General features: G+C 57.2%; 206 protein-coding genes, 1 tRNA gene and 8 pseudogenes (2 of these 215 running past the window's edge). 101 read left to right on the top strand and 114 right to left on the bottom strand.

The window, feature by feature from the left end:
- The 5 genes in view from AAGF34_RS16590 to AAGF34_RS16570 are tightly spaced (at most 7 nt apart) and all read right to left on the bottom strand, a layout consistent with a single transcriptional unit that may run on beyond the window.
- Positions 1 to 717, bottom strand: partial view of a class I SAM-dependent methyltransferase gene (locus AAGF34_RS16590; protein ID WP_342616820.1) — the 5' portion only. It extends 513 nt beyond the left edge of the window; 717 of the gene's 1,230 nt are visible here — the first part of the coding sequence; the start codon lies at positions 715 to 717; its stop codon lies off the left edge, out of view.
- Positions 717 to 1,562: an NADPH-dependent 7-cyano-7-deazaguanine reductase QueF gene (gene queF / locus AAGF34_RS16585; RefSeq protein WP_342616819.1), complete on the bottom strand. Its 846-nt coding sequence runs from the start codon at positions 1,560 to 1,562 to the stop codon at positions 717 to 719. Before queF ends, AAGF34_RS16590 begins: the two co-directional genes overlap by 1 nt.
- On the bottom strand, positions 1,559 to 2,482 hold the full coding sequence (locus AAGF34_RS16580) for an alpha/beta hydrolase (RefSeq protein WP_342616818.1): 924 nt from the start codon (positions 2,480 to 2,482) through the stop codon (positions 1,559 to 1,561). The genes queF and AAGF34_RS16580 overlap by 4 nt, the downstream gene beginning before the upstream one ends.
- The gene (yaaA, locus tag AAGF34_RS16575) at positions 2,479 to 3,249 is read right to left on the bottom strand and encodes a peroxide stress protein YaaA (RefSeq protein WP_342616817.1); all 771 of its coding nucleotides are present in this window, start codon (positions 3,247 to 3,249) and stop codon (positions 2,479 to 2,481) included. The genes AAGF34_RS16580 and yaaA overlap by 4 nt, the downstream gene beginning before the upstream one ends.
- 7 nt (positions 3,250 to 3,256) lie before the next feature.
- Positions 3,257 to 3,568 carry a DUF2798 domain-containing protein gene (locus AAGF34_RS16570; protein WP_342616816.1) on the bottom strand — a complete coding sequence of 104 codons (312 nt, stop codon included), beginning with the start codon at positions 3,566 to 3,568 and terminating at the stop codon, positions 3,257 to 3,259.
- Between the two features lie 55 nt (positions 3,569 to 3,623).
- Here AAGF34_RS16570 and AAGF34_RS16565 point away from each other — a divergent pair, with 55 nt between their 5' ends.
- Entirely contained in the window at positions 3,624 to 6,557 is a 2,934-nt protein-coding gene (locus AAGF34_RS16565; RefSeq protein ID WP_342616815.1) for a valine--tRNA ligase, read from the top strand.
- A 70-nt stretch (positions 6,558 to 6,627) separates the two neighbouring features.
- Here the strand turns inward: AAGF34_RS16565 and AAGF34_RS16560 are convergent, their stop codons facing one another.
- Together AAGF34_RS16560 and cysM are read right to left on the bottom strand one after the other, a co-directional pair.
- Positions 6,628 to 6,855 carry a sulfurtransferase TusA family protein gene (locus tag AAGF34_RS16560; protein ID WP_342616814.1) on the bottom strand — a complete coding sequence of 76 codons (228 nt, stop codon included), beginning with the start codon at positions 6,853 to 6,855 and terminating at the stop codon, positions 6,628 to 6,630.
- A 55-nt stretch (positions 6,856 to 6,910) separates the two neighbouring features.
- Positions 6,911 to 7,813 (bottom strand): cysteine synthase CysM, encoded by a 903-nt coding sequence (cysM, locus tag AAGF34_RS16555; protein ID WP_342616813.1) that lies wholly within the window; start codon positions 7,811 to 7,813, stop codon positions 6,911 to 6,913.
- Positions 7,814 to 7,853: 40 nt separating this feature from the next.
- On the opposite strand from cysM, the gene AAGF34_RS16550 reads away from it, so the two are divergent.
- The 4 genes and pseudogenes from AAGF34_RS16550 to AAGF34_RS16535 all read left to right on the top strand — a co-directional run bounded on the left by AAGF34_RS16550 (position 7,854) and on the right by AAGF34_RS16535 (position 12,928).
- Positions 7,854 to 7,938: transfer RNA gene (locus tag AAGF34_RS16550), tRNA-Leu, on the top strand.
- A gap of 167 nt (positions 7,939 to 8,105) precedes the next feature.
- A pseudogene (locus AAGF34_RS16545) lies at positions 8,106 to 8,774 on the top strand (IS66 family transposase); the annotation flags it as partial.
- Positions 8,775 to 9,465: 691 nt separating this feature from the next.
- Positions 9,466 to 9,876 (top strand): annotated as a pseudogene (locus AAGF34_RS16540) (IS3 family transposase); the annotation flags it as partial.
- 49 nt (positions 9,877 to 9,925) lie between these two features.
- Complete coding sequence (locus tag AAGF34_RS16535) at positions 9,926 to 12,928, top strand: Ig-like domain repeat protein (protein ID WP_342616812.1); 3,003 nt, start codon at positions 9,926 to 9,928, stop codon at positions 12,926 to 12,928.
- A 260-nt stretch (positions 12,929 to 13,188) separates the two neighbouring features.
- Here the strand turns inward: AAGF34_RS16535 and AAGF34_RS16530 are convergent, their stop codons facing one another.
- Together AAGF34_RS16530 and AAGF34_RS16525 are read right to left on the bottom strand one after the other, a co-directional pair.
- Complete coding sequence (locus AAGF34_RS16530; RefSeq protein WP_342616811.1) at positions 13,189 to 14,820, bottom strand: methyl-accepting chemotaxis protein; 1,632 nt, start codon at positions 14,818 to 14,820, stop codon at positions 13,189 to 13,191.
- Between the two features lie 423 nt (positions 14,821 to 15,243).
- Positions 15,244 to 15,612: pseudogene (locus tag AAGF34_RS16525) on the bottom strand (PAS domain-containing protein); the annotation flags it as partial.
- Between the two features lie 1,202 nt (positions 15,613 to 16,814).
- On the opposite strand from AAGF34_RS16525, the gene AAGF34_RS16520 reads away from it, so the two are divergent.
- From AAGF34_RS16520 to AAGF34_RS16500, 5 genes are all read left to right on the top strand, one after another.
- Positions 16,815 to 17,186: a response regulator gene (locus tag AAGF34_RS16520; RefSeq protein ID WP_342616810.1), complete on the top strand. Its 372-nt coding sequence runs from the start codon at positions 16,815 to 16,817 to the stop codon at positions 17,184 to 17,186.
- A 60-nt stretch (positions 17,187 to 17,246) separates the two neighbouring features.
- The gene (locus tag AAGF34_RS16515; protein WP_342616809.1) at positions 17,247 to 19,571 is read left to right on the top strand and encodes an EAL domain-containing protein; all 2,325 of its coding nucleotides are present in this window, start codon (positions 17,247 to 17,249) and stop codon (positions 19,569 to 19,571) included.
- Positions 19,572 to 19,741: 170 nt separating this feature from the next.
- Positions 19,742 to 20,707 carry an NrtA/SsuA/CpmA family ABC transporter substrate-binding protein gene (locus AAGF34_RS16510; RefSeq protein WP_342616808.1) on the top strand — a complete coding sequence of 322 codons (966 nt, stop codon included), beginning with the start codon at positions 19,742 to 19,744 and terminating at the stop codon, positions 20,705 to 20,707.
- Positions 20,708 to 20,742: 35 nt separating this feature from the next.
- Positions 20,743 to 23,649, top strand: a complete 2,907-nt coding sequence (locus AAGF34_RS16505) for a PAS domain S-box protein (RefSeq protein ID WP_342616807.1) — start codon at positions 20,743 to 20,745, stop codon at positions 23,647 to 23,649.
- Positions 23,650 to 23,673: 24 nt separating this feature from the next.
- Positions 23,674 to 24,849 (top strand): hybrid sensor histidine kinase/response regulator, encoded by a 1,176-nt coding sequence (locus tag AAGF34_RS16500; protein WP_342616806.1) that lies wholly within the window; start codon positions 23,674 to 23,676, stop codon positions 24,847 to 24,849.
- 383 nt (positions 24,850 to 25,232) lie between these two features.
- Here AAGF34_RS16500 and AAGF34_RS16495 read toward each other — a convergent pair whose 3' ends face one another.
- Complete coding sequence (locus tag AAGF34_RS16495; RefSeq protein WP_342616805.1) at positions 25,233 to 26,438, bottom strand: MFS transporter; 1,206 nt, start codon at positions 26,436 to 26,438, stop codon at positions 25,233 to 25,235.
- Positions 26,439 to 27,248: 810 nt separating this feature from the next.
- Between AAGF34_RS16495 and AAGF34_RS16490 the strand changes: the two genes are divergently transcribed.
- Together AAGF34_RS16490 and AAGF34_RS16485 are read left to right on the top strand one after the other, a co-directional pair.
- Positions 27,249 to 28,766: a S53 family peptidase gene (locus AAGF34_RS16490; protein WP_342616804.1), complete on the top strand. Its 1,518-nt coding sequence runs from the start codon at positions 27,249 to 27,251 to the stop codon at positions 28,764 to 28,766.
- A 53-nt stretch (positions 28,767 to 28,819) separates the two neighbouring features.
- Positions 28,820 to 28,945 carry a hypothetical protein gene (locus AAGF34_RS16485; protein WP_342616803.1) on the top strand — a complete coding sequence of 42 codons (126 nt, stop codon included), beginning with the start codon at positions 28,820 to 28,822 and terminating at the stop codon, positions 28,943 to 28,945.
- Positions 28,946 to 29,112: 167 nt separating this feature from the next.
- On the opposite strand, the gene AAGF34_RS16480 is transcribed toward AAGF34_RS16485, so the two are convergent.
- Positions 29,113 to 29,466 carry a DUF4902 domain-containing protein gene (locus AAGF34_RS16480; protein ID WP_342616802.1) on the bottom strand — a complete coding sequence of 118 codons (354 nt, stop codon included), beginning with the start codon at positions 29,464 to 29,466 and terminating at the stop codon, positions 29,113 to 29,115.
- 144 nt (positions 29,467 to 29,610) lie between these two features.
- Complete coding sequence (locus AAGF34_RS16475; protein ID WP_342616801.1) at positions 29,611 to 30,324, bottom strand: autoinducer binding domain-containing protein; 714 nt, start codon at positions 30,322 to 30,324, stop codon at positions 29,611 to 29,613.
- 222 nt (positions 30,325 to 30,546) lie between these two features.
- On the opposite strand from AAGF34_RS16475, the gene AAGF34_RS16470 reads away from it, so the two are divergent.
- From AAGF34_RS16470 to AAGF34_RS16435, 8 genes are all read left to right on the top strand, one after another.
- On the top strand, positions 30,547 to 31,107 hold the full coding sequence (locus AAGF34_RS16470; protein WP_342616800.1) for an acyl-homoserine-lactone synthase: 561 nt from the start codon (positions 30,547 to 30,549) through the stop codon (positions 31,105 to 31,107).
- Between the two features lie 4 nt (positions 31,108 to 31,111).
- A complete protein-coding gene (gene cysC, locus AAGF34_RS16465) occupies positions 31,112 to 31,723 on the top strand; it encodes an adenylyl-sulfate kinase (RefSeq protein WP_342616799.1) in 612 nt (203 codons plus the stop codon).
- Positions 31,720 to 32,709 (top strand): hypothetical protein, encoded by a 990-nt coding sequence (locus tag AAGF34_RS16460; protein ID WP_342616798.1) that lies wholly within the window; start codon positions 31,720 to 31,722, stop codon positions 32,707 to 32,709. Before cysC ends, AAGF34_RS16460 begins: the two co-directional genes overlap by 4 nt.
- Positions 32,639 to 33,706: a sulfotransferase gene (locus AAGF34_RS16455; protein ID WP_342621115.1), complete on the top strand. Its 1,068-nt coding sequence runs from the start codon at positions 32,639 to 32,641 to the stop codon at positions 33,704 to 33,706. Before AAGF34_RS16460 ends, AAGF34_RS16455 begins: the two co-directional genes overlap by 71 nt.
- Positions 33,707 to 33,725: 19 nt before the next feature.
- The gene (locus AAGF34_RS16450) at positions 33,726 to 35,414 is read left to right on the top strand and encodes a methyl-accepting chemotaxis protein (protein WP_342616797.1); all 1,689 of its coding nucleotides are present in this window, start codon (positions 33,726 to 33,728) and stop codon (positions 35,412 to 35,414) included.
- Between the two features lie 1,264 nt (positions 35,415 to 36,678).
- Positions 36,679 to 37,293 (top strand): hypothetical protein, encoded by a 615-nt coding sequence (locus tag AAGF34_RS16445; RefSeq protein ID WP_342616796.1) that lies wholly within the window; start codon positions 36,679 to 36,681, stop codon positions 37,291 to 37,293.
- A 241-nt stretch (positions 37,294 to 37,534) separates the two neighbouring features.
- Positions 37,535 to 38,146 carry a hypothetical protein gene (locus AAGF34_RS16440; protein WP_342616795.1) on the top strand — a complete coding sequence of 204 codons (612 nt, stop codon included), beginning with the start codon at positions 37,535 to 37,537 and terminating at the stop codon, positions 38,144 to 38,146.
- A 264-nt stretch (positions 38,147 to 38,410) separates the two neighbouring features.
- Entirely contained in the window at positions 38,411 to 38,881 is a 471-nt protein-coding gene (locus AAGF34_RS16435) for a hypothetical protein (protein ID WP_342616794.1), read from the top strand.
- A gap of 137 nt (positions 38,882 to 39,018) precedes the next feature.
- Here AAGF34_RS16435 and AAGF34_RS16430 read toward each other — a convergent pair whose 3' ends face one another.
- From AAGF34_RS16430 to AAGF34_RS16415, 4 genes are all read right to left on the bottom strand, one after another.
- A complete protein-coding gene (locus AAGF34_RS16430; protein WP_342616793.1) occupies positions 39,019 to 40,314 on the bottom strand; it encodes an HD domain-containing phosphohydrolase in 1,296 nt (431 codons plus the stop codon).
- Positions 40,314 to 41,819: an ATP-binding protein gene (locus AAGF34_RS16425; RefSeq protein ID WP_342616792.1), complete on the bottom strand. Its 1,506-nt coding sequence runs from the start codon at positions 41,817 to 41,819 to the stop codon at positions 40,314 to 40,316. Before AAGF34_RS16425 ends, AAGF34_RS16430 begins: the two co-directional genes overlap by 1 nt.
- Positions 41,820 to 42,055: 236 nt before the next feature.
- Positions 42,056 to 43,399, bottom strand: a complete 1,344-nt coding sequence (locus AAGF34_RS16420) for an ATP-binding protein (RefSeq protein ID WP_342616791.1) — start codon at positions 43,397 to 43,399, stop codon at positions 42,056 to 42,058.
- Between the two features lie 610 nt (positions 43,400 to 44,009).
- Positions 44,010 to 45,593: a methyl-accepting chemotaxis protein gene (locus AAGF34_RS16415; protein ID WP_342616790.1), complete on the bottom strand. Its 1,584-nt coding sequence runs from the start codon at positions 45,591 to 45,593 to the stop codon at positions 44,010 to 44,012.
- Positions 45,594 to 46,074: 481 nt separating this feature from the next.
- Here AAGF34_RS16415 and AAGF34_RS16410 point away from each other — a divergent pair, with 481 nt between their 5' ends.
- Both AAGF34_RS16410 and AAGF34_RS16405 read left to right on the top strand, forming a co-directional pair.
- On the top strand, positions 46,075 to 46,413 hold the full coding sequence (locus tag AAGF34_RS16410) for a hypothetical protein (RefSeq protein WP_342616789.1): 339 nt from the start codon (positions 46,075 to 46,077) through the stop codon (positions 46,411 to 46,413).
- Positions 46,414 to 46,770: 357 nt separating this feature from the next.
- Positions 46,771 to 48,048, top strand: a complete 1,278-nt coding sequence (locus AAGF34_RS16405) for a diguanylate cyclase (protein WP_342616788.1) — start codon at positions 46,771 to 46,773, stop codon at positions 48,046 to 48,048.
- Positions 48,049 to 48,122: 74 nt separating this feature from the next.
- Here AAGF34_RS16405 and AAGF34_RS16400 read toward each other — a convergent pair whose 3' ends face one another.
- A complete protein-coding gene (locus AAGF34_RS16400; protein ID WP_342616787.1) occupies positions 48,123 to 50,231 on the bottom strand; it encodes an EAL domain-containing protein in 2,109 nt (702 codons plus the stop codon).
- Positions 50,232 to 51,395, bottom strand: coding sequence for an FIST N-terminal domain-containing protein (locus tag AAGF34_RS16395; protein WP_342616786.1), 1,164 nt, complete (start codon positions 51,393 to 51,395; stop codon positions 50,232 to 50,234).
- Positions 51,396 to 52,036: 641 nt separating this feature from the next.
- Between AAGF34_RS16395 and AAGF34_RS16390 the strand changes: the two genes are divergently transcribed.
- Positions 52,037 to 52,444, top strand: coding sequence for a hemerythrin family protein (locus AAGF34_RS16390; RefSeq protein WP_342616785.1), 408 nt, complete (start codon positions 52,037 to 52,039; stop codon positions 52,442 to 52,444).
- A gap of 210 nt (positions 52,445 to 52,654) precedes the next feature.
- Here AAGF34_RS16390 and AAGF34_RS16385 read toward each other — a convergent pair whose 3' ends face one another.
- The 7 genes and pseudogenes from AAGF34_RS16385 to AAGF34_RS16355 all read right to left on the bottom strand — a co-directional run bounded on the left by AAGF34_RS16385 (position 52,655) and on the right by AAGF34_RS16355 (position 59,210).
- The gene (locus AAGF34_RS16385) at positions 52,655 to 52,756 is read right to left on the bottom strand and encodes a hypothetical protein (protein WP_342616784.1); all 102 of its coding nucleotides are present in this window, start codon (positions 52,754 to 52,756) and stop codon (positions 52,655 to 52,657) included.
- Entirely contained in the window at positions 52,726 to 53,133 is a 408-nt protein-coding gene (locus tag AAGF34_RS16380; RefSeq protein ID WP_342621204.1) for a hypothetical protein, read from the bottom strand. The genes AAGF34_RS16385 and AAGF34_RS16380 overlap by 31 nt, the downstream gene beginning before the upstream one ends.
- A gap of 394 nt (positions 53,134 to 53,527) precedes the next feature.
- On the bottom strand, positions 53,528 to 53,740 hold the full coding sequence (locus tag AAGF34_RS16375; protein ID WP_342616783.1) for a hypothetical protein: 213 nt from the start codon (positions 53,738 to 53,740) through the stop codon (positions 53,528 to 53,530).
- Positions 53,741 to 53,769: 29 nt separating this feature from the next.
- Positions 53,770 to 55,512, bottom strand: coding sequence for a methyl-accepting chemotaxis protein (locus AAGF34_RS16370; RefSeq protein ID WP_342616782.1), 1,743 nt, complete (start codon positions 55,510 to 55,512; stop codon positions 53,770 to 53,772).
- Positions 55,513 to 55,570: 58 nt separating this feature from the next.
- Positions 55,571 to 56,464 carry an EAL domain-containing protein gene (locus AAGF34_RS16365; protein WP_342616781.1) on the bottom strand — a complete coding sequence of 298 codons (894 nt, stop codon included), beginning with the start codon at positions 56,462 to 56,464 and terminating at the stop codon, positions 55,571 to 55,573.
- 565 nt (positions 56,465 to 57,029) lie between these two features.
- Positions 57,030 to 57,593 (bottom strand): annotated as a pseudogene (locus AAGF34_RS16360) (IS6 family transposase); the annotation flags it as partial.
- 288 nt (positions 57,594 to 57,881) lie between these two features.
- Complete coding sequence (locus tag AAGF34_RS16355) at positions 57,882 to 59,210, bottom strand: HD domain-containing phosphohydrolase (protein WP_342616780.1); 1,329 nt, start codon at positions 59,208 to 59,210, stop codon at positions 57,882 to 57,884.
- A 122-nt stretch (positions 59,211 to 59,332) separates the two neighbouring features.
- On the opposite strand from AAGF34_RS16355, the gene AAGF34_RS16350 reads away from it, so the two are divergent.
- The 5 genes from AAGF34_RS16350 to AAGF34_RS16330 all read left to right on the top strand — a co-directional run bounded on the left by AAGF34_RS16350 (position 59,333) and on the right by AAGF34_RS16330 (position 62,735).
- Entirely contained in the window at positions 59,333 to 59,929 is a 597-nt protein-coding gene (locus tag AAGF34_RS16350; RefSeq protein ID WP_342616779.1) for a hypothetical protein, read from the top strand.
- Between the two features lie 159 nt (positions 59,930 to 60,088).
- On the top strand, positions 60,089 to 60,349 hold the full coding sequence (locus AAGF34_RS16345) for a PbsX family transcriptional regulator (protein ID WP_342616778.1): 261 nt from the start codon (positions 60,089 to 60,091) through the stop codon (positions 60,347 to 60,349).
- Positions 60,349 to 60,717 carry a type II toxin-antitoxin system PemK/MazF family toxin gene (locus AAGF34_RS16340; RefSeq protein ID WP_342616777.1) on the top strand — a complete coding sequence of 123 codons (369 nt, stop codon included), beginning with the start codon at positions 60,349 to 60,351 and terminating at the stop codon, positions 60,715 to 60,717. Before AAGF34_RS16345 ends, AAGF34_RS16340 begins: the two co-directional genes overlap by 1 nt.
- Positions 60,718 to 60,735: 18 nt before the next feature.
- The gene (locus AAGF34_RS16335) at positions 60,736 to 61,596 is read left to right on the top strand and encodes a hypothetical protein (protein ID WP_342616776.1); all 861 of its coding nucleotides are present in this window, start codon (positions 60,736 to 60,738) and stop codon (positions 61,594 to 61,596) included.
- A gap of 11 nt (positions 61,597 to 61,607) precedes the next feature.
- Positions 61,608 to 62,735 carry a transporter substrate-binding domain-containing protein gene (locus AAGF34_RS16330; RefSeq protein WP_342616775.1) on the top strand — a complete coding sequence of 376 codons (1,128 nt, stop codon included), beginning with the start codon at positions 61,608 to 61,610 and terminating at the stop codon, positions 62,733 to 62,735.
- Between the two features lie 37 nt (positions 62,736 to 62,772).
- Here the strand turns inward: AAGF34_RS16330 and AAGF34_RS16325 are convergent, their stop codons facing one another.
- From AAGF34_RS16325 to AAGF34_RS16305, 5 genes are all read right to left on the bottom strand, one after another.
- The gene (locus tag AAGF34_RS16325) at positions 62,773 to 63,015 is read right to left on the bottom strand and encodes a GDCCVxC domain-containing (seleno)protein (RefSeq protein ID WP_342616774.1); all 243 of its coding nucleotides are present in this window, start codon (positions 63,013 to 63,015) and stop codon (positions 62,773 to 62,775) included.
- A gap of 5 nt (positions 63,016 to 63,020) precedes the next feature.
- Positions 63,021 to 63,638 (bottom strand): class I SAM-dependent methyltransferase, encoded by a 618-nt coding sequence (locus AAGF34_RS16320; RefSeq protein WP_342616773.1) that lies wholly within the window; start codon positions 63,636 to 63,638, stop codon positions 63,021 to 63,023.
- A gap of 113 nt (positions 63,639 to 63,751) precedes the next feature.
- Complete coding sequence (locus tag AAGF34_RS16315; RefSeq protein WP_342616772.1) at positions 63,752 to 64,651, bottom strand: diguanylate cyclase; 900 nt, start codon at positions 64,649 to 64,651, stop codon at positions 63,752 to 63,754.
- A gap of 48 nt (positions 64,652 to 64,699) precedes the next feature.
- Positions 64,700 to 65,143, bottom strand: coding sequence for a CZB domain-containing protein (locus tag AAGF34_RS16310; RefSeq protein WP_342616771.1), 444 nt, complete (start codon positions 65,141 to 65,143; stop codon positions 64,700 to 64,702).
- A 1,046-nt stretch (positions 65,144 to 66,189) separates the two neighbouring features.
- Entirely contained in the window at positions 66,190 to 69,285 is a 3,096-nt protein-coding gene (locus AAGF34_RS16305) for an EAL domain-containing protein (RefSeq protein ID WP_342616770.1), read from the bottom strand.
- 293 nt (positions 69,286 to 69,578) lie between these two features.
- Between AAGF34_RS16305 and AAGF34_RS16300 the strand changes: the two genes are divergently transcribed.
- From AAGF34_RS16300 to AAGF34_RS16290, 3 genes are all read left to right on the top strand, one after another.
- Positions 69,579 to 69,821 (top strand): hypothetical protein, encoded by a 243-nt coding sequence (locus tag AAGF34_RS16300; RefSeq protein WP_342616769.1) that lies wholly within the window; start codon positions 69,579 to 69,581, stop codon positions 69,819 to 69,821.
- Positions 69,818 to 70,507, top strand: coding sequence for a haloacid dehalogenase type II (locus AAGF34_RS16295; protein ID WP_342616768.1), 690 nt, complete (start codon positions 69,818 to 69,820; stop codon positions 70,505 to 70,507). Before AAGF34_RS16300 ends, AAGF34_RS16295 begins: the two co-directional genes overlap by 4 nt.
- 70 nt (positions 70,508 to 70,577) lie before the next feature.
- Positions 70,578 to 70,766, top strand: coding sequence for a hypothetical protein (locus AAGF34_RS16290; RefSeq protein WP_342616767.1), 189 nt, complete (start codon positions 70,578 to 70,580; stop codon positions 70,764 to 70,766).
- 160 nt (positions 70,767 to 70,926) lie between these two features.
- Here the strand turns inward: AAGF34_RS16290 and AAGF34_RS16285 are convergent, their stop codons facing one another.
- The 7 genes and pseudogenes from AAGF34_RS16285 to AAGF34_RS16255 all read right to left on the bottom strand — a co-directional run.
- Positions 70,927 to 72,441: an IS66 family transposase gene (locus AAGF34_RS16285; protein WP_342621033.1), complete on the bottom strand. Its 1,515-nt coding sequence runs from the start codon at positions 72,439 to 72,441 to the stop codon at positions 70,927 to 70,929.
- 81 nt (positions 72,442 to 72,522) lie between these two features.
- The gene (gene tnpB, locus AAGF34_RS16280) at positions 72,523 to 72,855 is read right to left on the bottom strand and encodes an IS66 family insertion sequence element accessory protein TnpB (RefSeq protein ID WP_342616766.1); all 333 of its coding nucleotides are present in this window, start codon (positions 72,853 to 72,855) and stop codon (positions 72,523 to 72,525) included.
- Positions 72,852 to 73,259 carry a transposase gene (locus AAGF34_RS16275; protein WP_342616765.1) on the bottom strand — a complete coding sequence of 136 codons (408 nt, stop codon included), beginning with the start codon at positions 73,257 to 73,259 and terminating at the stop codon, positions 72,852 to 72,854. Before AAGF34_RS16275 ends, tnpB begins: the two co-directional genes overlap by 4 nt.
- Positions 73,260 to 73,422: 163 nt before the next feature.
- A pseudogene (locus AAGF34_RS16270) lies at positions 73,423 to 73,635 on the bottom strand (IS30 family transposase); the annotation flags it as partial.
- Positions 73,636 to 73,684: 49 nt separating this feature from the next.
- Positions 73,685 to 73,855, bottom strand: coding sequence for an EAL domain-containing protein (locus AAGF34_RS16265; protein ID WP_342616764.1), 171 nt, complete (start codon positions 73,853 to 73,855; stop codon positions 73,685 to 73,687).
- A 67-nt stretch (positions 73,856 to 73,922) separates the two neighbouring features.
- Positions 73,923 to 74,564: a LysE family translocator gene (locus AAGF34_RS16260; RefSeq protein ID WP_342616763.1), complete on the bottom strand. Its 642-nt coding sequence runs from the start codon at positions 74,562 to 74,564 to the stop codon at positions 73,923 to 73,925.
- Between the two features lie 109 nt (positions 74,565 to 74,673).
- A pseudogene (locus tag AAGF34_RS16255) lies at positions 74,674 to 74,915 on the bottom strand (signal peptide protein); the annotation flags it as partial.
- Positions 74,916 to 75,254: 339 nt separating this feature from the next.
- Here AAGF34_RS16255 and AAGF34_RS16250 point away from each other — a divergent pair.
- From AAGF34_RS16250 to AAGF34_RS16240, 3 genes and pseudogenes are all read left to right on the top strand, one after another.
- Positions 75,255 to 75,722 (top strand): annotated as a pseudogene (locus tag AAGF34_RS16250) (transposase); the annotation flags it as partial.
- A 98-nt stretch (positions 75,723 to 75,820) separates the two neighbouring features.
- Positions 75,821 to 76,120 carry a type II toxin-antitoxin system RelE/ParE family toxin gene (locus tag AAGF34_RS16245; protein ID WP_342616762.1) on the top strand — a complete coding sequence of 100 codons (300 nt, stop codon included), beginning with the start codon at positions 75,821 to 75,823 and terminating at the stop codon, positions 76,118 to 76,120.
- Between the two features lie 336 nt (positions 76,121 to 76,456).
- Positions 76,457 to 77,446, top strand: coding sequence for a diguanylate cyclase (locus tag AAGF34_RS16240; protein WP_342616761.1), 990 nt, complete (start codon positions 76,457 to 76,459; stop codon positions 77,444 to 77,446).
- A gap of 92 nt (positions 77,447 to 77,538) precedes the next feature.
- Here AAGF34_RS16240 and AAGF34_RS16235 read toward each other — a convergent pair whose 3' ends face one another.
- The 9 genes from AAGF34_RS16235 to AAGF34_RS16195 all read right to left on the bottom strand — a co-directional run bounded on the left by AAGF34_RS16235 (position 77,539) and on the right by AAGF34_RS16195 (position 91,592).
- A complete protein-coding gene (locus AAGF34_RS16235; RefSeq protein ID WP_342616760.1) occupies positions 77,539 to 80,619 on the bottom strand; it encodes an EAL domain-containing protein in 3,081 nt (1,026 codons plus the stop codon).
- 15 nt (positions 80,620 to 80,634) lie between these two features.
- Positions 80,635 to 81,828 carry an FIST N-terminal domain-containing protein gene (locus tag AAGF34_RS16230; protein ID WP_342616759.1) on the bottom strand — a complete coding sequence of 398 codons (1,194 nt, stop codon included), beginning with the start codon at positions 81,826 to 81,828 and terminating at the stop codon, positions 80,635 to 80,637.
- A gap of 574 nt (positions 81,829 to 82,402) precedes the next feature.
- The gene (locus AAGF34_RS16225) at positions 82,403 to 82,840 is read right to left on the bottom strand and encodes a universal stress protein (protein ID WP_342616758.1); all 438 of its coding nucleotides are present in this window, start codon (positions 82,838 to 82,840) and stop codon (positions 82,403 to 82,405) included.
- Between the two features lie 297 nt (positions 82,841 to 83,137).
- Positions 83,138 to 83,437 (bottom strand): hypothetical protein, encoded by a 300-nt coding sequence (locus tag AAGF34_RS16220; RefSeq protein WP_342616757.1) that lies wholly within the window; start codon positions 83,435 to 83,437, stop codon positions 83,138 to 83,140.
- Between the two features lie 630 nt (positions 83,438 to 84,067).
- Positions 84,068 to 85,375 carry an ethylbenzene dehydrogenase-related protein gene (locus AAGF34_RS16215; protein WP_342616756.1) on the bottom strand — a complete coding sequence of 436 codons (1,308 nt, stop codon included), beginning with the start codon at positions 85,373 to 85,375 and terminating at the stop codon, positions 84,068 to 84,070.
- Positions 85,376 to 85,455: 80 nt separating this feature from the next.
- The gene (locus tag AAGF34_RS16210) at positions 85,456 to 85,956 is read right to left on the bottom strand and encodes a hypothetical protein (protein ID WP_342616755.1); all 501 of its coding nucleotides are present in this window, start codon (positions 85,954 to 85,956) and stop codon (positions 85,456 to 85,458) included.
- 541 nt (positions 85,957 to 86,497) lie between these two features.
- The gene (locus AAGF34_RS16205) at positions 86,498 to 87,751 is read right to left on the bottom strand and encodes an MFS transporter (RefSeq protein ID WP_342616754.1); all 1,254 of its coding nucleotides are present in this window, start codon (positions 87,749 to 87,751) and stop codon (positions 86,498 to 86,500) included.
- An 849-nt stretch (positions 87,752 to 88,600) separates the two neighbouring features.
- Positions 88,601 to 89,725, bottom strand: a complete 1,125-nt coding sequence (locus AAGF34_RS16200) for a hypothetical protein (RefSeq protein ID WP_342616753.1) — start codon at positions 89,723 to 89,725, stop codon at positions 88,601 to 88,603.
- Between the two features lie 949 nt (positions 89,726 to 90,674).
- A complete protein-coding gene (locus AAGF34_RS16195) occupies positions 90,675 to 91,592 on the bottom strand; it encodes a LysR family transcriptional regulator (protein ID WP_342616752.1) in 918 nt (305 codons plus the stop codon).
- Positions 91,593 to 91,976: 384 nt separating this feature from the next.
- Between AAGF34_RS16195 and AAGF34_RS16190 the strand changes: the two are divergent.
- A pseudogene (locus tag AAGF34_RS16190) lies at positions 91,977 to 92,690 on the top strand (DUF4158 domain-containing protein); the annotation flags it as partial.
- Positions 92,691 to 92,864: 174 nt separating this feature from the next.
- Here AAGF34_RS16190 and AAGF34_RS16185 read toward each other — a convergent pair.
- From AAGF34_RS16185 to AAGF34_RS16165, 5 genes are all read right to left on the bottom strand, one after another.
- The gene (locus AAGF34_RS16185) at positions 92,865 to 93,092 is read right to left on the bottom strand and encodes a hypothetical protein (RefSeq protein WP_342616751.1); all 228 of its coding nucleotides are present in this window, start codon (positions 93,090 to 93,092) and stop codon (positions 92,865 to 92,867) included.
- A 1,490-nt stretch (positions 93,093 to 94,582) separates the two neighbouring features.
- Positions 94,583 to 95,815, bottom strand: a complete 1,233-nt coding sequence (locus AAGF34_RS16180) for a hypothetical protein (protein WP_342616750.1) — start codon at positions 95,813 to 95,815, stop codon at positions 94,583 to 94,585.
- Positions 95,816 to 96,228: 413 nt separating this feature from the next.
- A complete protein-coding gene (locus AAGF34_RS16175; protein ID WP_342616749.1) occupies positions 96,229 to 97,050 on the bottom strand; it encodes a hypothetical protein in 822 nt (273 codons plus the stop codon).
- A 65-nt stretch (positions 97,051 to 97,115) separates the two neighbouring features.
- Positions 97,116 to 97,955, bottom strand: a complete 840-nt coding sequence (locus AAGF34_RS16170; protein WP_342616748.1) for a nuclease-related domain-containing protein — start codon at positions 97,953 to 97,955, stop codon at positions 97,116 to 97,118.
- 40 nt (positions 97,956 to 97,995) lie between these two features.
- The gene (locus AAGF34_RS16165) at positions 97,996 to 98,541 is read right to left on the bottom strand and encodes a hypothetical protein (protein ID WP_342616747.1); all 546 of its coding nucleotides are present in this window, start codon (positions 98,539 to 98,541) and stop codon (positions 97,996 to 97,998) included.
- Positions 98,542 to 98,924: 383 nt separating this feature from the next.
- On the opposite strand from AAGF34_RS16165, the gene AAGF34_RS16160 reads away from it, so the two are divergent.
- The gene (locus tag AAGF34_RS16160; RefSeq protein WP_342616746.1) at positions 98,925 to 99,233 is read left to right on the top strand and encodes a helix-turn-helix transcriptional regulator; all 309 of its coding nucleotides are present in this window, start codon (positions 98,925 to 98,927) and stop codon (positions 99,231 to 99,233) included.
- A gap of 36 nt (positions 99,234 to 99,269) precedes the next feature.
- Here AAGF34_RS16160 and AAGF34_RS16155 read toward each other — a convergent pair whose 3' ends face one another.
- The 4 genes from AAGF34_RS16155 to AAGF34_RS16140 all read right to left on the bottom strand — a co-directional run bounded on the left by AAGF34_RS16155 (position 99,270) and on the right by AAGF34_RS16140 (position 103,150).
- Entirely contained in the window at positions 99,270 to 99,866 is a 597-nt protein-coding gene (locus tag AAGF34_RS16155) for a hypothetical protein (protein WP_342616745.1), read from the bottom strand.
- Between the two features lie 78 nt (positions 99,867 to 99,944).
- On the bottom strand, positions 99,945 to 101,075 hold the full coding sequence (locus AAGF34_RS16150) for a hypothetical protein (RefSeq protein ID WP_342616744.1): 1,131 nt from the start codon (positions 101,073 to 101,075) through the stop codon (positions 99,945 to 99,947).
- A gap of 69 nt (positions 101,076 to 101,144) precedes the next feature.
- Entirely contained in the window at positions 101,145 to 101,609 is a 465-nt protein-coding gene (locus AAGF34_RS16145) for a hypothetical protein (RefSeq protein ID WP_342616743.1), read from the bottom strand.
- Between the two features lie 1,040 nt (positions 101,610 to 102,649).
- Positions 102,650 to 103,150, bottom strand: a complete 501-nt coding sequence (locus AAGF34_RS16140; RefSeq protein ID WP_342616742.1) for a hypothetical protein — start codon at positions 103,148 to 103,150, stop codon at positions 102,650 to 102,652.
- Between the two features lie 668 nt (positions 103,151 to 103,818).
- Here AAGF34_RS16140 and AAGF34_RS16135 point away from each other — a divergent pair.
- Positions 103,819 to 106,038, top strand: coding sequence for a hypothetical protein (locus AAGF34_RS16135; protein ID WP_342616741.1), 2,220 nt, complete (start codon positions 103,819 to 103,821; stop codon positions 106,036 to 106,038).
- Between the two features lie 1,118 nt (positions 106,039 to 107,156).
- Here AAGF34_RS16135 and AAGF34_RS16130 read toward each other — a convergent pair.
- The 13 genes from AAGF34_RS16130 to AAGF34_RS16070 all read right to left on the bottom strand — a co-directional run bounded on the left by AAGF34_RS16130 (position 107,157) and on the right by AAGF34_RS16070 (position 120,125).
- On the bottom strand, positions 107,157 to 108,230 hold the full coding sequence (locus tag AAGF34_RS16130) for a DUF6765 family protein (protein ID WP_342616740.1): 1,074 nt from the start codon (positions 108,228 to 108,230) through the stop codon (positions 107,157 to 107,159).
- Between the two features lie 32 nt (positions 108,231 to 108,262).
- A complete protein-coding gene (locus tag AAGF34_RS16125; protein WP_342616739.1) occupies positions 108,263 to 110,488 on the bottom strand; it encodes a S8 family peptidase in 2,226 nt (741 codons plus the stop codon).
- A 3-nt stretch (positions 110,489 to 110,491) separates the two neighbouring features.
- Positions 110,492 to 111,658, bottom strand: coding sequence for an ATP-binding protein (locus AAGF34_RS16120; protein WP_342616738.1), 1,167 nt, complete (start codon positions 111,656 to 111,658; stop codon positions 110,492 to 110,494).
- A 221-nt stretch (positions 111,659 to 111,879) separates the two neighbouring features.
- Positions 111,880 to 112,008, bottom strand: a complete 129-nt coding sequence (locus tag AAGF34_RS16115) for a hypothetical protein (protein ID WP_342616737.1) — start codon at positions 112,006 to 112,008, stop codon at positions 111,880 to 111,882.
- 752 nt (positions 112,009 to 112,760) lie between these two features.
- Positions 112,761 to 112,997, bottom strand: a complete 237-nt coding sequence (locus AAGF34_RS16110) for a hypothetical protein (RefSeq protein ID WP_342616736.1) — start codon at positions 112,995 to 112,997, stop codon at positions 112,761 to 112,763.
- 206 nt (positions 112,998 to 113,203) lie between these two features.
- Positions 113,204 to 114,325 carry a site-specific integrase gene (locus AAGF34_RS16105; protein WP_342616735.1) on the bottom strand — a complete coding sequence of 374 codons (1,122 nt, stop codon included), beginning with the start codon at positions 114,323 to 114,325 and terminating at the stop codon, positions 113,204 to 113,206.
- Positions 114,326 to 114,529: 204 nt separating this feature from the next.
- Positions 114,530 to 115,282, bottom strand: a complete 753-nt coding sequence (locus tag AAGF34_RS16100) for a phage integrase family protein (RefSeq protein WP_342616734.1) — start codon at positions 115,280 to 115,282, stop codon at positions 114,530 to 114,532.
- A 73-nt stretch (positions 115,283 to 115,355) separates the two neighbouring features.
- Positions 115,356 to 116,009 carry a helix-turn-helix transcriptional regulator gene (locus AAGF34_RS16095; protein WP_342616733.1) on the bottom strand — a complete coding sequence of 218 codons (654 nt, stop codon included), beginning with the start codon at positions 116,007 to 116,009 and terminating at the stop codon, positions 115,356 to 115,358.
- A gap of 170 nt (positions 116,010 to 116,179) precedes the next feature.
- The gene (locus AAGF34_RS16090; RefSeq protein ID WP_342616732.1) at positions 116,180 to 116,749 is read right to left on the bottom strand and encodes a VTT domain-containing protein; all 570 of its coding nucleotides are present in this window, start codon (positions 116,747 to 116,749) and stop codon (positions 116,180 to 116,182) included.
- Positions 116,750 to 116,832: 83 nt separating this feature from the next.
- Positions 116,833 to 117,432: a hypothetical protein gene (locus tag AAGF34_RS16085; RefSeq protein ID WP_342616731.1), complete on the bottom strand. Its 600-nt coding sequence runs from the start codon at positions 117,430 to 117,432 to the stop codon at positions 116,833 to 116,835.
- 153 nt (positions 117,433 to 117,585) lie between these two features.
- Positions 117,586 to 118,272: a hypothetical protein gene (locus tag AAGF34_RS16080; protein WP_342616730.1), complete on the bottom strand. Its 687-nt coding sequence runs from the start codon at positions 118,270 to 118,272 to the stop codon at positions 117,586 to 117,588.
- A 354-nt stretch (positions 118,273 to 118,626) separates the two neighbouring features.
- A complete protein-coding gene (locus AAGF34_RS16075) occupies positions 118,627 to 119,529 on the bottom strand; it encodes a nucleotidyl transferase AbiEii/AbiGii toxin family protein (protein WP_342616729.1) in 903 nt (300 codons plus the stop codon).
- A complete protein-coding gene (locus AAGF34_RS16070; protein WP_342616728.1) occupies positions 119,526 to 120,125 on the bottom strand; it encodes a type IV toxin-antitoxin system AbiEi family antitoxin domain-containing protein in 600 nt (199 codons plus the stop codon). Before AAGF34_RS16070 ends, AAGF34_RS16075 begins: the two co-directional genes overlap by 4 nt.
- A gap of 353 nt (positions 120,126 to 120,478) precedes the next feature.
- Here AAGF34_RS16070 and AAGF34_RS16065 point away from each other — a divergent pair, with 353 nt between their 5' ends.
- The 3 genes from AAGF34_RS16065 (at position 120,479) to AAGF34_RS16055 (ending at position 121,926) form a co-directional block, all read left to right on the top strand.
- The gene (locus tag AAGF34_RS16065; RefSeq protein ID WP_342616727.1) at positions 120,479 to 120,712 is read left to right on the top strand and encodes a hypothetical protein; all 234 of its coding nucleotides are present in this window, start codon (positions 120,479 to 120,481) and stop codon (positions 120,710 to 120,712) included.
- A gap of 99 nt (positions 120,713 to 120,811) precedes the next feature.
- Positions 120,812 to 121,198 carry a thioredoxin family protein gene (locus tag AAGF34_RS16060; protein ID WP_342616726.1) on the top strand — a complete coding sequence of 129 codons (387 nt, stop codon included), beginning with the start codon at positions 120,812 to 120,814 and terminating at the stop codon, positions 121,196 to 121,198.
- On the top strand, positions 121,198 to 121,926 hold the full coding sequence (locus AAGF34_RS16055) for a cytochrome c biogenesis CcdA family protein (RefSeq protein WP_342616725.1): 729 nt from the start codon (positions 121,198 to 121,200) through the stop codon (positions 121,924 to 121,926). The genes AAGF34_RS16060 and AAGF34_RS16055 overlap by 1 nt, the downstream gene beginning before the upstream one ends.
- A 75-nt stretch (positions 121,927 to 122,001) precedes the next feature.
- On the opposite strand, the gene AAGF34_RS16050 is transcribed toward AAGF34_RS16055, so the two are convergent.
- From AAGF34_RS16050 to iolD, 11 genes are all read right to left on the bottom strand, one after another.
- Positions 122,002 to 122,196: a hypothetical protein gene (locus tag AAGF34_RS16050; RefSeq protein WP_342616724.1), complete on the bottom strand. Its 195-nt coding sequence runs from the start codon at positions 122,194 to 122,196 to the stop codon at positions 122,002 to 122,004.
- A 129-nt stretch (positions 122,197 to 122,325) separates the two neighbouring features.
- Positions 122,326 to 122,634 carry a hypothetical protein gene (locus AAGF34_RS16045; protein ID WP_342616723.1) on the bottom strand — a complete coding sequence of 103 codons (309 nt, stop codon included), beginning with the start codon at positions 122,632 to 122,634 and terminating at the stop codon, positions 122,326 to 122,328.
- The gene (locus tag AAGF34_RS16040; protein WP_342616722.1) at positions 122,631 to 123,380 is read right to left on the bottom strand and encodes a DNA-binding domain-containing protein; all 750 of its coding nucleotides are present in this window, start codon (positions 123,378 to 123,380) and stop codon (positions 122,631 to 122,633) included. The genes AAGF34_RS16045 and AAGF34_RS16040 overlap by 4 nt, the downstream gene beginning before the upstream one ends.
- Positions 123,377 to 124,225, bottom strand: coding sequence for a DUF692 domain-containing protein (locus AAGF34_RS16035; RefSeq protein WP_342616721.1), 849 nt, complete (start codon positions 124,223 to 124,225; stop codon positions 123,377 to 123,379). The genes AAGF34_RS16040 and AAGF34_RS16035 overlap by 4 nt, the downstream gene beginning before the upstream one ends.
- A 55-nt stretch (positions 124,226 to 124,280) precedes the next feature.
- Entirely contained in the window at positions 124,281 to 124,535 is a 255-nt protein-coding gene (locus tag AAGF34_RS16030) for a hypothetical protein (protein WP_342616720.1), read from the bottom strand.
- Positions 124,536 to 124,739: 204 nt separating this feature from the next.
- Positions 124,740 to 125,006, bottom strand: coding sequence for a hypothetical protein (locus AAGF34_RS16025; RefSeq protein ID WP_342616719.1), 267 nt, complete (start codon positions 125,004 to 125,006; stop codon positions 124,740 to 124,742).
- Positions 125,007 to 125,935: 929 nt separating this feature from the next.
- Positions 125,936 to 129,388, bottom strand: a complete 3,453-nt coding sequence (locus AAGF34_RS16020; protein WP_342616718.1) for a pyruvate carboxylase — start codon at positions 129,386 to 129,388, stop codon at positions 125,936 to 125,938.
- A 115-nt stretch (positions 129,389 to 129,503) separates the two neighbouring features.
- A complete protein-coding gene (locus AAGF34_RS16015; RefSeq protein WP_342616717.1) occupies positions 129,504 to 130,679 on the bottom strand; it encodes a Gfo/Idh/MocA family oxidoreductase in 1,176 nt (391 codons plus the stop codon).
- A gap of 10 nt (positions 130,680 to 130,689) precedes the next feature.
- A complete protein-coding gene (locus AAGF34_RS16010) occupies positions 130,690 to 131,742 on the bottom strand; it encodes a sugar phosphate isomerase/epimerase (protein WP_342616716.1) in 1,053 nt (350 codons plus the stop codon).
- Between the two features lie 18 nt (positions 131,743 to 131,760).
- Positions 131,761 to 132,579, bottom strand: coding sequence for an SDR family oxidoreductase (locus tag AAGF34_RS16005; protein WP_342616715.1), 819 nt, complete (start codon positions 132,577 to 132,579; stop codon positions 131,761 to 131,763).
- A 22-nt stretch (positions 132,580 to 132,601) separates the two neighbouring features.
- Positions 132,602 to 134,452, bottom strand: a complete 1,851-nt coding sequence (gene iolD, locus AAGF34_RS16000; protein WP_342616714.1) for a 3D-(3,5/4)-trihydroxycyclohexane-1,2-dione acylhydrolase (decyclizing) — start codon at positions 134,450 to 134,452, stop codon at positions 132,602 to 132,604.
- Between the two features lie 471 nt (positions 134,453 to 134,923).
- On the opposite strand from iolD, the gene AAGF34_RS15995 reads away from it, so the two are divergent.
- The 11 genes from AAGF34_RS15995 (at position 134,924) to AAGF34_RS15945 (ending at position 146,188) form a co-directional block, all read left to right on the top strand.
- Positions 134,924 to 135,949, top strand: coding sequence for a sugar ABC transporter substrate-binding protein (locus tag AAGF34_RS15995; protein WP_342616713.1), 1,026 nt, complete (start codon positions 134,924 to 134,926; stop codon positions 135,947 to 135,949).
- 106 nt (positions 135,950 to 136,055) lie between these two features.
- The gene (locus tag AAGF34_RS15990; protein WP_342616712.1) at positions 136,056 to 137,027 is read left to right on the top strand and encodes an ABC transporter permease; all 972 of its coding nucleotides are present in this window, start codon (positions 136,056 to 136,058) and stop codon (positions 137,025 to 137,027) included.
- A 14-nt stretch (positions 137,028 to 137,041) separates the two neighbouring features.
- Entirely contained in the window at positions 137,042 to 137,812 is a 771-nt protein-coding gene (locus AAGF34_RS15985; protein WP_342616711.1) for an ATP-binding cassette domain-containing protein, read from the top strand.
- Complete coding sequence (locus AAGF34_RS15980; RefSeq protein ID WP_342616710.1) at positions 137,812 to 138,786, top strand: ABC transporter permease; 975 nt, start codon at positions 137,812 to 137,814, stop codon at positions 138,784 to 138,786. The genes AAGF34_RS15985 and AAGF34_RS15980 overlap by 1 nt, the downstream gene beginning before the upstream one ends.
- 49 nt (positions 138,787 to 138,835) lie before the next feature.
- The gene (gene iolG, locus AAGF34_RS15975) at positions 138,836 to 139,846 is read left to right on the top strand and encodes an inositol 2-dehydrogenase (protein ID WP_342616709.1); all 1,011 of its coding nucleotides are present in this window, start codon (positions 138,836 to 138,838) and stop codon (positions 139,844 to 139,846) included.
- Positions 139,847 to 139,870: 24 nt separating this feature from the next.
- Complete coding sequence (locus tag AAGF34_RS15970) at positions 139,871 to 140,821, top strand: sugar phosphate isomerase/epimerase (protein WP_342621114.1); 951 nt, start codon at positions 139,871 to 139,873, stop codon at positions 140,819 to 140,821.
- Positions 140,822 to 140,831: 10 nt separating this feature from the next.
- Positions 140,832 to 141,872 (top strand): Gfo/Idh/MocA family oxidoreductase, encoded by a 1,041-nt coding sequence (locus tag AAGF34_RS15965; protein WP_342616708.1) that lies wholly within the window; start codon positions 140,832 to 140,834, stop codon positions 141,870 to 141,872.
- Positions 141,873 to 141,947: 75 nt separating this feature from the next.
- Entirely contained in the window at positions 141,948 to 142,955 is a 1,008-nt protein-coding gene (iolG, locus tag AAGF34_RS15960) for an inositol 2-dehydrogenase (protein ID WP_342616707.1), read from the top strand.
- A 3-nt stretch (positions 142,956 to 142,958) separates the two neighbouring features.
- Entirely contained in the window at positions 142,959 to 144,395 is a 1,437-nt protein-coding gene (locus tag AAGF34_RS15955) for an NAD-dependent succinate-semialdehyde dehydrogenase (protein ID WP_342616706.1), read from the top strand.
- 9 nt (positions 144,396 to 144,404) lie between these two features.
- On the top strand, positions 144,405 to 145,220 hold the full coding sequence (locus AAGF34_RS15950) for an aldolase/citrate lyase family protein (RefSeq protein ID WP_342616705.1): 816 nt from the start codon (positions 144,405 to 144,407) through the stop codon (positions 145,218 to 145,220).
- Positions 145,220 to 146,188, top strand: a complete 969-nt coding sequence (locus AAGF34_RS15945; protein WP_342616704.1) for a hydroxyacid dehydrogenase — start codon at positions 145,220 to 145,222, stop codon at positions 146,186 to 146,188. Before AAGF34_RS15950 ends, AAGF34_RS15945 begins: the two co-directional genes overlap by 1 nt.
- A 290-nt stretch (positions 146,189 to 146,478) precedes the next feature.
- Here AAGF34_RS15945 and iolB read toward each other — a convergent pair whose 3' ends face one another.
- The 4 genes from iolB to AAGF34_RS15925 form a co-directional block, all read right to left on the bottom strand.
- Positions 146,479 to 147,333: a 5-deoxy-glucuronate isomerase gene (gene iolB / locus AAGF34_RS15940; RefSeq protein ID WP_342616703.1), complete on the bottom strand. Its 855-nt coding sequence runs from the start codon at positions 147,331 to 147,333 to the stop codon at positions 146,479 to 146,481.
- Entirely contained in the window at positions 147,327 to 149,294 is a 1,968-nt protein-coding gene (gene iolC, locus AAGF34_RS15935; protein WP_342616702.1) for a 5-dehydro-2-deoxygluconokinase, read from the bottom strand. The genes iolB and iolC overlap by 7 nt, the downstream gene beginning before the upstream one ends.
- A 69-nt stretch (positions 149,295 to 149,363) precedes the next feature.
- Entirely contained in the window at positions 149,364 to 150,263 is a 900-nt protein-coding gene (gene iolE, locus AAGF34_RS15930; RefSeq protein WP_342616701.1) for a myo-inosose-2 dehydratase, read from the bottom strand.
- A 317-nt stretch (positions 150,264 to 150,580) separates the two neighbouring features.
- Positions 150,581 to 152,104, bottom strand: coding sequence for a CoA-acylating methylmalonate-semialdehyde dehydrogenase (locus tag AAGF34_RS15925; RefSeq protein WP_342616700.1), 1,524 nt, complete (start codon positions 152,102 to 152,104; stop codon positions 150,581 to 150,583).
- 120 nt (positions 152,105 to 152,224) lie between these two features.
- Between AAGF34_RS15925 and AAGF34_RS15920 the strand changes: the two genes are divergently transcribed.
- From AAGF34_RS15920 to AAGF34_RS15910, 3 genes are all read left to right on the top strand, one after another.
- Positions 152,225 to 153,178: a LysR family transcriptional regulator gene (locus AAGF34_RS15920; protein ID WP_342616699.1), complete on the top strand. Its 954-nt coding sequence runs from the start codon at positions 152,225 to 152,227 to the stop codon at positions 153,176 to 153,178.
- A 71-nt stretch (positions 153,179 to 153,249) separates the two neighbouring features.
- On the top strand, positions 153,250 to 154,116 hold the full coding sequence (locus AAGF34_RS15915; RefSeq protein ID WP_342616698.1) for a MurR/RpiR family transcriptional regulator: 867 nt from the start codon (positions 153,250 to 153,252) through the stop codon (positions 154,114 to 154,116).
- Between the two features lie 747 nt (positions 154,117 to 154,863).
- Positions 154,864 to 155,865 carry an integrase gene (locus tag AAGF34_RS15910; protein ID WP_342616697.1) on the top strand — a complete coding sequence of 334 codons (1,002 nt, stop codon included), beginning with the start codon at positions 154,864 to 154,866 and terminating at the stop codon, positions 155,863 to 155,865.
- Positions 155,866 to 156,111: 246 nt separating this feature from the next.
- Here the strand turns inward: AAGF34_RS15910 and AAGF34_RS15905 are convergent, their stop codons facing one another.
- From AAGF34_RS15905 to AAGF34_RS15895, 3 genes are read right to left on the bottom strand one after another with little or no spacing between them, the layout of a single operon-like run.
- Complete coding sequence (locus AAGF34_RS15905; RefSeq protein WP_342616696.1) at positions 156,112 to 156,291, bottom strand: hypothetical protein; 180 nt, start codon at positions 156,289 to 156,291, stop codon at positions 156,112 to 156,114.
- 8 nt (positions 156,292 to 156,299) lie between these two features.
- Positions 156,300 to 156,746, bottom strand: coding sequence for a lysozyme (locus tag AAGF34_RS15900; RefSeq protein WP_342616695.1), 447 nt, complete (start codon positions 156,744 to 156,746; stop codon positions 156,300 to 156,302).
- Complete coding sequence (locus AAGF34_RS15895) at positions 156,746 to 156,991, bottom strand: hypothetical protein (protein WP_342616694.1); 246 nt, start codon at positions 156,989 to 156,991, stop codon at positions 156,746 to 156,748. Before AAGF34_RS15895 ends, AAGF34_RS15900 begins: the two co-directional genes overlap by 1 nt.
- Before the next feature lie 118 nt (positions 156,992 to 157,109).
- Here AAGF34_RS15895 and AAGF34_RS15890 point away from each other — a divergent pair, with 118 nt between their 5' ends.
- Both AAGF34_RS15890 and AAGF34_RS15885 read left to right on the top strand, forming a co-directional pair.
- Positions 157,110 to 158,831 (top strand): response regulator, encoded by a 1,722-nt coding sequence (locus tag AAGF34_RS15890; RefSeq protein WP_342616693.1) that lies wholly within the window; start codon positions 157,110 to 157,112, stop codon positions 158,829 to 158,831.
- 102 nt (positions 158,832 to 158,933) lie between these two features.
- Positions 158,934 to 159,758 carry a flagellin gene (locus AAGF34_RS15885; RefSeq protein ID WP_342616692.1) on the top strand — a complete coding sequence of 275 codons (825 nt, stop codon included), beginning with the start codon at positions 158,934 to 158,936 and terminating at the stop codon, positions 159,756 to 159,758.
- 43 nt (positions 159,759 to 159,801) lie between these two features.
- Here AAGF34_RS15885 and AAGF34_RS15880 read toward each other — a convergent pair whose 3' ends face one another.
- The gene (locus AAGF34_RS15880; protein WP_342616691.1) at positions 159,802 to 160,017 is read right to left on the bottom strand and encodes a hypothetical protein; all 216 of its coding nucleotides are present in this window, start codon (positions 160,015 to 160,017) and stop codon (positions 159,802 to 159,804) included.
- A gap of 313 nt (positions 160,018 to 160,330) precedes the next feature.
- Here AAGF34_RS15880 and AAGF34_RS15875 point away from each other — a divergent pair, with 313 nt between their 5' ends.
- The 25 genes from AAGF34_RS15875 (at position 160,331) to AAGF34_RS15755 (ending at position 182,220) form a co-directional block, all read left to right on the top strand.
- Positions 160,331 to 161,419, top strand: coding sequence for a hydrogenase small subunit (locus AAGF34_RS15875; RefSeq protein WP_342616690.1), 1,089 nt, complete (start codon positions 160,331 to 160,333; stop codon positions 161,417 to 161,419).
- A gap of 30 nt (positions 161,420 to 161,449) precedes the next feature.
- Entirely contained in the window at positions 161,450 to 163,306 is a 1,857-nt protein-coding gene (locus tag AAGF34_RS15870) for a nickel-dependent hydrogenase large subunit (RefSeq protein WP_342616689.1), read from the top strand.
- A 26-nt stretch (positions 163,307 to 163,332) separates the two neighbouring features.
- Positions 163,333 to 163,935, top strand: coding sequence for a HupE/UreJ family protein (locus AAGF34_RS15865; RefSeq protein WP_342616688.1), 603 nt, complete (start codon positions 163,333 to 163,335; stop codon positions 163,933 to 163,935).
- A 46-nt stretch (positions 163,936 to 163,981) separates the two neighbouring features.
- The gene (cybH, locus tag AAGF34_RS15860; RefSeq protein ID WP_342616687.1) at positions 163,982 to 164,725 is read left to right on the top strand and encodes a Ni/Fe-hydrogenase, b-type cytochrome subunit; all 744 of its coding nucleotides are present in this window, start codon (positions 163,982 to 163,984) and stop codon (positions 164,723 to 164,725) included.
- 5 nt (positions 164,726 to 164,730) lie between these two features.
- Complete coding sequence (locus AAGF34_RS15855; protein WP_342616686.1) at positions 164,731 to 165,069, top strand: HigA family addiction module antitoxin; 339 nt, start codon at positions 164,731 to 164,733, stop codon at positions 165,067 to 165,069.
- Positions 165,070 to 165,097: 28 nt separating this feature from the next.
- The gene (locus AAGF34_RS15850) at positions 165,098 to 165,784 is read left to right on the top strand and encodes a HyaD/HybD family hydrogenase maturation endopeptidase (protein WP_342616685.1); all 687 of its coding nucleotides are present in this window, start codon (positions 165,098 to 165,100) and stop codon (positions 165,782 to 165,784) included.
- A 12-nt stretch (positions 165,785 to 165,796) separates the two neighbouring features.
- Positions 165,797 to 166,126, top strand: a complete 330-nt coding sequence (locus AAGF34_RS15845; protein ID WP_342616684.1) for a HypC/HybG/HupF family hydrogenase formation chaperone — start codon at positions 165,797 to 165,799, stop codon at positions 166,124 to 166,126.
- Positions 166,123 to 166,632 carry a thioredoxin domain-containing protein gene (locus AAGF34_RS15840; RefSeq protein ID WP_342616683.1) on the top strand — a complete coding sequence of 170 codons (510 nt, stop codon included), beginning with the start codon at positions 166,123 to 166,125 and terminating at the stop codon, positions 166,630 to 166,632. The genes AAGF34_RS15845 and AAGF34_RS15840 overlap by 4 nt, the downstream gene beginning before the upstream one ends.
- Before the next feature lie 27 nt (positions 166,633 to 166,659).
- On the top strand, positions 166,660 to 167,526 hold the full coding sequence (locus AAGF34_RS15835; RefSeq protein ID WP_342616682.1) for a hydrogenase expression/formation protein: 867 nt from the start codon (positions 166,660 to 166,662) through the stop codon (positions 167,524 to 167,526).
- Entirely contained in the window at positions 167,523 to 167,768 is a 246-nt protein-coding gene (locus tag AAGF34_RS15830; protein WP_342616681.1) for a rubredoxin, read from the top strand. Before AAGF34_RS15835 ends, AAGF34_RS15830 begins: the two co-directional genes overlap by 4 nt.
- 20 nt (positions 167,769 to 167,788) lie before the next feature.
- Positions 167,789 to 168,346, top strand: coding sequence for a [NiFe]-hydrogenase assembly chaperone HybE (gene hybE / locus AAGF34_RS15825; RefSeq protein ID WP_342616680.1), 558 nt, complete (start codon positions 167,789 to 167,791; stop codon positions 168,344 to 168,346).
- Positions 168,343 to 169,476: a hypothetical protein gene (locus AAGF34_RS15820; RefSeq protein ID WP_342616679.1), complete on the top strand. Its 1,134-nt coding sequence runs from the start codon at positions 168,343 to 168,345 to the stop codon at positions 169,474 to 169,476. Before hybE ends, AAGF34_RS15820 begins: the two co-directional genes overlap by 4 nt.
- Positions 169,469 to 169,816: a hydrogenase maturation nickel metallochaperone HypA gene (locus AAGF34_RS15815; protein ID WP_342616678.1), complete on the top strand. Its 348-nt coding sequence runs from the start codon at positions 169,469 to 169,471 to the stop codon at positions 169,814 to 169,816. The genes AAGF34_RS15820 and AAGF34_RS15815 overlap by 8 nt, the downstream gene beginning before the upstream one ends.
- 33 nt (positions 169,817 to 169,849) lie before the next feature.
- Entirely contained in the window at positions 169,850 to 170,791 is a 942-nt protein-coding gene (gene hypB, locus AAGF34_RS15810) for a hydrogenase nickel incorporation protein HypB (RefSeq protein ID WP_342616677.1), read from the top strand.
- Positions 170,791 to 171,918, top strand: coding sequence for a carbamoyltransferase HypF (locus AAGF34_RS15805; protein ID WP_342616676.1), 1,128 nt, complete (start codon positions 170,791 to 170,793; stop codon positions 171,916 to 171,918). The genes hypB and AAGF34_RS15805 overlap by 1 nt, the downstream gene beginning before the upstream one ends.
- Positions 171,909 to 172,160: a HypC/HybG/HupF family hydrogenase formation chaperone gene (locus AAGF34_RS15800; RefSeq protein WP_342616675.1), complete on the top strand. Its 252-nt coding sequence runs from the start codon at positions 171,909 to 171,911 to the stop codon at positions 172,158 to 172,160. The genes AAGF34_RS15805 and AAGF34_RS15800 overlap by 10 nt, the downstream gene beginning before the upstream one ends.
- Positions 172,157 to 173,314 carry a hydrogenase formation protein HypD gene (gene hypD / locus AAGF34_RS15795; protein WP_342616674.1) on the top strand — a complete coding sequence of 386 codons (1,158 nt, stop codon included), beginning with the start codon at positions 172,157 to 172,159 and terminating at the stop codon, positions 173,312 to 173,314. Before AAGF34_RS15800 ends, hypD begins: the two co-directional genes overlap by 4 nt.
- A 9-nt stretch (positions 173,315 to 173,323) precedes the next feature.
- Positions 173,324 to 174,373 (top strand): hydrogenase expression/formation protein HypE, encoded by a 1,050-nt coding sequence (hypE, locus tag AAGF34_RS15790; RefSeq protein ID WP_342616673.1) that lies wholly within the window; start codon positions 173,324 to 173,326, stop codon positions 174,371 to 174,373.
- A gap of 48 nt (positions 174,374 to 174,421) precedes the next feature.
- The gene (locus tag AAGF34_RS15785) at positions 174,422 to 175,888 is read left to right on the top strand and encodes a sigma-54 dependent transcriptional regulator (RefSeq protein ID WP_342616672.1); all 1,467 of its coding nucleotides are present in this window, start codon (positions 174,422 to 174,424) and stop codon (positions 175,886 to 175,888) included.
- The gene (locus tag AAGF34_RS15780) at positions 175,885 to 176,901 is read left to right on the top strand and encodes a HupU protein (protein WP_342616671.1); all 1,017 of its coding nucleotides are present in this window, start codon (positions 175,885 to 175,887) and stop codon (positions 176,899 to 176,901) included. Before AAGF34_RS15785 ends, AAGF34_RS15780 begins: the two co-directional genes overlap by 4 nt.
- 7 nt (positions 176,902 to 176,908) lie before the next feature.
- Positions 176,909 to 178,366, top strand: a complete 1,458-nt coding sequence (locus tag AAGF34_RS15775) for a nickel-dependent hydrogenase large subunit (protein WP_342616670.1) — start codon at positions 176,909 to 176,911, stop codon at positions 178,364 to 178,366.
- A 12-nt stretch (positions 178,367 to 178,378) separates the two neighbouring features.
- Positions 178,379 to 179,746, top strand: a complete 1,368-nt coding sequence (locus AAGF34_RS15770; protein ID WP_342616669.1) for an ATP-binding protein — start codon at positions 178,379 to 178,381, stop codon at positions 179,744 to 179,746.
- 37 nt (positions 179,747 to 179,783) lie between these two features.
- Positions 179,784 to 180,509, top strand: a complete 726-nt coding sequence (locus AAGF34_RS15765) for a hypothetical protein (RefSeq protein ID WP_342616668.1) — start codon at positions 179,784 to 179,786, stop codon at positions 180,507 to 180,509.
- A 513-nt stretch (positions 180,510 to 181,022) separates the two neighbouring features.
- Positions 181,023 to 181,388, top strand: coding sequence for a hypothetical protein (locus AAGF34_RS15760; RefSeq protein WP_342616667.1), 366 nt, complete (start codon positions 181,023 to 181,025; stop codon positions 181,386 to 181,388).
- A 139-nt stretch (positions 181,389 to 181,527) separates the two neighbouring features.
- A complete protein-coding gene (locus tag AAGF34_RS15755) occupies positions 181,528 to 182,220 on the top strand; it encodes an energy transducer TonB (protein ID WP_342616666.1) in 693 nt (230 codons plus the stop codon).
- 244 nt (positions 182,221 to 182,464) lie between these two features.
- Here AAGF34_RS15755 and fba read toward each other — a convergent pair whose 3' ends face one another.
- The 7 genes from fba to AAGF34_RS15720 form a co-directional block, all read right to left on the bottom strand.
- Positions 182,465 to 183,502 carry a class II fructose-bisphosphate aldolase gene (gene fba, locus AAGF34_RS15750; protein WP_342616665.1) on the bottom strand — a complete coding sequence of 346 codons (1,038 nt, stop codon included), beginning with the start codon at positions 183,500 to 183,502 and terminating at the stop codon, positions 182,465 to 182,467.
- A 42-nt stretch (positions 183,503 to 183,544) separates the two neighbouring features.
- On the bottom strand, positions 183,545 to 184,216 hold the full coding sequence (locus AAGF34_RS15745) for an HAD-IA family hydrolase (protein WP_342616664.1): 672 nt from the start codon (positions 184,214 to 184,216) through the stop codon (positions 183,545 to 183,547).
- The gene (gene tkt, locus AAGF34_RS15740) at positions 184,213 to 186,222 is read right to left on the bottom strand and encodes a transketolase (protein WP_342616663.1); all 2,010 of its coding nucleotides are present in this window, start codon (positions 186,220 to 186,222) and stop codon (positions 184,213 to 184,215) included. The genes AAGF34_RS15745 and tkt overlap by 4 nt, the downstream gene beginning before the upstream one ends.
- Before the next feature lie 151 nt (positions 186,223 to 186,373).
- Positions 186,374 to 187,243 (bottom strand): phosphoribulokinase, encoded by an 870-nt coding sequence (locus tag AAGF34_RS15735; RefSeq protein ID WP_342616662.1) that lies wholly within the window; start codon positions 187,241 to 187,243, stop codon positions 186,374 to 186,376.
- 30 nt (positions 187,244 to 187,273) lie between these two features.
- Positions 187,274 to 188,356 (bottom strand): class 1 fructose-bisphosphatase, encoded by a 1,083-nt coding sequence (locus AAGF34_RS15730; RefSeq protein ID WP_342616661.1) that lies wholly within the window; start codon positions 188,354 to 188,356, stop codon positions 187,274 to 187,276.
- A gap of 36 nt (positions 188,357 to 188,392) precedes the next feature.
- Positions 188,393 to 189,103: a ribulose-phosphate 3-epimerase gene (rpe, locus tag AAGF34_RS15725; protein ID WP_342616660.1), complete on the bottom strand. Its 711-nt coding sequence runs from the start codon at positions 189,101 to 189,103 to the stop codon at positions 188,393 to 188,395.
- A gap of 8 nt (positions 189,104 to 189,111) precedes the next feature.
- Positions 189,112 to 189,828, bottom strand: coding sequence for an HAD-IA family hydrolase (locus AAGF34_RS15720; RefSeq protein WP_342616659.1), 717 nt, complete (start codon positions 189,826 to 189,828; stop codon positions 189,112 to 189,114).
- Positions 189,829 to 189,978: 150 nt separating this feature from the next.
- Here AAGF34_RS15720 and AAGF34_RS15715 point away from each other — a divergent pair, with 150 nt between their 5' ends.
- Both AAGF34_RS15715 and AAGF34_RS15710 read left to right on the top strand, forming a co-directional pair.
- Positions 189,979 to 190,890 carry a LysR family transcriptional regulator gene (locus AAGF34_RS15715; protein WP_342616658.1) on the top strand — a complete coding sequence of 304 codons (912 nt, stop codon included), beginning with the start codon at positions 189,979 to 189,981 and terminating at the stop codon, positions 190,888 to 190,890.
- Between the two features lie 101 nt (positions 190,891 to 190,991).
- Positions 190,992 to 191,963 carry a DMT family transporter gene (locus AAGF34_RS15710; RefSeq protein WP_342616657.1) on the top strand — a complete coding sequence of 324 codons (972 nt, stop codon included), beginning with the start codon at positions 190,992 to 190,994 and terminating at the stop codon, positions 191,961 to 191,963.
- On the opposite strand, the gene AAGF34_RS15705 is transcribed toward AAGF34_RS15710, so the two are convergent.
- Positions 191,907 to 192,293 carry a hypothetical protein gene (locus tag AAGF34_RS15705; RefSeq protein ID WP_342616656.1) on the bottom strand — a complete coding sequence of 129 codons (387 nt, stop codon included), beginning with the start codon at positions 192,291 to 192,293 and terminating at the stop codon, positions 191,907 to 191,909. The two genes, AAGF34_RS15710 and AAGF34_RS15705, sit on opposite strands and share 57 nt — an antisense overlap.
- Positions 192,294 to 192,575: 282 nt before the next feature.
- Complete coding sequence (locus tag AAGF34_RS15700; protein WP_342616655.1) at positions 192,576 to 192,728, bottom strand: hypothetical protein; 153 nt, start codon at positions 192,726 to 192,728, stop codon at positions 192,576 to 192,578.
- Positions 192,729 to 192,785: 57 nt separating this feature from the next.
- Between AAGF34_RS15700 and AAGF34_RS15695 the strand changes: the two genes are divergently transcribed.
- On the top strand, positions 192,786 to 193,298 hold the full coding sequence (locus tag AAGF34_RS15695; protein ID WP_342616654.1) for a TetR/AcrR family transcriptional regulator: 513 nt from the start codon (positions 192,786 to 192,788) through the stop codon (positions 193,296 to 193,298).
- A 160-nt stretch (positions 193,299 to 193,458) separates the two neighbouring features.
- On the opposite strand, the gene AAGF34_RS15690 is transcribed toward AAGF34_RS15695, so the two are convergent.
- Positions 193,459 to 195,069 carry a methyl-accepting chemotaxis protein gene (locus AAGF34_RS15690; RefSeq protein WP_342616653.1) on the bottom strand — a complete coding sequence of 537 codons (1,611 nt, stop codon included), beginning with the start codon at positions 195,067 to 195,069 and terminating at the stop codon, positions 193,459 to 193,461.
- A 325-nt stretch (positions 195,070 to 195,394) separates the two neighbouring features.
- Between AAGF34_RS15690 and AAGF34_RS15685 the strand changes: the two genes are divergently transcribed.
- On the top strand, positions 195,395 to 196,393 hold the full coding sequence (locus tag AAGF34_RS15685; protein WP_342616652.1) for a branched-chain amino acid ABC transporter permease: 999 nt from the start codon (positions 195,395 to 195,397) through the stop codon (positions 196,391 to 196,393).
- Positions 196,383 to 197,258 (top strand): alpha/beta hydrolase, encoded by an 876-nt coding sequence (locus AAGF34_RS15680; protein ID WP_342616651.1) that lies wholly within the window; start codon positions 196,383 to 196,385, stop codon positions 197,256 to 197,258. Before AAGF34_RS15685 ends, AAGF34_RS15680 begins: the two co-directional genes overlap by 11 nt.
- 24 nt (positions 197,259 to 197,282) lie before the next feature.
- On the opposite strand, the gene AAGF34_RS15675 is transcribed toward AAGF34_RS15680, so the two are convergent.
- Complete coding sequence (locus tag AAGF34_RS15675) at positions 197,283 to 197,597, bottom strand: PilZ domain-containing protein (protein WP_342616650.1); 315 nt, start codon at positions 197,595 to 197,597, stop codon at positions 197,283 to 197,285.
- Between the two features lie 764 nt (positions 197,598 to 198,361).
- Between AAGF34_RS15675 and AAGF34_RS15670 the strand changes: the two genes are divergently transcribed.
- The 3 genes from AAGF34_RS15670 (at position 198,362) to AAGF34_RS15660 (ending at position 200,714) form a co-directional block, all read left to right on the top strand.
- Positions 198,362 to 199,651: a hypothetical protein gene (locus AAGF34_RS15670; protein ID WP_342616649.1), complete on the top strand. Its 1,290-nt coding sequence runs from the start codon at positions 198,362 to 198,364 to the stop codon at positions 199,649 to 199,651.
- 19 nt (positions 199,652 to 199,670) lie between these two features.
- A complete protein-coding gene (locus AAGF34_RS15665) occupies positions 199,671 to 200,288 on the top strand; it encodes a PEP-CTERM sorting domain-containing protein (protein ID WP_342616648.1) in 618 nt (205 codons plus the stop codon).
- A 249-nt stretch (positions 200,289 to 200,537) separates the two neighbouring features.
- Positions 200,538 to 200,714: a hypothetical protein gene (locus AAGF34_RS15660; protein WP_342616647.1), complete on the top strand. Its 177-nt coding sequence runs from the start codon at positions 200,538 to 200,540 to the stop codon at positions 200,712 to 200,714.
- A 9-nt stretch (positions 200,715 to 200,723) separates the two neighbouring features.
- On the opposite strand, the gene AAGF34_RS15655 is transcribed toward AAGF34_RS15660, so the two are convergent.
- The gene (locus AAGF34_RS15655; protein WP_342616646.1) at positions 200,724 to 200,948 is read right to left on the bottom strand and encodes a hypothetical protein; all 225 of its coding nucleotides are present in this window, start codon (positions 200,946 to 200,948) and stop codon (positions 200,724 to 200,726) included.
- Positions 200,949 to 201,358: 410 nt separating this feature from the next.
- Between AAGF34_RS15655 and AAGF34_RS15650 the strand changes: the two genes are divergently transcribed.
- The 6 genes from AAGF34_RS15650 to AAGF34_RS15625 all read left to right on the top strand — a co-directional run bounded on the left by AAGF34_RS15650 (position 201,359) and on the right by AAGF34_RS15625 (position 206,605).
- Positions 201,359 to 202,738: a ribulose-bisphosphate carboxylase gene (locus tag AAGF34_RS15650; RefSeq protein ID WP_342616645.1), complete on the top strand. Its 1,380-nt coding sequence runs from the start codon at positions 201,359 to 201,361 to the stop codon at positions 202,736 to 202,738.
- Between the two features lie 27 nt (positions 202,739 to 202,765).
- The gene (locus AAGF34_RS15645) at positions 202,766 to 203,569 is read left to right on the top strand and encodes a CbbQ/NirQ/NorQ/GpvN family protein (protein WP_342616644.1); all 804 of its coding nucleotides are present in this window, start codon (positions 202,766 to 202,768) and stop codon (positions 203,567 to 203,569) included.
- Entirely contained in the window at positions 203,544 to 205,796 is a 2,253-nt protein-coding gene (locus AAGF34_RS15640; protein ID WP_342616643.1) for a VWA domain-containing protein, read from the top strand. Before AAGF34_RS15645 ends, AAGF34_RS15640 begins: the two co-directional genes overlap by 26 nt.
- A gap of 219 nt (positions 205,797 to 206,015) precedes the next feature.
- Positions 206,016 to 206,207: a hypothetical protein gene (locus AAGF34_RS15635; RefSeq protein WP_342616642.1), complete on the top strand. Its 192-nt coding sequence runs from the start codon at positions 206,016 to 206,018 to the stop codon at positions 206,205 to 206,207.
- A complete protein-coding gene (locus AAGF34_RS15630) occupies positions 206,208 to 206,408 on the top strand; it encodes a hypothetical protein (RefSeq protein WP_342616641.1) in 201 nt (66 codons plus the stop codon).
- Positions 206,409 to 206,416: 8 nt separating this feature from the next.
- Complete coding sequence (locus AAGF34_RS15625; RefSeq protein ID WP_342616640.1) at positions 206,417 to 206,605, top strand: hypothetical protein; 189 nt, start codon at positions 206,417 to 206,419, stop codon at positions 206,603 to 206,605.
- A 13-nt stretch (positions 206,606 to 206,618) separates the two neighbouring features.
- On the opposite strand, the gene ybgC is transcribed toward AAGF34_RS15625, so the two are convergent.
- Complete coding sequence (ybgC, locus tag AAGF34_RS15620; protein ID WP_342616639.1) at positions 206,619 to 207,017, bottom strand: tol-pal system-associated acyl-CoA thioesterase; 399 nt, start codon at positions 207,015 to 207,017, stop codon at positions 206,619 to 206,621.
- Between the two features lie 87 nt (positions 207,018 to 207,104).
- Here ybgC and AAGF34_RS15615 point away from each other — a divergent pair, with 87 nt between their 5' ends.
- Positions 207,105 to 208,346 carry an MFS transporter gene (locus AAGF34_RS15615; protein WP_342616638.1) on the top strand — a complete coding sequence of 414 codons (1,242 nt, stop codon included), beginning with the start codon at positions 207,105 to 207,107 and terminating at the stop codon, positions 208,344 to 208,346.
- A 12-nt stretch (positions 208,347 to 208,358) separates the two neighbouring features.
- Here AAGF34_RS15615 and AAGF34_RS15610 read toward each other — a convergent pair whose 3' ends face one another.
- Positions 208,359 to 208,985, bottom strand: a complete 627-nt coding sequence (locus AAGF34_RS15610; protein ID WP_342616637.1) for an excisionase family DNA-binding protein — start codon at positions 208,983 to 208,985, stop codon at positions 208,359 to 208,361.
- A gap of 121 nt (positions 208,986 to 209,106) precedes the next feature.
- Between AAGF34_RS15610 and AAGF34_RS15605 the strand changes: the two genes are divergently transcribed.
- Positions 209,107 to 209,877, top strand: coding sequence for a YdcF family protein (locus AAGF34_RS15605; protein ID WP_342616636.1), 771 nt, complete (start codon positions 209,107 to 209,109; stop codon positions 209,875 to 209,877).
- Here the strand turns inward: AAGF34_RS15605 and AAGF34_RS15600 are convergent.
- The gene (locus AAGF34_RS15600; RefSeq protein ID WP_342616635.1) at positions 209,874 to 211,187 is read right to left on the bottom strand and encodes a hemolysin family protein; all 1,314 of its coding nucleotides are present in this window, start codon (positions 211,185 to 211,187) and stop codon (positions 209,874 to 209,876) included. The genes AAGF34_RS15605 and AAGF34_RS15600 overlap by 4 nt on opposite strands.
- A 24-nt stretch (positions 211,188 to 211,211) precedes the next feature.
- Here AAGF34_RS15600 and AAGF34_RS15595 point away from each other — a divergent pair, with 24 nt between their 5' ends.
- Complete coding sequence (locus AAGF34_RS15595) at positions 211,212 to 212,057, top strand: symmetrical bis(5'-nucleosyl)-tetraphosphatase (protein ID WP_342616634.1); 846 nt, start codon at positions 211,212 to 211,214, stop codon at positions 212,055 to 212,057.
- A 45-nt stretch (positions 212,058 to 212,102) separates the two neighbouring features.
- Here AAGF34_RS15595 and AAGF34_RS15590 read toward each other — a convergent pair whose 3' ends face one another.
- From AAGF34_RS15590 to AAGF34_RS15545, 10 genes are all read right to left on the bottom strand, one after another.
- Positions 212,103 to 213,581 carry a DEAD/DEAH box helicase gene (locus AAGF34_RS15590; protein WP_342616633.1) on the bottom strand — a complete coding sequence of 493 codons (1,479 nt, stop codon included), beginning with the start codon at positions 213,579 to 213,581 and terminating at the stop codon, positions 212,103 to 212,105.
- Positions 213,582 to 213,819: 238 nt separating this feature from the next.
- Positions 213,820 to 214,392, bottom strand: a complete 573-nt coding sequence (gene dcd / locus AAGF34_RS15585) for a dCTP deaminase (RefSeq protein ID WP_342616632.1) — start codon at positions 214,390 to 214,392, stop codon at positions 213,820 to 213,822.
- A 67-nt stretch (positions 214,393 to 214,459) separates the two neighbouring features.
- Positions 214,460 to 215,803 carry a guanine deaminase gene (gene guaD, locus AAGF34_RS15580; RefSeq protein ID WP_342616631.1) on the bottom strand — a complete coding sequence of 448 codons (1,344 nt, stop codon included), beginning with the start codon at positions 215,801 to 215,803 and terminating at the stop codon, positions 214,460 to 214,462.
- A 10-nt stretch (positions 215,804 to 215,813) separates the two neighbouring features.
- Complete coding sequence (locus AAGF34_RS15575; RefSeq protein WP_342621113.1) at positions 215,814 to 216,854, bottom strand: adenosine deaminase; 1,041 nt, start codon at positions 216,852 to 216,854, stop codon at positions 215,814 to 215,816.
- Between the two features lie 5 nt (positions 216,855 to 216,859).
- On the bottom strand, positions 216,860 to 217,843 hold the full coding sequence (locus tag AAGF34_RS15570; RefSeq protein ID WP_342616630.1) for an aromatic ring-hydroxylating dioxygenase subunit alpha: 984 nt from the start codon (positions 217,841 to 217,843) through the stop codon (positions 216,860 to 216,862).
- Positions 217,844 to 217,906: 63 nt separating this feature from the next.
- A complete protein-coding gene (locus AAGF34_RS15565) occupies positions 217,907 to 219,064 on the bottom strand; it encodes a BMP family ABC transporter substrate-binding protein (protein ID WP_342616629.1) in 1,158 nt (385 codons plus the stop codon).
- A gap of 42 nt (positions 219,065 to 219,106) precedes the next feature.
- Complete coding sequence (locus AAGF34_RS15560) at positions 219,107 to 220,030, bottom strand: ABC transporter permease (protein ID WP_342616628.1); 924 nt, start codon at positions 220,028 to 220,030, stop codon at positions 219,107 to 219,109.
- Positions 220,030 to 221,100 carry an ABC transporter permease gene (locus AAGF34_RS15555; protein ID WP_342616627.1) on the bottom strand — a complete coding sequence of 357 codons (1,071 nt, stop codon included), beginning with the start codon at positions 221,098 to 221,100 and terminating at the stop codon, positions 220,030 to 220,032. The genes AAGF34_RS15560 and AAGF34_RS15555 overlap by 1 nt, the downstream gene beginning before the upstream one ends.
- On the bottom strand, positions 221,093 to 222,703 hold the full coding sequence (locus AAGF34_RS15550; RefSeq protein WP_342616626.1) for an ABC transporter ATP-binding protein: 1,611 nt from the start codon (positions 222,701 to 222,703) through the stop codon (positions 221,093 to 221,095). The genes AAGF34_RS15555 and AAGF34_RS15550 overlap by 8 nt, the downstream gene beginning before the upstream one ends.
- A gap of 17 nt (positions 222,704 to 222,720) precedes the next feature.
- On the bottom strand, positions 222,721 to 223,650 hold the full coding sequence (locus AAGF34_RS15545) for a LysR family transcriptional regulator (protein WP_342616625.1): 930 nt from the start codon (positions 223,648 to 223,650) through the stop codon (positions 222,721 to 222,723).
- 84 nt (positions 223,651 to 223,734) lie between these two features.
- Here AAGF34_RS15545 and xdhA point away from each other — a divergent pair, with 84 nt between their 5' ends.
- Both xdhA and xdhB read left to right on the top strand, forming a co-directional pair.
- The gene (gene xdhA / locus AAGF34_RS15540; protein ID WP_342616624.1) at positions 223,735 to 225,210 is read left to right on the top strand and encodes a xanthine dehydrogenase small subunit; all 1,476 of its coding nucleotides are present in this window, start codon (positions 223,735 to 223,737) and stop codon (positions 225,208 to 225,210) included.
- Positions 225,207 to 227,537 carry a xanthine dehydrogenase molybdopterin binding subunit gene (xdhB, locus tag AAGF34_RS15535; protein ID WP_342616623.1) on the top strand — a complete coding sequence of 777 codons (2,331 nt, stop codon included), beginning with the start codon at positions 225,207 to 225,209 and terminating at the stop codon, positions 227,535 to 227,537. The genes xdhA and xdhB overlap by 4 nt, the downstream gene beginning before the upstream one ends.
- Here the strand turns inward: xdhB and AAGF34_RS15530 are convergent.
- Positions 227,534 to 228,196, bottom strand: coding sequence for a Crp/Fnr family transcriptional regulator (locus AAGF34_RS15530; RefSeq protein WP_342616622.1), 663 nt, complete (start codon positions 228,194 to 228,196; stop codon positions 227,534 to 227,536). The genes xdhB and AAGF34_RS15530 overlap by 4 nt on opposite strands.
- A gap of 194 nt (positions 228,197 to 228,390) precedes the next feature.
- On the opposite strand from AAGF34_RS15530, the gene AAGF34_RS15525 reads away from it, so the two are divergent.
- A complete protein-coding gene (locus AAGF34_RS15525; RefSeq protein WP_342616621.1) occupies positions 228,391 to 229,824 on the top strand; it encodes an 8-oxoguanine deaminase in 1,434 nt (477 codons plus the stop codon).
- Between the two features lie 15 nt (positions 229,825 to 229,839).
- Here the strand turns inward: AAGF34_RS15525 and AAGF34_RS15520 are convergent, their stop codons facing one another.
- Positions 229,840 to 230,686 carry the 3' portion of a urate hydroxylase PuuD gene (locus AAGF34_RS15520; RefSeq protein WP_342616620.1) on the bottom strand. The gene runs 389 nt beyond the window's last position, so the window shows 847 of its 1,236 coding nt (coding positions 390-1,236); its start codon lies off the right edge, out of view — the gene reads right to left on this strand; the stop codon is at positions 229,840 to 229,842.

Genomic DNA, 230,686 nt, shown 5'->3' with positions numbered 1-230,686 from the left:
TACGCCGGTGCCGGTGCCAATATCAAAAATGGTCAGCGCTGCGGTATCCGCAGCCAAAGGTGCCAGTTTGACTAGCCCGACGTATTCACCACGCACTGGAGAAAACACACCGTAATGCGGGTAGATACGGTTGTTGGGTGCCGCACCGAGTGAGGATATTTCCACGCCGTTCTTGCGCCACTCATGGGCGCTGATCAAGCCCAGCAGCTCGCGCATGGACGCCACACTGCCACCCTCGCCCGCCACCACGTCGCCCCAGGCTTGCGCACAAGCGATTCGGGCATCGGGACTGCGGCGCAGGGTCAGGCCATAGTCCTCGCTGAATGACAAAAGCACCATGCTCAGTACGCGGGCGCGTTGGGCCTGCGCCTGCCTATGCAGGTGAAAGCCTTTGGCAGCCGCCGCAGCGTGTTCTTCCGCACTGAACGTAGCGGGCTTCGCAGCCAGCGGTTTGCGTTTGCGCCCCCGCTTGTCGGTGGCGGCCGACTGGTCAAGGCGGCGCCCCAGCGCCTGCAACATCTGGCGCGCGTTCTGGAAGTCACCGCGCCAGAGTAGCGCAGTGCCTTCGCACGCCAGACGGTAGGCCGCATCTGCCGTCATGGTGTCGTCTGCCAGCACCACCTTTTTGGGTGCGGAGGCGCCACGTTCGGAGCGCCAGCGGGCGCTGCAGTCGTGGCCGCCCTCTTGCCAGTGGATGGTGGGAAAGACGGCGGCCACTATTGGCGTGCCGTTCGTGTGTTCAATGGCAGCGCCTGCGGATGGCTGGTGCGAAAGGGGTTGATGTCCAGACCGCCGCGGCGTGTGTAGCGCGCATAGACGGTGAGCTTGAGCGGCTTGCAGCGTGTCCAGAGGTCCATGAAGATGCGCTCCACGCACTGTTCATGGAACTCGTTGTGGTTGCGAAAGCTCACCAGGTATTGCAGCAAGCCTTCCTGGTTGATCTGCGGACCGGTGTAGCTGATCTGCACACTGCCCCAGTCGGGCTGGCCGGTGACCAGGCAATTGCTCTTGAGCAGATTGCTCACCAGCACTTCGGTGACCGGCGGCTCTTCGGTTGCTGCAGTGAGCAAATCGGGGGCAGGCTGGTAGCGGGTGCATTCGACGTCCAGGCGATCCAGGCTCAGGCCATCGAGTTCGTAAATCGGTTCCCGGTCAAACAGCTCGGGGCCAATCATCTTGACGCCCACCGAGGACTGCACCACACCGCCGCGCCATACGGCTTCGTTGATGTCGGCACGCAGTCGCGCCAGCACCTCGGCGGCATCGGTAAAACGGGTGTTGTTGTAGCTGTTGAGGTAGAGCTTGAAGGACTTGCTCTCCACGATATTCACGGATTCGCAGGGGATGGTGAAGTGCACCAGCGCCACCTGCGGTTTGCCACGCGTGTTGAGCCAGCTCAGCTCGTAGGCGGTCCAGATGTCGGCGCCAAAAAACGGGCTGGCTCCGGTCACCCCGATCTCGGCACGCTTGCCGGCGCGGGGAATGGGAAACAGCAGCGACGCATCGTACTGATCCACATAGGCCGAGGCCTTGCCCAACTGGGACTGTTCAGGGGTGTTCACGGTGTATCTCCGGCAATGTGCTTCTGGGCCATGTATAGGCGTGGGATCAGGGTTTCATGGATCTGCCGCACCGGCTCGGGAGGCAGGTCGTGCCCCATGCCTTCTATTCCCACCAGCACGGCATGCGGAATGCGACGTGCCGTGTCCTCACCGCAGACAAAGGGAACCAGCGGATCGGCATGCCCGTGAACCACAAGGGTCGGGCATTGGATGCGCCCCAGCAAGGCAGCGCGTGTGCTGTCGGCCATCACGGCGACGGTCTGGCGCAGCGTCCCGTTGGGCTGTTGACTACGACGGTAGGCTTGCACGATCTGCTGGCGAAGTTCGGCCTCCGGCGTGGGATAGCCAGGGCTGCCAATGGCCGTCAGCAACTGCAGACCGTACTGGGTAATGGACTCCTCGCTTTTGTCGCGGGGACGGCTCATCATGATGCGCAATGCTTGTGGCTGCGGGCCAGGCAAGCCTTTGCCACCGCTGCTGCTCATGATGCTGGTCAGGCTGGTCACCCGTTGCGGCGCTTCGATGGCCAGATGCTGAGCGATCATGCCGCCCATGCTGACGCCCACCACGTGGGCACAGCTAATGCCCAGCGCGTCCAGCACGCCCAGGCTGTCCTGCGCCATGTTGCTCAGGCTATACGGAGGGTGCAAGGCCATGCCCATCTGGTACTTCATCATGGTCCACGCCATGTTGGGTTTGCCCAAGTGGTCCAAAGCGGTGCTCAGGCCGCTGTCCCGGTTGTCGAAGCGGATCACGCGGTAGCCCGCGTACACCAGCGGCTGCACGAAGTAGTCGGGCCAGGAGATCAGCTGCATGCCCAGGCCCATGATCAGCAGCACGACGGGCCGCTGGCGATGGGATGGGTCTGCGGTGGCAGAGTCCTCCACCTCGATCTGCAGGCCGTTGGCGCTGACTTTCATGCCTTGCGCCTGAACACGAGCTTGGCGGGGGTGGAGACTTTGGCATCAAAGGCATAGCCTTCGGAGTCAAAGGACTTCAACTGGTCCACATGCACCAGCCGGTTGACGGTGGCGTAGCGTGCCATCAGGCCGCGCGCGCGCTTGGCAAAGAAGCTGACGATCTTGTACTGCCCGCCCTTGTATTCCTGGAACACGCACTCCACCACCTGGGACTTGAGCGCCTTGGTGTCCACGGCCTTGAAATATTCGTTGGATGCCAGGTTGACCACCACCGGGCTGGTGTCCTTGCGCAGGCGGGTGTTGAGGTATTCGGAAATGCGCGAACCCCAGAACGCATACAGGTCCTTGCCACCGGGGTTGGCGATTTGCGTGCCCATCTCCAGCCGGTAAGGCTGCATCAGGTCCAGTGGACGCAGCACGCCATAGAGACCGCTCAGAATGCAGATATGGTCTTGCGCCCAGGCCAAGTCGTCGGCGTCCAGGCTGCGCGCATCCAGACCACCGTACACATCGCCATCAAAGGCCAGGGCCGCCTGGCGGGCATTCTTTTCGGTGGCGCGGGTGGACCAAGCCTGGTAGCGCGCCACATTGAGCGTGCTGAGCTTGTCGCTCAGGTCCATCAGCTCGGCAATCTGCTTTGGCGACTGGGTCCGCAGCACATCGATCAGCACCTTGGAGTCCTTCACAAACAAAGGGGCCGTATGCGGTTGGCCGTTCAGCGGAGTCTCGTAATCCAGGGATTTGGCGGGGGAAAGTAGGAACAGCATGGTGCGATTATCCCGAATGGTCCGCACTTCCCTCATGCGGCATCTGGACAACCCCATAGGTTGCTTTGCGCACCAGGGGCAGGACCACCAGCAAGGTAGGAAATGCAATCACCCAAGACAGCGCCCAAGAGCCCAACCACAAGGACAGAATGCCTGCAGCCAGTCCCACACTGCGCAACGTGCTCACCAGCGAAATGACTCCCGTCATGATGATGGATAGGAAAAAAGGCATCACCACCGTGGCATAGTGCGCGGGCAGCAGCGGCAGGCCAAACGGGCCGCGGCGGGTATGGGGTTTGGATGCTGCTGGTGTGCTCATCCAGGCTATGGTAGCCCAGCCGGTAAAATCGCCCCTCGCTCTACACTGAATGACTATGTCTGACAACGCCACCCCCAGCACCCCATCCGCCGCACCCGCCACCAGCACGCCCGAACAACCCGGTTTGCAGTCCCTCTCCAAGTCGTTTGAACCGGCCGCTCTGGAGGCGCATTGGGGCCCCGAGTGGGAAAGGCGCGGCTATGGTGTTGCGGGCTACCGCGGCACGCAGGAGCCGCAAGCTGGCGCGGCATCGTTTGCCATCCAGCTGCCACCCCCCAATGTGACCGGCACGCTGCACATGGGCCACGCGTTCAACCAGACCATCATGGACAGCCTGACGCGCTACCACCGCATGCGCGGCTTCAACACCGCCTGGATTCCCGGCACCGACCACGCGGGCATTGCCACGCAGATCGTGGTGGAACGTCAGTTGGCCGACCAGAAGATCAGCCGCCACGACATGGGGCGCCCCGAATTTGTGAAAAAGGTCTGGGAGTGGAAGGAAAAGTCCGGCAACACCATCACCACCCAGATGCGCCGCATGGGCGACAGCGTGGACTGGAGCCGCGAGTACTTCACCATGGACCCCAAGCTGTCCAAGACGGTGACGGAGACATTCGTCCAGCTGTACGAGCAGGGTCTGATCTACCGCGGCAAGCGCCTGGTGAACTGGGACCCGGTACTGATGAGCGCGGTGAGCGACCTGGAAGTGGAAAGCGAAGAGGAAGAAGGCGCTCTCTGGCATATCCGCTACCCGCTGGCCGACGGCTCCGGCGATATCACCGTGGCCACCACCCGCCCCGAAACCATGCTGGGCGACGTGGCCGTGATGGTGCACCCGGAAGACGAACGCTACACCGCGCTGATCGGCAAGATGGTGCGCCTGCCGCTGTGCGACCGCGACATTCCGGTGATTGCCGACGAGTACGTGGACAAGGCCTTCGGCACCGGCGTGGTGAAAGTCACCCCGGCCCACGACCAGAACGACTACGCCGTGGGCCAGCGCCACAAGCTGCCCATGATCTGCGTGCTGACGCTGGACGCCAAGATCAACGACCAGGCGCCAGCTGCCTATCAAGGACTGGACCGCTTTGTTGCACGCAAAAAGGTGGTGGCCGACCTGGAAGCTGGCGGCTTCCTGGTGGAAGTGAAGAAGCACAAGCTCATGGTCCCCCGCTGCGCCCGCACCGGGCAGGTGATCGAGCCCATGCTGACCGACCAGTGGTTCGTCGCGATGAACCAGGTCGGCAAGGGTGACACCACGGGCAAGAGCATTGCCCAGAAGGCCATAGACGCTGTGCAGAGCGGCGAGGTACGCTTTGTACCCGAGAACTGGATCAACACCTACAACCAGTGGATGAACAACATCCAGGACTGGTGCATCAGCCGCCAGCTGTGGTGGGGCCACCAGATCCCGGCGTGGTACGACGAAGAAGGCAATGTCATTGTGGCCCGCAACGAAGCCGAAGCCCAGGCCAAGGCCCCGGGCAAGACCCTGCGCCGCGACGAAGACGTGCTCGATACCTGGTACTCCAGCGCGCTGGTCCCATTCAGCACCATGGGCTGGGGCAACACCGGCAGCGAACCACTCTCCGACTACGACCTTTATCTGCCATCGAGCGTCCTGGTCACCGGCTACGACATCATCTTTTTCTGGGTCGCCCGCATGATCATGATGACCACGCACTTCACCGGCAGAGTCCCGTTCAGGCACGTCTACATTCACGGCCTGGTGCGCGACGCCCAGGGCAAGAAGATGAGCAAGTCCGAAGGCAACGTGCTCGACCCGGTGGACCTGATAGACGGCATCTCGCTGGAACCCCTGCTCGAGAAACGCACCACCGGACTGCGCAAGCCGGAAACTGCGCCGCAAGTGCGCAAGAACACGCAAAAGGAGTTCCCCGAGGGCATTCCCGCCTATGGCGCCGACGCACTGCGCTTCACCTTTGCCGCGCTGGCCTCGCTGGGCCGCAGCATCAACTTCGACAGCAAACGCTGTGAGGGTTACCGCAATTTCTGCAACAAGCTGTGGAACGCCACCCGCTTTGTGCTGATGAACTGCGAAGGCCAGGATTGCGGCCTGCTGGAGCACACCAAGGAGCAATGCGCTGTCGGCGGCCCGGCCCATGGCTATCTGGCCTTCAGCAGCGCCGATCGCTGGATTGTTTCGCTGCTGCAAAAGACCGAAGCCGAGGTGGCCAAGGGCTTTGAAGAGTACCGCCTGGACAACGTGGCCAACACGATCTACCAGTTCGTCTGGGACGAGTTCTGCGACTGGTACCTGGAAATCGCCAAGGTACAGATACAGACCGGCAATGACGCCCAGAAGCGTGGCACGCGTCGCACTCTGATCCGCACGCTGGAAACCATCCTGCGCCTGGCGCATCCGATCACACCCTTCATCACCGAAGAGCTGTGGCAAAAGGTGGCCCCCGTGGCTGGCCGCGAAGGCGCTTCGGTCAGCGTCGCTGCCTATCCGGTGAGCCAGCCGGAACGCATCGACGAGGCTGCAATCGCCGAGATCGCAAAACTCAAGCAACTGGTGGACGCCTGCCGCAACCTGCGCGGCGAAATGAATGTGTCACCTGCCACACGGTTGCCTCTGTACGTGGTCGCCCAGAGCGAAGCGGAAAGCGCGTTTCTGCAATCTTCGGCCGCGATCCTGCAGGCGTTGGCCAAGTTGAACGAGGTTCGGCTGTTCGCAGACGAAGCATCCTGGCAGGCGGCAGCGCAGGCCGCGCCCGTGGCAGTGGTGGGCGATGCCCGCATCTGCCTGCATATGGAAGTGGACCTTGCTGCTGAAAAATTGCGCCTGGGCAAGGAAGCCAGCCGTCTGGAAGGCGAGATCGCCAAGGCCACCGCCAAGCTCTCCAACGAAGCCTTTGTGGCCAAGGCGCCGCCTGCGGTGATTGACCAGGAGCGCAAGCGCGTGGCAGGCTTTACCGACACCCTGTCCAAGGTGCGGGACCAGCTCGCGCGCTTAGGCTAAGCGCCCAAAAAAACAGCGCGCCCAAGGCGCGCTGTTTGGTGGCTTCTGATGGAGCGATGCTGCCAGTCAGTCAGCGGCGACGCAGCACGTGGATGAATTCGCTTTCCAAAGTCTGCTGGTCCAGCAATTCGTTTCCCGTCTGCTTGGCAAAAGCCTGGAAGTCCCTGATCGAGCCACCATCGGTGGACACCACCTTGAGAACCTGACCACTCTGCAGTTCCGCCAGCGCCTTTTTGGCTTTCAGGATGGGCAAAGGGCAATTCAGGCCGCGGGTGTCAATTTCTTTGTCGATCTGCATGGGTAGGTTCCTCTATGTGTCCATTGTAGGGTTGCGCAGCCAAGCCGGAGTGGCCTCAGGCCGGAAAAACACCGGTTGAGAGGTAGCGGTCGCCCCGATCGCACACCACGAACACAATGACTGCGTCACGCTCGCGCTCGGAAATCTGTTGGGCCGCCCAGCAGGCTCCCGCCGCAGAGATGCCGCCAAATATGCCTTCCTCGCGTGCCAGACGCCGGCACATTTGCTCGGCATCCGCCTGACTCACACTGACCAGTTCATCCACATTGGCCGGGTTGTAGATCTTCGGCATGTACGCCTCGGGCCACTTGCGTATGCCTGGAATTCGGGAGCCTTCCGAAGGCTGTGCGCCCACGATGCAGATGGCCGGATTCTTTTCCTTGAGGAATTGGGACACGCCGGTAATGGTGCCGGTGGTTCCCATGGCACTGACGAAGTGGGTGATCTTGCCGTCCGTGTCAGCCCAGATCTCAGGGCCGGTGGTTTCGTAGTGGATGCGCGGGTTATCCGGGTTGGCAAACTGGTCCAACACCTTGCCTTGCCCCTCCCGCTCCATCTTGTCGGCGAGGTCTCGGGCGTATTCCATGCCACCGCTCTTGGGCGTGAGGATCAGCTCTGCACCAAAGGCCTTCATGGTTTGCGCACGCTCGATCGACAGATCCTCCGGCATGATCAGCACCATGCGGTAGCCCTTGATGGCTGCGGCCATTGCCAGAGCAATACCGGTGTTGCCGGAAGTTGCCTCGATCAGTGTGTCACCCGGCTTGATCTCTCCACGCTCCTGCGCCCGTCGGATCATGCTCAGGGCCGGCCTGTCCTTGACCGAACCTGCAGGGTTGTTGCCCTCTAGTTTGCCGAGTACGACGTTGTTGTTCTGCGTGTTGGTCTGTGCGCCTATGCGCTGCAGCGCAACCAGCGGGGTTTTTCCAACGGCGTCTTCAATGGTAAGAAAGTTCATGTGCATAAATGTGCCATAATTTACGACTTCCTTCCTGCCTGCCCGGGTGGTGAAATTGGTAGACGCAGGGGACTCAAAATCCCCCGCCGCAAGGCGTGCCGGTTCGATTCCGGCCCCGGGCACCACGTAAATAGTGGTTTGACAGCTATTAAGTTGATAGCAATGTTGAGTCACTTCCGCATCCGCTTCCTCATCACTTCCGCATGGTGTGCTCGTAGCCACCCTTCATCAAAGCTCAAGCGGTTGCACTCCAGCGAGCAGATGGAGTCGGCACAGGCCCAACTGGAATTGCTCGGCGAACCGCAAGGGCGAAAACCCAAGGCAGCACTTGCGCGGATTTGTTGGTGTACTGCAGGCCGACGCCTATGCGGGGTACGACAAGATCTTCGAGGACGGACGCATCATCGAGGCCGCCTGCTCGGCGCATTGCCGGCGCAAGTTCCACGAAATCCATGAGCGCCAAGAGCACGTCGTCGGTACCCTGGCACATCAGGCCCTGCAACGCATCGGGGCACTCTATGCCCTGGAGCAACGGATTCGGGGGCACGGTGCCGAGCAGCGACTGCTGCACCGCCAAAGGCATGCCAAGCCGTTGCTTGCGCAGCTGCATGATTGGCTGGGCGAGAGCTTGTCGCAGCTCTCTTCCAAGTCACCCCTGGCAACGGCCATTGGCTATGCACTGGGCAATTGGCGCGCCCTAAATGTCTATGTGGAAGATCGTCGCATCGAGATCGACAACAACACCGCCGAGCGGGCCCTGCGCGGGGTAGTGCTGGGACGCAAGAATTACCTGCACTTCGGCTCAGACAGCGGGGGCAGTCGCGCCGCGATCATCTACAGCTTGGTGGGCACCTGCAAGCTCAATGGCATTGACCCGTATGCGTACCTACGCCATGTGCTGGTGCACATTGCGGACCACCCCATCAATCGGGTTGCCGAATTGCTGCCGTGGGCTGTGGCCGGCGAGCTCAGCACTCCTGCCCTGAAGCATGAAGCTGGCAGCTTGAAGCCATCCTGCCTTTGGCAGAATGGTGTCACCATGAATGACACCGAGCTGATCGAGGCTCTGTCCAACGCCAGCAGTCTCGAACTCTACGAGCTCAGCCGCATCATTGACTGGCTGCTGGCGGACCCCAGGCGCATTGTGGCCATACGCAGCCAACTCAATATTGGAAAGTCCGTGCAGTTCATGGACTGGCGTAGCGGCCAGATGCGCGCAGGCAAAGTGGTCGCAATGAAGGACGCACAGGCCACCGTGCAGGACGATGCCAGCCGAACACAGTGGAAACTGTCCTATGCCGCCATAGATCCGGGGGCAGGGCCAGAGTCGATTGAAGCCCAGTCTACATCACTGCCTCAACCGCAAGTGCAAAAGCCTGGGCCTCAAGACTTCCGACGTGGCGACAGGGTCTCGTTCACCGACAAATATCTGCAACCTCAAATCGGCACCATCACGCGGAACAACCAGCGCGCTGCCTCCGTCGAACGTGAAGGCTGCACCGGTTGGCGCGTGCCCTTCGGCATGCTCGCCCATGTGATGGACATCTGACGGTTACTACCGACTGTCAAGTACGGTACTCACCGGACTCTTACAAAAAAGTGGCTCCGCAAATTTGAACAACTAAGAGATAAAGACAGACTCTGGGCATATTGCCTGTGCGCTGATGAAAGCAGCACGTTCCGGGTTGCATTACGAATTGCGCATGCCGCTCAAGGATGCGCCAGTGATTGAAGCCATGAAAGAGCTATCCGGGCAGTTCCCGCGGTTTGGCGCACGCCGTATCCACGTCTTCTTGGAGCGCCAGGGCATGGAGATGGGGCGGGACCGGTGCAGTCGCATCTGGAGCGCTGCTGGCCTGCAGGTGCCGCCCAGGAATAAGCGGCGTCGGCATCTCGCAGCGGCTCGGCCCCGGCCTATGCCGCCAGCGGGCCGCAACTCGGTATGGTTCTACGACTTTGTGTTTGACTCATGTGCCAACGGCCAGCAATTGAAATGCCTGACAGTGGTGGACGAGTACACACGCGAATGTTTGGCCATTGATGTGGCGGGTAGCCTCCGGAACAACGCTCTCCAGTGGCCTCAATCCTTCTACATTTGGAAACTCCACCACCTTGACAGCAACCGTTAGCGGAAACGTGCCCAGTGGCACCGTAACGTTCATGGATGGCGCAACCTCGCTGGGTAGTGCAACCATCTCCTCAGGCGTTGCAACGTACTCCGTTTCCACCTTGAGTGTTGGCAGCCACAGTCTTACTGCAGTGTATGGAGGAGACGCCAACAACGCCAACAACGCCAGCAGCATTTCCAGCACTGTGACGCAGGCGGTGGGCCAAGTTGCCAGCGGAGTTAGCCTCGTATCCAGCCTGAGCCCGGCGGCCACAGGTGCGAGCGTCACGTTCAGCGCCACTGTTACGGGCTCATCTCCTTCGGGCAACGTGACGTTCAGTGATGGGGCGACAACCTTGGGCAGCGGCAGCCTGGTAAGCGGTGTGGCTACATTCTCAAGCAACTCCCTGGCTGTAGGTAGCCACAGCATTACGGCCGCCTACGCGGGCGACACCAACAATGCGGCCAGTACCTCCTCGGCGCTCAGCCAGACGATCCAAGCCCCGACAGTTGCCAGCACCACGGTGTTGAATGCCAGCCAGACCAGCATCACGGCCGGTGAGCAAGTCACTTTGAGTGCTGCGGTCAGTGGCTCCAGTCCCGGCGGTCAGGTCAGCTTCCTGGACGGATCGACCTCACTGGGCAGCGCAACACTGAGCGGCGGCATTGCCAGCTTCTCCACCACAGCCCTGGCTGCGGGGACCCACTCCATTACGGCAAGCTATGCAGGCGACCCAGGTAACCTGGCATCCGCTTCATCTGCCGTGTCTATTACAGTGAGCCCCTCAGGCACGGTAGGGGCAGGCGGTGGCACGATGACCTACCAATACGGCTATGACGCCATGGGCCACCCCACCATTGCCATTGACCCCAATGGGCTGACCACCACCACCTACTACGACAGCCTGGGCAGACCAATCCAGAAGCAGGAGCCCGCCAACCAAGGCGCGCCCCTCCCGACGGTGACCAGTGCCAGCTACGACTTGGCCAACAACCTCACCGCAGTGATCGACCCTCGCAGTCTGGCCACCACCTACAGTCCCAACGGGCTGGGACAGGTCAACTCGCAGAGTTCCCCGGACTCCGGTACGGCAGGCTTTACTTATGACGCCAAGGGCAATTTGCTGACCCGCACCGATGCCCGAGGCAAGGTAACCAGCTATACCTATGATGTGTTGGACCGGCTCACCTCGGTGAGCTACCCCACGGGGGTTGCGACCAGTCTGGAGTACGACGGTGGCAGCGCCCCTTATGCTGGAGCCAAGGGGGAACTCACCAAGATCACTGACGAGTCAGGTAGCCAGACTTACGCCTTTGATTCTGCAGGTCGCATGACCAGCAAGACTCAGGTGACCAACGGCCAGACTTTCATCGTGGGCTATACCTGGGGGGATACGGGCAGTGCCACCGACAAGCTCATTGCCATCACCTACCCCAGTGGCAACCAGGTGAACTACAGCTACGACAGCACAGGCCAACTCTCCGGCGTGAGCATCAACACGGTCAACGCCAACGGGGTGGGCATCAGCACCACCAGCACACCTTTGCTCTCCAGCCTCACCACCAACGTGGATGGGGCGCCCAAGAGTTGGGTGTGGGGCAACTCGCTCGCATACAGCCTGGGCTATGACAGCTTTGGGCAGTTGATCTCCTATCCACTGGGCAATCCTGCGGGCAGCGGCAACGCAGCGGGCCAGGCGCGCACCTTAAGCCGCGATGCGGCCGGGCGCATCACCGCCCTGACCCACGCCAACAACGGGGTTGCCACACCCAATCTGGACCAGAGCTTTAGCTACGACAGCCTCAACCGCGTCATCAGCGCCACCTTTGGGGGGGTGACCACCCAGTACAGTTATGACGCCAATGGCAACCGCACAGCTAAGGTGGTGGGTAGTACCTCCTACGCCAATACGGTGAGCCCCAGCAGCAACCGCCTTACACAAATTCAGGATGTGGGTGGGACGGCCAGCTTGGCCTATGATGCTGCAGGCAACATCACCGCTGACGGCATGAACACCTTCACCTACAGTGACCGCGGACGCATGGCCAGTGCTGCCAATGCGGGGGGCACCGTGGGCTATGCCTACAACGCGCTGGAGCAGCGGGTCTTAAAGACGAGCAACACAACGCTCGTTCCGACCGGCAAGGCCTACTTCGTTTATGACGAGGCCGGCAATCTGCTGGGTGAGTACGACGCCAATCACAACCCGATCGACGAGACCGTCTATCTGGGTGCAGGCCCTGCGGCACTGCCGGTGGGGGTGATGAAGCAGACGGGCGCGGCCGCCCAGAGCAATATTGCTGTCAACCTGTACAACGTCTATGCCGATCACACCCATGCGCCTCGGGTGATTACACAGTCAAGCGACAACGCCATCGTATGGCGGTGGGATACGGCAGAAGCCTTTGGGGGCACCGCTCCTAACCAGGACCCGAGCTCATTGGGCACCTTCGTCTACAACCAGAGGTTCCCGGGGCAGGTGTTTGATGCGGAGACCGGTCTCTTTGATAACTGGAACCGCACTTACGACGCGCGCCAAGGGCGATACCGGCAATCTGACCCCATCGGGCTGGCGGGGGGCATTAATACCTACAGCTATGTCGAGGGGAATCCACATAGCTATGTGGACCCAATGGGGTTAGACAGACGGGGCGATACATCTGTCAATTACAGATATACGCCGACGGCGGGTAGGCCGGTGAACGACGCAACCGCTGGTGCTCTTTCATGTTTTTCTGCGTGCGCAAATGGAACTGCCAATCATGGAGTGACTGTGACTGCTGGTTGGAAAGGTGAACACAGCAAAGGAAGCGCTCATGAAACTGGGCAGGCTTGTGACGTTGGCAAGAATTCAAATCCTGATTTGACTCGTTCAACAGTTGAGGCGTGCTTTGCGCAGTGCTTCTCATCTGGCGGCAGTTGGGGGCAAGAGGAAGGTAATCACTACCATTTGCAATCTCGCCCTGGAGCCGGTGGTGGCACGGGATTCATTCCTGGGGTGCATTAAATGAAATCATTCGGGTGCCTACCTGGATGCGCTGGAAACGGCAGACCGCACAAAGAGATTTTCTGGCAAGCGCTGGCTGCCACGCTTACCAAGGGTACTTCTTTAGTCGACCTCTGCCCTTACACGACTTTGAGGAATTTGCGCTTTGCGGGTCCATAGCCGAGGAATCAGTTCCTATGAACTGCGCATTGCGGAGAGTCGGTTGACGAAGTGATCACATTGCTGCCATCTGCAGTAAGTTAGACAAAACCGGACGGTAATCAAAAGCCAGACCATTCTCCATCTGCGCCGGCAGTTACAGCGACCTTTTTCTTCACCTGACCAACTTTCAAGGGTATGCGATTGGGTACAGATTTCGAGGGCTGCTTGGCAGCAACTGTGGGAGCCCGCTCCACTCGCCGCACGCTGGAACTTTGCAGACCAGCGATGCTGCGTTGCGTTGTAGCGGCATTTCCTTCATTGCCAAGTTGGAATACGCCCACAGCCAGCACCAAGTCCTGTGCCTGGCCCTTCAGGCTGGATGCGGCAGCGGCCATCTCCTCCACCAGCGCCGCGTTCTGCTGCGTGGCCTGATCCAGTTGCGCAACGGCTTCGCCCACTTGGGCCACACCCTGGCTTTGCTCCGTGCTGGCGGCGCTGATCTCACCCATGATGTCCGTCACTCTGCGGATGGAACTCACGACTTCGGTCATGGTGGTACCGGCCTGGTCTACCAGCAGCGTGCCCTGCTCCACCCGCTCCACGCTGGCGTTGATTAGGCTCTTGATCTCCTTGGCCGCTTCAGCAGAGCGTCCAGCCAGGCTGCGCACTTCGCTGGCTACCACCGCAAAGCCACGACCCTGTTCGCCGGCGCGCGCCGCTTCCACGGCTGCGTTCAGCGCCAGAATGTTGGTCTGGAAGGCAATGCCGTCAATCACACTGATGATGTCGCTGATCTTCTTGGAACTGTCGTTGATGCCCTTCATGGTATCCACCACTTGAGAAACCACCTCACCTCCCCTGACAGCAACCACGGATGCGCTCTGTGCAAGCTGGTTGGCTTGTCGGGCGTTTTCAGCGTTTTGCTTGACCGTGGAACTGAGCTCTTCCATGGAGGCCGCCGTTTCCTCCAACGCACTGGCCTGCTGTTCGGTGCGGTTGGACAGATCCAGATTTCCCGAAGCCACTTCGTTGCTTGCCACTTGAATGCTTTCGGCCGAGCTTCGTACTTGTTCCACGGTACTTCTAAATGCCCCCGTCATCGTGGCCAGGGATGCCAGCAGACTGCCCTTATGGGATGAGAGCGTATTTACACTCAGGTTTCCCCCGGCCACCTGGTCCATTGCGTATATGGCATCGGCAGGGTCACCACCCAACTGGCGCAAGGTGCTGCGCGCTATCAGCATGCCAACGCCAGCAATGATTACCAAGACCGCCGCCATGATGGCCAGGGCACTGTACATAGCCGAGCGCGCCTGCGCTTCCGCTTCATCGGTATAGAGACCGGAGCCAATCATCCAGTCCCAGCCTGGCACACGGCGAATGTTTTGAAGCTTGGGAAAGATTGGTGCATCACTGCGGGTCTCGCCTGGTTTGACCACGAATGATTCAATGAAAATAGAGCCATTGGCGCTGGCGCGCATTGCGTCCACAAAAGTTTTGACTGTATCAATGCCCTGCGCATTGATAACGCCAATCTGACTCTTCCCTGGCGTCCAGTTCTTGTTGAAGGGGTGCATCACCGCCGCGCCATCGGTAGTGAGTATGTAAAAGTAGTTGGTCTTGCCGTCAGCACCACCATACCGAGCGTGGAACACCGCCTCACTGGCTGCCTTCTTGGCATCCTCCACGCTCATCTTGCCTGCGGCAGCGGCAGCTTGATATCCCTCAACAATATTGGTTTGCGATTGCACCGCTGACACCAACTCGGCTCTACGCCCGTTAAAGATTTCGCTGCGTATTTGTAGCACCGCGTATGTGGCAAGTAAAGCCACCCCCAGGATGGTCGTTCCAATCAAAAGACGAAATTTTCCAACAAAACTCAAACGGTTACCGATCATATATTTTTTCTACCAAATTAAAGATGTCAATCGTTCAAAACCATCAAACGGGCCTGAACTGAGTTTGCTTACACAACCAAATGCCTGGTCCTTGAAGGCAGAATTGCACACCGTCTGATCTTCAGTCTAGCGCTGTCGCTTGTGATTACCAAGCTCCGTCACCTCATTTTTGAAACTTTCTTGCCAAGCGAATCATTCTCTGCGCCTAAAGGGTAGTACCTTCCAAACTGGCCAGAATTTCGTCAACGGCGGCCATAAGTTCACGGATAACGATGGGGTAAGCTCATAAATGTCTTCAATCCCACGCGAAGCCTTGAAAACAAGCGCTTCAAAACCAGGTTGGATGGTGCTGGAAAGCTCTGCACTGAGCGTTTGCGCCCTGGCGACCAGCTCCTGCGGATCCGAGATATCGGCCGGTGTAATCCTGCTCACTACTTCGGCGGCCTCAAACCCAAGCATACGTTCGGCGCCAACGTTAAAAATTTGGATTACGCCCCGCGCATCCGTAGCGATGCTGGAAAAATTGGCGCTATTGAAAATAGCGTGTTGCAAAGCGCCCGCTTTGACCAGTGTTTCCTGTCGTTGAGCGTCAACAATGGTGTCCGCGATGGCGCGGCTCTCTGGCTCATGGGATGGAACTGGCATCGTGATATTCCGAAAAAACAAAGATCGGAACAGGGGAACGCGCTTGCCGGACCGGTCACACGGCGGCGCATGGTCCACTGCCCAAAAGAATTAAGCGGCGGCAACACGTTTTACAGGGTAACCACTTGGGTTGGTGCACTATGTTCGCTAGCACACATAGACCAAGTAACATTTGTGCTGCAGTTTGTAAAGACGTAGGACGCAATGAGAGGCCAAGCACGATTCGGACGAGAAATTGCCTTCGACGGTACCTTAGTATCTCCAGTAGGCTCAAATCCGAAAGACAGCTTTCATGCGTCGATTTAACTGAAGACAATGGTCGGTCTGGGCACACCGGCGGTACTCATCAACGACCACAGCTCTGAGGGTTGACTCCAACGTCAGCTATGCGGCTAGCCGCTCGGGCACCACTATTTCAGGAGTCGACCACTAGCGGCTAATAACTAATAACCGGCAACTGCTAGTTAAATTCGCCACCCGTGGAGCTCTGGCGCATCCTGATAGGACATCTTTACACGGTTACGAGGCTGCCAGTCTTGGTCACTGTGAGGCGAGTCGCCAAAGTACAACTTGAATTTGTGTGATCTAGACCGCAGTGTTTACATTTCAAAATATTTCCTTCGGGAACGAAGTCTTTCCCGTTATTCAGCCGTTGTATCGAATTCCATTACACAGAATGGCGTGCAGGCTTACTTCCGTGTGGTTGGCGCCTACGTCCCTGCAGTTGACGTGAGGGACTTTAATTCGTGCCTCGATGGAACAAGTTATGTTCCTCCCAATGCGGTGCTCTTTAGGACAGGGCTCCCTGAACTTGATATCGTTAGCCCAATGCTGCTTGCGCGCGGTACGCCGCTTTCTGTTGTAGATGGATAGCATGAGCCAAGGCATAGTAAGTAGTTACTTAATTTTGTAATCGATTCAAGATTGATACTAGCCTAACGCTTTATTGTCGATACAGTATACAAAAAGGAACAAGATGACATGGTCCCAACTTGCCTTTCGTTCTGGACAAACGCGCTGCATTCTGTCGTGAATTCATGCGATCAAGACAGGGCCATTTGTTACCCGACCTTTCCAACTTCTATTAAAGCTACTATGGTGGACTTATTGAACTTTGAGAGGCAAACTGGGCGCATCCTTCAAAAGTCTTGTCTGTTTGCATTCAGCTTGAATAGCGTGAGTATTTGACAAAATTGATGTTTATGAAAGTTCTGATTATTGACGACGATGCCTCCAACTGCAGATTGTTAGAAATATTGGTTCGTGCGGAAGGGCATATGCCATTGGTTGCTCGGGACGGAGAGAATGGAATAGAACTGGCCATCGCGGAGCAACCGAACATTGTTCTACTGGACTTGATGATGCCAGGACTGGATGGATTCGAAGTAATACGATGCCTCAAGAACCATGCCCAGACTACGTCTATTCCTATCGTCGTTGTCACGGCCCTATACGACGTCGCCGCGAGGCAGCGTATTGCATCGTGCGGTGCTGACGGTATCTTGGTAAAGCCAATTGATCGTTGGGAATTGTCCAAGCGACTGGCTGAATTCCTGCAAGCCCCTAAAGCATGATTTTTGTGGACTGCGGTAGGGTTCTACGGTTTTGAAAACATCAAAATGGGGAGTGTTTGCATGGAAACGGAGATGGGGAGAGTAGATCGCATCAACCGATTCCTGACTATGCTCAGTCGCGTCAATCGTGCCATTGTTCGTGCTGATTCTCCAGACCGTTTGTATCGTGACGTTTGCGATATTTCCGTTGAATCCAATCTATTTCAGTTTGCATGGATTGGTTTGGTCGATCCAACCTCTGGTCACTTCCGGCAAATGGCCCAGAGTGGTCACCTGCCTGGCAATCCTCACTCACCAGAAGTAATTGAATCCACCGCACAATATGTTCTCCAGAGGCAGGTACCCATCATCTGCAACGATCTGGAAAACGGAACGGGTCCACTGCCATGTCAAAAAGCCATGTTGGATGAAGGTTTCCTATCGATGGCGGGTTTGCCGCTGAAGGAGTTATCCAAGTTCATTGGCGTCTTCATGCTGTACTGCAGCGCACGCGATGTAGTCGATCCGGTGGTGTCCGATCTGTTGGATGAAGTCGCAGCCGATGTCTCCTTCTCGCTGGGTAATATGCGTGCTGACCAACAGCGCCTTGCTGGAGAGTCCAAGCTTTACTACCTTGCGTTCTATGATGCCCAAACAGGACTCCCGAACCGAGCGCTTCTGGATGTTAGGCTGCCCAATCTCGCTGCGATGGCCGATCGAAATGGTCGCCTGCTGACGATGGTCAACATTCGATTGAGACGCGTCGAACAGATCGTGCTGGCACTTGGCAGACTAGCGATGGACGAAGTTCTTCGCAGAATTGCATCTCGCCTGGACTCTCATCGTGGTCAAGATGGACTGGTAGTTCAACTAGCTCCAGACGAATTCGTCATCGTCACTCCAGAATTGCAAGACGGAACGACGCTGGAAGCCTTCGCACGCAAAGTGCGCGATGTGTTATCGCCTCCCTTCAAATCGGATGGCAAAGATGTGTATCTACAAATGGGCATCGGCGTTGTGGCTTACCCCTTGCACGAAAATGATTGGGGCAATTTGTTGCGCCGTGCCCAGGCCGCGACTGACCAATCCACGGAAGAAATAGGCTACCGGCTGTATTCGGCAGACCTTGATCGTGGTTTGGCGCAGCGCTTTCAAATGCTCACTGATTTGCATCGGGCGTTGGAGCAAAACGAATTTGTATTGCACTTTCAGCCGCAACTCAATTTAAGAACCGGCATCGTCGTTGGCGTGGAGGCTCTGCTGCGTTGGCAAAACCCCAAGCTGGGCTTGGTTGGACCGGCACAATTTATCCCCCTTCTGGAAGAGGCAGGACTCATGCCCAAGGTAGGAGCCTGGGTTCTGCGTATGGCATGCCAGCAGGCAAAGGCATGGCAACTGGCCGGCCATGCGCCCTTGCGCATGGCAGTCAATTTGTCGGCACAACAATTTCGCTCCCCTGATTTGATCGCAATTGTTAGAAGGACGTTGGAAGAGACACAATTGGACGCCGAGTTTCTGGAACTGGAACTAACAGAAAGTCTCATTCTGGAGAGCGCCGAGCAAACCATCTCCATGATGCACCAGTTGAAATCCCTAGGCATCACGCTGTCTTTAGACGACTTTGGAACGGGCTATTCATCACTTAGCTACTTGCAGCGCTATCCGGTCGATCGCATCAAAATAGACCAGTCTTTTGTACGCGATATGACTCAACACACTGGAAGCGCTGCTTTGGTTCGCAGCATCCTGGCGATGGCCGCCAGCCTAGGCTTGGAGACCATAGCCGAAGGCGTTGAAACAAAAGGGCAGCATGGATATTTGCGCAAGCAAATGTGCCAGGAGTCGCAGGGCTACTTGTACAGCCGCCCGGTACCACCGCAGGACATTGCGGCACTTCTCGTCAAGGGCGAATTTTTGCAGGCAGATGTCGATCCTCCAGCTGCGGAATCTGCACTGCTGATTGTGGATGACGAGCTTAACGTATTGGCAGCTATGCGCAGAATATTTCGCAGGGAGCGCTGGCCGACTCTCACGACCTCCAGCACCGTCGAAGCGTTTGAGTTGCTCGCTGCACACGAAGTCGGTGTCATCATCTCGGATCAGCGCATGCCTAGCATGACAGGGACCGACTTCTTGCATGCCGTCAAAGAGATGTATCCCGATACCATTCGACTACTGCTCACTGGTTACGCCGACTTTAGCACGGTCATCAATGCAGTAAACCGCGGTGATTTGTTCAAAGTATTGAGCAAACCGATAGGTGATGCTGAATTGCGAGAAAGCGTGCATGAGGCATTCCGTCGATTCAACATATTTTCTGAAAATCGCAGACTCCTAAAGCGCGTGGAGGTTCTGGAGCGAATGGCACCGGTGCTAGTACACCAGCATGACGTCGATTCACCATGATTCACATAGCTTTCCTCTGTGAACAACTCATGGTCCAAATGTTGACTACGTTTATATTCCGACCTAAATTGCCGGTACGGCACGCATGGGTGAATCAAACGACGTCAACTATCACCAAGACTCAGTTTGGCAAATCGATTCTCCAATTGGTCGTGGGTCTGGCACTACTTATGCTGGTGATTGCCGGATATCTTTGGAATTTCCGGAATTCAACAATACCAGCACCCATGGAGTCGTTGACTCTTGCAACCAATACTGTCTATGCCGGCAGCTGCCCCATTTTCGTAGCACAGGAAAACGGCTATTTCACTCAGCAAGGACTCCAAGTCAATATTCTGCCCTTTACCAATGGAAAAGATGCACTGGCCGCCACTCTACAGGGTAAGGCCCAATTGGGTGTTTCGGCGGATATTCCCGTGGTGTTCTCCGTAATGCGGGGGCAACCTGTTAGCATCGTTGCAACTATTTTCAGCACGACCAAGGACTATGGAATAGTTGGCCGACTGGACAGGAACGTCACTACGCCCGCTAGCTTACGGGGAAAGCGAATCGGAGCCACGTTGGGAACTTCCGGGCACTTTGTGCTAGACGCCTTTTTGAACCGACAGAAAATGTCAGCCAGCGACGTGACCTTGGTGGACCTCAAGCCGGAGGAACTCGGCGCAGCCCTGATCAAGGGTGATGTGGATGCGGTTTCCACCTGGGAGCCGTTTGTGGATGTAATCAAACAGCAGGCTGGCGCAAATGGTGCCAACTTTTCCACCGATGGTGTCTATAACGCCACCTACAACCTCAGCGGTACGCGTGAATACACCGTCGACCACAAGGAAACAATTAAAAAGGTCTTGCGCGCACTGATCAGCGGTGCACAGTTCTGCCAGAACATGCCAGAGTTGGCCCAGCGCATTACTGCCAAGGTCATGAAGATAGAAGCGACGAGTTTGAGGCCCTTGTGGCCCAGCTACCACTTCGACATCTCCCTTGACCAGAGCCTGTTACTTGCACTGGAGGATGAAAGTCGTTGGGTGATCAAGAACAAGCTAGTAGCACCCAGTGGCATGCCCAACTACCTTAACAACGTCGATTTGGACGGCATGCTTGCGGTTCAACCGGGCTCGGTAACGGTTATTCATTAGTTTCTTTATTACATTGAATGGAAGGGAGCGCTGGAATGCAAATTTCCACGCGACTGCAACTCGCTGGGCTATTGAGCACTGTTGTCATCGGCGGCGTCGGAATGGTTCTGTGGATAGCGACGCAACAAATCAGCCAAGAACTCGGAAAGAACGAGTCGGCAAGTCAGATCCTGCAAGCAGCCACTTCGGTACGCTACCTGACAATGGAATATGTGTTGCACCACGAAGAGCGTACCCGCGTCCAATGGCAATGGAGCCAAGCCTCGCTGCTCAAGCTGCTGTCAAGCGTCAAGGGGTTCAGCGACGATCAGGAACTGGCCTCCATCCAGACCTTGAACCGGGCCCAGGAAGGTGTCAGCGACCTATTTGGCCAATTGGTCGCCAACCAACAAGAGCGCCAGCTGGTCAAACAAAACAGCACTGTGCTGGATGAATTGGATTCTCGCCTGTCCGGTCAAATCGTCAATGAGACGCAGGCAATGATCGCCATTGCGCTGCGCTTGTCCGAGCGCAGCCGTATCGCCGTGCTCCAGGCCCAACAACGTGCTAGTCTAGCCGTGGCGACATCCGGCGGAGTGGTGCTGCTGGTCATTGGTGCAACCATATTGCTTCTCTTGCGCAGCGTGATTCGACCTCTGGTCAGTCTGCGCGATGGCATTGCGGTGGTGGGCGCCGGTAATCTCGGCCACAGGTTGAGTGTGACCGCGCGCGACGAAATTGGCGAACTGGCGCGCACCTTTGACGCCATGACCGCAAAGCTGCAAGGCACCACCGTCTCGCGCGATGAACTGGTGCAGTCGAACCACCAATTGCAGTTGGAGATTGCTGAGCGTCGACGCACCGAAGTTGCACTGCGGGAAAGCCAGGAGCGCAACATGGCGGTCGTAAGTACCGCACTTGACGGCATCATTTCGATAGACCATCAAGGGCAGCTCCTGGATTTCAATGCGGCCGCTGAACGCATTTTTGGCTACACGCGGCAGGCCGTTCTGGGCTCCGACATGGCAGACCTGCTCATACCGGCAACACTGCGTGAACGCCATCGCCAAGGAATGGCGCATTACATGGTCACGGGCATAGGACCGGTGCTGGGTCAACGCCAGGAACTTACGGCAATTCGTTCGGACGGCTCCGAGTTTCCCGTGGAATTGTCCATCACGCGCAGCGGCTCGGCGCATCCGCCTACCTTCACTGGCTTTGTGCGGGATATTAGCGAGCGCAGACAAAGCGAGCAGAAACTGCAGGCCCAACTGGGGCGGCTGAGCCTACTGCATCAGATCACCCGTGCCATCGGCGAACGGCAGGATCTGCCCAGTATATTCCAGGTAGTTGTGCGAAGCCTGGAGGAACAACTGCCCGTGGATTTCTGCTGCATGTGCCTGTATGAGCCCTCCAACAGCTGTCTGGTGGTTGTCAGCGTGGGGGTACGCAGCGGCGCATTGGCGCAGGAGCTCGCCATGACGAACCAAGCTCGTGTGGGCATCGATGAAAATGGCTTGTCACGCTGTGTTCAGGGGGAACTGGTTTACGAGCCCGACATCCTCAATGTGGCGTTTCCCTTTCCCCAGCGTTTGGCGCGCGGTGCTCTGCGCTCTCTCGTCATTGCACCTTTGCTGACGGAAAGCCGGGTGTTCGGTGTGCTGGTTTCTGCACGTCATGCGCCCAACGCCTTTAGCAGCGGCGAGTGCGAATTCCTGCTCCAACTCAGCGAGCATGTGGCGCTGGCTGCACACCAGTCGCAACTCTATGGGACGCTGCAGCAGGCATACGATGACCTGCGCCAGTCACAGCAGGCGATGATGCAGCAGGAACGTCTGGGCGCACTCGGGCAGATGGCCAGCGGCATAGCACATGACATCAACAATGCCATTTCACCGGTGGCCCTGTATACGGAGTCGCTGTTGCAAAACGAGCCCAACCTGAGCGTCCGCACACGCAAGTACCTGGAGACCATGCAGCGCTCCATAGAGGACGTTGCGCAAACTGTGGCACGCATGGGGGAGTTCTATCGGCAGCGCGAATCACAGCTCACGCTGGCGCCGGTACAGCTGAACGTGTTGCTGCAACACGTAACTGACCTGACGCGCGCACGCTGGAGTGATATGCCGCAACAGCGCGGCGTCGTTATCGAATTGAAGCAGGAGCTTGCGCCCGATCTACCTATGGTCATGGGGATAGAAAGTGAAATTCGCGAGGCACTGGTGAACCTCTTTTTCAATGCAGTGGATGCGATGCCTGGAGGCGGTACACTGACACTACGCACCAAGCTAGTAACCGACACCAATGCATTGCAATCGGTTCATCTTGAAGTTGTGGATACTGGTATGGGCATGGACGCAGATACACGCCAACGTTGCCTGGAGCCTTTTTTCACCACTAAAGGGGAACGCGGCACCGGCCTGGGGCTGGCCATGGTGTATGGCGTGATTGAGCGGCACAGCGCAGACATCGAAATTGAGAGCGCTCCCGGCCAGGGAACGACCATGAGACTGGTGTTTCCCATCCCCGTGACCATGGCCGAACCAAGCCCGGAACCGGCGCCTGGCGTAGTTCCATCACATATGCGCATCCTGCTGGTGGACGACGACCCCATGCTACTGAAGTCGTTGCAAGATGCCTTGGCCACTGACGGCCACCACGTCAGTACCAGCAATGGTGGTCAAGCGGGCATCGACGCCTTTCGCGCGGCTCAGCAAGTGGGACATCCGTTTTCCCTAGTGATCACTGACTTGGGCATGCCACACACCGATGGTCGCAAGGTGGCCGAGGTGGTAAAACACCTCTCCCCCATCACCCCGGTCATATTGCTGACGGGCTGGGGACGTCGCCTGTTGTCCAGTGGCGAGCTTCCTCCGTACGTGGACGTTGTACTCAGCAAACCACCAAAGTTGCGGGAACTGCGCGACGCCTTCGTGCAGTGCTGCACCTCAAACTCGAAGTAGATCAAAGCTGCAAGAGGGTACATGATGCAAGAAGTCTCCGAAGTCAATATTCTGGTTGTGGATGACGAACGTGCTCAGATGCAGGCGCTGTGCGACACCTTGAAGGATCAAGGGTTTCACACCATCGGCTTCAACAGCGGTCGCCTAGCCCTGGATGCCTTGCGCACGGGCCACTTCAGCCTGCTGTTGACGGATCTGATGATGCCAGAGCTGGATGGCATTGCGTTGCTGCAGGCGGCACAGCAGATCGACCCGCAACTGGTATGCATCATCATGACCGGTAATGGAACCATCACCACTGCAGTAGAAGCCATGCGCGTGGGAGCACTGGACTACATCCTCAAACCATTCAAGCTCAGTGCCATCTTGCCAGTTTTGACACGCGCCCTGGCAGTTCGCAAACTGCGCATAGAGAATGCGGCACTTACTCACAGCCTGCATGAGCACACTTTGGCACTGGAATCCGCCAATTCTGAGCTAGAGCGCGCACGACGAGCAAAGGACCATTTCATGGCCACAATGAGCCACGAACTTCGCACTCCCTTGAACGCAATTCTGGGTTTTGCAGAAATACTGCAGATGAAGCTCACCGGGCCTTTGAACCCGGAGCAGGAAGAGCATGTCGAGATCATTTGCTCCAGTGGCAAGCATCTGCTCTCTTTGATCAATGACCTGCTAGACCTCGCCCGCATCGAATCTGGAAAAATCGAACTGAATCCCGAACCGGTGATGTGCCAAGCACTGCTGAAGGAAGTTGCCGCCGCAATGCAAGTGCTGGCTGTTGGCAAAGGCCTTGTGCTAGATGTTCATGTCCCGACGTCAGAAGTCCGCCTCAACACGGACCGTCGAGCGCTGTTCCAGATCGTGATGAATCTGGCCAACAATGCCATTAAATACACACCCATGGGCTCTGTGACGCTGGATTTGAGCCAGACGGCTGACGGCAGCAACGCCGCAGTCTGCATCAGTGTGTCGGATACCGGTGTTGGCATCTCTGCCCAAGACCAGGCAAGGTTGTTTTCCGCATTTACACAAGTCGGTGAACACGGCAAGGGAACCGAAAGCACCGGACTGGGCCTGTACCTCTCTGGCGAACTCGCCAAGCTACTGGGCGGACGCATTACACTGAAAAGCGAAGTGGGATGCGGCAGCACCTTTACCTTGACGCTGCCTAATATGGCACATGGCCACGGTGTGTAACTCAGGACATCGAGGGAGCTAAGGTTAAGTTGCGATTCGATGTACGAGTGGCCACCGAAAAATGTCATCGACAGAAAGTTCGGACGGAGGGCACAGCAATGCAATTCGCAACTAAGTCATCGACGGTTCAGCTCCAATCGAATGACAGCTTGCTGGCGACGAAATATCGGATGCCTATGACCGCCATGGGCACACTGGCGCTGCTCGCCAGCAATCTGGCAAGCCAACTTGTACGGCACCTTCGGGCAAAGCTGATTCGGTGCCTCAGTCTCAGGAGTCGACCTGCGGCAGTCATTCAGTTCTTAGGTGCGTATGACCACTTCCCGCCCTACTCCGGTCATCCAAGGTGAACAAGAACCCTCATCATTCATTGGACCGAGCGGTTAGTGCTTGAACAATCGGAACGCTCGCCACAGCGCCAAGTCGTAGGCGATTTTCAACACTCCGCAGGCCACCAATGGAGCGGCAGCCCATCCCGACTGGAAGAGCCACCCTGCCAGCACCGGACTCAAGGCCGAAGCCAAACTGCGCGGCACCGCAGTGAAACTGGCAGCAGCAGCCCGTTCGTGGGGCTGAACGACCGACATCACGAAAGCACTGCGGGCAGGTACATCCATCGACGACACCAACGCACGAACCAGAAGCAAAACCAAGGCTAGCTCAAAGTAAGGTGCGAATGCAGCGCCGATTAGGCACAAACTTGCGGGGATGTGGGTAAAGACCATGGTGTTGACCAAGCCGATCCGCTTGGCTAGCTGGGGCGCGGCGAGCTGAGAAACTGCGCCAAGCAGCCCCGAGGCAAAAAAGAATGCTCCGGTTGCGGCCAGCGAAAGGCCAAACCGTTGAAATAGCCAAAGCGACAGCAGCGAATTGAGGACCAATCCACCCGCAAATGAGTCCACTGAGAACAATGCTGCCAACTTGATCACCACAATACGCGATTGATTAAGCGGCGCGGGCTTTTCGCCATGCGAATCGCCAGTGTTCGGAAGCTTCCCATATAGCCGCCAGACAGCCAGCCCGATGATTCCGTAGAGCATGAACATGCCACGCAATGCCAGAAGCCTCTCAACGCCAGTAGCAGCCACTACCCGGTCCGGAATTCCAGATGCCAGCGAACCAATGGCTGCGCACAGCGCTCCCGTGAGCGCGTACCGCGCAAACAAATCGGTTCTGGCCGCGGAATCGGACGCGGCAGCCAACCTAGCATGCTCCAAAGGGAGAAAAATACTCACGTCACCAGAGCTTGGATTGAGCGTGCCCACAAATGCCACTAGCAACATCGGCCAAAACGCTTGAATGGATGCAAAGCCCAACCCGGTAGCTACCATAAGCAGGGCCGCTGCAACCGTCAGAGCCTTGCCGGTCCAACGATGGCCCCAGGCTCCGATAGCAAGGGTCGCGCATGCCGATCCCAAAAGCGTCGCTGTAGCGATCGCGCCAACTTCAACGCCTCCAAATCCAATCGCCAGCAAATAGACAGGCAACAGCACGGCCACGAAGCCATCGGCAAAACCACGCAACGCGCGCGCGACAAATATTGGGGCGATGTCGACATCGGCCCCATGTGGAATCAGTTTCTTGAACAAATCGAGTGGTCCTTCAGGCCATTAGACCGTAGCGCGCATCATCACAGAAATCATTGGGGGGCAGTCCCTACGGATCAAACTCGCCAGTGCCATTTTGTGTCGCGTCAAGCACCGGTGCATGAAAATGTCGTGATGCAAGATTTGACCGCAACTTCGATGATCCCCAAACTGTGCAAGGGACTCAAGCGGCTGCACAGTCCACGAGAAGGTTGGTGTGCGCTCGTTGGAATGCAGCCCTCCCCTTGAGCTTTCGCCACCTGCCATGACCCAAATTCGAATCACTCACTCAACGGTCTATCACTACCGCAACGCTGTCAGTCAGAATCCGCATCGGCTGATGCTGCGTCCAAGAGAAAGTCGTGAACTGCAACTCACGTCGCACACCTTGAATGTGTCGCCCGACACGACGATAACGTGGGGTTCGAAAAACCGAGCTGACTGACTGGGTTTCGCGGCTAAGAACTGTGGCCACGATGATCCTCATCGATGTAGCCATGATAGTGATCATAGGTTATTGAATGAAAATGCCGTAGCATACGTTTCCAGTGGGTACCGTTGTTGTGAATGATGGCTTGCAGACAGGTACTCTGTTACTGCTATGTGCCCGACTGGGAAGCTTTTGGGCAGGTGGACAAGGGTCGCCAGCGCTTAAGTGATTCGCCGTCGAGGTTCAGCCAGATTAAGCGCGGAGCGTGACGTTTCGACGACGAACTTTACAAAGCGAAACAAAGTATCCGGCATAAATCAACCCGCCCAAAGAAAGCTGTTCACAATGGTTTGAATCCAGTCAACTACTGCAAGAGGCCCGTTATGCGCTTTGTATTGTCTGCAAACCGTCCAAATCGCAATACGGTCATGAGCCTATGGGCACTGGCCTTATCAACACTTGCAGCCTGTGGTGGCGGAAGCGGTACGTCAGATGCGCAGGATAGCGGCTCGACGGCGTCTGTTTCCGTGGCTGCTCAAGCCAGCCTAGGCAACCAGCTAGTTACGCCCAGTTTCCACCGCCTGCCGTTGGCAACAACTCCTAGCGATGAAGATGCCGACGGCAGCAATAGATCACTCACGCACAGCCCCGTCAACATTTACACTCCACAGGATTTGAAGGATCTCGGAACCAGAGGGGTTACCGATGAGGATGTTTCGCGCTTTCAGCGCGAGCACGGCCTGGGCAGCGGGCAGGGGGGCGCCACACCCAACAGCACGACTACCTCGTCGATTGTGTACACACCGGCCCAGATCCGAGCAGCCTACCAAATACCCAACTCAACAAACGCGAATTTAGGTGCGGGCCAGACTATCTACATTGTGGATGCCTATAGCCACCCAAAAGTCGTTCAGGATCTCACTTCCTTTAGCAAGCAGTTTGGCTTGCCAGTGTGCTCCCAGGCCTCGCTTTCCACTTCGGCAAGTACCCTGCCTGCAGCATCAACCAATTCTTGCCAAATCTATGTACTGAGCATCAATAGCCAAGGCAATATGACCGGTAACTCTCCGGCCTACAACGCTGGATGGGCACAGGAAATTGCGCTGGATACGCAATGGGCGCATGCTATCGCGCCTTTGGCCAGGATCGTTCTTATTCAAGCGCCTTCTGCGTCACTCAATGATCTGGGAAACGCCATCAAGCTTGCAAACAAGTTCGGCAAGGGTACTGTCTCCATGAGCTTCGCGGCGGCAGAAGCTTCTTGGGTTACGAACAGTGCGTATTCCTCATCGCTGTTTGGAACCGCGGGCATGGGGTACTTTGCCGCTACAGGGGATAGCGGCTACGCAGTTAACTGGCCGGCAATCGAGCCGGCCGTGACGGCAGTCGGTGGGACCTCCTTGAGCAGTTTCACCACGTCATCACGGCAAGAGAGTGTGTGGTCTGGCACGGGTGGGGGAGTCAGCAGCTATCTGGCAATGCCTGCGTACCAGAAGACGTACGCTTCCATTCCCGGAGACACGAGCTTTAGGGCCTCAGCAGATGTGTCCATGGTGGCTGATCCCTACACAGGTGTCTACGTTGCATTTACCGCTGCAACGTCATCTACAACGTATTGGTATGCCTTTGGTGGTACGAGCTTGAGTACTCCGATTTGGGCTGCATTGACAACTGTGGCGAACGCAAATCGTGCATTGTCGGGCAAGGCTACACTGGGAGATGCCCACAGCTTGCTCTACTCGACGCTGGCGTCTGGAAGCTACGTAACTTATTTCAACGATGTCGCCTCCGGTAGCAACGGAACGTGCACAGCCTGTTTTGCAAATGCGCTGTACGACGTTCCGACTGGCTTAGGAACGCCTAATTCCACGGCGATAGTCTCCGCCCTTGCTGCCTATTGATGTAGGCAGCAAGGGGGCTTTTCGCAGTAAGCGTCGCTACATGAGAGTCCTGTATGCAAGACACGATCGAAGCCGCGAAGATCCCCGAACTGCTCAAAGCGCCCAAGCGGTCGCATTATTCTCTGGAAGTGATGCTGGTGTGCACCCAATGGTTGCAGCGCGGGGTGGGCTTACGCTAGTTCTCGAACGAATGTACGGACGCCATGGCCAAGGTTTGCTTCTTCATTTTGCGCCCTCACAGAGTTAGCTCCTCATATGCAAGTCACGGACCATGATCGGACGTATTCTTCGTCACCCTCAGTCAAGTCTGGTAGCAATGCAGAGTGGACTCTTAGGGGATGACCATTTAGGCGTAACGTTTGGCGACGGCTTGTGGAATTTCTTCGCGCCATGGCAAGGCATCAACAACCGTTGACAGAATTTCCAGATTTTTGTCCCACCCGGCATCATCACCCGTCGTAAACATCAACATGACATTGCTTCGAGGTGCCCCCACGCGTTGCCACTGCAATGGACCGGCCAAGGATTGGATGCGCCAATCCCATCCGATGGAAATGGCTGGCATCGTGGTACTGATCCATTCCGTGTAGCCCGAAATATCCGTTTCCTGGCCGCAGTCCACTTTGCCGATTCTGTGTTCCATATCCAACCCGGACACAAGATGCCTCATGGGCGTGGAGAGCAACTCATCGATCGACAAGTGAACCAATCCGTCCGATGAAACTCGCATAATGAGGGTCAGGGCAATACCGGTAAAAATGTTAGCAGGGTTACTGTGATGTGGCCCCCAATATACCGCTTTAGGTCTGCTATGGAAATCATTTGCATAAGCAAGACTGAGAAATCAGCCCAGAAGTCCTAGCACCGCCGCACGCACTGTTGCAGCTGTTTTGTTGGCGGTTTTCAGCTTGAGCACCGCGTTCTTGATGTGGAAATTCACTGTATTTTCGGAAACCACCAATATGTCCGAGATTTCAGATGAAGTCTTGCCGTCGGCTGTCCATTTCAAAACTTCGATTTCCCGGCTGGTCAGATGGGGATGGCTTTCGGCATTTTGACGGCCCACAAAGATGCGTGACAAGGTCAGATGCGCGATGTGGGCTAACCAACGCATTTTGACCTCTTGAGCTGCGAGTTCTGCCTTAGACAGTGGTTCGCCAGAGCGTGCCAGGCTCAGCATACCGAAACCGCCCCTTACATCCAGCGTGGACTGCGCCCAACCGATACGCAATCCAAAAGACTGCGCCTCGTCCCACAGCTTTTGGACTGAAGCAAACACCTGATCGGACCACACGAGCGGAGTCTGGCTACGGCGCCCGTGCAATACGGTCGGGTCGACCGACACATAGCCTTCCTCTTCATATCGGCGTTGCCAAGTTGGACTGTAATTGTTCAAAACAATGGTCTTGGGACTGGTGAAATGCAAGGGGATACGCAAACCGTAAGCACAGTAAGTAAACCCCAGCGCCCGAGCAGAAGCCTCTACCTTGCGAAACACCTCGTGCTCATCTTGAGCATCCGCCACCGTGCTGAAAAGTTCCTCTTGCCAGCTTTTCATTATGTTCCCTCAACCTGCAATTGCGTAGAAATTCAACTGTCTATACGGTCAGTAGCATATACAAATTGCCGCTAATTTGCATGAAGCTTTCATTCTTTACACTGTGAGAGGCACACTGCCGAATTACCCTGCAGCAATCACGAAGACAACCTACCAAAGTTGGTAGTTTCGGATGCGGGCGCCAGCCCCTTTAATCGAAACAACGGCTTTCAAGGGACTGCGATGCAATTCATTTTCGGTGACTCCACGGCTCTGCCCCCTGACCTGTTGGTCGATATGGCGCGCTACCGCCACAAGGTATTTGTCAGAAAGTTGGGCTGGCAGTTGCAGTGCCAAGACGCCCTGGAATATGACCAGTTCGACCGTGCAGATACCGTCTACGTGGTTGCCCAGAATGAGGCAGCTGAAGTCATAGGAACGGCACGTCTGTTACCCACTACGCGCCCCTATCTGCTCGGTGACGTTTTTCCGCAACTCCTGCATGGAGCACCACCGCCATCCTCTCCGGAAGTCTGGGAGCTTTCGCGTTTTGCCGCTGTGGACTTCTCCGGTGGAACAGGTTCGGCCCTGGACCAGTTCTCTTCACCCATTATGCTCAATTTGCTGCGCACCGCCATGGAATGCGCGGCGGCTCGTGGCGCCAAACGCTTCATTACCGTTTCGCCTCTTGGTATCGAGCGCTTGCTGCGTCGACTGGGAATTCGAGCACACCGTATTGCGCCTCCGGTCATTGTGGATGGCCACCCCATCTTCGCCTGCTCCATCGCCTTTGACTCGGAATAGCGCCATGCCGACCCCGCTCCCTTTGCAAACGGTGGTTGCGCATACGGGCCGTGTGACGGTTGCACGGCGCCAACAGCTTTTGCATCAGCGACCCGTCACGGTCTGGCTGACAGGCTTGAGCGGCGCAGGCAAATCCACGCTCGCCTACGAAATGGAGCAGCGTCTGCATGATCAGGGCCTGTCAAGCTTTGTCTTGGATGGGGACAATCTGCGCCACAACCTGAATCGCGATCTGGGCTTTACTCCAGAGGAGCGACAGGAAAACATTCGCCGCGTCGCCGAAGTGGCCGCCCTGATGAACGATGCAGGACTTATCGTTTTTACCGCGCTGATTTCGCCCTGCCTTGCCGATCGGGCCATGGCCCGCAGCATCATTGGTAGCGCTCGCTTTATTGAAGTCCATGTCAGTACCGCTCTCAAAGTCTGTGAAGACAGAGACCCGAAGGGCCTATATAACAAGGCCCGTTCGGGGCTGATCCCCATGTTCACAGGAATTTCCGCACCCTACGAGCCACCAGATGAACCGCATATACGCGTGGATGCGGGCCAGTGTAGCGTGTCCGAGGCGGCAGCGCAGATACTTGACTATCTGCAGCAGCAGAGCGTGCTAGCTTGAGCGACGCCATGTCAGTCGAGCCTCCAAGCATTCAGGCCTACGATCTGTTTAACGGAGATGCCGATGGAATCTACGCATTGCACCAGCTCCGCATGGCACAAGCGTGCGACAGTCAATGGCTGACTTGCGTCAAACGCAACATTGCCCTATATCAAAAGTTGCCCACGAATGTGGCCCTGAGCGTCACCGCCCTGGATATTTCCTTTGCCCGCAATGAAGTGGGGTTGCGACAGGTGTTGGGGTTTGGGGGGCGCTTGCGCTACTTTGACCACCATGCAGAAGAAAAGAGGTTCGCCCATCCGCGGTTGGAATGCTACATCGACTGCACTCGAGACAACTTGCCAGCTCAGGCCGTTCGCCTGGCACGGAACAGTGGCTGCTCGGCGGGCAACAGAAGTGCTCGGGACCAGTTGGGACGCTTGCGGAACTACAACGCATACAGAGTAACCACAACAGAATTGCACATCCATCCGGTGGACCAGTGTCGGTCGGTCCACCGCTTCGAAGATCCCCAGGACTTCTTCGCCCGCTCTTCTGAATTTGGCCACCTTCGCGAAGGCTTCGCAGAAGACCATCAACTACCCAACGCACTTGCGCCTTTTGCACAAACAGTCTTGGCTGACGTGTACGTGCTTCCGGATACAGGCTGGACAAGGCTTCTGTCTGGCACCCTAGCCAACCAATTGACGAGCACGGACAGTAGCAAATCCTTCGCGGTGCTACCCCCTTGCTCCAGCGACACCTATGTGGTCAGCATACGAACTAGCGCAGCTTCACGCGCCCGCACAGACCTCTTTTGCCATTGCTACGCGGGAGGCGGCGGTCGCCATGCGGCTGGAGGCATCGACCACACACCCGCGTCCGATTTGGGGCGAATCATTGCCACTTCTATCAATATCTCTCGGGAGATTGCTCATGAGTACTTCCCCACTCAACACTGCGCGACCACGCCCGCTTTTAATGATTCCGCTGCGTCGTTGTGGTAGCCATGCTTTGCGTCTGCGGCTGAATTTCAACCCGGACTTCTATTCGCCATACCCCCTGCATATTGTGGATTTCATTCCCATATTGCCTCTTTACGGCGATCTGGCGGACGATCGCAACTACTTCAATCTGGTGATCGATGTGGTTGGGCTGCAAGCGGCTAGTATGGTGAAGTGGGCCGGTGTGGAGCTCACTCCCGAGGATATCTTCGAATCGATTCGCAATCAGCCCCGCAGCGTGCACCGCATCGTCTGGGAAATGCTGCTGCGGGCAGGTGAGCAGCGTGGCGCGCGTATCGTGATGGATAAGTCGCTCGACAGTGTGCACTTTGCGCACGAGTTGATGGACCTATTTCCCGATTTCCTTTTTCTGAACGTTGTGCGCGATCCACGCGCGCAAGTGGCATCCATGAACCGTGCCATCATCCACGACTTCGACTCCACCCTGAATGCCATGGCGTGGGTGCGCGCGCACCGCGTCGGCCAGACCCTAGCAAAGGAACACCCTGAGCGGGTTCTGACCATACGCTACGAAGACTTTCTTACCGATCAGGAGCAGATTCTGCGCAAGATATGCCAGTTCATCGGTATGGACTTCTTGCCGCAAATGCTCGATGTTGCAGGTTCGGCAGAAGCTCAGCAGCTTTCCAGAATGTCGGACTTGTGGGCCTCCAACTGCTTTGCCCCGATTCCTGCCAACAAGGACAAGTTCAAGACGCAACTGAGCATGCGCGAGATTGAAGTGATCGAAACGCTGACTCTTCCCTACATGCAGCAATACGGGTATGAACGCATGACCGATACCAGCGCCGAAATACTGGATTCAGCCGACATGGTCGACTGTGTCCAGCGTTCCGAGCAAAACCGGACAAAGGCATGGCAGCAGCTCGCGCAAAGCAATCCGAACGACTACGCAGCACGCCGTGTTCGTGCTGATTATCTGGAACGCGTCCGTTCCAGCCGCGAAACGACGGCACTTCTACTGCAAACCAATAACTAAGCATCCATAAGGAGGAGCAATGCGCATCTTGAATTTGAAATTGGGCGTTCGATTGGGGGCGGCTTTTGGCATTCTGTTGTTAATCACGGTCTTCATCGCCATGTTGGGAATAACGAGCATCGTGGCGCTGAAGAAGAACAACGAAAACATCTCAACTACAGAACTCAAGCGGCAGGATCTGGTGCAGCGCTGGCTTGCTGACGTCCAGGCGAATTGGCTTCGTACCGAGGCCACGTTGAAATCGAGCAACCCGGAATACGTTGCCCGTTTGAACAAGGACATCCGTGCCTTGGTGGAAATCCAGAGCAAACGCATGGATGAAGCTGGTACCTCCATGCACGACGGCAAGGAGAAAGAGCTGTATAACCAAGCAATTTCCGCAAGAAACATATACCGAACTAAACGGGCGGAACTCGTCAAGCTGAAAGAATCCGGGCAGGATGTAACCGTGCAAGTTGATGCAGACTTGGCCTTAGCTTACAAAAACTATGAAGGTATTCTGACGCAGTTGATGGAGCTCTTAGATCAGGGAGTTAGCCAGAATCTCACAGAAATTCAGCAACAAGCCGATACAAGCTTGTTGCTGGTATCCATGGGTACGGCTGCGTCCATCCTGTTGGGGGTCTTCCTGGCCTGGTGGACAACCCGTTCCATCACGGGGCCGATACGGCAGGCCGTGGATGCCACGACTGCCATCGCAGATGGTAATTTAGGCATTCACATCCCACCGGGCTCCAATGACGAGCCTGGCCATTTGCTGGAGGCACTGGCAGCAATGCGGACCAAACTGGCCGTGATCGTGGCCGATGTACGCCGCGGCGCGGAAACTGTCTCCACGGCCAGCATTCAAATTGCCCAAGGCAACAGCGACCTTTCGAGTAGAACCGAAAGCCAAGCCAGTGCGCTTGAACAGACGGCGGCCTCCATGGAGGAATTGGGCTCAACTGTGCATCAGAATGCTGAGAATGCCAAACTGGCCAACCAATTGGCAATGAAAGCCAGCAAGGTTGCGGAACAAGGCGGCAGCGCAGTGGCCGAAGTGGTCACCACCATGCAAGACATAAACGACAGCTCACGCAAGATTTCTGAAATCATTAGCGTGATCGACGGCATTGCGTTTCAGACTAATATTCTGGCCTTGAACGCGGCCGTTGAAGCCGCTAGGGCGGGAGAGCAGGGACGGGGGTTTGCCGTGGTTGCTAGTGAAGTACGCAGCCTGGCAGGACGTTCGGCTGCCGCAGCCAAGGAAATCAAGGAGCTGATCTCGGCCAGTGTGGAGCAGGTCGATCAAGGCTCGGCCCTGGTTGACAAGGCTGGTGTCACCATGACGGAAGTGGTGAATTCCATTCGTCACGTCACCGACATCATGGCTGAGATAAGCGCGGCCAGCAGTGAGCAATCTTCAGGGGTCTCACAAGTCGGCGAAGCCGTTACCCAGATGGACCAGTCCACCCAGCAAAATGCTGCCATGGTCGAGGAAATGGCCGCCGCCGCCAGCAGCATGAAGAGCCAAGCTCAAAGTTTGGTGGAGACAGTTGCCGTATTCAATCTGGGGGAAGAAAATCGGCTACGCGCAATGCCGTCACATTCAACGCCCCCGACACTCGCCTCAAGAAACCATGTTGCCCAAGTGTCCAAACCCAATCTGCGTGTGATTGATGGTGCGACTTCTCGTACAGTGGAAGGCAAGTCACGAATTGGCACGTAGTCTTTATTAACCGTCCTCTGAAGTTTTGGTGAGATGGCAAAGCACGGGCCAGTATTGATGGTCATCACCGATGTCAGCCTTGCGTACGGTTGCCTGCGCGAACCACCCCACAGTAAGCCGGTACATGAGGTAGCGTCATTAAAAGTCAGTGCATGCTTGGCCACAACTGTATGCTCCCGTCGCTACTACACAGCTTGGGGGAAATGTGCGCGCACTACGATAGAAATCTGTCTCAACCCAACTGCCGAATGTTGACGAGTTCGCCGTCGGTAATAGAACTTACCGCGTGCCAAGCCTGCTACCTGCAGTAGGTCCGCCAATCTATATTGCTGCCTCAATCCAGCAATTAGACGCGCCTTATCGGCGCAACTGGTCTCTTCGATCAGATCAAGGCTTGCAATTCTTTTAAATACGCGCCCTTCGCGTGTAGTCGCCCGTTCTCTTCCCGCAAGGCCTGCGCCGAATCGGGAGAGCGCTCGATTTGGTGGGGTGGATCATGCAACCGGAGTAGTCGTAGCCTTGTTCGACGGGAAATGTTTGTACCAATGGGCAAAGTCGTCATGCAGCACGCTGTCTACGACGCGCACTCGGACTGCAATAGCAGGTGAGCACTTGCCGGATCCATTCTCATCTGTTGTGACTTATAAACGCAGTGAGCGCAATGCGCAGAAGGTCAGTGCAGCTGCACATCTGATGGATCAGGAATGGTGCTTTCCGGTAAGACCAGTGCGATCGAACATTGTGACCTCGGATTTGCCCATAGCGGCTTTCAATTTGGTTTTTTCGCGCTAAGCGTGGGCAAATGAGAATGACGTGACATCGCTCCTGAATTGTGTCGCTCCCAGCTCTGCGATTACGCGGCCTTTTTCCAAGGGCAGATGAACTTTCCCGGCGGCCAAACCAGGTCCGCAGCCTACCAGTTCTATAGGCTTGCCACCTGATCGCCAGACCATTTGAGCAATTTTTTCGGCCCGACCCCGCTTCCGCAACTAGTCCTTGATTCAGGCGTGCACTACCTGGAGCCTTTGGTTGTCGAAAAAGTTGACAATTGCCCGTTGAACTTACAATGTGTTGTACCACCCCTTCGTCGCCACATCATGCTAGCTCTATGATTTTGTTAGGTAAAACCGGCCATTTAATTCGGTGGCCTAAATTTTGCTTTATTTGCAAATCGGCAATATTAATCTGTGATTTTCGGATATGTCGCGGCGTTGGCCTGCAAGAATCACGTTGACCTCCTCGGATAACTGTTAGGGACGTATATATGAACAATCAACATGAAAATGCTTCAACAGATGATGTTGAAGTCCTGCCGACATTAAAAGTCAATCAGGGACGGCGCCGGCTCGGAACCGCTGGTACCGCCGTTCTACTTACGTTGCCAGGGCGTTCGGCAGTAGCTGGCTGGGGAACGTGCACAGGCTCTGAACTGGCTTCGGGTAATCTTTCTCGCACTGGCACGGTCAACCCCTGCGGCTGCAGCCCTGGGTTCTGGTGGAATAACAACGGAGTCGCGCTTTGGACCTCTTCACCCACGCTCTACATCAACTATCCCAGAACTGCGAAATTCAACGACGTATTTGGTGTACCTTTTTACACTGACTCCAATGTAAAGTTGCAGGATGTTGGGCCCAGCACCAAGAACCCGAATAAATTCGGCGCAGCCGACAACACCGGCATGCATGCAGTTGCTGCTTTGCTGAATGCGCAGTTTTACGGTGCACGGTATCCGGTTTTGGGAATGCAGACAGCCGCCGCAGTTATTTCTGCATTCAAAGCAGCCTGTGTGGACAAGAACTCTCTTGCGGCATTTGTCAGCAGAGTTGATATCTATGGAAAGACAGCCGACCTCTGGTGCAACGGAAGCCCCGAGAGCTAGATTTGATTGAATCGTGTTCGACGTCCGCAAATGCATTGAGATTGCGCCCTGGAGTGCTCTGGAGAGAGCTACAAAGATGGCGTGGCGGTGTGCGTGCCTGAAACCTGCGAGAACCATATTCTTCCACCTGGATTTTAGGGGATGATGGAATCGCCGAGTCGTGTCTTGGTACGTGATCAAGACAGTATTGTTGAGAAGCCGCCCGACTATTTAGAATAGGTTTGGACCTGAATCGGATCAGGTGATCGAGCGATTCAAGTCACTTTCCAGATTGGATCAAGGACTTGTTGCAATAGAGTCACAGCTCCAGAAGCTTTTTGCTCTGGCCTATGAACTCGCTGTTCCTGCAGAAGACGTCATCGTTCTGCAGGACATTGCCAAGCACAGATCAATTTCCAACGCTGCGGCCATCGATGTCATGGCATGGATTGCCAAGGCTGCCAAAAAAGTGAAGGCTGCGAAGACGGCTGGACGCAAGGTTGCTGCAGCCGAAGCCCTAACAGCTAACGACGCAAAGCTTCTGTCTCATCTGCAAGGTATTTTGAAATCGGATATGGGTACTGCTGTTACTGGTGCCGCATTGGCAGCTGGGGTAATGCTCCCATTGGGCTCCGTAGGTATATCTCTGAAAAGAGTTCTAGTCTCGGGCACAGTCAAATTGGGTGGCCACGGAATCTTTCAACTTGGCGAAAGCTCCGTAAACACTGCGGCCGACGCCGAGCCTGGGAAGAAGATGAATGCAGTTGCCAAGAAAGGAATAACAGCTAAGGCAGAAAAGGCAGTGAGCAAGCCTGCTAAATCCAAGGTGGCTCCCAGGACCAAAGCAGCGCTGAAGGTAAGCAAGGTGATCTAAGCCGTTTCAGCACCCACAGTTGAAATTGCCGCCGCGCAGGTCTAACCATTTGCGCTTAGAGCAGTCCATCAGTAGGGTCCTGCAGGCAACTTCTTTTTGGGCGGTTCCAGAAACGATTATCCCAACGTTGCACAATGGCCATATCTATTCGATATTGGACATTGCTTACGCACGTGGCGGCGGATGAAGTCTCACATGCAACATTTCGCATAATTGGGCCCCAACTGCGTCGGCCGGGCGAGTGATAAAAAGGGGTGAGTGGCTTTGAAGAAACCAAAAAAGAAACATAGTTTGAGCAAATTGAATCGGGACACACTCAATATGGTCATGCTAACCGCAAATCCGGTCTGGCGTGCCTTTGCGAAGAAGCCAGTGTCACAGACGACTCGGACCAGTATCGGCCTGGCAGGTCGAATGGCACTTTACGCGCTTACAAACGGTGGTGGGCAGTTCGAGCACTTCAGAGAACTCGTTGTTACCGCCTATGCCAGCATTGTTTTAGCAGAGCAAGGATATGGAAATGAAATGCTTGGCGATTTCAATCAGGCATTGGATACCATCCTCGAATGCCGAGTAAGAGTGCTGAATGGAGGGTGCTATAGCCTTAGTGAGCAAGAGGGCCATATGGTAAATACACTTCTGGAACTTCACGAGGAGCAAGTGCAGCTGGCCGAAGAAGCTGAATTGGCTTCAGCAATCGTTGAAGGGTACCGGCGGGCGCAGGAATCAAATTGAGACGGTCTGTATATGATTCCAGACATTTTGGAGCCTCATTTTTTCGGCGTTGCCGATAGCCGACATTCATGGCCTTACCCGAAAGAGAGCCTAGCAACTGCCCGGAGTCCGAGAACAGCTAGATAGGGTAGCAGCGCTCATCGGCGCGATGTCAATTTAATCGCCACACGCAACTCTTCTTCGTCCTTTGATTCTCGCTGGCGCAGCAACGATATCAACTTTTCGGTCAATACGTGTTCCGCACTTAGCAAAACGATTCCATCTCGGGTAGTCAGGTCCTTGGCAACGACCATACCAGGACGCAGCTCATCAACACCAAGTACCACCGAAGCAACTTCGTTGTTGGGCGTGGCTTTAATCAATACCTGCAAAAAGACGTCCACCACTTCCGGATTGAACTGATTGCCGCGTCCATGCAAAATCATCGAACGAGCCTCAGCCGCCGTGAGTTTCGATGTGCTCAAGTTCCCGGACTGCATGTCCATATAAGCTTCAACCACAATCAATATGGCCGCGGACAGGGGGATACGGTCACCTGCCAATCCATCAGGAAACCCTTTTCCATCGTGCCGCTCGTGGTGCCAGCGAATGAGGCTCGCTACTCCCTGCATATCCTCCTGTGAGAGAAGCGCTTGTTCCCCCCAAGCCGGGTGACGTCGATACTGCAACATCTCCTCTTCTGTAAGGCGGCCCACCGGGCGAGTAAGAATGCTGTCCGCCAATCCGATCAGTCCAATGTCATGCAGGAGACCCGCGACAAAAATTTCCTGCTGCTGCTTTTCATTCAAACCCATGGTCACTGCAGTGCGTCTAGCCAAATCTGCGACCTGACGCGAATGTCCCGAAAGACTGCGTCCACGCAATTCCATGAGACTGGAAAAAACCTTGATGGAATTGAGGTAGTTGCTCTTCAGCTTTGCGTGCGCCACCTGCAGCTCTGCGGTACGTTCCTGAACCCGCACTTCTAGCCCTGCATTGAGAACTTTGAGCTCTTCATTCTGTGCTGCAATCTGCTTTTCCAGCTGACGCTTTTGCAGCTCCAAGGCCTTTCGTTCCAGAGCTTGTTTGACAATTAATATCAAATCGTGGTCATTCCAAGGCTTGGTAATGTAGCGGTAGATCTCGCCACGATTGACCGAACTCATGATGTCGTCCACATCTGCATAGCCCGTCAGGAGCAAACGCGTGGTGTCCGGCCACCGACCCCGCACTATTTCCAGGAAATGCGCACCATCCATTTCTGGCATTCGCATGTCTGAAATAACCAAATCAATGGCATTTGATTCCAGGATGCCGATTCCGGCCACACCACTTTCAGCCGTAAAAATCTGAAACCCATGGGGACGCAGCAACCGTCTTAGTGACGACAATATATTCATCTCGTCATCAACGCACAATATATTCATCGGAACTGATACCGTGGATTCCAACATCACTGCTTGGTCTCCTTGGACTGGACAACCTGATCACTCTGCACCAGTGGCAACGTAATGCGGAAGGTTGTTCCCTTTCCAACTTCAGTATCTACTTCAATTCTTCCGTGGTGTTTCTGAATGATTCCATAAGACAGTGAAAGTCCAAGACCTGTGCCCTTGCCCACAGGTTTAGTCGTGAAAAATGGATCGAATATCCGTGGTACGACATCCTTTGGAATACCACTACCTGTATCCGCTATTTCTATCCAAACACTGTTATCGATCTTGAGATCGGCTGCGCCTTGAAGCTTGGCATTGCCTACACCAGATCGAATGTATATTTTTCCTCGATTGGGACCAATCGCGTGCGCGGCATTGACAACCAGATTCATGACAACCTGATTTATTTCAGACGGCATGCACTGAACTTCCGGAATGTCGCCATATTCCTTTACGACATCTGCCTTGTACTTGACTTCGTTGTTCACCACGTTCAGCGTAGACTCAATTCCTCGGTTGAGATCGGCAAATTGCCATTGCGGTTTAGCATCCACGTGCGAGAAGTCTTTTAGGTCTTGCACAATCTTTCGCACTCTTGCAATACCTTCTTTGGACTCCCTCATCAGATTCGGAATATCTTCTTTCAAAAAATCAATCTCCATTTCCAGTTTCTTGGCTTGCAGTGCTCGCAACGCCTCCGGTGCAATCTGCACGTCACATGCCATTTCATATGCTCGCAACATCTGAAATAATTTCTCCAGATATTCTTCCAGCATTCCGAAATTGGAGAATACGTATCCGATTGGATTATTGATTTCATGCGCCACCCCTGCCGCAAGCAATCCAATGGATGCAAGCTTCTCTGACTGCACCAGGTGTTCTTGAGCTGTTGAAAGTTTGTCATTGAGGGCGCTCAGTTCCAAATTCCGATTCAGCAGTTCCAACTCTACCGACTCACGACGCACTACATCTTGTCTCAAAGCATCATTGACTTCGGCAAGTTGGGCGGTGCGCTGCGTCACCATGTCTTCAACTTCCAGCTGGGCCTTCATCAATGCTGATTCAGCAACCTTGCGCTCCGTAATATCCTGAAGTGTTTCAATGGCCCCAACAACGACTCCATCTTCGTCTCTTAGTGGTGCGGCGGTGAAAAACAGCCAGCGGCCAGACGTGCCGAGATTAGGAAAGAATCCTTCTGCTTCATATGCATCAGGAATGACCAGGGAATTTCGATATCGATTCTCATACAAATCGGCAACAATGCTTTCCATGGACCCATCCACTATCAGATCAGCCATGATGGGTCTATCAACTCCATACAGTATCTTTCCCAGATCGCTGGTTCCTATGACGGATTCGGCGGGAACTCCAAGCAGAGTGGCACAGGCTTGGTTGTAGTGCGTAACAAGGTGCCTGGAATTGACAACGAATGTTGCTATTGGACTACCGTCAAAAAAATCAGCCGGGTCCAACGCTGCCAGGCCTTGCACAGTGCTTTTGGTAGGCGTCTCGGAATGCAGCATAGCTTGTCCTTAAAAAACGCAAAACAACGCCAGCACATAGATCAGCCAGCACGTTGTCATATTTCATCCACAATTCGTATCATCCTTCAAGTTAATGGTACTTAATTGCCGCAAGAAAACCGCGAAATATGCGTTGAATTGGTTCTCACTTATCATCAAAAAGTCCGTCTTTCTTCCATGTGTAATATTCCACGCATCTAACACTGCTGCAGCTAAGAATTGGAGATTCTCCCTATTCATTGCAAGGCGGATTCAGCAAGTGGTTTAGATTGTTTGACGGGCAAAGTTACACGAAACAACGTGCCCTTTCCTACTTCGGTCTGCACTTCAATGTTGCCGTGATGTTTTTGCACAATACCGTAGGATAAGGACAAACCGAGTCCGGTGCCCTTGCCCACAGGCTTTGTGGTGTAAAACGGATCAAAGATGCGGGGTAGGATTTCCTTTGGAATGCCGCAACCTGTGTCCTCCACTTCAATCCAGACCTGATTGCCATCGGACCCCGTACGGATATAGATCTTCCCGCGCTCCCGATTGATAGCGTGCGAAGCGTTGATGACCAGATTCATAACGACCTGGTTGATCTCAGATTGAACACACTCGACCAGCGGAATCTCCCCGTACTCCTTGATGATGTCAGCATGGTACTTAATTTCGTTATTCACCACATTCAGGGTTGAATCTATTCCTTGACGCAGGTCGCTGGCATGCCAATCTAGTTGTGAGTCTACATGAGAGAAATTTTTCAGATCCTGCACAATTTTTCTGACGCGCTCAATACCATCACGCGACTCTCTCATTAGGTCCGGTACATCTTGCACGAGGAAGTCAATTTCCAATCTTTTCCGCAAATCTCTCAATTCTCTGGTTTTCTCGTCATCATTTACAGATGTCTCATGGGCCTGGTAAGCCAACAGCATTTCAAAAAGGCTGGATTGGTAGCTCTCCAGCATACCGAAATTGGAGGAGATATACCCGATGGGGTTGTTTATTTCGTGTGCAACGCCTGCCGCGAGTTGCCCAATGGAGGCCATTTTTTCCGACTGGATTAGTTGCTCCTGGGCTTGGGAAAGCTTTTCGTTGAGGCAAGTCAGCTCATTATTGCGGCTCAGCAACTCGGCTTCAATACGTTTGCGCTCCGTAATGTCTCGTGCGAGGCCAAGAAGGCCAATCACGTTGCCTTCCGCATCACGCAGATGCACTTTGGTCGTTTGCAGCCATCCAATTTCACCTGTATTCAAATTTGGGACCTGCTGTTCACAAGCAATTAAAGGCTCGCCCGAACGAATTAACTTCTGCTCTATGGAAAAATACTCTGTTGCAAGCTCCACAGGGTAAAAATCGAAATCTGTTTTTCCAATCATCTCCTCAGGAGTTCTCTTCCCCATCAGATTAGCCACGGCCTTATTGGCCAAGATAAATCTGCTTTGAGTGTCCTTGGCGTAGATCCGATCGGGCATGATGTCGATGAGTGTGCGAAATACCAGCGCTTGGATATGAAATGCCGTGCTTGAGCTACTAAGTTTACGTTCGTCTGGTTCATTAAGCCAGTCTTTGCCAGGGACTATTTTGGTATTCATGAGCTGCCTCCATCGGTTGAGTCATAAGAATATCAGATTCGTAACAGGAGAACCCTTCCTTTCAACGTGTAGAGATATTTCTTGAATTCCGCAACTCGTTGAATATAAATATGATGCATATCGACCATCAGAAGTGGATCTGCAAATTTAAACAGTACTTCCTTGAGATTCCTTAGTCCACGGTGATCTCTCAACTGCCCATGGCAGAGGTCATCAGCTACCATCAAACATTTAATGCGCCGCGCCGGTCAAAACGGAATTGCCCAGTTGTAACGGCAAGCACCCCGATGGCGGGTGCTTAGATTTCCAGCGTCAGCGGAACTTCAAAACGGCCGCTGTGTTCAGACATTACATGCTTGTGATCAATGCTCGGAAACTCCGGACGCAATAAACTGTGGATTCGCTGTAACTACACAACATGCCCACATAAGGGTGAAGATTGGGGACAGCTGCCGGTTGGCCTCTTCGCAAAAAAAGACCAAGAAGCGCAGTGCACTGGTGCAACCAAATGCCACTCTCCAAACGGTCCCATCAGAAGGAGGGGGGGACCAACGGCGACAAGTATAAAGCGCGAACCTGCCTGAGCCAGCGTTCGGCACTACCCAAGTAATCATCCTGCGGACTCTCTGGTTGAAATGCCAAGTTGGCCACTTAGTTTGAAAACAGACACTAGGTCGACCAAGTCACGGGACTTGGAACGCAGGGCACCGGCGGCGTTGGCAATCTCTTCAACCAAGGAAGCGTTTTGTTGCGTGACCTGGTCCATTTGAGTGACGGCCTCACCGACCTGTGCAACGCCTTGGCTTTGTTCCGTACTGGCAGTACTAATGTCTGTCATGAGGTCGGTCACCCTTTGTATGGCGCTTACCACCTCGTTCATCGTTTCACCGGCCTGGTGGACCAGTGCAGTGCCTTGTTCTACTCGCTCCACACTGGTACCAATGAGGGTCTTGATCTCTTTGGCGGCGTCCGCAGCCCGGCCAGCCAGGCCACGGACTTCGGTGGCAACCACGGCAAAGCCACGGCCGTGTTCACCTGCTCGGGCGGCTTCTACTGCCGCATTTAGAGCTAGGATGTTGGTCTGAAAAGCAATGCCGTCGATGACACTGATGATGTCGAAGATTCTCTTCGAACTGTCGTTGATGCCCTTCATTGTGTCCACAACGCGGGCAACGACTTCCCCACCTTGGATCGCCACGGCAGAGGCGTTGCGGGCCAAATGGGTGGCTTGGGTGGCGCTGTCAGCGTTTTGCTTGACCGTAGCGCCAAGTTGTTCCATTGAAGCAGCGGTTTGTTCAAGTGCACTGGCCTGATTCTCTGTTCGTGAACTGAGATCTTGGTTTCCCTCCGCGATCTGAGCGCTCGCCACGGCAACACCTTCAGAATGCTGGCGCACATTGCTGACAACCTTTGCCAAACCGGCTTGCATGGCCTTTAGTTGGGCCATCAGACTACCAGTGTCACCCGGCCGTAAGCTGATTTCAGCGCTAAGGTCACCAGATGCTACGCTTTGTGCGACCCTGGCTGCCTCGTGTGGCTCACCACCCAAGGGGTGGGTCACCGAGCGCGTGACCCACATAGCCAGGAGCAGGCCCAATGCAATCGATACGCCCGAAATGATGCTCAAAAATATCTGGCTGGAATCAGCCGTGTGCTCGGCTTCTTTCTCGGCGTACGACAATCGCTCCTGCACATATGCCTGCACTAGATCCACATTTTTGAGGTATTCCAGAACAAGGGGCTGCAGGTCACGATCCACTTCCGCACCAACATCCTCGCCCGCCAGTTTCCTCTTCAAAAGAGCATCACGAATGTCACGGTAGCGTTGGCGGGACTTGCCAACCTGATCAACCAGCGCTTGACCTTGTTCATCATTGATGAGCGCGTCCAACTCCTTTTGCACGACGTTGATGTTGTTGACAGTATCGGCAATATCTTTTTGCAGCGAGGTAATATAGGCGGTATCCGACGTTTTCAGCAACGCATGCAGCCGCAGCCAGTTGAGATTGATGGCCGCTGACCAGCGCAAAGCGAGCGTGTTACGTTGATTGTGGATGGTTGCAATTTGCTTGCTGTCGCGTTTGAGCGTCTGAAGATGCCAGACACCCAAAGCTGCCATTGCGGCGGTAATTAATATCATGACAGCAAAAGCTGCAGTTAACCGTGTGCTGACTTTTGTGGTCGAGATTCTCATGATGAAACATCCTCCCGGGCTGCTGAAAAATTATCGTTAGATGCCGTGCGCTTCAAAAAAACTGTTGAGAGTGGCCGTGTCAGTGACACCTGCCACCAAATTGGTCTTTCGAGAAACGCACTACTTATTAGGGTAAATACTAACCCGATTTAGCATCAAATGCGAATTCAATATTACAAAGCGGTTACCAATAGCGGATAGTGGGGTGCAAAGTATATGTATGGTCAAAGCGCAGACAAGGTGTGAAGGAGCCGCTCTCCAGTTTTGAAATTCAAATAGCCGAAAAATTTGAGTCCGCACTTATTCCCCGCAGGAACAAGTCATATTCCCCCGGCGAAAAGAATGGGCCTTCGCCTAGATGAATTCTCCAACCCGTCCACAAATAAAAGATCATCCAATTCGGATCCGTGGATGTTGACGCCGATCGAATCTTGTTCGCAGAGTTGTACGCCATGCATGACGTTCGCTACGCATCAACGTCATGGGATTGCTAATTAACCAGCTCCTCAATCAAAGACAGCATCGACGTCGTGCCCGGCGCTTGGGCGCGATGGTCACGCTTTCTCCGGCGCAGTCGACTGAAGTCCGCACGCTGGACGCTGGACGCAGAACGTCTGCGGCATGGCAATCGTCGGGCATCACCTCCTTCGTCAGGATACCGATTCCTACAAAGCCAACTGACACAATTAACATTAAAACGCGAGTTCAAGTTGTGCACTGCGTGCCCGCCAGGGATCAAGACGGCTTCAAGATCGGCCTTCGATTCGTGAATCTGCCGGAAGTTGCCGCCTTGTCCATCCGGCAGTTTTTAGAGGCTTAAAGTCTATCGCCAGTCTATGGCCTCGCGGCCCATGATGCGCATCTAGATATTTATCCCCATTTCGGATGGATGAGGCTGTGCATAACACTCACCCAGCCTTCAATTTACCCTCCGCCCACATATGCCTAAGAATGCACACTCAGCGCTGACTTACCATTAGTGGCGAGTTGGCATTTGAAATTTGCACCGGTTTATGCGAGGAATCCCTAACGCCTGCCCAATGGCATGAATATTGCTGTGATTTCATAAGGGGTCTACTGTTTAGAGATGACGAGAAGTGAACAAGATTTGCAATATGAAAAGGCAATTTAGTGTACTTGGCGATGGCCTTATATCGCTGCTTGCTGGTTTGATGCCATGAGTGCAACAATCGCAGAAGACTCCCAAGTATGGGAGCAATTCAATGTCGTACGGGGTCATCGTTTGACGCTGGCATATGTGGTTTGCCTAACCATCATTGGCATACTTTCTTTGGGTGCCCACTATTTCGTCCTTGAGGTTATTCAGCAGCAGAAGAAATCTAGCGCGGTGATTAACTTGAGTGGACGTCAGCGCATGCTGTCACAGCGCATTGCTTTTTTGTCGATGGAATACGGGCTGAAGTTTGACGCACAGTTGCGCGAACAACTCGAAACTGCCATTGATGAGATGGCCAGGGCTCATGAGCGACTCACCTTGGGAGACGAAACCGGCGGAGTTCCGAGGCCGGGTTCACCGCAATTGAAGAAACTGTATTTCACACCGCTTAGTGGCATTGATCCTTTGGTGCGGTCCTACATAGCAGATGCACGTTTATTGTTGCAAATTGTCCCTAATAGGCAAGAAATTCTGGCCTCTGCAGTCCACAAAAGAATTGTGGAGGCGGCTTCAAATCAGTTGCTGGTTCAATTGAACAGTGCTGTGCTGGAGTACGAGCGACAAAATGTGTCCGCCGTTGAGGATCTTCGCCAGATACAGACCGCACTTTTGCTGGTACTGGTAGTCGTTTTGCTGGGCGAGGCCCTGCTGGTCTTTCGACCACTGGCCGCCAAGTTGCACCAGTTTGCGCAGGCTCTGGCGCGCATGGCAATGCACGACTGGCTCACAGGCCTACTCAATCGCCGCTCACTGCACGAAGCGGCGTCACGGCTGGCAGCAATGCAGAGTCGAAGAGAAATGCCACTAAGTGTCTGGCTGGTTGATATTGACCATTTCAAGCGCATAAACGATCAGCATGGCCACGGTGGTGGCGATCTGGTGCTCAAGCGTGTTGCGACGGTGCTAGCCGAGAGCATGCGCACCGAGGACTGTGCGGCCCGTTGGGGCGGTGAGGAATTTGCCATCTTGCTGGCTGGTGCGGACGAAGCTCGTTCCATGGAAGCCGCCCAACGCATGCGAGTACGCATCGCTAACACGGAGATAGACTTGCCAAGTGGCACAAAAGTGAAAGTCAGCGTCAGCATAGGCGTCAGCCGTTGGAACCCCAGCGTAGGTGACAGCTTTGAAGCAGCGCTTGACCGCGCGGACAAGGCCTTGTATCGCGCTAAGGCAGAAGGACGCAATGAAGTTCGCGCCGAAGACGCGTACACTTCGCCATCGTTGCGCCATGATCTAGCTGCATTGGACACGTCATTTCTGGCCCCATCGGCTACTTAGAAAGTGCTACCCACCGCTACACGGCGTCAACACACTTTGAACTTTGGGAGTGTTGAAAAGTGAGAAACCTTAGACTAGAAGTCGAGCCCCGAAAGGGAGTCGATTTGAAGCTGCTTCATGTGCAGCGCCTCCTCAAGTTTTTTATTGGCTACAGCCAGTTCCAAGTTCGAGGTGAGCACTTCAAGATTTAGCCTTTGATTTTCATCTGCCAACTCTTTGTGTTGGAAGGCCTCTTCAATTGCAAGCAGAAGCTGCTCATCAACCCAAGGCTTGGTCAAAAACTTATAGATTGCACCTTCGTTCACCATGGAAGTTATTGCATTCAACTCCGTAAATCCAGAGAGGACGATTCGGATTGTGTCGGGATACTTATCTTTTACGATCCTAAAGAACTCCATTCCCGTCATGCCAGGCATGCGTTGATCAGATACGATCACGTCAATGGAATACTTGGCCAAAACTTCCAAGCCGGCTTGTCCTCCGTCGGCTGTAAAGATCTGCGCATTGATGTTTCTTAGTAGGCGCTTTAGTGCATTGACAATAAACGGCTCATCGTCCACCAACAACACCGTCCGCTTCGGTTTTTCGAAATGCAACAACTCTGGGGGTAGCCGCCTATCCAGGATCACCATATCTTCAATTTGTCTGGCGTCTAACGGTTTGCTGAAGAGATAACCTTGAATTTCATCACACATGTTGAGTCGCAGAAACTCGCACTGCGCCTCTGTTTCCACACCCTCGGCGATGACACGCATGCCCAGGCTATGCGCCATTGAAATAATTGCCTTAACGATGGCTGCGTTGTTATTCGCTCCAATATTGCGTACAAACGACTGGTCAATCTTCAGAAAATCGATTGGGAATTGCGTCAGATACGCAAGGCTTGAGTACCCGGTTCCAAAATCATCAATGGACATCTGTAGTCCAAGTGCCTTCAGGCGCCATAAGACATCTTTGGCCCGCTCGACGTCAGTCATTAACAGGCTTTCTGTAAGCTCGATTTCAAGCAATTGCGGCTCCACTCCTGTCTGAGCCAGTATGGAAGTGATGTATTCCACCAAGTCGAGCTGCTCGAACTGCCGAACAGACAGATTCACCGCCACGCGAAGCAGACCATGTCCCGCTTCCCTCCATATCTTGCATTGTTCACATGCAGTGCGAATCACCCAGCTCCCAATCGGCACAATCAGCCCAGTCTCTTCTGCTAAGGCTATGAATTGAGAAGGCGGCACGAGACCCAGCTCAGGGTGATTCCAGCGCACCAGAGCCTCTACACCGATAACCTTGCCGCTGCGCAAGTCTACTTGCGGCTGGTAATGCAAGACGAATTCGCTGCGTTCGACCGCCAGTCGAAGCTGGCCCTGAACGGCCAGTTGCGCCTCAATTCTTGCGCCTAACTCAGTCGTGTAAAACTGGAACGTATTGCGCCCCAATCGCTTGGCACTGTTCATGGCAGTGCTCGCTGCATGCAGCAAAGCCCCACATTCCTTCCCATTTTGGGGGAACAAACTCACGCCGATACTGCAGGTGACTTGCAGCTCCCGTCCTGCCAGCATCACCGGCTCGGAGACGGTCTTCAAAACTCTGTGGAGGATTTCAACCAAATAGGGATCAGACGCGTACGCATCTGCGTCAGCAAGTTTTTGCTGGACTTGGGCCTCAGCTTCAGACGAATCGAGCAAGACCAGTGCGAACTCATCATTTCCCAAGCGCGCCACCGTGTCACTTCCGCGAGTGCAAGAGCTAAGCCGCGTACTGACGATTTTCAGCATTTCGTTGCCTGCTGCATGCCCCAGGCTGTCATTGATTGACATGAAATGGTCCAACCCAACTACCAAAACCAAAAAGCGACGCTGCTGCCTGCGTGCCACGGCAACCGCTTGGTTCACACGGTCATCCAACAAATTTCGATTGGGAAGTCCTGTCAATTCATCGAAATTGGACAACCGCACCACTTGCGACTCAGCGGCTCGCCGGGCCTCCAAGTCTTTGGACAGATTGCGGTTCTGCTCAAACATTTCCTGCGACGCCAGATCGAGCGAACGCTCTACCATGACACGGTCGGTATCGGCCTGATAGTAGGCCTCGCTGATAGCCTCGAAAAGCGCAGTCATACCAACCGAAAGATCCTCCCTCTTGCCATAGAGCCGCTTGATTTGACGTTGAAGTAGAGGATGCAGCATTCAGGATTCAATGAACGTAGTGATGGTCATGGTTTGGTTGTGTAGCTCGCACGACTCTCCGAGCTTATGCGGGGAAATCTCGCCGTAGGAATAATATCCCGCCAAAACGGTGTTGATACCTAGTACGTCGCGTACCCCCTCAACCTCCTCCTCGACACGTTGCTTGAGCACCAGCTTGCGACCAACGCAGCTGATGAGCAGGGCCAATTGTGCCGAGACATTCGGCATGGGTGCCGCGCTGATCTTGGCCGCGCCACACGCACCGTCAATCAGGCGTTCAAAATTGGCCTTCATCAGGCGCACATGGCCCCCCATCGGCATGTCGCCTGCGAAAGTCATACTTCTGTCGGCTTCGTTAATGGCGAGAATGGTGCGGACGACACCGCTTGAGGCCGAAACACTGCCCCCGTTGTGATTGGGGTAACGCAGGGAAAGCGGGAACAACAATCCGGTTGCTGGCAGTCCAGCTGCTTGCTCACCCAGATAAAGCTTGTACAGGTCCAACGCTGGTTTGCCATCCAAATCAAACAGTACATTGCCCTCGGAGCGGGTAATCTCGCGCTCAGGGCCAAAAGGGTCCCAACCACCTAGCGAACCGTAACCAACCTTGATCCTGGAGCCGTACAGGCCAACCGCAACAATCAGGCCTTCGGTCGGCACATCATTTGCACAAACCAGAGTCTCTAAAAAGTCGGCGCCGTCGGCGGACAGGCCACCGGTTATCTCGACATGCGCCGGTAGCTTGTTCTTCATACCCAGCACCAAAGCGGTTCCGTTGACTCTCAATCCGTCCGAAAACACCAGTACATGCACCAATTCTTCCGCTGGCAAAGAGGCAGCCAGCGCCAGTCCCGCCGAAAAGCTGGCGGAAGGCTCAACAATTTCCACCTTGGACATATGCAGCCAGGTGTGCTCAAAGTCCACCACCGTCACCACCAAGGTGTCGTCACTCACATTGGTGTCATGTATTTCGCCGGCGGTGGAGCAACCTACAATTAATCCCTTAGGGAACGCATGGCGAATGTCTCGGAAATTGGCCCTGTCCCGCAACAAGTTCGGGCTTCCAAAAATCAGAACAAGTTGATTGGAATGGTCTTTGGAAACATTGTCGAACTTAAGTTGCTGCAGACTTTCGGCTGTAAAGACTTGTTGCGAGATACGCATATCTGCTCTCCCATGTATTTGCCTGACCATGCACGCTCGTCTTGAATGCTACAAGAAGAGGCCACCTCAGTATGACAGAGGTAGGCCCATCTCTGTCAATCAGCAAAGCTGCGAGTTCAATAGAAAGCATAATTCAGAGGGATATTACTGTGCAAGCAACTTAAATTTTGAGTACGCCGATGAATGCATATTCCTGTGGCGCGGTTGCCGCATCAATCGCGTTACCATTTCGCGCAGTTGTCCTGCGTTTAATTCGTCTGAGGAATGCTGCATGGGCATATGGGCTACAGTGTCAGTGCAGCAGCATACCCACCATTGGCACATCTCCCTTTGGAAACATTTGCCATTACCTATAACGGTCACACAGCGGCTATAACGCCTGGCTAGCCCAAGCGGCGGCTTCCTCATCAAAATTCAGCGTTGATTTCAATCGGAATTCAATTTTTGATTTGACTCACGACTTTTCAACTGAATACAATAACTCCTTTGCACGCGATTGTATTTGCTGGTTATATATGGGGCGATCTTACGCATGAAAACGTTTAAGTGTTGCCGTAAAATTCAGATAAAGGTAGACACTGATGCACTGTACGATTACAGTAAAATGTATTGGAAGAGGGTGATTCCATCCACTAAAACAAATGGAATTAGACTTTACTTGGAAACCAGAATACAGCGTTGGGAACGTCGAGTTAGATATACAGAACCGGACGTTTCTTCAATTGTGCGCGCGTGCCAGAGAATGTGCGGAAGGAATTCAGGGCGACGAGCACTTTCATGCGGTCCTCAATGATCTGATGCAGTATGCGCTAAAGCATTTCAATTTGGAGGAAACTGTGCTGGAGAAAAATCATTATCCTGAAATTGAAGCACAGAAGAGTAGTCACCTAGAATTTATTCGCACACTGACGCTTTATCTTGAGGCAGCAATGTGCCGTCATCTAAAGAAGCAAGAGGTTGCCGATTTTATTTGGAATTGGTGGCTGTTTCACATTCTAAAATCGGACATGAGATTCCGAGACACCTTGATGGCAAGGAAGACTAAGTGATGGATCTACTAGGTTTTCAAGGTAACTGCAATTAGGCCGAAATGTAATAGAAGGAGGGACACACTAGGCCAAAACCCGGACAGATGATCGTTCTGATTTAAGCCCGAATTCAACTCAGGGCGAGGTTAGAACCGAACGCAGCCTGAGGTTTTTCGCTTCTTCCTGGGTGTCTTCGATGGCAATCCTAGACATTGGCATATTGTTGATTGCTTATAGACCAAGCGCCTTCAATAAATCATGGCAATGCTTAGAGACCAAGTCCAAATCAGCCTTACTGGTCTTCACTGTTTTCTTTTGAAAACGATGAAGCACATAGACGGCATCTGCAAAGTTGGCAGCATACGCAACGCATTGAATGCCTCCTGAATTCGAAGCTTTTTTACGCTATTGCCCACGGTTCTCATGGGCTTAAAACCTCCGATTTCAGCCCTACCCCAGTAGGCCTGGTACGCAAATTTACCAAAGGCGATATCCATGCACCGGTTGGCTTTGACAACGAAAAACAAATTTAAGGTTAGTTGCCAAAAAGAAACCCAGCCTTTGAGCTGGGTCAAATCCATATGGCTATGGCGCACGTCAGGGAAGGAGACGTGGGGCTTTTTACGGCCCGAAAGAATCATGAACCATTTATCATACTTTGGCAATACCTTAATGGGGGCACGAATTGTAAAATCGAATCTGGTGAGCACTCCTAAATGCAGCCTCATGGAACGCCAGCTGAATCTGCGTGGCGGTAAGCATGTCATGCTTCCCAACGGGTTGCCTCTAGGCCACATGTGTAAGCAACGCGAGACCTGTTAGCTCGCCTGGTGAGTGCTGACGTCTTGATAAGATCGCTGCATTTGCTTCAGTCTACTTCTTGGCCTCCTTGAGCAAGTAAGACTGGCCGTCCAGGGCGATGGTCTTGCAACGGTGCACCGGCCGGTCGATCAGCAGCACGACGAAGGGGCCGTTCGGAAATACCTCGTGTCACTCGTTGAAGGCGTGGTTGGTCGTGAAAACTGTGCTTTTGTACACTACGCAACTGCAGGCCGTGTAGGTAGGTGCGAGAACGCACACCTCTGGCGCCTCAGACGACATGCTTCAACTGTCGGTCAATTTGCTGCTGGCAATTGTCTTGGAGAGGAGAGATTCAACCAGGTCCGACATGGCGCCGCATTGTTCCGGTGGAAATTCGGTTACATGGTCCTTCAGAGCCAGGGAGATATACACCATAGCATCGCGATAATCTTCCAAGGCCCGCGACAATGTCAGCATCTGCTGACTCAATGGTGACATGCTTTGGCGATCATTCATCACGCGTCCTATGGCAAATGGTTCGATGTTTAGAAGGATTCCCAGGCATCCCCAGCACTTGCAAGCGCTGTTCTATCTTGCTTAGATGATGGCATAGTGGAAGCGTGCTTCGTAACGCTGAACAAGCGGGTCCTGGCTTCGGCCTTTGCCTGGGTCACCAGTCGGCCGCGGTGATCCTCTTTCTTGAGTTTGATTGCATGAGGAGTATGTGGGCTCACCTTTACATTAGACAGGTTTTGACCTTGGTCCAATTTGAATACGGTTACGATGTCCACCAAGTCTCCTGCCTGGGTATTGAGGCTACCGGCCGCTGCCGCCATCTCCTCCACCAGTGCTGCATTTTGCTGGGTAACCTGGTCCATCTGCATAACGGCATCACCTACTTGAGAAACGCCAACACTCTGTTCTTGGCTGGCGGCACTGATTTCGCCCATGATGTCGGTCACACGGCGAATACTGTTCACCACTTCGGACATGGTGACGCCGGCTTGGTCGACCAGCATCGTGCCTTGCTCCACCCGCTCCACACTGGTGTCAATCAGGCTCTTGATTTCCTTCGCCGCATTGGCTGAACGACCAGCCAGGCTGCGCACTTCACTGGCTACCACCGCAAAGCCACGGCCTTGCTCCCCGGCGCGTGCTGCCTCCACCGCTGCGTTGAGGGCCAATATGTTTGTCTGAAAGGCGATGCCGTCGATGACGCTAATAATGTCTCCGATCTTTTTGGAAGATTCATTGATATCTTTCATAGTGTCCACCACCTGAGACACCACTTCTCCACCCCTTAGGGCGACGGTGCTGGCATTCTGAGCCAATTGATTGGCCTGTCTGGAGTTGTCTGCGTTTTGCTTGACCGTAGAGGACAACTGCTCCATGGAGGCCGCTGTTTCCTGCAAGGCGCTCGCCTGACTCTCCGTGCGTGTGCTCAGATCCTGATTTCCTTGCGCAATTTGTGTAGAGGCGGCAGCTACGGCTTCTGATCCTTGGCGAACTTTGCCAACGACATCAACCAAGCTGGACTGCATCTCCTTAAGCGCCATCAGCAATTGTGCGGTTTCACTCGTTCCCTTGACATTGAATTGAACACTCAAGTCTCCATCTGCAACGGCACGCGAAATATTTACAGCCTGGTTGAGGGGATGTGTGATGGAGCGGATGATCCAAATAGCCATCAGCACGGCGATCACCAGCGCAATGGTTCCTGAAGACCATACAGCAGCCTGGAGGCTTGCAACTGCGGAGTTGGCGTCATTGGCCGAAGCCTGGCTCTGCGTGTTCTGGAAATCGATTAATGCATCAACCGCATTGCGATACACCATTTGCGCGGGACGGACTTCTGTCAGGAGATATGCTTTGGCCTCCTCGGTTTGGCCAACCCCTATCAAATCGATGTACTTATCCTGCGCTGGTATAAAGGTGGAACGGGCGTTTACAATGTTCGCTAACAGTTCCTTTCCCTTTTCGCTCTTAACTAAGCTTCTGAGTCTGTCGATATTTTCGCCAATGTTAAGGCGTGCGGACTCAATAATTTTTATTTGCTTCTTCACCTCCTTCTCATCGCCCATGATGGCCATGTTGCGCATCGATAGGCCGATCTGCAATACATTGTCATTGATCTTGTGAAGTGTTTCCAGTTTAGGAATACGGTCGTCGGTAAGTTGAGACAACACCTGCTCCACCGTCGAGACCTTAATGGTAGACATAGCACCTATGAAAGCGACCAAGAGTGCCATCATGCCGAACCCAAGGGTGAGTCGGGTGGAGATTTTCATATCGTTGAAATTCATAATTTTCCCTGTTTGTACTGATTGAAGGCCATTGACTTTTCGGCTACGCCACTTTTCGGTCGTTGCTTGCACCAAATGTCAGAGTCGACTCAGCTGGCCAAAAAATCGCAGCTGAAGGTCTGGCATGCATGAACCCTTGCACCATATCTGCGCCGGCGTCTCTCGCAATGGTTTGCTGAGCTTCAGTTTCAATGCCTTCGAAAATAACCTCTGCCTCCAAGTCGTGCACAATTTCAACCAATTTAGGCAGCATTCGCCTCACGCGCGAATCTTCGTCTGCCTTGACAATAAGCGCGCGGTCCATCTTCACCACCTGAGGTGACAGCATCCAAAGTCGGTCGAAGTTCGAATCACGTGCACCGAAATCGTCAATCGCGATTTTGAAACCTTGATTGGTATAGGCGGACACCGCTTCGACTAGGCGATCATGGTCACTGATACGTGACTCTAAAATCTCCAAGACAAGTGCTCTTTGAGGTAAGCCGCACATTTCCAGAAGTGGCCCGAAAAAGCGCCCGTGCTGCCCGCTGTTGATGGTCATCAGATTGCGCCCGTCCATGTTTAGGTACAGGTTGACGTCCCCGGGGGCCTGACGAGAAAAGTTCACGACATGCAGCATGCGACAAATGCGATCAAGAAAGATCGTGTCCTTCAATCCGGCAGTCTGTTCGAAAACTCTTTCAGGGGAAATGCTTAAGCCAGAGCCATCCGTTGCTCTCAGCAAGGCTTCATGACCCGTTGGGATGGATTTTGATATCGAAAATATTGGCTGAAAAACCGACCGCAGCACAATACCGCAATGGTGTGCGTAGAAGCCTAAATTGGCGTCAAAAAGGATTCGAACGTTCCGACTTGGATTGGGGTTCCAATCAGCAATGAACTTCGACAGATCCCGCTGAACATCGGAACCCGCCTCCAATTGGTTGATAAAACTCATGACCACCCCTCCCTCGGATAGAACTCACCTTCATGCCCAAATTGAAATAGGACCTTGTTCCAAGCGCTGCATGCTTACGTTATCAAAAGTTGATTCAAATCAATTTACTTATTAGGGTAAATACTATCATGACTTGATTGATACTCCTTGAAGGGAAGTTACGAGACGATTACAAATCGCGTTGCCTGCAGACGTTCTTCAGAGATCGAGTAAGGCGTATTTGGTGACGCGACACGAAACCAATACATAAAAAATACAAGATTGACTTGCCACTGCACTCTGCCTCCATACGTTATGCAATGCACAGATTGGCTCTCGAAACAGGTGAGAAAAGAGTATTGCCGTGGATACTGCAGTATCAAAATGATGGAAGGCCATTAACAGTCATGTACGAAATGAGCTTTTGCAAATGCTAGTGCCATTGATAACTTCACATCTATTCTCCTGGGGAACAAGTCCTAGTCTTCAGGTTGAAAAATGCTTTGTATGTGGTGCGTTGTAAATCTCGAAGTTTTGTCGAGGAAGTGGGGTCCGGCCGGAAAAAGGCGCTCAGCTAGTCTTACGATCAGACGGCAAGGCTGTAGAACTGATTGGCTGCGGACATGGTTTGACCGGTGGAACGGCTTATCTGCCCCGTCTTGATCGTATGCATGGTTTCGATTCGGGCGATGATGAGCCCAGCGCTCCAAAATGCTTGGAACCCAAGCATTGGTCGCGTGATCCGCTCGATGAAGTTGTTCAGATATTTATTCTGGCGCATCAGGATGTCGACGCAGGCATCAACTTTGACACTTTCATTGGCGGCCGTGTTGGCGCCGCTCTTGTCGATGGCGATCTAGTTAGGTACTTCGTCCAGGTTGATTGCGCGCTCCAGAAAGCGCCGCGCCGAGGCCAGATCTCAGTTGGCAGTGAGGAGGAAGTCCGCCGTGTCGCCAGAACGATCGACAGCGCGATAGAGGTACTTCCACTGACCGGCTACTTCGATATAGGCCTCGTCAAGCCGTCTACTCTGCCCGACTAGTCGTTTACGTCGCCGAAAGATTGACGTCAACACCGGAAGCATCTGGATAGCTCAGCGATGCACTGTTGAGTGGTCAACAAAAACACAACGCTCTTGCATCATTTCCTCATGTAATGGCGGTGTAAGTGGTTACCAGTCCCAAGCCTATCCTGTGATCCCAGATTGGTTCTGGAAAAGCAGAGAGGATGTACACGAAAGTGGCCTTATACGCCAAAGTCAGGCGCGCAGTCTTGGTCGAGTTCATGGGTGAGCGCGTCGCAGCAAGGAAACAAAGTTCCGACGTCACATTGCAGGTTGAATTTCCAGTTTGCAGTCATCGGGTCCGGGGCTTCACAACGATTTCAGAACTCTGACATAGACGACTTAGAGCTCGACACTGAAATCAGGTGGTGCGATTTATGTTCCGTGTGTTTTGGTCGTATCACCTGAATGAAAGGACCCCTCGTCCGTCAGGTCATCCACTCTGTCCAACCATGATTGCAGTTCATCAGGGTATGCCTCGCCATGGTCTGCGTGCCATCTGCGTCGGGTTTGTCTGGCCATAGAACGCAATTGCCAAGCAGCCTCTATGGCAAGCAAAGACAATTCGACTTTCACGATATCGTCCTGTATGCCATCTCCAATTTGCACCAGTTGCTCCCGGGCTACACCCACCGTGGCAAGGGCGCGCTGCAACTGCGCTGTTTGTGCTGCCAACGCATTGAGTCCATATAGCCGTTCTTTAGATAGGCCGGGCGTCTTCATGAGCGTGCTGGGCCAATGGGCAATAGCGTCCTCGATGTCCATCAAGCGTCGCACGGGATCTTCCAACACTAGGCTCATCGCATTGGCGGCATCCTGGTCCGGTCGCAGCAAGCGCATCACTCTCTCAACGTGTACGCTGTCGTAACGGTGCATGTTCATGCGAAGCAAGACGGACAGGCGCATTTCAGGTGCGCGTCTTTCATGTGAGAACATAGCAGCAACCACTGCGGCCAATCCCAGAATGCGACCCGAAGGGCTAATGGCGTCTCCCGCCAGATTGCGCGGGTAGCCTGAGCCATTCAGGCTTTCATGGTGCTCTTCCACTGCACGCACCGCCTCCTTGGGGAACTCGTGGTGACGTTTCAATAGCATCGCACTGATCAGGGGATGCGTATACAGCTGCCGCCGCAGGGTGCGGCTCAAGACTTGTTCTGGCTGCAACAAGACCGGATCAAGGTGGAGCATGCCCAAATCATGTACCAGCCCTACGGTAGCTGCCATGCCAACATCAAATCGCAATGAGGTGGGTGTCTTGGCAAGCCAGGCAGAAATCAATGCGACCTGCACGCCATGAATGAAACTGTCATACTGCACTTCGCTGCATAAAGTCACCTGGAATGCAATGGGTGCTGGCAAAGAGATTTTGGAAACGACATCCAGCAGCAATTCTCTCATGCCGGCGTCAGCGGCCATGCGGGCAAGGAAGGGGATTTGCAGGAACAGATTTTCTGCAGTCTCACGCAGAAACTTGCCATCGACGGTGGAAGCGCTCGATACCAGATTTTCAATAGGCTCTGACAATCGGTGCTGCATCAAGCGCTCGTACATGTCGGCGTTGATAGCCACACCTTTCTCAGCAACTTTGATGCCCTTGTCATTGAAAATGGGTGCTGTGGCCAAGACGGGTTTTCTCTCTCCGAAATCTGTTACGGCCCTTGTGAAATGTTTGCTGTCTGTTTGTATCTCTGCAGAATCGGTCATGTGCTACTCAGTGCTATTGCCAGTTCATTTTGAACATCTATGAAGCATCCGTCCGAAAACCAGACGTTGAGATGGATTCTATAAAGATGTATGGCAAGACCTCTTGTTAGCCAGCAATACCGATGAAACTGTATCTCCGTTACGCTGAGCTATGCGCCACAAAACCATTAAACAGATGCTATGACCCATCTGCGGTGCATGTGAAATGGGAGGTGGCCGTAGCCACCCTGTTTTACGACGCCGCGCACGCCAGGTTGTCGTTGGAATTGCGAGTCTTTGGGGGCAACAAAACCGAACTCTTCAATTGTGAGCTCTGGAGACAGACATGCGACATGGCCATTGTCTTCACGCCCAATGATGGCGACGTCGCAGTGCCTGCAGGGCATGCTTATCTCAAGGGTAACCAGCTACACACCAGACTCAAAGTGGGTTATTCGTTTCGAATGCAAGTCGACAGTCAAGCAACACACTTTGTTGCCTTGCTGGGCCAAGCCAAAAGCCAGGCAGAAGATCGTTCAGGTCCACGCCAGAACACAAGGAGCGAAAAACGGACACGCATGGGACAGAGGCAGCCTCGTTCTATGCAGTCGACGGAGTCCCTGCCAGAGCAGATGGATCGGGCGATTGACGTGGAGGAATTTGATGACTTTGGCGAAGAAGACCTAAGACGGCTGCGCGGCGCAAATGCCATTCACGAGACAAAGTTTCACCGACGGTGATTTCGTTATTGCGTCGTGCCGAGTCTGTGGACCAGGATGAATCAAAAGGGGGCTTGCCGCGGCCTATTGGTCGCATTTGTCCCAGAGAGTGGTTGATACATGTTGACACACAGGATGGACTCGTATAAACTTGTATCAACATTTCAGAGAGGTGTTCAAATGACGGTAGCAGTTTCAGTTGAGCAGACGGTCCAGGAGTGGGGCAACGGCCTTGCGGTGCGTATCACTGCCCCAGTGGCCAAGGCTGCGCGGTTTACCCGTGGTCTGCCGATCAAAGTGGAAGTGGTTGAGGGTGGTGTGTTCTTGCGCACTGTAGGCAAGCCTAAATTGACGTTGGCTCAAAAGCTCAAGGCGTTTGACCCAGTCATTCACGGCGGCGAAGTCATGGCGACTGGCCGTGTCGGCGCTGAAGTGTTCTGATGGCGACTCCGAGCAAGCTCTGGGTGCCAGATCGGCGCGACATGATCTGGATCGATTTCAATCCGCAAGTGGGCTCGGAGATGAAGGACGAACATCCAATGTTGGTGTTGTCATCCAAGGCGTTCAACGAGCGCACCAACCTCGTAATCGGATTGCCGATGACCCATGCACCCAGCAATGAAACCAACCCATTTGCCGTCAAATTTACGTCACCCAGAGGTGAGGTCTGCTTCGTGTTGGCGCATCAGCCAAAGTCATTCGCGTGGCGCAACCGCGGCGCTCGACCGCACGCGTGGAAGCAAGTGCCACCAACGGTATTTGAATCGGCATGTGAAGAGTTGAACGGGATCATCTCGATCTGCGTCTAAGTGCACAAGGACAACAACATGCCAATTGAACAATTCAAACAAAACACAACCCCGACACCTAAAGGCGCCTCTATGAATGAAGTCGAATTGAAGCAGCAAAATCTAGCCAAGATCGTCAAGATCGGCGTCATGTTGGTGGTCTGCGCCGTGCTGGGGCCGTTGGCTTACCTGGCGATCAAGGGAATTGTTGGCCTTGCAGCGTTTGGTGCGTTGGCCTTTATTGGCTACAACGCAGCTCCGGTAATTGCCTTGAAAGTTGCAAATGCAAAGTATCGCGCACTGGATAACGAGAAGATTTCGCATATTCAGAAAGTGGTGAAAACCGCCTCTGAAAATCCGATCGAGACCGCTACTTCGCAGTCACAGGCCTATAAGGCGCGTGCAGCCAAGTACCTGGAAGGCATTACCGCCTACAGCACCGAAGTCAACAACTTTGAGACAATGACCGCTGACTTTGCAAAGAAATATCCTGAAACCGCACCCCGTTACCGGGAGCAACTGATCACCATGAAGAAGGCATTGGCCTACAAGAATGACAAGTACAAGGAACTCATCGAAAACATCAAACTGATGGATGACAAAATCGCATTTTTGACGGCCAACTGGAAGATGAGTCAGGCCTTGATCAAGGTAAATGCGTTGGGTGGAGTGGATGGTGGGGATCCGATGGAGCAGCTCAAAGCGGATGCCGCCATCGACGCTGTGGTGAACTCCATCAACCGTGCTTTTGCGGAGATGGATGCGTCAGTATTGGCTGACTCCGTGGCCAAGGGTGGCACCACGATGAATCGCGCTGATTTGCTGAACAACACGCCTAGCCCGTCCTTGCCGGGACTCGATTCGGCAGAAGGCGCCAAGAACATCAAATCCCTCAACTGAAAAAGCAACCCATGAATAAAGTACTTTCCGGAATCGTCATCCTGTTGTTGGTGTTGGTAGGTGGTTACTTTGTGGACGACGGATACAAAGCCAAAGTCGATCACCTACTGCACAGGGATGGAGCTGCGACGGTCGCCACGTCCAATGGTGGTGGGTCTGATTGGAATGACGCCAAACCCAACGTCTCAGGCAATTCCGCGTCTACACAGAATGGCCGTGCACTATCCAACATCCTTAAGACCGGGTTGGTGCGTGTGAGTGCGCAAAATCCTTCCAAGCCTTTCTATTTCCACGACAACCGCGGCAACCCCAAAGGTTTCAATGTGGACTTTATGAAGGCCCTGTTCTCTCAGAGCGAATTTGGTGGCCAACAGATAAAGCTCGACATCAGCCACGAGGTGGATGCATATGAAAAGGTTCCCAAGCAATTGCTCGAAGGAAACGTGGTTGACATTGCCATTGACGGGTTGACCTTCAACGACGAGGACCTGAAGGGGGTCGTCTACACGATTCCTTACGTAAAGGACTTTGGTTACGCGTTGATTGCTCAAAAGAGTTCCAACATCGCGTCCGTAGAGACCGCCAATGGCAAGACCATCGGTGTGCTCAAGGGCGATCCTGATGCCATGGCCTTCGCCAAACTCAAGTTCCCTAACTCGCGGCTCGTCGAACTCTCCGACAAGGCTGACCAGAATGGCAAATGGATTGTGGGTTTCGTCGATTCTCATCAGGTCGACGCTGTGATGTACGACTATCCCTTTGCAGTATCTGAACTGGAGGGTACTGATATGCAGTTTGTTTCACCCAAGATTGCGGGCAGTGACATTGAGTACAAAATCGGTGTTCGCGCTGGCGATAGGGATTTGCTTGAAGCCTTGAATGCTGCAATTCGCAAGGTGACTGCCACGGACGGGTATACCGAGATGCTCAAGACTTACTTTATGAGCAATAAAGTTGCCACAGCCCGGGCTGCTGGCAGCAACGAAACGGTCTATGTGGTGGTTCGCGGTGACACTTTAAGTACGATTGCTCAGACCCACCTGGGTGACAAGATGCGCTATCCAGAAATTCAAAGTCGCAACAATTTGGCTAACCCTAACTTCATTTCGGTTGGTCAGAAGTTGGTGATTCCAAAATAGAAGGAAACCCATCGCAAACAAGTCTCCCCACGCTAGGTCAATCGCAACCTTTGCAGCACGATGAAGCAGAATCGCCCGCCAATGCTTCTTGGATGGGGGGACATTTGACCGTCCCGTAGCTGCAAAAGACGCAGCACTCGCCTGCAAGCGGCCGCAGGACAGCCTTGCAGGCTTCGCATTCATAGAAAAACTGGCACGCGTCGCTCGGCATTTCAAGCTCTGCTTTGTGGCCACATTCAGGGCAGGTCAACACTGACTTCGTTTGGATGGTCGCGTCCATGCAAGTCAGTTCGGTTTGAGACAATGGCAATAGACGAAATGCTGGAGCGACCCCCAGGGGGTTTTATGCTCTTCGCTGGCGTGTTCAAGCAGCTCAAAGGCTGGTCCAAACTCGCCGTGCAATTGGACGTGGTTATAACGCGCGACGGGCAAGCCACTGTATTGTTCAGGGCCGTCGGGAGCGAAAGTCGCGACAATCACATGCCCTCCGGGTTTTACGGTTTTCATGACTTGCTGGACGTAGGCCAAGCGATCCGCAGGGTCGGTCAGGAAATGGAAGACGGCACGATCATGCCAAATATCGTAGGACTGCTCAGGCAGCTCTACATGGCGAATGTCGCCAGCGATCCATTCGACCTTTTCGCCGTTGACGCCAAGCCGCTTGCGCGCAACCTCGAGCGCGCTGGCCGACAGGTCAAGGACCGAAATGTGTTCAAAGCCGTCAGCTAACATATCGTCCACCAGAGTGGATGCGCCTCCGCCCACATCGATGACCCTGGCGTCGGGCTTTGGGTGGATCGAGCGGATGATTTCAAGCGAGCGCGTAGCATGCTCTTGAAACCAACTGACGTTGTCCGCCGACTTCGTTGTGTAGACTTTTTCCCAATATTCTTGTTCTTTCATCGCGCAGCTCCGTTTGTCAATGCGTGGTTATATTACCCAAGAGTACCCCCGGTTTTGTCGCAATAAAATTATGTGATTGGAGTTGCAAAGGCAAGCGTTCTGAAGGTCATACCTCATTCATTGGCGGTTTCGCTCCAACGTAAGGTGTCACGCCCCGCCGCCTTTGCAGCGTAAAGCGCTTGGTCCGCACGATTTACGGCTTCTTCTAGGCAATCCTTGTCGCCAACCGTTGCCAAACCAGCACTAACGCGAAGACTCAGGACATGTCCATCAGGGAGAATGAGCGGATTATCACGTAGGGCTTGCAACAGTCTCTCCGCAGCCTGTTGTGCCTCCTCACGGTTAGATGCTAGCAGCATTGCCAGAAATTCTTCACCACCGTAGCGAAACAGTGGCTCGCCGGAGCGGCAACGACTGAGCAGTAGATGAGCAATGTGCTGCAACGCAATATCACCGGTTGTGTGACCAAATTCGTCGTTGACGCGCTTGAAGTGGTCCACGTCCAGCATTACCACGACAATCATCTCCCCCCGGCGCCTGGCTTGGGCGCGGTATCGGTTGAACTCCTCCTCCAATCCGTAACGCAGTCGCAGCCCGGTCAGTGCATCCAGACGTCCACTAGTCACCCAATATTTAGTCTTCAGCAATGCCAGATCAGCCAGAACACTCACCTGCGCATGCTCAAAGCTATCTAGCACCGCCGCCTCTCCAGCCGTGCCTTTAAGCACACATCTGCAAATGATGCGTGCCGCATCGTGCATCAGACGATGTTGCTCATCTAGGCGTTGCGCCGCAACGGGGTCGATAGCGTCAAAACGATTTCGACATGACAGGAACCAGCTGCCGAAGGTGCAGCGAGCATGCGCGTCAGCGGCCAAAACGTCCTGACCGGGTGAAGTATGCAATACGGCACACCGCAGAATTCGTTGCGACCAGTCCATATGTGCGCGTGCGGCGTCATCGAGCCGATACACGAAGTCCCGAACATCCTGATCAACAAAATCATGTTCCATATGAAAAATCGATGGCAGTGACCGTATTGGACTATCCCATTTGCGGTATTAGGGCGCTTCATCCCCAGGTCCCACCGATTTGTCTGGTTCAGGTGCATCCCTTGTACCTGGCTCATGCAGTCTGGCCTTTAGTAACAATTCGGACAACCGGATACTGGTGTGACTTAGCACCCCATCTGCACCGATGTCGGCGCGTGCCTCTGCAAAACGCTTGTTTTTGATTTTTTGGAGAATTTCGGCCGCAACGTGATGGAATTCATCATGTGCAATGCAAATTTGCTCTCGCCGCCGCTCGGGCATTAGCCGATATCCTTCATCATCAAGCCACTTCCCGAACTGACATTGATGAGCGTCACCAACGGTCGTTACATCGAATGCAGCCTTTCCGTTCAAATAATCTCTGAAGTGCTTTTTCCACGCAGAATGCGCCATTAATGCGGCATCGATTTCAAACCTCATACCCATAGTGTTGTCCCCCTTGGATACAGCCACGCTCAGTCGCTCAAGCAACTGTGCAACCAACAACGATGGGCGGTGCATCGCGAGTCGGGTGCCTTTGCCTACTTCTGATCCTACTGATCAATTCCGCGTCGCGCAACCGTAATAGCACCGAGGGACCGTTCGACGGTCACCGCATCCTATCCACGTTAGGCTTGGAATTAAAGCAAAATGAATTAGTCTTATCTGGCACATTGCGAACGAGCAATTTGCAAATTAAATCCATCTCTCCTTAAAAAGGAAGATCGACTTCCTCACACAGAATGTGCTCAATATCCATCAACTGACGTGAGGCCAGATTCACATCCTTCTGCGAACCCGACGAGGTGTCAGGTCTAGGTGCTTCAACGCCGTACTGGGGGACTTTGTAGATGGACCAATACCCAATCTTTCATACAACCTGCCGCCATATTGAGCACACCCCCCACAGCCAAATCTTGGCTCGCTTTTTAGTGTTATCAGCTTAGTTTTCCACCGATTGATGCACCGCAGCGGTGGATCATAAGTATGAGTCATCCAAAAAAGGAACCCAGCACTGGGCTGGGTTAGATCTTTTTGGCTACGGGCGTGCCAGTGAGGTAGGCGTGGGGGCCATTAAAGCCCACTGGCATCATGAGACATCAGCCCCACTTGAGCAACAATCTCTGCACCCGGGCACCATCTCCTAGATGGCACTTCTAGAGGCCGCCGCTTGGAATGCCAATCGCAACTGAGTGACTGTGAGCCTGTCGAGCATCAATTCGGCGTCCCGCTGAGATATGGGAGTCGGCCTTCCAACTCTGTTGAATTCAAGTGCGTAGGACCTCATCCAAAGTGCTGCTTTTGCGTATTCATCCAGTGCGCCCCATGCTTCACCCGTGGGGCGATCACTAAAGATTGATGCCCATCCAAGTCCATGGTTTCTTAATTTCCGGTCTAGCTTATACCTGCACAGCAACTGGGGGTGAGCAGCTGACGGTATTGGCACTGTTGACGACGCTCACTTATGACGTTATACGCGGTACACGCAGGACAAGCCCGCGCCTAACCTTCTGTAAGTTCTATTTTCTCTTCACTACTAACTCCTCAATGGAATGCGCCGATTGCGGTCTTCCGAACAGGTAACCCTGGAATGCATGACAGCCCAGATGCGCCAGGAAGTCAGCCTGCGCTTGCAACTCGACCCCTTCCGCAATTACTGACAGCCCCATGCTTTCTGCCAACGCCACAATCATTTTTGCAATGGCTGCATCGTTGGGGTCTGTAACTATGTTTCGCACAAAGCCTTGGTCAATCTTGAGCTGGTCCAACGGCAACCTCTTGAGGTATGCCAGGGAGGAATATCCAGTGCCGAAGTCGTCCAGAGAGAATGCAATGCTGTGAGCCTTGAGCGCTCCCATCTTGACGATAATGGCCTCCACGTTGTCCACCAGCATGCTCTCGGTGAGCTCCAATTTAAGTCGTTTCGGGTTTGCGTTGGTCCGTTCCAGTGTGGCCAAAACGCTTTCCACAAAATCGGGTTGTTGGAACTGACGCGCACTCACATTCACCGCAATGGTCAGGTGCGACAGTTCGGGCAACTTGGCCCACTTTGCCAGTTGAACGCATGCAGTATCGAGCACCCATTGACCCAATTGCAAAATCAGTCCGGTTTCCTCGGCCAGCGGAATGAAATGGGCTGGTGACACCATGCCGCGATGGGGGGGGGTCCAGCGTATTAGCGCCTCTACCCCCGCGACGTGCCCCCCTCCGACAACTTGCGGTTGGTAATACAGCAGGAACTGTTGTTTGACCACAGCTTCACGCAAATCGGCCTCCATGGCCGCGTGGGCTGAGACGTCTGCCTGCATTTGCGTATCAAAGAATCGCAGCGTGTTGCGCCCAGCAGCTTTGACCTGGAACATAGCCAGCTCAGCTCTTCGAAGCGGCTGTTCACTGCCTTCCAGAGCACTGCCACCAAACAGGGTAATTCCAACACTGGGCGTACTATGGTGCAAACTTTGAGCTAGTTGGAAGTCTTCTTCGAAAGTCTTGAGGATGTTACGACCCACAGTCTCAGCGTGGGTAGCTGCCTCAATTTCGTCTTCACTCAAATCTTCCAGCATCACCACGAATTCATCACTCCCCAAATGGGCTACCGTGTCGCCATCGCGCACACAACCTTTCAGGCGCTGTGCCACCTGCACCAGCAACAAGTCACCCTGACTGTGGCCCAGCGTGTCGTTGATAGTCTTGAAGTTGTCCAAATCGATAAAGAGCAAGGCGTTCTTGCGCGCGTGTCGGGTACTGGCGTGCAGCGACTGGTCCAGCCGGTTGAGCAGCAAGCGACGATTGGGTAGTTGGGTCAGCGGGTCATAAAATGCCAAAGCGTCAATTTGGGCCAAAGCCTGGACATGATCAGAAACGTCACTAAAGATGGCCACGAAATGGGTTATATTTTCCTCGTTGTCTTTCACTGCGCTGATAGAGAGCCACTCCGGGTAGACCTCGCCACTTTTGCGCCGGTTCCATATTTCACCTGCCCATTCACCAGTGGTCTCAAGGGCTTGCGTCATGGTGGCGTAAAAGGCACTGTCATACCGACCAGACGCCAAAATGCTTGGCGTCTTCCCCACCACCTCTTCGGAGCTATAGCCGGTAATGACCGTAAAAGCTCTGTTGACCTGCAGAATTACGCGCTGCGCGTTGGTGATGGCCATGCCCTGCTGAGAATCAAATGCTGTGGCGGCGATCCGCAGGGCTTCTTCGGCCCGCTTGCGTTCAGTGATGTCGCGCGAAATCATAATGAAGCGTTGAGACTCGTTCGGAACCTCGGCCTTTTTTGCAATCGACAATTCAAACCAGTGGCTCTCATTGCCAAGTGGGATGTCAATCTGCCGACCAACAGAGAAGCCGTTCAAATTAGCTTCGTGCAAAGCCTCACTACAGATTTTTGCAGCAGTGTGGGGCAATACTTCGCTAATCAGCTTGCCCAAAAAGAACTCTGGTGGTGCGGCCAGTAAATTCATACGAGACGTGCGGTATTTGTAATACCGCCCGTCCAAATCCAACTCAAACAACACATCGGGCATGGCGTCTAGCGTTGCGTCTTGGTCTGCTTGCACTGCACGCAGTGATTGCGTCATTGCATGAGCCATGGTCAGCGCTCGATCGCGACCCGTTGCCAGCAACCATGCCACCCACCCCATCAACAAACTAAACGTGCCACCAAATGCAGCGATGATTTTGTGGCTATCTTCACCAACGTATTTTGCGTCAAAGTCGGGCAGTGAACGCATAATCAGCGTCCACCTTTGTCCGCCTACATTCAATGTTCGAGTTGTGTAAAGGTGATTGTCTTTGGCATCAGGCCGCACAGGGCTACGTTCCCCATAGAGCCAGTGCGCAGGAGACAGATCATCTCCCTCATACAGGGAAATACCAATATCAGCATCAAGCTGCTTGCCCAACCCAATGATTAGGTCAGACACACGAAACGGCCCACTCACCCAGCCCGAAATGGCTGCACGTCGGTCACGCAGAGTGATTACTGGTTTACCCCGAGAGTAAATTGGCAAATACATCACCACTGCTTTGAGATCTTTACCGCCATCTTGCACTAAATTGGTAGCGTTACTCAGTGCCATGCTTCCGGTATCGCGAGCCAGCCTTAGCGCTGGCTCCACCTGTGCGTTTGAAGCAATGTCAAACCCGATTGCGGTGACATTTTGGCCACTGTAGGGCTCGATCAATGTAATGGGGGCGTACTGTGCACGTTCTCCCTCAGGGTGGATTCGGTAGTTGGCATATCCTCTTTTGAGCATCTGATCCGCATGGCGGTTGCGGCTAGCTTTGAGCACCAAGCTGGCTACGGCAAGTCCTTGCATGCCCGGTTGTGTCTCTGGCAGTTGAAGCGCCTGGAAGTAGCCTCGGTACTCGGCACGCGATACCACATCAGAGTTCTCGACAAATCCTTTGACGCCTCGCAAGGCCAATTCAAAGGTTGCAAGCCGTCTGTCAATGTTGAGCGCGATCTGGTCAGCTGCTTGACTAAACCCGTCTTCACGCTTTTGAGTCAGCTCACGCTCTTCGTTATGCCAATAGAAAAATGTCACCCCTAACATCAATATCGTGACAAAGACCGCCCATGATTGTCCGATGCGCTTGTGGGGTGCCATATTTTGGTAAGCTCAAAATGAGGTGAGCAGATGAGTATGCAATTCTAATTACCTACTGTCTGCACTGGCAGTTTTGTTGCAAGCTAAAAGAGGCTCAGTTGTGCCGGCAGGCACATGCTGTACGATTCGAAACTGAATCTCTCGCGGCCCCAGACGCTGCAAAAAGCGCGACAAAACGGTCTCGCTCCTCGGCTGCCGGTCTATCGAGATGGTGGGGCAAGACGCGCGAGTACCGATACAGATTCTCGAACATGATCTGATCCCCCCTATGAAACGAAGGGACCCGACTCTACGTGGCCAGTGAAATTTATGTGGTGCTCAGCGACAGTCCTCCAGAAGGCGATACGTCTGTTGCCAGCGAAGGGGTCGCCGAAGACGATGATTTGCGAGAGTGGGTGCGGGCGTGCCACGCATTTGTAGGCAATATTCCAATGAAAGAACCCAAGGTAAGGGACAATCCAAAGCTCAACGCAAAAAGCAGCAATGCGTCCGATACGATGCCAGGCGCTGTCACCAACAAGAAGGCCGTTTCATGATCAAGGTTGTTGTTTTCGATGCATATGGAACACTGTTTGATGTGTACTCGATCGGTGCATTGGCGGATCGCCTGTATCCGGGCCATGGCGCAGCCATTGCCACAATATGGCGCGACAAGCAAATTGAGTACACCCGATTGATCGCGATGTCCGACCCCCATGGCACTGGTGGGAGTCGCTTTTACCAGTCGTTTTGGAATATCACGCGAGCCGCGTTGCGGTACGCGCTAGAGCGACTGGCCTTGCCTCAATCTGAAGCGCAAGAGGAGGCACTTATGGGGCAATACGCCAAGTTGGAAGCTTTTCCTGAGAATCTGGATGTGTTGCAGCGGCTCAAGGCGCAAAGCTTTGCGACCGCAATCCTTTCCAATGGCAGCGAAGGTATGCTCGATAAGGCGGTGCAAAGCGCGGGCATGGCCGACGCGCTGGACAAAATCATTTCCGTGGATAGTGTTCGGACGTTCAAGACGATGCCGACAAGTTACGGTCTTGTCGGCAAAGCGTTTGAAGTTCAACCCCATGAGGTGCTATTTGTGTCCAGCAACGCTTGGGACGCGCTTGGGGCCACCTGGTTTGGGTTTAAGACGCTATGGGTGAATCGGCAAAACCTGCCTTTTGAAGCCATTGGACCACGGCCCCATTTTGCTGGGGCGGATTTGAATGCGGTTTTTGCTGCCCTGGCTTAATTAATTGAACAGGAGAAGAGATTGAGCTTGCTAAGCGACATCAAAGGTTTGTTGAGCTCTGGTCGGCCCGATGAATTGCCTCATCATCGGGCCGACCTTCGCGTCAAGCGCTGGGGAATACGCGGTGCAGAAGTCTGGTGGACTATTTCAAATCACGCCCACAGGCAAGAACGTTACGGCAGATGATGTGACACCACAAGTGGACATGGACGTGATAACCGATGTGGTGCGAGCGTCAGCGCGGGTGTCGCTGGCCTAATTTATCTGGCAGTCAAGCCTTCCGTGCGGTCAGGCTTTTGGCCTGACGGGTTTGAGCGAGTGGGGCCAGATCATGTATTCGCGCACCAACTCGCGAGCTCGGTTCAGGGTAAGCGCGCGGCCAACCCATGTTGACCGCTGAGAGCTGCCGCGGTAGTCCGTCAGGTGGTAGTGGATTGCCAGCGATGCGGCAATAGCTCGCCGATCTGGCTGGCCCGTTGTGTAGGCAGCCGGGTGAGCACATCTTTCAGGTACGCATAGGGATCATGCCCATTCATGCGTGCTGACTGGATCAGGCTCATGACTGCCGCAGCCCGTTGGCCTGCGCGCAGACTCCCGGCAAACAACCAGTTGTTGCGGCCAATGGCAATGGGGCGGATTTGGTTCTCGATCCAGTTGTTATCCGCGGGAAGCCGTCCGTCATCGACGAACCGGGTGAGCGCCTCCCATCGCCGCAAGCTGTAGTCCAATGCTTTGGCGGTGGCTGAACTGGCGTGCACCTTCTGGCGCTGCAAGCCCATCCATTCATGCAAGGCATCGAGCACGGGCTTGGCCTTTTGTTGGCGGATGCGCTGGCGTTCCATTGCATCCAATTCCTTGACCTCGCGCTCGATCTCGTAGACCAGTGCAAACTGTGCCAGCGCAAACTCGGCGATATAGCTCTTGCTGGCGGCGTGCAGATCGAAGAACTTGCGCCGCGCATGGGCCAGACACCCCACCTCCGTCACACCGCTGGCGATCAGTGCTTTGTAGCCGCTGAAATCATCGCAGGTGAGACTTCCGCGCCAGTCCTCCAGGAACTTGCGTGCATGCTCGCCAGCCCTGGACTCGCAGAAGTCATACACCACGGCCCTCATGTCCTCGAAGGCTCCGGGCGCATAAGCCCATAGGTAGGCGCGATGCGTCTTGCCATCGCCTGGCTTGAGCATCGACACTGGCGTTTCATCAGCATGCAGTACACGATGTTGCAGCATCTCAGCCTTCAGTGCATCGACCAGGGGCTGCAGGCGCACGCCACAAGTTCCCACCCATTGCGCCAGAGTGGAGCGCGGGATGGCCAAACCGGCCCGACCGAAGATGCTCTCTTGGCGGTACAGCGGCAGATGGTCCGCGTACTTGGCCACCAGCACCTTGGCCAGCAGTCCGGCGGTGGGGATACCCTTGTCGATAACGTGCGCTTCGATCGGCGCCTGGGTGATGGTCTCGCACTTGGCACATGCCCACTTGCCGCGCACATGACGCTCCACGGTAAAGACGCCGGGCACATAGTCCAGCTTCTCCGCTACGTCCTCGCCAATGCGCTTGAGCTGGCAGCCACATTGACACGTGGTGGAGTCGGGTTCATGGCGAATCTCCCGGCGTGGCAGGTTGACCGGCAACGGTTGGCGTTTGGCCTGCCGCTTGTCCTGCGCAGGAGATACCGGCAGGCTTAGCTGCTCAATCTCTGCGGCCACGGCTGCCAGGTCCGCATCGATCTCGTCTTCGAGCAGGCTGCGCTGATCGGCGCTGAAGCGTTCAGACTGGGCGGCGAATTTCATGCGCTTGAGCAGCGCGTTCTCGTAGGTGAGTTTTTCGTTGAGGGCCTGGCTGTGGCGCAGTTCCGTGAGCAGTCGGGCTGTCATCGCGCGCAACTGCTCGGCGTTCAGGTTCTCCAGGGATTGCGGCTCCACCACCATGACCACGACTGTGCCAGAGTCGCTGTGTGCAGGCCATTGGCGCATGCCCCAATTGGCAGGTAGGGCCTATGCCGCCCGCGATCACACCACGGTAATGGCGCCGGCCTGTCCCACGCGTTTCCAGGGTAGGCCCAGCACCAAGGCATCGAGCTGGACTCGGTCCAGACTGCAGTGGGTGTCGCAGTCAGATGCCCATATGAACTTGCCCTGGTGTAGCCGGCGTGCAGCCAGCCAGATGCCAATGCCGTCATGCACCAGGATCTTGAGCCGGGTGGCGCGCTTGTTGGCGAACACATAGGCATGGTGAGGCTGTGCGGCACCGAAGACAGCGATCACGCGGGCCAGCGCTGTATCGGTTCCAGCGCGCATGTCCAGCGGTGCAGTCGCCAGCCAGACTGAGTCGATGCGGATCAACGCAGCAACTCACGCAGCACTTGTGCACATTGCGCAGCGCCCGTAAGTGGCCAGCGCACGCTCACGGTGGCACCGCCGCGCTGGATTTCAATGTGGATGGTCTCACCGGTGTGAGCAGGCTGCGGTGCCTCTGGTAGGTGCTTCATCGCTATGGCATCCGCATTGCCTGCCCCTGAAAGCTGCAGCGGCACGAAGGTTGCTGCCGTCTGTTGCAGCTCGGTCAGCACCCTGCGTTGGCGCTCCTCGCGTATCCAGCGGTGCACCATGTTCGGGTTGATGCCATGGCCCAGCGCAATGCCCGCCAGGGATGCGCCTGGCTGGCGACACTGCTCCAACACCGATGCCTTGAATTCCACGCTGTACTCGCGCCGCTTGAGGCGCTGCACTGTCGACACTTGATCCATAGTCTCCACGATCTCCTTCGTGGGGACGATGCCTGATCACCAAGGTCGATTCAATATGGGATGGCCGGACGCTTACGGTTCAGGCGGCTATTGAAGGCCCCATCCTGTTCGCCAAGGCGCCCGGCAATCAACGAGATAGGAATGACGGCTATCGCGGGCGGATTCAACCGGTCGATGCAACAAGTTGGTTGAATCGACCAGCGGGTGTTTCGTAGTTTAGAGTTTTCCTGGGACGCTCGTTTAGTCTTCTAGCCACTGCATTGATCTGTGCCTGTGAGTAGTCCGAGATATCGACTCCTTTGGGAAAGTATTGCCGCAACAAGCCGTTCATATTTTCGTTGCTCCCGCGCTACCAAGGGCTCTCCCGTTAGTTACAGTGCAGTACACATTGCGGAACGCGTCATTTGGCTTGTCCAGAACGGATGTTAAATTCCTCTATCTAGCAGTTCCCATTGTGGCAAAAGATCAGCCACCTTGATAGGCTTAGAATACCAGTAGCCTTGTGCCTCATCACATCCCATATCTGTGAGGAGTGTTGCTTGTTCATGCGTTTCAACCCCTTCCGCGATGACCTTAAGATTTAGCGAATGGCCCATGGCAATGATATGAGTGGGAGACACCGCAACGTGATTTACCCGAATGTTTTAAAGCGGAGAGGGCCAGTTAGCTGCTCTGCCTGCGCAGGGTGAGAAGCGCCACCCCAAATGCAATGAATATGCTGCCAAACGTGCGATTTAGCCACTTTGCAAAGCCAGGCTGAGCCAGTAGGGAAGTGGCGCGGGAGGCAAGCAGAGCGTACGTGATGAGCGTCGCAAAAGACAAGCTCACAAAAATCCCTGTCAAGACCAAAAACTGCAGCAGCATCGAAGTGTGCACGTCTATGAACTGTGGAAAGAGTGCGGTGAAGAAAAGGATTGGCTTAGGATTCGTTGCTGCTGTAAGAACGGCTTCACGGTAGAGATGCAATGGATTCGGCTGAGAAATTATCGACGTTTTGTCGGGTGCATTCACTAATGCTCTTGAGCGCCCCGTCAGTTGCCGAACTCCCATGTAAAAGAGATACAAGGCCCCCACTACTTTGACCGTGGCGAAGAGTATTACCGAGGACATAAGCACGACTCCAAGTCCCATCATGGAGGCCGCAGACAGACAGAAAAGTCCAGAGACGTTGCCGAGCGCAGACCACACCACGGAACGCACGCCGAACGCAGTAGCGTTTCGTATGGCCAAAATGGTCGCAGGGCCCGGGCTCAGGATGGCAATGCATGCTACTGCTGTGAATGCAATGATTACATGTGGATCCATTGAACTTTCCTACGTCGGTATGAGTGAACGCTATGCTTCTATGCGAGATCCCAGTGCCTTTAACGAACAAAGGGCGCCTAGCGCCCTTTGTTCTCTGGCCGAAGCAAGTTTACTTGGTACAGGCTTTGCCGTGGTCAGCATGATTGCCCTTAGCCTTTGCATCTGCTTCGGTCATGTACTCGCCAGTCTTGGTCTTTCCGTAGTGCTTCGAGCCTTCGCAAGGGTAAACCTTGGAGGCGGTGTTCACCCACACTTTGCCATCCCCCCCCCAGCGGCAGCGGCCATTGGAGCCACCGTCTTGGCTGAAGCTGCCGCGGTAGCGGGCATTGTCGCAGCGGCAGGCGCGCTGGCCTTGGGAGCGGGTGTTGCAGTTTGGGCAAATGCGGTAGCGACACAGAACACACCGACGACGATGGCGAGAGCGCGAACAGATTTCATGAAGATTGAGGCTGGTAGACGCAGCAATTCTTTCTTTGAAATATTGCAGACACTTCTACACCGTGCCGCTGCGCCCGGGCGATTGCAGACGGGTGTCCAGCATTGATGCAACTGTTATCGGCTTGAGGGATGCCTGCACCACTAGAAACGCCCACATCTGTGTGCGTTTGTAAGTGGGTGTCCAGGACGCTCGATCATGCTCAGGCACTTTGTCTAGTGGGACGCCGACGCGCTGCTGCATGTGCCCAGTTTGCACTGGTCTACGAGGTCGAGCGCGAGGTCAAGGAATTGGATGCAATGGAACGCCAGCGCATCCGCCAACAAAAGGCCAAGCCCGTGCTCGATGCCTTGCATGAATGGATGGGCTTGCAGCGCCAGAAGGTGCACGCCAGTTCAGCCACCGCCAAAGCATTGGACTACAGCTTGCGGCGATGGGAGGCGCTCACCCGGTTCGTCGATGACGGACGGCTTCCCGCGGATAACAACTGGATCGAGAACCAAATCCGCCCCATTGCCATTGGCCGCAACAACTGGTTGTTTGCCGGGAGTCTGCGCGCAGGCCAACGGGCTGCGGCAGTCATGAGCCTGATCCAGTCAGCACGCATGAATGGGCATGATCCCTATGCGTACCTGAAAGATGTGCTCAACCGGTTGCCTACACAACGGGCCAGCCAGATTGGCGAGCTATTGCCGCATCGCTGGCAATCCACTACCACCTGACGGACTACCGCGGCAACTCTCAGCGGTCAACATGGGTTGGCCGCGCGCTTACCAATATCTCACCACGAAAAGTGGAACGGTAGTGGATATCAGACAGAGTGACCAGCATCTTGATGCCGGCACGGATCAGTTCAGTTTTTTTGACTGATACCATTGCCACGACACCGCTCAAGGCAGCACTGTTCACGGTGGGTATTGAAGCCCATGAGAACCGTGGGCAATGGCGTAAAAAAGATTTGAATTCAGGAGGCATTCAGTGCGTTTCGTACGCAGCCAACTTTGCAGATGCCGTCTATGTGCTTTATCGTTTTCAAAAGAAAACAGTGAGGACCAGCAAGGCTGATTTGGACTTGGTCTCTAAGCGTTGCCATGATTTATTGAAGGCGCTTGGTCTATAAGCAATCAACAATATGCCAATGTCTAGGATTGCCATCGAAGACACCCAGGAAGAAGCGAAAAAGCCTGAGGCTGCGTTCGGTTCTGACCTTGTCCTGAGTTGGATTCGGGCTTAAATCCAAACGATTTCCTGCCCGGATTTTGGCCTAGCATTAATTAAATGGAGCACTGTGGAAGTGCTGCACAACAAGGCTTGCCGTGCAGTAACCGACCAATTTTCAGTGGACTTGCGCTTTTGATCTGGATCAAAAAATCGTTCGACGTCTGGTGTTATTCTTAAGCGTTGACAGGGACCCGCACCAAAAACACGCACAGAACACGGAGCACAGGGGTCATGGATGAGAGGTAATCGCACCGAGAGTGACCGCAGTTTTGCCATAAAGCTAATGCGGGATTTAGTCGTTCCTACGTTCGTTCTAGATGCCGACTGCAACGTCCTCATCTGGAATCGCGCATGCGAGCGCTTGACCGGCGTACCCGCGAAAGAGTTGATCGGCACGCGCGATCATTGGCGGGCCTTTTACGACGTGCCTCGGCCGTGCTTGGCCGACCTTGTATTGCAGGGGCGTACCAGCGAAATCGCCGCACTCTATGCCACGTCTGTCGATGTTGGCGACGGAACTCACGCCTTTCACGTGGAAAACTGGTGTGTGATGCCGCATGTAGTGGGCACCGAGTACTACCTCGCCATCGATGCCGGGCCAATTTACGGAACGGAAGGCCAACTGATTGCGGTCGTGGAGACTCTGCGCGACATGACCGATCAAAAGCGGGCGCAAATCGCACTGGAGCGCCTGGCGGCCATTGGCGGACTGACAGGGATTGCCAACCGGCGCAGTTTTGACGAGACGCTGGCCAATGAGTGGCTGCGCGCGCAGCGAGAAAAATTACCCATTTCCCTGCTCATGGTGGATGTCGATCACTTCAAGCTTTTCAACGACACCTACGGCCACCAAATGGGCGACGACTGCTTGCGCCGCATTGCGCAATGCATGTCGGCCATTGTCTACCGTCCAGGTGACACCGTGGCTCGCTACGGTGGTGAGGAGTTTGTCCTGGTGCTGCCGTCCAGCAATCAGGATGGCGCGTTAATCGTCGCGGACCGGGTTCGCGACGCGGTGGCCCGTCTGGCCATGCCCCATAGCGGCAGCGGGCTGGGCCATGTCACGGTGAGCATTGGCGTTGCCTCGAGGATACCCGACAAGGACACCGATCGCGATTCCTTGGTCAAGGCTGCCGATACGGCGCTGTATCGCGCCAAACATGATGGGCGCGACCGTGTTGCCGCGGAACCAATGGCTGCGCGTTCCGATGGTGCCTTACCGTGATGTCCCACATCCATTGCGTGGCGAAGTTCTGAACTTCTTCAACGCTGGGCTGGTAATACTAGGATATGAATCAGGTATTTACAATATCCTACTTACCACGGCGGATTCAACCGGTCGATGCAACACACTACATGCTGATTTTGGGCATACTCTTCAAAATCGTCCAGTGCAAGTGGACGACTAAATAGGTACCCTTGGTAAGCACGACAACCCAGTTCTTCAAGCATAACTCTTTGCTTTTCTATTTCCACTCCCTCAGCTATGACCGAAAGTCCTAAGGACTCTGCGAGTGCGACAATCATTTTCGCTATGGCAGTATCGTTGGAGTCGACAAGGATGTCCCTCACAAAACTCTGATCAATTTTCAGTTGGTCCAGCGGAAGTCTCTTCAGATACGACAGTGAGGAGTATCCTGTTCCGAAGTCATCCAAGGAAAATCCCACGCCCCACGCTTTCAATGCTGTCATCTTCTTGATAGTGTTTTCCACATTGGACACCATCAAGCTCTCGGTCAATTCCAGCTTGAGTCTTCTTGGGTTCGCACCGGTTAAGTTGAGGGCATCCAATACCTGCTCAACAAAGTCGCTCTGCTGAAGCTGCTTGGCGCTGACGTTCACGGCCAGGGAAAGTAACGCGGTTTCGGGTTTGACTGACCATTGCGCCAATTGAGCACAGGCAGTGCGTAAAACCCACTGTCCAAGCGGCAAAATTAAGCCGGTTTCTTCGGCAAGAGGAATAAATTCGGCGGGGGACACCAAGCCACGAGCTGGATGCAGCCAACGCACCAACGCTTCGGCACCAGTCAGACACCCTTCTCCGTCTACTTGTGGCTGATAGTAAAGTGCCAACTGGTGACTGTTTACAGCCCCACGTAGCTCCACTTCCAATGCGGCACGACTGGAAACCAAGGCCTGCATCTCTGGATCAAAGAAACGCAGTGTATTGCGGCCTGCTGCCTTTGCTTGATACATGGCTAGGTCAGCTTGCTTGAGCAGATCTTCGTAGGAAGTTTGATGGCCTCCAAATAAGGTGATACCGATGCTTGGCGTACTTCGGTTTTCATAGCCTGCAAGCAGGTATGGGCGATTGAGTATCGTCAGAATTTTGTCACCTACAGACTCAGCCTGTGGTGCGGCTTCCTCGGAAAACTTACTAAGTCCTTCAAGAAGTACCACAAACTCATCTCCACCAAGTCGCGCCACAGTATCTCCATCGCGAACACATGCGACAAGGCGCTGCGCTACTTGTTGAAGCAATAGATCCCCTTTGTCATGGCCAAGGGTGTCATTGAGCGTCTTGAAGTGATCCAGATCAATGAACAACAGTGCACCGTAATGTGTACTGCGTGAGCCGGCAGCTAGCGCTTGTTGCAGCCGATCAAGAAGCAGCCGCCTATTTGGGAGCTGGGTGAGCGGATCGTAAAAAGCTAGGTGCGTAATCTGTTCTTCTGCTGTTTTTCGCGCCGTAATGTCAATATGTGTACCAACGTAGTGAGTTACATCTCCGGCGTCAGACTTGACCGCAGTAATGGTCAGCCATTTCGGATAGATTTCTCCATTCTTGCGTCGATCCCATATTTCACCTTGCCAACTTCCAGTCTGCCTAATGCTCTCCCATAAGGTGCTAAAGAAGGCGGCGTTGTGGCGTCCCGACTTGAGCAAGCGAGGTGTCTGCCCCACAGCCTCTTCCGCCGTATAGCCAGTACTCTCAGTAAAAGCCCGATTCACGCGAAGAATCACACCATTGGCATCAGTGATCATCATTCCCTCTTGGGACTCGAACGCCGTAGCCGCAATGCGAAGATCGGCCTCTGCTTTTTTACGCACACTGACGTCAGAGATGAACGCCGTAAAGCGAAGGCTATTGCCAACATTGACCGACGTGACTGAGAGCTCGATAGGGAACTCGTCTCCATTGCGCCGTATGGCAGAGATTTCAATTCGATGATTTGCGATACGTGCTTCTGAGGAAGTCAGAAATCGAGCTAGTCCTTTTCGATATGCAGCTCTGTATCGAGTTGGCATGATCGTTTCATCAAGATATCGCCCCATCACCTCGGATTTACTCCATCCGAAGACAGTTTCGGCCATGGAATTCCAGTCTACGATCAGTCCCTGGACATCCATGGCGACAATCGCGTCCAGTGCCGTATTGAAAACAGCACGTATCTGGGACTCACTCTCAAGCAACGCCTGTTCGACACGTTTGCGCTGGTCAATGTCATGTGTGACGCAAATAACCCCCTTTGTCGGGTCCGTGCGATCAATTGCGGTAAGCGTCGTCGTAGCCCAAAACAGGGTACCGTCGCAGCGCCTGTATTGCGCGTCGCTAGAAAATGCCGCTCCTCGTCCGATGGCGTCATAGGCGCTTCTCTCGCGGCATTTGTACTCCTCTTTAGAGGTATGCAAGGCTAGCGTTGAGGTTCCTATCAGCGACTCCACCTGGTACCCGAACATGGTTGCAAACTCCTGATTGCAGCGCACAATGCGTCGGTCCTTCAGGAAGGCAATCCCAACCCCCGCATTTTCAAGAACAAGGTTTTGCTCCAGCAAAAGATTCTGGACATTCTGTTCAGCACGCAAACGCACCAATTCAGCTTTTTCCAGCATCTCACGGTATTCGATACTCGCCAGAGCTTGATTAGTAAGTGGGATGAATCGTTCTAGCAGGTGTAGATGCGTTTTATTGAAAAATGCTGGCTTTGCGTGAACGAACACCAACATTGCCTCACTTATTCCCGTGTGCAGCGACACATAGATGGCCGATCGAACTCTTGCGCTTAGCGTATCGGGTTGACTAAGCCAATCCGGCATTCCATTAGTGTCAAAAACAGCAACAGTTTGCCCGTCAAGTACTCGTTGGAACACATCGCTTACTTTCCAAGTAAGCCCCAGAAAATCTTCGCTTGATGCGCAAATTGAATTGAGTTGCTTTTGTGAGTTAATTTGCAGCATGATGGCTTCATCGAACAGGATGAAGCGACGAAGAACTTCGACAAGTTTTTCAAATACCTGCTGGGTATTTTGCGCCCCATTTAGAGCACGCAGCCCTTCAAGCAATCCGTCTGCCTCTATCCTGCGCTGCTTTTCATGTTGCAACGCACGTTGAAGAGCGACTAACTCCTCTCCAAGCCGTTCAGACGAAAACAGTTGAGTGGGTTCTGATGTGGGCATCCCCTAACAATCCAATCAGTTTGAGAAGACTAGGGAAGAAATCATCAAATTCCCATGTGATGTACCACCACGCAGGACACTGCCTTGTTCTCCGAATGTGAAGATACCAATAAAAGGCTTTCCATTTAGTGTCTGATTTAGTGCGTCTACAACTTGTGACATGCGATCTTGCACGGTAAGCATGCATCCAGCGCAGTACACCATAACTACCCCAAGAACTGCTTCCGAGCTAAAGGAATCCAAGGCGATTGCAGCCTCTGTCACTCGCGCAGCCCGCGCTATTAAAGTTTCTTTTGAACCCTCCATTAGGAACAGTTCCTGCCCCAGTTGAACTTCGGTGAACAACCGCAATGAACCATCGGCCAATACCATCTCTGGATGAGAAAGCGTGAAATAGGATATGTCTCCAACTCTTCCTGCTACCCGGCCGAGTGGACTGAGCGACGTTACGAAAAGGACATTTCCTCCCATTGGTAAGGCTGCATCGATGAGACCCCTTGTCCATTTGTTATAGACCTGAGCGGCAGGTTCATCGTCAATTGTATGAACTACTCTTCCTGAAGCGGACGTCACAACGCCTCTGGGACCACATGGCGAATAGCCGCTTTGAAATGAGCATCCGATTCGGCAAGAAGGGAACAGTACTGAAACAACAAGTGAGTCGCCATCTGCAATATCTCGCGTTAGTACTCGCCAGCGTCCTGCCACTTGGTTGTCCGCCGCACTGCCTCCGACGATGAGCGTGTCCACTCCGACAACCTCTTGCATTCCTAGCAGGATTGATTCCTCCTGCCCAGGTGGCGCATTGAACCAAATTAGATCAGGAAGTTCTCCCGGTCGGTCAGCATCCGCTAAAGCAAGCGTTAGTGCGGCCATGGCCGCATCTCGGGGATTACCACCCTGTGCATGTGCACCCACTCCATATGCACCTTCAACATCTTGAATTCCAAACAAAGCAATTGCAGGTCCATCTACACCGTGAACACCGTCCTGCGTCATGACGCCTTGACAAGAAGTGCAGCCGTGTACCTTTACACCAGGGGGCAGTATTGCCATTGACGCCAGAATTGAATCCGAACTGTAATGCTCGGTAAAGTACACAAACAGAAGCGAGGGATATCCCTTGATTTCATTTGTTAAATTATTAAACGCCTCCTGAAAAGCAGTCTCAGCCTTAGTGTCATTGCTCCACGATGTTGCGATCCGCATATTCATCTCTGGGTTCAGTGCTGGATCAAGGCCAGGCACAGGGTGTTAACGAAACGAACTTCTTTGCTGAAATGAGTCTAATCATCTAATCTATATCATGTAATTCGGCTTTGCCGCAATTGGCATGGTGGACAAACTGCGTCATACTTACGATTTGACTTAGGATGTTGCCTGTACTCTGCTGCCTTCCTGAAGCGTAGAGCTTCAAAGTCGAATCGAAGTACAAGTAGGCAAATTCGATACCGTCATCGAGAGACGCAACCTTCTGGCTGAGTCTAATGCGCGCCTGCAACAGGCCAGCACATTCCTGAAGGAGGATGTGGTGCGTAGTGCGCTTTCGGAGCTTACGCTTTAACAATGATTTGGGCATGTCTTCCAAGTTAAAAATGTCATGCAATTCCAACGGTCGAAATGCTGTGGGCACTCGTTAATGCATTTCCAAGGTAATACATCATGCAGCACACACGCGCCTTTCCCCATGCGGCTACACGCCGACCTTGAAGGGGCGGTGCGTGACGCTCACATGCTGACTCAAGGCTAGCGCTCCACTGCCAGCCAAACTTCTGCCCAATAGTTATCGAAACACCAGCACCGGGATTTTTGTGTGGGTCAGAACCTTTTGGGTCTCACTACCCATCAATAATGCGCGCAAACCGCGTCGACCGTGCGAAGCCTGGAAGATCACGTCGCACCGCTGTTCTTGCGCTACATTGATGATTTCCTCGTACGGGTGCTCATTCACCCGATGCAACAATGCGTATTCCACGCCCGCTTCAGAAGCAGCATCCTTAAGCACTTTCAAATTACGCAATGCTAGTGCTTCAGAATCTTCCTCGTAACGATCAATGGAGTCGGCGAGCATGGCTCCGTCCATAGAGAAGTAATGGTAGGGCATGGTAACCGCCAATCCAGTAATTCTGGCATTGATTTCTTTGGCCAATTTAACACCATTGGTGATGGCCGCGTTCGATAAATCGGAGCCATCTGTGGGAATCAGAATGTGTTTAAACATGGCCATCTCCTCGGGGGTTACAAGCGGAAGTTCGTAAAACCGCGCGCACAATTCGCTGCATAGGGCGCAAGAAGGTCACCAGACTTCCGATATGGCAGCCTCTGGATCGCCTGGCGCAACCTGTAGACCAATGGCGTTCAGCGATGGCAAATTATCGGCACAAATCAGTTCATTTACAAATGGAGCGCAACGCCTACTGTAGGATCATTTTTATGACATGACCACGTGCCCGTCATAAACTGCCGACCGACAAGCGGAAAGCCAACTAATACGTTGTGCTGCATGGACAGTCTGAGCTCAACCGTGTTTGTGCAACAGCGCCCGAATTACGCTCAGACTAACGAGTGGATTTGAATGTGCCTCTTGTACCTTTTCCAAATCAGCCGCCGCAAGCCGCAAGCCACCCAATAGCTCTTCATAAGCAGCGCCCCTTCGCAGGGTCCTGATCAAGGATGCTGCATTCCGCAATTCCTCTTTAGAGAACATGCTTTGCACATCCGTATCTTGCAGCGGGTCTTCATGAGGGTTCTCAGACTCCCCTTTTTGTAAAAGCCCGGCCCATATGTTGTCAAAGATTATCTTCTTGGATTCTTCCATGGCGAACTGATAGCCTCCATTAGTGGCCCATGCCGCTGAGCTGTCGTGGCTGGCGCGCTGTACAGCTGCGATTGGCGAGTTGCTCTCTATTTTGTGCGCAATCTGACATAGCCTTTACCTGCTTTCACATGTAGCTGGATGGCAAATTCAGTAGTGTTTCCAATACCTTCCCTTGCAGTAATCGACTCAAGAACAGGGGTCGTTCAGCGTATAGTAATCGGATTGGTGCAGATTGCGCCAGCGCCTAGCCGATATTTAGGACGCACAGACTAGCGAAACTGATAACCTGAATGATTGACATGCAGCGTTATGTTGGTTTAGTTGACTCTGCATTTTAATTCGAAAGAATCTCGGTTTTGGGGCAAATAATAGATAGCCAGGTAGCGGCGCGTGAATCGCCCCGGGGGCGATTCAGAGACTCAAAGGTTTTCCCCTACTTCAGAAACGACATATGACCGTGCCGGATTCTCGCATGTCGCTCCCGATTTCGAAGCGACGGTACAACTTCGTTTACATTCTCCCAGCAGCGAAGGGCTGGTTGCAGTCGTTGCAGCCGCAAGTCAACGCCCCGCGAGGCGGACATTGAGTTTATGGAGTGCCAATGGAGCCTTGGTGGGTAGGCAACTGACGCTAAGGCAGCTTTACCGCTTCAATATCGGCTTTAACACCAAATCCTAGTGTTTTGACAAAGGAAACGTGGTGCCCACGCGTGGTAATGTTGTCATCATGCACGGCGAGTCCAACGCTGTAGATTCTTCCTGCTTTGAGCGTCTTGTCATCTGCATTTGTTAGCCCCAGCGGTCGAATGATGACCACAGTCCACATGCCGTCCTTCCAATTGGCGATGGCATTGTTGTCCGCCGCCGACCCCATGGCATCCTCTCGGCTGAGAACGTAGTCTGGAATCATGTCACCTTCCTTCCATTTGATATTGGAATCGAACGGAAGTGCGTTCTTTTCACGGATGAGAAAGTGGTCAGCCTTGTACAACTGGTCTGCGGTGATGGACTTGTAACCCACCTTTTTTTCGTCCCACATGTATCTGGGCGTATGCGTTTTTGGGTCTGCGTTGCTGGCAAACATGTCTTTTCCTGCGTCAGATAGACGCCACTCCAGAACATACCCGTCGTCAGCCATGCCGACACCGTTGCTTCGGTGTGCGCGCCATTGAATGAGATCCACGAATTGTTGTTCTGCTTTGAGTTTTACCAACTCCTCCACTGTCTTACCGGTCTTCCAATCTAACGGATCGGTACGGCTCACCGGAAGGTACTTACGTACGTCGCTTTTGCCGATAGCCGCCATAAGCGGATTGGCGGCGACCTCGTCCTTGGTGAATGGGTGTCTGCTGTCGCGTTGCCCGTCGTGACAGGTAAGCCAGCAACCCTGCGCAGCAAAGTCCGGAACCTTTCCGTCGTCAATCATGATGGCGAGACGATCTTCGTAAATGCCAGGTTGCAGTCCATCCTGAACCACCTTATCCAGCTTGGGATAGCCATAAACCTTCCACTCTTTGCCATCAAAACGCAGGTATTGGTGCTCAGTGCCAGGGTATGGGTTCTTTGTCTTCCATTGAAACCGCAAGTAGGCATTCTTATCGTCAAATGCAGCTTGAGCTTTGAGGTCAACGGAGCCATTTTTACCAATCACTGGCGTCGGCTCCAAGTCACCACCCTTGACAAGTTTTGCACCGAACTCTTGTTCAGCGTCAGACTCATCGTGGCAGTATGCGCAGGCGACACCTTTTGTGGCTTTAACGTTGCCACCGTGAGCCTTGCTACGCGTCCATTCATAGGTCGTTTGCCCTGGATAAAAGAGAGTAATCGTCGCTGTAGGAATCTTAGTCCAGTCAATACTGGTAGGTTCCGCCGCAAAAGCAAACCCCGCAAGTATCATTGCCACACCAAGTGATGCAGGCATCAATTTCAAAACCTTCATCTCAAATCTCCAAAAATTGGCAAGTGAAATCACGACGAGATTGAATACCTGCATTAGCTTGGCACGACCAACCCAATGGTCTACTTTGGTACGTCACCTGGTTCCGACTTAACGGTGTAATCAATACCAATGTCTGCGGGAGTCTTCATTTTGACCACCTTGATGAAACCGTAATCCATTTTCTTATGGCAACCGTTGCAATCAGCAATTGCCTTGGTGTATGCAGCGTCAAAGCCTTCAAAGTCCTTGGCCATTATTTTGTCGTTTACATTGGCAAACTTCTCTTCGTAGAACTTTTTCCAGATGGCGTACTCATCTGGTTTGGTGAGCTTGGCGGGGTTCAATGAACCATTCATGTACTTTGACATGTATGCAGCGAGAGCCCAGTTTCCGTCCTTGGCAGCGAACCATATATTTTGAAAACGATCACCAACCTCACGCATCGGGATGGCAAATTTTGGAATGGCCGCCTTGAGTGCGTCCAGTTGAGCCTGGGTATCCGCATCTGCCGCCATGGATGGCGCACTGCCGATCGATAGAAAAACACCCAGCAGTGTTGCAGCAACTACTTTCTTCGACATTTCAATTCTCCAAATAATATTGGGGTCTGCCCAATGCAGTGGTTCAAGCATATGAAAGCAACCTTGCTTCTTGTGGGAAGCAGACCAAAAGTTGCATTTGACCGGCAGCAACGCTGCCAATCAATTTGGTTATACGCTTGGCGAGTTAGAAGATGTTGACCGAGATCAAATGCATGCGTGCAGCCGCACCAGCCATATCGTAGGTTGATAGACCACAAGCCTTTTCAAAGCGATACGGTCATGCGAGGTCATTGACTTAAAAAGTCAAGCTGTTGTCAGCTTTGAACAGTCGAACGATTACGACGCCGTACTAGAACTGCCAGCATCGCCAGCTTACTACCATGCTTAAAAGGAACTTCCTCGTTGCAAAGGTTCGCTGAAACGGCTACCGATTGACTAGATATTTTGCATTGAGTATGTCTTAAAAAATTGTGAATACCGTTCGAGTGACGGCTATCGCGTCCTAGCCGAATTCTGACAAGGACTGACTGCAGTCGTATAGCATTTCAATTTGGCTAGCCAATACTGACATCCGCCAATTTCACTCCGTAACTACTGAATGGGTAGGTGAAGTGCCGTACGTATGGCGCCGATGGGTACGTTGCAGATGCAGGCTGAGCAAGATCAAAAGGAAATCGATTCCAAGCGAGCCAACGTAGACCGGTACGAACGATTGCTGCTGTTCTCGCAAGAGGCCACCAAGCAAGTTTCCCAGCATGGAGCCGAGCCCCAGCATGACATTACTGGCAGCAAAAACTGCTGTTGCCTTGTTGGCGTCAAAGGACAAACTGACAAACGCGGGAACCAGTCCAAAAATGGCATTAAACGACAAACCGAAGAGGCCGGCGCCGATCAGCACCTCCCAGATGTACGCATGGTCAAGGAACAGCATGGTGCTGATTCCCAGCAGAACGTAAGTTAGATTCAAGGACCTTGCAACTGTGATCCGGTCCGCCAGCGCTCCCATGGCGAATCCGCCAAACATCCCCACAAAGCCAATGGTGGACCATATCCAACCAGCGGCTTGAACAGTGTATCCAATCTCCTCGCGCAGGAAAGCGACTAGGTAGTTCATTGTCGGCATACATGCGATGCCATTCAAAAACATTAGCAAGACCACAGTGATCGCCAGTGGGTCGCGAACCGCTGCTGCCCAACCAAAGTCGCCATCCGCTCGCGCGTGACTGGCATCCCCGGCCCCTAGAACTTTCTGTCCAACCTGCAGACGCAGGAGGCCCCAGACCAACAAAAGGGAGGTCACTGCGGCCGAAAACGTCCAAACGGATTTCCATCCACCGGTCGGGAGCAATATTGGAGTGCTGAGTCCATTGAAGAACAGACCATAGGCCGTCCCGGAAGAGATAAGGCCCAACACTTTGCCTTGATGCCGCTCGGTGATTCCAGCTTGTACGACGGCCACCATTGGCACCCATACCGTGGCGGCAGCGCAACCAGCCATCACCATGAGAATGGCGATATGAAACACATTGGCAACCCAAGGCATGAGGCCAAGGCATGCACAACAAGCGAAAACAGAGACAAGAATGAGGCGAACCCCTCCCACGGCGCGAACCAGTCGCGCACTGGCAAATGCACCCACAAGAAAGCCAATTTGCGCCACACCAGTGATCCAACCGATCTCGGCATAACTCAGGAAAAGTGCGACTCGCATTTCCGGTAGCAGCGTCGAAAAGAGGTACACGCCAAAGCCATAGGTCGCGGCGATGAAACTGGTCAAAAGAATGGTCAACTCGACCGGGCCGGTTCTACTTGATTTTGGGCGTTGTAATTTCATGAATGGACGGTCCGTTTGCAACGACCCCTATCATGCCGCCCTCATCTCTCGGAGTCCAATGAAAACGCGGCACCCGATTGATACCTATATGGCATCAATCGCCAAACTCCGCACGCAACATCTACAACCCAAGAACGCCGGTGCAACGATGCGAAGACGGCCACTTCCTTTGGGTCAGTTCAGAGTACTTGAACTTTCGATCTACCGCACAGAAATTGGCCGTGACGCAGAGTGCAGTGAGCAGGCAGATTTAATGTCTAGAGGAGGAAGTTGGCGTCTCGCTGTTTGTGAGGCTCACCTGAGTTGTTGGGCTAACCCGCGCTGCTACACTATTTCTGCGTGCCGTCGTCCCCTCACTGGAACGGGTTGAATCCTCAGTGCGTCTGATCCGTGACCATGTGGGCATCGCTTGCAAGAATGTGGTTAGCATCAGTGCCAAAATTCAGAGAGTCGCGTTGCAAGAGCTCTTCCTTGCTCGTGACCGAGTTCCAGGTGGCCATCCTGTGTCTGCAGTGCATTCATTTACCGACCAAGCTACAAATACGCCAAAACAGGGGGGGACGCTCATGGGTCAACAGCCCTACAACATGCACCAGCATGCGTTCGATTTCGAGGAAAGGACGCAGAGCGGACAATGGACGAAAAGTCGCGTCTCATGCCCACAATAGACACCATCAACTGGCATTTTTGCAAGAGAACCATGAAGCTGGCCAGCGCAAGCCTGGCCAGCGATCGGCGTAAATGGGCTATGTCAATAAAGCGTTGCCAAAACGATCCCCAGCGGCAGACGCATCAATTGGATTCACAATGCGGAGGAACGTGGCGACGTTTTGAATACTTCCCAAGGAGTCAGGATACGCTTATCAGGCTAAACGTCTCCCATGGGCCGAGTGCTCTGGCATCGGTGTGGATAGGCTTTTGATTTGCCCCTTCTCCCCACCCTCCGCCGTTTACTGCCGTTAGGTAATAGCCCGCAGTAGTACAAATCGCATATGTCCCATCTGCTTGCTGCTCGAAGATGAGCCTTTCCCATGAGTCGACCCAAGTCGCATCGGTATGCAGCGGACTGCTGGCGTCATTGGCCCCCCCCATGCCACCACCGTTGACGGCCGTGACGTAGTTGCCATTGCTGGTGCGCAATGCAAATGTTCGCGACTGCGCATCAATGGGAACCAAGACGAACTTTTCCCAGGGACCTACGGTGCGGCTATCTGTCTGAATAGCCACATTGCCACCGCCAAGGCCACCATTGTTGACCACGGTCAGCGTGTGACCGTTAACCGTCCTGATAGCCACGACAGGTTCAAACGGAAAGGGGTCGGGACCGGGCGTGGGATTTGGTCCCGGTTCCGGCTGTTCTGGCGGTAGGTTGCAGATTTGAATGGCGCTTGCGGAATCCGAGAGCAGAAAGCCGAATGTGGCCAGCAGGATCACGATTTCGGCGACAAACGCCATGCCGTCGGTGGCCAAGGCCGCAACGATAGTTGCAACTCCGGTAATTCCGTAAAGAACCATCTCCCACCATTTGAGGCTATCAGTGAAGGCCTCAAAAACTGCGCCCAGGCACCCCCCTGAATAAATGGTTTTTAGTATTTCGAAAACGCCCCACGCAATTTCTGAGGTGGTGGCGCCTTGGGCAGCTAGCCTAGCAATGATGATTTCTATTTTCGACAGCACTGGCGCCACGGCATTCGCCATCGCTTGAACAGTGCTGCCGCTGACTCCCGCACGCAGCCCGACCGCCCCAACTGCCAAGCAAACAACGTCGAATACCACATACCCAACCGCCAATTGACATCCGGAGATCGCTGCGGCTGCCGCTACGGACCGCTGTTGGAACTTTATTTTGCTCCAGTCAACGGTCATCCCGGCCGTGTTCTTTAGCACTTCATCGAGCGTCAGTGCCTGAATTCTCGGATTGTTGGGATATAGGTTCTTGAAATCATCCAGTTTATTTTCGGTCAAGTTTGTCATCAGAAGCTCCATGTGAGTTGATCTATGCTTTTCCGAACGACGCTCCGTTTCTGACGGATGAAATTGCTGTTTTTATAAGCAAATGATATTCCCATCTGCATACTAAAGACTAGCACGCAGCACTCAATCCGAGGAACGATTCCATGCCTTCTTTGGAACATGACTTGTGCTTCGTTGGAACGAATGCGCAGACACTTGAAAATCATCATGACCTGTTCCCCTGTATACAAATTAAATTTCGTAACGCTGTAGCTTTTAGGAAAGTGGCCTTCTCTTTGAAAATAGGTAAGTCATTGCCGTAAAGCTAATGTCGAAGAGACTCTTGACTTGATCATCTAGGCATCGAACTGGAGCTTCAATGGAGGGGGAAATGCTCTTGAATTGTTGTGTTGGCTTTGACGTTGCTAATGATCAATAAATACGTTTGCGCAGAACGCTTTGAAGGGAATTCGCACGTTATTCGTGGGGCTTCAAATACAACTACTAAGAACATATGCGCGACGGACGTTTTGTTCGCTACGCAATTGATTGTCGAGTTCGAATCAACCATCATGTGTTCTATCGCCAGAGCGCAGATGACTACGAGAATAATTCATGAGCCCATTTCACCAATCTGGTACCGGCGAACTTCAATCTACTTAAAGGAATGGCGTCCGATATCTGGAAGATTTATTTCATGATTGCCGCCAGAGCCACCGTAGGGATCATCGAGACAGCATGTGCAAAGGCTAGTTTCACGTGGCCCTGGTTGATTTGCAATACACGTTGACGCCGCCTGCAGAGGTTGTCAGCAGGGAACCACTGTCGTATCAACGGTCGTCTTGCACCACTACTGCAAAAGTCCTTCGCCTAACATGGAGTGCATGCCCTATGACCGGTCCAAAGCAAGAAAGCCACACTGCCCACGCAGTGCCACCGGCAGACCCGGTGCATGGAGTAGTCAGGCAACCTACATGCTCCGGCCAACGTGTTCTACCAGAAAGTCAATCAGGACTCGGCATTTGGGCGCCAGGAAACGATTGGGTGGGTAGAGAACGTGTGCAGTTCCGTGATAGTTGGCTTCAAGCTCCCACTCGGGAAGGATCCGCAATACGGTCCCCTTTTGCAACACATCTCTGGCCACGAAGTCTGGAACACATCCCAATCCAATGCCTCTGAGAACGGCCTCCAGCCGCATCTCGCTGTGATTGGCTACGTAGCGGCCCTTGACCACCACGTCCTCAACCTCCTTGCCCCTCTTAAATCGCCACCAGTTGTCCCTGTCCCGCTCGCCAATGTAGAGGCAGTTAATCCCCACCAGGTCTTTGGGATTCTTGATGGGATGGTTGTTCTTGAGAAATTTGGGGGAAGCGCACAGGATGTGCTCGACCTTCATAAGTGGTCGCGAGGCCAAATTCAAGGGTGGAACTTTGGTCAGTTGGACTACCAGATCAACCCCTTCCTGAATGGGATCAACCGATTTGTCAGTAACGATTAGTTGGACATCAACGTCAGGATACTTGTCCAGGAAATCAAGTATCGCGGGGTGCAGAATATGCTTTGCAAAGGCTTTCGGAGCGGTGAGCCGCACCATGCCTTGCGGTCGCTCCATGAATTTCGCCGTCACCTGCATGGCACCTTGGGCTGCTTCCACGAGCTCGCTGCATTTGTGGAAGGCCTCCATACCCACATCGGTGAGCTGCAATTGACGGGTAGTACGCCGAATCAATTGCGCCCCTAGTACCTTCTCGAGCCGGGTCACCTGTTTACTTACCGCCGAGGGGGAAACGTGCAAAAAGCGTGCGGCAGCCGAGAAGCTGCCTGACTCCGCTACGCGAACAAAGGTCACCATTTCAGGCAACACGCCCAAGAATTCATTATTTCCCATTAAGAAACACTCCCTTTGCAGCAATACCTGTCATCAATATACCTGCGAAGAAGGAGCATTGCCGCTTCGTGAAACTTTGTGCCAAACAAGGCAATACCGGAAAATCATTGGGAAGTCAACCTGTATGGCGTAGCGCTGTCACTCAACCGACAAACTTTGTTAACTGCAACCAGCCTGGTCCTGCCTTTCACCATGTGGCAGTCGCTGATGCAGCGACAACGCGTCATTGGCTCAAGTCCAATGGCTGACTGGGGGTTCCCTCGTTTTCAGTGCAATAAGTGACGGTACGCAAAGCTAGCACTGGCGCGGGGGTGGTCTGGGTAGATCGTTGATTTCATTGACTTTCCTGTTCACTTTGCAAACGGGTATCGTGACCGCCCACTAATGGGGTTCACGACGCAGGGCTTGCACACAACGTTTTTGGGGATGTGTGAGCTCCCCCGCGATATCAGCGACTTCGAGATGAAGGCGTTTTTCACCTTCGATGGTGCCGAGCGCGACGCAATCAATGCACGCCGAGACGATTCCCACAAGCTTGGTCTGGCGCTGCATATTGGTTTCCTGCGCATGAGTGGGCGTTTGCTCGGTGCCTTTCGTGTAATTCCAGTAGCCTTGTGGCGCCACCTTGGCAACGAGCTTGGCATTGCAGCACCAGAAGTCGCCTCGCTGAGAGCCATGTATGAACGCGGGCGCACGCTATTCGATCACCAACAAATAGCCTGCACGGCCCTTGGTTTCCAGTGGATGAGCGAGCACCAGCGCCGCTCACTGGAACGTGAACTGCGCGACGACGTGGCTCGCTGCGCCGACCGCGATCAGCTGCTTGTGCGCACGCGGCAATGGCTGTACAGGAACAAGCTGGTGATCGTTCACGAGCGTGCCATCAGAACTCTGATTACCAGCGCACTCACCCAGCTCGAAGTAGAAACAGGTGCTGCCATCTCCGCCAGCATCGATCCTGCACTCCTTGATCGATGGCGAACGAAGGTGGCAGAGCTACGTCCTGATGGCCAAACTCAGCAGAGTTGGCTATGGGCTGCACCGGCCAAGCACTCAACCCGCCAAATCAACGAGGTACTCGAACGTATTGATTTGCTCTCCGACTGTTATGTTAACTAGCTCCCATGCATCAACTGCAGTACAAATACGAGAGTCGCGCTGCGGTCATCTTCAGGCGCTAGGCAGTAACAAGACCCACTACGTGCGAGAGCACCGCCCTACGAGTTCACGGGAAACAGAATCCGTGACCACCAAGAGTGACATGAAAAGCGATCAGTACTTGCTATCAAGAATGGGGGCAATTGTCGCGGCAGTCTTGCGAAAGACCACTTCTCCGGTGGGCACGTGCACTACTCGAATTTCTTTACCGAAAGGCAATGTGTAGCTCTTTGCAACCATTACCACCGCCATCGATCGGTCAGCAATGTACATGGCAATGTTGTTGATGCCGGTCACCTGAGGCCCAACTATAGGGTGGGTGCTTTTAATCCGGTAGCTCATTGTTGTCATCCCTGTTTGTTTTGAAGTCGGCAGGAAGCCTATTGAACACTTCGTCCCCCACAACGTGTACACCAGTCGTGCACGACTGCTGTAGCAGTCGTACAGAAGGTCTGTACAAGTCGTAGCGTCGAAAATCTCCCACAACACGTGCACGACTGATGTAGAAGTTGTGTAGACGTCGTACACAACGTCTGTACACGTCGTGGCAATTCTCAACTCACCACAACGTGTGTACGACTGCTACAGCAGTCGTACACAACTTGTACACAGCGTCTGTACACGTTCTGGGTAAATATTAATCTCTGAGGCCAATAAAAATGCATTGGCAATGTGATGACAAATCACCACTTTGGCTTCAAACCACGTGTTCTGTTTTGAATGGTTGCCAAAAATGGACTGGTGAAGCGTGCCAGACCTGGCTGAATCGACGATAAGTTAAGTATAGAACCGTTCTCCAGGGAAACTTTTTTCTCACTTTTGGACCTCCGGGTTTGACCACGGAAATGATACGCAATTGGCAAAATCTACTGTTCTCAAAAATGTGAATTCAATAGAGAGGCGACTTTTCTGCAAGCAACCATGCGGGTTTCCGGCTGATTTTCAAGATTGTGAAAGATTAGCAGAACTCTTGAAAATCATTGACGCTAGCAAATTACTTTGATAGAGTAAGGCTTCATTTCCACGCTGTGGACTATTCCCCTCAGGGGACCGTTTGCCATAGGCCCTTCATGGGCAGCCTTGGCGAAAGGCACCGGGATCCGTGCCATACCATCAGCAGGTCTGCGGTCGTTTTGAACGAGCAGCTTGCTTACACCAGTCATCGTTCCGCCAAAGTCGCTTTGGTGGTTATGACTTGCCTAGGGTGAAAAATGCACACCCTAACCCGTCACGCGCACAGTTGCGAATTGGCGCTCTAGCTATGCCTTTGTGCCTCTGGTCAGTCTTCCCAGTTCTGCGCACGGGTTGCGCACGCCCAGCTTTTCTTTTTCGTGGCACCTCTGTTAGTACGTCTGTGCGGCCTTTGTGTCGCCCAGCTTGAACGCTTAGGACTACCCGACGAAAAGCACAAAGCGCCTAAACGAGCCGTTCATCCCGAGGTGGGTGGTGTTTGGATGGGGCAAAGTCCATTGGATTCCTGGTAGCAGGGAATCGTTCAGGGCATATGGAAACTATTTGAGACTTGGGTTAGCCGAAAGGCCGCCAATGGGATATGGGCAGAAATGTTCACTCCAATTTCTCTTTTACAACTTAAGAAACACGCTTTCCCTGATGCATTGAAAAATGGGTCTTGATTTAGGAGTCTTTGTAATGGTAACTTTTGATTCAGTTGGTAGATTAGGGCCATGGTTCGCCTGTTATTTCTGTTTGCTGGTTTTGAACAACTAAGCAGGCGGCTTCTTGACATGTTTGCCTCCGCCACGGACTCAACCAGCAACTATCTGAGAGCTGATCGGACGAAATTGACGTGAATTTGACTTTTGCGGGGTTGACTAAAGTACCTGAGCAGGCCGACGGATCAGCGTTCCATCTTGCTTTCTCAATATCCAGGTGGCCGTTAGCGCCGTGGCGTCATTTGCCTGCTTCATCGTCAAATTGAACTTTGCCGGATTGTCCCGTTCAGCAGGGTTCAAACCAAGCATGGAGGTTACTGTCTTTTTCTGAAAGCTCATACAAACTGTGGCTTGATCTGCGTTGTATTTGCTTATCGTCATTTCATAGCTGCACGTATTGAGATCAAAACTGTTCCCCACAAAGAGCATTGGAAAAGTTCTACTTACTCCTCCCAGACTTATCTCTAGTGCGATGCGATTTCCTTCTAGATACTTATGTACACGCGCGGCAAAAGGGCGACTTGCGCTCGTTCCGTTTTCGCGCGGCGACATGTAGATGAGACCTTTTCTCGAAGCCTCTTCTGACTGAATAGGCCACAGATATTCATAGCGCCTGAGCACCTCGTAAATCGATTTGGTATCTGCGTCCCAACCCACCTGCACAACGGCAGTGACGCCATTCGACGTGCTCTCCACCCACATGATTTTGGCGTTCACGGGAGCCATCAAAATGCGCTCCAGAACACCGGTGTCGATTTCCTCTTTAACAGCGGCCCATGCTGTGTCCTCTTTCTCTGCCAGTTCCAGCAGTGCCCCGGCACGAAAAGTTTGCCCCACCCGCTCCACGTTCGAGGCAAGGCTTTCCAGGATCACCGCTTGGCGCTTGAGCAGGTCTGCCGTTGTTGTAGGTGAAGCTTGCTGCCCCAACAGCTTTGTGACGTCAGCAAGGGAGCGCCGTAGCGTCTGGTTGTCGGCCGCCAACTGGCGGATTTTCTCAACCTTATTCCCATCTTCGCGCATAGCGGCAGCCCGACGGTCCAATTCAGAGGTATCTACCGTCACCATCCCGGTGACCACCAGACGCATGCTTCCGTCCTGCTGCAGCCGCACCTCGTCCTTGACACTATCTATCTGGACCAGCGAAACCCCCACGGTGCGAATCTCTTCTGTGAGCTTTTGACCGTCGGAAATCATGGTGGACTCCACGATCTGGCCCACTTTTTGAGACGCACGGGCACGCATCTCATCCAGGGCGGCCGCACGCACAGTCATGCGTGTGTCGCGCTCACCTAGGATCAGCTCCACTGACATGGGTTCTTGCCAAGTGGCTGCCGATGTCACCAACACCATCCCACTCAGGCACGCTGCAATCCACAGTCGAATCATCATCATCTGGGTCTCTCCACTACTTTGACACACCAAAGGTCCCGCGCGATGCCGCCGGCTGAGTCCTCAAGAACTACTTCCATGGCGCTTACTACACCCAGGCTAATTTCCCGAATTTGCTCTTCAAACCGACCGTTTTGCAACGACTGCGTCCCAGAAATCTCCACTCCTTCACGCCACTGCACCAGTAAGCGCGCCGCGCCGGCCATGGCCAAGCGCCTACTGGTGTGGGCATTGGAGGTTTTTGGTCCACAGTAGGTGCTGTAAAGAAGGCCACCTTCACGGGAGACACGTACATCCGACTCGGTCAGATGAGCGGAAACTTCCGCACCGTTCGCAGCGAGCCCACTGGCGCAGAGTGCGATGGCGGCCACACGCGCCCTGCCCGTCAGTTTCATGGGCATAGGTAGCAACCCACGTCAGGGCTGCGCCTGGCCACCGGCAGGCTCCACTTCCACTGGCGCAACCTGGCTGCGCGCCACAGGTGCCCCTTTCAGGCTGACGGCTGCATCATTAGCGACGGTTTTTCCTTCTAGCTTCCCACCCACTTGCGCCGTCATGTCCGCGTGTGATGCCACTTCCGATTGCCGCAAAGCCTGCTGATCGCGCTGCTCCTGTGCACGCTCGGCTGCGCGCTCCTTGAGCCGACGCTCCAAATCGTCAAAGGCCTTTTGCACTGTCACATCTACCGCCTCTGCCCGCTGCTCCTGCAGAACCCGGTTGAACTGTGCAAACGGGAGCTTTAGCAGCACCCAGGAATGGAACGTGCCTTGAATGGATTTGGCTTCTTGCTTGACGACTTCAAAGCCCACTACCGGCACGCGCGAAACCAACTTGTCGATTAATTGGGTGTATTGATTGGAGAGGCTCTGGTCATTTCGCTCCTGGGTGAAGCTGCGCTCACTGCCAGAGAGCTCCTGGCGGTACTGCTTGGCCAAGCCAAACTCCGCATCCAGCATCGCCTTCTTTTGGGCAACGCTCAGGGACTGGGACTCGGCAGCACCCACGGCATAGAAGCCCCCCGAATCCGGCTTGGGTGGCTGCAGTGCCCAAGACGGAATTCCTTCAATGAACGCTTCGTTTTGGACTTGGCGCTTCTCAGCCTTGGCGGCATCAGCCTTGGCCCGCAATTCCTCAGCCTTTAGCTGGTCGCGTTGAAGGCTTTCTGCAGTGGGCTTGGACGCGCAGCCCATCAGCATGGCTGCGCTGAGCGCTGACAGGGCAAGATGTTTCGTTTTCATAAAGGGCTCCTTTGAATTGATCGCTTGGTTTGAATTGAAAGCACAGCACATGAAGCTCGCGCGCGTCACCGAGGCTCTTTGGGTTTCGTGCGCCGCTCGTGGTAGCGGTGGTCTTGGGTGATGATGCGCACCAGGTCATCGACAAGCAACTGGTGTCCCGCGCCCAAGATGCGGTGAACGAGACTGCCGGGATCGAAATCCCTCAGCCTTGCAATGGCATGCACCGTGGGGCTCTGGAGTACTCCCAACTCGGATTGGTCGTGCGAGAGCACCACGGCCCGCAGCACGGAGCGAACCGGGGTTCTTTCGGCCAGGAAGCCTTGCAAGCGACTTGCCGCTGCATTGACCTGGGCACTGGGTCCCCTGCCCTTCTTGTCCGTTATGGGGAGATTGCGCTCAACGACATTGCCGTATTTGTCACTCTTGTCTCTCCACCAACGATCCCCCTCGCAATGCACCTTGCCATTGACATACTTGACCTCGATGGCAACCACCCCGTCCGGGCCAACGAGCAGCAGGTCAATTTCACCGGCAGGATTCCTGTAACCCGAGATAGCCACCCATTCATCACCAAGTTGCCGAGCAAGTGCATCCAGCGCGCGCTGCTCGCCATCACCACCCGCGTTCCAGACGACTTCGTCGCGGCCCGCAGCCGCTATGACCGGAGCCTTAAGGGGCGCAGAGAAGCGCATCACCATGCGCGCAACGATGCTTGCCAGCCAGGCGAAGTAGCGTCCTTCCTTGAAGTACTGCCGTGATGTCGCGATCAGGGCCTGACTGCGCCCTGCCCTGTGTGCCAGTGCTGACTCATAGGTCCCAAGGGCGCGCGCATAGTCTGCCTGGCGTTTGCTGGCCGCAGCGGTGGCCTGGTCGTGGGTGTGGTCCGATAAAACGAGTGTTCTCATGAAAAATGTGGCGGTGAGTGAATAAGGTGGTAAACAGGATTTACTGGGCAGGGGCAATGGAGGGGCACATCGCGTCTGAAGGTTCAGAAGACCCTTGCAAAGGCGCTTGGCTGTCCAGCACCGCCAAAGCCATGCGCCCTGATAGACGATGGGACTGGTACAGGGAGATAGCTGCATGCAGTGCAGAGTCAGTGACTGCGACTGAAATTCGCAAGACAGTTGCAGCCAGTTCTGGGCGCTCCTTCAATACGCCGCTTGTTGCCACATGCGCAACCGCGCCATCCCGCGCAATCCAGCAAAGAAAGTCCATGCAATCCTCGGGCGATAGACTTTTATCCTGCGCAGTCACCCAGGCACGTAGAGGGCCACCTTCCATTTGGAGTTGGTGCTGCAGAAAATAGTCTTCCAGTCTGCGGACAAATGCATCCGCCTCACTGGACGTGATACCGCGCCGGCCCTTGATCTGAAAGTAGAAGCCCGCATCACCGTGCCCATCGGTCTGGGAGTCCGATTGCCGCTGTGGCGACGCCTTGTGTGGACGGCCCTGCGGATGCGGGCGCAGTCGCTTTGTTTTGGTAGGGTTCATTGGTCTTTGCTCTTGGCAGTCCTTGGAAATGGGCGGACGGCTGGATCACAAGGTAGACCTTTACCCACGGTGCCTAAGCGCGTTTTATCCAGGTAAGCACAAAACGTTGGGAAAAGTGAGAGCGAAGATGCGCTATGGGCACTCGCGCCCGAGTCAAGAGGACAAAAAGCTTTCATTAAGCGAGCGAAGTAGGGTACGCCCAACTGCGTGCCGATACGCCAAAAACGTGCGTGCTCCCCCATTGTGCGGCCTCCCTCCTAGTTCCCATATCCATGTTTTAAGGAAACCGCGTGACGCGATGCATGCGAGTCAAGCCGCGTCCGTTGCCTCCATACACCTTCAATTCGTCGCATTTCTTGATTTTTAAATGTGTGAATTAGTGTGTGTATGAATTAGTGTACATCAGCCAATATCGGCAGATGGCCATGTCCTTGCAGCAGATTTTCGGTAACCGCGTGCGTGAACTGCGTACAGCGCGCGGCTTTACACAAGAAGATCTAGCCGAGAAGAGCGGTTTCTTTCGGACCTACATCAGCCGCGTCGAGACGGGTGAAGCTAACCCGACACTGACCATGATCCACGCGCTGGCTGGAAGTCTTCGGGTGGATGTGACCGATTTGTTCGACACCGGGCCCATGCCTGACCTCCCGGTGAAGAAAACCCGACTGTCACGTGGGCGGGTGGTCAAGTAAGCGGCCTCCCGCGTGCCGGCAGCAGATTGATTGACGTTAAGCGTCGCCAGGGTCCACGATCTGAAGCTTGAACTCAAACCCCTCGAATGTCATGAGCATGCGGCCAAACTCCTCCCAGGACACCTCGCGCCCATCGATCACCAGCATGGGGGCACGGTTGCCAAACAGCTCTGATTCCTCTGACAGGTCCGCCTCAATCTGCCCTTGAACGTTCATATCTCTGATCTGTAGGCCAAACTCTCCGTCTTTGAGGTATTTGCTGGCCAGGGCGTCACGGATCTTCTGAACCATGTGTGCAAGTTGCGTGTACCTGTCTTCGCCGGGATCACCAATCAACCGAAACTGGTAACCACCAGGTGTGCCGTCCCTTAGTTCAAAGGCATCTAGCGTCACCATGGGTCCCAACAGTCGCGTCTGAAAATGGAAGGTATGACTGATGCCATCCGCATCGGTAATGGCTATCGGTTCGAGCTCCGTGTTGTCAAAAGCCTCGATGCCTGACCGACGGGCAATTTTTGCATTGAAACACTGTATGCACAGCAAAAGGGTACCGGACTCCACCGCAAAATGGGTGAGCACATGGCTGGGAGCGGACTTGCCACAGCGCTCACAGGAATTGATGTTCGTGTTCATGGGGCTTCCTCGAAGCGAGACATGTTAAGGGCCATTCCTTCGGCAAGACTTGCTGCTGCGAATGTGGCACCGCCCGCATCAGGTGCCAGTTTGACCCCTTGCTCTCTTAATTGGCTTGGATGACAAACGCATCAGGATCACACCGTGCCTTTTTGCTTGGGTCAGGTATTCGTCCTCTCCGACTTGCGCCACACAGAGTGGATCGAAATCACCCAAAACACTATGGGCTATACGCTCCAACTCTTGTTGGAATGACCAGAGTGTCTCGCTGTTCAGGATGGGCGCGCGCAACTCCAGGCCAAGCTTTGGTGCCACCATCATGGTACGCACCGTGTCGCCATTGCTGTTGATAAACACCTGCAAGTGTGCGCCGTCGGCCCTCAAGGCGATCAGCATGTCTTTAAGACGCAAGGATCGCAGACCCATCACACCAAATGCATAACCACGATGCAGGTAGTGCGCACCATGCCCTTCGGCCTCGGCCCGCAGATCCGGGTTCAAAAAGATTGCATCGGCATACTCAATGCTTGCACTGGTATGGTCGTTCCAAACCTCGGCATGAACCTGAATGTTCAGGTCGTCCAAACGGCCAGATCGCATCGGATCAGCGACCTCGACTCCCAAAAGAAACACCTGTCGCCATGGCGCATCGGCTTGGGCATAGAGCTGGCAGAATTTAGGGCCGCCCACCTGGCTTTTGGAGTACCCTGCCAATTGGATCAAATGTCCACATAGATCTCTGGGAGGCAGCGCAAAGAGGGATCGGTGGTCATAGAAGCGGGAATCGAAGACCACCTTGCGAGCTTTCAGGACGTCCTGTATGTTCTGGGCCAGTTCCTTGAGTGCTTGGCTGTCTGCGCGGTCCAAGGCAAAGGGCTTTTTGGACTTGGAATGCATGCGAACGGACAGCGGCAGCACGACGGCCGACAGCACCCGTGAGTCCGCCTGCCCGTCTTCGCCTTGGCCCCCTTCCACTTCAAAGTGCTCGCTGCAATAGCGAACGATAGCCAGCAGACGTTGCGCGGTGGCTTCATCTTCGATTTGGCCAAGGGCTGCGGCGGTCATATCCATGCCCTTGCCGTGAAGTAGCTCCTGGCCCACTGCATGGCGCGCCCGGCTCAAGGCCGCAGTGTTACTGCCAGCAGAATCCTGAAGCGTCTCCATGTCCAGAATCAGCTGGTTGACCTGTCGATCGAAAAGGTTGCTCATGGACACAATAAATCTCCCTGCATGAATGTTGTAGTTTGTTGGATCTGCAATCGCATTTGTAAATGCGCATTAGGTGAATACTCGGGCAAGGAAGGCCAGCACCTGGCTCCAAGCAGAGGACTTTTTTGTATCCAGATGCACAGCATCTGATTCAGATGGTGTGTTTAGAACGGAGCGAATGTCCAACGCCGCCAAGTCAATGAAGCGCTTGCGGTCATCTAGGAATCCCAGTTGGCAAGCTTCCACGCGCGGGTTTTCACCGCCATTACAGCGGGTGTACTTGCAACCCGGTGTCAACCCAATGAACCGTTTGATCTGCTCCTGGTGGTCGGGAAGTACCCAATGGTGCACTGGGCTAATGATGTAGATGGGGTTCGCATTCCAGTCCTCCACCTGATAACCCAGAGACTCAATGAATTGATTGAGTTCCAGGCAGTTCGCGCGCAAGGTGTGCGGTGGCACCGAGTGGAGGAAAACGGCCTGGTAACCTGGGCTAATGAGGATCTGAAAACCTGGCGGTGGTGCGGTGGGCATAGTGGTTCTTCATTGCATAGGGATGGCGCCTTGAAGGGCCTTTGGGCGGTCACTCAGAAAGTACCAAGTTCACACAGCAAGCTAAGTGCAACCGGACTCACCAGTCTTCCCGGTGATCGGCGCCATGGAGTGTGGTGGTCCCTCTTTTCTGACGCGGGCCGGTGACACGTGTCCACGACACAGCCGCGAACTGAATCGCTGGCTGCCCCGTTCGCCCATGGGTCGGCGCGCAATCACCACGGTCTGTTCTCGCATCTAAAAGCAGATGCGCTGACCGGCGCGCCAACGTGACCAATTCAATGCGGGAGGAAGGACAAGCATGGTGTCCTTTCCCTTTTCTCGCAAGGCTACTTGATAGGTCTGGCAGGTGCGTGCCTTAAAAAACTGAATGCTGCACGGGCGTGGTATGCGCTCCCTCTGCATGCGCGTGATCTTCGGCTGCTTGAAGGGGGCCAGATGGAAGCATGAACGCCTGCGCTGCGCAGACTTGCTACTAACTGAACTGTGGGGCATGTTATGACTCCTGTGGATGTTGATTCAGGAATCGTGCAATTCTTTCAATGCCGCCTAAGCGCATTTCGCGCTTGCAAAAGCGTTGCAAACTTCAAAACCTCAATCATCCACTTCACTGGTCAAAATCATTCGCGGCTGGAGGCCACATCGGCGTTGTTGGGCCTTATGCTGCCGATCTACATTTCACTGTTTGTGATCAAGAGTGATTGGGATTGGGACAGAATTTGCATCTTTGAGAGCGAACAGAGTCTTATAGGCATAGGATCCAGTTTCCTCGCAGTCACGGGCATCGAAACAGGCACACACCTGTGCCGACCGCGCACGCCAAGTTGTAATCAATGTGGCCGCAGAAGTCACAATGTCGCCCATCAACGGCCATGCTTTGGAGATCAACCCGCTCCAGAGAGAACATCATTTCGGAGCCAATGCTTTGGCCGAAAATTCGGACATGTTGGCGTAACAGGTGTTGATTCCAAGTGAAGGCTGGGCCGTTCCGAAATGATTTCCAGCTTCAACTGAACCAACATTTAGTCAAGTAATTCATCTTGATGCAAAAGGGGATTTTGGTCTGGACGCATCAAAGACCTAACATTTGCTTTTGCAGCTTCACCCGCGCCATGGACATCCAACAAAGACTGGCACTCTTGAAGTCGTCTCAATATGGTTTGATGCTCCTGATCAACAAAATTCCTTGACTGTTGGAGGACGTGTTGACGGTAATCCCTGGTTCCAAGCACACGATTGACCAAGACAATACCTTTAAACCATTCCTCCATCCCAGCTCGTATGCGACATGCGTCAAGCGGGGGCTGCCAATGGTAGCCAACCCAGACTGCCTTCGTATCCCACTCCACACAAATCCAAAGTGGCGCAATATTGATGGAGCCAACAATTTGCACATTCCCATATGTCCGCAACGCTCCATTTGCAAACGTATTTTTCATGGAGTAAAGCGAAGTATGGCTATCGACCATGTCTTCATAACTGACACAATATCCTTTGGATTTTGTCGCTTCATTTCTTTGCATAGTTATTTCCTTTAGCTAAAGGTATGAGCTTATTCAAAAATACCAAATTCGACAAATCTCGCCGAGTTCGTTGCGCAACCATCGCTTCAGCAACGTCGCTCTAGTTGAACGGACCTTGCAGACACAAATCGCGCCACACGGCAGCGCTTGGGCTCAGTGTGATTGACTTCATTCTTGAATTTGAACACGCCACTTTTTCATGGAATACTGAGGCAGCAGGTCAGCCAAATTTTTTAGACGTTGTCATTTATCACCAACCAGGAGCCGACAATCTTTGGGTCACGCTGTCCGATTACAAAGTGGTCAGAAAAATTGATTTACGGGATATCGAAAACTGCCGTGGGACACTCCATCGCTCTTCTATGCTTTGCAGAAGCCGCTTCGCCAAGCCTAGTAATGTCTATGCCACCGCGTCCTAACATCGACTAAGAGCTTGCTCATAAGCTCGCCGCTGAGCCAGCCCGCGTCGAAGATGCACCGACCGAAGACTTCATCTTATGCTGGCATGATTCATCTACCTCAGCGCCTTTTTCCTTCGAACATGCCGGGGAGAATTCCCACTTGACGTCCATTGCTGCGGTTCAATAAATAGCATACGATCCTTCGCTCAGCGCATCGGACATCCGGTGGTAGGGTTCCGAATGGCGCATCAAAAAAGCGGAGGATTGATGACTGACTATTTTCGTGGAGCGTGGGCGAGGACCTTAGTCTCGAGACTTCGATGCTGGAAAGTTCTGCTTCTTTGGATTCACGTCTGCCTTGGCCGCTGCTGGCTGCCGGCCGTCGTCATATCAGTGGAATTCGGCATTCTTGCCTATGTCCCTCAGGCGAAGGAAGTATTGTTTGCACTGTTCGAACCTTTCGCAATATCGCAGACGCCGTTATTCTTTGACCCCGGCCGGACGCTTCCCACGCTTTCATTCCTTTGCGTCGGTTTCGCGCTGTCCACTACGCTGTGGTACATGGCACGATTGTTGAGCACGGTTGATCGACGTCAATCCGTCCAACCTCGGCTGACATCATTCGGCGATCGACGGATTTATCTTCGAGCTGTCGTTTGGGTGCCGCGATGGTTCGGCACCGGCTCGTTGATATTGTTGTCGGCCAGCACACTCACGGCGGGCATCTTCCCAGGCACGCAGTCGATGCTAGTGCCAATAGGCTGTGCAGTCTGTCCACTGACAATAGCCATCCTCGGACAGGTCTTGATTCGACGGGCGCCCCGACAGCGCATGTGGCTATTTTCCGTAGCGGCGTTCTGCCTTCCGGTGGGGGTCTGGTTGCTGCTAACTTTGGGTGCACGGATCGGCACCGGGCAAACCTTTGTGATCACTCTACTATTGAACCTTTTACCAGCTCTGCTTCACCTGGGACTCATCTTTCGCCGAGCCCTACTGCGAGGCGTTTTCGGAGGTTCACGAAGACTACACCCAGCCGCATCTCGTGATCTCAACGACGTCAGTGGTCGCCTGCTGTCAATCGCGATCTGTACGGCCGGATTACTGTTTTTTGTGACTCTTACACCTCAGCTTCATTTACTGTCTTCGCCGGATGTGGTGCTTCTCTTTCTCGGAGCCTGTGCAACAGTGGGCACTTTGATTTCGCTCTGGTTCGCTCGAGTGGTACGCTGGACGCCCAGTATCGGCTGGGTAGCTGTATTTCTAGTGACCGCCGCCGTAATATTGGGCGTCGCCGATGAGTCCCTGGGATTGGAGCGATTGGATCCGCCGACCATGACGCCCTTCGCACCGGAAGCAGAGGCAGAGAGAAGTCCGCTATCCGATCGGGATGTCATTCTCAATGCCCATGGTGGTGGCCTGCGAGCAGCCTACTACACTGCTTCAGTGCTGGCCCGCGTAGACGAACTATCCTGCGGCAAGTTCGGGCAACGGCTCTCGACAGCAAGCGGCGTCTCAGGCGGATCATTTGGCATCGCGACCTACCTCATGATCCGCCAGTATCGCCTTATCCAAGGCGCCTGGACGGATTGCAGCCCCAGTGTGCTGAATTCAACTGTTACTTCCCAGAGTCTAGTCGACAGGGTGCTATTGAATGATTTTTTATCACCGGTGCTTGCAAACCTCTTTTCTGTCGATCTTCTACCGGTCCAGGCCCGCCGCGGCCAGGCTCTGTTGGATGGATGGCAGCGTGCAATAGTCGATACTCTGGGCAAAAGCGGGACTACATTCGCATCCCCGCTGTCAAGCTTGGGGCAGTCATTGGACGCCAACGGCATGAATCACCCTGGGCCTACCGTCCTTCTCAACTCCACCGTTGTTTCAACCGGAAGACGAATGGAATTTAATAACCATAAAGCTGACGCCTGTGGTCATTTAACAAGCATCGGAGAGGCGGTTCTCCACAGTGCGAGATTTCCGGTCATCAGCCCCGCCGGGTCCTGTCAGACAGCAAGTGGGCCCATTCAACTGGTCGATGGTGGCTACTACGACAACAGTGGTGCGGAAGCCTTGACCGAATATGTCCCGAATGTGCCGGACACGAAATGGCTGAACATCAATGGGAATCCACCAGAAGATGAATGCGCCTCACTGGATGGCTTGCCTTCATCGCCCAAACTGTCTGCAATCGCGGCATTGCTGGCGTCGCGCAAAGGGCACGCATCCGAAGCCGAAGATCGACTGAAAGATCTGGTCAAAAAATCGGGGGGAAGTGAACCTGTAATGCTAACTCTCAGCCTCGATGAGGCCTTCAACAGAACCATTCTGGACCGACAACAGCGCTGCGCTTTTGTACGGACGCTGCGTTCTGCGCCCCTGGGTTGGTACATGACTCGTACTACCGCTGAAGCTATGAACACCCCCATACTCTCTGCCGCGTCCAAGGTGTGTCAGGCACTTTCCCCCCTCTGCGGTAGCGCAAAGCAATGACGGCGCGCTATCCAGAGCGCTGTGCTCATTCTCAACATAGGTGCAAGGTCAATCGTGGCCACTGACGCCAGTGCTACTGTCCGGGGACTATGAGCAGTGCAGGTGGCTGATTCAACCGGTTGATGCAACACATTCGCTGAATATCTCAGCGGGCGTATGAAAGCCGGGCGTCTTTCGCGGCCTCCCGTTCAATTGTCTCGCAATCGCGTTGAGCTGCGGAAAGTCCTTCTGGGGCTGCAGTACCTATCCTGACTTCATAGGAACCCGACCTGCCAAATAAGACGCCCGAAAACTCCCATGTCCTGGAGTTGGAGCTCTACAAACGCGGGCAAGCTTCTAACTGGAAGTCCCGCCTGGCGGCCCTGGAGGATGCCCGTTTTGCACTTTCTGTCGACGGGAGGAAACTGTATGCAATGGAATGGACGCTCCCAGCTCTAGCGGCATCGAATTGTGAATGCGAGGGACTTCCCACTTTCCGGTAACGGCATCGAATGCCAAGACTGAATTGTGAAAGTCAATCTGAAACGCTCTTCAAGAGTTGGCCGCCCTGCTCTGGAACGAACATCCGCGCTATCACCGTGGAACCGAGGGCGGTAGGTTCCTGCGGGCCGTCGTCGATGCCGTCTGTTGGCACTGATTGGACCGCTATGTCCAAATATCGATCTCGGCTCAATCACAAATGGATTCTTCAACAGTGCGACATCGGCGGATTGATGCAGCCGCAGACAATCGTTCAGGTTGCTCACCGGAAAGAATTTTGTGCCCGCAAGCCAGTTACCGGGAAAGTTTTGCTCCCGAAGTTGGATTTGAGCAAACGCCAGCCTATACGACGAATCTATGCCTAATTTCAATTTCGGGTCACGGTTGTGGCGGTTGGTCACGAAGTACTCATCACTGTTGTTCTTGACCCAGAACCCCGTTCCAGAAACAATTTTTGGACTATTTCCGATGTCATCGCAGAATTCCATAACAATCCGATAAACAGCAAGGAACACACCCGGATTAATCCCGCTCAGACGGTCCTCCCTCTGCCTACCTTTTCCTGCTGAGCGAAATGCGCTCGTGCTTCAGGCCAAATCCTCGACCGGCCGGCGCATGTAATACGGAATCCGAACGGCTCACGCCAGCCGTACACCGTGTTTCGGCAAAATTTCCTGCGTGACAACGAAACGGTGCTCCTTGATGGCATCATGAAATTTTCTGTAGTCAGAATCTTCAAAAGCAGCAGACCATTGCGGCTTGGTCTCGCCATCCCCATTGTCGGAAATGCCCGTGGCTGCGAACTTCCATGAATTGATCCCTTTGGCAACGTAAGCGGGGATTTCTTCTGCGACACCTGAGACTTTTCCCGCAGCAATTGACCGCATGAATACATCCAACCTCTTATCGCCGTCATGATCACGATTGCTGGCCAACAGATCTTGCAAAGCAGCCTTGGCTTCAGGTGGCAAACCACGCTCAGTGTCATATTGCCGATTGCCATTCAAGAAACCTTGAACCGCCTTGCATGCCATGTCAGCGGCCTGCACAAAATCTGGCAAATTGTCGCGTTGAATTTCCATCAGATGCCCATTCCGGTACTTCCACGTCGCCCAAGGCATATCAGGAAAATGCAGTGCGCCACCATGCCCCAGACCTGAAATCACATCCAAACCGACTGCCTCAACGTTGTGCACGGTGTCCGCCAGCATATCCGTGAGCTTGTTCAACCAAGTGGTGTGGTCGTGATGGTCTCCTTCCAAAAACAACACGGTGTTGTGCTTGCTTTCGGTTCCGCAAAAACCTTGGTGTGCCCAGGTATCAACGTAGACATGGAGAGAGACACCCAGGCGATGCAAAGCGTTGTTTGCCTTTCGCCCATCAATGGCGCGCCTCACCATTTCCCGCGCAATCTCGCTGTCCGGTCGGCACACCGACTTTTCTTCCAGGGTATCGCCCTGCCCACCCGGCAGGAAATGAAACGGCGCCCAGATCACCCGATTCTCATCGTTCATCGCGTTCTTGTAATCGTACATGACGTGGGCACTTGCAAAACGTTCGAAGGTTTCTCCACCTTCAAAATGCAGGATTCCACGGGTTGTTGCGTCGTCCACATACTGACACGCATGGGCGACAGTCTGCGCTTGTTCGCGGCTCATTCCAGCCAACCGTGAGGTGACATAAATAACACCGTAGTGGAAATCAATGTTCATATTCTCCCTTTCAAATTAGTTCAATCTACTGTTCACGTTCTAAGTGGAATCGACACCTTGGGCTCGATAGCTTTCAAAACGCTATGCGAACTCAGGATATCGTCGTAAAGATTGGTGTGTTTGGGCGCGATGACGGTCAACACCAATGCATAGCGCACCAACTCTGCCCCGGCATTGGGAGTGGCTCCGCCATCCCTTGCGTTGTAGTGAATATCAAAGGTTGCACCTTCCAGACTGCTGCCCCTGAAGGTATGGCATGCGTCCAACACCGTCTCCCACTTTCCCAGGTCGTCGCGCTGTTCCTGTTCCGTACGAAACTCGGTTGTGGAGAAGAAAGATTTGGGCGCGGGCTCCTTGTCGGGTTTCTTCTTTCCGGCATGCGGACGGAAAGTGACACTGAGTCCGGCCTTGGTGTAAGCCCCCGTGTCCTGGACATCGACCGGACTGGCGTAGCAGAATGTGGCATGCAACTGCACGTTGCCCTGCAATTGGACAAGCGGCAGCGGCACCGGAGCCCGCAAAAACTTTCCTGGACGAAGCACACCTTGGTAAATGATCCGGGCCACACCGTCGCCGCACATGATGATGTCATTGAGGTCTTGCGGCACCCGTCCCCATCCAATATCCAACGGATCCGCAGAAGCCTCCAACTCCGGCGACTCTGCGGCATGGACGATCAGCGCCTTGACCGTGAGAGGCACCACCGCTTCGCCCAACACTGCACGGATGCCAACCGCCGTGCGCAACACATAAGGCGATGCAAAACTTGTTCCCATGGTTGCCGACAATTCCGGGCGTACGCCAGGAACGGCCACATGGAAATACTCTTTGGGAGATCCACCGAAGGCCACCACATCCGGCTTGCGGCGACCGGGATTACGACCTGGACCTCTGGCACTGTATGGCGCACGGGACCAACTTTTGTCCGTGCGATTGGACGCCCCCACCGACAACGCATTGACACAATCTGCGGGAACCTGCACTCGATTGAATCCTAGCGCCTGATCTCGCTCGCCATTGTTCCCAACGGCCACAGTCAAGAGAGTTTCACCATCGCTCAGTAGCGTGTCTATAACGGCAGTCCAGGCATGCACATCGTCGTCTTCAATGGACCGATCTGGCCCCAGGCTGAGATTCATGAACTGGTATTGACGTGACAGCAGCACTTCTTCGACGTGACCCAGCGTGCGATAGAGCTCGTAGGGATCTTCTCCGTCCGACAGTTCATCCAGAACCCGGTAATGATCCACGTAAGAATATGGGCGCTGCGCTTCTTCGCCTGGCTCTACCGGCCCAAACAACAGGGCCGATGTGACGCCGAGTCCGTGGTCCAGGTAGCCGGCGACATCAGCAGCCGCATCATCCGATTTGAAATAGTTGCTGACATAAGGGTTAAGCACATGGTGAGACGGCAAGCCGCCGTCCAGCACCGCAACCGACGGCTCATTGGACAAGGGTTGATTCCCTGGCAGCCTGAAACCCACAGAAATGGGTGTCCCCCTAGTGAGCGGTCGCACGCTGCGAAGCATGGGCATCGGACGGATCACGCGCATCAGAGTAAATCGCGCAAGCGTCTCCAGCCCGGAGGCATCCCCCTCGACCGGAACGAACATCAGTCCGCCAACCTGGAATTCGTACTTGGACGCCACGGTAAAACCACACTGGCGGCAGTAGGCCGCAAAACTGCGCCGCAATGCCTCAACCGACGTATCCGGGATCAAATGCAGTCCAACCTCGTACACGCCTTTTCCACGCACGGATTCCGAAATCTTGATCCGGTCCTCACTGGACATCAGCCCCAACGCCTCGATTTCAGAAAATTCGACACCCTCCTTGATACCGGTTTCCAACTGCTGCGCATAGGCCGGGAATCGTGCGAATGACTCTCGCGTTCCAGCAACAAAGATCTGTGTGGTTTCGCGCTGCTCAACAATCTTCTTGCGGGTGTCCTTCATTGGGGTCACTCTGACTGTTCGGCTTCCGACGGAAATCAGGCCAGCACCACGCAAAAGGCCCGTCGGGAAAAACGATTTGGCAATGTAGGCTGGGTGCAGGGTCATTTTGGCCACAGCAATATTCCCAGGACAAGCTGATGCTGGCAGATCTACGACCTGAGCCGCCATTCCCTGAATCTGGGGAATGAGTGTCGCCTTGGCCTCAGCCAAAGAGTAAGGATGCACTTTGGGTCCACCAGATTTTGGTGGCGGGATCTCATAGGTCAACACCTCTCCGCGCCCGATGATGAAGCGATTTGCCATGCATCAAACTCCCTTCTTGGGGCCGCGTCCCTTGATGGGGGATGGGCCAGCGTACTTTCGAATCGTGTCACGCGACACCCCTGTCAGGGTCATGATTTTGTTGTGTGACAGGGAACCTGAGCGGGCCAGCTCAATGGCCAACTGTTGCCTCGAAGGTTTGTCCAGGTTAGGTGCTCCTTTGATCGCCATATCAATGACAGCCTGCGCCGGATCAGAGTTTTCCAGCACCGTATGACGACGCAGCGCATTGATCGAACGCTCAACATCGGACAGGGACATGCCTTGGACCGAGGAGGTCAACAAATCAACCCATCCCTCAAAAGCATTCAGATCCGCACCCAGAAATCGCCTGACAGCTGCCGCCAACACCGCCGCTTGTGGCGCGTCAAACATCAACACAGCATCAAAGCGACGCCATAAAGCAGGGTCTATTAATTCTGGATGATTGGTCGCAGCCAAGAGCAATCCCGAGTCCGGCCATGCATCCACCTCCTGCAGAATGGCAGTGACCAGCCGTTTCAACTCCCCGACATCCGACTCATCACTGCGACGCTTGGCAATGGCATCAATCTCGTCAAGCAGCAAGACCGCTTGATTCTGCTTGGCATGGTCAAAGACTGCGCGCAGGTTGCTGCCAGTTTTACCCAGCAGACTACTCATAACGGTGGTCAAGTCCAATACCCACAAGGGTTTACCAAGCTGATTGGCAATCCAGCGTGCAGAAAGTGTTTTGCCCACGCCAGGCGGTCCAACCAGAATCGCGGAACGGGTGGGCTTGATGCCGTGGGCGGCAAGGCGGTCCCGCTCCTGCCGTTCACGTACCAGAGATTGAATCCGCACAAACAATAAGTCCGGCAGCAACGGCGCGGGCATCCCGTCAAGATCATCAAATACCCGGATGAGCGATTGCCGAGAATCCGCATCGACCGGCATGGTTGATGGTTCAGGCATGCTCATTCCACGCCGAAGAACGGCCGGACCGTTTGATCGCGTGCGTGATGCCTTAAGCGTCAAGTCAAGTTGCGACGCCAGTTCCGGACGAGCCACGCGGTACTTGCGGACCAGCTTGGCCAGCAGGAGCCGAACATCCTCATCAGCACCTTGGGAAGACAATCTAGCCAAATTGACTAAATCCTTCTCAATTTCATTAATTTCGTCAATTGTTTCCAAAATGCCTCTTAGGTAAGCAGATAAACTTCAGATTTAATTGACTAATTATATGGCTATTTCTAAGAATGGCGGTGAATTTCGTTTTTTGCACCATTGGGTGTGGATGTTGTACTTGATTCCATGTGTCGCTGCGCTCAAACTCAACCCAAGCGGCCCTGCTTGGCCTAAACGAGAAAGCCTATGACCTTGTTCAATTGACCTGCTGTCAATGTGCTGCTCAATCACGCCTGCGCGCGACGCTTCATGCCCGCAATGACTTTGATCTTCCTGGCCAGTTCCTGCGTGGAGTAAATCGATGTTGTGCCAATCGAGGCGCGGCCAGCCAGCTCACTGGCCACTTCAATCGGCACCCCGTCTACCAATGCCTGACGAAAAACGTGTGGCGCATCCAGTGCGTGCTGGCTTTCTCAAATCGGCACACATCAAGCCCCGCCGCAGCCGCAGTCTTTGCACAGCGCTTGAAGAAACTTTTGAGCACCGCATAGATATCCGACGGTGACAAAACCAAGCCGGTTTCGTCCGTGCGGGTTCGCACCTACTTTGGACCAGGCTTTAGCTCCTGCAGGCTGTTCAACACTTGGCCCCATTCGGCCTCAGTAAAGGAGTGCTGGATATGGAGATATGCAGCACTCCTTTGTTCATCGCCATCCCATGCATGCACAAGCCAGAACTGCAATCTCCAGAGCCTATTGGGGCTAAAAAACCTCAGACATCAGAAGCGGTTCGTTGACAGATTTACCGTCACACCCCTAGTTCAAGTTGACACTTTTACGCTCACAACCCTGCAAACCAATATTCATGCGGCTTTACGGACGACAGACCTCATCAGCAATGGCATGTTGACACATTCATCTTCCCCTACGACTTGCCAAACTGCTGGCAGCTCCATTGATAGGTGATCTCATCACACATACAATAACTGTAAATACGTACAGCATTCCAAAGACTGAGGAGAGGAACAACATGCAATCGTCAACAGAACAACAGCGCGATGCAGTCGTGCCGCAGTCACCACCAAAGCCACGCATGGCGAAGCCTTGGCCGTTCCTAGTGGCGTCTCAGAGTGGGGCGAAAGGGACGCTGGTGGAGAACGCTAGACGGGTCATTGAGAGGACCCGTGCGCTGTGGTCACTGGCAGCACAAGTTTCTGACCATGGAAGAAATTAGATGCCACGGCGTCAGCGACTTGCTGAAAGTGCCCAGTGGGCATGTGCTCGATGTTGAACTCATTGTCCAGGCGCTCTAACAGCAACTCGATGTCCTGCTCTGCATCAGGATTTATGGCAATGACTGTTTCGGCATAGGTCAGCACAGCATTGATTTGCGAATGTGTGAGCATTTCTATCCCTCTCCAGTAAAGCGTTGTAAGCAATCCCAGGAATGGTGCAGGGCCGTCGGTTTGCGATCCCGTTGTGAGCAGTGGAAGCCCACACAACAGTCCCAGTGGCTACTTGGTTGACTCCTGTAGCCCTGACCAGGGTTTATCCCTACGGGCTGACGTACGGCTTGACCACCACAGTGACCGCTATGTGATGGTCTCTGAAGTCACGCCGCCACTCTCCTTTTCATCCCCTGCACCGCCTTGATCTTGCGAGCCAGTTCCTGGGTGCTGTAGATGCTGGTGGTGGTCAGACTGGCGTGCCCGGCCAGCTCACTGGCCACTTCGATCGGCACCCCATCAACAAGCGCTTGTCGGATGAAGGTGTGCCGCATCCAATGAGTGGATGCTCTCTCAAACCTGTTTGCATCCAGCTTGTTTTCTGCGGCCGAATTGGCAGCATGTTTGAAGAATCGCTTGAGTACGGCATAAATCCCAGCTGCCGACAAAGCGCTGCCAGGCCGCTCGGACGCAACGCGCACTTCAAACTCTCCACCCTCCCCTCGCCCCCACTGGGCAACCGATGGGTGCAAAGTTCGTATCAGCGGGATGTTTTTAGGATCTGTACTCTTCGTGTCCTCTTCCCTGAAGTCACCCCCATGCAGTGCCAGCAAATGCACCACGTCCTCGTTGAGCGGAATGTCCCGGGTCTTGTTGCGCTTGCCTGTGACAGTCAGGATCCAGGTCATCGGCAGATCCGGCAAGGATTCCTGACGCAAGTTGCCGTGCCGCGCGTTGGCCAACTCATCCAGGCGGACGCCGGAGGTCACCAGCAACTCCAGGATGCATTTCAAACGCAGCCTCTCAGGGCCTGCGGGCAGGTTGTCCAGGCAGCGCAGAACATGCTGCCACTCTTTTTCCGTAAAAGAGCGGGTCAGGTCCATGCGCGATGCGGGCAGGTTGAAACTTTTCATCAAAGATCTGAAGGGGTTGGCCACTAGGTAGCCCGCGTCCACCAATCCAGCAAACAGGGTCTGCAAAATCACCAACGCTTGCTTTTGACTGGCGGCACTGGGCTGCGCGCGAAACGCCCGCCAGCCCGGATCGGTCCGTTTCATAGGCGCCGGCTCGATCCAGGTCCGAGGTACGGCCTGCAAGAACTCCCGATACGTTTGGCAGTCGGGTGAGGTCACCGAGGACAGTGGTTTTTTAAGCTCCTGGGCACACCACAGCAAAAACCGCTCGACTTCCTTGCGATAGCTCCTCAAGGTGGAGGGCTTTTCCTTGTAGCGTCCGAGCCAGGCGTTGACTGCCTCCAGGTCGTTCTTGGCACCCAGGGTGTTGGCCATGTGGCTCCTGAACTCACCTCTCTCACCTCCTAGCCCGGGTGTTACTTGCATCCGACCCAAGGCACTGCCCACCAACGTCCCCTCCCCAAACTGCGTGAGCGCTTGGGTTGCATTGCCAACGGCGGGTAATAGAGGCGCCACGCGCAGGGCCTGCTTGGACTTGGGTTCATGCACGCTTCCTGAAACCACCATCTGTAGATGGTCCTACTCCAGGATGAGCCACATGAGCACCTGCTTGGCCCGTTGGGCACCGAACCCCTTGATGCGTGAGTACCACCGGAATCCGTACACGTTAATGAAACTCACGAGATCGGCCAGCGTCACGATTCCCATGTTGCGCAGGCACTTCACGACCGGACGTGCGAACCAGGACTCCAGACGATCCGTGGCTTTTGGGATCACGGACAGGATGGTTTCCAGGTGATTGAGCGCCCTCACCCGCTCACCCACCGGATCCTTGAATTGCGCGGCTGCCTCAATCGCATCGGCGTTGTCCAAGCCAAAGTGAGCCTTGTACTCGTCCAGCAGCTCGGCCTCACTCCAGGCATCCGCATCCATCCCTTCGGACTCCACCCATTCTTCCAATGTGGGCAGCTCCACTGTTTTGGGAGGTGCGGCGTCACTGCGCAGAAGGTCGAGCAGGTGCGTGATCTTTGCGGGACCGGCAAGGGTTGCGTCAAACTGGCGCCCGGCCTCGATGATTTGTTTCAAAAGTGCTTCGCGCCGGTTCTGGACATACCGCAAATCGGTCGTGGTTTCTGACCAGGCCAAGTACCGGTCAAAGGAATCGGCCAGGTCCAGACCCAACAAGCTGGAGCGCACAAAAGCAAAGTGGTGAACACCCAGCGCGCGCACTTCTTGAACCACGCGGGCCTTGGAGCCGAGGGGGCGACCTGGCCGGCGCTTAGGCACGGGGGCACTATGGAACAGCGGTGTGGTCGAATCAGACGTTATCACTTAATGATCTCCGCAAACACCCTGAGCGTGATGTCACTGCTTGCCCGAATGATGTGTTCAAGTACATCGCGTGTCACGGCAGCACCAAGCCTTTCTTAAGATCACTTCCCTGCTTCAGAACACGCTGACGTGTATCTTCAGGAAGGATGGTGACCAATGGCGAGGCCTGCCGGAGTTGCTGAGCGTGATGCGTTGGTCCCAGTGCTTTGCGCCACGCCCCAGCTTGAAGGATCTTCTGCCATTCAATCCATAGACTGGCCGAACGCGAGTCCCCTTTGGCAAGCCAGTTCGCAGCCGTTTCTTGCGCCTTTTGTGCCAACGCCGGATTGGCCTTGACCAGGCGAACCGCTTCCTCGTGAAGCGCAAGACTCTGAATATCTTGGAGCCGATGCTTCGTGTCGTCCATCGACACCTGAACTTGCACTTGCGGCGCCGCACGTTTGGACCTTGCTGCGGCAGAACCAGCAGGTGCAGGCTGCAATGTGTCTCCAGCCAGAAGTGCCAACTCCCCGCTAACACCCAGGACCGACATCACACGCAAGTACGTTCCGATCGAGGGGGATGGATCACCGGATTCGACCGAGCGCAGGGTATTGCGAGTGATTCCAAGCCGGGCTGCCATCTCGACGGTACCGATGCCTTGCGCCTTGCGCAGCCGCTTCAGGCGCTCGCCCAATTGCAGCAACAGCTGGCGTTCAAGGAGTAGATTGACTTCCGAGGTTGTCATTTGTTCAATATTTTAACCAATTAAATATTTTTTGGTCAATTTAATGAACAAATTATCACCCTACTTATCAACTCCCAAGGGTCACAAGCATTCACCTCGTGAATCGGGAAAAGGCCTACATTGCTGTCCTTCACTTACTCGGCCTTGGATGAAACAAATCGTTTGCATGCTCAGCCCTTCGGATCCTTCGGGTTCTGTTTGCCCTTGAACATCGGATTGCTCATTTGGCTCCACCAGCGAACACCTTGCGCGGTAGCCCAGGCGTATACGTAAAACTTCAAGAGTCTGCCCATCCACAGCGCCAAAGCCACCTCCCACCACGGCAACTTGGCAAGGCCCGCAAAAAGCAGTGCCGGCGTGAGAGGCACTGGCAGTGCTGTCACCAAGAACAATGCGGCGACTCCGTACTGATTGAGCCAGGCTTTGGCATCGATCCAGCCCGATGAACTGGCAATTTGCGGAAACACCTCTATGAGGGCCCGGTACCCCAGGTGGACGATGCCAAGGTAGAGGAGCAAGGCCCCAGCTGCTGCCCCCAAGCTCGCGCTCAGGGCAATGGCGCGCCAGCGTTTCACATTGAGCAACACCGCAGCGGCGAGCAACCCACCGAAGGGCACAAACACCGAAAGTGAAGCGGCAAAGGCAAGTCCTGTAACAACCACCAGGAATGCGGGCGATGCGACCCGGTCTCGGAGTGTTCTCAGGAGTACCTTTTGGAAGGATTGCTTAAGTTCTGGCATTGTCCTGGGATCTAGGGCCTATTACAGCGCCCAGCCTTCTCCACTTCTTTCCCATCCTGTGAGTTGACCAATCACGGCCAGCCTCACAAGTCCAGAGAATCGCTTGCATCAGAAATCTGCAGCTTGAACTGAAACCCTTCGAAGGTCATCAGCATTCGCCCAAACTCCTCCCACGAGACCTTCCTTCCATCGATCACCAACAAAGGTGTCGCTTGGGTGAACAGGTCGCCCTCGCTGCTGCTGTCTGACTCAATGCGCCCTCGTGCCTCCATATCCCTGATCTGGGGACCGTACGGCCCATCCTGGAGGAACTTAGCGGCCAAAGCGCCACGGATCTTTTGCACGAGCCGTGCAAGCTGTTCATAGCGTTCCTCTTCAGGTCGTCCGATTTCCCGAAATTGGTAGCCTGCCGGCTTACCTTCCATCAGCTCGAATGCGTCGAGCACCACCATAGGGCCAAGAAGTGTGGCCTGAAAATGAAACACATGATCTACCCCATCTACATCCGGTAGCGAAATCGGTTCAAGCGCGCGATTGTCGAAATCATCGATCTGTGCTTTCTCTGCGACTCTTGCGTTAAAACACTGGGTGCACAAGAGCCGCGTCCCGGCCTCTGGACCAAAGTAAATGAAGTCGTGATCTGGGGCAGGTTTGCCACAGCGTTCACAACAGTACTGGCTCATATTCGTTCCCCAACTGTCTATTCATACTGCCGTATAGGGCCAGCGCCAACACCCAAGTTGACGCAATGCAAGGCCCAAATTGATTGCCAAGTTCAGCTGCATGGCAGGGAATCACCATGAAAGTTCGGTGTGACCCATGCTTGCCCGACAAATTTACTTTTTAAAGTGGCGCCACAGCAAATCCACACCCTGGGCCAGGGGCCCATCATCGATGTTGCGCCAAGCGCTCTGAGCAGGACGGGTTTTTTGTTGCAATTCGTCAAGCCACTTCTGGCGCTCCGACAAGAGCAGCGCGTCCACCACTACGGACTGATCCACTTCATGCTGAGCACTGGCAGACTGCTCCAGTGCCGCGAGTGCCTTCTCCAGCGCATGGGGATCGAGTACAACGATGGGGGCGTGGCAGTAGCTGCATACCGAGTCTTTGCGAATGTCCACTGCTGCCCCACAGCCGGAGCACCGAACGCTACCCACTTCTGCGGAAAGTGTCTCAATTTCCTGATGCGTTAACTGTCGAACGAAACCCTTTTCCACGAGAAACGCCGAAAACGCGGTGAACCGCCCGTGCTGGTTTGGGCAATGAAAGTAGGTGAACTTTCCTGCCTTGCACAGATCAAATGTGGGAAGCAAATTGACGGCACACCTCGGACAGTTCAGGCGACTTGCCCAGGCTCGCCCTTGCAGTTGACCTTTCGTGTGTATCAGGCGAAACAGCTCCAACGTCTCGGAGGCTGCGAGCTGTTGGCTTTCGTGCTTATCAAACCAGATGCTCTGGCATTCATAACAAACGTCAAGCGCAATCTCTTGGCCGAGCTTGTTGCGAAATGCAAAGGTCTGCATTGGGGAGCTGCAGCTTGAACATGAAAGGGTCGTTTGCATTAGAGCCAGGCCTCCCGTGGCAGGCGCAGCTGCGGGGTCCACGCATCCCGATTGATTCCTAAGACGTCCAGAAGCCTCATGCGCTTGGAGACTTCGAGATCCACAAGGGTGCCGTGCCTGAGCTGGTTGACGAACACACACCTACACCGACCCATGACAGCCAAGCGGACCTGCGAATGTCCATGTGTCACGCCGCGCTCGTGCACAAGTTGGCCAAAGTCTGATGGACTCTCGCCTATGACTGATTCATGCTTTCTACAAATGCTCAATTTAGTTTTCAAGCTGCGTCCTCGCAATAATTGGCATTGACTCCTATTACACCCAGCCCAAGGAGCTTGGACTCCAGATCGCCTGCATCTGACTATTGGCGGTGGCAACCTCTGTTGGGGGCCACAGCAGTTCCTGCAGCAAATTGACAGTGTCTTGCAGACTGGCTGCGGCGAGGCGGTTCTTGTTCAAGAACGCCTGCCATTGACGAAGCTTGCCTGCGTCTTCACTGAACAGCTTCGTCAAGGCCAATGGAGGTTGCCTGGGTAGAGCCGTCTGGCGCCGGGCAAAGGTGGCGGCAATGGCCGCGGCCAGCGTTGCGCCATCCAGTTCCGTGCGCCTGGCGATCACCGCGAGGTCGAAGAAGTCTTTCATGCGACTGTTTGCCTGCCCCAGCATCACCATGGCCTGGTACTTCTCGGCAATTACGGTATAGACCGGATAGACCCGCAGAGTGGGAGCCAGGAAGTCTTCCAGCAAGGTCGGATACACCACAGTCTGCGGTCCTGGTGTCACTGCGTCACCAAAGCCCACGTCTATCTGCAAGGCGCAGCGTGCCGAGCCTACGCGTGCCACTAACGTAATGCGTGTGCCACCGTAAGTATTGTCTTCTCGAATGGCCTCTGCCTTCACGGATTCAGTGTCAAACACGATGCCGTCACACAGGTCCATGGCGACAATTTCGCGGAAGATGGCGATCAGGCTCGCCTCATCGTCGGGACCGAAACCCAGCAGATCAGCATCACGGGTCGGGCGGTGTGGGGTGTCGTACCACAGCGCAAAGAGCAACGCACCCTTGAGCAGGAAACGTTCGGCATGCGCTGATGTGCTCACGCGCACCAGCAGGCGCTCCATTGCGAAGCGGTTGAGTAGCAGGTTGTAGTCATCGCCCCGCTGCTTGGCAAGCGTCAGTAGCCGGGCCAGGATGGACGCAGACCGGTTGGCGCTCATTGCGTCACCGCCTCTAGGTAGGGTTGCATGACACGTTCGACCCGGTTGATCTTGGCGAAGTGGCTCAGCTCGTCCATGGTGACTTTGCGGCTGCGCCAGGCATCTTTCAGCGCCTCCAGTGCCACGTCCAGGCCGATCTTGTTTCGAAACTTGAAGCAGTCTGTCACTGTCTTGGCAACGCTGTACACCCGGATGGGGGCGCCGTGGTCCGTCACTGTTTGGATGCCTTCACTGTACGCGGCGCCACGCAGGCGAGTGATGCGCAATGCTGGGTAACTCAGCGTGGGTGTCTGCGTCGCCTCGGGCAACGCGACCCAGACCTCATGCGGCAGTTGTGTGCCGATCTCGTGGAATTGCAGCGCGCTCAGCAGGCACAGCACGGCTTTGGGGACACGCTGGCAGACCTCGATTAGCGTCTGGTGCTCCGTGACCTCGGCGTCAGGCAATCCATACAAGCCCCGGGCAAGCCGCTGCAGCTTGCCGTCCTGATGGAGCCGCAGCAAGAGTTGCGGTGACCAACCATGCGCACGCACATCCGCAGCCCGCAGCACATGCAGGTGCCGGGCGAGTTCAAGAATGTGCTCGGATTGATTCATTTGAGCCTAGTTTAATAAACTCATTACATTTATGCAAGTAGTGCGAATTTCAATCATTGAAGCCATCGTCCTACTTCCTTGCGGATCAACTCCCCAGTCATCCTCCCATCATGTAGATTAGCCGGAAATCGTCAGTACGCAGCAAAGAAAGGACTCAGTCGTCAACACCAACCATGGCACGTTGAACGCATCGATATATGTCGATTGGATTTCGTCCTGGACGAACGGCGGCCCAGAATTTGTAAGGAACGAGCCCCCGCCGCGACTAACAAAGAGAAAATTTTGGTACCGCAAATCCGTATCGGCCTTCGCCGCCTCTTAGCGTCAAACAACCGAAGAAACGCCATGCCCCCATGCTCCCAAAGACTCTCAGCGCCGCAGTTCTCTTCTTCCTGGCCGTCGTGGGCACCATGGCGGTGGACCGGTTGCAAGCCGCTCGCCGGAGACTCCACCCTAGCGAGAGTCTCTTCAATGACACCATGCCCTATCCCCACACGGTCGCCATGGCGAAGGACCTGCCCGGGCGCAAGACGATCTACATGGATGAGATGGTGCCAGGCTGCATGATGATGCCCATGGCCGCCTAGCCGCTGCCATGGGACACCGAGGATCTCACTGCCTTGACCGCTTCCACCACATCGCTTCAAAAAATCTTCAAACCCAACCGCTAATCTAAGGAGAAACCCATGAACCTCATCAAGTCCACTACGCTGTTCGCCCTCTCGGTCATCGCCTCGATCGCCATTGCTGGCGAGATCAAGCCCTACACCCAGCCCGACTTTGACAGGCTTGCCCAGGAGGGCAAGCCTGTCGTGGTCGACGTCAGCGCCACCTGGTGCCCTACCTGCAAGGCCCAAAAACCCATCATCGACGGCCTAATGAAGCAACCAGCCTACAAGGATGTGACGTTGCTGACCGTCGACTTCGACTCTGAGAAGCCCACACTCAAGAAGTTCAAGGTCTCCATGCAAAGCACCCTGGTCGCCTTCAAGGGTGGCAAGGAAGTGGCCCGCTCCGCCGGCGACACCACCCCAGAGGGCCTTGAAGGCCTGATCAAGAAGACGGTCCAGTGATGGAATTTGGGTTCGGCTCTTACGGTTTTGGCTTCCTGGCGGGGGTGCTCTCGACGCTCTCACCTTGCGTGCTGCCGATCATCCCCATCCTGCTGGGAACCGCGACCAACGCGCACCCGCGCGCGCCGCTGGCCTTGGCCGGGGGCTTGGCCATCTCCTACGCCATCATCGGCACGGGCCTGGCCTGGGCAGGTTCCGCGTTGGACCTCGACCCAGCGATCTTCAGGGGCGTCGGAGCCGCCATCCTCGGCTTGCTCGGCCTGGTGCTGATGTCGACGAGCCTCCAGCAGCGCTTCGCCTCGGCCACCTCGGGTATCGGCGACGCAGGCAACAACTTGATCACGCGCATGAACCTCGACGGCCTGTGGGGCCAGTTCACCATCGGCCTGGTCCTAGGCGTGGTCTGGAGCCCCTGCGTCGGCCCGACGCTGGGAGCGGCCGTGGTGCTGGCGAGCCAGGGCTCTCAACTTCCCCAAGTGGCCTTGCTTATGGGCGTCTTCGGGGTCGGAGCTGCCTTGCCCGTGGTGGGCTTGGCCTACGTCGGGCGCGGCGCCATGAACAAAATGCGCAGCAAACTCATGCAGGCGGGCAAGGCCGGCAAGATGCTCATGGGGGCGGTCATGATCGCGTTGGCCGCAATGATCCTGTCGGGAGCCGACAAGCCGATCGAGTCTTGGCTGGTCGACCACTCTCCCGCTTGGCTCATCCAATTGACCACACGCTATTGACCACATCTTCAAAGGAGCGCCCATGCCCATCAAAGCTGCGACCTTCGACACCGGCAGCACGATCCTCGACGACACTCAGACATCTGCGACGCGTTCGAGGAGGTCGGCAAGACGCGTGGCATAGAACGGGACTGAAGGGCCCTGACCAACCAATACCGACGGCTGTAGTTGAAAGAGACCGTCTGGCAGCGTCAGCTCGCGTTCAACACGGACGACGTCCACCACCGGGCCCTCGACGAGGTTTGCGACGCCGACGTCGTTGTCCGACATCGACTTTCCAATCGTCAACCCAAAGCTGGCCGCCTCATACTGACGGGATGCAGCTCCTAGCTGCAGCCTCTTTGGCCAATACAGATGCGCGTCTCAAATCGGCAACAGCGCATTTGGCAAGTCACCTCGCTAACCATCATGCGCATCTGACGCCATCAGAGAATGAACCAGCGCGTGTTCACAACATTTGAAGACCAGGTAAGAACCGTTGGCTGCGAGTGCCTTCACAAGTAACTCTGCCAATTGCATCAAACCGCCATCCATCACAGCCTGCCAACCATGCATCCAAAGCAATTCACCGTTTAGTGTGAATAGACGCACCAAGTCCAATGAGAGCGCTCCACACAGCACGAAGCCCACCGTCATGATGGCAAAACATGACGCCCTGTGGCGCCGGAACCAGGGGTAAAGTCGCTGCAAATTACGAGCAGCCATCATGCTCTGGCTAGAAGGCCTTCTGCCACCCAATTTCCCAGCAGGCGTACGGACGTATCGGCGGCGTAAGCATCTCCATCCAGCTGCAAGTTTGTGCACAGCTCGCCAAAGCATACCCCTTGCTGCACCAACTCCAGAGCGCGATGTTCGTGTATCGGCAGACTGCGCCAGTGGCACTCAAGGCCTTGGCGCCAGACCAGCACAACGTGCTCGTGCGGCCGCGGCGCCTCTGTCGTAGCTTCAGGATCATCTTGCAGTGCATGCCAAAGTCCTTCCACCGCCCAATCCAATCGGACCATTCGTATAGAGGGCACCGGGCTCAGGCGCATCTCCGGCCAAGCGTCTGGCGCCAGGCTCACCAGGTCAGTGTGCGTCAAGCAATCGGCATTGGCGGCATCGAAAGCACCACGCAGCGCCCAGTCCATTTGGGCAATGTCCACCAGCGCCGGATGTGGAGTGTGTTCGGGATGGTTGCGCATGAAGGTAACCAAAGAGTCTCCCCACCAGCGAATAGAGCGGTGGCGCGACGGGTGTGCTTGGCAGTAGGCACTCGTCAGCTCGGCAAAGGCCTCGTCTCCCAGCGATCGGTACAACACCGGGTAGTTATCGGCCAGCGCCTCGCGCAGGCGGACTTGGTAGGCGTTGCGGTAAATCTCCATGTGGCCATGGAAGCTGACCCGCTCACTTCCCAGGGACTGATCGCCGCTCACCTGTTTCTGAAAGTCATTTTGCAGATCTGAAAGCATCATGGCATTGCATCCACTGTCTGTGGTTGGCACTGGACCTGTGCAGCCACTTGCCGAGCCCGGTCCAGTTCCAATACAAGCTCAGGCAGTGGCGGAATGTGATCGTCGCGTTCGATCATCGTGGGGACCCAGCCGATGCGCTTAAGCGTGTAGGCATACAGTGCCCAGACTGGGTCAGAAATCGACTGATCGTGGGTGTCGATGATGTATTCGCCATGGTCTTCGTGACCCGCAAGATGAATTTGGCGCACGCTGGCAGCCGGTATAGTATCTATGTAACGGTACGGGTCAAAGCCGTGGTTGACGCTGCTGACATAGACGTTGTTCACATCCAGCAGCAGCTCGCAGCCACTGCACGACACCATATCGCGGATGAATTCCCACTCGGCCATTTCGTCCTGGTGGAATTGAATGTAGCTGGAAGGATTCTCAATCACCAGAGGGCGTCCCAAGAATTCCTGTACCCGTCCGATTTGGGCGCATACGTGCTGCAAGGTTTCATTGTTTAGCGGCAAGGGCAGCAGGTCATGCGTGTTTAATCCAGCCACCCCGGTCCAGCAAAGATGGTCGGAAATCCAGCCCGGCTGGATGCGCGCTGCCAAAGCCTTAAGCCGTGCCAGATAGTCCATGTCCAGCGGATCTGCGCTGCCAATGGACAACGAGACTCCGTGCATCACCATGCTGTAGTCCTGGCGAATTCGATCGAGAAAGTGAATGGGCTTGCCGCCCTCCACCATGTAGTTTTCCGAAATGATCTCCAGCCAGTCTACGCGCTGGGGTGCAGCCAAATAGTCTGCGTAATGGGCACTTCGCAAGCCCAGGCCAAAGCCGTTGATTTTGGATTGCATATGGTTGGCGACGCAGGGGAGGATTCCCCCACATCGCTCTCGCCTCTTTGGCTTTTTACTTGACCATGCCGCCCGCTGCCTTGCATTCCGCATCGTTCACTTTGCTGACCCAGCCCTGGCCCTTACAGGCATTCATGCCTTTGCAATCATTGGAGGCGGATTTGCACTCGGAAGTGCCCTTGCAACTGTTAGCGCCTACACAGTGCACGCCCATGTCAGCCGCAAAGCTTGCTGGCGCAGTGAATGCACCCATTGCAAACAGTGCTGCGGCTGCCGTTGCCAATGCGATACCGGTTTTCTTGCTGTCCATTTTTAAGTCCTTATTAGGTTGAGGATCGCCTGAAGGAGTTCAGACAACCATCTGTCGGACAGGACGCAAAATTCTTACATCAGGCTCAAAATTGGTTAAGGAGGAAAACATAGCCTCCCATGGAGGTGCTATAGCTCGAACACGTGAGAGCTTTCAGGGGTGCCATGGGCTCTGTAGAGGGTGTGAGTGCAGATGCCGTGCGCATCATGCCTCTGCCTGGATCTGGCTCCACACGGCAAGCAACTGAGCCGCAAGCTCATGCCCCCGCCCCCGAATGTCCTCCACGGCCATGGTGGCCAAACGCACCCCTTGGTACTCAATGTTCGCGTGCGTTGCGTATTCGCTGGGGATGTCTTCATGGTCGGCGATAGCCTGCGCAATCGAGGCGTATGGCAGTCCCGGGAGGCCGTTGTCCACGTGCACCACATAGCCCCCAGATGCGTGGTCGGAGATGTTGAGGTTGGCAATCACGAGTGCTCCTTGATTTTTCCCACACGATAGCGGCCACGCGCCGGCTGGCAAGTACCGCGCTTCAAAAGGCGACCACTGCTGAACGGCTATTGGCCGTCGGGGCGTTTGGGATTTTTCGTGTGCAATCAAGGGCTTAGATCAGCATCAACTGGAAAATGCCATTTTATGCCTATTTATATTACGCGGTGATTATTGGGATAATCATGACGATCATTTGAAATAATTTAAATCGCTTACGACATGACCTAGAGAAAATCAACGTCTAGACAGCATCCCCCACTCGCCTACCTATTTGTCTAACCCAGCTACTCAGAATGCTGCAGAAGTCTTGTTGCACCCTCCGAATCGAGTAGTGCGTGCCAATGCACAAATTGCTCATGCCACCCGTCAGGGGATAAGTTGACTCACCAAAAATTGTGATCACACTTCTGTACAACAGCACAAAGGATGAGCCAGTTGCCTACGAAGCAACACAAAAAGCTGCAGATTCCATAGCTGTGAATGGCTGTCGACAAGGCGCTATGTGCGGGGCTGCCAGTGGAAACACATTCGATTGCTTTCATGTTCTGTGGTCTCTGACTTTGCGATGACCATCACACAAAGCCGACAACTTAAGCCAGGGCGCATGGAACACATTAGTCTTGAAGCGGGCCCACAACAAGCAACGCTTGATTGACTCGAGTCACTGGCAGGTACTAAAGCCTTTCAGTTAGCGATCCAGTTAAACCGACGTCGACTGTACGGGCAGTTGATTTTCCATGTCAGCTTTGTGGAAGGCAAATCGGATGACGAAATCGCTGGACTCGACCAACTGCAGTCTTAGAGATTACTAATGCCTATGACCGCTTGCTGTCGTTCAGCAGACTTTCACTGTCGATTCGGCGCAGTGCCTGGAACGCCGGCGCACTTAGTTTGGAATGCCCTTTACGTTAGCGCAACTCAATCAACAAGTCCTTGGCATTAATCACATCACCCGAGCGAACGTATACCGCATGCACCGTGGCATCACGCTCAGCAGTCAGCATGGTCTCCATCTTCATGGCCTCCATGGACACCAGCGGATCTCCTTTTTTGACCGTTTGCCCCACCTTCACAGCAACGGTGACTACCATGCCCGGCATGGGCGCGCCTATGTGGTTGGCATTGCCTTCTTCGGCCTTGGCCTTGGCGTGCCCGGTTCCCGCAATGCCCGCCTTGGGTACCCGCACCGTTCGCGGCTGGCCGTTGAGCTCGAAGAACACTTTGACCTTGCCCTCTTCGTCCACGCCTTCTGAGCGGCCAGTCTGGCGCACCACCAGAGTCTTGCCCTTGTCGATGTCAATCGACGCCTCTTCACGGTCGCTCAGTCCGTAAAAGAAGGGCGATGTTGGTAGCAGTGACACATCGCTGAAGTGGCTGCGGTGCTCAGCATAGTCCTTGAAAACCTTGGGGTACATCAGGTACGAAGCCAAGTCGGTATCGCTCACCTTGCGCCCCATGGCAGCCTCGGCTTCAGCGCGCTTGGCGTCCAGATCGACAGGCGGCAAATGGTCGCCCGCTCGGCCCTGCCTGGGGGCTTCGCCCTTGAGCACCTTCTTCTCAAGCTCCTTGGGGAAGCCGTCTGGCGGGAAGCCCAGCTCACCCTTGAAGAGCGAGACCACCGAATCAGGAAACGCTACGTCCTTAGCCGGGTTGCGCACGTCCTCGGGCTGCAGGTCATTTGCCACCATGAAGAGCGCCATGTCGCCCACCACCTTGGAGGTGGGCGTGACTTTCACAATGTCACCAAACAGCACGTTTACTTCCGCATAGGCCTTGGAGACTTCAGGCCAGCGGTGCGCCAGGCCCATCGCTCGTGCCTGCTCGCGCAGATTGGTGTACTGACCACCGGGCATTTCGTGGTTGTACACGTCCGAAGTACCAGCACGCATATCGGCCTCAAATGGCGCATAGGCTCGGCGCACGCCTTCCCAGTAGTGCGAGAGGGCCTGCATGGCATCCAAGTCCATGTTGGGGTCGCGCGCGGAGCCTTTGAGGGCAGCGGCTATGGAGCCCAGGTTGGGTTGTGACGTAAGCCCGCTCATAGAATCCAGCGCACCGTCCACTGCATCGCAACCGGCTTCGATAGCAGCCAGCACGCTGGCGGCCGAGATGCCGCTGGTGTCGTGGGTGTGGAAATGGATGGGCAGACCCACCTCCTGCTTCAAAACTCGCACCAGTTCTGCTGCCGCGCGGGGCTTGCACACACCGGCCATGTCCTTGATACCCAGGATATGGGCGCCCGCCTTTTCCAACTCCTTTGCCAGACTCACGTAATACTTCAGGTCATACTTGCTGCGCTTGCTATCAAACAGGTCGCCGGTGTAGCATAGCGCGCCTTCGCACAAGGCGCCCGACTCGATTACCGCGTCCATGGCCACACGCATGTTGTCCACCCAGTTGAGAGAGTCAAACACGCGGAACACATCCACACCGTTTTTCGCGGCCTGTTGCACAAAGTAGCGCACCACGTTGTCGGAATAGTTGGTGTAGCCCACCGCATTGGAGGCGCGCAGCAGCATCTGAAACAGGATGTTGGGCGTGGCCTCGCGCAACCTGGCCAGGCGCTCCCAGGGGTCTTCTTTCAAAAAGCGCAGGGCCACATCAAAGGTGGCGCCACCCCAGCACTCCATGCTGAAGAGTTGGGGCAACATGCGCGCGTAGTGCGGCGCTATCTGCGTCATGTCGTGGCTGCGCATGCGGGTGGCAAACAGCGACTGGTGGGCGTCACGCATGGTGGTGTCGGTCAAGAGCACCTGCGGCTGGTCTTTCATCCACTGGGCAAAGCCCAGGGCACCGAGTTCCTTGAAGCGGTCTCGGCTGCCCTTCGGAATGGGCGTGGTGATGTCACACAGGGGTTTGATGGGCGCAGCCAGCGGGAGCGCAGGCAGGGTGCGCCCCTTCATCTCCGGGTTGCCATTAACTGCGACCTCGCCCAGGAACTTCAGGAGGCGCGTGGCACGGTCACGGCGCTTGACGAAGTTGAACAGCTCGGGTGTGGTGTCAATAAAGCGCGTGGTGCATTCGCCGCTGCGAAACAGCGGATGGGCGATGACGTTTTCCAGAAACTGCAGGTTGGTGGACAGGCCCCGCACGCGGAATTCGCGCAGTGCGCGGTCCATGCGCGAAGCCGCCTCATTGGGCGTATGGCCCCAGGCGGTGACCTTGACCAAGAGGGAGTCGTAGTACGGCGTAATCACCGCTCCGGCATAGGCCGTGCCTGCATCAAGGCGGATGCCAAAGCCTGCGGCACTGCGGTAGACGGCGATCTTGCCGTAGTCGGGGGTGAAGTGGTTTTCCGGGTCCTCGGTGGTGACACGGCACTGCAGGGCGTGACCGCGCAACGAAATGTCTTCTTGCAGCGGGATAAAGGAATCGTCGCCCCCGACCCGCGCACCTTCGGTCACGCGGATCTGGGCCTTGACGATGTCCACACCAGTCACCACTTCGGTGACGGTGTGCTCGACCTGGATGCGCGGGTTGACCTCGATGAAGTAATACTTGCTTGTGTCCACGTCATACAGGTACTCCACGGTGCCTGCGTGGCTGTAGTGTGCCGCACGGGCCAGGCGCAGTGCCGATTCGCACAGCTCGGTCCGGGTGGCTTCATCCATGTAGGGGGCGGGTGCGCGCTCCACCACTTTCTGGTTGCGCCGCTGCACCGAACAATCGCGCTCGAACAAATGCACCAGGTTGCCGTGCTTGTCGCCCAACACTTGCACCTCCACATGGCGGGCGCGGCGTACCAGTTTCTCCAGGTACACCTCGTCATTGCCAAAGGCAGCCAGCGCTTCGCGCTGGGCCAGCTCCTTCATGGGGGCCAGGTCGGCCTCGGTCTCAATTACGCGCATGCCACGTCCACCGCCGCCCCAGCTGGCCTTGAGCATCAGAGGGTAGCCCACTTCAAGGGCCATCTTCTTGCAGACTTCGATGTCCTCAGGCAATGCGGTGGTGGCAGGCACCACGGGCACGTTGGCAGCCACGGCCACCGCGCGGGCCGCCACCTTGTTGCCCAGGGTGCGCATGACATCACCATTGGGGCCAATGAAGGCAATGCCCGCGGCTGCGCAGGCATCGGCAAAATCGGGGTTCTCCGAGAGGAAACCGTAGCCGGGGTGGATGGCGTCCACTTCGGCCTCTTTGGCAATGCGCACAATGTCGGCGATGTCCAGATAGGCGGCAATCGGCTTCTTGCCCGCACCCACGAGATACGACTCGTCGGCCTTGAAACGGTGCAGGGCAAAGCGGTCTTCGTTGGAGTAGATGGCAACTGTGCGTATGCCCATCTCGGAGGCCGCGCGCAGCACGCGGATGGCGATTTCACTGCGGTTGGCAACCAGAATGCTGCGGATTTTGTGTGTCATGGTGAGTGCAAATGCTTGGTTCAAATGCATTCGATCCGCTCGAATGGAAGACGCTCACCATTTCGCGCCCACACTTGAAACAAGCCCCTCGCCGTGGCGAGGGACCGGGTCGTAGTTACACAGCGAACGGCGTAATCCAGGGCTGGTCCGTTGCCTGCGCGCTGTCCACCACCGCGTCCACAAAGGCCACACCCTTGAGACCATCATAGGCCAGCGGTATGTTCTTGCCGATGGCCGTTGGCTCGCGGCATTCACGGCGCGCGTTGATGGCTTCTGCAAAACCACTGTAGAGAGTGGCAAAGGCTTCCAGATAGCCTTCGGGATGTCCCGGAGGCGTACGTGTGCGGGCCTTGGCGGCGTCCGACAAATCGCCTGCGCCGCGCTTGAACAGCTCGGTGCGGCCCAGCAAGCCGGTGAACAAAAGGTCATTGGGATTTTCCTGGAACCACTGGAGCGATCCCTTCTCACCGAACACGCGCAGGCGCACGCCGTTGGAGCAACCGATGGCCACTTGCGACGACCACAGCAGGCCGCGCGCACCACCCTGGTAGCGAATCATCACGTGGGCATTGTCATCCAGTTGGCGGCCTTCCACAAAGGTCGCCAGATCGGCCGTAATCGCCTCGGCCTTGAGGCCGGTGACAAAGCCGGCCAGATGGTAGGCATGGGTACCGATATCGCCAATGGAACCACCGCGGCCGGACTTCTTGGGGTCGGTGCGCCAGGCGGCCTGGGCATTGCCTTCGGATTCAATCGCCGTGGCCATCCACTCCAGCGGGTACTCGACCTGCACGACGCGAATCTTGCCCAGCTTGCCATCTGCCACCATTTCGCGGGCTTCGTGAATCATGGGGTATCCGGAATAGGTGTAGGTCACGCCCATGAAGCGGCCGGTCTTTTTCACCAGTGCGTCCAGTGCCACCGCGTCTTCCAAGGTGGTGGTCAGGGGCTTTTCGCAGATCACGTCAAAGCCGGCTTCCAGGAAGGCCTTGGCGATGGGGAAGTGTGTGTGGTTGGGCGTGCAGATGGCGACCACGTCAATGCGGTCTTCGCGCTTGAGTTCGGCTTCCAGCATCTGCTTGTAGTCACCATAAGACCGGTCAGCAGCTAGGCCCTGGCTGGCTGCGAACTTGTGGCCACGCGCTGCGTCCACGTCAAAGGCGCCAGCCACAAGCTGCAGGGCGCCATCCTGGCGCGCCGCGATGCGGTGGATGTTGCCGATGTAGGCGCCTTCCCCGCCGCCCACCATGCCCAGTCGCAAGGGGCGACGTGCGTTGTTGTCTGTAGACATTTGTATTTCCTTAAATTCCGAGGATGCTGCGGTTGGCAGCCTTGTTGGCACCCGACTTTACAAAGTCATCGAACGCACGCTCTGACACCTTGATGATGTGTTTCTTGATGAACTCCGCGCCCTCGCGTGCGCCGTCGTCGGAGTTCTTGAGAAAGCACTCCCACTCCAGCACGGCCCAGCCGTCGAAGTCGTAGGTGGCGAATTTGGAGAAGATCGCACCGAAGTCCACCTGTCCATCACCCAGCGAGCGGAAACGTCCGGCCCGTGTCTTCCAGGGCTGGAAGCCGCCGTAGACACCGGTCTTGCCATTCGGGCGGAACTCGGCGTCCTTAACGTGGAACATCTTGATGCGCTCGTGGTAGTGGTCGATAAAGGCCAGGTAATCGAGCTGCTGCAGCACAAAGTGGCTGGGGTCGTAGAGCATGTTGCAGCGCTTGTGGTTGCCCACGCGCTCTAGGAACATCTCGAAGGTCAGGCCATCGTGAACGTCTTCGCAGGGGTGTACCTCATAGCAGAGGTCCACGCCGTTGTCGTCGAACTGGTTCAGGATGGGCAGCCAGCGTTTGGCCAGTTCATCAAAGGCCTCGTCCACCAAGCCTTCGGGCCACTGGGGATAGGGATAGAGATAAGGCCACAGCAGCGAGCCGGTAAAGGACACATGGCGGTCCAGCCCCAGGTTCTTGGAAGCTCGCGCGCAATAGCCCATTTGCTCCACGGCCCATTGCTGGCGCAGAGCCGGATTGCCGCGCACGGCCTCCGGTGCGAAGCTGTCCATGATCTGGTCGTGCGCGGGGTGCACGGCTACCAGTTGCCCGGTGATATGCGAGGCCAGTTCGGTCACTTGTAGGCCCTTGGAGGCCAGCATGCCGGTGATGTCATCGCAATAGGTCTGGCTCTCGGCGGCCAGCTTCAGGTTGAAGATGCGGGTATCCCAGGTTGGAATTTGCACGCCCTTGAAGCCCCTGTCGGCCACCCATTGGGCCAGCGTGTCCAGCTGGTTGAAGGGTGCCTCATCGGTCGCAAACTGCGCCAGGTAAATGCCGGGTCCTTTGATGGTTTTCATGCTTGACGCACTCTCTGCTTATTCAGTCATGGGACCGGCAGGAACCGGAGGCGCGGCGTCGTAACCACCCCAGACCGACTGGTCAAAGTGGATCACCGAGCCGGTCATCATGCCGCTATCGTCGGATGCCAAAAAGGCCACGGCCTTGGCCACTTCAGCGGGGTCCAGCAGGCGACCAAAGGGCTGTGCGGCTGCGGCCTTCTCCAGCCAGTTTTCGTCGGCACCGTGGTATTCGCGCTGCGTGCGGTCTTCACCGTCAGAAGCCATCCATCCGATGTCGAGTTGATTGACGCGAATGCGGTTGCGCATCAGCGCATAGCCCGAGTTGCGGGTGAGTGTGGCCAGCGCGCCCTTGGAGGCGCAGTAGGGTGCGATAAAGGGCTGACCGGCACGCTCGGAAGTGGAGCCGATGTTGACCATATTGCCTTGGATTCCGTCACGGATCATGCGCTTAGCGGCTTCTTGCATCAGGAAGAAAGGCGCGCGCACATTGACTGCAAACATGCGATCAAACAGGTCTTGTGAGGTGTTGAGCAGATTGCCCCGGTCGGTGAGACCAGCAGCATTCACCAGCACATCAATGCGGCCAAAGGTCTTGTCAGCCTGGGCGATCACATTGCGGCAGTCGTCCACTCTATTCAGGTCGGCAGCAACAAATACGGTCTTGACGCCAGTTTCTTTTTCTATGCGAAGTGCCACCGCTTCGCCTTTGGCTGCGGAACGACCGCAAATGGCCAAGCCTGCGGCTCCGGCTTTGGCAAATTGCAGCGCAATGGCTGCGCCCAGACCTTGCGTTCCGCCGGTGATAACGGCTACTTTTCCATCGAGACGATTCATGCTATTTCCTTGGTTCAATTAGTTAAATGCCAACACGTTGTTTGCTGCGAATAAGTTCCTGCTGCACGCGGGCTTCCTGCACGGATTTGCGGGTGCTGACCTCGGGCACGCCCACGTCCCAGTCTGCGTCACCCGGAACCCAGGCATAGGCGTCGGTGACGATGGTGATGAGCGTGGTGCGGTCGTTGTTCTGTGCCCACTCCATGGCCTCTGCCAGTTCTTCCAGCGTCGCGCAGCTGCGCGCCAGAGCGCCCATGGATTCGGCGTGCTTCACAAAGTCCACCGGGAAGGGCTGCTTGACGCGGCAGTCCTTGAGCAGGTTGTTAAAGCCGGGCACGCCCTTGAATTGCTGCAGGCGGTTGATCACTGCGTAGCCGCCGTTGTCGCAGACCACCACAATCATTTTGTGTCCCGACAGCACGGTGGAGTAGATGTCCGAGTTCATCATCATGTAGGTTCCATCACCCAGCATCACGATGGGTGTGCCCTTGCCGTCCTTGGCCATGGCGTGCCCCCAACCAGCTGCAATCTCATAGCCCATGCAGGAGAAGCCGAATTCGCAGTCAAAGGTGTGCGGGTCCTTCACACGCCAACCCTTGGTGACTTCGCCCGGCATGCCACCGGCGGCTGCAATCAGGGTGTCGTTGTCACGCGCACCTTTGTTGACCACATCCACGACTTGCGCGTAGGTGGGGATGGGTGCGTTGGTCGGCTTCTTGTGGCTTTCAAGCAGCAACTCCCAATCGCCGAACAATGCGCGCGATTGGTTGAACCACTCCGGAGATGCTTCCCAGGCACCAATGGCTTCTTCCAGTTCCACAATGGTTTCGCGTGCATCGCCCACGACCGACAGGGCGCGGTGCTTGGTGGCGTCCCAACGCGCGGCGTTGACGGAAATGAACTTGGCCTCGCGATTGAACAGGGTCCAGGATCCGGTGGTGAAATCTTGCAGACGGGTGCCAATGGCCAGAATCACGTCAGCGTCCGTTGCCAATGCGTTGGCCGAGGTGGAGCCCACGATGCCGATAGGGCCGGCATGGGCCGGGTGGTAGTGGGTCAAGCCGCCCTTGCCGGCAATGGTTTCCACCACCGGGATGTTGTGGCGCAGTGCAAAGTCGGCCACCTGCGTTTCGGCCAGGGAGTAGCGCACGCCACCGCCGGAAATGATCAGCGGCTTCTTTGCCGTCTTGAGCAGTGCCACGGCTTGTGCAATCTTGTCCTTGTCAGCACGGGGGCGCGGCACGGTCCAGGAGGTGGGGGCAAAGAATTCGATGGGGTAATCGAAGGCAATTTCTTGCGTGTCCTGGCACAGGCCGATAAAGGCCGGGCCGCAGTCCGCCGGGTCCAGCATCGTGGCAATGGCTTGAGGCAAAGAGGTAATGATTTGCTCGGGCAACGTGATGCGGTCCCAGTAACGCACCACCGCCTTGAAACTGTCGTTGACGGTGATGGTCGGATTATTGAAGTGCTCGACTTGTTGCAACACCGGGTCTGGCAAACGGTTGGCAAAAGTGTCACCAGCCAACAATAGTACCGGCAAACGGTTCGCGTGAGCGGTGCCAGCAGCGGTCACCATATTGGCGGCACCCGGGCCGATGGAGGTGGCGGCCACCATCAACTGGCGGCGCTTCTTGGCCTTGGCAAAGGCCACGGCAGATAGCGCCATGGACTGTTCATTCTGTCCGCGCCAAGTGGGCAAGGTGTCTTGCACAGCTTCCAAGGCCTCGGACAGGCAGGTCACATTGCCATGACCAAAGATGGCAAAGACACCGGCAAAGAGCGGTACTTTTTCGCCCTCGATTTCAGTGAATTGGTTGCATAGGTACTTGACCAGCGCTTGCGCCATGGTCAGCCTGACGGTCTTCTCGGGCATGGAATCTCCTGGTTTTGAGTGGTGTATTGACGATTTCAATTAGCAGCAATAATTATTGCACAATGACTCGCTGCAGTGTCGATATTGCATGATGCTTAGGGAAAACACGGATGTCCACCAGTGAGACATGTCGACCACCACCGAATTCAATTCAAAAACGTTCCGGAGATCGAGAAAACCTAGGGATTTTCCCTATGTTTTGCAATATTAATTGCTAGTTTCGTTGACTTGCAATTTGCGCAAACATACCATCGACAGGCGCTCAAGATCACGGTCTCAGGACCGAATCCTGCATCGCTGAGGATTGGCTCTTTGGAGCGGTTCAAGTGGATCCGGTTACCTCAAAAGTGTCATGAATATCTATACAAATTTAAAGGAGAGCAGCAAGACAACGCAAACATGCATGCAATCAGTTACTTGCTCTAACAGAGCAATTTAGTCAACACAGATTATTCAAATGAAGGATGGCAAATGAAACTCGCTAAGCTAATTAAAACCACCGTGATTGCCGCTGGCATCGCACTCGCAGCAGGCGCTGCTTTGGCAAAAGACTATCGCTTTGTGATGGTCTCTCACATTGGCTCGAACGACGCCAACATGGGCTGGCTCACCGAGTCGCTCAAGGAGTTCGAAAAGAAGTACCCGAACGTCAAAACCGAGTACATATCCACCAACAACTACTCGGTGCAAGAGCATGTGCGTCTACTCGAACAAGCTATTGCAACCCATCCGGACGGCATTGCAGTGCCCATCGTCGACGCCAATGCCTTTGAAGGCCCGCTGCGCAAGGCGATTGCTTCCGGCATCCCCGTTGTGGCATTCAACATTCCTGACAGCCGCCCCGAAGGCAAGCGCATCCCTTACCTGACCTATGTCGGCGGTGACGAATACTTGACCGGCAAAAATCTCGGTCAATACGCCCTGGCCCAAGCCAAGGCTGGCAAAGTGCCCATGCCCACCCGCGTAATGTGCGCTGTGCACGATGCGGCCCACCAAGGTCTGAAGGCACGATGCAAGGGCATGCGTGAAGTGATGGAAGCCGCAGGTGCCAAGTTCGACGAACTGTTCATCAGTGCTGAGCCAACTCAGGCCCGCAATGCAATGCAGGCCTACCTGCAATCGCACAAGGATGCCAACTACATCTTTACCGTGGCCGGCTGGTCGTCGCCCTGGGCTTGGGACGTGGCCAACAAGATGGGGCTGAACCCTGACATCGGCAAAAAGGGCATGACCATCATCACTGTGGACGAAGGTCCAGTCTCTATCGAAGGTGTGCGCCAAGGTCACATTTTGGCAGCCAACAGCCAAGGCTTTTGGCTGCAGGGCTACGCTCCCATGGAGTGGCTGTACTGGTACCACGAACTGGGCTATGAGCCCAAGTCCGACATCTTGACCGGTCCGGTCATCATCAACAAGGACAACGCCGACAAGTGGGCCAAGCTGGTACGCGGCGTGTTCGGTGATGCCGAGTACAAGAAACAGACTGGCTGGCAATAAGCTGAGCCCTTGGGCCGGACTTGAATCCGGGCCACGGTCCCTTGCGGCCACCGGGTCTATCCCGTTGGTCGCAGGGGCTCACATCTCTTGACTTCAATTGCAATCCATGACGAATATTTACCTTCGCAGGCTTCTGACCGGCCAGTCTCTGGGCTCGGTTATCGGCGTGAGTGCCATGCTGGTTCTGTTCACGTTAATCGACTTCAATGGCTGGTGGAACACCAACTCCTTGGCGAACGTGCTGCAGTTCTCCGCCATCCTGGGCCTACTGTCGATGGGCCTTGCGCTGGTCATCATCGCCCGCGAAATCGACCTGTCTGTGGGCTCGGTCTACGGCCTGGCAGGTGTTTCTTTTGTGACGCTGGAGCCGGTGCTTGGCGTCCCGATGTCTTTTATTGCGGCCATGGCGTTGGCCGCCCTGATCGGCCTACTACAAGGCCTGGCCGTCGTGCGCCTAAAGCTGCCCTCCATGATCGTCACCTTGGGTGGACTTTTCAGCGTGCGCGGCGTCATCTACGTGTGGACCGGTGGCACCGTCAGCACCTTCTCCGCCGATGCGCGCACCCACTGGCTAACACAAATGTTTGGCGGCCACCTTCTAGGCCTGCCAGCCGTGATCTGGTGGACAGTGCTGGTGGCCGTGCTGCTCAGCGTGATGCTCTTGCTCACCCGCTTTGGCAACCACCTGCTGGCCACTGGCGGACAGCAGGACAGTGCTGAATCTCGCGGCGTGCGCACCGACCACGTCAAGCTCGCAACCTTTGTGCTGTGCTCGATGCTGGCGGGCTTATCCGGAATCATCACACTATGCGACAACCCTCAAACCCACGTCACGCTGGGCGAACTGATGGAGCTCGAAGCCATTGCAGCAGCCGTAATCGGCGGCTGCTTGCTGACTGGTGGACGTGGCTCCCTGATTGGTGCACTGCTGGGTACCTTCATCGTCGTATCTGTGCGTTATGAGCTGATTGCGCTGGGCGCCCCCTCTTCCTGGTACATGACCTTTGTCGGCGCAGTGCTGATCGCAGCTGTCATCTTCAACCAATACCTGGCCAACAAGGTCAACCGTTCCCTGTAAACCCGAGCACCACCATGTCGAATCATCCACTCATCCAAGTCAAAAACATCGACCTCCATTTCGGATCTTTCCATGCGCTGAAAAACGTATCAGTGGACTTCCATGCTGGCGAACTGGTCGGCCTGGTCGGCGACAACGGCGCCGGCAAGACTACACTGATCCGCGTGCTGTGTGGCATTCACACGCCGAACGCCGGCGAGGTGTATTTCGATGGCCAACGCGTCACGCAATTCCATCCCAGCCTGGCTATCAACCAGGGCATAGAGACGATCCAGCAGTCAGTTGGTCTGTGCGACAACCTATCGATTGCGCGCAATTTCTATCTCGGACGCGAGCCGGTCAAGCGCATCATGGGCATTCCATTTCTGGACTTCAAGACCATGCGCAAAACCTCTACCGAGGTCATCCGTGAATTCGGTCTGCGCGATAACGTCTCCACCGATGACGAAGTGGGTCGCCTCTCTGGTGGTGAGCGCCAGTCGGTCAAGATCGGTCGCGCTGTTGAGTTCAAGAACCGCGTCGTGATCATGGACGAGCCGACCAACCACTTGTCGGTGCGTGAGCGCGAACACGTCAACGAACTGGCGGTACAACTCAAACAGCAAGGTCTGCTGGTGATCTACATCACACACGACATTTTCCAGGTGCACAAACTCGCTGACCGCATCGTGATCATGGAAAACGGTGAAAAGGTCGAGGACGCCAAGACCAGTGAAATGACCGCAGATGCGCTGGAGGAAGTGATTCGCCAGGGCGGACGCCAAGTAGAGAAGCGAGCCGCGTAATGAGCCCCACCTCCTTAAAAAGACTGTTTGCACGCCACGGCGAGATCGGCATCTTCGCCATTGCGGTCGTTGCCATTACCTTCTTCTCGCTGTCTTCGGGCGGTCGCTGGGCCAACTCTTTCAACGTCGGAACCATTTTGCAGGTCACCGCAACCCTGGGCCTGATGAGCCTGGGCGTCGCCCTGGTTATGGGTACCGGCGAGATCGACATCTCGGTCGGCTCAACCCTGGGGATGGGCGCGCTGGCCTACCTGTGGCTGTCGATACGCATTGATCCGGTGCTGGCTGCACTTGCGGCCACTGTAGTGGGTGCCGCGATTGGCTGGTTCAACGGCTACCTGGTGACAGTGACCAAAACACCCTCGTTGATCATTACGCTTGGTACTCTGATGATATTCCGTGGCATTGCCATTGCACTGACCGACGGATTTTCGTTCTCCATGCCATACGAGCAGCGTGACTCCGTAACCTACACGATATTGGGAGGTGGTGATCTAATGGGCTTCAACACGGCCATTGTGTGGCTGGTTCTTGGTATGGCCGCTCTGTCGGTGGTGCTGTATGCGACCCCGTTTGGCAACCGACTGCTGGCGGTGGGTGGTTCAAGCGATAGCGCACACTCTCGCGGCGTGCACGTCGGTAAGACCAAAATCACTGCCTTTATCGTGTGTGGTGCACTGGCGGCCTTTGCCGGTGCACTCGAAGCAGGCAAGCTCGGCTTCGCCGATGGCTCCATGGGTCGTCAAATGGAATTGCAGGCCATCGCTTCCTGCGTGCTTGGTGGCTGCTTGCTTTCTGGCGGGCGTGTCTCGCTGATCGGCACCATCCTGGGCACTTTCTTACTGTCGTCCATCCAGTCATATCTAGTCGTCATGGCGGTTAAGCCGCAGTGGTTCATCCTACTGCTGGGCCTAATCGTTGTGTTTGCCTCCTATGGTGACCAGCGGTTCCGTATCTGGGCTGCCAAGGTGTGAACCTGTAACCGTTGTATTTCGTTTTCATCTCTTATTTTTAGGATTCTTCATGATCAAGGTAGGACTATTGGGTGCCGGACGTATCGGTAAAGTGCACGCAAAGAGCATTGCTGCACACCCTGGAAGCAAACTGGTGGCAGTTGCAGACATTCACAGCGCTGCCGCTGTTGAGCTGGCCCGCGATTCCGGTGCCCGCGCCGACTCGGTGGATGTGATCATCAACGACCCTGCCATTGATGCCGTCCTGATCGCCACCTCCACCGACACCCACTCGGACCTTATTGAGGCCGCCACCAAGGCCGGCAAGGCAGTTTTATGTGAGAAGCCGGTGGACCTGAGCCTGGAACGTGCCATGGCTTGCCAAGCCGCCGCCGCACGCAACGGCCGACCGGTCATGATCGGCTTTAACCGCCGTTTTGACCCGAACTTTGCCATCCTGAAAAAAGCGCTGGATGCGGGCGAGATCGGCAAGAGCGAGTTGCTGGCCATCACCTCCTTCGATCCAGCGCCCCCGCCCATTAGCTACATCTTGGTGTCGGGTGGCATCTTCCGCGACAGTTCCATCCACGACTTTGATATGGCCTGCTGGATGTTTGGCGGCGTGCCCGCCGAGGTCTCGGCCTTTGGCAGCAGCCTGGTCGATCCCGCCATTGGTGAAGCAGGCGATGTGGACACCGCCGTGACCACACTGCGCTACGCCGATGGCCGTCTGGTGGTCATCCGCAATTCCCGCCGCGCTGTTTACGGGCACGAGCAGCGCCTGGAAGTGCTGGGCTCCGAAGGCATGCTGCAGGTGGGCAATGTGCTGGAGAACACCGTGGTCAAGAGCACGGTGGCCGGCTCGCTTTCCGCACGCCCCGAGTTGTTCTTTCTGGAGCGCTACATGCGTGCCTATGAAGCCGAATGGCGTGCCTTTGTGGAAGCCGTGGAGCAAAGCAAGCCCATGCCAGTCACCTTGCAGGATGGCGTGAACGCGCTGCTGGTGGCCGAGGCCGCAACGCTGTCCAAGCAATTAGGACGTTCCGTGAAGCTGGTCGACGGCCGTGCTGTAGCCTCCTGATCCAAAGAGCGGGCTTTTGTGACCATGATGAAAATGAGCCTAGTGACCGATGCACTCGGTCATCAACCCTTTGAAGACATGCTGGACACTGTGGCTAGCCTGGGCTTTGAAGCCATCGAACTTGGCTGCGGCGGTTGGTCCAAGGCGCCGTTTGTCGCCCTGGACGAATTGCTGACCAGCAAGACGGCGCGGGACAAATTCCTGGCGTCCATTGCCCGGCGCGGGCTGGACATCTCGGCCCTGAACTGTTCCGGTGAGCACTTAGCGCCGAACGCCAAGGGTGAGGCGCACAAACTGGTGGTCGAAAAGACCTACCGCCTGGCCGAACTGCTGGGCGTGAAAACCATTGTGATGATGTCGGGCTGCCCCGGCGGTAACAAGACAGACACAACGGTGAACTGGGTGGTTAGCAGCTTCTTCCCCGAACACCAGGCCATGCTGGACTATCAGTGGAATGATGTGTTTTTTCCTTATTGGGAGAAAACAGCAAGATTTGCCAAGGATTGCGGTATTGAAAAGGTCGCGCTTGAAAACCACCACTACAACCTGGTCTACAACCCGCAGACCATGAAGAAGATGCGCGCAGTAATCGACCCAGTGGTCGGCATGAACTTTGACCCCAGCCACCATATGTGGATGGGGGGCGACCCGATTGCAGCCTTACGTGAATATGGCAAAGACTTGATTCACTACATGCATGCCAAGGATGTGCGCATTGAGCGCGGCATTGCCGATGCCCAGACGCTGATCGACACCAACTGGATGTTTGATCCGGCACCGCGCTCCTGGAATTACGTGGCACTGGGCCATGGCCACGATGTGCAGTGGTGGAAGGAGTTCTATTCCGTGGCCCGCTACATCGGTTACGAGGGCACGGTGAGCCTGGAAATGGAAGACCTGTCGATGGATCCGCTCACCGGCGTGAAGAAATCCTTGGCAACGCTGAAGGCTGCACTGCCTCGATCGTTTGACTAGAGAAAGCACTATGACCTTGCGTATTGGAATTATTGGGTGTGGCGCCATCGGTCAGGACCATGCACGTCGCCTGCACTTCAAACTCAGTGGTGCCCGAGTGGTGGCGCTGAACGACATCAACTTGGAAGCCACGCAAGTCTTCTCATTGGCCTCGGGCATCAACGCGCGTGTCTATGCCAAATACCAGGATGTCATCCTGGCCGAGGACGTGGATGCGCTCCTGGTCACCAGTTGGGGGCTGGCCCATGAGGAGCAGGTGCTCGCATGTATCGCCGCCGGCAAACCTGTGTTCTGCGAGAAGCCGTTGGCAACTACTGCGGCCGGTGGTCTTCGCATCGTCGAAGCCGAAGTCAAGCACGGCAAGAGCCTGGTGCAGGTGGGTTTTATGCGGCGCTTTGATGCGGGCTATCGCGCACTCAAGCAAACCATAGACGCGGGCACCATAGGCAATGTGCTGATGGCCCACTGTGCACACCGCAACCCTGCAGTGCCTGCCAACTACGGCGGCGATATGGCCATTACCGACTCGCATGTGCACGAACTCGACGTCTTGCGTTGGTTGCTCAATGACGATTACGTCACCGCACAAGTGGTGCAGGGTCGCAAGTGCCGCAATGCACAGGGTGATCTGCACGACCCCATCATGGTGCTGCTGGAAACCAGCCAGGGCATTCGCATCGACACAGAGATTTTTGTGACCTGCCGTTTTGGCTACGACATCCAGTGCCATGTGGTGGGCGAGACGGGTGTAGCCAGTCTGCCTGAGCCTGCATCCGTAGCGCTGCGCTCCGAGGGTCGCCAGTCCACCGAGATCCTCATGGACTGGAAGCCGCGATTCATTGACAGCTACGACGTGGAACTGCAGGAGTGGCTGCGTGATACCCAGGCCGGCCGGGTCACCGGCCCCACAGCTTGGGACGGCTATTTCGCCTCGGCCACGGCCGAGGCCTGCGTGGAAGCCCGCCACAGCAAGCAAATCGTGCCTATCCGCATTGCAGAGCGCCCCGCTTTTTACGAGCGGGGCACCCCAGGTTCCAAGTACCAGGTCTGAGGCTAAGGCCCTAGACGGAATGATTTATTGACAGTTATTTATAAACGCAATTATTATTGCAGAAAGAGGATTCGAATGGTCAAGATTGCAGTTTTAGGTTGTGGTCGCATCGGTGTGATGCATGCACGTAACATCGCCAACCACCCGCGCGCCAGTCTGGCCACGGTGTTTGACATCTACCAGCCCTCGGCTGACAAGGTGGCAGCCGAGCTAGGGGTGAAGACATCCAAGTCCGTGGAAGAAGTCCTCGCCGACCCTTCGGTGGATGCGATTCTGATTGCCACCTCCACCAACACCCATGCGGACATCCTGGAGCAGGCCGTTGCAGCGGGCAAACCGATTCTGTGCGAGAAGCCGATTGACCTGAGCCTGGCGCGCGTCAACGCCTGCTATGAAAAGATCCGCAACAGCAGCGCGCCCATCATGCTGGGCTTTGTGCGCCGCTTTGATCCGGGCCACCGTGCCACGCGCGATGCCGTGCGCCGGGGCGACATTGGTGAACTGCACCAGGTGGTCATCACCTCACGCGACCCGGCCATGGCACCCGATGCCTATATCCGCGTGTCGGGTGGCATCTTCCGCGACATGACCATCCATGATTTTGATATGGCCCGTTTCGTGTTGGGCGAAGAGCCCGTGGAAGTCTTTGCAACCGGCAGCCGCCTGGTGAACCCCGCACTGATGAACGAATTGCAGGATTACGACACCGTGCTGGTGACACTGACCACCGCCTCGGGCAAACAATGCGTGATCACCAACTCCCGCCAGGCCGTCTATGGCTACGACCAGCGCGTCGAAGCCTTGGGCACCCTGGGTCTGGCCAGCTCGCAAAACCGCAAGAACCACGAGGCCACCTTGCACACCAAGACCTTTACCGAGCGCTCGGAGCCGTACCAGAACTTCTTTATCGAGCGCTACTCGGAAGCCTTTGCCGCCGAGATCAGCGAGTTTGTGGACGCGATTGAAAACAAGCGCGCGCCCGAAGTCGGTTTTGCCGATGGCCGCCTGGCCCTGATGCTGGCCGAGGCAGCACTGAAGTCCGCGCAAACGGGCTGTGTGGTCCATATGAACGAAATGGGTTGAGCGATGTACAAGAAATTTGGACTGTTTCTGAATGGGCAGTGGCGCGAAGCCTCTGACAAGCAAAGCGCGCCCGTCTTCAGCCCGGTGACGCAGGAATCCTTGGGGAGCGTGCCCTATGCAACCCATGCGGATACACAGGAAGCGATTGCCTGCGCAGAACAAGGTTTTGAAGTCTGGAAGAGAAAGTCCTCGTTCGAGCGCGCCGATGCGCTGCACCTAGTCGCCGACATAATGACGCGTCGCCGCCAGGAAGGTGCCACCATGATTTCCATGGAAACCGGTAAGCCCCTGGTGCAGTCTGAGCGCGAATGGAATCTGTCTATCGACCAGTTCCGCTGGATGGCCGAGGAAGCACGCCGGGTTTATGGCCGCGTGGTGGAAAGTCGCGTGCCGGGCGGCCGCTTTGAAATCAGCCATGAGCCGGTGGGTGTGGCGGCGGCCTTTACCGCCTGGAACTTTCCGGCGGCCCTGATTGCCCGCAAAGTGGCGCCTGCACTGGCTGCCGGCTGCTCCATCGTCGTGCGCCCCTCCAGCCAGACGCCAGGAGTTGCGATGGTGATGATTGATTGCATCCGGGAAGCCAATCTGCCTGCCGGTGTGGTGGGGCTGGTCGTGGGCCCCACCTCCACTACCTACGCACCCATCATGGCCTCTGCGGTCGTGCGCAAGGTCTCGCTAACAGGCTCAACGCGGGTTGGCCAGCAAATGCTGCGTGACGCCGCAGACACCGTGAAGAAGACCTCCATGGAGCTCGGTGGCAATGCGCCACTGATCGTTTACAACGATGCGGACCTGGAACTGGCGCTCAACCTATCGGTGCCCACCAAGTACGCCAATGCCGGCCAGGTGTGCGTCACGGCCGACCGCTTCTTTATCCACGAAAGTCTGCACGATGCTTTTGTCAAAGGCTTTGTGCAACGCGCCAAAGCACTGAAGCTAGGCGACGGCATGGATGCTGCCACACAAATGGGGCCACTGATCAATGCCGCACGCATGGATGAGATGGAATCCATTGTGGAAAGCGCGATTGCGGCCGGTGCCAAGGTGGCAACCGGTGGACGCCGCTCGCCAGCACACGCCAAAGGATTCTTCTTTGAACCCACGGTACTGGTGAACGTCACAGACTCGATGAAGGTGTTTGATCAGGAAAATTTCGGCCCGATTGCAGCCATCACTACCTTCAAGGACGACGAGGAAGTGATCCGGCGCGCCAATGCATCGGAGATGGGCCTGTCGGCCTATGCGTTCACTACCAGCGCCAAGCGCATCCGCGCCACTGTGTCGGGACTGAAAGTCGGCATGGTGGGCATCAATAGCTTTGCCATGGCAGCCTCGGAGGCTCCGTTTGGCGGCACCAAGTATTCAGGCATGGGGCGTGAGGGCGGTATCGAGGGCATCTCGGATTACCTCGATATCAAGCTCGCACAGATCGTTCTTTAAGAGAAAAGCATGATTAAAAACAAACTCAAGGAAATTTGGGGACAAGGCAAACCAAGCATCAATGGCTGGTTGTCCGTTGGCAATCCGTTTACTGCGGAAATCATGGCAGCCCAAGGCTACGACAGTATTTGCATCGACATCCAGCACGGCGCGCTGGATTACAGCGACGTGCTGCCCATGTTCCAGGCCATGCGTGCCTCCGGCATCACGCTGTTGGCGCGTGTGCCCTGGCTGGAACCCGGAATCATCATGAAGGCGCTGGACGCCGGCGCCTATGGCGTGGTCTGCCCCATGGTCAATACCGCAGAACAGGCCGCCGAGTTTGTAAGCTATATGCGCTACCCACCTTTGGGCCAGCGCTCTTTTGGCCCCACCCGTGCCAACTTCTCCGCTGGTACCAACTACGCGCAAGAAGCCAATGGCGAGATGCTGGCGTTTGCAATGGTGGAGACGGCCGAAGCCATGGAAAACCTGGATGCGATTGCAGCGACTCCCGGACTGGACGGCATCTATGTGGGACCAGCCGACCTGACCTTTAGTTTGGCGCAAGGTCGTCTGGCCCCGGCTTTCGACCGTGAAGAGCCAGAAATGATTGAAGCACTCAAGAAGATAGTGGCAGCCTGCAAGAAGAACAACATTCGCTCTGCCCTGCATTGCGGCACGCCCGAATATGCGGTGCGCGCCATTGAATGGGGCTTCAACATGACCACCGTGTCGGGTGACTCGCGCCTGCTGGCTGCGGCCGCCGCCGATAGTGTGACCAAGTTTAAGAAGCTGGTGGGACATCTGTCTACCCAAGCGGCCGAGACAAAGGGAGCCTACTGATGCCACACCTATTGATCGCCGGCAAAATCCATCCCAGCGGTATGGCGCTGCTCAAGAATGCGCCCGGCATAACTTATGACTATGTGGAAGAAGTCAGCGAGGCCAGTTTCGCCCCACTGATCCACAAGGCCGATGGCCTGGTGATTCGCACCCAGCCTTGCAGCGCTGCGACGATTGCTCTGGCCGACAAGCTCAAGATAGTGTCACGCCATGGCGTGGGCTATGACACGGTCGATCTGCAAGCCGTCAACGCCCGCGGCATTGCGCTGGCCGTCTGTGGCGATGTCAACTCCGTTTCGGTGGCCGAGCACAGCATGATGCTGATCCTGGCTGCAACCAAGCAGACCGTCAAAGCGGACACCTCGGTTCGCAATGGCGAATGGGGCTGGCGCAATCTGCTGGCCGCACGCGAGGTCAGTGGCAAGAACCTGCTGATCATTGGCTATGGCCGCATTGGTAGGCACCTGGCCCGCATGGCATCTGGCTTCAGCATGCACATCCGGGCTTATGACCCCTATCTGGAAAAAGCTGGCTGGCCTGCTGGTTCCGTGACGCCCGTCAGCACACTGGAAGAGGGCTTGCGCTGGGCAGATGCCGTGTCCGTCAACGTGCCGCACAGTGGCAAGGCCTTGATTGGTGCGGAAGAACTGGCTTGGATGCGGCCTAACGCGGTGCTTGTCAACACCGCACGCGGTGGTGTGATTGATGAAGCGGCCTTGGTTGCGGCTCTCAAGAACGGCGTGATTGCCGGTGCCGGTGTGGACGTCTTTGAGATCGAGCCACCGACCAAGGACAACGCCTTGTTTGGGTTGCACAACGCCATCCTCACCCCACATATCGCGGGCCTGACCACCGAATGTGCTGAGCGAATGGCCATCTCCTCCGTGCAAAACGCATTGGATTTCTTCAATGGTTGTATCGACCAGACGTTGGTGGTCAACCGCGATGCCATAAAGGCAGTCGCTTAGATTTTTCTGAGGTGTCTCCTCTTTTGGGTGTCATTTGAAAATGATGACACCCTTTTTTGTCTATTGGTACGTGGGAGCAGTACACAAGCTTTGTAGCCCATCGCCGATTCGGACCTGCGAAATTGCCAACCCTCATTCAACAAAACGTATGTTAAGCAAATTCATACTGATCATTTGGGGCTGGAGAGAAGAAGCCCGCAGGTGCAGGGCCAAGCATTGGCACATTGGCGAGGATGTGCTGGCAGTCGTGACCTGGTTCTAGCTGCCAATATTTAGCGCGTGTGGTTACGTCAAGCCGATCGGTAGCTGCAAGCGAACGCACTGGATTGCGGATCGACCATCCACTCATGGACCGGGTCGTTCTTAAACACCCAAAAGCGATTGGGTCCAGCCATGACGTTCAGGTAATACAGGTCATAACCATGGGGCGCGACTACCGGATGGTAACCACGCGGCACCATCACCACATCATGGTCCTCCACGGCACAAGTTTCGTCAAGGCTTCGGTCATCGGTATAGACGCGTTGGAAAGCAAAACCCTGGGGCGGATTGAGGCGGTGGTAATAGATCTCCTCTAGCAGTGTTTCACTCGGTGGCGTCTCCTGGTCGTGTTTGTGGGGAGGGTAGCTCGAACTGTTGCCGGCCGGCGTGATCACTTCCACCACCAGTAAGTGGGCCGCGCGCGGGTCGTCGTGGGGCAGGATGTCACAGACATAGCGTGTGTTGCTACCCTTGCCGCGCACGCTGCGGCGCATGGCAGTCGAATCGATCACACTGACCGTGCCGGACCCACCCTTTCCAGGTGCAGTGCACAGGGCAACTTCCGCCACCGTGCTGGCACCCGGCACATTGCCCACGGTAACGGTTTTGCCGACCGGAACATAGACGGCTGCGGGCGACACCTCTTCAAACACGGATTTGCGCGAGCCCAGGTTCATGTAGCTAATGCCGTCAACCGTTACGTCCACCGTGCCGGTCAACACCACCAGACAGAGTTCGCGGGTCCCTGTGTCCACGGTCGCACTCTCCATGGGTTTCAGGCGCAAGGCGCGAAAGCCAACATGTGTCCAGCCGGCGCGCTCGGGTGAGACGTTGACGATTTCGCGACCTGCCGGCGCAGGTTTGACCAGCAGAGGACTCAGCATGCTTTCTTCTTTCGGCTATGCGGAACAGCACTCTTGCGGCCCCTCCATGCTTGCACTAAGACTGCATAGTTGGCGGCTACTTCATCAATAAGGCCCTGGTCAGTCAGCTCGCTCTTGAGCCAACGCAAGGAGGCATCCGCCCACAGGCTGCGCCCGACCATAAAGCCCTTCACCACAGGGTTGGTTGCATGCGCAAAACTGTCAGCAAGGTATTGCAAGGGTTGGTTCAATCCCAAAATCACCGCGCCCCGGCAGTACGGGTCGTGCGTATGCAAAAGCTTTTGCAGTTCGTTCCAGCCGGATTCCTGCATCGGCGCGAGCTTCCACCAATCTGGTTTGATACCCAGGTCGTAGAAACGACCGATCGCACGCAGTACCGCAGAGTCTTCGTCACTTTCCCGTGCCATGCCTTTGGGCAGAATAATTTCCAGCAGCAACTCGTTGCCTGACGCGCGTGTTGCCTCCCACAGCTCGCGCACTCTGGCTTCCTGTTCCAAACGCAGTTCTTCGACGTCATCCGGGTGGTAATGCACCAAGCACTTGGCCACATGCTCGGTGGGCCAGTGAACCAATGCGCTGCCAATCGAATGAGTTTCGTCGAAGCGCAACGGGCGCGAGCCAGGCAGCTCGACCGGACGCCCCACCCACCAGCCGCGTCCCGTTGCAGATGCCAGCGCGTCAAGGCCCATGCTGCTACCGTCGATTAGCACACCAGTGAGGCCTTGCAGTTGGCACGCTTCCTCTACCTTTTCCGTAGCCAGGACCAACAGCTTTTTCAGATAAGGAATCCTGGATTCACTGGCGCCAGCGTCCTTGGCCATGTCCCTGAACTGGCTGCGGTGGTCATAGGCCATCACGCACAACTCGTCCCATGCCTTGCGCTTGACGCTGACACGGTGCAAATGGGCCAGTTGGGCATCGGCATCGACCTTGGGGTTGCGGCTACCACCAAACCAGTGTTCCAGCTCCGCCTGCGTAGGCATAGCCGCAGAGCAGGCGTGACGGGACACCACGATGGCGCCGCAAGCGTTGGCAATCTCCGTGGCATCAACCCAATCCTTGCCCTGCAACAGGCTGGCCAGCAGGCCCGACAAAAAGGCATCACCGGCACCCAATACGTTGAGCACCTCAACACGCTCACCTTTGAAGGTGGGGGCGCCATCGATATGGAAGGGAATCTCACCGGCAATCACACAGCAACCCAACGCACCGCGTTTGACGACCAGCGTGGCCTTACTGACCTTGCGTACGGCTCGTAGACTGGCGACCAGATCACCCGCTACACCGCCTGCAATAAGGAACTCTTCCTCAGTTCCCACCAACAGATCAAATTCCCCCAGCATTTCCTGCAATTCCTGGGTAACCCGGTCATCGGCAACATAGCGGTTTTCGCCGGCACCCCGCGAAGTCAGACCCCACAACACTGGTCGGTAGTCAATGTCGAGCACGCGTATGACGTCATGCTTTTTCGCATAGGCCAAGGCGGTTGCGGATGCGGCACGGGTGCCAGGAGTAGACAAATGGGTGCCGGTGATGGCCAGGCAGCGGCATTTGGCGATGAAGTCTTCGCTGATGGCGGCGGCATCAAGGGCCATATCGGCACAGTTTTCGCGCACAAACAGCAAGGGGAAGGTGTCGCGGTCCTTGAGCCCCAGCAGCACCAGAGCCGTCAGCCGCGTGTCGTCAACTTGCACCTGGCTGGTGTCACAGCCTTCCTTCTCCAGGGTCTCAGTCAGAAAGCGGCCCATCTGCTCATTGCCCACGCGCGAGATCATGGCGCTTTTGAGGCCCAGCCGCGCCACGCCAAATGCCTGGTTGGCCGAGCTTCCGCCCAGGTACATGGCCATCGAGCGGGCATCTTCCAGCCGGCTGCCAAACTGCTGGGCATACAAGTCCACGGCCAGGCGGCCGAGACAGACCAGGTCAATGGGACGACCGTGAGGAAAGTTGAAAGTGCGCATGTGCTCTTGCTCAGGTGGCCGAGAGGGGCGTGTACCGGGGAATGCCCGGGTGCACACCGTCAAGCTGTGTCAGGTGACTACTTCGTAACCCGCGGCTTGCATGACGCGCAACAATTCCTTATGACCGATTTGCGCCATCTTCAAGGGCGGATTGGGTTTGGGGTCTTGCTCGGCCTCAACTACAAACCAGCCTTCATAACCGTGCGACGCCAGGCGTTTGACAATCGTTTCGAAGTCCAGCGAGCCATCACCCGGCACGGTGAAGGCGCCTTTCAAAACGGCATCCAGAAAGCTGTCCTTGCTGCGGTCCAGGCTGTCCACCACGTTGCGCCGGATGTTCTTGGCATGGACGTGGCTGATGCGTTTGGCATGTTTGTCAATGACGCGCAAGACATCGCCACCGGCAAAGGCCATGTGTCCAGCATCAAACAACAACGGCAGCGTAGATCCCGAATGCTTCATCATCAAATCCAGATCCTGCTCGGTCTCTATGGGCGCGGCCATGTGGTGGTGGAAGGCGATGGGCATGCCCTGCTCTGCGCACCACTCCGCAAACGCGGTCATCTTGCGTGCGTAGATCTTGATCTGGTCTTCAGAAAGTGTGCGCCGCGTATTCAGGGGAGCATGGCGGTCGCCCTGGATGGTTCCTGCCGTTTCGCCATAGACGATGCACGGCGCGCCCAGAGCCTTGAAGGTGGCGAGCTGCTGGGCGATTCGCTCCTTCTCGGCTGCCAGCTCTGAATCCAGCAGCAAGCCGGAGAACCAGCCGCCACACAGCCGGATGTCGTGGGCCTTGAGGATGGGGCCCAAAACAGCTGCATCCTGAGGAAATTTGCCGCCGGTTTCAATGCCGGTAAAGCCGGCCATGCGCGCCTCGCTCAGGCACGTCTCCAAGCTGACATCGCCACCGAGTTCGGGCAGGTCATCGTTGGACCATGCTATCGGGGCGATTCCAAGTTTTGCCTTCATTTTGTCTCCTAAATGTATTTGTCTCACGGGGGTGAAAAGTCGTAAAGCAAGGCTGCCAGCAGCGACCCAAAATCAACTGTTATCGAAGCATTTATTGCATAAATACAGCATAATGCAATTTTAATTGCGCATCTGTATTTCCTGCAATAGCTTGGACAACAAATTTATGAGCTCAGATCTAACGCATCCGGACATCCATTTCAACCCCGTTGTTGGAGAAGCTTGAGCGGGCAATAAGGCGCGAAGAAGGAAGCCCTCCGCGACCGCTTTGCGCGTCCGCGGAGGGCTTCTCAAGCTTCCGGTATTGGTTTCTTGGCTTACTTGGCCGTAGGCATCACAAACTCGGCACCCTTGCCAATGCTCTCGGGCCAGCGCTGCATGATGCTCTTTTGCTTGGTATAGAAGCGCACGCCCTCTTCGCCATAGGCGTGCATGTCGCCAAACAGGCTCTTCTTCCAGCCACCAAAGCCGTGCCAGGCCATGGGCACGGGAATCGGCACGTTGATGCCCACCATGCCCACCTGGATGCGGCGGCTGAATTCGCGTGCCACATTGCCGTCGCGGGTGAAGCAGGAGACACCGTTGCCGAACTCATGCGCGTTGATCAGGTTCACCGCCTGGGCCAGGTCTTTCACATGCACGCAGGACAGCACCGGGCCGAAGATCTCCTCCTTGTAGATCTTCATCTCGGGCGTGACGTTGTCAAACAGCGTGCCACCCATCCAGAAACCGTTGTCACAGCCCGCACCGGCGGCCTTGCCGCTGAAGGTACGACCGTCGTGCAAGAGCGTGGCGCCTTCCTTCACACCTTGTTCGATGTAGCCGGTGATGCGCGCGTGCGCGGCCTGGGTCACGATGGGGCCCATCTCGGCAGCGAGGTTCATGCCGTCCAGCACCTTCAGGGATTTGGTGCGCTCCAGCAGTTTGGGAATCAGGCGATCGCCTACATCCCCCACCAGCACCGCCACGCTGATGGCCATGCAGCGTTCACCAGCCGAGCCATAGCCCGCGCCCACCAGGGCGTCCACGGCCTGATCGATGTCGGCATCGGGCATCACCACCATGTGGTTCTTGGCACCGCCCAGGGCCTGCACGCGTTTACCGTGGCGCGCGCCGGTTTCATAGATGTGGTTGGCAATGGGTGTGGAGCCCACGAAGCTGATGGCCTTCACATCGGGGTGTTCCAGCAATGCGTCCACGGCTTCCTTGTCGCCCTGCACCACGTTGAACACACCGTCGGGCAGGCCGGCTTGCTTGAACAGGTCGGCAATCAGCAGGCTGGGGCTGGGGTCCAGCGGACTGGGCTTCAAGACAAAGGTGTTGCCTGCGGCAATCGCCACCGGGAACATCCACATGGGCACCATCACAGGGAAGTTGAACGGCGTGATGCCGGCCACCACGCCCAAGGGCTGGCGCAGCGTCCAATTGTCGATGCCGGTACTCACCTGGTCGGTGAAGTCACCCTTGAGCAACTGCGCAATGCCGCAGGAAAACTCGACGATGTCGATGCCGCGCGAGACTTCACCCTGCGCATCGGTAAACACCTTGCCATGTTCGGCGGTGATCACGCGGGCCAGTTCGTCCTTCCGGGCATTGAGCAGCTCCAGAAACTTGAACATGATGCGCGCGCGCCGGATGGGTGGCGTGTCGGCCCAGGCGGGGAATGCCGCGTTAGCAGATGCCACGGCGGCGGCTACATCGGCGGCATTGCCCAGGCGCACCTGACGCGCCACGGCACCTGTGGCGGGGTTGTAGACCGGTTGCGTGCGCGTGCTGGTGCCGGCGGTGCGTGCGCCCTGGATGTACTGGGCAACTTCAGCGGTATCGGAATAGGGGGTCATGGATGGGGGTCTCAAAAGTAGGGATAGTGATGAAAGATGAAACGCAGTTTAGGTGCAGGTTATTCAAATGAACAGGCCATAGACTTGAATTCATTGTTCATATTGATAAACAATAGGATGATGAAAGAACAAAATATAGAATCCCTCTGGAGCCACATTTACTGGCTTGCCACCCTGGCGGGTCAGGGCAGCTATACCGCAGCAGCGGAACGATTGAATGTGAGCAAGGCTGCCATGAGCCAGCGCATTGCCGAGCTGGAACGCATAGCCGGTGTAAGCCTGGTACAACGAACCACCCGCAGCGTGCGACTGACCGAAGCTGGACAGCGCTTGGTCGATGAAACACAGTCTTCCTTTGAACATATTGCACAAAGCTTTGACCAGGTAAAGGACATGGCGGAAACCCCTCGCGGACTGGTGCGCATTACAGCGCCGGTCGCTTTTGCGCGGCAGCAATTGGTGCCTCAACTACCTGCGTTTTTCAAGGACTTTCCCGAAGTACGCATTGAACTCGACATGTCCGACCGCTTGCGCTCACTAGGAAAAGAGGGCTTTGATCTTGCCGTCAGGCATGCCGCGTCCCCGCCCGAAACGCACGTGGCTTGGCCACTGTGCAAGACCGAAACGCTCCTGGTGGCGACGCCAGGCTACTTGCGTCGCGCAGGCGAAGTGAAGGAGCCTGCGGACCTGCGTAACCACAACTGCCTGCACTATCCCCGTGCCAACGAAAGTGCGGCATGGACCTTTGAGGCACGCAACAGCCGCGCTACGGACGCATTGGTCACGGTGCAAGTATCTGGCTGTCTGGCGGCCAACAACAGCGAGTCACTGCGCGATGCAGCCTTATCTGGGCTGGGCATCGCCCTGCTACCCGACTTCACGGCACAGTCACACATCCGGTCGGGTAAGTTGGTGGGTGTGTTGCCCAAGTGGCGAAGTGTGCGTGCATTCGCTGAGCACCTGTACCTTATACGGCCCTACAGTCCCCATGTACCCCGAACCGTAGCGGTGCTGGTCAAACACCTGCGCCAGCGCTTTGCTGGCGGCTTTTCGCGAATGTCTTCGTCAACTTGAACGTTCCATGCAGTTTAAAAATATCTTGAAAATCATTTCCACATTGCAATAAACGTTGTAAATTCACAATCATGCAACAAGTCACTCCTCCCAAAGATTACGAAGAGCTCATCCGGGTGATCCATGAGCGCTATGAGGACATGAGCAAGTCGTATCAGTCAATCGCCGTGTACCTTACGCAAAACCCCAATGAAGTCGCCATCAAACCCGTAAATTCGATCGCAGAGACTTGCGGTATCCATGCATCCAGCTTTGTGCGCTTTGCACAGGCACTGGGCTACAAAGGATTCAAGGAACTGCAGCAGCTCTATCAACAGCGTTTATCTACGGCTGCACCCGGATTTAATGCCCGCGTAAAGGCGCTCCAGTCTGAGCTTGCAGACCACAGCACAACATCCACATTTCTGCAAGACTTGGTACACCGCGACATTGCGTCGCTGCAAGAACTCGTCGAACTGACCTCCAAAGGAGATGTGGCCAAAGCAACTAAGATGATGGAGGTCGCCGACACAATCTATCTCATAGGCCAGTTGCGCTCTGCACCTGTGGTGGAGTTAATGCGCTACGTTCTCACCATGTTGGGCAAGCGCGCCGTCTTGTTGGACGCCAGTGGCGGGCTTACGACCCACATGGCAAATCTCATTCGGCCAAGGGATATGTTGATCGCCGTGTCTTTTCGCTTCTATGCCAACGAAGTAGTAAATGTAGTGGAGAGCTGCGGCAGCCGTCAGGTGCCTATCTTGGCTATCTCAGATTCAACTCTCTCGCCATTGGCCAAAAACGCCTCGGTCCTTTTTACGGTGCCAGAACACGAGTATTCGTTTTCAAGATCACTTGCAGCCCCTATGTGTTTAGCCCAGGCCTTGCTGGTTAATTTGGCATCTAAACTTCAGAAACAGGTAGAGCCAAGGATTCCGACTGTAACCCAGCAGAAGTAGAAAAGCGCAAGTTCTAGTTGATCTACTTAAGCGACTGATAGGGTTTCGCAGGGAACCAATGCTCATTGCGCTTAATTGCAGCCGGGAAAATGTCAAGTGTCAGCTTTTCGAAGGAGCTGACATTTACGCGCCCAATCCGAGCACCCGCTATGGGCACGATTGAGACGCCTGCAAGCGTCAGCTGTTTGGAGATCTAATTTTTACGTCAACCTGTGGCTTGCCAGTCTGATTGAGCAATCGCTGGATTCGATTTCGACGACAAAAATGGCAAAACCGATGGAAAACCTACAACTTTTGGTCCGATAGTGGTACATGGACACCGCTTTACGGCGATGAGTTGAAGTCGATTTGGACCCAAAATCATTACATCTGTAAGTGATTTTGAAAACGATGCAACTCACCATGTCCACCCCATACAGGGAGCACTGTTCGCCGAAAAACTGGGAGCGGCAAACGGCACAGGGCCTGTCGACACTACCCGCACTATATTCAGTGCGACGCAACAGCTCGCCGTCTCAGTTTCCGAAGTTGCAGGGGGCGTCAAATGCTGACTGAGTACCTTTCAAACAGTGAGCTATTGCATCTAACTGGATACAGGCGTGCAGGCCATCAATCAAATTGGCTAAAAGAACGATCCTTGCCGCACCGAACAGATGGCCCTCGAGTAATTGTGTCAAGGGTACACGTGCAAGCCTGGCTCGAAGGGCGTACAGTGCCGAGCTCTGGTCTCAACTTGGCAGCACTGCGATGAAAAAGTCGAAGTACCCGCGCCTTCGCTCACACACCCGTAAGGGCAAGGGTGGTCAGGTGTGGGTGTCCTACTGGTATGACATGCGCGGTACAGGAAAGCCCGATGTGCCGCTGGGAAACGACTATGCCACGGCGATCCAGCAATGGGATCGGCTGGTAAACCACCTGCCCATGACAAAGGGTCGAGTGCAAGAGGCCATCGATAAATTCAAGGAGCGGGTTCTACCCACCTACACTTCGGCAGAGACCGTAAAGGGCTACACCAAGAATCTGCGCCAGCTCGAACCGGTCTTCGGCAAAGCTGGCTGGCACGAGATTACTCTTCCGGTACTGCGCCAGTACCTGGATGGCCGTAGCGCCAAGACCCAGGGAAACCGCGAGTTGGCCCTGTTGTCTGTGATCTGGGGCAAGGCCCTGTTATGGGGCATGACCGAAAAGACATGGCCCGCCGCAGGAGTTAAGGGCTGGAAAAACCCTGAGCAGCCCCGCGAATTCGAAGTCACAACTGAATTGTTCAACGCCGTCTACGAGCACGCTGACCAAGTGCTACGCGACTGCATGGACATAGCCACAACCACTGGCATGCGACTGACCGACACGCGCACAGTCCGCATGCCGGTGGATGGCCGCCTGCGATTTCGGGCTGGGAAGACCGGAAAATGGGACTTTTTCGTGGTGGAGAAATCACCAGTACTCACAGCTCTGCTCGAGCGCCGTGGAAACGCGGAGAGCGTGATGTTGCTCACCACCAAGACCGGACGTGCGGTGTCTGAATCCATGCTGCGCACCCGCTATGACGCCGCCCGGATCAAGGCATCTGCCGCCTACCCCAAGCTCGCCGACGACATAAAGGCCATGTTCCTTCGCGATACCCGCAAGCGGGCAGCTGACCTCGCCGAAGACGTAGATGAGGCAAGTAAGTTGCTCCAACACAGCAGTAAATCGCTCACTGTCAAACACTACCGGACCAAGGGCAACGAGCTTAAAGCGGTACGATAAACCACTTCCGCAAGACGCGTCCGTGTGAGGAGAGAAATGCATTGGAATGTTGAAAATCATGCGGAAGTAATCGGGCTGTAACCCGCATGGTTAAGCCATTTCGCATTGGGACTCAAAATCCCCCGCCGCAAGGCGTGCCGGTTCGATTCCGGCCCCGGGCACCACGCATCTATGCGTGTTATTCAGTTAGCAGGCACTTACAATAATAAATCACGTCTGCATCATGTCTGCTGTCGTGTCTGCAATTCACACCTGCGGCCCACAAACCGCAGCCGGTAGAACGATCTGAAACACGCCCTTCTTTGACACTGCCATTTGGATGATCAGCTTGTCACCAGAGCACCCATAGTGGTACTGCATTTCAGGCGCTTCTGCTGTGGCTGGAAGGGCTACTAGAGCTGCTAAGGAAAGGATGATGGAGCGCATTGGGTCTCCTAGATAAGCGATGCTTCTGCTGACCGTCTGGCAGTAAGGCCGCGCAGAACTCGGCCCCCTGCTTTGTTCCATTTGAGAAGTTCAGCCGGGACGCTACCCCAATCTGCCAAGTTGACCTTCTTGCGCAGGGTTGATGCCCGCAGGTTTCCGCTGCCAAGGTTGAAAGTCCAGTCGATTAGCGCAGCGATGCGCCCAGGTGTTTCATGGATTACGGCTGGGCACCAGCGCAGAACAGCGGGGAAGTACACGCTCTTGACGTGCCACAATAGGAGTGCTTCTGCCCGCTCTCTGGTAATCGGCGAATCTGTCAGGGCTACCCGAGTCCCATCCTCGTAGTAGGTAGCCCCATAGCCGATAGTCGGTACACCAGCGGGACACAGGTATGGAGAGGCATAGAGCCCCTCAAACCTGCGGATAAGCTCCAACGTGACGGCCAGGGCGTCCATTACTTTCCTGCTGGTCGCTTGTCCAGGCCTGCTTGTTTCAGAAGCTCCATCAGGTCTTCGACATGCAGGCAATCGCACATGCAGGCGCTTGTCGGCATCGGGAATATCTGAGCGATAGTTCCGTTGCAGTAGTCGTTTCCGGGCGTGGCATTTGCCAACACGCCCAAAGCATTGATCTTTCCATCAAAGCCAATTTGAATGATGGTGTCGCCATTTTTTGCCTCGCGGCCATTACGGTAGTGCATTTGAATGCTCCTTTGGTTGTAAAAAAACTATTTACCCCGCTTGAACAGCGAACGGTCTGCTAGGTAGATGCCCAGCGCAGCGCCACAGATTGCGGAAGTGTTCTCGGACATTTGCGAGATGGCGCCGATTTCAACCAGCGTCATCATGACGATTGACAACTCGACAACCCGGCAATATGGCGGCACCGGGCTGGGACTTGCCATCTGCAAGAACCTCATTGAGCTCATGCACGGAAGTGTGGAAGTGGAAAGCACTCCCGGAGTGGGTTCGTGCTTCTGGTTTACCTTGCCTCTGGGCGTAGTCAAGAATCAACCTATTCATCATGCAGGAATCCCTTCCGACTACCGGGTGTTGGTGATAGACGACAACCGGCAGACCATGGAACTCATCAAGGAGATGCTGATCCAGATCGGCGTGGACGCACACGCGGTGGACTCTGGCCACAAGGCGCTGGTCGAAATTGCGCAGGCCTGCGAATCTGTGCATCCCTACGATCTGGTACTGCTCGACTGGCAGATGCCCACCATGAGCGGAATCGAGACAGCCCAGAAATTGGAGGAGATGCAGCTGAAAAAGCCTCCGACCATGGTGCTGATTACCGGGCATGCCAGGGCCGAGATTTACGACGGAAGCTTCAATGATTATTTTGTGGATATTCTGATCAAGCCGATCTCTTCCTACACGCTCAGGGAACTCATATACCGGCTGAACAATTCCGCTGCCACCCATCTTTCAGCACAAGGAAGTCGCAGGCCCTCTTCACATGTTTCCACCAAAGTGTTGCCTACTGCGGGTTCCACCGTGGAGTTGCTGGTTGCTGAAGACAACGCGTTCAACCAGCAGATTGCCAATGAGCTGCTGACCGAAGCGGGCTACACGGTCAGTCTGGCTGAGAATGGGCAAATGGCCGTTGACATGGTCAACGCAAAATTTAACGCTGGCTCCTGCTACCACCTGGTGCTGATGGACATGCAAATGCCGATCATGGACGGTGTAGCCGCCACCAAGATCATCCGGGCAAAGTACCCATCCGAGATGCTGCCCATCGTTGCCATGACCGCCAATGCAATGCAGGCCGACCGCGACCGGTGCATTGCCGCGGGCATGGATGACTTTGTCACCAAGCCTATCGATCCCCAACGGCTGTTTGAAACCATCAACAAATGGCTGGGAACCGCGCCCACGCCCGCTGGCAACACAAGCCACAGCCCGTCGGCAGCAAACGGCGGAGATTGGCTGACTGCCCTGGCTTCCATCCCGGATCTGGATGTCAAGAGCGGGCTGTCACTGATGGGAGACAACGAAAAACTGTACTTGAGTTCTCTGCGTGAATTCGTCTCCAAGGCAGAGGCCTTCCGCAGCGAAATGACCACACACCTTGCCGGTCAAAATTACGCAGCTGCCGAGCGCCTGGCACATACGCTTAAAGGTCAAAGCGCCTATTTGGGTGCCCGCCTGCTCAGGGGGGCGGCGGGTCATGTGGAGGATTTGTTGCGCTCGGGAGACTTTGCAGCCCAGCACCTCGAAACCGAAGTTCGCAAGCTCCTTGATTTGCTGGAAGGATTTGTATCGGACGTCCAATCCAGACTCGCTCCTTTTCCCGGCCCTACAGCGACAGCGGCAACTCCTGCGCAAGCCCCAGCAGTTGCGACTGATACGAGCCGTATTTACGAGAAATTCCTGCGCGCGTTGAAGGACAACGATCCCGCTGCACAGGAAATGCTCGAAGAGCATCGAGCGGCTCTGGAGACTATCCTGGGGACCAACACTTCGGCGGTCATGGAGCACCTGAATGCCTTCCAGTTTGACGAGGCTCTGGCACTTCTGAACACTGGCTAAATGCATGCCTGCAAAGTGGTCGGGACCGCCCGCACTTCACCTGGCCCCTTGATCGGTGCAGAATGCTGCTTCTGCACCGCTCCTTTTTGAAAGGACATCGCCATGGCCAGCTCACCCCTTTCCCTGCTCAACAGTTCCAACCAGGCAGCCAACGCGCAGGCGCTGGCGATGGCGCGGCTCAGTTCTGGCGCGCGTATCAACTCAGCCAAGGATGATGCCGCCGGGCTGGCCATTGCCAGCCAGATGGTCACCCAGATGGGCTCCACCAGCCAGGCTTCGGGCAATATCAGCGCGGGACTTTCACTCACGGACGTGGCAGGCGCTGCCCTGAGCCAAACCAATGACACCTTGCAGCGCATGCGTGAGCTGGCGGTACAGGCGGCCAACGGAACCAACAACAGTTCCGACCTGCAGGCCATCCAGAAGGAGTTTTCGCAGCTGTCGCAAAGCCTGGATCAGGTTTCTTCGCAGACGCAATTCAACGGGCAAAACCTGCTGGACGGCAGTTTCAACGCCAGCCTGCAAACCGGGCCGAACGCTGGCAATACCTATCAACTGTCTCTGGGAGGTGTGTCGTCGCAAGCGTTGGGCCTGGCAAATGTCGATGTCTCCAGCAGCAGCAATGCTTCCAGTGCACTTGGCGCCATCGACCAGGCACTTGCCAGCGTGGGATCGCAACAGGGCAGCCTAGGCGCGTCGCAGGCCGCCCTGAATGCGGCGGCGCAAAACCAGTCGGTCACCTATGACAACCTGGCATCGGCGCAAAGCCAGATCAGCGATACCAACTACGCCAGCGAATCGGCGTCATTGGCCCAGGCTGGTGTGAGCCAGGAGGTGTCGTTGAAGATGTTGACCCTGTATGACGCCAACCAGGCCAACGTCCTGAGCGTATTTCCGGGCGCACTGGGGCTCAACACCCAGGCCTGAACCCGGGCGGTAACTGCCGCCGCCCAGCGTCAATCAGCGCAAATTACTTCTCGCACTTGGGCGAGCAGACGTTTTGCACGCGCCCCAGCAATTTGCGGGACATCAGCTGTACACGGGGTTTGTGCTTGCCACAGAGGAAGCAGGACATGGTGGATGCGCCAGAGTAAGTGTTGGTGGCACCGAAGGGTGAACCAGAGACTTTGGCCTTGTAGCGCAAACCGTCGTCCATGATTTTTGATTTGGTAACGGGAGTACTCATGCCCGTATTTTACCGGAACCGCAGGTCCGACATTTTCTCAAGGCTGCTGCAAAGCAATCTTCCAGTGCGATTACGCAGCTGAAAGAACTATTTCCAGTAACAGTTGACCACTCCGGGCAGCTCAAATCTGTTGCTCAAAAACTCCCAATAAAAACAACAACTTGCAAGCCCTGATGGGGGTATTCCCTTGGTTGCCAATTTGTGGCCTGTCAATTGCGTAATAGCCATGCCCAGGCCGAAAACTGGGTCGTTGGCGATGAACCCCCTTGAGCGGACGCTGGCGAAGAGCAAAAGACAACCGGAGACACCAACAATGGAAACGTTTTACGAGGTGATGCGTCGCCAGGGCATATCACGCCGCAGTTTCATGAAGTACTGCTCCCTCACGGCGACCTCCCTGGGCCTGGGGCCGGCCTTTGTGCCGCAGATTGCCCATGCCATGGAAACCAAACCCCGCACCCCGGTGCTGTGGCTGCACGGGCTGGAATGCACCTGCTGCTCGGAATCTTTCATCCGTTCCGCGCACCCGCTCGCCAAGGACGTGGTGCTGTCCATGATCTCGCTGGACTACGACGACACCCTGATGGCCGCCGCCGGCCACCAGGCCGAGGCCATCCTCGAAGAGATCATGACCAAGTACAAGGGCAACTACATCCTGGCCGTCGAAGGCAACCCGCCGCTCAACCAGGACGGCATGAGCTGCATCATCGGTGGCAAGCCCTTCATCGACCAGCTCAAGCACGTAGCCAAGGACGCCAAGGCCATCATCAGCTGGGGCTCCTGCGCAAGCTGGGGCTGCGTGCAGGCGGCCAAGCCCAACCCGACGCAGGCCACGCCCGTCCACAAGGTCATCTTCGACAAGCCCATCATCAAGGTGCCGGGCTGCCCGCCCATCGCCGAGGTGATGACCGGCGTCATCACCTACATGCTGACCTTTGACCGCATCCCCGAGCTGGACCGCCAGGGCCGCCCGAAGATGTTCTACAGCCAGCGCATCCACGACAAGTGCTACCGCCGGCCGCACTTCGACGCGGGCCAGTTCGTCGAGGCCTTCGACGACGAGTCCGCGCGCAAGGGCTACTGCCTCTACAAGGTCGGCTGCAAGGGCCCGACGACCTACAACGCCTGCTCCACCACCCGCTGGAACGCGGGCACCAGCTTCCCCATCCAGGCCGGCCACGGCTGTATCGGCTGCTCGGAAGACGGCTTCTGGGACAAGGGTTCGTTCTACGACCGCCTGACCAACATCCCGCAGTTCGGCATTGAATCCAACGCCGACAAGGTCGGTGGCACGGCCGCCGCCGTGGTGGGCGCTGCCGCCGCAGCCCATGCTGCGGTATCGGCCATCGTGCGCGCCAACCAGAAGAGCGATGCCAAGCCCGCGGCTCCCGCTGACCACTAAAAACAACCGACAGACAACCAAGGAAACATCATGGGTGCTTACGAAACGCAAGGTTTCAAGTTAGACAACACAGGTCGTCGGGTGGTGGTCGATCCGGTCACGCGCATCGAAGGACATATGCGCTGTGAGGTCAACCTCGATAGCAACAACGTCATCCGCAACGCCGTCTCCACCGGCACCATGTGGCGCGGGCTGGAAGTGATTCTCAAGGGCCGCGATCCGCGCGATGCATGGGCCTTTGTGGAACGCATCTGCGGCGTGTGCACCGGCTGCCACGCGCTCACGTCCGTGCGCGCAGTGGAAGATGCCTTGGGCATCGTCATCCCCAAGAACGCCTACCTGATCCGCGAGATCATGGCCAAGACGCTGCAGGTGCACGACCACGTGGTGCACTTCTACCACCTGCATGCGCTGGACTGGGTGGACGTGGTGTCTGCCCTCAAGGCCGACCCCAAGAAGACCTCTGAGCTGCAACAACTGGTGTCGCCTTCGCACCCGCTGTCCTCGCCCGGCTACTTCCGCGACATCCAGAACCGGCTGAAGAAGTTTGTGGAGAGCGGCCAGCTCGGCCCCTTCATGAACGGCTACTGGGGCTCCAAGGCCTATGTGCTGCCGGCTGAGGCCAACCTGATGGCGGTCACCCACTACCTGGAAGCGCTGGACCTGCAGAAGGAATGGGTCAAAGTGCACACCATCTTCGGCGGCAAGAACCCGCACCCCAACTACCTGGTAGGCGGCGTACCCTGTGCCATCAACCTGGAACATGCCGGTGCGGCCGGCGCGCCCATCAACATGGAGCGCCTGAACTTTGTGGAAGCCCGCATCAAGGAGATGATCGACTTCAACAACAACGTCTACATCCCCGATGTGCTGGCCATCGGCACGCTCTACAAGCAGGCCGGCTGGCTCTACGGCGGTGGCCTCTCGGCCACCAACGTGATGGACTACGGCACTTATGAAAAAGTGATGGGCAAGCACGAGACCCAGCAGCTTCCCGGTGGCGCCATCATCAACGGCGACTGGGACAAGGTGTTGCCGGTGGACCCGCGCGACCCCGAGCAGGTGCAGGAATTCGTGCCGCACAGCTGGTACAAGTACGCCGACGAAACCAAGGGCCTGCACCCCTGGGACGGCGTGACCGAACCCAACTACGCACTGGGCGACAAGACCAAGGGCACGCGCACCAACATCCAGGAGATCGACGAAAGCGCCAAATACTCCTGGATCAAGGCACCGCGCTGGCGCGGCAATGCCGTGGAAGTCGGCCCGCTGTCGCGCTACATCCTGGCCTATGCCCATGCCTCCAAGGGCAACACCTACGCCAAGCGCCCCAAGGAGCAGATCGACTTTGCCGCATCGATGATCAACACCGGCATCCCCAAGGCGCTGGGCATTGCCACCACCGAATACACGCCTAAGCAGTTGCTGCCCACCACCATTGGCCGCACCCTGGCGCGCGCACTGGAGTCGCAGTACTGCGGCGAAATGATGTACGAGGACTTCAAGGAACTGGTGGCCAACATCAAGGCCGGAGACACCACCACCGCCAACGTGGAGAAGTGGGACCCCGCCACCTGGCCCAAGGAAGCCAAGGGCGTAGGCACCGTGGCCGCACCGCGTGGCGCACTGGGCCACTGGATCAAGATCAAGGACGGCCGCATCGAGAACTACCAGTGCGTGGTGCCCACCACCTGGAACGGCAGCCCGCGTGACAACAAGGGCCAGATCGGCGCCTTCGAGGCCAGCCTGATGAACACGCCCATGGTCAACCCCGAGCAACCGGTGGAGATCCTGCGCACGCTGCACTCGTTCGACCCCTGCCTGGCCTGTTCCACCCATGTGATGAGCCCGGACGGTCAGGAAATGGCCACGGTCAAGGTGCGTTGAATCTTTCAAAAAATCTGGAGACAGTCATGCAACCCATTTCCAAGAGAACCCTCTCGATAACCGTCGGCAGTTTGCTGGCGCTGGCAACCGGTGCGGCGCAGGCACACACCGGTCACGGCGCCAGCACTTTTTCTGAAGGACTGATGCATCCGTTCGGCCTGGACCATTTGCTGGCCATGGTGGCCGTGGGCCTGTGGTCGGTTAGTGCCTTGTCCGCGCGCAAAGCTTGGCAGGGGCCTGCTACCTTTGTGCTGGTGCTGGCCCTGAGCGCTTTGGCAGGTGCCACCGGTGTCACAGCGCCCTACCTCGAACATGCCATCGCACTGAGCGTGGTCTGCTTCGGTCTGATGCTGGTCTGCGCCCGCGCACCGCTGCCGCCCGCGTTGGGCCTGGGACTGATCGCAGTGGCGGCTTCCCTGCATGGGCTGGCGCACGGGGCAGAGGCGCCGGCAACGGGTCTGTCCGCCTACATGGGAGGATTCCTGCTGACCACTGCAGCACTGCACGCATGCGGTGTGGCACTGGGCCTGTCCATCCAGCGCTTCTTCCAGCGCCAATCCGCATGGCTGGTCAGCGCCCTGGGACTCGGACTGGGCTTTGCGGGCCTGCAACTGTTCGCACAGCTGTAAAGCAGCGCACACCGCAGCCGCAGCGTTTCAAATAACAGGAGACGACATGAGTACCACCCCCGCGCAAGGCTCAGCCCCCGCCATCGACAAGTTCGCGCAGATCGAACAGGCTGACGCCGCCCATGCCACCTCGGTCAAAACCGTTTACGTCTACGAGGCACCGGTGCGCCTGTGGCACTGGGTCAACGCCCTGTCCATTCTGGTGCTGGCGGTCACGGGCTACTTCATCGGTTCGCCCCTGCCCACCATGCCAGGAGAGGCCAGCGACCATTTCGTGATGGGCTACATCCGCTTTGCCCACTTCAGCGCAGGCTATGTGCTGGCGGTGGGGCTGATCGGTCGCATCTATTGGGCCATCGTGGGCAACCACCATGCGCGCGAGCTGTTCTGGCTGCCCCTGTTCCAGGCCACCTATTGGCGCGAACTGCTGGGCATGCTGAAGTGGTACGCCTTCATCAGCCCGCGCCCCGGCCGCTTCGTGGGCCACAACCCGCTGGCGCGCTTTGCCATGGTGTTCAGCTTCATGCTCACGGTGTTGTTCATGGTCGTCACCGGCTTTGCGCTCTACGGCGAAGGCGCGCAGATGGGATCGTGGCAGGAGCGTCTGTTTGGCTGGGTGATACCGCTGTTCGGGCAGTCGCAGGATGTGCACACCTGGCACCATCTGGGCATGTGGTCGCTGGTGATCTTCGTCATCCTGCATGTCTACGCCGCCATACGGGAAGACATCATGGGACGCTCCAGCATCATCAGCACCATGGTCTCTGGCCACCGCACCTTCAAGGACTGAGCAGCATGCGCGCCGGCCAACTGGGCGCACAGACCAACCGGGGATTGCCCCCCGGCGTGCCGCCGCGCGCGCCCTGCCATCCGGGCTATTTTTTGCATCGCAACTACCTCACGCCCCTGGGTCTGTCGCAAACGGAAGCAGCGCGCCTGCTGGGCGTTTCACGCCGGCGTCTGCACGAGCTGGTGCACGCACAGCGCGACATGACGCCCGACACCGCCATCCGCTGCGCGCTGGTGTTCCGCTCGGACGCACGCTTCTGGCTCGAACTGCAAGCTTCCTGGAACGGCTTTCACGCCTGGAAGCAACTCCGCCCGCAACTGGCTGCAAAGCCGGTCCGGGCCTAACCCCCACCCCTTTTCGGAACACACGCCCATGCGCACCGATTCGCCCACTTCTACCTGTCACCAGGGTAGTGACAACTCGCCCGCAACTGCAGGCACCGAAACCATTTGCGTCATGGGCATTGGCAACGTGCTGTGGGCCGACGAAGGCTTTGGCGTGCGCTGCATCGAAGCGCTGCAAAGCCGCTATGAATTTGCCAACCACGTCACCCTGATGGACGGCGGCACCCAGGGGCTGTACCTGGTGCAGCATGTGCAGGACGCCACCCGCCTGCTGATCTTCGACGCCATCGACTACGGGCTGGAGCCTGGGACCCTCAAGGTGGTGGACAACGAGGATGTGCCCCGCTTCATGGGCGCCAAGAAAATGAGCCTGCACCAGACCGGCTTTCAGGAAGTGCTGATGCTGGCCCTGCTGACCGAGAAATACCCGCTGGAGGTTCAGCTCATAGGCTGCCAGCCGGAAGAGCTGGATGACTACGGCGGCAGCCTGCGCCCGCGCGTCAAGGCCGCCATGGAAGATGCGCTGGCCCTGGGCGTGCAAACCCTGCGCCAGTGGGGTGCACGCCCGGTGCCCCGCACCACGCCCTTGACCGAGCGCGAGGCCGTGACCTTTGCACAGCTGGACCTGCAGGCCTATGAGGCCAATCGCCCGCCGCGTGAACTGGTCAGCCGCATTGGCGACCAGCGCTTCTTCCCCTCTGCCGACCCGGCCTGAAGGAGACCCGCCATGTGTATCGGAGTCCCCATGCAGGTCCTCAGGACCGAACCCGGCTACGCCATCTGCCTGGGCCGTGGCGAGCAGCGCCGCGTCAACACCGCATTGATCGACGCGGCCGCGCCAGGTGACTGGGTGCTGGTGTTCATGGACAGTGCCCGCGAACGCATCAGTGCCGCGCGGGCCGAGGAAGTCAACACCACACTGGACATGGTGCAGGCCGCCATGGTCGGCCAGAGCTTCGACATGGACCCGGGCTTTGTACTGCCCTCGGCCATGAGCCAGCAACAACTCAACGCGCTGGCCGGCGCCACCCACACCACACCGCAGGAGACCGCATGAGCACAGAGACCATACCCACCCACGAAGCCAGCACCGTGGTGAGCCTGCCGGTGCAAGCGCCACCGAGCGCGAGCGCCACCTCGCCCCTGATCGAGCGCCTGGTCACCCACCATGGCGGCACCTGGGTGGACGAGACCAACATCGACGCATGGTCAGCCCAGGGTGGCGACTGCGTGGTGCTGTTTGCGGGCGATCCGGTGCAGTTCCCCATGGGCCTGGACGTGGCCGTGGTGTTGCCCGAACTGCGCAGTGCCCTGAAGCAGAATTTCCGCATCGGTGCCGTTCAACGTGACAACGAGGCCGCACTGGCCCGGCGCTACGGCTCGCAGCGCTGGCCCACGCTGATGTTTCTGCGCGATGGCCAGTATGTCACCACGCTCAGCGGCATGCACGACTGGGAAGACTTTGTGCGCGAGATGCAAACCGCTCTGGCGCAGGCCCCCTCGCGTGCGCCCACCATCGGCATCCCGGTGGTGAACGGCAATGCCGCCTCGTCCTGCCACTGATTCCACCCACCACCAAGGCAACATCCCATGAAAGAATTTCCCGTCCCCGTGGTTGGCGTAGGCCCCGGTAGCCAGCTCGAAGAAGACTCCCTGGAATACATGTCCATGCCCCAGGGAATGGATACGTTCACTGCGCCCTCGCTGCCCGAACCCGAAGAGATCGCCGCCCGCGTCGGTGCCCATCATGCGCTGCGCGCCGCGCTGGCCGAGCTGGGTGCCGTCTGCGAAGGCAGTGGCAACCGCGTCATCGACCTCAACCACCTCTCGCAGGAGGACCGTACCCTGATCAACCAGGTGCTGGGCGAAGGCGAAGTCAGCGCCATCGTCAAGGCTGCGGGTCCGGGCATGCCCGAGATGAATGTGCAGGAATCGGTCTTTGCCGGCGTCTGGCGCGTGATCCAGTCGGTGGACGGTGTGGTGGTGTCCGATGCGCTGGAGCTGGGCGCCATCCCCGCCATGCTGGTGCAGGCCGCCAAACAGGACTTGTGGGAGCACATCCCGCGCTGGCAGGGCGAGCTGCCGCCCAATGTGCACAACGCGCCCTCGCTGCTGGCCGAGCTGGAAGACCAGTGGAGCCACTGGCACGTGGGACTGCCCGCACACGTCATCAACCTCACGCTGCTGCCCATGTCGGATGAAGACATTGGCTTTCTGGACCACCACCTGGGAACCGGGCGCGTGCTCATCCTCTCGCGCGGCTATGGCAACTGCCGCATCCTCAACACCCGCACGCCGCACTGCTGGCGCGTGGTGTACTACAACTCGCAGGACACCGTCATCCTCAACACCGTGGAAGTCACCGAGATCCCCGAAGTGGCACTGGCCGCACCCGAAGACCTGAAGGACTCCTGCGCCCGCCTCAAGGAAGTGCTGGAGTGGGTGGAGCACGCATGATTTCCTCCAGCGGTCCGCGCTTTGAAGGCAGCTTTCTGGGAAACAGCGCGGGCCTGAGCGCCCACACGCGGCTGGAATGCAAGATCTGCTGGTACGTGTACGACCCGGCCCAGGGCGATGCGGTATGGCAGATTCCGCCGCATACGGCCTTTGCCGACCTGCCCGCGCACTGGCGCTGCCCGGTGTGCGACGGCGATGCCGAGCAATTCATGGTGCTCACGGACGAACCCGCTGCGCCCTAAGACCAGTGATCTCCCGCCCCATGCCAAACCCACACAGCGCCACCGCAGCAGATGCCCGTGTGCAGCAACGCACGCAGGCTCTGGTGCGCCTGTTCGAGGAAGTGGCACGCACCCGCATGCAGGGTGTGCCCATCCTGAACCCGGCGCTCAGGGTGCAGGCGGTGGGCTTTGTGCAGGTCGAGGAGCAGGTGCAAGGCGTGCTGATCACACCGTGGTTCATGAACCTGGTGAACTTCCCCCTGGAGCGCCAGCCAACACGTGTACAGACCGGAAGCCAACAGGCACTCGTGTTTGGCGACCGCAGTTTCGATTTCATTACCGGGCATGAAGATGCGTTTGGCAGCTATGCCTCGTGCTCGCTGTTTTCGCCCATGTTCGAGTTTCCCGACCAGAACACCGCCGTCACCACGGCAAACGCCGTGCTGGCTACGCTGCGCGCGCCAAAACCTGCTGCCCAGGCTCCTGTTGCGCCCGAACCCAAGGCCGTTGCCGTGACCCCACCTGCCAGCGAGATGCCGGCGCGGCGTGCGTTCTTCCTGGCGCGGCGCAGCGGTCCTGCCGGATCGGCAGCAGCATGAGCGCAACCTCTGCAGATCAGTTGGCCGGCAACTTGCGCATTGCGCCGGGCAAGCCTTGCCCGCACGGCCTGCAAAGCAGCCGCCAGGACTGGGCCAGCCGCCTGACCGTGGGGATGCCAGCGCATGATCTGGCCGCGCGGCTGGGCAGCCTCTACAGCCTGTGTGGTGAATCGCACCGGCTGTGCGCCCGCATGGCATTGGCAAGGGCGAACGGTGAATCACTGGACAACCCGGCGCAGGCCGCCGTGGCCCTGCAACAGGAAACGCTGCGTGAACACCTGCGCCGCATCTGCCTGGACTGGCCGCGCCAACTGACCGTGCCGGTAGAAGCCGCACATGCGCAAAGCGACATGCAGGCGCTGTTGCGCCACAGCCCCCTGTTGCAGTCCGGCGCGCTGCCCGCTTCGGCGAACGGAGCCTTGCAGCATTGGCTTGCCGCTGATCTGCTGGACATGAACCCTGCACACTGGCTGCAGCATTGGGAGCGTCGGCATGCGGACTGGCTGTCGGACTGGTGTGCCCACACCGCCTTGCCCCTGCCCCGTCTGCTGCAGGGCTGCCGCGACCGGCTGCACCGCCGACTGGCGCACAGCGCGGTGCTGCGCGTGCATGCCCACACCGACGAACTGCAGCAGCTCGCCATCGACATGGAGCAATCCCCCGGCTTTGTGCTGCGTCCGCAATGGCGTGCAGGCTGCGCGGAAACCGGCAGTTGGTCACGCCTGCACGAAACTTTTGAAGGCGCGCTCACACCCTGGCTGCGCCTGGGCGCGCGTCTGGCCGAGCTGGTGCGGCTGGCACTGCCGGACCGACCGGGTTACAGCGGCGCACAATGGCTGTCCACGGGCAGCGTATCGACCGGGCCCCAGGCGGCGCTGGCGTGGGTGGAAATGGCGCGCGGACTGCTGGTGCACCATGTGCGCCTTGACAGTAGCGGCGAGCGCGTGCAATCGTGCCGCGTGCTGGCGCCCACCGAGTGGAACTTCCATGCCAGCGGCAGCGTGGCGCAGGCCCTGGCCACTTTGCCGCAGGAAGTGGACGCAGAGGTGCTGCGCGATATTGATGGACTGGTCAGCGCCTGGGACCCGTGTCTGAGCTATGAATTGAACCTGGAGAATGCCCATGCATGAAGCCAGTCTGGCCGGCGGCATATTGCAGCTGGTCGAAAACGCCGCCCAACGCGAGCACTTTGCCCGCGTGACCCAGCTACGTCTGGAAGCAGGCTCCCTGGCCGGTGTGGAGGTGCGTGCGCTGCGCTTTGCGCTGGAGGCCATTGCGCCCGGCACCTGCCTGGAAGGCGCACAGATCGAGATTGATGAACCCGCGGGCCAGGCCTGGTGCCTGCCCTGCTCTGCCAGCGTTGCCCTGCAGCAGCGCGGCGATGCCTGTCCCTTGTGCGGCAGCTACCAGTTGCAACCCACTGCCGGCACCGAGCTGCGTGTGGTGGATATGCTGGTGGAAGACGCCTGAATTGATGAACCAACCCATGCTGGAGAACACACCATGTGCGTAGTCTGCGGATGTTCCGGGACCGATACCCCGACCATTGAACTTCAAAACCAGGGCGTGGCCGACGCCCGGGGTGACCTTCACTTTGGCGCGGGCGCAGCTCGCGTGTCGGTGCCCGGCATGAGTCAGGCCCGCGCCATCAAGCTGGAGACCGACATCCTGGGCGAGAACAACCGCATCGCCGCCAGCAACCGCCACCACTTTGCCGCCCACGGCACCACGGCGCTCAACCTGGTGTCCAGCCCCGGCTCCGGCAAGACCACGCTGCTGTGCGCCACCATCACGGCACTGCGCAAGCGCCGCCCCGAGCTGCACGTGGCCGTGATCGAAGGCGACCAGCAGACCAGCTTCGATGCCGACCGCATACGCGCCACCGGTGCGCCTGCCGTGCAGGTCAATACCGGCAAGGGCTGCCACCTGGACGCGCCCATGGTGGCCCAGGCCTATGCCAGCCTGCACCAGCACGCCAGCCCTGCGCACAGCCACGCCGCAGAGGGCCACGATCATGATCACGACCACGGCCACACACACGGCCATGACCACGGCGACGGCCACCATCACCACCACGATGCCGTCCACAACCTGCTGTTCATCGAGAACGTGGGCAACCTGGTGTGCCCGGCCATGTGGGACCTGGGTGAGGCGGCCAAGGTGGCTATCCTCTCGGTGACCGAAGGGGAAGACAAGCCACTCAAGTACCCCGACATGTTTGCCGCATCGCAACTCATGGTGCTCAACAAGATCGACCTGCTGCCGCATGTGCAGTTCAATGTGCAGCGTTGCATCGAGCTGGCGCGCCGCGTCAACCCCACCATCGAGATCCTGCAGCTCTCGGCCACCACAGGCCAAGGTATGGACGCCTGGCTCAACTGGCTGGACCACACCATGCACGACGTGGCCGAATCCGCTGCTGCCCACACGCACACCCACGCCTGATGCAAACCAGCGGCTCCACCATCCTGGCCTGCGGCGCGTGGCTGAAGAACGCCGCCTGCCTGCTGTCGCCCGAGGGCGTGCAGTGGTCGGCCGTGCATGGTGACCTGAGTGACCCGCAGGCCTGCAAGGCGCTGCAAGCCTTTGCGGATGGCTGGGTGCAACACAGCGGCGGCCGCATTGACGCTGTGGCGCACGATCTGCACCCGGACTTCTTCAGCACCCGGCTGGCAATTCAACTAAGCCAGCAACTCGGCGTGCCCGCCATTGCCGTGCAGCACCACCATGCCCATGTGGCGGTGGTGATGGCCGAGCACGGCGTGCACGAGTGGGTGGTCGGCCTGGCGCTGGACGGCGTGGGCCTGGGCACCGACGGCCAGGCCTGGGGTGGTGAACTGCTCTGGGTCACAACCGAAGACTGGCAGCGCCTGGGCCACCTGAGCCCCCTGCATCTGCCCGGCGGCGATGTGGCCGCGCGCGAACCCTGGCGCATGGCCGCTGCCGCGCTGCATGCCCTGGGGCGCGGTACCGAAATTGAAACCACCTTTGCCCCGCTGGTGGGCGCACCCGCAGCAAGCACAGTGCGGCGCATGCTGGAGCGCGGGCTGAACTGCCCGCCCACCTCCAGCACCGGCCGCTGGTTCGACGCCGCAGCCGCAGCCCTGGGCCTGAGCGTGCGGCAGAGCCACGAAGCCGAAGCCGCCATCGCGCTGGAGCGGCTGGCCACCGACTGGCAAACCGCCCATGGCGTAGAACCGGTTGCACACGGCATCGACACCCATGCACAGCAGCTTGACCTGCGCCCGCTGCTCGCACGCTTGCTGGACTCGCCGCCCGAGCAGGCCGGAGCCGCCGCACTGTGGTTCCACTTGGCACTGGCCGACGCACTGGCCGACTGGGCTGCACACGCCGCGCAGCAGCGCAATGTCCAGACCGTTGGCTTGAGCGGCGGCTGCTTCTTCAACCAGTTGCTGAAAAACCGCGTCATCGCTCGGCTGCAGGCCCAAGGCCTGCGCGTGCTTTGGCCCCAACACAATTCCTGCGGCGACGCCGGGCTGGCCCTGGGCCAGGCCTGGGTTGCCGCGCAACAGCTCCATTCCACCACCAAGGAACCCGCCCTATGTGCCTAGCCATTCCTGCCAAACTTGTCGAACTGCGCCCGCACGATCGCGCCGTGGTGGACCTGGGCGGCATCCGCAAGGAAATCTCCATCGCGCTGGTTAGCGGCGTGAATGTGGGCGACTACGTCATCGTTCACGTGGGCCACGCCATCGGCTGCATCGATGCCGAAGAGGCCGAGCGCACCTTGGCGCTGTTCGGCGAGATGGCGCAGATGCAGGCCGACGCCCAAGCCCAGGAGGCCCAGCCATGAAGTACATCGACGAGTTCCGCGACGGCGCCACCGCGCAAAAAATAGCCGACCGCATTGCCGCCGAAGTGCAGCCGGGCAAGCGCTACAGCTTCATGGAATTCTGCGGCGGCCATACCCACGCCATCTCGCGCTACGGCATCAGCGGCATGGTGTCCGAGCAGGTGAACATGGTGCACGGCCCGGGTTGCCCTGTGTGCGTGCTGCCGATTGGCCGCATCGACCTGGCCATCCGTCTGGCGCTGGAGAGCGGCGTGATCGTCTGCACCTATGGCGACACCATGCGCGTGCCCGCTTCCGACGGGCTGTCGCTGATCAAGGCCAAGGCGCGTGGCGGCGACATCCGCATGGTCTATTCGGCCACCGACGCGCTCACCATTGCCCAGCAGAACCCCGAGCGTGAAGTGGTGTTCTTTGCCATCGGCTTCGAGACCACCACGCCGCCCACGGCGCTGGCCATTCTGGAGGCGCAGCGCATGGAGCTGCAGAACTTCAGCGTGCTGTGCAGCCATGTGCTCACGCCCTCGGCCATTACCCATATCCTGGAGTCGCCCGAGGTGCGCCAATACGGCACGGTGCCGCTGGACGGTTTCATCGGCCCGGCGCATGTGAGCATCGTCATCGGCTCGCGCCCCTACGAAGGCTTTGCACGGGACTACCGCAAGCCGGTGGTGATTGCCGGCTTCGAGCCGCTGGACGTGATGCAGGCCATCCTGATGCTGGTGCGCCAGGTCAACAGCGGCCGCCATGAGGTGGAGAACGAATTCACCCGCGCCGTGACGCGCGACGGCAACCTGCAAGCCCAGGCCATGGTGTCCAAGGTGTTTGAACTGCGCACCAGCTTTGAGTGGCGCGGCCTGGGCGAGGTGCCCTACAGCGCCCTCAAGATTCGCCCGGCCTACGCCACCTTCGACGCCGAGCGGCGCTTTGATCTGACCTACAAGCCCGTTCCCGACAACAAGGCCTGTGAATGCGGCGCGATTTTGCGAGGGGTGAAGAAGCCCACCGACTGCAAGATCTTCGGCACCGTGTGCACCCCGGAAAACCCGGTGGGCTCGTGCATGGTGTCCAACGAAGGGGCCTGCGCCGCGCACTACGCCTACGGGCGCTTCAAGGACATTGCGGTGGTCGTGCAACCCGCCACCGCTGCCAACTGAACATTTGCCATGACCAGAAAAAACTATGTGCGTCCGCTGGACATCAAACACGGTCGCGTCGACATGGGCCACGGCGCCGGTGGCCGCGCTGCAGCGCAGTTGATTGAAGAGCTGTTTGTCAGCGCGCTGGACAACCCCTACCTGCGCCAGGGTGACGATGGCGCGAGCTTTCCCATCCCCGCAGGTGGCCGCATGGTGATGGCCACCGACGGGCATGTGGTGTCACCCTTGTTCTTCCCCGGTGGCGACCTGGGTGCGCTCAGCGTGCACGGCACCATCAACGACGTGGCCATGATGGGCGCCACGCCGCTGTACCTGGCGGCCAACTTCATTCTGGAAGAAGGCTTTGCCCTGGCCGATCTCAAGCGCATCGTGGACAGCATGGCAAAGGCTTCACGCGAAGCCGGTGTGCCCGTGATCACCGGCGACACCAAGGTGGTGGAGCGCGGCAAGGGAGACGGTGTCTTCATTGGCACCACCGGCGTGGGCGTGGTGCCGCTGGGTGTGGACATCTCGGGCCGCAATGCGCGCGCGGGTGACGTGATCTTGCTCTCGGGCACGATTGGTGACCACGGTGTGGCGGTGCTGTCGCAGCGCGAGTCGCTGGAGTTCGAGACCACCATTGAATCCGACTCTGCGGCCCTGCATACGCTGGTGGCTACCATGCTGGCCGCTGCCCCCGGCGGCGTGCGCGTGTTGCGCGACCCCACACGCGGCGGGCTGGCCACCACCCTCAACGAGATTACCGCGCAGTCCGGTGTGGGCATGCAGCTTGAAGAGGCCTCGATCCCGGTGCGCGCGCAGGTGGATGCCGCCTGCGAACTGCTGGGACTGGACCCGCTGTATGTGGCCAACGAAGGCAAGCTGATTGCCATCTGCAGCCCCGACTCTGCCCCTGCCGTGCTGGCCGCCATGCAGCAGCACCCGTTGGGCGCACAGGCCGCCATCATCGGCACGGTCACCGAGGACGAACACCACTTCGTGCAGATGAATACCCGCTTTGGCGGCCGCCGCGTGGTGGACTGGCTCAGCGGCGAACAATTGCCGCGCATCTGCTGACACAATGGCGCATGCCTTTTTCTTTCATGCACGCGCCCCACTCCCGCCATGACCAAGCCTAGTCTCAAAGCCGCAGTGCTGGTGGTGGACGACGAGGTGCGCTCGCAGGAAGCCATGCGCCGCACGCTGGATGAAGAGTTCACCATCCACACCGCCAGCGACGCAGCCGAAGCACGCACCTGCCTGGAGAACTACACCATCAGCGTGGTGCTGTGCGACCAGCGCATGCCGGGGCAGTCGGGTGTGGACTTTCTGAAGGAAGTGCGCGAGCGCTGGCCGGACGTGGTGCGCATCGTCATCTCCGGCTACACCGATTCGCAGGACATCGTGGCCGGCATCAACGAGGCCGGCATTTACCAGTACATCCTCAAGCCCTGGGTGCCCGACCACCTGCTGGCCTCGGTGCGCAATGCGGTGGAGGCACTGGCGCTGCAGCGCGATACCGACCGCCTGCACCTGGAGCTGCGCACCAGCACGCCGGTGCTGCGCCAGCGCGCCGCCGGCAAGCTGACCAAGGCCAAGGCCACCTTCAACTTTGACCGCATCGAACGCGCGCCCGACAGCCCGCTCAATGCCGCCTGCGACATGGCGCAGCGCGTGGCTCGCTATGACCTGAGCCTGCTGGTGCTGGGCGAGTCGGGCACCGGCAAGGAACTGCTGGCGCGCGCTGTGCACTACGCCAGCCCGCGCGCCAGCGGAACCTTTGCGGTGGAGAACTGCGCGGCCATGCCGGACGCCCTGCTGGAGTCCGAGCTGTTTGGCCACAAGCGCGGCGCCTTCACCGGCGCCTATGAAGACCACCAGGGCCTGTTCCAGCGCGCCAATGGCGGCACCGTGTTCCTGGATGAAATCGGCGAGACCTCGCCCGCGTTTCAGGTGCGGCTGCTGCGCGTGCTGCAGGAGCGCGAGGTGCGCCCGGTGGGTTCGGTGCATTCGGTGCCGGTGGATGTCCGCGTGATTGCCGCCACCCACCGCGACCTGGAGCAGCGCGTGCGCGAGGGCCTGTTCCGCGAAGACCTGTATTACCGCCTGGCCGGCATCACCATCACGCTGCCGCCGCTGCGCGAGCGCGTTGGCGATATCGAGCCAATTGCGCGTCGCCTGGTGCAGGAGGTGGGCCTGGAACTGGGCCGCCCGCATATGCGCCTGAGTGCGGCTGCGCTGGACGTGCTCAAGCAGTACCGCTGGCCCGGCAACACACGCGAGCTGCGCAACGAAATCGCCCGCGCCATTGCCCTGAGCGAGGGCGACAGCCTGGAGCCCACCGGCTTCTCGTCACGCGTGCTGCTGGCCCATCTGCAAGGCGCACATGCCACCGTGGCACACGGCCCGGCGCAGAACCTGCCGCACAGCGGCACGCTGGCCGAGCGTCTGGACTCCATCGAAGTCATGGTGCTGCGTGAAACCCTGGCGCGCCATCGCGGTAACAAGAGCCGCGCCGCCGCCGAGCTGGGCCTCTCGCGCGTGGGCTTGCGCGGCAAGATGCAGCGCTTTGGTCTGGAGGACAAGGCATGAGCGGCGCCACACCGGCATTCAACGTGCTGTGGCTGCAGTCCGGCGGCTGCGGCGGCTGCAGCATGTCGCTGCTGTGCGCCGATACCACTGACTTCCATGGGCAGCTGCGGCAAGCTGGCATCAACCTGCTGTGGCACCCGTCTATCTCGCTGCAGAGCGGGCGCGAGCTGGTGGACATGCTGCAGGCCATCGTGGATGGGCAGCTGCGCCTGGACGCGCTGTGCATCGAAGGCGCACTCTTGCGCGGCCCGCATGGCACCGGGCGCTTCCATATGCTGGCCGGTACCGGCATCCCCATGACGCACTGGGTGCAGCAGCTGGCCGCGCAAGCGCGCCATGTGGTGGCCGTGGGCAGTTGCGCGGCCTGGGGCGGCATCACCGCAGCCGGCGACAACCTCACCGATGCCTGCGGCCTGCAGTACCTGGACGCCACGCCCGGCGGTTTGCTGGGTGCCGCATTCCGCTCGCGCAGCGGCCTGCCGGTGATCAACATCGCGGGTTGCCCGACCCACCCCAGCTGGGTGCTCGACAGCCTGATGGCGCTGGCCGCCAATGGCTTTACCGAAGCCGATCTGGACACGCTGGGGCGGCCGCGCTTCTATGCCGACCAGCTGGTGCACCACGGCTGCACCCGCAACGAATACTACGAATACAAGGCCAGCGCCGAGAAGCCCTCCGACCTGGGTTGCATGATGGAGCACATGGGTTGCAAGGGCACGCAGGTGCATGCCGACTGCAACACGCGGCTGTGGAACGGCGAAGGCTCCTGCACCCGCGCGGGCTATGCCTGCATTGCCTGCACCGAGCCGGGCTTTCAGGAACCCGGCCACCCGTTCCATGAGACGCCCAAGTTCGCCGGCATTCCCATCGGCCTGCCCACCGATATGCCCAAGGCCTGGTTTGTGGCGCTGGCATCGCTGTCCAAGTCCGCCACACCCAAGCGCGTCAAAGTCAATGCCGTGGCCGACCACCTGGTGGTCAAGCCGGTCGCGCGCAAAACCACCCTGAAGTAGAGAGCCCATGCCCCGTTTGCTGGTCGGTCCGTTCAATCGCGTCGAAGGCGATCTGGAAGTCACGTTGGATGTGCAGCAGGGCCGCGTGGCCAGCGCGCACGTGAACTCCACCATGTACCGCGGCTTCGAGCAGATCCTGCAGGACAAGCAGCCGCACGACGCGCTGGTGTTCGTGCCGCGCATCTGCGGCATCTGCTCGGTGTCGCAGTCGGTGGCCGCCGCGCGTGCGCTGGCGGACCTGGGCAGCATCGAGGTGCCACCCAACGGGCAGATCGTGACCAACTTCATCCTGGCTACCGAGAACCTGGCCGACCACCTGATGCACTTCTATGTGTTCTTCATGCCGGACTTCACCCATGCTAGCTACGCGCGGCACGCCTGGCATGGCGAGGCGGTGGCCCGCTTTGCGCCGCAGACCGGCAGCCAGACCCGCGCCGCCACGGCAGCGCGCCAGCGCTGGTTCACCCTGCTGGGCACGCTGGCGGGCAAATGGCCGCACACCCAGTGCATAGAGCCCGGCGGCTCCACCCGCGCGGTGGATGCGGCCGAGCGCATACGCCTGTTGGCCAAGGTGCGCGAGTTCCGTGGCTTTCTGGAGTCGCAGCTGTTTGCCGCGCCGCTGGAATTCATCAGCAGCCTGGACAGCGAAGCCGCCCTGCTGCGCTGGCTGGCAGAAGACCCGCTCAAGGGCGACCTGCGCATGTTTCTCACATTAGCGCAGGACACCGGGCTGCGCCACCTGGGCCCGGGGCCGGGGCGCTACCTCAGCTACGGTGCCTATCCGCAACCCGGTGCGGGCTTCGCCTTCGCGCCGGGCGTGTGGCATGCGGCCACGCAGACCCTGAACGCAGTGGATGCACAGGCCATACGCGAAGACGCCACCCACGCCTGGCTGTCCGACAGCGGCGGCCCGCGCCACCCCATACAGGGCATCACCCAGCCCGAGCCGGACAAGCCTGCGGCCTACACCTGGAACAAGGCGCCGCGTCTGGATGGTGCCGTTCTGGAGACCGGCGCAATCGCGCGCCAGCTTGCCAGTGCGCATCCGCTGGTCCGCGAACTGGTGGGCAGCTACGGCGGCACCGTGTTCACCCGCGTGGTGGCGCGGTTACTGGAACTGGCGCGGGTGGTGCCGTTGATGGAGCAGTGGCTGATGCAGCTGCGCCCAGGCGAGGCGTTTTGCGTGCCTGCGCAGTTGCCGAGCGAAGGCACGGGCGTGGGCCTGAGCGAAGCCGCGCGCGGCAGCTTGGGCCATTGGATGACGGTGCAAGGCGGGCGCATTGCCAGCTACCAGATCGTGGCACCCACCACCTGGAACTTCTCGCCACGCGATGCGGCGGGCACGCCCGGTGCGCTGGAGCAGGCGCTGGTGGGCGCGCCGGTGCTGGAGGGAGAAACCACGCCGGTGGCGGTGCAGCACATCGTGCGCTCGTTCGACCCTTGCATGGTGTGCACGGTTCACTAAACTTTGCAGACCATGTCCACCTCCGTGCCACCGCCCTTCATGGACACCCGCAGTGCAGAACTGGAGGGTGTGGACGAGGCCACCTGGCTGGACGTGATCCAGAAGATGGACGAGGTCTACTCCAAGCTGGTGGCCGATGAAATCGAGCTGGAGAGCAAGAACGCCAAGCTGGAGCAGTCGCAGCAGTTCATCATGAGCCTGCTCACCGCCATGAGCGACGTGCTGATTGCCTGCAACCAGGATGGCCTGATCGAAGAGACCAACGCCGCCTTCTGCCGCCTGGTGGGCCGCAGTGACGAGAGCCTGCGCGGCACCTCGGTGCTGCAACTGCTGGGTGACGAGACCAGCGCCGCGCGCTGGCGCGAATGCACCAGCCGCACCGGCTCCACCGAAGGCGCCACGGTGGAGATCAACCTGCGCGATGCGCACAACCAGATGGTGCCGGTGGACATGAACTGCACGCCGCGCTACAGCAGCAGCGGCCAGGTCATGGGCCATGTGATGGTGGGCCGCCCGTTGGGTGAACTCAAGCGCGCCTACCACCAGCTGCGTGAGGTGCACGAGGCGCTCAAGCGCGCGCAGCAACAGCTCATGCACTCAGCCAAGATGGCCTCGCTGGGCCGCTTGGTGGCTGGCGTGGCGCATGAACTCAACAACCCCATCAGCTTTGTGCTGAGCAATGTGCATGTGCTGCAGCGCTACGGCAACCGCCTGGGGCGCTACCTGGAAGCCGTCCACGAACTAGAACTGCCGCCGGAAGTACAGGAGCTGCGAAAGGACCTGCGCATAGACCACCTGATGCAGGACCTGCCCTCGCTGATGGAAGGCACCATCGAAGGCGCGCAGCGCACCACCGACATCGTCAACGGCCTCAAGCGTTTCTCCACCGGGTCAGCCGAAGAAGTCACGCTGGTGGAAGTGGGCAACGTGGTGGAGCGCGCCATCCACTGGGTCAAGAAAGGCACGGCCCCGCAGTTCGACATCCAGTGGGAGCAGCAGGAAGACTGCCACGTGCACGGCAACGCCGGCCAACTGCTGCAGGTGATGATGAACCTGATCCAGAACGCATACGACGCCTGCGCCCCCGGCAGCGGCAAACCGGCCCAGCTCAGCATCCACATGCACAGCGATGGCGAGCAGGTGCACATCACCTTTGCCGACAACGGCAGCGGCATTGCGCCCGAACACCTGCCGCATATCTTTGACCCCTTCTTCACCACCAAGAGCGTGGGCAAAGGCACAGGCCTGGGGCTGTCCATCAGCTACGGCATCGTGGAGCAGCACGGGGGAAAGCTCAGCGCGGAGAATTTGCCGCAAGGTGGGGCGTTGTTTACGGTGACGTTGCCGTTGGTGCAAGGGGTGCAGGCTGCGGCGGCGTGAAGGGTCCGATCACAATGATTAAAACGATAAGCACAACGTGAAAAAAAAAGCGGTCCTCTCCTTATTCGCCCTGATCTTGTTGGCCATACTCGGGAGCGCCTATTGGTTGCACGGCAATCTAGACCATCTCGTGAAGCGCGCCATTGGCGGTTACGGCAGCGCCATGACAGGGGCGACCGTGAAGGTGGAACGGGTAGAGATCAAGCCAACCGATGGGCAGGGTTCGCTTAGTGGACTGTTGATTGGCAACCCCGCGGGATACAGGTCACCCTATGCATTGAAGGTAGGCAAAGTGGAGCTTGCAGTGGAGCTGTCCTCATTGGCTCAAGACGTGGTGGTCATCCGGAAGATCGAAGTTGTATCGCCAGACGTAGTCTATGAAAAGGGCGAATCGATGACCAACTTTGACGCGATTCAGAAGAACATTGCAAAGTACCTGGGTCCGTCCAAGGACTCCAAAGGGAAGAAGCTCATCGTGCAGGAGTTCATCATCAGTGATGCCAAGGCCCACGCCACTGCGCCCTTTGCGGGCGACAAAACCATTACGGCAGAACTTCCTGACCTGCATCTTCACGATCTCGGGAAGGCTCAGGGCGGAATTACGCCTGGTGAACTGGGCCAGGAGATTGCCAATGCATTGGAACTGCGACTCAAGGCCTCGCTGAGTTTTGAACGTTTGGTTACGTCAATCGGCAGTGCATTGAAAAAAACCGGGAATGCCATCAAAGGGCTGTTCAAACAATTGAACAGCCCTTTGATTTAATTAGTCAGTCGCTTCGCCGCGAAAGCGGTCGGTCAAGCTGCTCCTCTGGCAGCCAAGCCATCTTAAAATCACGTGCATCCAGTGCAGATTAATTGGAGTCAACACATACAAATGGAGGCAAACCATCTCTCCTCGCTTGGTGAATTTGGCACCCTAAAGAATGCCATCGGCTCGTGGTACCACCAAGATGCTTATGTTGAATTCAAATCGGATTTTGAGATATGGTCCGACATTTACTCGTGTCATGATTTTGGAGGAAGGTCCCGTCTGAGAGAGCAACTGACTGAACTGCTTAAGCGTTCAGACCAGGAAGTTGCCGAGCTTTGGGGCTCGCATGCGCACTTTGACGGCTTCATGGAGGACTCTGACGCTCGGACTTACCTTGAATCTATGCTCGAATTCTTTCAGCATGCCTAGTTCTAACAACTTCATCTACGCCGCGAAAGCGGTCTTCTAAAGTAACTGCCTGCATGACCGCGACCGTCTTCCATTGAGACATATTGAGAAGGACAGATGACAAATTCCTCTATTCCCATTGAGTTGCCACCCTTCGACACTGGTGAATACGAGCGCTGCGAACTAAGCATGGCGAATGGCGACGCGGAATTGACCTTGCACGTCTTCGGAATGCCACCGATTTGTATCAAATTCACAAGAGTGCGTTGGCATCGCTACACAGCGTTGTACGCATGCGATTCCGACTGGATTTCCGGCTTCTATTTCAAAGTTGCAGAGGTTCCAAATAGTAAGGAATTGGCGGCGCACCTTAAAGCTGACAAGTCTTCGACGAAAGCCTATGCGCATTTACACCACTTTCGAATCTTCATAGATGAAACTGGCTGTCATGAGTTCTTGGCTGAAACAGCGCGCATGCTCTAGAGGACGCCTGCAAACTGGTGATGGGTCACGTCCGGCAATCCACATTTTGTTTCCCAGGCCCTCTGACCTTGCAGGCCAACGACCGCTTTTGGACGCCGGCAAAGTCGGCTTCCAGCCCGCTGCCGATGGAAAAATGTCAATGAAGGTGTACCGCCGGTTCGCCGCGATTCCTGATATTCACGCAAAAATAAGCTATTTGCAGCTAGCGAGGCAGGCGGAATGGAGCGATGGGTTTTTGAATTTCCTCCAAGTGAATCCGGTTCGCTTGCTCATACAAAGAATGAAAATCCAATCTCAAAGTTGCCCGCCACCCAACAATTCCGCCGAGAGGGATCGCCTACAAGCTGTGCTTGTAGATTCCCTTCGCGGCTCCTCACGTCAAACATTAGCCTTCATGAAAATAGTTATCGCATCCTTCATTACGGTAGCACTTGCATGCGGATGCGCATCAGATTCGTCTAGATATCAAATTGGTAGGACTGGCGCTCTTCAAAACAAAAGTGACGCGGAACTACATCACGCGGAGATCATTGATTCAGAACAACCTTTTGCTTCCGAAGGATTCGATGTTCCCCCGAAGCTATTGGAATCTCACCTACCCGGATACCCAATAAGCCAACGAGATCTCAAAACGGATGCAAGCGTCCGTATACGGTTTATTATCGATGTTAATGGGTCTATTTGCGATCCGATAGTGTTGGGCGCACCGCCGCCGGAGCTTGCCGCAGTGGTCCTTGATTCAGTAATGAGATGGAAATTTTCGCCGGCGCTTAAGAATGGCATTCCTGTACGGGTGCGAACTCAACAAGTGTTCACCTTTAGGCCAAAATGATAGCTAAATAGCATTCCAACGTACCACAGCTGGCGGCCCCCGAATTCAAACTTTAAGTCTCTATTGAGTGTCTGCTTTGGAGGTTCGACAAAGACCGCTACCAGCCCATAGTTGAAATAGCAGCGCATCTTAATTTTCAACACGTAACTGAATGTCAGGCGTACGTCGTCACCACACACCTTCACGACTTCCCCAAACTCCTTATGAAGCGGATGCTGAAACCCCGAGTCACAGAACTCGCGCCTCAGGCGTAGCGCCGCACCATCGCGTCCAGACTCACCGGCTTGATCTTGCTGGCCCGCCCTGCACAACCAAAAGCCTCGAAGCGGCTCTGGCAGATGCCCTGTGCAGCCTTGCGTGCGGCGATCAGCGCCTTGCGCGGGTCGAACTCGGACGGTTGCTGGGCAAAGGCCTGGCGCATGGCGCCGGTCATGGCCAGGCGAATATCGGTGTCTATGTTGACCTTGCGCACACCGCTCTGGATGCCGCGCTGGATTTCCTCTACCGGCACGCCGTAGGTTTCCTTGATGTCGCCACCATAGGTGCGGATGATGGCCAGCCACTCCTGCGGCACGCTGCTGGAGCCGTGCATCACCAGGTGCGTATTCGGTATTTGCGCATGGATGGCGGCGATGCGGTCTATGGCCAGGATGTCGCCGGTGGGCTTGCGGGTGAACTTGTAGGCACCGTGGCTGGTGCCTATGGCAATGGCCAGCGCATCGACACCGGTCTGGCGCACAAAGTCCTTGGCCTGCACCGGGTCGGTCAGCATCATGTCGTGGGTGAGGTGCCCTTCAGCGCCGGAGCCGTCTTCCTCTCCTGCAGCGCCGGTTTCCAGGCTGCCCAGGCAGCCCAGCTCGCCTTCCACCGACACGCCGATGCTGTGGGCCAGACGGCAGACCTCGCGTGTCACGTCTAAGTTGTACTGGTAGTCGGACGGTGTCTTGGCGTCTTCCTTGAGCGATCCGTCCATCATCACGCTGGTAAAGCCCGAGCGTATGGCTTGCATGCACACCGCGGTGCTGGCGCCATGGTCCTGGTGCAGCACCACCGGAATGTCCGGGTGCGCCTCCACCGCGGCCAGCACCATGTGGCGCAGATAGCTCTCGCCCGCGTACTTGCGCGCACCGGCAGAGGCTTGCAGGATGACCGGGCTGTCGGTGGCCTGCGCCGCCTCCATGATGGCCTGGATTTGCTCCAGGTTGTTGACGTTGAAGGCGGGCACGCCGTAGCCGTATTCGGCAGCGTGGTCCAGCACCTGACGCAGTGACACAAGGGCCATGAAAATTCTCCTCAGTTTTGAAAAATGAAAGTGGTGCTGCGGCTAGCCAGCCAGCAGCGCCGAGCAGTCGGCAATGACGCGGTCCGGCAGGTTGGCGGCAATGGGTTGGCCCATGTTGTAGCCATAGGGCAAGGCCCATACCTGCACCCCGGCGTTGCGGGCGGTGGCCACGTCGATGCTGGAGTCGCCCACGAACAGCGCACGTTCGGCACGGACGCCCAGCGTCTGCAGGCACAGCGCAACGCCCGCCGGGTCGGGTTTCTTGACGGGCAACGTGTCACCACTCACCACCATGTCCAGCAGACTGTCCAGCGCATGGGCCTTGAGCACGATGTCGGTGTAGCGGCCTTCCTTGTTGGTCACCACCGCCGTCTTCACGCCGCGCACGCGCAGCTCCACCAGCGTCTCGCGCACCTGTGGGTACAGTCGGCTGCGGGTGCCGCAGCGCTGCTGGTAATGCCGGTTGAAGATGGCCGCAATGTCGGCAAAGCCCGCACTGGCGCGCACCGTCTCGGCATGGACCTGGTTGGAAAACGCCAGTGCCTGCACCAGCAGCTCGCGGGTGCCCTGCCCTATCCAGTCGTTGACCTGCTGCTGCGTCACCGGTGCCCGCCCGGTCTGGCGCAGCGTGTCGTTGACCGCATCGCAGATTTCGGGCGCGGTCTCGATCAGCGTGCCGTCCAGATCGAAGAGGATGAGGTCGAAGGCGCTCATGTCAGCGACCGCACAGCCTGCACCACACTCTCGGCCGTGATGCCAAAGTGCGCATACAAGTCCTTGGCCGGAGCCGATTCGCCAAAGCCCGTCATCCCGATCACCACGCCCGTGCGCCCCACGTATTTGCGCCAGAAGTCCGGATGCGCGGCTTCGATCGCCACCACGGGCAGTGCCAGCGGCAGGATGGATTCCTGGTAGTCCAATGGCTGGCGGTCAAACACATTGCTGCACGGCATGGACACCACGCGGGTGGCAATGCCCTGCTCGGCCAATGTCGCCTGGGCCTGCAAGGCCAGTTCCACTTCGGAGCCGGTGGAGAGGATGATAGCCCGGGCACCTGGTGCGTCGCGCAGCACATAGGCGCCGCGGCGTATGTCCGCCACCATGGCCAATTGCGTAACCTGCGGCAGGTTCTGGCGCGACAGGCACAGCGCGCTGGGCCCGTCTGCACGCTCCAGTGCGCAGACCCAGGCCACCGCCGTCTCCAGCCCGTCCGCGGGCCGCCACACGTCCAAGCCCGGAATGATGCGCAGGCTGGGGACATGCTCCACGCTCTGGTGTGTGGGGCCGTCTTCGCCCAGGCCGATGGAGTCGTGGGTGAACACGTGGATGACCCGCTGCTTCATGAGCGTGGCCATGCGCACTGCGTTGCGGCTGTAGTCGCTGAAGGTGAGGAAGGTGCCGCCATACGGGATGTAGCCGCCATGCAGCGCCATGCCGTTCATGATGGCGGCCATGCCGAACTCGCGCACGCCGTAGCTCAGGTGGTTGCCCCAGGTGTCGCGCACGGCGCGCACGCAACCCTTGAAGTTGGTGAGGTTGGAGCCAGTCAGGTCGGCACTGCCGCCAAAGAACTCGGGCACCAAGGGCGCCAATACGTCCAGCGCATTCTGGCTGGCCTTGCGGGTGGCGTGGGCCTGCGTGTTGGCGGCAATGGATTGCAGCAAGGCAGGCAATGCCGCATCCCATTGGGCGGACAACGCGCCTGACATGCGCCGCTCGAACTCGGCCGCCAGCTCAGGGAAGTGGCTGCGGTAGGACTCGAACTGCAGCAGCCATGCTTGCTCTGCCGCTTGCCCGCGCTGCACCGCATTCCAGGCATCGGCAACGTCTGCGGGGATGGTGAAAGGCGGGTACTCCCAGCCCAGCGCCGCGCGCGTGGCCGCCACTTCTGCAGCGCCAAGCGCTGCGCCATGCACATCGTGCGTGCCGGCCTTGTTGGGTGAGCCCATGCCGATCACCGTCTTGCAGCAAATCAGCGTGGGCTTGCCGTCGGGCTCCAGCGCCTGCGCCCGCGCGGCGCGCACCGCTGCATCGACGGCCTCCGGGATGTGGCCATTGACGTTGGCAATCACGTTCCAGCCATAGGCCTTGAAGCGCTGCGGCGTGTCATCGGTGAACCAGCCTTGCACATGGCCGTCGATGGAGATGCCGTTGTCATCGTAGAAGGCCACCAGCTTGGACAGGCGCAGCGTGCCAGCCAGCGAGCACACCTCGTGGCTGATGCCTTCCATCAGGCAGCCGTCGCCCAAAAAGACGTAGCTGAAGTGGTCCACCACAGCATGGCCAGGCCGGTTGAACTCGGCAGCCAGCAGCTTCTCGGCCAGCGCCATGCCCACCGCATTGGCCAGCCCCTGGCCCAGCGGGCCGGTGGTGGTTTCCACGCCGGGCGTGACGTCCACCTCGGGGTGGCCGGGCGTCTTGCTGTGGAGCTGGCGGAACTTGCGCAGCTCGTCCATGGGCAGGTCGTAGCCGGTGAGGTGCAGCAGCGCATACAGCAGCATGGAGCCGTGCCCGTTGGAGAGCACAAAGCGGTCGCGGTTGGGCCACTGCGGGTTGGCCGGGTTGTGGCGCAGGTGGCGGTTCCACAGCACTTCGGCGATGTCGGCCATGCCCATAGGCGCACCGGGGTGGCCGGACTTGGCCGCCTCCACCGCGTCGACTGCGAGCATGCGAACAGCATTGGCCATCTTGCGGGCCATGTCAGGTGAAGGACTATTCATAGTTTGATGCATACAAAAAATCAAGTGAGAGAGAAGCACGCTGCGAGCGCTGTGTCTTGTCCAGGAATACCGCGGAACCGGCTTCGCCGGTCCGCCGGTATTGCCCCCTGCAAGGGGGGAACGGGCTACACGCAGTGAGCCCGGACGGGGGTTAGCGTTTCTTCCTTTCCATCATGCGCCAGATGAAGGGCGTGAAGATCAACTGCATGGCCAGCTCCATCTTGCCGCCGGGCACGACGATGGTGTTGGCACGGCTCATGAAGCTGCCGTCCACCATGCTGCGCAGGTACTGGAAGTCGATGCCCTTGGGCTGCGCAAAGCGGATCACCACCATGCTCTCGTCAGGCGAGGGAATGTCACGCGCAATGAAGGGGTTGCTGGTGTCCACCATGGGCACCCGCTGGAAGTTCACATGCGTGTGCATGAACTGCGGGCAGATGTAGTTCACGTAGTCGGGCATGCGGCGCAGGATGGTGTCGGTCACCGCCTCGGTGCTATAGCCGCGCTTGGACTTGTCGCGCCAGAGCTTCTGTATCCACTCCAGGTTGATCACCGGCACCACGCCGATGAGTAGGTCCGGGTGCTGCGCGATGTTGACCTCGGGCGTGACCACCGCGCCGTGCAGGCCTTCGTAGAACAGCAGGTCGGTGTTGGCGGGCACGTCTTCCCAGGGCGTGAAGGTGCCGGGCTCCTGCTGGTACGGCGCTGCCTCCTCCGGGTCGTGCAGGTACTTGCGGCGCTTGCCGGTGCCGGTGAGCGCATAGTTGGCGAACAGGGCTTCCAGCTCGGGGAAGAGGTTGTTCTCGGGGCCGAAGTGGCTGAAGTTCTTGTTGCCTTTTTTCTCGGCCTCGGCCAGGCGCACCTTCATCTCCTGGCGGTCATAGCGGTGGAAGCTGTCGCCTTCGATGATGGTGGCGTTGACCTTCTCGCGGCGGAAGATGTTCTCGAAGGTACGGGTCACCGACGTGGTGCCCGCCCCGCTGGAGCCAGTGATGGCAATGATGGGATGCCGCTCGGACATGGGTTGCTCTCCTCAAGTTGTGAATTCGTTTCAGTCGCGGAACAGGCTGCGTTCGGCAAACAGTGGGTTGGCCAGGTCTTTGCGGACGGGCTCAGCGTGGTAACGCTCGATGCGCTCCACCTCGTTGCGCGAGCCGAACACCAGGCCGATGCGCTGGTGCAGACCAATGGGCTCAACCTGCAGCACCGGCCCGACGCCCGTGCTGGCGCGGCCACCGGCCTGCTCCATCACCATGCCGATTGGGTTGGCCTCGTAGAGCAGGCGCAGGCGGCCGGGCTTGGCCGCGTCCTTGGTGTCGCGCGGATAGAGGAACACGCCGCCGCGCATCAGGATGCGGTGCGCCTCGGCCACCATGCTGGCAATCCAGCGCATGTTGAAGTCCTTGTCGCGCGGGCCGGTCTTGCCGGCCAGACACTCGTCCACATAGCGCTTGACGGGCGGCTCCCAGAAGCGGCTGTTGGAGGCGTTGATGGCGAACTCCTGCGTGTCCGCGGGGATCTGCATCTTGGGGTGGGTGAGCATGAACTCGCCCAGATTGGGGTCCAGGGTGAAGCCGTTGACACCGGTGCCCACGGTGAGCACCAGCATGGTGGTGGGGCCATACAGCGCATAGCCCGCAGCCACCTGCTGGGTGCCGGGTTGCAGGAAGTCAGCCTCGGTGACATCGGCACCGTTATCCGGGCCGCGCAGCACCGAGAAGATGCTGCCCACCGACACATTCACGTCGATGTTGCTGGAGCCGTCCAGCGGGTCGAACACCAGCAGGTACTTGCCGCGCGGGTACTGCGCCGGTATCTGGTAGGGCTGCTCCATTTCTTCCGAGGCCATGCCCGCCAGATGCCCGGCCCAGGCGGTGCGCTGGATGAACACATCGTTGGATAGCACGTCCAGTTTCTTCTGCGTCTCGCCCTGCACGTTGATGGAACCGCCGGTGTGCTCGGCATGGTTGCCCATGACGCCGCCCAGTTCGCCAAAGGCCACGGCGCGGGCAATGGCCTTGCAGGCCAGGGCCACGTCCAGGATCAGGGCATTGAAGTCGCCGCTGGCGTTGGGGAAATTGCGCCGCTCCTCGATGAGGAACTGCGTCAGGGTGGAGCGGTTGGTCAGGGGCATGGTGGGTCTCTCGGATTGCTAAAAATTCGGGGGGCCTCAGCGCTGCAGCGCCTGGCTGCGCAGGGTGTGCATCACGGTGCGGTAGCCGCCATCGGCATCGGGTGCGCCGAACACGGCGCTGCCAGCCACGCAGGTGTCGGCACCGGCGCGCACGATGGTCTGGATGTTGTCGGTCTTCACGCCACCATCCACTTCCAGCCAGATGGGCTGGCCGCCTGCGGCCATGTGGGCATCAATGCGCTGGCGCACGGCGCGCAACTTGGGCAGCGTGGCGGGTATGAACTGCTGGCCGCCAAAGCCGGGGTTCACGCTCATGAGCAGCACGATGTCGAGCTTGTGCATTACGTGGTCCAGCCACTGCAGCGGGCTTGCCGGATTGAGCACCAGCCCGGCCTTGCAGCCGTGGTCGCGGATCAACGACAAGGTGCGGTCCACATGGCGCGAGGCCTCGGGGTGGAAGGTGATGAGGTTGGCACCAGCCTTGGCAAACAGCGGCACCAGGCTATCGACCGGCTCCACCATGAGGTGCACGTCGATGGGAATGGTCACATGCGGCCGAATGGCCTCGCACACCAGCGGGCCTATGGTCAGGTTGGGCACATAGTGGTTGTCCATCACGTCGAAGTGCACCAGGTCGGCACCGGCAGCTTCGATGGCACGCACCTCCTCGCCCAGGCGCGCAAAGTCGGCCGAGAGGATGGAAGGCGCCAGGCGCAGCTGGGTGGGTGTGAAGTCGGTCGCGGTCATGGTGTCTTTCATTGCAGGGCTTGTGCGTGCCAGCTGCGCAGGCGCACCAGGTCCACATGGGTGAGGTCCGGCACCACACGCAGGGCGCCATCAAAGTCGTGGTCGGCGGTGTAGCTGGTGGGCGTGATCAACGTAGCCAGTTGGGCCGCGCGTGCCGCCTGCAGCCCGTTGGAAGAATCTTCAAAGGCTATGCATTCCTGGGGCTGCAGACCCAGTGCCTGCAGCATCTGCAGGTACACCTGCGGGTGCGGCTTCTTGATGGGAGCGGTGGAAGCATCACCAATGGCGCTGAATTGCAAACGCCAGTCCGCGCCCAGGGCGCGGCGCAGCAAGGACGCAATGTTGACTGGCGAGGTGGTGGTGGCAATGGCCAGTTGCAGCCCCTGCGCGTGGGCCTCGGACATGAGGCGCAGCACGCCCGGGCGCAGCACCACCGCGCCACTGTTGACGGCAGCGTTGTAGGCCGCCGTCTTGAGCTCGTGCAGGCGGTTCACCGTGTCCTGCAAGGCCAGGCCGTCGATGGCGCGCACCTCGGGGTGCACCTCCTGCCAGTAGTGGGCAATGCGCTCCTTGCCACCCGACACATGCAGGAGCCGGGTGTAGAGCGCCTCGTCCCAATGCCAGTCCATGCCCATTTCGGCAAAAGCCTGGTTGAAGGCCGCACGGTGGGCCGACTCGGTGTCTGCCAGGGTGCCATCCACATCAAAAATCAGGGCCTTCAACATGCCGGGTTGCCTCGCTGGTTGGGGAAAATCGGGTCACCTGAGCGGCAACTTGGGATTTACTTTACGGGGCTGCACCCATAAACTCCAATCACGTTTTCTGGACAACGCATCAGCTTTAACTAATGCAACTGCACCCACAATAAGCCCACCATGCGTCCCTACACACTCAAGCAAATCCAGACCTTTCTGGAAGTAGCGCGGCAGAAGTCCGTGTCCAAGGCGGCTGAGCGGCTGTTCGTCACGCAGCCGGCCGTGTCCATGCAGATCCGCCAGCTCGAAGACGCCTTTGGCCTGGCACTGCTGGAGCCTGAGGGGCGCAACATCCGCCTGACCCACGCGGGCCAGGTGTTCCTGACCCACGCGCAGGCGGCCATGGGCCAGTTCAAGGACCTGGAAGCGCAGATGGCCGACCATGTGGGCCTGAAGAAAGGCCGCATCGACTTGGCTGTGGTGAGCACGGCCAAGTACTTCATCCCCATGCTGCTGGTGCAGTTTGACAAGCTGTTCGAGGGCATCCACGTGCAGCTGCAGATCGACAACCGGGAGAACGTGTTGGGCCTGCTGGCGCGCAAGGAGGTGGACCTGGTGGTGATGGGGCGCAGCCCCTCGGACATGGACATCGAGGCCACGTCGTTTGCCAGCAACCCGCTGGCCTTTGTGGCCGCACCCAACCACGCGCTGGTGCGCCGCAAGCAATTGCCCTTCTCGGCTCTGGCCGACTACAAGTTCGTGGTACGCGAAGAAGGCTCAGGCACGCGTGCGGCCATGCAGCGCCTGTTTACCCAGCACAAGACGCCGCTGCAAATCGAGATGGAAATGCCCAGCAACGAAACCATCAAGCAGGCCGTCATGGCGGGCATGGGACTGAGTTTTCTGTCCATGCGCACCATGCGCCATGAGCTGGCCAGTGGCCACATTGCGCTCATCGACGTGAAGGACCTGCCGCCCCCGGGCCACTGGTATGTGACGCACCTGAAGCACAAGACGCTCTCGCCGGCTGCGCGCGCCTTCAAGGATTTCCTGATCGAGCAGGGCGCGGCGCTGATGGATTCGTGGAGCTGAGGCTGCACCGGCGCATTTGCGCTAGTTGGGGTCGTGGAGCTCCAAGGGCATAGCCGCATCGGCGCTTAGCATGGCTGCACTAGGCAAAGGGAGTCAGCACATTGCAGGATACAGCGCGCCACACCACACCCCAACCTAAGGGACGCGCACGCACAGTCGCCCTGGCCCTGCTGCTGGAAGCCGCCATGGTGGTGAGCTGGAGCGGCGGCTTTGTAGGCATTCGCTTTTCCAGCGACTATGCGCCCATCTTCTCCATCCTGCTTTGGCGCAGCCTGGTGTCGGGCGTGCTGCTGCTGCCAATTGCGCTGTGCCTGGGGCCGCGCATGCCATGGGCGCAGGTGCGCGCACAGATCTTCTTTGGCGCACTGGCCATGGCAGCCTACCTGGGCAGCTTTGCATTGGCCATAGGCCAGCGCGTACCTACCGGCCTGGTGGCACTGGTGACCGACATGCTGCCGCTGGTGGTGGCGGTGCTGTCGTGGCCCGTGCTGGGCCATGCGCTGTCGGGCCGGCAGTGGGTTGGCACGGTGGTTGGCCTCTTGGGCGTGGTGGTGGCCTCCGGCGTCAGTACCCAGGGCGGTGAAGCGCCGCTGTGGGCCTATGGCCTGCCGATGCTGGGCACGGCAGCACTGGCACTGGCCACGCTGCTGCAAAAGAACAGCCCTTCCAGAAACATGCCGGTGTACCAGCAGCTCTGCATCCAGTGCCTGAGCGCAGCGGCCGTGTTTGCCGTATGCGCGGGGTTTGAGGGCAGCGTCATGCCGTCGACCAACCCACGCTTCATTGGCGGCATCTTATGGCTGGTGTTTGTGGCCACGTTTGGGTCGTGGAGCCTGTATTACCTGGCGCTGCGCCACACCTCGGCTGCGCGCGTCACGGCAGTGCTGTACCTGAGCCCGCCCATCACCATGGTCTGGGCCTGGCTGATGTTTGACGAGCCCCTATCGTGGCAAATGGCTGTGGGCCTGCTGATCTCGCTGGCGGGCATCGTGCTCTTTGCCCGCAGCGGCAATGCGTCAGCCGGCAGCAGCGCGCAGGTTGCGCAGCACGTTGTAGAGAAACAGCAGCACTGACACGCCAACCACCAGCGAGGCGATGCCCACCACGGGCTCCACTGCTGCATTGCCCATCAGCATCGCTGCCAGCGCAATCAACATCACCGGCGTGGCCACCTGGTGCAACCAGAACTGCACCTGCGCCAGCTTGTTGGCCAGCTGCGCCGCAAAGAGATGGTGCAACACCCCCATCAAGGCCATGGTGGCCCAGCCCAACAGATTGATGTGCGCATGCACCGGCGCAAGCACAAAGTCATGGCTCTTGCCCATGTGAATGCCCAACGCCACCCCGACTGTCAGATACACCGCCGCCATCTTGATCCACCGCAGCCCCAGACCTTTGTCCATGTTGTGCCCCTCTCGCTGTTTATATTGGGTTGATGAAGGTCAAGAATGTAGGGGTGGGATGGTGAGGTGTCAATGTGGGGGGTGGTTGGAATGGGGAATTGGGGAAGCGGCTTTGGGTTGGAAAAAGTGACTCATAGCGCGAATCCCAAAGACTGATTCCGACCCAAAGCGGGTCTTCGGGAGAGTGGATTCGCTGCTCCAAAGCGGACGTCTGATTGCCGTTGGTGTAGCGGTTGCGGCCGGTCAGAGCGGCTATTGGTTAAGTCAGCTGTTGGCCAATTGCTACCGGTCGAGAATGGCAGATTCAGAACGGCCCACAAACTTGCGGTGGTCCGGTGCAGGCGCAGAATTGAGCGATGGCAACACGTTCTCCTCGACTCGTGAGAAAGCTGCATAGGGGCTGAGCGCGGGTACCACCACGGTGATCTTCGCCAAGCATTAATTGCTGCGGCAGTTGATCTCATTGAAGAGCAAGGCCTGGAAGCCGTTAGCGTGCGCGCACTTGCGCGTCGTATTGGCGTATCTCCGGGGGCACCATTTCGTCATTTTCAAAGTCGCACGGCATTGTTAACTGCGGTGGCTGAAGAAGCCCAGGATCGATTGATGGAGGCCGTGAAGCAGACACTAAAACTTGCGTCTGAAGATGATCCGCTAAACAAGTTTCGCGCGATTGGCGAAGGATTTTTGCGATGGGCTTTTGCGAATCCCACACATTTCCAAGTGATCTCGACACGCGCGGTTATCGACTATGACAGCCCAGGTCTGCGCCAGCGCAATAATGAACTTCAGCAAACCATGATGCACTTGATGCAGAGCGCAGCTGATCAAGGCTACCTGAGGCCTGGCGATGTCGCCCAATACGTTTTGGGTGCCCGCGCGTTGGCCTATGGATTGGCGCGAATGCGCATCGATGGTCAATTCGATACTTGGGGAGTGGATGCCGAACAAGCACTATGTGAAAGTATGAAAGTGCTTGATCAATTTATAAAAACAATTCGTGCCTGAACAGAATCGGCTGATTTGCTGCCCAAAGTTGCCAATCGCGACCGGCGGAAACGGGCACAGCATTCGCACTCCGCATTCACAGCTATCCGGAAATCCTGTTTGAAAGACCTCTCCGTTTCCAACGAACGAGGTGTTCTGAACCAAATGACCAGCGATCAGATCAATTTGATTTACCCAACCTTCGCAACGAAACTGCGTCCACCTGGTCTATCGTTTGGTCTCCGGCCTTCAATCGGAACAATCGCATGGAATTGCTCACGCCCTGCACCTGTTGCGCCAGGGCATTGGCTGTGGCCGCCAACTCTTCAACCATGGCAGCGTTCTGCTGGGTAATGGTGTCCATTTGCGCAATGGCCTCGTTTATCTGGGAAATTCCCTGTGTCTGTTCGGATGACGTAGTGGTGATCTCGCCCAGCATGGTGTTGACCTGGTCGACTGCGTCCAATGCGCCCTTCATTCTTTCTTGTGCCAAGCGGGTCTGGTCGCTGCCAATCGTGATGCGCCCATTGGATTCGGTGATGAGTTGCTTGATATCCTTGGCGGCTGAAGCCGTGCGCTGGGCCAGCGAGCGCACTTCGGCGGCCACCACAGCGAATCCCCGACCTTGCTCGCCCGCACGAGCTGCTTCCACCGCTGCATTCAAGGCCAGGATATTGGTTTGAAAAGCCACGCCTTCTATCAGGTGGATGATTTCGGTAATGCGTCCAGACGATTCTGAAATCTCGTGCATGGAGTGAGCAACCTGGGCCACAGCCTCATTGCTGTTGTGCGTGACGGCCTGGGTCTGCAACGCCATTTCGGCCCCCTGCTTGGCAGATGCAGCACTCGTTTTCACGGCGCTATTGATCTGCTCCATGGACGCTGCCGTTTCTTCCAGACTGCTAGCCTGCGATTCCGTACGTGCAGAAAGATCCTGATTGCCGTCTGCAATCTCCCGCACGGAGCGGCTGACTTGTTCAATTTCCTCCCGCACATCGCTCACCACGGTACGCAGATTGACAGACATCTGCCGCATTGCCTGCCGCAGTTCACGCAGCAGGCCCTGACCGCTGACGGGCACCTTGTGAGACAAGTCTCCGGCTGCCAGGTGATTGGCATCGGCGACCAGACTTTGCAATGGCTTGATGGTCATGCGCCACGTGGTCCATACCGTTGCTGCGGCAATGCCCACGGCCAACAATGCCATGGGCAGCAACGGCAGCGCCAGAGCGGAAGCTGCCACCACCAGCGCCATAAGCAGACACTGGATCCATGCCAGACGGGCCACCAAACCGGGCTTGAACAGCTGGAAAAACCGCCCCTTTAAATCGGTTCGCACGACCTGCCCTCTGTGCAGCTTCAAGGTAACGCGACCAGTTTTCGCCTCGGCCTGCATTGCGGCATACAGCTCTTCCGCTTCACGAATGGAATCGGGCGATGGGGACGTGCGCACAGACAGGTAGCCCGTGATCTTCTCGCCATCCACCATGGGGGTGGCATTGGCGCGGACCCAATAGTGATCACCATTCTTGCGGCGATTCTTTACCAGAGCACTCCAGGGTTGTTTGGCCTGAATGGTGTCCCACAGATCGCGAAACGCCTCTTCTGGCATATCCGGGTGACGCACCATGTTGTGCGGTTGACCCAAAAGCTCGCTGGCCGCAAAGCCACTGACTTCAATAAAAGCAGGATTGCAATAGACGATACGCCCCTTGAGATCTGTAACAGACACCAAGGTCTGCTCCGATGGAACCACGTACGCATGCTGGGAGACAGGTAGATTGGTACGCATGGTGACACCTCGCTATTGCTATTGTTTGTTATTGCCGAATCATCGCGTCAGCGATCAGACCTCGGGAATTGGGAGCCATGCCAAAGTCTTTGTTTTAGACATGATTGTCTGTGCGTCACCTTAACTTCGCCTTATTGCAGACTGACCGTGTCCTGTTCATATGAAGACACCCTCCTGCCCCTGTTATTGCCAGAGCTTTGGCCCCATCTGTGTCAGCAACACTCCTGACCTGACTGCGACGGACCAACAAATGCTCAGGTGCTGCGTTATTTGAACATCATACTGACATAGTATGGACGCACTTGTAGTCGCTACCATTGACAGAATGCAAACAACCGATTCGCTTCCCCGCGACGCCCAGAGCATTCTTGAACTCGCAGCGCGCTCCATGTTCGACCTCTTTGCCACTGCTAGCGAGGGCATGCTGCTGGGCTACACCGGCATCGTCAGCTTTGCGCACACCATGTTTTTTGGCATAGGCGCGTATGGCGTGGCAATTGCCACTACCAGCCTCGGCCCGACCTGGGGAGCACTGGCCATCGGCACGGGGGCGTCGCTGTTGTTGTCGCTGCTGCTGGCCTTGGCCGTCGGCCTGTTTTCATTGCGGGTTCGCGCCATCTTCTTTGCCATGATCACGCTGGCCGTGGCCTCCGCCTTCCAGACGTTGGCCTCCCAGCTATCGGATATCACCGGCGGTGAAGACGGCCTGAGCTTCAAGTTGCCACTGTGGCTGATGCCCAGTTTTGAGCCCTTTGACGAACCCGTGCTGGGCCTGACCATCGATGGCCTGGTGATCTGCTATTACTTGCTTTTTGTGGTGGCTGTGCTGCTGACGCTGGCGCTGCTGCGTATCGTCAACTCGCCTTTTGGCCGGGTGCTGCAGGCCATTCGCGAAAACGAATTCCGCGCCGAGGCCATAGGCTACCGGGTGGTTGTGTACCGCACGCTGTCGAGCGTGCTGTCCGCCCTGTTTGCCACGCTGGCCGGCGTCATGCTGGCGCTCTGGCTGCGCTACAACGGGCCCGACACCTCGCTGTCTTTCGAAATCATGATGGACGTGCTGCTCATCGTGGTAATCGGCGGCATGGGCACGATCTACGGCGCCCTCGTGGGCTCGGTGGTCTTTCTGGTGGCCCAAAGCTATCTGCAGGATTTGCTGCGCCTGGGCAGCGAAGCCACCACCGCCCTGCCCCTGCTCTCCGCCCTGCTCTCGCCTGATCGCTGGATGCTCTGGCTGGGCCTGCTGTTTGTGCTTTCGGTTTACTACTTCCCCACCGGCATGGTGGGACGCCTGCGCCGCCAAGGAGAATCTCATGGCCATTGAGTCCCGTTCGGAATACGCTGTCTGCGCCGGTCGCGAGATCCACTACATGGACTGGGGACCGGCCCAGGGCCCGGTCGTCATTGCCTGGCATGGGCTGGCGCGCACCGGGCGCGACATGGACGAGCTGGCCATGCACCTGGCCGAGCGCGGCTACCGCGTGATCTGCCCCGACACGCTGGGCCGCGGTTACAGCCAGTGGAGCCCGGACCCGCACAACGAATATTGCCTGGCCTTCTATGCACGGCTGGCCGCAGGGCTGTTTGATGCCCTGGGAATCCAGTCTGCGCATTGGGTTGGCACCTCCATGGGCGGCGCCATCGGCACCGTCTGTGCCTCGGGCCTTTATGCGCCCACCATGAAGCAACGGATCAAGAGCCTGGTGCTCAACGACAACGCGCCGCAACTGGCCCAGTCGGCCATTGAACGCATCAAGGCCTATGCAGGCAACCCGCCCGCCTTTGCCACCGTGCGCGAACTCGAAGCCTTCTTCCGCCAGGCCTACAAACCCTTCGGCTGGCTCAGCGATGCGCAGTGGCGCCGCCTGGCCGAGAGTTCCACACGCCGCCTGCCGGACGGCCGCGTCACCCCGCACTATGACCCTGCCATGGTCGGCCAGTTTTTCCACCATCCGGACGACTACCTGATCTGGCAACACTACGATGCACTGACCATCCCAGTACTGCTGCTGCGCGGCGCGGACTCCGACCTCGTGCTGCCCGAAACGGTAGACCAGATGCGCAGCCGGGGCCCCGGCCAGCATGCACAGTTGCAGGTGCTAGAAGTGCCGGGCTGCGGCCATGCGCCAGCACTCAATGTTGCGCATCAGCTTGATGCTGTCACGGAGTTCATTCAGCGGGTGGGGTAGTCTGGAAGGACCCGTGAGATGTGGTCAGGCAACTTCAAAAAAGGAATCAGACAGTCTTGCGGCCACACTGGTTCTCCCGTTTTGATGTTCGACCCGAACCACCTTCCCCTCACATACCAGATTCAGCCTTCTACCGTCCAAAACGACTTCTACGGTGAACGTCACTGTCGATCCAAGCTCGGCATCCTCGTTCGTTGAAAACAGGACACCGGTGGCGCTGATATTCTGCGTGGTTGCCCCCGCAGCCCCATACCCAAGCGGGAGCGTTGCATAAACACGCTCGGCGCGATCCAGCGATTGCTGGTACCCCTCCACGACGGTATTGGTTGGATTTTGCAATTTCTGTATTTACGCTATTGGAGCCGTATTGCTGAATTTCAGTAAAGAGTGGGCCGCATTGAAAGACTACTTATCCAAGGCTTGAGTCCAAAGTCTCCAGGACTCCTCGTCATTGCTTTCGAACGCTTCCGGCACAGGTAACGTCCGTACAAACTTTCGCCGCTCCACCAAGTCAATAGACTTGATCTCTGGGCGTGCGGATTCCGCCGGACCCTTGGTTTCCGCAACGTTTGCGTCTGGATGGCGATATGAATACTGCATTTCTTTCAGTCTATTGATGAAGCACCAGCTACGCATCCCCCATTCGGGTGAAATGTAACTTTTTCCCATTAATTGTTACATTGGCATATGTCAATACGATAGGAATGCTCAATTACAGCGAGTCAATACTGACCGCCCCCATGCAAAACTTGGCTCTCCGCATATTTGGTTTGACATTCACGCTGGCCCAATAACGCCGAACGCACGGTCGGCCTTGGTTTATGTCTTAAGGACCACCGCCAGTGCGAAACGCACGAGCCATCAACTTTTTCGCATCGGAGCGGCGACGCCGATCCGGGCATCGTCCTGAGTGTCTCTGCCGATGCAGGCCATGTAGTACGTCGCGCAAATGGGCTTGTACTTTGGCCAAACGTACTACGCTCCGCACATGAGTGGATGCATCTCTCGTAACAATTGATCCATACGATGAGCCGCTGACCTGATTTCAGGGATGCGTGGTACGCCCGCGGGCTATTGCATTTATCAGTCTAAAGATGGAACCCATGAAAAATCCAACCCTGTCCAAATTCGTCCTTGCACTTGCCGCATCAGCCGCGCTCACTGTGTCCACCTCGGCTCTCGCTGATGATCCAGTCATCCTCACTTTTGCAACCGTTGGAGATTCCCGCCAGGATCCCATTACCCTGGACCCCTCTCAAGTCGCACAAGGAGGAGTAACTGCGCAGGATGCGAAGTGGCTGCAGAACACCAAAGCATGGTCGCGAATCATGCGTACCATCTCGTCCCATAAAGCCAATCTGCTGTTCTTCAATGGCGATATGGTCATGGGATATGGCAATGGCACGGACCTGACACCATACAAGACCACCAATGTGGGCGGAGTCTGGACGCCGGCCAATCTGCCTTCCGGTTTGACGACGGACACCACGGATTTTTATGCACAGTACGCCTTCTGGCGTGGGTTGGTGGCCAATCTGTTTGAGACTGGCACCTACGTGGTTCCTGTTCCTGGAAATCATGAAACACAGTGCAAGAGCTGCACACCTGCCAAAACCGCCCAACCAGGCAATGAGGCGATCTGGCGCGACAACATGGTTGATCTCATTCTGGATAACAACCGTTTGCTGAACGTGACGGGAGCGTCCGCCTCTGATCTCTACTACGACGCCAACAACTATCCAAAAATTGGCGACAAGCTGGCCAATTCGGAGCCAGCAAAGACCTATTCAACCAGCCAGTATGGTCTGAGCTACAGCTTTGATTTCAAGGGTAGCCACTTCGCCATCGTCAATACCGATGCGGTGGGCGTAGACGGTCGCGCGCCTGCTGTGTGGCTCGCCGCTGATTTCGCTGCCGCCCAAGCACGCAACCCCAACGTCAAGCTGTTCGTATTCGGTCACAAGCCAGCCTATACGTACAAGTACATGGACTACACCAAAACGCCACCAGTTGCCATCACCAAACTGGCAGGCATTGATGCAACTACCGCCAAGTGCACCAACCCGGCGGATGGAAGTGTGGCAATTGTGGCTACTGCGTGCAATCGTGACGAGTTCTGGAAAGTGATCGAAAGCAACCATGCGACCTACTTCTCTGGACACGAACACATCTTCAACATCCAGCAACCGTTGGGTGGTTCCTATCAGGTGCTGGTAGGTTCTGGTGGTTCCCCGTTTGAAACGTCGGTTACGACCAACAACCCCAATGACCGTAAGTATGCGTGGGCCGAGGTTCGCGTCTACCAGAGCGGCAAGGTTCAAGTAACTGCATACGGCTTCGATGAAAACTACAACGGCACCGCCGTTCTGAGCAACTTCGTTCTGCCTTACTGAACGCAAAGAAATATCCATCATGATGAACAAAACATTTGCGGGTTCTGCTCTGCTGGCACTGCTGCTGTCTGTCAATGTTGCCCACGCCGAACTGGCCGTCAATACCGGAACGCCTGACAATACAGGCAGCCAGATTGCTGTTGACAGTGCCGACTGGCTGGCCGGTCAGGTGACTTTCAACCAAGCCTATCAAGTCAACAGTATCTCTGCATACCTGGACCAACTGTTCCCAGGTGGCAACGACTTCAGCATCACGCTGTATAGCAACACGTCGGCAAACAAGGTGGGCTCCCAGCTTTATTCCAGCACTGCGACCTTTACGGGCACCGGCTGGAATGGGGCATCCAATCTGAACTGGACAGTGGACAGCGGGACATATTGGATTGGCTTGGAAGTTAGCGATACACAGGGCTCCAACCTCGTCGCCCCACAGATCGCCACAGGAACGCCTTTGACACGCACGGCAATTACCTCAGGGAACGGGTATGACTCGCACCAAAGTGGAGCCAGTGCCTATCAGTTTGGCCTGCGCGTCGACGTGGCCCCCGTTCCCGAACCCACCAGCGTTGCCATGCTGCTGGCGGGAATTGGTCTGATCGGTGTTGCACTCAAAAAGCGCAATTCCTTGCAAGCCTAAGCGGGCATGTGACTCAAGTCTCGCAAATCATGCTCCAAATCGGATCGACTTCTGCTCCTGGAATGCAGGCTTACCAATAGCTCTACGCGCACGCGCAGTGACAATAGCGTTTGAATGGCTGCAATGCCTTGGCTGTTGTTTGCATTGCCACTGAGTGCGGTATGGAGTGCCAATACGGTGGCACTGCTATCTTACGTACTGTCTGTGTACCAACGATGAAGGCACCAAGGTCCAACGGAGGCAACCACTGTGAACCCGGCTTTCTACCTATCGGCAGCACTCGTGATACTTGGTGTGATTGCTATCGTCTTTGGACCGCACCCATCCATTGACCCTTCGCAAAAGATCGGCTACTTTGGCTTGCTCGCGTTGGGCCTTGGAATGCTCACCTTCCTCATCGCCTTGGCACTTACTCATGCCAACTAGCCACGTCAGCTAGTGCAAGTCACCTAGCTTGGATGCATGGAAATGCTGTTTGGCGAGCGATTGAAAGTTGTGCTTGTGCGGTGTGGCCGCACGACGCTCAACAACTCTCCGTTCCTTGACCTGCTCCAATGCATGCAACTCTGATTGCAATCGCTGAACATCAAGGTCGTCTTTGCCGTATCGAGTTTCCAAGTCCTGCACAACGCTGCGCAGGTTGTCAATTTTCTTACCCATCTTCTTACCCTCCAGCGAAGCTCATGGTGTCACCGCTCCAATAAATCGCACTGACCTGAATCAATCAGATGCAATTGGCGCAATGACCATAACACATAGGCACTCCCGATGACTCTTAGGACATAGTCCCCTAGAGCAAATTCCTTTTTCCGGGAGACTCCACGGCAAATGGCCATGGCCAACCGTAGGCTACTTGCTGGCGTATTGCGTTTGGCTTTGGCTGCCACAGCCTCACGGGCATAGAGGCCGCTGTGGCATCGGGCCTGGCACGTCATCAGTATTCACGCTGCCTTGAAAACCATCAGAAAAACCTGATTCGCCACACATTTAAATTGAATTTTCATGATGAATGGGCGTCCCTATAGTCCGCTCCGTAGACAGCAATTCCCTGCACTCAACGGAGCAAAAAAATGGACCAATCCAACCGCTATGCGGACCTGAGCCTGAAAGAAGACGAGCTCATTGCCGGTGGCAAACACATTCTGGTGGCCTACCGCATGAAGCCCAAGGCAGGGCATGGCTACCTGGAAGCGGCGGCGCACTTTGCGGCGGAGTCATCCACCGGGACCAATGTGGAAGTGAGCACCACCGATGACTTCACCCGTGGTGTGGACGCGTTGGTCTATTACATCGACGAGGCCACCGAGGACATGCGAATTGCCTATCCGCTGGACCTGTTCGACCGCAATCTGACCGACGGGCGCATGATGATCGTGTCCTTCCTCACGCTGGTGATCGGCAACAACCAGGGCATGGGCGACATCCAGCACGCCAAGATCCACGACTTCTACATGCCCGAGCGGGCCGTCCAGCTGTTTGACGGCCCGGCCAAGGACATCTCGGACCTGTGGCGCATCCTAGGCCGCCCGCTCAAGGATGGCGGCTACATTGCCGGCACCATCATCAAGCCCAAGCTGGGCCTGCGCCCCGAGCCGTTTGCGCATGCGGCCTACCAGTTCTGGCTGGGTGGTGACTTCATCAAGAACGACGAGCCGCAGGGCAACCAGACCTTTGCACCGCTGAAGAAAACCATCCCGCTGGTGGCCGATGCCCTCAAGCGTGCGCAAGACGAGACCGGCCAGCCCAAGCTGTTCTCCGCCAACATCACGGCGGACGACCACTACGAGATGTGTGCACGCGCCGACTTCATCCTGGAGACCTTTGGCTCCGACGCCGACAAGGTGGCTTTCCTGGTGGACGGCTTTGTGGGCGGTCCGGGCATGATCACCACGGCACGGCGCCAGTATCCCGGCCAATACCTGCATTACCACCGTGCCGGCCACGGCATGATCACCTCGCCCTCGGCCAAGCGCGGTTACACCGCCTTTGTGCTGGCCAAGATTGCGCGGCTGCAAGGCGCCTCGGGCATCCACGTGGGCACCATGGGCTACGGCAAGATGGAAGGAGAGAACGACGACCGACAGATTGCCTACATGATCGAGCGCGACGAATGCCAGGGCCCGGTGTACTACCAGAAGTGGTACAGCATGAAGCCCACCACACCCATCATCTCCGGCGGCATGAATGCGCTGCGCCTGCCGGGCTTCTTCAAGAACCTGGGCCACGGCAATGTCATCAACACCTCCGGTGGCGGCTCGTACGGCCACATCGACAGCCCGGCGGCAGGCGCCATTTCGCTACGCCAGTCGTACGAATGCTGGAAGAGCGGCGCGGACCCGATCGCGTTTGCCAAGGAGCACAAGGAGTTTGCGCGCGCGTTTGCTTCCTTCCCCGGCGACGCCGACAAGCTGTACCCCGGCTGGCGCGAAAAGCTGGGCACGCACGCCTGAGGCATTTACCCCACAGAGACAGCCACCATGGCCGATACCACTGCCTACCGCATCACGAACCAGCCTTTCTACCAGGCGCAGGGCAATGAGGTGGCGCTGTACGAGAGCGCCTATGCGGCGCGCCTGCCGGTCATGCTCAAGGGGCCCACGGGTTGCGGCAAGTCGCGCTTTGTGGAGTACATGGCGTGGAAGCTGGGCAAGCCGCTGATCACCGTGGCCTGCAACGAAGACATGACCGCCTCCGACCTGCTGGGCCGCTACCTGCTGGAAGCCAACGGCACGCGCTGGCTGGACGGCCCGCTAACGACCGCCGCACGCATAGGCGCCATTTGCTACCTGGATGAAATCGTGGAGGCGCGGCAAGACACTACCGTGGTCATCCACCCGCTGACCGACCACCGGCGCCAGTTGCCGCTGGACAAGCATGGCGAGTTGATCCAGGCGCATGCGGACTTTCAGTTGGTGATCTCCTACAACCCGGGCTACCAGAGCCTGATGAAGGACCTCAAACAATCCACCAAACAGCGCTTTGTGGGCTTTGACTTTGACTATCCCCTGCCCGCCGTGGAGGCCGGCATTCTGCACACGGAAACCGGGCTGCCCGAGGCCGTGGCGCTGCAACTGGTGCAGGTGGGCCAGGCCGGGCGCCGCCTCAAGGGGCATGGTTTGGACGAGGGCATCTCCACGCGGCTGCTGGTGTATGCGGCCACGCTCATGCAGGCTGGCGTGGGTGCACGTGACGCTTGCCGCATGGCACTGGTACGCCCCATCACCGACGACGCCGATATCCGCGCGACGCTGGACCATGCCATTGACAGCGTCTTTGCATGAGCGTGTGGCCTGCGGCTTTGCGCAAGTGGCGGCTGTGGTGGACGACTGCTTGCTGCAAGCAGAGGAACTGCTGACGGAGCAGGGCCTGCAGGACTTCGTGGACGCCTGCGCGCAGCTTGGCAAACTGGGGCGCGGCCCGGATCCGCTGCTCAACTTTCTGCAGGCCTGGCCGCAGACAGCGCAGATATTGGGTGAGGAGGCTCTGTCTGCCGTCATGACGACTGTGCACAGCATCAACAAGTCGCCCAACGGGCGCAGCATTGCGCCCTTCCTGCAGGCGCTGCCGGCGGTGGCACGCAGGCTGCCCGTCCTTGCACAGATGGAGGACTACTTTGCACTGTGCCGCTACACCATGGATGCCACCAGCGGCTCCATCCACGGCATCCACAAGACCTATGCCAGCCCCTGCCTGTCCACCTTCTTCGAAACGGCACCGCAAGTGCTGCAGACCCTGTCGCTAGAAGGCCTGCAGGCCTGGACCGCCTATGGCGTGCGCCATTACGGCCATCAGCCCGAGCAGCAGCGTGACTACTTTGCCCTGCAGAGCGCAGACAGCCGTGCCGTGCTGCAGCGCGAGCGTCACGGAACCCTGCTGGTGGACCACATGCGTGTGCTGGACATGTACCTGCAAGCATTGTGGGATGACGGCGCACTGCTGATTCCCTACAGCACGGCCCCCTTGGACGAGTCCCTACCGCAGCAGGTTGCACAACCGTATTTCGATAGTGAAGGCATACGCCTGCCCGATGTGTATGAGGCGGACGCCAGCATCAGCGGTCTGGACCGCTACCGCGCAGCGCTGGCGCACATGGCTGCGCACAAACGCTGGAGCACTGCCATCCATGCCGATAACTTCAGCCCGGCGCAGCGTTTGACCATCGAATGCCTGGAAGATGCGCGGGTGGACCTGCTGACCATGCGGTTGTACCCCGGACTGCGCAAGGCTTTGCGCGCCCTGCACCCTGCCCCACTTCTAGGCGCGTGCAACCCGGCCACCCACTCCTGCCTGCGCCATCGACTCACGATGCTGTCGCGCGCACTCCTGTATCCGGACCATGGTTATACCGATCCGGACCTGCTGACGTGTGTGGCGCACTTTCATGCGCTGCTGGACCCCGGCCCTTCCTGCACCACGGAAATCAGCGCACTGGCCCTGCAGTACCTGGCGCGCACGCGTCAGCAGAGTGACCAGCTTGCCGACACCTGGTTTGACCATACCCACGTGGGCTATCGCGACGACAACCGCCACCTATGGAAATTCCATGAACTCAGCGACGATGAGGAGAACTTTGACAGACCGTATGCGCATACGCAGCAACAAGAGGTGCAAAGGCTGCCACCCCGTCTCTACCCGGAGTGGGACTACGCCAGCCAAACGTACCGGCCGGACTGGGTCAGCCTGTATGAATGCCTGCACGGCAGTGGGAGAGCCAGTGACATTGACCAACTGCTTCAGAAGCACGCCGTGCTGGCCAAGCAGCTCAAGCGCTTGTTGGATCTCGTCAAACCACAGGACAAGGTGCGGCTACGTTACCAGGAGGATGGCAGCGAACTGGATCTGGATGTCGCCTTGCAAGCCCAGATTGACCACCACTGCGGAATACAACCCGATGGGCGCATCACCCAGAGCCACCGCAGCAATGGACGCAGCATTGCGGTCACGCTGTTGCTGGACCTGTCCGAATCATTGAACCAGAAGGTGCCAGGCTCAGGACAAAGCCTGTTGGAGTTGAGCCAGGAAGCCGTGGCTCTGCTGGCCTGGTCAATTGAGCAACTGGGCGATCCATTGGCGATTGCAGGTTTTCATTCGAATACACGTCATGACCTGCGCTATATGCATTTGAAAGGATTTGGCGAACACTGGGATGATCAGGTGAAAGCGCGACTGGCGGCCGTGCAAGCTGCGTATTCCACCCGCATGGGCGCGGCGATGCGTCATGCCGCCCACACGCTGGCCGCGCAGAAGACCGACAAGAAAATCCTGCTGGTGCTGACCGATGGCAGGCCATCCGATGTAGACGTACAAGACCAGCAGCTATTGGTAGAAGATGCGCGCAAGGCCGTCATCGAGTTGCGCGCGCAAGGTATCTGCACTTACTGCATCAGCCTGGACACGCAAGCAGACAGCTATGTAAAAGACATATTCGCCAACCAGTTCACCGTCGCCGACCAGATCGAGCGACTGCCGGAAAAGCTCACCCGGCTGTTTGTGGCCATGACATCCTGAGAACCAACAGGAGACAAAAAAAGAGAACCCAGCCAATGGGCTGGGTTCAAGCAAGCCCCGAAAGCTTGCCGCGCAGGGAGGTGACGCGGAGGCATTTGCCTAAGCGCATCGTAAGCCGCCAGCGTCAACCGTATGTAAAAATTGGAAACACGGGAGGTAAAAGTGTGTGAATTACCTATACTCGCGTTGGCAACTGCAATATAAAAATCAGGAGTTGGTATGGACAAGGACTTGAAGACGCTTCTTGAAGAACTGGTCAGAAGCGGTGATGCACCGCCCGTGCAACCTGCACCCGTCTTACCGGTGCCCGAGGCCATTGAGTCTGACTCCGAAGAAGCATGGAACGACTTTCAGGATTCACAAATCGCCTTCAACCGGGATTTTGAAGAGTCGCAAAGAGGTAGCCTGTAAATGCTCAATCCCATCAAGCGGGTCTGGGTTCCCAAGAAGCCCGCGACAGAAACCCCGCCGGTTCCCGTTGAAGCGCAATCTGAACCTGCGGCTGCCGCCAAACAAAACGTGTATTTCGAAGAGGTACCAGAGCCCGAAGTCGTAGAGAAGTTCAGCGATTCGGTATGGGCCGCATTTGAATCCATAAAGCCCTCCCCCTAAGGCACGTCATGAAGGGCATTTTGGGAATCGTTGGCTTGCTGATCGTGCTGGGCATCGTGTCCGTACTGGTCAAGAAGCAATTGACCGGTGGTTCTGCACAGAGTTCGCAACAGCAGTTGCAGCAGGCGCCACAACAGGTCAAGCAACAGGTGGAGGCCATCATGCAACAGCCTCGCCCGGTTCCCGACGACAAGTAAACCGCTGTCCTGATTACAAAAGCTGGCGAATGGTTTCCGGAATACGCCGGGGCCGCAGGTTGGATGCATTCACGCAACCGATTCGGACCGACGCTTCGGCCAGCAGCACTTCGTCTCGCCACGCTTGCTGCTCGAGCAGCATGGATGCCTTGCCACACTCCGCTACCCGCACGGTGACATTCAACAGGTCATCCAACCTAGCCGAAGCCAGGTAACGCAGGTTCACTTCCGCCACGACAAAGATGCAGTCCTGCTCGGCCTGCAACGCGCTTTGCGAGACACCCAGTGCACGCAACCACTCGGTACGCGCACGCTCGAAGAACTTCAGGTAGTTGGCATAGAAAACGACACCGCCCGCGTCGGTGTCTTCCCAATAAACCCGCACCTGCAAGGGACTGTTGGCTTGGCTCAAAATCTTCTCTTTCAAAATACCGATTATTCGCTGAACAGCGGCGCGGCCGCGGTGCGATACTTCTGCCACCTCGAAAAACGATCTGTCTTGAGTTCCGAATCCCCCATCGCCACACCTGTACGTCCGCCCGTTGAACCGGGCGTGCGTGAGTTTGCGCTGATTGCCGGGTTGGAAGCTTTGGTGCGTGGCGCCACGTTGGCGGCCTACCCCTTGCTGATGTACCGCGCGTGGAATGATGCGCAGGTGGTGTCGGAAATCTACTTCGTGGTGGGCGTGCTGTCGCTGCTCACGGCGCTGGGTGTGCCTTTGCTGACGCAACATATGCAACGCCGCTGGGTCTACACGCTGGGTGTGAGCCTGTATGTGGTGTCGGCTGGCTTTGGCATGTTGGGCGGCAAATGGGTCACGGCAGCGCTGATGTGCAACACCCTGGCAGCGGCCACTTCCTTTGTCTGTTTCAACGCCTATGTGCTGGACCATGTGTCCAAGACGGACTTTGCACGGCTGGAATCCCTGCGCATGTTTTACGGTGCGCCTGGCTGGGTGCTGGGCCCGGCTCTGGGGGTGCAGCTGCTACCGGTCTGGCACGGCACGCCATTCCTGCTGGCTGGGTTGGGCGCTGCGGCCATTCTGGGTTTCATCTGGTACCTGCGGCTGGGCAATGGGCGCGCCATGTCCCGACAGCGCTCCGGAGCTTCCAATCCACTGGTGTATTTGCAGCGCTTCTTTGTGCAGCCGCGCCTGATCGGTGGCTGGCTGTTTGCCGTCATACGCTCGTGCGGCTGGTGGTTCTACTTCGTGTATCTGGGCATCTTCGCAGTGCAAAACGGCCTGGGCGATGAGGTGGGTGGTGTGGCTACGTCACTTGCCAACATGGGCCTGATTGCTGCGCCGCTGATGTACCGCTGGGTTCAAAGCACTTCGGTACGCCGCGCCATGCGTACGGCGTTTTTGTGCAGCGCAACCTGCTTTGTGCTGGCTACCCTGGTGTCGCCCTTGCCCTGGGCCACCATCGCCATACTGATTCTGGGGTCCTACTGCCTGGTGCTGCTGGATGTGTGCGCCGGTCTACCCTTCCTGATGTCGGTTAAACCTTCGGAACGCACGGAAATGTCGGCGGTGTACTCGAGCTTTCGCGATGTGTCGGGGATTCTGTCGCCGGCGCTGGCCTGGGCAGTGCTGCAATTCACCACAGTGTCGGGCGTGTTTGCCGCGGGAGGATGTGCACTGCTGCTGGGTTGGGCGATTGCTGGCCAGTTGCATCCGCAGCTCGGGGTGCCTGGCGCGCTGCGGGTACGCAACACCTCTCAGCCCGACAGCCCCCGATAAGGCTTCGGTGGCTCAGTTCAGCGCAACGCGTTGCAGCTTATCGGTGAAGTGCTTGTGCACCAGGGTTTCCAGCTTGGCGTAGTTCACAGGCTTCTGAAAACAGATAACGCCTTCGGGCAATCCACCGCGCTCATTGATCTCGTCCGTGCTCAATGCCGAAATCACCAGCAACTTGAGCCCGGCGAAAGCCGAGTCGGGCTTGGTCAGCGCGCGCAGCATCTCGAATCCATCCATGCCGGGCATGACCAAGTCTGAAACCACGATGTCCGGACGCTTCTCGCCAATGCGCACCAGCCCGTCAAAGCCGTTGGTTGCAGTCGTCAGCTCCACCGGGAACGGCCAACCGGATACTACGCCGCTGAACAAGCGCAGCAGGTGCGGGTCGTCTTCCACAAGCAGCAACTTGAGTGCCGTGGGAACCGCTGCTGCGGTGCCGTTGACGGGACTCAGGTCGTGCTGACGCTCGGCCATGAGTTTTTCGACAGCGCTTCGGGCAATCCGCCGGTGTCCACCCGCAGTACGCCAAGCTGGCAAAACTCCCGCTTCCACCCACAGCTGCACGGTGCGAACGGCCACGCCCAGGGTTTCCCCGGCTTCGCGGGTGGTCATGACATCTTCATTGGCGGAAATTTTGCGCATGGAACGATTCTGATTGTTCGTAGAGATTTTATCGGCAGAGGCACGGATATGGCATCCAGAAGGCGACACGGACCGCTTTATCGGCCTTTCTTGCTGCTAGCATCCGGCTACAGCTTATCCCATGTTGTTCTTTTCCAAGCTCCTCAATCTTCTTGCACAGCCTTTGAACGGGGTATTGCTGCTATTGGCACTGGCCTGCTACCTCGGCAAAAACAACCCCCGTGCCGCCCGCAGACTGCTGGCCTGTGGCACGGTTCTGCTGGCGCTAAGTGGCGTAACCACGTTGCCGGACGCGTTGCTCAGCCAACTGGAAGACCAGTACCCGGAGCTGGGGGCCCAAGCCGACCTGAGTGGCTATGCGGGCGTCATCGTGTTGGGCGGTGCGCTGGAGTCAGGCCGGGTCAGTGCGCACCATGCGCTGCCTCAGCTCAACTCCAGTGCGGAACGCATGACAGCCGCTTTTGCGCTCTGGCGCCGCAATCCTGCCTTGCGGGTGGCGTTCACCGGCGGTGAAGGTGAACTGTTTGGAACCGGTCCCAGCGAAGCCGAGCGGGCCCGCAATTTCTTCACCAGCATGGGACTGCCTACAGAGGCCCTTGCGCTGGAAGACCGATCCCGCACCACCTATGAAAACGCCCTCTTTACCAAGGAGCTACCCGGAGTGGATACCAGCAAGCGCTGGTTGCTCGTGACCTCCGCCTGGCACATGCCGCGCTCGCTGCGCACCTTTGAGAAGGCTGGCTGGAAGGTAACGCCCTATCCGGTAGACTTTCGCACGGGCGGCCTGACGCCGCTGACAAGCTATTCCCTGCGTAGCGGTGCGGAGCAGTGGGAGCTGCTGCTGCACGAATGCATTGGTATTGCCGCCTACCGCCTGGCGGGTCGCCTCTAGGGCTTGACAGGCCCCTGGGGCAGATGCCAGGCCAGCGCTTTGTCGATGCGCCGACCATCAAGTTCCTTGACCTCGAAGCGCCACTGGGCGCAGACAATTTTTTCGCCCACTGAAGGCATGTGGCCGGAAACCGTCATCAGCAACCCGGCCAGCGTGTTGTAGCGGCCGCGGTCTTCGTGGGGCAGTTCCTGCTCGATATCCAGACGCGACTTGAGTTCCGCCACCGGCATCAGGCCGTCCAGCAGCCAGGAGCCGTCGGGCTGCTGGGTGGCCCACGCTTCTTCCTGCACCTCTGGCTTGAGCTCTCCGGTAATGGCCTCCAGCACATCGTGAGGCGTGATCAGGCCCTGCACCACGCCGTATTCGTCCACCACAAACACCATGCGTGCGGCCTTGGTGCGGAACTGCTCGATCAGTTCCATGCCAGTCAACGTCTCGGGCACATACACCGCCGGCTCCACCAGTGCACCGATGCCGTAGGGGTAGCGCACACCCCGCTCCAGCATGCGCGCCACACTGACCACCCCCACCACGTCGTCCAGCGAACCGCGGCACACCGGGTACCAGGAGTGCGGGTTCTTCTCCGCTGCGCCACTGGCCTGTTGCAGCGCTTCGGCCACGGTACTGCTGGCGTCCAGCCACTCGATGTCGGAGCGCGGCAGCATCATGGAGGTGAGCGTGCGGTCATCGAGGTGGAACACGTTGCGCACCATCTGATGCTCATGTTCTTCGATGATGCCAGCGTCCACGCCTTCTTCCAGGCTGGCGGAAATCTCGGCCTCGGTCACGGCGCGGTTGTCACTGGTGTCGATCTGCAGCAAGCGCAGCATGCCATGGGTACACAGCGACAGCAGGCGCACAAAGGGCTTGGCCGCAATCGCAATCCAGAGCATGGGGCGCGACACCACACGGGCCACCGGCTCCGGGTACAGCTGCCCGATGCGCTTGGGCACCAGTTCACCAAACAGAATGGTGATGAAGGTGATGGCCGTGACCACCAGCACAGTGGAGGTCACGCCGGATGCTTTGTGCGACAAGGCGAAGGTACGTTCCAGTACGTCTGCCAAACCGTCACCAAAGGCGGCCTCGCCCACCACGGCGTTCAACATGCCGATGCCGGTGATACCCACCTGCACGACAGAGAGAAATTGCGTCGGGTTGTCCAGCAGCTCCAGCGCCGCTTTGGCCCCTGCGTCGCCTTCGTCGGCCATGGTCTGCAAGCGTACTTTCCTGCTGGCGGTGAGCGCCAGCTCCGACATGGCGAACGCGCCGTTGAGCAACGTGAGCACCAGAATGACTAAAAAGTCCATGCAGCCTTCAGCGAAAATGTAGACATGGCACTTTACATGATCGGTGACCTGCAAGGCTGCGATGCCGCATTGCAGCGTCTTCTGGAAAAAATATCCTTCTCGCCCAGCCGCGACACGCTCTACCTTCTTGGAGATCTCGTCAACCGCGGCCCGGCGTCGGACGCGGTACTGCGCCGCCTGATGGGTTATGGCGCTTCGGCCCGCTGCCTGCTGGGCAACCATGATCTGCACCTGCTGGCCGTTTCCTACGGCGCACGCAAGCCCGGGCGCAAGGACACACTGCAGTGCATTCTGCAAGCCCCCGACCGCCACGCCATGCTGGAGTGGCTGCGCCACCAGAACATGGCTCTGCTGGAGCAATGGGGCGGACGCGAGATGCTGATGGTGCACGCCGGCGTGCTGCCGCAATGGGGCGCGGCACAAACCCTGGAGCTGGCACGTGAGGTGGAAGCTGCGCTGCGCTCCAGTACGGTGGCGGACTTCTTTGCCACCATGTATGGCAATGCACCTGCGTCCTGGGATGAAGCGCTGCAGGGAGCCGAGCGGCTGCGCGTGGTGGTCAATGCCCTCACCCGCATGCGTTTCTGCACGCCGCAGGGCACCATGGAATTCGGAGAAAGCGGCACGACCGCCCCGCCAGGCTATATGCCGTGGTTTGATGTGCCCGGACGCCACACGGCGCAGAGTACGGTCGCGTTCGGCCATTGGTCCACCTTGGGCCATCTGGACCGTGGGGATGTGCTGTCCATGGATACCGGCTGTGTGTGGGGTGGTTGCCTGAGCGCCATGCGCGTCACGCCCCTGCAACAGGGCTGGGATGCGGAACTGATCCAGGTGCAGTGCGAGCAGGCGCAAAAGCCGGGCGAATAAGCCCGCAATGGCCGCACAGCAAAACGGGCCCCAAGGGCCCGTTTGTCACTCCGACTTGAACAGTGCTGCCACCTTGCGCTTGGGCTTGATGTTGGCCGATATGCTGCGGGTCGCTGGCTTGGCTGCAGCCTCCCAGGAAGGTGCGGCGTCTGCTGCCGGTGCTTCATAGGGTTTGTCGAAGAACGGATCACGCGGAGCCGGCGCCGGACGGGAATACTCGCGTCGGCCTTCGCTGCGGCCACCACGGCTCTCGCTGCGCGCATCGCCACGTCCTTCTGGGCGGGCGTCACGGCGCGGTTCGCTTCGACCATTGTCGCCACCGTCTTCGTGGTACATGCGGCGACCATCGTTGATGCGGCCTTGCTTGCGGATGTCGGGTAGGTCTTCGTCGAACTCCAGCGCCTCGATTTCGATCTTGCTCTTGATGAGCTTTTCGATATCAGCCACCAGGCGCGCATCGTTGTTGCCACCGACAAAGCTCACGGCCAGACCGGAGGCACCAGCACGACCGGTACGGCCGATGCGGTGCACATAGTCTTCGGCGTTGAAGGGGATGTCGAAGTTGAACACCGCAGGCACGTCCTTGATATCCAGGCCGCGCGCGGCCACATCGGTACACACCAGCAAATCCACTTCGCCCTTCTTGAAGGCCTCGAGTGCCTTGAGGCGCTCGTCCTGGCTCTTGTCGCCATGCAGGGCCGCAGTCTTGAGTCCTTCGCGCTCCAGCGAACGGGCCAGTCGGGCACAGCCCAGCTTGCTGTTCACAAACACAAAGGCCTGCTTCATGCCGCGGCTCTGCAGGATCTGGTGCAGGGCGTGGCGCTTGCTGTCTTCGTTGACGCTGTAGAAGTGCTGCTCCACGGTGGACGCGGTGGCATTGGAACGCGCCACTTCAATGGTGGTCGGGTTTTGCAGGTAGCTATTGGCCAGGCGCTTGATTTCGGGTGAGAACGTCGCCGAGAACAGCAACGTAGTGCGCTGCTTGGGCAGGTACGACAGGATGCGCTGCAGGTCGGGCAGGAAGCCGATGTCCAGCATGCGGTCGGCCTCGTCCAGCACCACGTATTCCACTTGGTTAAGCACGGCGGTCTTGGCTTCAATGTGGTCCAGCAGACGGCCTGGGGTGGCCACCAGCACTTCCACGCCGGCCTTGAGCTCCAGCGTCTGCGGCTTCATGTCCATGCCGCCAAACACCACGGCGCTGCGCAGGTTGGTGTACTTGGCGTACAGCTTGACCTGCTGGGCCACCTGGTCGGCCAGCTCACGCGTGGGCAGCAACACCAGGGCGCGCACCGGATGGCGCGCGGGGGATGTGGAAGCGTTTTCGTGCTTCATCATGCGCTGCAACAGCGGCAGGGCAAACGCGGCGGTCTTGCCGGTTCCAGTCTGGGCCGCGCCCATGACGTCGCGCCCGGCGAGCACCACGGGAATGGCTTGTGCCTGGATCGGCGTCATGGACTCATAGCCCATCTCGGCCACCGCCCGTGCAATAGGGGCAGCCAACTGCAGCTGGGCAAAAGCCATCACGGGGGTGTCCTGGGTCAGGACGTTGGAATGGACGGTGCTCTCAGGGGCAGCGTTGGCTGCGGGGGAGACGGTCTCAGAGGGGGAATTCAGTTCAGTATTCAAACGGTTAAGGCATAGCCAAAATGTGAGCTATCCATCCGATAGCAGGGCGCCCCCAAGGCTAGGGGCAAACCCGCATTATCCTCCAATGCCCGGTTTTCGGCCAGCGACTGGTCGAAACGGTATTGGCAGCAGATCAGGCCTTGGGCAGCGTGACGCCCACCTGCCCCTGGTATTTGCCGCCGCGGTCCTTGTAGGAAATCTCGCAGACGTCGTCCTTGTCGCTCTCAAAAAACAACACTTGGGCGCAGCCCTCACCGGCATAGATCTTGGCGGGCAGCGGTGTGGTGTTGGAAAACTCCAAGGTCACATAGCCTTCCCATTCAGGTTCGAACGGGGTGACGTTGACGATGATGCCGCAGCGGGCGTAGGTGCTTTTGCCCAGACAAACGGTAAGGACATTGCGTGGAATACGGAAGTATTCGAGGGTACGGGCCAGGGCAAAGCTGTTGGGCGGGATGATGCAGACGTCGTCGTGGAAATCGACGAAGCTTTTTTCGTCGAAGTTCTTGGGGTCGACCACGGTGCTGTGGATGTTGGTGAAGACCTTGAATTCGGGTGCGCAGCGGATGTCGTAGCCGTAGCTGCTGGTGCCGTAGGAGATGATTTTCTGGCCGTCGCGCTGGCGGATTTGACCCGGCTCAAACGGTTCAATCATTCCGGTGGTTTCGGCCATATGGCGTATCCACTTGTCGCTCTTGATGCTCATGGGGCTCAACTCCTGTAGGGGGCTTGATTGTACGCAGTGGCAATAGCCAAGAGGGTTGTTCGTCTGATTACGCCGAAGGCCCTTGCGAAATCACCGTGCGCTCAACTAACCGGTCATCCCCCAACACAATCATGGAGAACAGCAACTCATCCAGATTGGAGGCCAGCGCCGTCTTGCGCGCCAGCAACGGCGTGGCCTTGGGATTGAGCACCACAAAGTCCGCCTCGCAGCCTGGTAGCAGATTGCCAACAATCGACTGCCCGGCTTCGTTCTTGACGCCCAGGACCTGCCCTGCTCCCGCCGTGTGCTGCCACCACAGGTGCTGCGGTGATAAGGACAACCCTGGCTTGGTCTGGCCTTCGCGGCCCACGTAGTAGGCCGCCAGCATGGTGTGGAACGGGCTGAAGCTGGTGCCGCCGCCTACGTCACTGGCCAGGCCGTAGCCAAAGCCGACGCGGTCGGCGCCTTCGTAATCGAAGAAGCCACTGCCTAGGAACAGGTTGCTGGTTGGGCTGATGGCGGCACTGGAGCCGGTATCGCGCATCAGGGCGCGGTCATCGTCGTCGAAGTGGATGCAGTGCGCATACACCGCGCGCTCGCGCATCAGGCCGAAGTCGGCATAGGTGGCCAGGTAGCTGCGGGACTGGGGAAACAGTTCGCGTGCCCAGGCGATCTCGTCCTTGTTCTCAGCCACGTGGGACTGGATCCAGACGTCGCTGTAGCGTGCGGCCAGCTCCCCTGCCCCGCGCAATTGCGCGTCGGTGCTGGTAGGAGCGAAGCGTGGCGTGATGGCGTAGCCCAGGCGGTCCTTGCCGTGCCAGTGGTGGATCAGCGCCTCGCTGTCCATCAGGCTTTGCAGAGTGGCGTCCACATGGCCGCCAGCGGACTGCTGGTTCAGCAGGTCGGCCGGTGCATGGCGGTCCATCAGGCACAGGCCGGTGATCATGCGCATGCTCCGCGCCTGCGCTTCGGCAAACAGCGCGTTGACCGAGGCCGTGTGCGAGGTTGCAAAAGCCAGCGCCGTGGTGACACCGTTGCGCAGCAGCTCGTCCACAAAGAACTGCGCGCCCTCGGCGCCGTGCTCGATGGAGGCAAAGCGCTTTTCCTCGGGGAAGGTGTAGTTCTCCAACCAGGGCAACAAGCCGCTGGCGGGCGAGCCGATCACATTGGTTTGCGGGAAGTGCACATGCAGGTCCACAAAGCCCGGGGCAATGATGCGCCCGCGCAGGTCTTCGACCGGCACATGTGCGTAGCGGCCCGACACCTCGCGCCAGGGACCGATGGCCTGCACGACCTGCAGACCCTTGGCATCCGGCCCCACCACCAGCATGCCGTCTTCTTCGTACAGGGCCTGCACCGGGCCCTCGCTGTGGGGAGCGAACCAGAGCAGGGAGGCGCGATAGGCTTTCATGGCTGCCAATTTACTGGAAGGAGTCAAACACTGCATTCAGCTTGTCGATATGCCGCGCGCGCTCACTGGGCTCGATGAAGCTAGCGTCGAAGCTGTTGAGCGCGAGCTGGTAGGCCTGTTGCGCGCCCAACTGCAATGCTGAAAAGGTCTGGGTGAAGTTCTCGTTGATGTAGCCGCCGAAATAGGCCGGGTCGTCGGAATTGATGGTGGCCACCATGCCGGCTTCCAGCATGCGGCCAATGGCATGCTGCGTCAGCGATGGATACACGCAGAGCTTGAGGTTGGACAGCGGGCACACGGTGAGCGGAATGCGGTCCTGGGCCAGGCGCTGCATCAGGGCCTTGTCCTGCATGGACTGCACGCCATGGTCGATGCGCTCCACCTTGAGCACATCCAGCGCGCTCCAGATATAGGCCGGCGGGCCCTCTTCACCCGCATGGGCGACCAGGCGGTAGCCCAACTGGCGTGCACGCGCAAACACCTTGGCGAACTTCTCCGGTGGATGGCCGACTTCGCTGCTGGCCAGGCCAATGCCCACTATCTTGTCGCGCAGCGGTTGCACCTGCTCCAGGCACTCGAAAGCCTCTTCTTCGCTCAAGTGGCGCAAGAAGCACAGGATGAGAGACGCCGTCATGCCGAACTTGGCAGGCGCGTCCATGCAGGCGCGATGCAGTCCGTTGACCACGATCTCGGCACTCAGGCCGTGGCCAGTATGGGTCTGTGTGTCGAAAAACAGCTCTGTGTGGGTGACGTTGTCGGCCTGCGCGCGCTGCAGGTAGGCGCAAGCCATGTCGTAGAAGTCCTGCTCGGTCTTGAGCACCAGCGTGCCCGCGTGGTAGATGTCCAGAAAGCTCTGCAGATTGTCGAACACGTAGGCCTCGCGCACCGCCTGTGCACTGGGAAATTTCAGCGCCACGCCATTGCGCTGGGCAAAGGCAAACATCTGCTCGGGCTCCAGCGAGCCCTCGATATGCATATGCAGTTCGGCCTTGGGCATGGCACGCAGAAGCGCGGGCATGCGATCAGCAGCCACCGGTTTGACTGTGCGCACAGGGTTCATGGGATAACTCCAAAGGAAACGTTTTGCTGCTTCAAGAAGCGGCGATAGGCGGAAGATGCCTTGTCCACCGCAGTATGTACTTCTGCACGCAAATCCAGCGGCAGGCGCTTCGGGCTCTGCGACTCCAGCACCGGCTGGTCCTGCGTGAAGATGGTGTGCTGGAAATCGCGCAGCACCTGGTCGGGGGAGGTGAAATCGGCCACGGCCAGCCGGAACCAGACCCGGCTTTGCTCGGGAGTCACTGGGCAGATGAACAGACCGATCGACTCGCGGTAACCCTGCAATGCCACGCTGGCCGCGTCGGGCACCTTGGTGAGCTGCGCCGTGTAGGGCGCTGTCACCTCGTAGGTATAAGCCACTTCCGCAGCCGTCGTGGAGTGCAGGTTGCTCTGCGGCTGCACGGCCTTGCAGCCGGTCGCACGCAAGCCGGTCGGCGTTGCCTCAACGGCGTATTCGGCAATTTGCGCAACGTCGCGGCTGCCCAGCCAGCCCTCGTGGACAAAGCCAAAGTGCACCATGTCCAGAAAGTTTTCGATGATGCGCGGCGCACTGGCGGCCACGTCATACGGGCCGCAGTTGACCTTGCGCAACTGCGCGTCGTCTTCTGCTGCGAATGCGGGCAAGGTTGCATCACCCGGCCCGGCCAGGCGCACCCAGACCAGCCCATTGCGCTCGGTACAGGCAAAGGTTTTGACAGCATGCGTAGCGGGTGGAACAAACTGCGGCAGCGCGGGCACGTGCACACACTGGCCTACGGCATCGAACTGCCAGCCATGGTAGGGACACTCCAGCCGGCCTTCGCAGACCCGCCCCAGCGACAGGCGGGCGCCGCGGTGCGGGCATTGGTCACCCCAGGCCTGAACCCTGCCCTGTCCATCGCGCCAGAGCACCAGCGGCTGCTCCAGCAGAACGCCAGCCAGGGGCGTGCTGGTGACCGACTCGCTAAGCACCACCGGATGCCACAGTTCTTTTTCCATCATGTTGTCTGTCTGCCCAATCAAAAAGGGCCGCTCGAAGGCGGCCCTTGTCAGCGACCCAATGGATTACTTGCCGCCGGGGATCTTGCCTTCCACGCCCTTGACGTAGAAATTCAGACCACCCAGGAACTTGTTATCAGCCACTTCATCTTTCTTCAGCTGCACCTTGCCGGTGTTGTCGGTGATGGGGCCCTTCCAGATGGCGAAGGAGCCGTCGGTCAGGCCCTTCTTGACTTCGTCGATCTTGGCCTTGGTTTCGGCGGGCACGTCTTCAGCGATAGAGACGATGTCGATCGCGCCTTCCTTCACACCCCACCAGCTTTGGCCGGTCGTCCAGGTACCTTCCAGCACATCCTTGGTGGCCTTGATGTAGTAGGGAGTCCAGTTGATGACGCTGGAAGCCAGGTGAGCCTTGGGACCATAGGCAGTCATGTCAGAGTCCCAGCCGAATGCGCGCTTGCCCTTGTCCTGTGCAGTCTTGAGAACCGCGGGAGAGTCGGTGTTCTGGAACAGGATGTCCGCACCGCCATTGATCAGCGAGGTAGCGGCTTCGGTTTCCTTGGGCGGATTGAACCATTCGTTCACCCACACCACCTTGGTCTTGATCTTGGGATTGGAGCTTTGCGCGCCCAAGGTGAAACTGTTGATGTTGCGGATCACTTCAGGAATTGGCACGGAAGCCACGACGCCCAGCACGTTGCTCTTGGTCATCTTGCCGGCGATCACACCAGCCATGTAGGCACCTTCATAGGTGCGGCTGTCGTAGGTGCGCAGGTTGTCAGCGGTCTTGTAGCCGGTGGCGTGCTCGAACTTCACGTCCTTGAAGTCAGGAGCGACCTTGAGCATGGTTTCCATGTAGCCAAAGGTGGTGCCGAAGATCAGCTTGTTGCCTTGGGTCGCCATGTCGCGGATGACACGTTCAGCATCGGCAGACTCGGGCACGTTTTCCACGAAGGACGTGACGATCTTGTCGCCAAATTCCTTTTCGAGTGCCTTGCGGGCGGAGTCATGTGCGAAGGTCCAGCCACCGTCGCCCACAGGGCCGACGTAGGCGAAGGCGATCTTCAGTGGCTCGGGCTTGGGAGCAGGAGCAGAAGCGGCCGGAGCGGGGGCTGGTGCCGGCGCAGGCGCTTCTTCCTTTTTGCCACAGCCAACCAGCACGGCGCTAGCTACAGCGCCCAGCGCCGCTATTTTCAGCAACGAACGTTTCTGCAAATCTGTCATGTCTATTCCTTCTTTAAAAAACGGAGTCTTACGGTTGGGAAATCAGGAGCCCGGGTAGAACGGCTTGCCAATGGCAGCTGGCATGTTAATACGAATCCAGCGTGGGTTACGCGAAATCAGTGCCAGCACCACGATGGTGGACAGGTACGGCAACATGCTCAGGAACTGGCTTGGAATATCCACCCCAATGCCCTGCAAATGGAACTGCAACATGGTCACGCCTCCAAACAGATAGGCACCCAGCAAAACCCGTGCCGGACGCCAGGTGGCGAAGGTGGTGAGCGCCAGCGCAATCCAGCCCTTGCCGGCCACCATGCCCTCCACCCACAGGGGCGTATAGATGATGGAGATATAGGCACCTGCCAGGCCACACAGGGCGCCGCCGGCCATCACTGCGCCCAGGCGTATCAGCCGTACCGGATAGCCCAGTGCATGGGCCGATTCGGGACTCTCACCCACGCTGCGCAGGATCAACCCCGCACGGGTGCGGTAGAGGAACCAGATCAGCACACCGGCAAACACCACGGTGAGGTACACCAGCGGATGCTGCCTGAACAGCGCGGGGCCCGCAAAGGGAATGTCCGACAGGAAGGGAATTTCAAACTGGGGCCGCTCGGGGATTTTTTCCTGCACGTAGCGAATGCCCGCAAACGCAGAGAAACCGGAGCCAAACAGGCTCAGGGCCAGTCCGGTGGCGTATTGGTTGGTGTTGAGCCAGATCACCAGTGCCCCGAAGACACCCGCCATCAGGGCGCCCACGACGATGCCAGCCAGAAAACCCATCAGGTCACTGCCCGTGGCCACCACCGTGGCGAACCCGGCAATCGCCGCGCAAAGCATGACGCCTTCGGCACCCAGGTTCACGATACCGGCCTTTTCATTGATCAAGAGACCCAGAGAAGCAATCGCCAGCACGGTGCCCGCATTCAGCGTGGCCGCAATCAGCAGTGCGTAGGAAGAATCCATTATTTGGCTCCAACGGTGCGCTTCCACACCAGACGGTAATTCACCAGCGTGTCACACCCCAGCAGGGTAAACAACAGCAAGCCCTGGAACACACCGGTCAAGGACTTGGGCAGGCCCAGTCGCGATTGCGCCAGTTCACCGCCGATATAGAACATGCTCATCAGAATGGCCGAGAACATCATGCCTACCGGGTGCAAGCGCCCCACATAGGCCACGATGATGGCGGCAAACCCGTAGCCTGCCGGCACATAGGGTGTGAGCTGGCCGATCGGGCCTGCAACTTCCAGCGCACCGGCCAGCCCGGCCATACCGCCGGAGATGAGAAACGCAGTCCACAAGGCGCCACGTGAAGAGAAGCCTGCGTAGCGCGACGCCGCCGGTGCCAGTCCACCCACCTGCTGCGCAAAACCTGCCCGCGTGCGAAACAGGAACACCCACATGCCCACCACGCCCGCCAGCGCGAACAGCACGCCGATGGTCATGCGCGAGCCGTTGAACAGCCGCGGAATGTGCGTTGCCAGCTCAAAGTTCTTGGTCTGTGGAAAGTTGTATCCGTTGGGGTCCTTCCAGGGGCCATACACCAGGTAACCTAGCACCTGAATGGCCACGTACACCAGCATCAGACTGACCAGGATTTCATTGGTATTGAAGCGGTCCTTGAGCAAGGCCGCAATGCCTGCCCACACCATGCCGCCCAGCACACCAGCCACAAGGATGGGTATGACGATCAACGTGCTGCTGGTCTTGTCGGCCAGCAGGGCCACGCCGCTCGCAGCCACTGCGCCAATCAGGTACTGGCCTTCGGCACCGATGTTCCACACATTGGACCGGAAGCACACTGCCAGCCCCAATGCAATCAAAAGCAGCGGTGTCGCCTTGACCACCAATTCGCCCAGCGCGTAGCCGGACTTGAGCGGGTCCCAGAAGAATATCTGCAGACCGCGCACCGGGTCCTTGCCCAGCAGCACGAACAGGATCACACCGATCACCACGGTGCACAACAGGGCCAGCAAGGGCGAGCCATAACTCCAGAAACTGGACGGCTGGGGACGGGCTTCCAGCTTAAGCATGATGAAGTTGCCCCCCACGCTCCGCCGCTGCGCGGGTCGCAGCCCCCCCGAGGGGGGCTGCCCCGCCTTGGGGCGGCCCGGCATCGGGGCCCTCCTCTGTTGACCACAAACCACTCATCCATTCGCCAATCTTTTCCACGGTCGCCTCTGCAATCGGTATCGAAGGCGACAGCTTGCCACGCGCTATCACGTGCATGCGGTCGCTCACCTCGAACAGTTCTTCCAGCTCTTCACTCACCACGAGCACCGCACATCCGGCATCGCGCATGGCCAGGATTTCACCGCGAATTTGTGCCGCCGCGCCCACGTCTACACCCCAGGTGGGCTGCGACACAATGAACAGCGTGGGCTTGGCATCGATTTCGCGGCCCACAATGAATTTCTGCAGGTTGCCGCCCGACAGCGAGCGCGCCACCGCGGTGGGCCCGTTGGCCTTCACATTGAAAGACTTGATGATGCTGGCCGCGTGCTCTTCGAGCTTCTTCACCTGAATCCAGCCACCGGCAAAGCCGGGGTATTTGATGGAACCCGTGCGCGTAAGTAGCAGGTTGTGGGCCAGACTCAGCGTAGGCACTGCGCCACGCCCCAGGCGCTCCTCCGGCACAAAGTGCAGGCCCAGCTTGCGCCGCCCGCCCGGATGCACGGCCGACACATCCTTGTCGCCCATCCGGATGCTGCCCGCGGGAGAGCGGCAATCTTCTCCGGAGAGCACATACAGCAACTCCTTCTGGCCGTTGCCCGAAACGCCAGCAATGCCCACTACCTCACCGGCACGCACTTCCAGGTTGATGCCTTCCAAGTCCACACCGAACTGGTCCTCACGCGGCAAACTCAGGTTGCGTACCGTCAAGCGGGCCTCACCCGTAGGCTGGGCAACGTGCTGCAGTTGCGGCGGCTCCGCTCCAATCATCAGGCGCGACAGCGAGGCATTGCTTTCCTCCTGCGGATTGCACACACCGGTGACCTTGCCGCCGCGCAACACGGTGCAGGCCGTGCAGAGCTCGCGGATCTCGTGCAGCTTATGCGAGATGTAAAGGATGCTGCAGCCCTCCGACGACAACTGCTTGAGCACCACGAAGAGTTTTTCCACGGCCTGCGGCGTCAGCACCGATGTGGGTTCATCCAGAATCAGCAGCTCCGGGCGCGTCAACAGAGCGCGAATGATTTCGACCCGCTGCATTTCACCTACGCTCAGGGTATGGACCGGGCGCGCCGGGTCAATATCCAGCCCGTATTCCTCGGCCTTGGCCACGATGGCCGCGGTCACCTGCTCCAGCGAAGTGCGGGTGAGGCCCAGCCAGACGTTCTCTGCCACCGTCATGGTGTCGAACAGGTTGAAGTGCTGGAACACCATGCTGATGCCATTTGCCCGCGCTTCCTTGGGATTGCGGATGTGGATCGGTTGGCCGTTCAGGCGGATCTCTCCGGCGTCGGGTTTGACTGAACCGTAGATGATCTTCATCAGGGTGGATTTGCCGGCACCGTTTTCACCCAGCACCGCATGGGTTTCGCCGGGCATGACGGTGAGGGAGACGTCGCTGTTGGCCACCACGCCCGGATAGGCCTTGGTAATGCCGGAAAGCTGCAATCGGGGATGCGTCATCGTGTGCTATTTCCTTCTTATTTTCGAAGCTTCGCTGCGGCAGACTTGACTCTTTCCCGCAACCAGCGTCCAGACTCGGAAGCGTGGGTGCGTTCATGCCAAAGCTGGTAGTACATCATGGTCGGAAACACAATCGGGCAGGGCAATATCCGGACCGGCAGCGTGTTCACAAAGCGTTCGCAATACTGCCGTCCGGTGGTCAGCACCAGCAAGGTTGATGCCACCATACCAGGGATCAATCCGAAGTAAGGGCATCGCGCGACGATGTGCCGCTGCAGGCCCAGCGAGGCCAGATGCCCATCGACAAATCCTTTGGCGCCCGGATGGGTGGCACCCGGTGCGATGTGCTCCACGTTCAGCCAGGATTCCTGGTCCCAGCCCCGCCGTACTGCCGGATGCTTGTCCGACACCAGACACACCACCTCATCGCTGAACAGGCGGCCCAGGTGCAAGTCCTGCGGCGGAGATAGCCAGTTTCCAATGACTACATCCACCTCCCCCTGCGCCAACTGGGTCCGGTAGTCGGCGGCGGGTGAGAGCGGATGGATTTCAATTTCGCAGGAAGGTGCCTGGCCTTTGATCTCTGCCACGAGTTGCGGCAGGAACAGCGGGTCCAGGTAATCCGAAGCCGCTACGCGAAAGGTATCCTGGGCCCGGGCCGCCTCAAAGCCCCGCGCTTCCGAGAACAGCATCTGGGCGGCACGCAAAATGCTGGCTGCTGGTTCCAGCATGCGCTGACCCGCAACGGTAGGCACCATTCCGGAACCGGAACGCACCAAAAGTGGGTCGCCCGCAAAATCCCGCAGTCGTTTGAGCGCGCTGCTGACCGCCGGCTGGTGCATGCCCAGGCGGACGGCGGCTCGTGAAACACTGCGCTCTGTCAACACGGTATGGAGGATCCTTATCAGATGAAGGTCTATCTTGTCGAAAAGGTTTTGGTCTCTCATACGTGCGTGCTGATGGGTGCCATATGCTAATGCGTATGGATTGTGGCAATCTCCCGATTTACCCTCCCGCACGAGGAACCTAGCATGACCCCCCAACCTATTCGATTTCTGCGCCGCGGCCAGATCGTCCAACTGAACGCAGAAACCAACCGCACTCTTTTGGATCTGTTGCGCGAAGACTTGCATTGCACCGGCACCAAAGAGGGGTGCGGTGAAGGCGACTGCGGCGCCTGTACCGTGGTGATTGGTGAAGAAAAGAACGGTAAGCTGGAGATGAAGGCCATCAACAGCTGCATCCGCACTGCCCATTCGGTGGACGGATTGGCGCTCTGGACCGTGGAGGACATTGGCAGTGCGCCAGGCGCACTGCATCCGGTGCAGCAGGCCATGGTGCAGTGCCACGGCTCGCAATGCGGCTTTTGCACCCCCGGTTTTGTGATGAGCCTGTTCGGTCTGTACGAGCAAAAGGCCGGGCAGCCCATCAGCCGCGAGCAGGCGCAGGGCGCCCTTTCGGGCAACTTGTGCCGCTGCACCGGCTACCGTCCGATTCTGGACGCTGCCCAGGCCATGCAACAGCTGCCTGCGGTCAAGGTCAATGAAGCCGAGGTACTGCAAGGCTTGCGCCGCATGGCAACCCAGACCAAGGCCAAGCCCTCTCCGACCAAAGCAGAATCGGCCCCCGGCTATCTGCTTCCCACGCGCCTGCAGGACTTGCTGCAACTGCGGGCTCGCCACCCAGAGGCGCAACTGGTCGCGGGTTGTACCGATGTGGGGCTGTGGATCAACAAGATGCACATGCAGTTTCCCCGCATCCTGGACGTCACCCGGGTCAAGGAGCTGCGCCGGGTGGAGCACTACCGGCACCACATGGCCATCGGAGCCGCCGTCACCCTGGCGGATGCGTTTGCAGCTCTGGTGGCTGACCGCCCCCAACTGGCCAGCTTTGCGCACCGATTTGCGGGACTGCCGGTGCGCAATTCCGGAACCCTGGGCGGCAATGTGGCCAACGGCTCTCCGATTGGCGACTCCATGCCGCTACTGATTGCGCTGGGTGCCAACGTGGTTCTGATGAGCGCACGGGGCCACCGGGAGCTGCGGCTGGAAGACCTGTACATCGGCTACCGCAAGAATGTGATGGCCCCGGATGAGGTGCTGGCCTGGATCAAGGTGCCCAAGGCAAGCAAGGCCGAATTCTCCCGCGCCTACAAGATTTCCAAGCGTTTCGAGGATGACATCTCTGCCGTGTGCCTTGCCATCAACCTGCACCTGGAAAATGGTGTGGTGACCCACGCGTCCATCGGCGTGGGCGGCGTTGCAGCCACCCCGGTACGCGCCCACAAGACACAGACCTCACTGCTCGGCAAATCCTGGACCCAGGACACCGTGCAACAGGCCATGCGCGTCCTGCGGGCCGAATTCACCCCGATCAGCGACATGCGCGCATCGGCCGCCTACCGCAGCGAAGTGCTGGGCAATCTGCTGCAGCGCTTCTGGCTGGAGGGCCAGGGCACGCCGGACTGTTCACTGGAATCCCTGGCACTGGAAGGAGCCGCAGCATGAGCAAGAACCCTTCCGTCGCCGCACAAGCAGCGCAGTCTGCCGCCGGGCATTCGCTTCCCCATGAAAGTGCGGCCGCGCAGGTCGCCGGCGCAGTGCATTACATCGATGACCTGCCCGAGGTGCGTGGCACGCTGCACGCAGCCCCCATCCTGTCCAACCAGCCCCATGGGCGACTCAAGGGGGTCGATATCAGTGCGGCGCTGGCCATGCCCGGCGTGGTGGACGTCATCCTCGCCGCGGACATCCCTGGCGACCCCATACTGGCAGCCTTTGCCGGAGACGAGCCGATCTTTGCCACCGACACCGTGCAGTTCATCGGCCAAGTGGTCGGCCTGGTGATTGCCAAGACCACCATGCAGGCGCGCCGGGCCGCTCGCAAGGTCAAGCTCGATATCCAGCCCCTGCCCGCCATCCTGACGGTACAGGATGCATTGGCGGCCAAGAGCTATGTGCTGCCACCGGTGCATGTGCGTCGCGGCGATGCGGCAGCCGGCCTCAAGAAGGCGCAACACACCCTGAGCGGCACGCTGGAAGTTGGCGGCCAGGAACACTTCTACCTGGAGGGTCAGGTGGCCTATGTGCTGCCCATGGAGCAGAACCAGTGGACGGTGTACAGCAGCACCCAGCATCCGGGCGAAGTGCAGCACTGGGTGGCGCACGCCCTGGGCGTGGACAACCACGCGGTGCGGGTGGAGTGCCGCCGCATGGGTGGCGGCTTTGGCGGCAAGGAAACCCAGGCCGGCCATCTGGCGGTGTGGGCCGCCGTGGCGGCCAAGAAGCTGGGCCAGGCCATCAAGCTGCGGCTGGACCGCGACGACGACTTCATGGTCACCGGCAAGCGCCATCCGTTTGCATACGAATACACCGCGGGCTTTGACGACAGTGGTCGCCTTACTGCCTTGCAACTGACGATGGCGGCCAATTGCGGCTTCAGTGCCGACCTGTCCGGCCCGGTGGCCGACCGCGCCATCTTCCACAGCGACAACGCCTACTACCTGGAACATGTGGACATCGCGTCCTACCGCTGCAAGACCCATATCCAGAGCCACACGGCTTTCCGCGGCTTCGGTGGTCCGCAAGGCGTGATCCTGATCGAAGCCATCATGGGCAATATCGCCCGCCACCTGAAGATGGACCCGCTGGATGTGCGCCTGCGCAACCTCTACAGTGACGAGGCACTGACCGACGGCAGTGGCAAGCGCGACACCACCCATTACCAGATGAAGGTGGAGGACAACATCCTGCTCCCCCTCATCACCACCCTGGAAAAAAGCAGCGACTACCGCAAACGCCGCGCTGCCATCGAGGCCTGGAACAGTGCCAGCCCCGTCCTCAAGCGCGGCATCGCCATCACGCCGGTGAAGTTCGGCATCAGCTTCACCGCCACCCTGTTCAACCAGGCCGGTGCGCTGGTGCACGTCTACACGGACGGCAGCGTGCAGGTCAACCACGGTGGGACCGAAATGGGCCAGGGCCTGCACACCAAGGTCTCGCAGATCGTTGCGGATGAGTTGGGCATTCCGTTTGAGCGTGTCATGGCCACGGCCAGCGACACCAGCAAGGTGGCCAATGCCTCAGCCACGGCTGCATCGGCCGGCACGGACCTGAATGGCCGCGCCGCCCAATTCGCAGCGCGCCACGTGCGTGACAATCTGGCAGCCTTTGTCTGCGGCCTGGATGGCTGCGGCGCCGGTGCCATCCGCTTTGCGGGCGGACAAGTGCATTCGCCCACCGTCACGCGCAGCTTTGATGAAGTCGTGCATCTGGCCTATGCCAACCGCATCCAGCTTTGGAGCGATGGCTTCTACCGCACACCCAAAATCCATTACGACAAGGTCACCCTCACTGGTCGCCCGTTCTACTACTTTGCCTATGGTGCGGCATGCACTGAAGTGGCCATCGACACGCTCACCGGCGAGAGCAAGGTGCTCAAGGTGGACATCCTGCATGACGTGGGCCACAGCATCAATCCGGCCATTGATGTGGGCCAGATCGAAGGCGGCTTTGTGCAAGGCATGGGTTGGCTCACGACCGAACAACTGGTGTGGAATGACAAGGGCTACCTCAGCACCCACGCCCCCAGCACCTACAAGATTCCAACAGCAGGCGACGTGCCGCAGCACTTCAAGGTGGCGCTCTGGCCCGAACCCAACCGCGAAGACAACGTGTTTGGCAGCAAGGCCGTGGGCGAGCCCCCGTTCATGCTGGCCATCAGCGTGTATGAGGCTCTGCGCCACGCGGTGGAACAGGCGCGCGCAGACGGTGGCGTGGTGCATCTCACGGCACCTGCCACTGCGGAAAATGTGTTGAAAGCGCTGGGCGCTTAAACGCCGGCCAGCGAGCGCAGTCCGCCTGGGTCCACCAGGTTGACGATGCGGCCTGATCCGCTGATCAGGCTCCGTTCGCGCAGGTGGCGCAGCACGCGCGAAAGTGTTTCAGGAGCAATGCCCAGTTGTGCGGCAATCAGGCGCTTGCGTTGCTGCAGCTTCACAGAGCAAACGCCCTTGTCACTGGACTCCGCATGGCGCAACAGCCATTCGGCACAGCGCGCTTCCGCGTCCTTGGCCAGACGGCTCACTGCCAATTCGGTTTGTTGTCGATGGGCACGGGCCACGTCGATCAATATGGCATGGGCTGCTGGTGAGCCGCCAGTGATCAGCGCACGAAAATCTTCCAAGGGAACGCTGTGTAGCACCACTTCAGTTTCGGCTTGTGCGTCCACTGCGCTCGGCAAACCCAGCACCGCGGCATTGACCTCCAGCCAGGACGGGCCCACCACTGTGCCCAGCTGGTGCTCCATCGTCTTTGCGCCGGGAGTCTGTGTTTCAAGACAGATCTGATCCGGGGCGGCGATGCCTAGCACCACACGGCCAGACTCAACAAATATGACCTTGTCTGCCGCGACCGAGCGCCGCAACAAGGTCGCGCCGGGCGCCACCAACTGGGTTGGGTACGCAGAAACAAAATCGTTTTGGTTAACTAGCATGGGGGCAACTGTGCCGCGTTGGCGCTGGAGCTACATTGAGAAATATCAAACATCTAATGAAAAGCGGCAGCGCGCTATGATTGCGTGGCACAGCCCGGTACGCACGGCAACGCGGCGCTCGCCTCTGGAAACCAACCGTTTTCAGTGGGATTCGGCCTCGGTTCTTGGTTAATCTATTTGTAAGCATTACCCCAATGACCACGCTCCTGATCCATAACGCCCACACTGTTGCAACCCAAGACGACCACCGCTCTGAGCTGAAAAACGCGTCTATCTATATCCGCGACAACCGCATCGAAGCCATAGGCCCCGCGGCCGCCATGCCACCTGAGGCATTGCAGGCAGACGAGGTGATTGATGCCCGCCAACACCTGGTGACCCCCGGTCTGGTGAACACCCACCACCACATGTACCAGAGCCTGACCAGGGCTATTCCGTCCGTTCAGAACGCCGAGCTGTTTGGCTGGCTGCAAGGTCTGTATCCGCTGTGGGCCGGGCTCACGCCCGAGATGATTCATGTCTCCACCCAGGTGGCCATGGCCGAACTGTTGCTCTCCGGCTGCACCACCAGCAGCGACCACCTCTACATCTACCCCAACGGCGTGCGACTGGACGACAGCATCGAAGCCGCGCGCGCCATCGGCATGCGTTTTGTTGCCACACGCGGCAGCATGAGCGTGGGCCAGAGCAAGGGCGGCCTGCCGCCGGACCGCGTGGCGGAAGACGAAGACTTCATCCTGAAGGACACGCAGCGCGTCATCGAAACACACCACGACGGCAGCTTCGGCGCCATGACCCACGTTGCAGTGGCTCCGTGTTCACCCTTCAGCGTGAGCCGCGATCTGATGCGCCTCTCAGCCGAGCTGGCACGACGCTACCAGGTGCGTCTGCACACGCATCTGGCCGAGAACGACCACGACCTGGCCTATTCCCGGGAGAAGTTCGGCTGCACGCCTACGCAGTACGCGCAGGACCTGGGCTGGCTGGGGCATGACGTCTGGCACGCGCACTGCGTCAAACTCGATGACGAAGGCATCAGCCTGTTTGCCGCCACGCGCACTGGCGTGGCCCATTGCCCCTGCAGCAACATGCGTCTGGCCAGCGGCATTGCACCCATACGGCGCATGCTCGATGCCGGTGTGCCGGTGGGACTGGGCGTGGATGGCTGCGCCAGCAACGATGCAGCCCACATGGTCAATGAAGCGCGCCAGGCCTTGCTGCTGGCCCGTGTGGGACGCGCCATGCAACCAGCAGAAGAAAGAACCCTGCCGTCAGGCGAACGCAAGACCTTCTTCGGTTGCGACCTGGGGCCCGCAGAGATGACTGCGCGTGACGTGCTGCACATGGCCACGCGTGGCGGTGCCGAGGTGCTGGGGCGCAAGGACATCGGCAGTCTGCAAGTGGGCATGTGCGCCGACCTGGTGCTGTTTGATCTGCAAACCCTGTCGTTTGCAGGCGGCGCCGTGCATGACCCGGTAGGTGCGCTGCTGCTGTGCGGCAGCCCGCAGACCGACTACACGGTGGTCAACGGCAAGGTGGTGGTGCGCCAGGGGCAACTTGCCACCGTGGACCTGGGGCCGCTGGTGGAGCGGCACAACGCACTGGCGCTTCTGCTTTGCGGCAACTGATGTGCCGTAGCCGCTTCAGTCGGTGTGCGCGCCGGACTCGAACCACTGTTTGATCATGCCGCGCTCGGCGTCGCTGATGCCGGTAGCGTTGTTCATGGGCATGATGCGCGTCACCACGGCTTGCTGATAAACCATTTGCGCATTCCTGGCCACGCCTTCGGGTGAGTCCAGGCGCACGCCCTTCATCTGCACCTGCTCGCCGTGGCACATGTAGCAGCGCTGCGCCAGGATGGGCTGAAGCGTCTTGTAGCTGATGGGCCCGCCGGGCGCACCGGCGGTGCCTTGTGCGGTGGGCGCAGCCGCTTGCGCAACCGGAGCAGCCGGTGCGGGCTTGAGCCAGACGATCACCGCCACGATGGCCACCACACCGACCGCAGCGTACTTCCACGGATGCGGATTGCGCCCCAGCTTGTAGCCGTGGCGCATCACGAAGAACTGGCGAATGGCAGCACCCGCAAACATCATCAGCACCAGCACCAGCCAGTTCTGCGGATGGGTGTAGGTGAAGCTGTAGTGGTTGCTGAGCATGGCAAACAGCACCGGCAGCGTGAAGTAGGTGTTGTGCACGCTGCGCTGCTTGCCGCGCTTGCCGTGGATGGGGTCCACCGGCTGGCCGGCCTTGATGCTGGCTACCATGGCGCGCTGGCCGGGGATGATCCAGAAGAACACATTGGCACTCATGGTGGTGGCAATCATGGCACCCATCAGCAGGAAAGCGGCACGCCCCGCAAACCAGTGGCAGGCCAGCCAGGCAGCCGCACACACCAGAATGAGCACCAGGGCACCCACAATGCCATCGCCATCCTTGCGCTCACCCAGGGTGCGGCAGATGGTGTCGTAGGCCAACCAGAACACCACCAGG

The organism is Rhodoferax sp. GW822-FHT02A01 (assembly GCF_038784515.1).
Taxonomy (GTDB): domain Bacteria; phylum Pseudomonadota; class Gammaproteobacteria; order Burkholderiales; family Burkholderiaceae_C; genus Allorhodoferax.
This window is presented reverse-complemented; position numbering and strand designations above follow the sequence as displayed.

Bases quoted from the DNA above. Each gene is read 5' to 3' on its own strand.
- AAGF34_RS15775 (WP_342616670.1), top strand. From the start codon at position 176,909: ATGCCCCGTTTGCTGGTCGGTCCGTTCAATCGCGTCGAAGGCGATCTG.
- guaD (WP_342616631.1), bottom strand. From the start codon at position 215,803: ATGAAAGCCTATCGCGCCTCCCTGCTCTGGTTCGCTCCCCACAGCGAG.
- AAGF34_RS15945 (WP_342616704.1), top strand. From the start codon at position 145,220: ATGCCACACCTATTGATCGCCGGCAAAATCCATCCCAGCGGTATGGCG.
- AAGF34_RS15545 (WP_342616625.1), bottom strand. From the start codon at position 223,650: ATGAGAGACCAAAACCTTTTCGACAAGATAGACCTTCATCTGATAAGG.
- AAGF34_RS15760 (WP_342616667.1), top strand. From the start codon at position 181,023: ATGACAAATTCCTCTATTCCCATTGAGTTGCCACCCTTCGACACTGGT.
- AAGF34_RS16140 (WP_342616742.1), bottom strand. From the start codon at position 103,150: ATGCAAAGAAATGAAGCGACAAAATCCAAAGGATATTGTGTCAGTTAT.
- AAGF34_RS16150 (WP_342616744.1), bottom strand. From the start codon at position 101,075: ATGAGCAACCTTTTCGATCGACAGGTCAACCAGCTGATTCTGGACATG.
- AAGF34_RS16055 (WP_342616725.1), top strand. From the start codon at position 121,198: ATGGAATTTGGGTTCGGCTCTTACGGTTTTGGCTTCCTGGCGGGGGTG.
- AAGF34_RS16425 (WP_342616792.1), bottom strand. From the start codon at position 41,819: ATGCTGCATTCCGAGACGCCTACCAAAAGCACTGTGCAAGGCCTGGCA.
- AAGF34_RS16235 (WP_342616760.1), bottom strand. From the start codon at position 80,619: ATGCCCACATCAGAACCCACTCAACTGTTTTCGTCTGAACGGCTTGGA.
- AAGF34_RS15850 (WP_342616685.1), top strand. From the start codon at position 165,098: ATGCGCACCGATTCGCCCACTTCTACCTGTCACCAGGGTAGTGACAAC.
- AAGF34_RS15800 (WP_342616675.1), top strand. From the start codon at position 171,909: ATGTGCCTAGCCATTCCTGCCAAACTTGTCGAACTGCGCCCGCACGAT.
- iolD (WP_342616714.1), bottom strand. From the start codon at position 134,452: ATGCCCGAGAAGACCGTCAGGCTGACCATGGCGCAAGCGCTGGTCAAG.
- AAGF34_RS16070 (WP_342616728.1), bottom strand. From the start codon at position 120,125: ATGAATCAATCCGAGCACATTCTTGAACTCGCCCGGCACCTGCATGTG.
- AAGF34_RS15685 (WP_342616652.1), top strand. From the start codon at position 195,395: ATGCAAACAACCGATTCGCTTCCCCGCGACGCCCAGAGCATTCTTGAA.
- AAGF34_RS15910 (WP_342616697.1), top strand. From the start codon at position 154,864: ATGAAAAAGTCGAAGTACCCGCGCCTTCGCTCACACACCCGTAAGGGC.
- AAGF34_RS15920 (WP_342616699.1), top strand. From the start codon at position 152,225: ATGAAAGAACAAAATATAGAATCCCTCTGGAGCCACATTTACTGGCTT.
- AAGF34_RS15640 (WP_342616643.1), top strand. From the start codon at position 203,544: ATGCCATTGACAGCGTCTTTGCATGAGCGTGTGGCCTGCGGCTTTGCG.
- AAGF34_RS16500 (WP_342616806.1), top strand. From the start codon at position 23,674: ATGCAAGAAGTCTCCGAAGTCAATATTCTGGTTGTGGATGACGAACGT.
- AAGF34_RS16285 (WP_342621033.1), bottom strand. From the start codon at position 72,441: ATGGTGGTGGAGCCGCAATCCCTGGAGAACCTGAACGCCGAGCAGTTG.
- hybE (WP_342616680.1), top strand. From the start codon at position 167,789: ATGCCAAACCCACACAGCGCCACCGCAGCAGATGCCCGTGTGCAGCAA.
- AAGF34_RS16395 (WP_342616786.1), bottom strand. From the start codon at position 51,395: ATGCGTATCTCGCAACAAGTCTTTACAGCCGAAAGTCTGCAGCAACTT.
- AAGF34_RS15815 (WP_342616678.1), top strand. From the start codon at position 169,469: ATGCATGAAGCCAGTCTGGCCGGCGGCATATTGCAGCTGGTCGAAAAC.
- AAGF34_RS15845 (WP_342616684.1), top strand. From the start codon at position 165,797: ATGTGTATCGGAGTCCCCATGCAGGTCCTCAGGACCGAACCCGGCTAC.
- AAGF34_RS16295 (WP_342616768.1), top strand. From the start codon at position 69,818: ATGATCAAGGTTGTTGTTTTCGATGCATATGGAACACTGTTTGATGTG.
- AAGF34_RS15865 (WP_342616688.1), top strand. From the start codon at position 163,333: ATGCAACCCATTTCCAAGAGAACCCTCTCGATAACCGTCGGCAGTTTG.
- AAGF34_RS15925 (WP_342616700.1), bottom strand. From the start codon at position 152,104: ATGACCCCCTATTCCGATACCGCTGAAGTTGCCCAGTACATCCAGGGC.
- AAGF34_RS16225 (WP_342616758.1), bottom strand. From the start codon at position 82,840: ATGTTTAAACACATTCTGATTCCCACAGATGGCTCCGATTTATCGAAC.
- AAGF34_RS16220 (WP_342616757.1), bottom strand. From the start codon at position 83,437: ATGGAAGAATCCAAGAAGATAATCTTTGACAACATATGGGCCGGGCTT.
- AAGF34_RS15875 (WP_342616690.1), top strand. From the start codon at position 160,331: ATGGAAACGTTTTACGAGGTGATGCGTCGCCAGGGCATATCACGCCGC.
- AAGF34_RS16035 (WP_342616721.1), bottom strand. From the start codon at position 124,225: ATGCAATCCAAAATCAACGGCTTTGGCCTGGGCTTGCGAAGTGCCCAT.
- AAGF34_RS15885 (WP_342616692.1), top strand. From the start codon at position 158,934: ATGGCCAGCTCACCCCTTTCCCTGCTCAACAGTTCCAACCAGGCAGCC.
- AAGF34_RS16565 (WP_342616815.1), top strand. From the start codon at position 3,624: ATGTCTGACAACGCCACCCCCAGCACCCCATCCGCCGCACCCGCCACC.
- AAGF34_RS15820 (WP_342616679.1), top strand. From the start codon at position 168,343: ATGAGCGCAACCTCTGCAGATCAGTTGGCCGGCAACTTGCGCATTGCG.
- AAGF34_RS15745 (WP_342616664.1), bottom strand. From the start codon at position 184,216: ATGAGCGCCTTCGACCTCATCCTCTTCGATCTGGACGGCACGCTGATC.
- AAGF34_RS16230 (WP_342616759.1), bottom strand. From the start codon at position 81,828: ATGCGGATCGCAACATCGTGGAGCAATGACACTAAGGCTGAGACTGCT.
- AAGF34_RS15570 (WP_342616630.1), bottom strand. From the start codon at position 217,843: ATGATGGAAAAAGAACTGTGGCATCCGGTGGTGCTTAGCGAGTCGGTC.
- AAGF34_RS15835 (WP_342616682.1), top strand. From the start codon at position 166,660: ATGAAAGAATTTCCCGTCCCCGTGGTTGGCGTAGGCCCCGGTAGCCAG.
- AAGF34_RS16340 (WP_342616777.1), top strand. From the start codon at position 60,349: ATGGCGACTCCGAGCAAGCTCTGGGTGCCAGATCGGCGCGACATGATC.
- AAGF34_RS16125 (WP_342616739.1), bottom strand. From the start codon at position 110,488: ATGGCAAATCGCTTCATCATCGGGCGCGGAGAGGTGTTGACCTATGAG.
- AAGF34_RS16090 (WP_342616732.1), bottom strand. From the start codon at position 116,749: ATGCCAGAACTTAAGCAATCCTTCCAAAAGGTACTCCTGAGAACACTC.
- AAGF34_RS16490 (WP_342616804.1), top strand. From the start codon at position 27,249: ATGCGCTTTGTATTGTCTGCAAACCGTCCAAATCGCAATACGGTCATG.
- AAGF34_RS16165 (WP_342616747.1), bottom strand. From the start codon at position 98,541: ATGAACCCTACCAAAACAAAGCGACTGCGCCCGCATCCGCAGGGCCGT.
- AAGF34_RS15840 (WP_342616683.1), top strand. From the start codon at position 166,123: ATGAGCACAGAGACCATACCCACCCACGAAGCCAGCACCGTGGTGAGC.
- AAGF34_RS16350 (WP_342616779.1), top strand. From the start codon at position 59,333: ATGAAACTGTATCTCCGTTACGCTGAGCTATGCGCCACAAAACCATTA.
- AAGF34_RS16445 (WP_342616796.1), top strand. From the start codon at position 36,679: ATGAACAATCAACATGAAAATGCTTCAACAGATGATGTTGAAGTCCTG.
- AAGF34_RS15855 (WP_342616686.1), top strand. From the start codon at position 164,731: ATGCGCGCCGGCCAACTGGGCGCACAGACCAACCGGGGATTGCCCCCC.
- dcd (WP_342616632.1), bottom strand. From the start codon at position 214,392: ATGAGCATCAAGAGCGACAAGTGGATACGCCATATGGCCGAAACCACC.
- AAGF34_RS15880 (WP_342616691.1), bottom strand. From the start codon at position 160,017: ATGAGTACTCCCGTTACCAAATCAAAAATCATGGACGACGGTTTGCGC.
- AAGF34_RS16110 (WP_342616736.1), bottom strand. From the start codon at position 112,997: ATGCTCACACATTCGCAAATCAATGCTGTGCTGACCTATGCCGAAACA.
- AAGF34_RS16030 (WP_342616720.1), bottom strand. From the start codon at position 124,535: ATGGACAGCAAGAAAACCGGTATCGCATTGGCAACGGCAGCCGCAGCA.
- AAGF34_RS15655 (WP_342616646.1), bottom strand. From the start codon at position 200,948: ATGGGTAAGAAAATTGACAACCTGCGCAGCGTTGTGCAGGACTTGGAA.
- AAGF34_RS16475 (WP_342616801.1), bottom strand. From the start codon at position 30,324: ATGAAAAGCTGGCAAGAGGAACTTTTCAGCACGGTGGCGGATGCTCAA.
- hypB (WP_342616677.1), top strand. From the start codon at position 169,850: ATGTGCGTAGTCTGCGGATGTTCCGGGACCGATACCCCGACCATTGAA.
- AAGF34_RS16580 (WP_342616818.1), bottom strand. From the start codon at position 2,482: ATGAAAGTCAGCGCCAACGGCCTGCAGATCGAGGTGGAGGACTCTGCC.
- AAGF34_RS15980 (WP_342616710.1), top strand. From the start codon at position 137,812: ATGAGCCCCACCTCCTTAAAAAGACTGTTTGCACGCCACGGCGAGATC.
- cybH (WP_342616687.1), top strand. From the start codon at position 163,982: ATGAGTACCACCCCCGCGCAAGGCTCAGCCCCCGCCATCGACAAGTTC.
- cysC (WP_342616799.1), top strand. From the start codon at position 31,112: ATGCCGACCCCGCTCCCTTTGCAAACGGTGGTTGCGCATACGGGCCGT.
- AAGF34_RS16365 (WP_342616781.1), bottom strand. From the start codon at position 56,464: ATGAGTTTTATCAACCAATTGGAGGCGGGTTCCGATGTTCAGCGGGAT.
- AAGF34_RS15990 (WP_342616712.1), top strand. From the start codon at position 136,056: ATGACGAATATTTACCTTCGCAGGCTTCTGACCGGCCAGTCTCTGGGC.
- AAGF34_RS16170 (WP_342616748.1), bottom strand. From the start codon at position 97,955: ATGAGAACACTCGTTTTATCGGACCACACCCACGACCAGGCCACCGCT.
- AAGF34_RS15985 (WP_342616711.1), top strand. From the start codon at position 137,042: ATGTCGAATCATCCACTCATCCAAGTCAAAAACATCGACCTCCATTTC.
- hypE (WP_342616673.1), top strand. From the start codon at position 173,324: ATGACCAGAAAAAACTATGTGCGTCCGCTGGACATCAAACACGGTCGC.
- AAGF34_RS15770 (WP_342616669.1), top strand. From the start codon at position 178,379: ATGTCCACCTCCGTGCCACCGCCCTTCATGGACACCCGCAGTGCAGAA.
- AAGF34_RS15555 (WP_342616627.1), bottom strand. From the start codon at position 221,100: ATGCTTAAGCTGGAAGCCCGTCCCCAGCCGTCCAGTTTCTGGAGTTAT.
- AAGF34_RS15550 (WP_342616626.1), bottom strand. From the start codon at position 222,703: ATGACGCATCCCCGATTGCAGCTTTCCGGCATTACCAAGGCCTATCCG.
- AAGF34_RS16420 (WP_342616791.1), bottom strand. From the start codon at position 43,399: ATGAATACCAAAATAGTCCCTGGCAAAGACTGGCTTAATGAACCAGAC.
- AAGF34_RS16345 (WP_342616778.1), top strand. From the start codon at position 60,089: ATGACGGTAGCAGTTTCAGTTGAGCAGACGGTCCAGGAGTGGGGCAAC.
- AAGF34_RS16375 (WP_342616783.1), bottom strand. From the start codon at position 53,740: ATGAATGATCGCCAAAGCATGTCACCATTGAGTCAGCAGATGCTGACA.
- AAGF34_RS16020 (WP_342616718.1), bottom strand. From the start codon at position 129,388: ATGACACACAAAATCCGCAGCATTCTGGTTGCCAACCGCAGTGAAATC.
- AAGF34_RS15955 (WP_342616706.1), top strand. From the start codon at position 142,959: ATGTACAAGAAATTTGGACTGTTTCTGAATGGGCAGTGGCGCGAAGCC.
- AAGF34_RS16130 (WP_342616740.1), bottom strand. From the start codon at position 108,230: ATGAACATTGATTTCCACTACGGTGTTATTTATGTCACCTCACGGTTG.
- AAGF34_RS15665 (WP_342616648.1), top strand. From the start codon at position 199,671: ATGATGAACAAAACATTTGCGGGTTCTGCTCTGCTGGCACTGCTGCTG.
- AAGF34_RS15915 (WP_342616698.1), top strand. From the start codon at position 153,250: ATGCAACAAGTCACTCCTCCCAAAGATTACGAAGAGCTCATCCGGGTG.
- AAGF34_RS16185 (WP_342616751.1), bottom strand. From the start codon at position 93,092: ATGAGCTACCGGATTAAAAGCACCCACCCTATAGTTGGGCCTCAGGTG.
- AAGF34_RS16505 (WP_342616807.1), top strand. From the start codon at position 20,743: ATGCAAATTTCCACGCGACTGCAACTCGCTGGGCTATTGAGCACTGTT.
- AAGF34_RS16075 (WP_342616729.1), bottom strand. From the start codon at position 119,529: ATGAGCGCCAACCGGTCTGCGTCCATCCTGGCCCGGCTACTGACGCTT.
- AAGF34_RS16215 (WP_342616756.1), bottom strand. From the start codon at position 85,375: ATGAAGGTTTTGAAATTGATGCCTGCATCACTTGGTGTGGCAATGATA.
- AAGF34_RS15625 (WP_342616640.1), top strand. From the start codon at position 206,417: ATGAAGGGCATTTTGGGAATCGTTGGCTTGCTGATCGTGCTGGGCATC.
- AAGF34_RS16050 (WP_342616724.1), bottom strand. From the start codon at position 122,196: ATGTCGGACAACGACGTCGGCGTCGCAAACCTCGTCGAGGGCCCGGTG.
- AAGF34_RS16195 (WP_342616752.1), bottom strand. From the start codon at position 91,592: ATGGGAAATAATGAATTCTTGGGCGTGTTGCCTGAAATGGTGACCTTT.
- AAGF34_RS15565 (WP_342616629.1), bottom strand. From the start codon at position 219,064: ATGACAGATTTGCAGAAACGTTCGTTGCTGAAAATAGCGGCGCTGGGC.
- AAGF34_RS16325 (WP_342616774.1), bottom strand. From the start codon at position 63,015: ATGGACGCGACCATCCAAACGAAGTCAGTGTTGACCTGCCCTGAATGT.
- AAGF34_RS16040 (WP_342616722.1), bottom strand. From the start codon at position 123,380: ATGATGCTTTCAGATCTGCAAAATGACTTTCAGAAACAGGTGAGCGGC.
- AAGF34_RS15525 (WP_342616621.1), top strand. From the start codon at position 228,391: ATGACCACGCTCCTGATCCATAACGCCCACACTGTTGCAACCCAAGAC.
- AAGF34_RS16400 (WP_342616787.1), bottom strand. From the start codon at position 50,231: ATGCTGCATCCTCTACTTCAACGTCAAATCAAGCGGCTCTATGGCAAG.
- AAGF34_RS16010 (WP_342616716.1), bottom strand. From the start codon at position 131,742: ATGAAAACCATCAAAGGACCCGGCATTTACCTGGCGCAGTTTGCGACC.
- AAGF34_RS16175 (WP_342616749.1), bottom strand. From the start codon at position 97,050: ATGAAAACGAAACATCTTGCCCTGTCAGCGCTCAGCGCAGCCATGCTG.
- iolB (WP_342616703.1), bottom strand. From the start codon at position 147,333: ATGCTGAGTCCTCTGCTGGTCAAACCTGCGCCGGCAGGTCGCGAAATC.
- AAGF34_RS16455 (WP_342621115.1), top strand. From the start codon at position 32,639: ATGAGTACTTCCCCACTCAACACTGCGCGACCACGCCCGCTTTTAATG.
- xdhA (WP_342616624.1), top strand. From the start codon at position 223,735: ATGACCCCCCAACCTATTCGATTTCTGCGCCGCGGCCAGATCGTCCAA.
- AAGF34_RS15600 (WP_342616635.1), bottom strand. From the start codon at position 211,187: ATGGACTTTTTAGTCATTCTGGTGCTCACGTTGCTCAACGGCGCGTTC.
- AAGF34_RS15995 (WP_342616713.1), top strand. From the start codon at position 134,924: ATGAAACTCGCTAAGCTAATTAAAACCACCGTGATTGCCGCTGGCATC.
- AAGF34_RS15805 (WP_342616676.1), top strand. From the start codon at position 170,791: ATGCAAACCAGCGGCTCCACCATCCTGGCCTGCGGCGCGTGGCTGAAG.
- AAGF34_RS16045 (WP_342616723.1), bottom strand. From the start codon at position 122,634: ATGATGGCTGCTCGTAATTTGCAGCGACTTTACCCCTGGTTCCGGCGC.
- AAGF34_RS15780 (WP_342616671.1), top strand. From the start codon at position 175,885: ATGAGCGGCGCCACACCGGCATTCAACGTGCTGTGGCTGCAGTCCGGC.
- xdhB (WP_342616623.1), top strand. From the start codon at position 225,207: ATGAGCAAGAACCCTTCCGTCGCCGCACAAGCAGCGCAGTCTGCCGCC.
- yaaA (WP_342616817.1), bottom strand. From the start codon at position 3,249: ATGCTGTTCCTACTTTCCCCCGCCAAATCCCTGGATTACGAGACTCCG.
- AAGF34_RS16415 (WP_342616790.1), bottom strand. From the start codon at position 45,593: ATGAGAATCTCGACCACAAAAGTCAGCACACGGTTAACTGCAGCTTTT.
- AAGF34_RS16180 (WP_342616750.1), bottom strand. From the start codon at position 95,815: ATGATGATGATTCGACTGTGGATTGCAGCGTGCCTGAGTGGGATGGTG.
- AAGF34_RS15785 (WP_342616672.1), top strand. From the start codon at position 174,422: ATGACCAAGCCTAGTCTCAAAGCCGCAGTGCTGGTGGTGGACGACGAG.
- AAGF34_RS15720 (WP_342616659.1), bottom strand. From the start codon at position 189,828: ATGTTGAAGGCCCTGATTTTTGATGTGGATGGCACCCTGGCAGACACC.
- AAGF34_RS16240 (WP_342616761.1), top strand. From the start codon at position 76,457: ATGAGAGGTAATCGCACCGAGAGTGACCGCAGTTTTGCCATAAAGCTA.
- AAGF34_RS16200 (WP_342616753.1), bottom strand. From the start codon at position 89,725: ATGACAAACTTGACCGAAAATAAACTGGATGATTTCAAGAACCTATAT.
- AAGF34_RS16085 (WP_342616731.1), bottom strand. From the start codon at position 117,432: ATGAGCCAGTACTGTTGTGAACGCTGTGGCAAACCTGCCCCAGATCAC.
- AAGF34_RS15590 (WP_342616633.1), bottom strand. From the start codon at position 213,581: ATGGCTTTTGCCCAGCTGCAGTTGGCTGCCCCTATTGCACGGGCGGTG.
- AAGF34_RS16560 (WP_342616814.1), bottom strand. From the start codon at position 6,855: ATGCAGATCGACAAAGAAATTGACACCCGCGGCCTGAATTGCCCTTTG.
- AAGF34_RS16315 (WP_342616772.1), bottom strand. From the start codon at position 64,651: ATGGAACATGATTTTGTTGATCAGGATGTTCGGGACTTCGTGTATCGG.
- AAGF34_RS15645 (WP_342616644.1), top strand. From the start codon at position 202,766: ATGGCCGATACCACTGCCTACCGCATCACGAACCAGCCTTTCTACCAG.
- AAGF34_RS16370 (WP_342616782.1), bottom strand. From the start codon at position 55,512: ATGAAAATCTCCACCCGACTCACCCTTGGGTTCGGCATGATGGCACTC.
- AAGF34_RS15950 (WP_342616705.1), top strand. From the start codon at position 144,405: ATGATTAAAAACAAACTCAAGGAAATTTGGGGACAAGGCAAACCAAGC.
- AAGF34_RS16450 (WP_342616797.1), top strand. From the start codon at position 33,726: ATGCGCATCTTGAATTTGAAATTGGGCGTTCGATTGGGGGCGGCTTTT.
- AAGF34_RS15905 (WP_342616696.1), bottom strand. From the start codon at position 156,291: ATGCGCTCCATCATCCTTTCCTTAGCAGCTCTAGTAGCCCTTCCAGCC.
- AAGF34_RS15870 (WP_342616689.1), top strand. From the start codon at position 161,450: ATGGGTGCTTACGAAACGCAAGGTTTCAAGTTAGACAACACAGGTCGT.
- AAGF34_RS16405 (WP_342616788.1), top strand. From the start codon at position 46,771: ATGAGTGCAACAATCGCAGAAGACTCCCAAGTATGGGAGCAATTCAAT.
- AAGF34_RS16330 (WP_342616775.1), top strand. From the start codon at position 61,608: ATGAATAAAGTACTTTCCGGAATCGTCATCCTGTTGTTGGTGTTGGTA.
- AAGF34_RS16210 (WP_342616755.1), bottom strand. From the start codon at position 85,956: ATGTCGAAGAAAGTAGTTGCTGCAACACTGCTGGGTGTTTTTCTATCG.
- AAGF34_RS15890 (WP_342616693.1), top strand. From the start codon at position 157,110: ATGGCGCCGATTTCAACCAGCGTCATCATGACGATTGACAACTCGACA.
- AAGF34_RS15690 (WP_342616653.1), bottom strand. From the start codon at position 195,069: ATGCGTACCAATCTACCTGTCTCCCAGCATGCGTACGTGGTTCCATCG.
- AAGF34_RS16470 (WP_342616800.1), top strand. From the start codon at position 30,547: ATGCAATTCATTTTCGGTGACTCCACGGCTCTGCCCCCTGACCTGTTG.
- AAGF34_RS15900 (WP_342616695.1), bottom strand. From the start codon at position 156,746: ATGGACGCCCTGGCCGTCACGTTGGAGCTTATCCGCAGGTTTGAGGGG.
- AAGF34_RS16320 (WP_342616773.1), bottom strand. From the start codon at position 63,638: ATGAAAGAACAAGAATATTGGGAAAAAGTCTACACAACGAAGTCGGCG.
- iolG (WP_342616707.1), top strand. From the start codon at position 141,948: ATGGTCAAGATTGCAGTTTTAGGTTGTGGTCGCATCGGTGTGATGCAT.
- AAGF34_RS16390 (WP_342616785.1), top strand. From the start codon at position 52,037: ATGGAATTAGACTTTACTTGGAAACCAGAATACAGCGTTGGGAACGTC.
- AAGF34_RS16145 (WP_342616743.1), bottom strand. From the start codon at position 101,609: ATGCCCACCGCACCACCGCCAGGTTTTCAGATCCTCATTAGCCCAGGT.
- AAGF34_RS16155 (WP_342616745.1), bottom strand. From the start codon at position 99,866: ATGAACACGAACATCAATTCCTGTGAGCGCTGTGGCAAGTCCGCTCCC.
- AAGF34_RS16205 (WP_342616754.1), bottom strand. From the start codon at position 87,751: ATGAAATTACAACGCCCAAAATCAAGTAGAACCGGCCCGGTCGAGTTG.
- AAGF34_RS16275 (WP_342616765.1), bottom strand. From the start codon at position 73,259: ATGGATCAAGTGTCGACAGTGCAGCGCCTCAAGCGGCGCGAGTACAGC.
- AAGF34_RS15755 (WP_342616666.1), top strand. From the start codon at position 181,528: ATGAAGGTGTACCGCCGGTTCGCCGCGATTCCTGATATTCACGCAAAA.
- AAGF34_RS15680 (WP_342616651.1), top strand. From the start codon at position 196,383: ATGGCCATTGAGTCCCGTTCGGAATACGCTGTCTGCGCCGGTCGCGAG.
- AAGF34_RS15650 (WP_342616645.1), top strand. From the start codon at position 201,359: ATGGACCAATCCAACCGCTATGCGGACCTGAGCCTGAAAGAAGACGAG.
- AAGF34_RS16290 (WP_342616767.1), top strand. From the start codon at position 70,578: ATGAATTGCCTCATCATCGGGCCGACCTTCGCGTCAAGCGCTGGGGAA.
- AAGF34_RS16015 (WP_342616717.1), bottom strand. From the start codon at position 130,679: ATGTCTACAGACAACAACGCACGTCGCCCCTTGCGACTGGGCATGGTG.
- cysM (WP_342616813.1), bottom strand. From the start codon at position 7,813: ATGAACTTTCTTACCATTGAAGACGCCGTTGGAAAAACCCCGCTGGTT.
- AAGF34_RS15965 (WP_342616708.1), top strand. From the start codon at position 140,832: ATGACCTTGCGTATTGGAATTATTGGGTGTGGCGCCATCGGTCAGGAC.
- hypD (WP_342616674.1), top strand. From the start codon at position 172,157: ATGAAGTACATCGACGAGTTCCGCGACGGCGCCACCGCGCAAAAAATA.
- AAGF34_RS15705 (WP_342616656.1), bottom strand. From the start codon at position 192,293: ATGGACAAAGGTCTGGGGCTGCGGTGGATCAAGATGGCGGCGGTGTAT.
- AAGF34_RS15670 (WP_342616649.1), top strand. From the start codon at position 198,362: ATGAAAAATCCAACCCTGTCCAAATTCGTCCTTGCACTTGCCGCATCA.
- AAGF34_RS15595 (WP_342616634.1), top strand. From the start codon at position 211,212: ATGGCACTTTACATGATCGGTGACCTGCAAGGCTGCGATGCCGCATTG.
- AAGF34_RS16065 (WP_342616727.1), top strand. From the start codon at position 120,479: ATGCTCCCAAAGACTCTCAGCGCCGCAGTTCTCTTCTTCCTGGCCGTC.
- AAGF34_RS15560 (WP_342616628.1), bottom strand. From the start codon at position 220,030: ATGGATTCTTCCTACGCACTGCTGATTGCGGCCACGCTGAATGCGGGC.
- AAGF34_RS15610 (WP_342616637.1), bottom strand. From the start codon at position 208,985: ATGCGCAAAATTTCCGCCAATGAAGATGTCATGACCACCCGCGAAGCC.
- AAGF34_RS16410 (WP_342616789.1), top strand. From the start codon at position 46,075: ATGGGATTGCTAATTAACCAGCTCCTCAATCAAAGACAGCATCGACGT.
- AAGF34_RS16355 (WP_342616780.1), bottom strand. From the start codon at position 59,210: ATGACCGATTCTGCAGAGATACAAACAGACAGCAAACATTTCACAAGG.
- AAGF34_RS16265 (WP_342616764.1), bottom strand. From the start codon at position 73,855: ATGGGCCATTCGCTAAATCTTAAGGTCATCGCGGAAGGGGTTGAAACG.
- AAGF34_RS16105 (WP_342616735.1), bottom strand. From the start codon at position 114,325: ATGGCCAACACCCTGGGTGCCAAGAACGACCTGGAGGCAGTCAACGCC.
- AAGF34_RS15635 (WP_342616642.1), top strand. From the start codon at position 206,016: ATGGACAAGGACTTGAAGACGCTTCTTGAAGAACTGGTCAGAAGCGGT.
- AAGF34_RS15630 (WP_342616641.1), top strand. From the start codon at position 206,208: ATGCTCAATCCCATCAAGCGGGTCTGGGTTCCCAAGAAGCCCGCGACA.
- AAGF34_RS16485 (WP_342616803.1), top strand. From the start codon at position 28,820: ATGCAAGACACGATCGAAGCCGCGAAGATCCCCGAACTGCTCAAAGCG.
- AAGF34_RS16570 (WP_342616816.1), bottom strand. From the start codon at position 3,568: ATGAGCACACCAGCAGCATCCAAACCCCATACCCGCCGCGGCCCGTTT.
- AAGF34_RS16060 (WP_342616726.1), top strand. From the start codon at position 120,812: ATGAACCTCATCAAGTCCACTACGCTGTTCGCCCTCTCGGTCATCGCC.
- tkt (WP_342616663.1), bottom strand. From the start codon at position 186,222: ATGAATAGTCCTTCACCTGACATGGCCCGCAAGATGGCCAATGCTGTT.
- AAGF34_RS16080 (WP_342616730.1), bottom strand. From the start codon at position 118,272: ATGCAGACCTTTGCATTTCGCAACAAGCTCGGCCAAGAGATTGCGCTT.
- AAGF34_RS15735 (WP_342616662.1), bottom strand. From the start codon at position 187,243: ATGTCCGAGCGGCATCCCATCATTGCCATCACTGGCTCCAGCGGGGCG.
- AAGF34_RS15895 (WP_342616694.1), bottom strand. From the start codon at position 156,991: ATGCACTACCGTAATGGCCGCGAGGCAAAAAATGGCGACACCATCATT.
- AAGF34_RS15715 (WP_342616658.1), top strand. From the start codon at position 189,979: ATGCGTCCCTACACACTCAAGCAAATCCAGACCTTTCTGGAAGTAGCG.
- iolG (WP_342616709.1), top strand. From the start codon at position 138,836: ATGATCAAGGTAGGACTATTGGGTGCCGGACGTATCGGTAAAGTGCAC.
- AAGF34_RS15830 (WP_342616681.1), top strand. From the start codon at position 167,523: ATGATTTCCTCCAGCGGTCCGCGCTTTGAAGGCAGCTTTCTGGGAAAC.
- AAGF34_RS16430 (WP_342616793.1), bottom strand. From the start codon at position 40,314: ATGTTGGAATCCACGGTATCAGTTCCGATGAATATATTGTGCGTTGAT.
- AAGF34_RS15605 (WP_342616636.1), top strand. From the start codon at position 209,107: ATGTTGTTCTTTTCCAAGCTCCTCAATCTTCTTGCACAGCCTTTGAAC.
- AAGF34_RS16260 (WP_342616763.1), bottom strand. From the start codon at position 74,564: ATGGATCCACATGTAATCATTGCATTCACAGCAGTAGCATGCATTGCC.
- iolE (WP_342616701.1), bottom strand. From the start codon at position 150,263: ATGAAGGCAAAACTTGGAATCGCCCCGATAGCATGGTCCAACGATGAC.
- AAGF34_RS16095 (WP_342616733.1), bottom strand. From the start codon at position 116,009: ATGACAACCTCGGAAGTCAATCTACTCCTTGAACGCCAGCTGTTGCTG.
- AAGF34_RS15730 (WP_342616661.1), bottom strand. From the start codon at position 188,356: ATGCCCCTGACCAACCGCTCCACCCTGACGCAGTTCCTCATCGAGGAG.
- AAGF34_RS16510 (WP_342616808.1), top strand. From the start codon at position 19,742: ATGCTGGTGATTGCCGGATATCTTTGGAATTTCCGGAATTCAACAATA.
- AAGF34_RS16515 (WP_342616809.1), top strand. From the start codon at position 17,247: ATGGAAACGGAGATGGGGAGAGTAGATCGCATCAACCGATTCCTGACT.
- iolC (WP_342616702.1), bottom strand. From the start codon at position 149,294: ATGCGCACTTTCAACTTTCCTCACGGTCGTCCCATTGACCTGGTCTGT.
- AAGF34_RS15970 (WP_342621114.1), top strand. From the start codon at position 139,871: ATGATGAAAATGAGCCTAGTGACCGATGCACTCGGTCATCAACCCTTT.
- AAGF34_RS16005 (WP_342616715.1), bottom strand. From the start codon at position 132,579: ATGAATCGTCTCGATGGAAAAGTAGCCGTTATCACCGGCGGAACGCAA.
- AAGF34_RS16520 (WP_342616810.1), top strand. From the start codon at position 16,815: ATGAAAGTTCTGATTATTGACGACGATGCCTCCAACTGCAGATTGTTA.
- rpe (WP_342616660.1), bottom strand. From the start codon at position 189,103: ATGACCGCGACCGACTTCACACCCACCCAGCTGCGCCTGGCGCCTTCC.
- AAGF34_RS16305 (WP_342616770.1), bottom strand. From the start codon at position 69,285: ATGGCACCCCACAAGCGCATCGGACAATCATGGGCGGTCTTTGTCACG.
- fba (WP_342616665.1), bottom strand. From the start codon at position 183,502: ATGGCCCTTGTGTCACTGCGTCAGGTGCTGGACCACGCTGCCGAATAC.
- AAGF34_RS16335 (WP_342616776.1), top strand. From the start codon at position 60,736: ATGCCAATTGAACAATTCAAACAAAACACAACCCCGACACCTAAAGGC.
- AAGF34_RS16135 (WP_342616741.1), top strand. From the start codon at position 103,819: ATGACTGACTATTTTCGTGGAGCGTGGGCGAGGACCTTAGTCTCGAGA.
- AAGF34_RS15530 (WP_342616622.1), bottom strand. From the start codon at position 228,196: ATGCTAGTTAACCAAAACGATTTTGTTTCTGCGTACCCAACCCAGTTG.